General features: G+C 60.7%; 200 protein-coding genes, 4 tRNA genes, 6 pseudogenes and 1 riboswitch (1 of these 211 running past the window's edge). Of the genes and pseudogenes, 98 read left to right on the top strand and 112 right to left on the bottom strand.

The window, feature by feature from the left end:
• Nucleotides 1-141 (top strand): annotated as a pseudogene (locus HJB89_RS10425) (IS5/IS1182 family transposase); the annotation flags it as partial.
• Nucleotides 128-691 (top strand): annotated as a pseudogene (locus tag HJB89_RS10420) (DDE-type integrase/transposase/recombinase); the annotation flags it as partial. The pseudogenes HJB89_RS10425 and HJB89_RS10420, both read left to right, overlap by 14 nt.
• On the opposite strand, the gene HJB89_RS10415 reads toward HJB89_RS10420, so the two are convergent.
• Nucleotides 688-1,581, bottom strand: coding sequence for a LysR family transcriptional regulator (locus HJB89_RS10415; protein WP_207583815.1), 894 nt, complete (start codon nt 1,579-1,581; stop codon nt 688-690). The pseudogene HJB89_RS10420 and the gene HJB89_RS10415 sit on opposite strands and share 4 nt — an antisense overlap.
• A 105-nt stretch (nt 1,582-1,686) precedes the next feature.
• On the opposite strand from HJB89_RS10415, the gene HJB89_RS10410 reads away from it, so the two are divergent.
• Complete coding sequence (locus HJB89_RS10410; RefSeq protein ID WP_221149693.1) at nt 1,687-2,562, top strand: NmrA family NAD(P)-binding protein; 876 nt, start codon at nt 1,687-1,689, stop codon at nt 2,560-2,562.
• Between the two features lie 31 nt (nt 2,563-2,593).
• The gene (locus HJB89_RS10405; protein WP_221115358.1) at nt 2,594-2,854 is read left to right on the top strand and encodes a DUF2798 domain-containing protein; all 261 of its coding nucleotides are present in this window, start codon (nt 2,594-2,596) and stop codon (nt 2,852-2,854) included.
• Between the two features lie 304 nt (nt 2,855-3,158).
• Here HJB89_RS10405 and HJB89_RS10400 read toward each other — a convergent pair whose 3' ends face one another.
• Complete coding sequence (locus HJB89_RS10400) at nt 3,159-3,794, bottom strand: NAD(P)-dependent oxidoreductase (protein WP_259672001.1); 636 nt, start codon at nt 3,792-3,794, stop codon at nt 3,159-3,161.
• The gene (locus tag HJB89_RS10395) at nt 3,791-4,732 is read right to left on the bottom strand and encodes an alpha/beta fold hydrolase (protein ID WP_221149691.1); all 942 of its coding nucleotides are present in this window, start codon (nt 4,730-4,732) and stop codon (nt 3,791-3,793) included. The genes HJB89_RS10400 and HJB89_RS10395 overlap by 4 nt, the downstream gene beginning before the upstream one ends.
• Here HJB89_RS10395 and HJB89_RS10390 point away from each other — a divergent pair.
• The 4 genes from HJB89_RS10390 to rpmG all read left to right on the top strand — a co-directional run bounded on the left by HJB89_RS10390 (nt 4,732) and on the right by rpmG (nt 7,569).
• Complete coding sequence (locus HJB89_RS10390) at nt 4,732-5,169, top strand: helix-turn-helix domain-containing protein (RefSeq protein WP_221149690.1); 438 nt, start codon at nt 4,732-4,734, stop codon at nt 5,167-5,169. The two genes, HJB89_RS10395 and HJB89_RS10390, sit on opposite strands and share 1 nt — an antisense overlap.
• 246 nt (nt 5,170-5,415) lie before the next feature.
• On the top strand, nt 5,416-5,868 hold the full coding sequence (locus HJB89_RS10385) for a DUF983 domain-containing protein (protein WP_221149700.1): 453 nt from the start codon (nt 5,416-5,418) through the stop codon (nt 5,866-5,868).
• A 255-nt stretch (nt 5,869-6,123) separates the two neighbouring features.
• The gene (locus HJB89_RS10380) at nt 6,124-7,308 is read left to right on the top strand and encodes an MFS transporter (protein WP_207583810.1); all 1,185 of its coding nucleotides are present in this window, start codon (nt 6,124-6,126) and stop codon (nt 7,306-7,308) included.
• Between the two features lie 93 nt (nt 7,309-7,401).
• Nucleotides 7,402-7,569, top strand: coding sequence for a 50S ribosomal protein L33 (rpmG, locus tag HJB89_RS10375; protein ID WP_007626161.1), 168 nt, complete (start codon nt 7,402-7,404; stop codon nt 7,567-7,569).
• Between the two features lie 745 nt (nt 7,570-8,314).
• On the opposite strand, the gene HJB89_RS10370 is transcribed toward rpmG, so the two are convergent.
• Together HJB89_RS10370 and HJB89_RS10365 are read right to left on the bottom strand one after the other, a co-directional pair.
• Nucleotides 8,315-9,688: a PleD family two-component system response regulator gene (locus HJB89_RS10370; RefSeq protein WP_221115178.1), complete on the bottom strand. Its 1,374-nt coding sequence runs from the start codon at nt 9,686-9,688 to the stop codon at nt 8,315-8,317.
• Nucleotides 9,689-9,706: 18 nt separating this feature from the next.
• Nucleotides 9,707-10,078 carry a response regulator gene (locus HJB89_RS10365; RefSeq protein WP_003547430.1) on the bottom strand — a complete coding sequence of 124 codons (372 nt, stop codon included), beginning with the start codon at nt 10,076-10,078 and terminating at the stop codon, nt 9,707-9,709.
• Nucleotides 10,079-10,210: 132 nt separating this feature from the next.
• Here HJB89_RS10365 and HJB89_RS10360 point away from each other — a divergent pair, with 132 nt between their 5' ends.
• Together HJB89_RS10360 and HJB89_RS10355 are read left to right on the top strand one after the other, a co-directional pair.
• A complete protein-coding gene (locus HJB89_RS10360) occupies nt 10,211-10,519 on the top strand; it encodes a DUF3572 domain-containing protein (protein ID WP_207583808.1) in 309 nt (102 codons plus the stop codon).
• Between the two features lie 2 nt (nt 10,520-10,521).
• The gene (locus HJB89_RS10355; RefSeq protein WP_221115179.1) at nt 10,522-11,199 is read left to right on the top strand and encodes a hypothetical protein; all 678 of its coding nucleotides are present in this window, start codon (nt 10,522-10,524) and stop codon (nt 11,197-11,199) included.
• Here the strand turns inward: HJB89_RS10355 and HJB89_RS10350 are convergent.
• Nucleotides 11,174-11,761, bottom strand: a pseudogene (locus HJB89_RS10350) (GNAT family N-acetyltransferase). The gene HJB89_RS10355 and the pseudogene HJB89_RS10350 sit on opposite strands and share 26 nt — an antisense overlap.
• Before the next feature lie 75 nt (nt 11,762-11,836).
• Here HJB89_RS10350 and HJB89_RS10345 point away from each other — a divergent pair.
• Both HJB89_RS10345 and HJB89_RS10340 read left to right on the top strand, forming a co-directional pair.
• Nucleotides 11,837-13,129: a DNA polymerase IV gene (locus tag HJB89_RS10345; protein WP_207584290.1), complete on the top strand. Its 1,293-nt coding sequence runs from the start codon at nt 11,837-11,839 to the stop codon at nt 13,127-13,129.
• A gap of 92 nt (nt 13,130-13,221) precedes the next feature.
• Nucleotides 13,222-14,478, top strand: coding sequence for a L,D-transpeptidase family protein (locus HJB89_RS10340; RefSeq protein ID WP_221115181.1), 1,257 nt, complete (start codon nt 13,222-13,224; stop codon nt 14,476-14,478).
• Between the two features lie 39 nt (nt 14,479-14,517).
• On the opposite strand, the gene dnaE is transcribed toward HJB89_RS10340, so the two are convergent.
• Entirely contained in the window at nt 14,518-18,015 is a 3,498-nt protein-coding gene (dnaE, locus tag HJB89_RS10335; protein ID WP_221131546.1) for a DNA polymerase III subunit alpha, read from the bottom strand.
• 501 nt (nt 18,016-18,516) lie between these two features.
• Between dnaE and HJB89_RS10330 the strand changes: the two genes are divergently transcribed.
• The gene (locus HJB89_RS10330; RefSeq protein ID WP_221149689.1) at nt 18,517-18,981 is read left to right on the top strand and encodes a DUF5680 domain-containing protein; all 465 of its coding nucleotides are present in this window, start codon (nt 18,517-18,519) and stop codon (nt 18,979-18,981) included.
• 61 nt (nt 18,982-19,042) lie between these two features.
• On the opposite strand, the gene HJB89_RS10325 is transcribed toward HJB89_RS10330, so the two are convergent.
• The 27 genes and pseudogenes from HJB89_RS10325 to HJB89_RS10195 form a co-directional block, all read right to left on the bottom strand.
• Nucleotides 19,043-19,726: an ABC transporter ATP-binding protein gene (locus tag HJB89_RS10325; RefSeq protein ID WP_207583802.1), complete on the bottom strand. Its 684-nt coding sequence runs from the start codon at nt 19,724-19,726 to the stop codon at nt 19,043-19,045.
• Nucleotides 19,727-19,740: 14 nt separating this feature from the next.
• Nucleotides 19,741-21,045, bottom strand: a complete 1,305-nt coding sequence (locus HJB89_RS10320; RefSeq protein WP_221115183.1) for a lipoprotein-releasing ABC transporter permease subunit — start codon at nt 21,043-21,045, stop codon at nt 19,741-19,743.
• Between the two features lie 15 nt (nt 21,046-21,060).
• On the bottom strand, nt 21,061-22,383 hold the full coding sequence (proS, locus tag HJB89_RS10315; protein ID WP_221149688.1) for a proline--tRNA ligase: 1,323 nt from the start codon (nt 22,381-22,383) through the stop codon (nt 21,061-21,063).
• A gap of 592 nt (nt 22,384-22,975) precedes the next feature.
• Entirely contained in the window at nt 22,976-23,251 is a 276-nt protein-coding gene (locus HJB89_RS10310) for a DUF1467 family protein (RefSeq protein ID WP_207583799.1), read from the bottom strand.
• 244 nt (nt 23,252-23,495) lie between these two features.
• Nucleotides 23,496-23,900 (bottom strand): methylmalonyl-CoA epimerase, encoded by a 405-nt coding sequence (mce, locus tag HJB89_RS10305; RefSeq protein WP_207583798.1) that lies wholly within the window; start codon nt 23,898-23,900, stop codon nt 23,496-23,498.
• 2 nt (nt 23,901-23,902) lie between these two features.
• Entirely contained in the window at nt 23,903-25,573 is a 1,671-nt protein-coding gene (locus HJB89_RS10300) for a ribonuclease J (RefSeq protein WP_207583797.1), read from the bottom strand.
• Between the two features lie 17 nt (nt 25,574-25,590).
• Complete coding sequence (locus tag HJB89_RS10295; RefSeq protein ID WP_207583796.1) at nt 25,591-26,355, bottom strand: biotin--[acetyl-CoA-carboxylase] ligase; 765 nt, start codon at nt 26,353-26,355, stop codon at nt 25,591-25,593.
• Nucleotides 26,355-27,800 (bottom strand): NADH-quinone oxidoreductase subunit NuoN, encoded by a 1,446-nt coding sequence (gene nuoN, locus HJB89_RS10290; protein ID WP_221149687.1) that lies wholly within the window; start codon nt 27,798-27,800, stop codon nt 26,355-26,357. The genes HJB89_RS10295 and nuoN overlap by 1 nt, the downstream gene beginning before the upstream one ends.
• 18 nt (nt 27,801-27,818) lie before the next feature.
• Nucleotides 27,819-29,330 carry an NADH-quinone oxidoreductase subunit M gene (locus tag HJB89_RS10285; protein WP_221131542.1) on the bottom strand — a complete coding sequence of 504 codons (1,512 nt, stop codon included), beginning with the start codon at nt 29,328-29,330 and terminating at the stop codon, nt 27,819-27,821.
• Nucleotides 29,330-31,330 (bottom strand): NADH-quinone oxidoreductase subunit L, encoded by a 2,001-nt coding sequence (gene nuoL / locus HJB89_RS10280; RefSeq protein ID WP_207583793.1) that lies wholly within the window; start codon nt 31,328-31,330, stop codon nt 29,330-29,332. The genes HJB89_RS10285 and nuoL overlap by 1 nt, the downstream gene beginning before the upstream one ends.
• A gap of 7 nt (nt 31,331-31,337) precedes the next feature.
• A complete protein-coding gene (nuoK, locus tag HJB89_RS10275) occupies nt 31,338-31,646 on the bottom strand; it encodes an NADH-quinone oxidoreductase subunit NuoK (protein ID WP_003547388.1) in 309 nt (102 codons plus the stop codon).
• Nucleotides 31,647-31,668: 22 nt separating this feature from the next.
• A complete protein-coding gene (locus HJB89_RS10270) occupies nt 31,669-32,283 on the bottom strand; it encodes an NADH-quinone oxidoreductase subunit J (RefSeq protein ID WP_207583792.1) in 615 nt (204 codons plus the stop codon).
• 143 nt (nt 32,284-32,426) lie between these two features.
• On the bottom strand, nt 32,427-32,918 hold the full coding sequence (gene nuoI / locus HJB89_RS10265; RefSeq protein WP_164008961.1) for an NADH-quinone oxidoreductase subunit NuoI: 492 nt from the start codon (nt 32,916-32,918) through the stop codon (nt 32,427-32,429).
• Between the two features lie 40 nt (nt 32,919-32,958).
• Complete coding sequence (nuoH, locus tag HJB89_RS10260; RefSeq protein WP_207583791.1) at nt 32,959-34,002, bottom strand: NADH-quinone oxidoreductase subunit NuoH; 1,044 nt, start codon at nt 34,000-34,002, stop codon at nt 32,959-32,961.
• A gap of 12 nt (nt 34,003-34,014) precedes the next feature.
• A complete protein-coding gene (gene nuoG, locus HJB89_RS10255) occupies nt 34,015-36,096 on the bottom strand; it encodes an NADH-quinone oxidoreductase subunit NuoG (protein ID WP_221149685.1) in 2,082 nt (693 codons plus the stop codon).
• A gap of 223 nt (nt 36,097-36,319) precedes the next feature.
• Nucleotides 36,320-37,018, bottom strand: a complete 699-nt coding sequence (locus tag HJB89_RS10250; RefSeq protein WP_221115189.1) for a 5' DNA nuclease — start codon at nt 37,016-37,018, stop codon at nt 36,320-36,322.
• Between the two features lie 2 nt (nt 37,019-37,020).
• Nucleotides 37,021-38,325 carry an NADH-quinone oxidoreductase subunit NuoF gene (nuoF, locus tag HJB89_RS10245; protein ID WP_003573907.1) on the bottom strand — a complete coding sequence of 435 codons (1,305 nt, stop codon included), beginning with the start codon at nt 38,323-38,325 and terminating at the stop codon, nt 37,021-37,023.
• 11 nt (nt 38,326-38,336) lie between these two features.
• Complete coding sequence (locus HJB89_RS10240; RefSeq protein WP_207583788.1) at nt 38,337-39,506, bottom strand: NADH-quinone oxidoreductase subunit E; 1,170 nt, start codon at nt 39,504-39,506, stop codon at nt 38,337-38,339.
• Nucleotides 39,507-39,522: 16 nt separating this feature from the next.
• Nucleotides 39,523-39,795: a hypothetical protein gene (locus HJB89_RS10235; RefSeq protein ID WP_007626190.1), complete on the bottom strand. Its 273-nt coding sequence runs from the start codon at nt 39,793-39,795 to the stop codon at nt 39,523-39,525.
• Nucleotides 39,795-40,985, bottom strand: a complete 1,191-nt coding sequence (locus tag HJB89_RS10230) for an NADH-quinone oxidoreductase subunit D (RefSeq protein ID WP_207583787.1) — start codon at nt 40,983-40,985, stop codon at nt 39,795-39,797. Before HJB89_RS10230 ends, HJB89_RS10235 begins: the two co-directional genes overlap by 1 nt.
• A 148-nt stretch (nt 40,986-41,133) precedes the next feature.
• Nucleotides 41,134-41,253 (bottom strand): annotated as a pseudogene (locus tag HJB89_RS33180) (four helix bundle protein); the annotation flags it as partial.
• Between the two features lie 55 nt (nt 41,254-41,308).
• A complete protein-coding gene (locus HJB89_RS10220; RefSeq protein ID WP_207583786.1) occupies nt 41,309-41,911 on the bottom strand; it encodes an NADH-quinone oxidoreductase subunit C in 603 nt (200 codons plus the stop codon).
• Between the two features lie 18 nt (nt 41,912-41,929).
• The gene (locus tag HJB89_RS10215) at nt 41,930-42,514 is read right to left on the bottom strand and encodes an NADH-quinone oxidoreductase subunit B family protein (protein WP_003578567.1); all 585 of its coding nucleotides are present in this window, start codon (nt 42,512-42,514) and stop codon (nt 41,930-41,932) included.
• Complete coding sequence (locus HJB89_RS10210) at nt 42,505-42,870, bottom strand: NADH-quinone oxidoreductase subunit A (RefSeq protein WP_007626195.1); 366 nt, start codon at nt 42,868-42,870, stop codon at nt 42,505-42,507. Before HJB89_RS10210 ends, HJB89_RS10215 begins: the two co-directional genes overlap by 10 nt.
• A 247-nt stretch (nt 42,871-43,117) precedes the next feature.
• A tRNA-Asp gene (locus HJB89_RS10205) sits at nt 43,118-43,194 on the bottom strand.
• An 83-nt stretch (nt 43,195-43,277) separates the two neighbouring features.
• Nucleotides 43,278-43,354: transfer RNA gene (locus tag HJB89_RS10200), tRNA-Asp, on the bottom strand.
• 93 nt (nt 43,355-43,447) lie between these two features.
• The gene (locus HJB89_RS10195; RefSeq protein WP_221149684.1) at nt 43,448-43,609 is read right to left on the bottom strand and encodes a hypothetical protein; all 162 of its coding nucleotides are present in this window, start codon (nt 43,607-43,609) and stop codon (nt 43,448-43,450) included.
• A gap of 146 nt (nt 43,610-43,755) precedes the next feature.
• On the opposite strand from HJB89_RS10195, the gene HJB89_RS10190 reads away from it, so the two are divergent.
• A tRNA-Val gene (locus HJB89_RS10190) sits at nt 43,756-43,831 on the top strand.
• A gap of 294 nt (nt 43,832-44,125) precedes the next feature.
• Nucleotides 44,126-44,338 carry a hypothetical protein gene (locus HJB89_RS33590; protein WP_311043797.1) on the top strand — a complete coding sequence of 71 codons (213 nt, stop codon included), beginning with the start codon at nt 44,126-44,128 and terminating at the stop codon, nt 44,336-44,338.
• 305 nt (nt 44,339-44,643) lie between these two features.
• On the opposite strand, the gene HJB89_RS10185 is transcribed toward HJB89_RS33590, so the two are convergent.
• On the bottom strand, nt 44,644-45,192 hold the full coding sequence (locus tag HJB89_RS10185; RefSeq protein ID WP_209885433.1) for a glutathione peroxidase: 549 nt from the start codon (nt 45,190-45,192) through the stop codon (nt 44,644-44,646).
• A gap of 192 nt (nt 45,193-45,384) precedes the next feature.
• Entirely contained in the window at nt 45,385-45,744 is a 360-nt protein-coding gene (locus HJB89_RS10180; protein WP_221115193.1) for a hypothetical protein, read from the bottom strand.
• Nucleotides 45,745-45,906: 162 nt separating this feature from the next.
• Between HJB89_RS10180 and HJB89_RS10175 the strand changes: the two genes are divergently transcribed.
• Nucleotides 45,907-46,512 carry a class I SAM-dependent methyltransferase gene (locus HJB89_RS10175; protein WP_221115194.1) on the top strand — a complete coding sequence of 202 codons (606 nt, stop codon included), beginning with the start codon at nt 45,907-45,909 and terminating at the stop codon, nt 46,510-46,512.
• Nucleotide 46,513: 1 nt separating this feature from the next.
• Here HJB89_RS10175 and HJB89_RS10170 read toward each other — a convergent pair whose 3' ends face one another.
• Nucleotides 46,514-46,936: a cupin domain-containing protein gene (locus tag HJB89_RS10170; RefSeq protein WP_207584289.1), complete on the bottom strand. Its 423-nt coding sequence runs from the start codon at nt 46,934-46,936 to the stop codon at nt 46,514-46,516.
• Between the two features lie 228 nt (nt 46,937-47,164).
• Here HJB89_RS10170 and HJB89_RS10165 point away from each other — a divergent pair, with 228 nt between their 5' ends.
• Complete coding sequence (locus HJB89_RS10165) at nt 47,165-48,151, top strand: aldo/keto reductase (RefSeq protein WP_221149682.1); 987 nt, start codon at nt 47,165-47,167, stop codon at nt 48,149-48,151.
• A 210-nt stretch (nt 48,152-48,361) separates the two neighbouring features.
• Here the strand turns inward: HJB89_RS10165 and HJB89_RS10160 are convergent, their stop codons facing one another.
• From HJB89_RS10160 to clpP, 5 genes are all read right to left on the bottom strand, one after another.
• A complete protein-coding gene (locus tag HJB89_RS10160; RefSeq protein WP_221131534.1) occupies nt 48,362-49,261 on the bottom strand; it encodes a DMT family transporter in 900 nt (299 codons plus the stop codon).
• Between the two features lie 91 nt (nt 49,262-49,352).
• A riboswitch (FMN riboswitch) is annotated at nt 49,353-49,507 on the bottom strand.
• Nucleotides 49,508-49,644: 137 nt separating this feature from the next.
• Entirely contained in the window at nt 49,645-49,920 is a 276-nt protein-coding gene (gene hupB, locus HJB89_RS10155) for a DNA-binding protein HupB (protein ID WP_003573937.1), read from the bottom strand.
• A gap of 205 nt (nt 49,921-50,125) precedes the next feature.
• Complete coding sequence (gene lon, locus HJB89_RS10150) at nt 50,126-52,543, bottom strand: endopeptidase La (protein ID WP_221115196.1); 2,418 nt, start codon at nt 52,541-52,543, stop codon at nt 50,126-50,128.
• A 404-nt stretch (nt 52,544-52,947) separates the two neighbouring features.
• The gene (gene clpX / locus HJB89_RS10145; RefSeq protein WP_007626206.1) at nt 52,948-54,225 is read right to left on the bottom strand and encodes an ATP-dependent Clp protease ATP-binding subunit ClpX; all 1,278 of its coding nucleotides are present in this window, start codon (nt 54,223-54,225) and stop codon (nt 52,948-52,950) included.
• Between the two features lie 302 nt (nt 54,226-54,527).
• Nucleotides 54,528-55,157 carry an ATP-dependent Clp endopeptidase proteolytic subunit ClpP gene (gene clpP, locus HJB89_RS10140; protein ID WP_007626207.1) on the bottom strand — a complete coding sequence of 210 codons (630 nt, stop codon included), beginning with the start codon at nt 55,155-55,157 and terminating at the stop codon, nt 54,528-54,530.
• A gap of 223 nt (nt 55,158-55,380) precedes the next feature.
• On the opposite strand from clpP, the gene HJB89_RS10135 reads away from it, so the two are divergent.
• From HJB89_RS10135 to HJB89_RS10125, 3 genes are all read left to right on the top strand, one after another.
• Nucleotides 55,381-55,536, top strand: a complete 156-nt coding sequence (locus tag HJB89_RS10135) for a hypothetical protein (protein WP_207583778.1) — start codon at nt 55,381-55,383, stop codon at nt 55,534-55,536.
• Between the two features lie 25 nt (nt 55,537-55,561).
• Nucleotides 55,562-56,815 carry a GGDEF domain-containing protein gene (locus HJB89_RS10130; RefSeq protein WP_207583777.1) on the top strand — a complete coding sequence of 418 codons (1,254 nt, stop codon included), beginning with the start codon at nt 55,562-55,564 and terminating at the stop codon, nt 56,813-56,815.
• A gap of 149 nt (nt 56,816-56,964) precedes the next feature.
• Nucleotides 56,965-58,209: a cytochrome P450 gene (locus HJB89_RS10125; RefSeq protein ID WP_207583776.1), complete on the top strand. Its 1,245-nt coding sequence runs from the start codon at nt 56,965-56,967 to the stop codon at nt 58,207-58,209.
• 16 nt (nt 58,210-58,225) lie between these two features.
• Here HJB89_RS10125 and HJB89_RS10120 read toward each other — a convergent pair.
• The 5 genes and pseudogenes from HJB89_RS10120 to HJB89_RS10100 form a co-directional block, all read right to left on the bottom strand.
• Nucleotides 58,226-58,402: pseudogene (locus HJB89_RS10120) on the bottom strand (phosphate ABC transporter ATP-binding protein); the annotation flags it as partial.
• 25 nt (nt 58,403-58,427) lie between these two features.
• Nucleotides 58,428-60,557, bottom strand: a complete 2,130-nt coding sequence (locus HJB89_RS10115; protein WP_221139887.1) for a bifunctional diguanylate cyclase/phosphodiesterase — start codon at nt 60,555-60,557, stop codon at nt 58,428-58,430.
• Between the two features lie 234 nt (nt 60,558-60,791).
• Nucleotides 60,792-61,136 (bottom strand): cupin domain-containing protein, encoded by a 345-nt coding sequence (locus HJB89_RS10110; protein WP_207584288.1) that lies wholly within the window; start codon nt 61,134-61,136, stop codon nt 60,792-60,794.
• 6 nt (nt 61,137-61,142) lie between these two features.
• A complete protein-coding gene (locus tag HJB89_RS10105; RefSeq protein WP_207583774.1) occupies nt 61,143-62,438 on the bottom strand; it encodes an O-acetylhomoserine aminocarboxypropyltransferase in 1,296 nt (431 codons plus the stop codon).
• Nucleotides 62,439-62,555: 117 nt separating this feature from the next.
• The gene (locus HJB89_RS10100) at nt 62,556-62,984 is read right to left on the bottom strand and encodes a CoA-binding protein (protein WP_207583773.1); all 429 of its coding nucleotides are present in this window, start codon (nt 62,982-62,984) and stop codon (nt 62,556-62,558) included.
• Nucleotides 62,985-63,104: 120 nt separating this feature from the next.
• Between HJB89_RS10100 and HJB89_RS10095 the strand changes: the two genes are divergently transcribed.
• Both HJB89_RS10095 and HJB89_RS10090 read left to right on the top strand, forming a co-directional pair.
• Nucleotides 63,105-63,428 (top strand): hypothetical protein, encoded by a 324-nt coding sequence (locus HJB89_RS10095; protein WP_207583772.1) that lies wholly within the window; start codon nt 63,105-63,107, stop codon nt 63,426-63,428.
• A 476-nt stretch (nt 63,429-63,904) separates the two neighbouring features.
• Complete coding sequence (locus HJB89_RS10090) at nt 63,905-64,741, top strand: EamA family transporter (RefSeq protein ID WP_207583771.1); 837 nt, start codon at nt 63,905-63,907, stop codon at nt 64,739-64,741.
• On the opposite strand, the gene HJB89_RS10085 is transcribed toward HJB89_RS10090, so the two are convergent.
• Together HJB89_RS10085 and HJB89_RS10080 are read right to left on the bottom strand one after the other, a co-directional pair.
• Nucleotides 64,742-65,566, bottom strand: coding sequence for an enoyl-CoA hydratase (locus tag HJB89_RS10085; RefSeq protein ID WP_207583770.1), 825 nt, complete (start codon nt 65,564-65,566; stop codon nt 64,742-64,744). It lies immediately after the preceding gene.
• Nucleotides 65,567-65,760: 194 nt separating this feature from the next.
• Nucleotides 65,761-65,985: a DUF1127 domain-containing protein gene (locus HJB89_RS10080; protein ID WP_207583769.1), complete on the bottom strand. Its 225-nt coding sequence runs from the start codon at nt 65,983-65,985 to the stop codon at nt 65,761-65,763.
• Between the two features lie 94 nt (nt 65,986-66,079).
• On the opposite strand from HJB89_RS10080, the gene HJB89_RS10075 reads away from it, so the two are divergent.
• The 7 genes from HJB89_RS10075 to HJB89_RS10045 all read left to right on the top strand — a co-directional run bounded on the left by HJB89_RS10075 (nt 66,080) and on the right by HJB89_RS10045 (nt 72,669).
• Nucleotides 66,080-66,958, top strand: a complete 879-nt coding sequence (locus tag HJB89_RS10075) for a LysR family transcriptional regulator (RefSeq protein ID WP_207584287.1) — start codon at nt 66,080-66,082, stop codon at nt 66,956-66,958.
• A 312-nt stretch (nt 66,959-67,270) separates the two neighbouring features.
• Nucleotides 67,271-67,735, top strand: coding sequence for a 50S ribosomal protein L13 (gene rplM / locus HJB89_RS10070; RefSeq protein ID WP_164008904.1), 465 nt, complete (start codon nt 67,271-67,273; stop codon nt 67,733-67,735).
• A gap of 2 nt (nt 67,736-67,737) precedes the next feature.
• On the top strand, nt 67,738-68,205 hold the full coding sequence (rpsI, locus tag HJB89_RS10065) for a 30S ribosomal protein S9 (RefSeq protein ID WP_207583768.1): 468 nt from the start codon (nt 67,738-67,740) through the stop codon (nt 68,203-68,205).
• A gap of 309 nt (nt 68,206-68,514) precedes the next feature.
• Entirely contained in the window at nt 68,515-69,699 is a 1,185-nt protein-coding gene (cml, locus tag HJB89_RS10060; protein ID WP_207583767.1) for a CmlA/FloR family chloramphenicol efflux MFS transporter, read from the top strand.
• Between the two features lie 219 nt (nt 69,700-69,918).
• On the top strand, nt 69,919-70,881 hold the full coding sequence (speB, locus tag HJB89_RS10055; RefSeq protein WP_207583766.1) for an agmatinase: 963 nt from the start codon (nt 69,919-69,921) through the stop codon (nt 70,879-70,881).
• 59 nt (nt 70,882-70,940) lie between these two features.
• On the top strand, nt 70,941-71,873 hold the full coding sequence (argC, locus tag HJB89_RS10050) for an N-acetyl-gamma-glutamyl-phosphate reductase (RefSeq protein ID WP_207583765.1): 933 nt from the start codon (nt 70,941-70,943) through the stop codon (nt 71,871-71,873).
• Nucleotides 71,874-71,877: 4 nt separating this feature from the next.
• Nucleotides 71,878-72,669 carry a sulfite exporter TauE/SafE family protein gene (locus tag HJB89_RS10045; RefSeq protein WP_221149680.1) on the top strand — a complete coding sequence of 264 codons (792 nt, stop codon included), beginning with the start codon at nt 71,878-71,880 and terminating at the stop codon, nt 72,667-72,669.
• A gap of 11 nt (nt 72,670-72,680) precedes the next feature.
• Here HJB89_RS10045 and HJB89_RS10040 read toward each other — a convergent pair whose 3' ends face one another.
• Complete coding sequence (locus tag HJB89_RS10040) at nt 72,681-73,784, bottom strand: COX15/CtaA family protein (protein ID WP_221149678.1); 1,104 nt, start codon at nt 73,782-73,784, stop codon at nt 72,681-72,683.
• A 115-nt stretch (nt 73,785-73,899) separates the two neighbouring features.
• Here HJB89_RS10040 and HJB89_RS10035 point away from each other — a divergent pair, with 115 nt between their 5' ends.
• The gene (locus HJB89_RS10035; protein WP_207583762.1) at nt 73,900-74,109 is read left to right on the top strand and encodes a DUF2842 domain-containing protein; all 210 of its coding nucleotides are present in this window, start codon (nt 73,900-73,902) and stop codon (nt 74,107-74,109) included.
• 122 nt (nt 74,110-74,231) lie between these two features.
• Nucleotides 74,232-75,473, top strand: a complete 1,242-nt coding sequence (locus tag HJB89_RS10030) for a GNAT family N-acetyltransferase (RefSeq protein ID WP_221149677.1) — start codon at nt 74,232-74,234, stop codon at nt 75,471-75,473.
• Nucleotides 75,474-75,535: 62 nt separating this feature from the next.
• On the opposite strand, the gene HJB89_RS10025 is transcribed toward HJB89_RS10030, so the two are convergent.
• Nucleotides 75,536-77,701 (bottom strand): GumC family protein, encoded by a 2,166-nt coding sequence (locus HJB89_RS10025; RefSeq protein WP_207583760.1) that lies wholly within the window; start codon nt 77,699-77,701, stop codon nt 75,536-75,538.
• Nucleotides 77,702-78,003: 302 nt separating this feature from the next.
• Between HJB89_RS10025 and HJB89_RS10020 the strand changes: the two genes are divergently transcribed.
• Genes HJB89_RS10020 through HJB89_RS10005 form a run of 4 tightly spaced genes read left to right on the top strand, consistent with a single transcriptional unit; the run spans nt 78,004 to nt 82,603 of the window.
• Nucleotides 78,004-78,579 carry a polysaccharide biosynthesis/export family protein gene (locus tag HJB89_RS10020; protein ID WP_207583759.1) on the top strand — a complete coding sequence of 192 codons (576 nt, stop codon included), beginning with the start codon at nt 78,004-78,006 and terminating at the stop codon, nt 78,577-78,579.
• 3 nt (nt 78,580-78,582) lie between these two features.
• Nucleotides 78,583-79,752 carry a glycosyltransferase family 4 protein gene (locus HJB89_RS10015; protein WP_207584286.1) on the top strand — a complete coding sequence of 390 codons (1,170 nt, stop codon included), beginning with the start codon at nt 78,583-78,585 and terminating at the stop codon, nt 79,750-79,752.
• A 56-nt stretch (nt 79,753-79,808) separates the two neighbouring features.
• Nucleotides 79,809-81,374: an undecaprenyl-phosphate glucose phosphotransferase gene (locus HJB89_RS10010; RefSeq protein ID WP_207583758.1), complete on the top strand. Its 1,566-nt coding sequence runs from the start codon at nt 79,809-79,811 to the stop codon at nt 81,372-81,374.
• Entirely contained in the window at nt 81,371-82,603 is a 1,233-nt protein-coding gene (locus HJB89_RS10005) for an O-antigen ligase (RefSeq protein ID WP_221115237.1), read from the top strand. The genes HJB89_RS10010 and HJB89_RS10005 overlap by 4 nt, the downstream gene beginning before the upstream one ends.
• A gap of 18 nt (nt 82,604-82,621) precedes the next feature.
• Here HJB89_RS10005 and HJB89_RS10000 read toward each other — a convergent pair whose 3' ends face one another.
• The 3 genes from HJB89_RS10000 to HJB89_RS09990 all read right to left on the bottom strand — a co-directional run bounded on the left by HJB89_RS10000 (nt 82,622) and on the right by HJB89_RS09990 (nt 85,853).
• Nucleotides 82,622-83,452, bottom strand: coding sequence for a carbohydrate ABC transporter permease (locus HJB89_RS10000; protein ID WP_207583756.1), 831 nt, complete (start codon nt 83,450-83,452; stop codon nt 82,622-82,624).
• On the bottom strand, nt 83,452-84,345 hold the full coding sequence (locus HJB89_RS09995) for a carbohydrate ABC transporter permease (protein WP_164008873.1): 894 nt from the start codon (nt 84,343-84,345) through the stop codon (nt 83,452-83,454). The genes HJB89_RS10000 and HJB89_RS09995 overlap by 1 nt, the downstream gene beginning before the upstream one ends.
• A 173-nt stretch (nt 84,346-84,518) precedes the next feature.
• Nucleotides 84,519-85,853 (bottom strand): extracellular solute-binding protein, encoded by a 1,335-nt coding sequence (locus HJB89_RS09990; protein ID WP_207583755.1) that lies wholly within the window; start codon nt 85,851-85,853, stop codon nt 84,519-84,521.
• Nucleotides 85,854-86,027: 174 nt separating this feature from the next.
• Here HJB89_RS09990 and HJB89_RS09985 point away from each other — a divergent pair, with 174 nt between their 5' ends.
• On the top strand, nt 86,028-86,642 hold the full coding sequence (locus tag HJB89_RS09985) for a GNAT family N-acetyltransferase (protein ID WP_207583754.1): 615 nt from the start codon (nt 86,028-86,030) through the stop codon (nt 86,640-86,642).
• Nucleotides 86,643-86,788: 146 nt separating this feature from the next.
• On the opposite strand, the gene HJB89_RS09980 is transcribed toward HJB89_RS09985, so the two are convergent.
• Entirely contained in the window at nt 86,789-88,546 is a 1,758-nt protein-coding gene (locus HJB89_RS09980; protein WP_221149675.1) for a glycogen debranching protein, read from the bottom strand.
• Between the two features lie 198 nt (nt 88,547-88,744).
• Between HJB89_RS09980 and HJB89_RS09975 the strand changes: the two genes are divergently transcribed.
• The 3 genes from HJB89_RS09975 to HJB89_RS09965 all read left to right on the top strand — a co-directional run bounded on the left by HJB89_RS09975 (nt 88,745) and on the right by HJB89_RS09965 (nt 90,692).
• Nucleotides 88,745-89,926, top strand: coding sequence for an ROK family transcriptional regulator (locus tag HJB89_RS09975; RefSeq protein WP_207584285.1), 1,182 nt, complete (start codon nt 88,745-88,747; stop codon nt 89,924-89,926).
• Between the two features lie 49 nt (nt 89,927-89,975).
• Entirely contained in the window at nt 89,976-90,269 is a 294-nt protein-coding gene (locus tag HJB89_RS09970; RefSeq protein WP_207583752.1) for a RodZ family helix-turn-helix domain-containing protein, read from the top strand.
• A gap of 273 nt (nt 90,270-90,542) precedes the next feature.
• The gene (locus HJB89_RS09965) at nt 90,543-90,692 is read left to right on the top strand and encodes a hypothetical protein (RefSeq protein ID WP_207583751.1); all 150 of its coding nucleotides are present in this window, start codon (nt 90,543-90,545) and stop codon (nt 90,690-90,692) included.
• A gap of 3 nt (nt 90,693-90,695) precedes the next feature.
• On the opposite strand, the gene HJB89_RS09960 is transcribed toward HJB89_RS09965, so the two are convergent.
• Complete coding sequence (locus tag HJB89_RS09960) at nt 90,696-90,908, bottom strand: hypothetical protein (RefSeq protein WP_207583750.1); 213 nt, start codon at nt 90,906-90,908, stop codon at nt 90,696-90,698.
• A 188-nt stretch (nt 90,909-91,096) separates the two neighbouring features.
• Between HJB89_RS09960 and HJB89_RS09955 the strand changes: the two genes are divergently transcribed.
• The gene (locus HJB89_RS09955; RefSeq protein WP_207584284.1) at nt 91,097-91,330 is read left to right on the top strand and encodes a DUF982 domain-containing protein; all 234 of its coding nucleotides are present in this window, start codon (nt 91,097-91,099) and stop codon (nt 91,328-91,330) included.
• 2 nt (nt 91,331-91,332) lie between these two features.
• On the opposite strand, the gene HJB89_RS09950 is transcribed toward HJB89_RS09955, so the two are convergent.
• Nucleotides 91,333-91,551 carry a hypothetical protein gene (locus HJB89_RS09950; protein ID WP_207583749.1) on the bottom strand — a complete coding sequence of 73 codons (219 nt, stop codon included), beginning with the start codon at nt 91,549-91,551 and terminating at the stop codon, nt 91,333-91,335.
• Between the two features lie 559 nt (nt 91,552-92,110).
• Here HJB89_RS09950 and HJB89_RS09945 point away from each other — a divergent pair.
• Nucleotides 92,111-92,743 (top strand): bifunctional 2-polyprenyl-6-hydroxyphenol methylase/3-demethylubiquinol 3-O-methyltransferase UbiG, encoded by a 633-nt coding sequence (locus HJB89_RS09945; protein ID WP_207584283.1) that lies wholly within the window; start codon nt 92,111-92,113, stop codon nt 92,741-92,743.
• 196 nt (nt 92,744-92,939) lie between these two features.
• On the opposite strand, the gene HJB89_RS09940 is transcribed toward HJB89_RS09945, so the two are convergent.
• The 7 genes from HJB89_RS09940 to bcsN form a co-directional block, all read right to left on the bottom strand.
• A tRNA-Pro gene (locus HJB89_RS09940) sits at nt 92,940-93,016 on the bottom strand.
• A gap of 98 nt (nt 93,017-93,114) precedes the next feature.
• Nucleotides 93,115-93,783 (bottom strand): HAD family hydrolase, encoded by a 669-nt coding sequence (locus HJB89_RS09935; RefSeq protein ID WP_221115238.1) that lies wholly within the window; start codon nt 93,781-93,783, stop codon nt 93,115-93,117.
• A 78-nt stretch (nt 93,784-93,861) separates the two neighbouring features.
• A complete protein-coding gene (locus HJB89_RS09930; protein ID WP_221149674.1) occupies nt 93,862-96,246 on the bottom strand; it encodes a cellulose synthase in 2,385 nt (794 codons plus the stop codon).
• Nucleotides 96,243-97,286 (bottom strand): glycosyl hydrolase family 8, encoded by a 1,044-nt coding sequence (locus HJB89_RS09925; protein WP_221149673.1) that lies wholly within the window; start codon nt 97,284-97,286, stop codon nt 96,243-96,245. Before HJB89_RS09925 ends, HJB89_RS09930 begins: the two co-directional genes overlap by 4 nt.
• Entirely contained in the window at nt 97,283-99,781 is a 2,499-nt protein-coding gene (locus tag HJB89_RS09920; RefSeq protein ID WP_221149671.1) for a cellulose biosynthesis cyclic di-GMP-binding regulatory protein BcsB, read from the bottom strand. The genes HJB89_RS09925 and HJB89_RS09920 overlap by 4 nt, the downstream gene beginning before the upstream one ends.
• Nucleotides 99,778-101,970: a UDP-forming cellulose synthase catalytic subunit gene (bcsA, locus tag HJB89_RS09915; RefSeq protein ID WP_207583744.1), complete on the bottom strand. Its 2,193-nt coding sequence runs from the start codon at nt 101,968-101,970 to the stop codon at nt 99,778-99,780. Before bcsA ends, HJB89_RS09920 begins: the two co-directional genes overlap by 4 nt.
• Nucleotides 101,971-102,027: 57 nt before the next feature.
• Nucleotides 102,028-103,011: a cellulose biosynthesis protein BcsN gene (gene bcsN, locus HJB89_RS09910; RefSeq protein WP_221149670.1), complete on the bottom strand. Its 984-nt coding sequence runs from the start codon at nt 103,009-103,011 to the stop codon at nt 102,028-102,030.
• 325 nt (nt 103,012-103,336) lie between these two features.
• On the opposite strand from bcsN, the gene HJB89_RS09905 reads away from it, so the two are divergent.
• Nucleotides 103,337-103,651 carry a DUF1236 domain-containing protein gene (locus HJB89_RS09905; protein ID WP_207583742.1) on the top strand — a complete coding sequence of 105 codons (315 nt, stop codon included), beginning with the start codon at nt 103,337-103,339 and terminating at the stop codon, nt 103,649-103,651.
• An 87-nt stretch (nt 103,652-103,738) separates the two neighbouring features.
• On the opposite strand, the gene HJB89_RS09900 is transcribed toward HJB89_RS09905, so the two are convergent.
• The gene (locus HJB89_RS09900) at nt 103,739-105,385 is read right to left on the bottom strand and encodes an ATP-binding protein (protein ID WP_221149669.1); all 1,647 of its coding nucleotides are present in this window, start codon (nt 105,383-105,385) and stop codon (nt 103,739-103,741) included.
• Between the two features lie 268 nt (nt 105,386-105,653).
• Between HJB89_RS09900 and HJB89_RS09895 the strand changes: the two genes are divergently transcribed.
• Complete coding sequence (locus HJB89_RS09895; protein WP_207583740.1) at nt 105,654-106,001, top strand: response regulator; 348 nt, start codon at nt 105,654-105,656, stop codon at nt 105,999-106,001.
• Between the two features lie 69 nt (nt 106,002-106,070).
• Here HJB89_RS09895 and HJB89_RS09890 read toward each other — a convergent pair whose 3' ends face one another.
• The 6 genes from HJB89_RS09890 to HJB89_RS09865 form a co-directional block, all read right to left on the bottom strand.
• Nucleotides 106,071-106,610, bottom strand: coding sequence for a MerR family transcriptional regulator (locus HJB89_RS09890; protein ID WP_207583739.1), 540 nt, complete (start codon nt 106,608-106,610; stop codon nt 106,071-106,073).
• Between the two features lie 149 nt (nt 106,611-106,759).
• The gene (locus HJB89_RS09885; RefSeq protein WP_003574027.1) at nt 106,760-107,098 is read right to left on the bottom strand and encodes an integration host factor subunit alpha; all 339 of its coding nucleotides are present in this window, start codon (nt 107,096-107,098) and stop codon (nt 106,760-106,762) included.
• A gap of 105 nt (nt 107,099-107,203) precedes the next feature.
• The gene (locus HJB89_RS09880; RefSeq protein ID WP_207584282.1) at nt 107,204-108,175 is read right to left on the bottom strand and encodes a beta-ketoacyl-ACP synthase III; all 972 of its coding nucleotides are present in this window, start codon (nt 108,173-108,175) and stop codon (nt 107,204-107,206) included.
• A gap of 20 nt (nt 108,176-108,195) precedes the next feature.
• Nucleotides 108,196-109,242, bottom strand: a complete 1,047-nt coding sequence (gene plsX, locus HJB89_RS09875) for a phosphate acyltransferase PlsX (protein WP_164008837.1) — start codon at nt 109,240-109,242, stop codon at nt 108,196-108,198.
• Nucleotides 109,243-109,340: 98 nt separating this feature from the next.
• Nucleotides 109,341-109,895: a DUF177 domain-containing protein gene (locus HJB89_RS09870; RefSeq protein ID WP_221149668.1), complete on the bottom strand. Its 555-nt coding sequence runs from the start codon at nt 109,893-109,895 to the stop codon at nt 109,341-109,343.
• A gap of 11 nt (nt 109,896-109,906) precedes the next feature.
• Nucleotides 109,907-110,578: a ubiquinol-cytochrome C chaperone family protein gene (locus HJB89_RS09865; RefSeq protein WP_221139881.1), complete on the bottom strand. Its 672-nt coding sequence runs from the start codon at nt 110,576-110,578 to the stop codon at nt 109,907-109,909.
• A gap of 137 nt (nt 110,579-110,715) precedes the next feature.
• On the opposite strand from HJB89_RS09865, the gene HJB89_RS09860 reads away from it, so the two are divergent.
• The gene (locus HJB89_RS09860) at nt 110,716-111,249 is read left to right on the top strand and encodes an outer membrane protein assembly factor BamE (protein ID WP_207583736.1); all 534 of its coding nucleotides are present in this window, start codon (nt 110,716-110,718) and stop codon (nt 111,247-111,249) included.
• A 129-nt stretch (nt 111,250-111,378) separates the two neighbouring features.
• On the opposite strand, the gene HJB89_RS09855 is transcribed toward HJB89_RS09860, so the two are convergent.
• From HJB89_RS09855 to HJB89_RS09840, 4 genes are all read right to left on the bottom strand, one after another.
• Nucleotides 111,379-113,517, bottom strand: coding sequence for a sodium-translocating pyrophosphatase (locus HJB89_RS09855; protein WP_207583735.1), 2,139 nt, complete (start codon nt 113,515-113,517; stop codon nt 111,379-111,381).
• Between the two features lie 199 nt (nt 113,518-113,716).
• Nucleotides 113,717-114,199 carry a transcription antitermination factor NusB gene (gene nusB, locus HJB89_RS09850; RefSeq protein WP_207583734.1) on the bottom strand — a complete coding sequence of 161 codons (483 nt, stop codon included), beginning with the start codon at nt 114,197-114,199 and terminating at the stop codon, nt 113,717-113,719.
• A gap of 3 nt (nt 114,200-114,202) precedes the next feature.
• On the bottom strand, nt 114,203-114,658 hold the full coding sequence (gene ribH, locus HJB89_RS09845) for a 6,7-dimethyl-8-ribityllumazine synthase (protein ID WP_003574043.1): 456 nt from the start codon (nt 114,656-114,658) through the stop codon (nt 114,203-114,205).
• 3 nt (nt 114,659-114,661) lie between these two features.
• Nucleotides 114,662-114,871 (bottom strand): hypothetical protein, encoded by a 210-nt coding sequence (locus HJB89_RS09840; RefSeq protein WP_221131518.1) that lies wholly within the window; start codon nt 114,869-114,871, stop codon nt 114,662-114,664.
• A 133-nt stretch (nt 114,872-115,004) separates the two neighbouring features.
• Between HJB89_RS09840 and HJB89_RS09835 the strand changes: the two genes are divergently transcribed.
• The 9 genes and pseudogenes from HJB89_RS09835 (at nt 115,005) to rfbA (ending at nt 123,290) form a co-directional block, all read left to right on the top strand.
• Nucleotides 115,005-115,364, top strand: a complete 360-nt coding sequence (locus tag HJB89_RS09835; RefSeq protein WP_221131517.1) for a hypothetical protein — start codon at nt 115,005-115,007, stop codon at nt 115,362-115,364.
• Nucleotides 115,365-115,533: 169 nt separating this feature from the next.
• Complete coding sequence (locus HJB89_RS09830) at nt 115,534-116,052, top strand: cupin domain-containing protein (RefSeq protein ID WP_221149667.1); 519 nt, start codon at nt 115,534-115,536, stop codon at nt 116,050-116,052.
• A gap of 10 nt (nt 116,053-116,062) precedes the next feature.
• Nucleotides 116,063-116,578 (top strand): GNAT family N-acetyltransferase, encoded by a 516-nt coding sequence (locus HJB89_RS09825; protein ID WP_207583731.1) that lies wholly within the window; start codon nt 116,063-116,065, stop codon nt 116,576-116,578.
• 243 nt (nt 116,579-116,821) lie between these two features.
• On the top strand, nt 116,822-117,628 hold the full coding sequence (locus HJB89_RS09820) for a hypothetical protein (protein WP_221149666.1): 807 nt from the start codon (nt 116,822-116,824) through the stop codon (nt 117,626-117,628).
• A gap of 250 nt (nt 117,629-117,878) precedes the next feature.
• Nucleotides 117,879-119,890, top strand: a pseudogene (locus HJB89_RS09815) (glycosyltransferase family 1 protein).
• Nucleotides 119,880-120,458: a dTDP-4-dehydrorhamnose 3,5-epimerase gene (gene rfbC / locus HJB89_RS09810; RefSeq protein WP_221149664.1), complete on the top strand. Its 579-nt coding sequence runs from the start codon at nt 119,880-119,882 to the stop codon at nt 120,456-120,458. The pseudogene HJB89_RS09815 and the gene rfbC overlap by 11 nt, the downstream one beginning before the upstream one ends.
• A 6-nt stretch (nt 120,459-120,464) precedes the next feature.
• Nucleotides 120,465-121,520 carry a dTDP-glucose 4,6-dehydratase gene (gene rfbB / locus HJB89_RS09805; protein ID WP_221149662.1) on the top strand — a complete coding sequence of 352 codons (1,056 nt, stop codon included), beginning with the start codon at nt 120,465-120,467 and terminating at the stop codon, nt 121,518-121,520.
• Between the two features lie 2 nt (nt 121,521-121,522).
• Entirely contained in the window at nt 121,523-122,410 is an 888-nt protein-coding gene (rfbD, locus tag HJB89_RS09800) for a dTDP-4-dehydrorhamnose reductase (RefSeq protein WP_207583726.1), read from the top strand.
• Nucleotides 122,411-122,420: 10 nt separating this feature from the next.
• A complete protein-coding gene (gene rfbA / locus HJB89_RS09795; protein WP_164577669.1) occupies nt 122,421-123,290 on the top strand; it encodes a glucose-1-phosphate thymidylyltransferase RfbA in 870 nt (289 codons plus the stop codon).
• Between the two features lie 46 nt (nt 123,291-123,336).
• Here rfbA and HJB89_RS09790 read toward each other — a convergent pair whose 3' ends face one another.
• The 7 genes from HJB89_RS09790 to HJB89_RS09760 all read right to left on the bottom strand — a co-directional run bounded on the left by HJB89_RS09790 (nt 123,337) and on the right by HJB89_RS09760 (nt 130,089).
• Nucleotides 123,337-123,948, bottom strand: coding sequence for a riboflavin synthase (locus HJB89_RS09790; protein WP_221115246.1), 612 nt, complete (start codon nt 123,946-123,948; stop codon nt 123,337-123,339).
• Entirely contained in the window at nt 123,948-125,261 is a 1,314-nt protein-coding gene (ribD, locus tag HJB89_RS09785) for a bifunctional diaminohydroxyphosphoribosylaminopyrimidine deaminase/5-amino-6-(5-phosphoribosylamino)uracil reductase RibD (protein WP_221131513.1), read from the bottom strand. Before ribD ends, HJB89_RS09790 begins: the two co-directional genes overlap by 1 nt.
• Before the next feature lie 3 nt (nt 125,262-125,264).
• Complete coding sequence (gene nrdR, locus HJB89_RS09780) at nt 125,265-125,741, bottom strand: transcriptional regulator NrdR (RefSeq protein WP_003547190.1); 477 nt, start codon at nt 125,739-125,741, stop codon at nt 125,265-125,267.
• Nucleotides 125,742-125,750: 9 nt separating this feature from the next.
• Entirely contained in the window at nt 125,751-127,049 is a 1,299-nt protein-coding gene (glyA, locus tag HJB89_RS09775; protein ID WP_221149660.1) for a serine hydroxymethyltransferase, read from the bottom strand.
• A 215-nt stretch (nt 127,050-127,264) separates the two neighbouring features.
• Nucleotides 127,265-128,566, bottom strand: a complete 1,302-nt coding sequence (locus tag HJB89_RS09770; protein ID WP_221149658.1) for a murein L,D-transpeptidase — start codon at nt 128,564-128,566, stop codon at nt 127,265-127,267.
• A gap of 441 nt (nt 128,567-129,007) precedes the next feature.
• On the bottom strand, nt 129,008-129,523 hold the full coding sequence (ldtR, locus tag HJB89_RS09765; protein ID WP_007626316.1) for a transcriptional regulator LdtR: 516 nt from the start codon (nt 129,521-129,523) through the stop codon (nt 129,008-129,010).
• 128 nt (nt 129,524-129,651) lie between these two features.
• Nucleotides 129,652-130,089: a DUF6163 family protein gene (locus HJB89_RS09760; RefSeq protein ID WP_207583720.1), complete on the bottom strand. Its 438-nt coding sequence runs from the start codon at nt 130,087-130,089 to the stop codon at nt 129,652-129,654.
• A 228-nt stretch (nt 130,090-130,317) separates the two neighbouring features.
• On the opposite strand from HJB89_RS09760, the gene hemB reads away from it, so the two are divergent.
• The 6 genes from hemB to HJB89_RS09730 all read left to right on the top strand — a co-directional run bounded on the left by hemB (nt 130,318) and on the right by HJB89_RS09730 (nt 134,402).
• Nucleotides 130,318-131,331 (top strand): porphobilinogen synthase, encoded by a 1,014-nt coding sequence (gene hemB, locus HJB89_RS09755; RefSeq protein WP_207583719.1) that lies wholly within the window; start codon nt 130,318-130,320, stop codon nt 131,329-131,331.
• A 72-nt stretch (nt 131,332-131,403) separates the two neighbouring features.
• Nucleotides 131,404-131,862: an RDD family protein gene (locus tag HJB89_RS09750; RefSeq protein WP_207583718.1), complete on the top strand. Its 459-nt coding sequence runs from the start codon at nt 131,404-131,406 to the stop codon at nt 131,860-131,862.
• Between the two features lie 207 nt (nt 131,863-132,069).
• Nucleotides 132,070-132,846: an arginyltransferase gene (locus tag HJB89_RS09745; protein ID WP_207583717.1), complete on the top strand. Its 777-nt coding sequence runs from the start codon at nt 132,070-132,072 to the stop codon at nt 132,844-132,846.
• Nucleotides 132,847-133,734, top strand: coding sequence for a DMT family transporter (locus HJB89_RS09740; protein ID WP_207583716.1), 888 nt, complete (start codon nt 132,847-132,849; stop codon nt 133,732-133,734). It begins immediately after the preceding gene.
• A 57-nt stretch (nt 133,735-133,791) separates the two neighbouring features.
• Nucleotides 133,792-134,013, top strand: a complete 222-nt coding sequence (locus tag HJB89_RS09735; RefSeq protein ID WP_207583715.1) for an AbrB/MazE/SpoVT family DNA-binding domain-containing protein — start codon at nt 133,792-133,794, stop codon at nt 134,011-134,013.
• Nucleotides 134,013-134,402: a type II toxin-antitoxin system death-on-curing family toxin gene (locus tag HJB89_RS09730; RefSeq protein WP_221149656.1), complete on the top strand. Its 390-nt coding sequence runs from the start codon at nt 134,013-134,015 to the stop codon at nt 134,400-134,402. The genes HJB89_RS09735 and HJB89_RS09730 overlap by 1 nt, the downstream gene beginning before the upstream one ends.
• Here the strand turns inward: HJB89_RS09730 and HJB89_RS09725 are convergent.
• Both HJB89_RS09725 and parC read right to left on the bottom strand, forming a co-directional pair.
• Entirely contained in the window at nt 134,392-134,850 is a 459-nt protein-coding gene (locus HJB89_RS09725; RefSeq protein WP_207583713.1) for an SRPBCC domain-containing protein, read from the bottom strand. The genes HJB89_RS09730 and HJB89_RS09725 overlap by 11 nt on opposite strands.
• Before the next feature lie 223 nt (nt 134,851-135,073).
• The gene (gene parC / locus HJB89_RS09720) at nt 135,074-137,329 is read right to left on the bottom strand and encodes a DNA topoisomerase IV subunit A (protein ID WP_207583712.1); all 2,256 of its coding nucleotides are present in this window, start codon (nt 137,327-137,329) and stop codon (nt 135,074-135,076) included.
• Nucleotides 137,330-137,564: 235 nt separating this feature from the next.
• Here parC and HJB89_RS09715 point away from each other — a divergent pair, with 235 nt between their 5' ends.
• Nucleotides 137,565-138,752 carry a hypothetical protein gene (locus HJB89_RS09715; protein ID WP_209885612.1) on the top strand — a complete coding sequence of 396 codons (1,188 nt, stop codon included), beginning with the start codon at nt 137,565-137,567 and terminating at the stop codon, nt 138,750-138,752.
• A gap of 87 nt (nt 138,753-138,839) precedes the next feature.
• On the opposite strand, the gene HJB89_RS09710 is transcribed toward HJB89_RS09715, so the two are convergent.
• Complete coding sequence (locus tag HJB89_RS09710) at nt 138,840-139,481, bottom strand: TetR/AcrR family transcriptional regulator (protein WP_221149655.1); 642 nt, start codon at nt 139,479-139,481, stop codon at nt 138,840-138,842.
• A gap of 66 nt (nt 139,482-139,547) precedes the next feature.
• Here HJB89_RS09710 and HJB89_RS09705 point away from each other — a divergent pair, with 66 nt between their 5' ends.
• Nucleotides 139,548-140,717, top strand: coding sequence for a serine hydrolase (locus HJB89_RS09705; protein WP_221139874.1), 1,170 nt, complete (start codon nt 139,548-139,550; stop codon nt 140,715-140,717).
• 62 nt (nt 140,718-140,779) lie between these two features.
• Here the strand turns inward: HJB89_RS09705 and aspS are convergent, their stop codons facing one another.
• On the bottom strand, nt 140,780-142,570 hold the full coding sequence (aspS, locus tag HJB89_RS09700; protein ID WP_221139873.1) for an aspartate--tRNA ligase: 1,791 nt from the start codon (nt 142,568-142,570) through the stop codon (nt 140,780-140,782).
• 257 nt (nt 142,571-142,827) lie between these two features.
• On the opposite strand from aspS, the gene HJB89_RS09695 reads away from it, so the two are divergent.
• The 4 genes from HJB89_RS09695 to HJB89_RS09680 all read left to right on the top strand — a co-directional run bounded on the left by HJB89_RS09695 (nt 142,828) and on the right by HJB89_RS09680 (nt 148,179).
• Nucleotides 142,828-144,216 carry a multicopper oxidase family protein gene (locus HJB89_RS09695; protein ID WP_207583707.1) on the top strand — a complete coding sequence of 463 codons (1,389 nt, stop codon included), beginning with the start codon at nt 142,828-142,830 and terminating at the stop codon, nt 144,214-144,216.
• Nucleotides 144,217-144,375: 159 nt separating this feature from the next.
• Entirely contained in the window at nt 144,376-145,521 is a 1,146-nt protein-coding gene (gene rnd / locus HJB89_RS09690) for a ribonuclease D (RefSeq protein WP_221115254.1), read from the top strand.
• A 132-nt stretch (nt 145,522-145,653) separates the two neighbouring features.
• A complete protein-coding gene (locus HJB89_RS09685; RefSeq protein WP_221115255.1) occupies nt 145,654-146,715 on the top strand; it encodes an adenylate/guanylate cyclase domain-containing protein in 1,062 nt (353 codons plus the stop codon).
• A gap of 105 nt (nt 146,716-146,820) precedes the next feature.
• Entirely contained in the window at nt 146,821-148,179 is a 1,359-nt protein-coding gene (locus HJB89_RS09680) for an esterase-like activity of phytase family protein (protein WP_221149654.1), read from the top strand.
• Between the two features lie 286 nt (nt 148,180-148,465).
• Here the strand turns inward: HJB89_RS09680 and ppx are convergent, their stop codons facing one another.
• The 4 genes from ppx to HJB89_RS09660 form a co-directional block, all read right to left on the bottom strand.
• The gene (gene ppx, locus HJB89_RS09675; RefSeq protein WP_221149653.1) at nt 148,466-149,986 is read right to left on the bottom strand and encodes an exopolyphosphatase; all 1,521 of its coding nucleotides are present in this window, start codon (nt 149,984-149,986) and stop codon (nt 148,466-148,468) included.
• 11 nt (nt 149,987-149,997) lie between these two features.
• Nucleotides 149,998-152,202 carry an RNA degradosome polyphosphate kinase gene (locus HJB89_RS09670; RefSeq protein WP_221115258.1) on the bottom strand — a complete coding sequence of 735 codons (2,205 nt, stop codon included), beginning with the start codon at nt 152,200-152,202 and terminating at the stop codon, nt 149,998-150,000.
• A 66-nt stretch (nt 152,203-152,268) separates the two neighbouring features.
• A complete protein-coding gene (gene hdaA, locus HJB89_RS09665) occupies nt 152,269-152,982 on the bottom strand; it encodes a DnaA regulatory inactivator HdaA (protein ID WP_207583701.1) in 714 nt (237 codons plus the stop codon).
• Entirely contained in the window at nt 152,975-154,099 is a 1,125-nt protein-coding gene (locus HJB89_RS09660) for an AI-2E family transporter (RefSeq protein WP_221149652.1), read from the bottom strand. Before HJB89_RS09660 ends, hdaA begins: the two co-directional genes overlap by 8 nt.
• Nucleotides 154,100-154,344: 245 nt before the next feature.
• Between HJB89_RS09660 and purM the strand changes: the two genes are divergently transcribed.
• Together purM and purN are read left to right on the top strand one after the other, a co-directional pair.
• A complete protein-coding gene (purM, locus tag HJB89_RS09655) occupies nt 154,345-155,418 on the top strand; it encodes a phosphoribosylformylglycinamidine cyclo-ligase (RefSeq protein ID WP_221149651.1) in 1,074 nt (357 codons plus the stop codon).
• Nucleotides 155,415-156,086, top strand: coding sequence for a phosphoribosylglycinamide formyltransferase (gene purN, locus HJB89_RS09650; protein WP_221149650.1), 672 nt, complete (start codon nt 155,415-155,417; stop codon nt 156,084-156,086). The genes purM and purN overlap by 4 nt, the downstream gene beginning before the upstream one ends.
• Before the next feature lie 134 nt (nt 156,087-156,220).
• On the opposite strand, the gene HJB89_RS09645 is transcribed toward purN, so the two are convergent.
• Together HJB89_RS09645 and HJB89_RS09640 are read right to left on the bottom strand one after the other, a co-directional pair.
• Complete coding sequence (locus HJB89_RS09645) at nt 156,221-157,315, bottom strand: acyltransferase (RefSeq protein WP_221115262.1); 1,095 nt, start codon at nt 157,313-157,315, stop codon at nt 156,221-156,223.
• 363 nt (nt 157,316-157,678) lie between these two features.
• The gene (locus tag HJB89_RS09640; protein WP_207583697.1) at nt 157,679-158,848 is read right to left on the bottom strand and encodes an alpha-D-ribose 1-methylphosphonate 5-triphosphate diphosphatase; all 1,170 of its coding nucleotides are present in this window, start codon (nt 158,846-158,848) and stop codon (nt 157,679-157,681) included.
• A gap of 221 nt (nt 158,849-159,069) precedes the next feature.
• Between HJB89_RS09640 and HJB89_RS09635 the strand changes: the two genes are divergently transcribed.
• Nucleotides 159,070-159,690, top strand: coding sequence for a PadR family transcriptional regulator (locus tag HJB89_RS09635; RefSeq protein WP_259669589.1), 621 nt, complete (start codon nt 159,070-159,072; stop codon nt 159,688-159,690).
• A 4-nt stretch (nt 159,691-159,694) separates the two neighbouring features.
• Nucleotides 159,695-160,993: an NAD(P)/FAD-dependent oxidoreductase gene (locus tag HJB89_RS09630; RefSeq protein WP_221149649.1), complete on the top strand. Its 1,299-nt coding sequence runs from the start codon at nt 159,695-159,697 to the stop codon at nt 160,991-160,993.
• Between the two features lie 67 nt (nt 160,994-161,060).
• Here HJB89_RS09630 and HJB89_RS09625 read toward each other — a convergent pair whose 3' ends face one another.
• Nucleotides 161,061-161,651: an NUDIX domain-containing protein gene (locus HJB89_RS09625; protein ID WP_207583694.1), complete on the bottom strand. Its 591-nt coding sequence runs from the start codon at nt 161,649-161,651 to the stop codon at nt 161,061-161,063.
• Entirely contained in the window at nt 161,648-163,852 is a 2,205-nt protein-coding gene (locus HJB89_RS09620) for a molybdopterin-dependent oxidoreductase (protein WP_221131508.1), read from the bottom strand. Before HJB89_RS09620 ends, HJB89_RS09625 begins: the two co-directional genes overlap by 4 nt.
• Nucleotides 163,853-163,868: 16 nt before the next feature.
• On the opposite strand from HJB89_RS09620, the gene HJB89_RS09615 reads away from it, so the two are divergent.
• Nucleotides 163,869-164,741, top strand: coding sequence for a 23S rRNA (adenine(2030)-N(6))-methyltransferase RlmJ (locus tag HJB89_RS09615; RefSeq protein ID WP_207583692.1), 873 nt, complete (start codon nt 163,869-163,871; stop codon nt 164,739-164,741).
• Between the two features lie 60 nt (nt 164,742-164,801).
• The gene (locus tag HJB89_RS09610; protein ID WP_207583691.1) at nt 164,802-165,398 is read left to right on the top strand and encodes a glutathione S-transferase; all 597 of its coding nucleotides are present in this window, start codon (nt 164,802-164,804) and stop codon (nt 165,396-165,398) included.
• Nucleotides 165,399-165,501: 103 nt separating this feature from the next.
• Here the strand turns inward: HJB89_RS09610 and HJB89_RS09605 are convergent, their stop codons facing one another.
• The gene (locus tag HJB89_RS09605; RefSeq protein ID WP_207583690.1) at nt 165,502-166,137 is read right to left on the bottom strand and encodes an outer membrane protein; all 636 of its coding nucleotides are present in this window, start codon (nt 166,135-166,137) and stop codon (nt 165,502-165,504) included.
• 365 nt (nt 166,138-166,502) lie between these two features.
• Here HJB89_RS09605 and HJB89_RS09600 point away from each other — a divergent pair, with 365 nt between their 5' ends.
• The 5 genes from HJB89_RS09600 to HJB89_RS09580 all read left to right on the top strand — a co-directional run bounded on the left by HJB89_RS09600 (nt 166,503) and on the right by HJB89_RS09580 (nt 171,085).
• Nucleotides 166,503-167,270 carry an SDR family oxidoreductase gene (locus tag HJB89_RS09600; RefSeq protein WP_221149648.1) on the top strand — a complete coding sequence of 256 codons (768 nt, stop codon included), beginning with the start codon at nt 166,503-166,505 and terminating at the stop codon, nt 167,268-167,270.
• A complete protein-coding gene (gene uvrC / locus HJB89_RS09595) occupies nt 167,267-169,309 on the top strand; it encodes an excinuclease ABC subunit UvrC (protein WP_207583688.1) in 2,043 nt (680 codons plus the stop codon). Before HJB89_RS09600 ends, uvrC begins: the two co-directional genes overlap by 4 nt.
• Nucleotides 169,310-169,520: 211 nt before the next feature.
• Nucleotides 169,521-170,111 (top strand): CDP-diacylglycerol--glycerol-3-phosphate 3-phosphatidyltransferase, encoded by a 591-nt coding sequence (pgsA, locus tag HJB89_RS09590; protein ID WP_164008748.1) that lies wholly within the window; start codon nt 169,521-169,523, stop codon nt 170,109-170,111.
• Nucleotides 170,108-170,362: a molybdopterin converting factor subunit 1 gene (gene moaD, locus HJB89_RS09585; RefSeq protein ID WP_207583687.1), complete on the top strand. Its 255-nt coding sequence runs from the start codon at nt 170,108-170,110 to the stop codon at nt 170,360-170,362. Before pgsA ends, moaD begins: the two co-directional genes overlap by 4 nt.
• Before the next feature lie 261 nt (nt 170,363-170,623).
• Nucleotides 170,624-171,085, top strand: coding sequence for a molybdenum cofactor biosynthesis protein MoaE (locus tag HJB89_RS09580; RefSeq protein WP_221115266.1), 462 nt, complete (start codon nt 170,624-170,626; stop codon nt 171,083-171,085).
• A gap of 1 nt (nt 171,086) precedes the next feature.
• Here the strand turns inward: HJB89_RS09580 and HJB89_RS09575 are convergent, their stop codons facing one another.
• A complete protein-coding gene (locus HJB89_RS09575; RefSeq protein ID WP_207583685.1) occupies nt 171,087-171,983 on the bottom strand; it encodes a branched-chain amino acid ABC transporter permease in 897 nt (298 codons plus the stop codon).
• Nucleotides 171,984-172,048: 65 nt separating this feature from the next.
• On the opposite strand from HJB89_RS09575, the gene HJB89_RS09570 reads away from it, so the two are divergent.
• On the top strand, nt 172,049-172,594 hold the full coding sequence (locus HJB89_RS09570; protein WP_221149647.1) for a CGNR zinc finger domain-containing protein: 546 nt from the start codon (nt 172,049-172,051) through the stop codon (nt 172,592-172,594).
• Nucleotides 172,591-173,094: a hypothetical protein gene (locus HJB89_RS09565; protein WP_221149646.1), complete on the top strand. Its 504-nt coding sequence runs from the start codon at nt 172,591-172,593 to the stop codon at nt 173,092-173,094. The genes HJB89_RS09570 and HJB89_RS09565 overlap by 4 nt, the downstream gene beginning before the upstream one ends.
• A gap of 88 nt (nt 173,095-173,182) precedes the next feature.
• On the opposite strand, the gene ndk is transcribed toward HJB89_RS09565, so the two are convergent.
• Nucleotides 173,183-173,605, bottom strand: coding sequence for a nucleoside-diphosphate kinase (gene ndk / locus HJB89_RS09560; protein WP_179610847.1), 423 nt, complete (start codon nt 173,603-173,605; stop codon nt 173,183-173,185).
• A 79-nt stretch (nt 173,606-173,684) separates the two neighbouring features.
• Entirely contained in the window at nt 173,685-174,374 is a 690-nt protein-coding gene (locus tag HJB89_RS09555; protein WP_221115269.1) for a glutathione S-transferase family protein, read from the bottom strand.
• Nucleotides 174,375-174,513: 139 nt separating this feature from the next.
• Here HJB89_RS09555 and HJB89_RS09550 point away from each other — a divergent pair, with 139 nt between their 5' ends.
• From HJB89_RS09550 to HJB89_RS09525, 6 genes are all read left to right on the top strand, one after another.
• Complete coding sequence (locus HJB89_RS09550) at nt 174,514-175,023, top strand: DinB family protein (RefSeq protein ID WP_221115270.1); 510 nt, start codon at nt 174,514-174,516, stop codon at nt 175,021-175,023.
• Between the two features lie 140 nt (nt 175,024-175,163).
• A complete protein-coding gene (locus tag HJB89_RS09545; RefSeq protein WP_221149645.1) occupies nt 175,164-176,213 on the top strand; it encodes a diguanylate cyclase in 1,050 nt (349 codons plus the stop codon).
• Between the two features lie 108 nt (nt 176,214-176,321).
• A complete protein-coding gene (gene abc-f, locus HJB89_RS09540; RefSeq protein WP_221149644.1) occupies nt 176,322-178,205 on the top strand; it encodes a ribosomal protection-like ABC-F family protein in 1,884 nt (627 codons plus the stop codon).
• A 173-nt stretch (nt 178,206-178,378) separates the two neighbouring features.
• Entirely contained in the window at nt 178,379-179,218 is an 840-nt protein-coding gene (locus tag HJB89_RS09535; RefSeq protein ID WP_221149643.1) for a polysaccharide deacetylase family protein, read from the top strand.
• A gap of 69 nt (nt 179,219-179,287) precedes the next feature.
• On the top strand, nt 179,288-181,330 hold the full coding sequence (locus HJB89_RS09530) for a prolyl oligopeptidase family serine peptidase (RefSeq protein WP_221149642.1): 2,043 nt from the start codon (nt 179,288-179,290) through the stop codon (nt 181,328-181,330).
• A gap of 94 nt (nt 181,331-181,424) precedes the next feature.
• A complete protein-coding gene (locus tag HJB89_RS09525) occupies nt 181,425-182,351 on the top strand; it encodes a Gfo/Idh/MocA family protein (RefSeq protein ID WP_207583677.1) in 927 nt (308 codons plus the stop codon).
• 157 nt (nt 182,352-182,508) lie between these two features.
• On the opposite strand, the gene HJB89_RS09520 is transcribed toward HJB89_RS09525, so the two are convergent.
• Nucleotides 182,509-182,958, bottom strand: coding sequence for a DNA polymerase III subunit chi (locus tag HJB89_RS09520; protein WP_221149641.1), 450 nt, complete (start codon nt 182,956-182,958; stop codon nt 182,509-182,511).
• On the bottom strand, nt 182,958-184,448 hold the full coding sequence (locus HJB89_RS09515; protein ID WP_207583675.1) for a leucyl aminopeptidase: 1,491 nt from the start codon (nt 184,446-184,448) through the stop codon (nt 182,958-182,960). The genes HJB89_RS09520 and HJB89_RS09515 overlap by 1 nt, the downstream gene beginning before the upstream one ends.
• Before the next feature lie 144 nt (nt 184,449-184,592).
• Between HJB89_RS09515 and HJB89_RS09510 the strand changes: the two genes are divergently transcribed.
• From HJB89_RS09510 to rsmA, 7 genes are all read left to right on the top strand, one after another.
• Nucleotides 184,593-185,366 (top strand): phosphatase PAP2 family protein, encoded by a 774-nt coding sequence (locus HJB89_RS09510; protein WP_207583674.1) that lies wholly within the window; start codon nt 184,593-184,595, stop codon nt 185,364-185,366.
• Between the two features lie 100 nt (nt 185,367-185,466).
• Nucleotides 185,467-186,648, top strand: coding sequence for an LPS export ABC transporter permease LptF (gene lptF / locus HJB89_RS09505; protein ID WP_207583673.1), 1,182 nt, complete (start codon nt 185,467-185,469; stop codon nt 186,646-186,648).
• Complete coding sequence (gene lptG / locus HJB89_RS09500) at nt 186,645-187,733, top strand: LPS export ABC transporter permease LptG (RefSeq protein ID WP_207583672.1); 1,089 nt, start codon at nt 186,645-186,647, stop codon at nt 187,731-187,733. The genes lptF and lptG overlap by 4 nt, the downstream gene beginning before the upstream one ends.
• Nucleotides 187,733-190,060 (top strand): LPS-assembly protein LptD, encoded by a 2,328-nt coding sequence (locus HJB89_RS09495; protein WP_207583671.1) that lies wholly within the window; start codon nt 187,733-187,735, stop codon nt 190,058-190,060. The genes lptG and HJB89_RS09495 overlap by 1 nt, the downstream gene beginning before the upstream one ends.
• Before the next feature lie 188 nt (nt 190,061-190,248).
• On the top strand, nt 190,249-191,193 hold the full coding sequence (locus HJB89_RS09490) for a peptidylprolyl isomerase (RefSeq protein ID WP_207583670.1): 945 nt from the start codon (nt 190,249-190,251) through the stop codon (nt 191,191-191,193).
• Between the two features lie 6 nt (nt 191,194-191,199).
• Entirely contained in the window at nt 191,200-192,228 is a 1,029-nt protein-coding gene (pdxA, locus tag HJB89_RS09485) for a 4-hydroxythreonine-4-phosphate dehydrogenase PdxA (RefSeq protein WP_207583669.1), read from the top strand.
• Nucleotides 192,228-193,088, top strand: a complete 861-nt coding sequence (gene rsmA / locus HJB89_RS09480) for a 16S rRNA (adenine(1518)-N(6)/adenine(1519)-N(6))-dimethyltransferase RsmA (RefSeq protein ID WP_221149640.1) — start codon at nt 192,228-192,230, stop codon at nt 193,086-193,088. Before pdxA ends, rsmA begins: the two co-directional genes overlap by 1 nt.
• Before the next feature lie 115 nt (nt 193,089-193,203).
• Here rsmA and hisC read toward each other — a convergent pair whose 3' ends face one another.
• Entirely contained in the window at nt 193,204-194,331 is a 1,128-nt protein-coding gene (gene hisC, locus HJB89_RS09475) for a histidinol-phosphate transaminase (RefSeq protein ID WP_221149639.1), read from the bottom strand.
• Nucleotides 194,332-194,401: 70 nt separating this feature from the next.
• A complete protein-coding gene (locus HJB89_RS09470) occupies nt 194,402-194,947 on the bottom strand; it encodes a flavin reductase family protein (protein WP_207583666.1) in 546 nt (181 codons plus the stop codon).
• Between the two features lie 696 nt (nt 194,948-195,643).
• Here HJB89_RS09470 and speB (HJB89_RS09465) point away from each other — a divergent pair.
• Both speB (HJB89_RS09465) and HJB89_RS09460 read left to right on the top strand, forming a co-directional pair.
• A complete protein-coding gene (speB, locus tag HJB89_RS09465; RefSeq protein ID WP_207583665.1) occupies nt 195,644-196,693 on the top strand; it encodes an agmatinase in 1,050 nt (349 codons plus the stop codon).
• A gap of 129 nt (nt 196,694-196,822) precedes the next feature.
• Complete coding sequence (locus HJB89_RS09460) at nt 196,823-197,986, top strand: aminotransferase (protein ID WP_207583664.1); 1,164 nt, start codon at nt 196,823-196,825, stop codon at nt 197,984-197,986.
• On the opposite strand, the gene HJB89_RS09455 is transcribed toward HJB89_RS09460, so the two are convergent.
• From HJB89_RS09455 to HJB89_RS09445, 3 genes are all read right to left on the bottom strand, one after another.
• A complete protein-coding gene (locus HJB89_RS09455) occupies nt 197,987-199,324 on the bottom strand; it encodes an LLM class flavin-dependent oxidoreductase (RefSeq protein ID WP_207583663.1) in 1,338 nt (445 codons plus the stop codon).
• A gap of 113 nt (nt 199,325-199,437) precedes the next feature.
• Nucleotides 199,438-200,370 (bottom strand): LysR family transcriptional regulator, encoded by a 933-nt coding sequence (locus HJB89_RS09450; protein WP_207583662.1) that lies wholly within the window; start codon nt 200,368-200,370, stop codon nt 199,438-199,440.
• Entirely contained in the window at nt 200,367-201,110 is a 744-nt protein-coding gene (locus tag HJB89_RS09445; RefSeq protein ID WP_207584281.1) for a UTRA domain-containing protein, read from the bottom strand. The genes HJB89_RS09450 and HJB89_RS09445 overlap by 4 nt, the downstream gene beginning before the upstream one ends.
• Before the next feature lie 224 nt (nt 201,111-201,334).
• On the opposite strand from HJB89_RS09445, the gene HJB89_RS09440 reads away from it, so the two are divergent.
• The 4 genes from HJB89_RS09440 to HJB89_RS09425 all read left to right on the top strand — a co-directional run bounded on the left by HJB89_RS09440 (nt 201,335) and on the right by HJB89_RS09425 (nt 204,356).
• A complete protein-coding gene (locus tag HJB89_RS09440) occupies nt 201,335-202,162 on the top strand; it encodes a transporter substrate-binding domain-containing protein (protein WP_207583661.1) in 828 nt (275 codons plus the stop codon).
• Between the two features lie 99 nt (nt 202,163-202,261).
• Nucleotides 202,262-202,903, top strand: a complete 642-nt coding sequence (locus HJB89_RS09435) for an amino acid ABC transporter permease (protein ID WP_164008695.1) — start codon at nt 202,262-202,264, stop codon at nt 202,901-202,903.
• Complete coding sequence (locus HJB89_RS09430) at nt 202,900-203,568, top strand: amino acid ABC transporter permease (protein WP_207583660.1); 669 nt, start codon at nt 202,900-202,902, stop codon at nt 203,566-203,568. Before HJB89_RS09435 ends, HJB89_RS09430 begins: the two co-directional genes overlap by 4 nt.
• On the top strand, nt 203,565-204,356 hold the full coding sequence (locus tag HJB89_RS09425; protein WP_207583659.1) for an amino acid ABC transporter ATP-binding protein: 792 nt from the start codon (nt 203,565-203,567) through the stop codon (nt 204,354-204,356). Before HJB89_RS09430 ends, HJB89_RS09425 begins: the two co-directional genes overlap by 4 nt.
• A gap of 127 nt (nt 204,357-204,483) precedes the next feature.
• On the opposite strand, the gene gmk is transcribed toward HJB89_RS09425, so the two are convergent.
• The 7 genes from gmk to fabD form a co-directional block, all read right to left on the bottom strand.
• The gene (gene gmk / locus HJB89_RS09420) at nt 204,484-205,146 is read right to left on the bottom strand and encodes a guanylate kinase (protein ID WP_207583658.1); all 663 of its coding nucleotides are present in this window, start codon (nt 205,144-205,146) and stop codon (nt 204,484-204,486) included.
• A 3-nt stretch (nt 205,147-205,149) separates the two neighbouring features.
• Nucleotides 205,150-206,037, bottom strand: a complete 888-nt coding sequence (locus HJB89_RS09415; protein ID WP_221131494.1) for a YicC/YloC family endoribonuclease — start codon at nt 206,035-206,037, stop codon at nt 205,150-205,152.
• 18 nt (nt 206,038-206,055) lie between these two features.
• Nucleotides 206,056-207,273, bottom strand: a complete 1,218-nt coding sequence (mltG, locus tag HJB89_RS09410) for an endolytic transglycosylase MltG (RefSeq protein ID WP_207583656.1) — start codon at nt 207,271-207,273, stop codon at nt 206,056-206,058.
• A gap of 175 nt (nt 207,274-207,448) precedes the next feature.
• Nucleotides 207,449-208,711, bottom strand: a complete 1,263-nt coding sequence (gene fabF / locus HJB89_RS09405; RefSeq protein ID WP_207583655.1) for a beta-ketoacyl-ACP synthase II — start codon at nt 208,709-208,711, stop codon at nt 207,449-207,451.
• A 93-nt stretch (nt 208,712-208,804) separates the two neighbouring features.
• On the bottom strand, nt 208,805-209,041 hold the full coding sequence (locus HJB89_RS09400) for an acyl carrier protein (RefSeq protein ID WP_003547058.1): 237 nt from the start codon (nt 209,039-209,041) through the stop codon (nt 208,805-208,807).
• A 285-nt stretch (nt 209,042-209,326) separates the two neighbouring features.
• Entirely contained in the window at nt 209,327-210,064 is a 738-nt protein-coding gene (gene fabG, locus HJB89_RS09395; RefSeq protein WP_207583654.1) for a 3-oxoacyl-[acyl-carrier-protein] reductase, read from the bottom strand.
• A 54-nt stretch (nt 210,065-210,118) separates the two neighbouring features.
• Nucleotides 210,119-211,063 carry an ACP S-malonyltransferase gene (gene fabD, locus HJB89_RS09390; RefSeq protein ID WP_207583653.1) on the bottom strand — a complete coding sequence of 315 codons (945 nt, stop codon included), beginning with the start codon at nt 211,061-211,063 and terminating at the stop codon, nt 210,119-210,121.
• A gap of 214 nt (nt 211,064-211,277) precedes the next feature.
• Here fabD and HJB89_RS09385 point away from each other — a divergent pair, with 214 nt between their 5' ends.
• Nucleotides 211,278-211,797, top strand: the 5' portion of a protein-coding gene (locus HJB89_RS09385; protein ID WP_221149637.1) for an aldo/keto reductase. The gene runs 524 nt beyond the window's last position; 520 of the gene's 1,044 nt are visible here — the first part of the coding sequence; it begins with the start codon at nt 211,278-211,280; the stop codon falls past the right edge of the window.

The raw sequence follows: 211,797 nt of genomic DNA, 5'->3' as shown, positions 1-211,797 counted from the left end.
GCACTGAGCGAGGGCCTTGGCGAAGGGGCGACGCTGGGCGCCGACAAGGGCTACGACGCGGAAGCCTTCGTCGAGGAGTTGAAGGCTCGCAAGATCGTGCCGCATGTGGCGATCAATGGGACGGTGAACGGCCGAGGGCAAGCTCTATCTCTTTGTAGCAATTGACCGAACATCCAAGTTCGCGTTCGCAGAACTCTATACCAAAGCCGGCAAGATGAATGCTGCCCAGTTCTTGCGCAATCTGATCGCGGCAGTGCCTTACACCATTCACATCGTTTTGACCGACAATGGCATTCAGTTCACCAACCGAGCTTGTGATCGAAATGCCTTAGAGCACATCTTCGACTGGGTCTGCGACGATCACAGCATCGAGCATCGCCTGACCAAGGTGAAACACCCCTGGACCAGCGGACAGGTCGAGCGGATGAACCGAACGATCAAGGAAGGTGAAGCGGAACAGGAATCGATCCAGTGGATCGATTTCCCGCTGAACGTCAAGCGCTTCCACTACGACGATCATGCGCAATTGAAAAATCATCTGGCCGATTTTATCGACGCCTACAATTTCGGGCGCAGACTCAAGACGCTTAACGGCCTCACGCCTTACGAGTTCATCTGCAAACAATGGACTTTGGAGCCGGATCGATTCATCATCGATCCGATCCATCAAATGCCGGGACTAAACACCTAGAGACTATCAAGCTGTAGATTCTGGCTCAGTACGTCCAAAAAGCTCCGGATCTTGGCCGGAGGCAATCTGTTCTCCTGCCAAAGAGCATGAATCGGGACCGGTGCAGGCTCGTATTCCTTCAGAAGGACCTCGAGTTTGCCCTCATCAACAAGATGTTTGACCTGCCATAAGGGCGAGTAACCCACACCGAGACCCGCGACTGCGGCTGCATAAAGCGCGGTCATGGAGTTTGATTTGAATGATCCGCCTACCTTTATCGTCCTTCGCTTGCCGTCATCCTGAAAGACCCATTCACCGGGACTCCGATCAACAGTACGCACAAGGCAATCGTGGGCCGCGAGATCTTTCGGCGAAGCTGGCCGGCCCCGTGCCAAGAGATAGCCAGGTGATGCGAATACGACACGTCGCAAAGCACCCAGTCGTTTGGCCTGAAGACTTGAATCTGGCAGATCGCCAATTCGGACAACGAGATCGAGGCGTTCATCACTAAGATCGACGAAACGGTCGGAGAGCTGAAGATCTACATCCACATCCCGAAACCGCCGCATATAGTCCGCAATCATTGGAACAATAAAGTCCGGCCCGAACAGGACGGGCGCACCTATCCGCAACAGTCCCTTCGGCTCAAGCCGGCGGTCGGTTGCTTCGAGCACGCCCTCCCTTATTGCCTCAACGGCTGGCTTGATCCTGCGATAGAACGCATCGCCCGCTTCGCTCGGTACCAAACGCCTCGTGGACCGATGAATTAGCACCACCCCCACCTCCTGCTCCAATGCAGCCAATGAACGGCTGATAGATTGAAGAGGTTTTCCAAGCTCGCGGGCTGCTGCAGTCAGGCTATGGTATTCGACGATCGCGACGTACGCCTCGAGATCATGGAGTTGTTTCATTTATTATCTCATTTATTATGATAGTCTATCTCTGATTCAGACTATTATCACAGTTTTGGTAATTCGCTACCTTCGCACATACGCAAAAACCGGAGGAGTAGTCGAATGCCCGAAAGCAATCCCAAAGTGCTGGTGATAGGAGCCACCGGAAAATTCGCACGGCTGGTAATGCCCGCTCTAGCACGCCGAAACGTCACGGTTCGGGCGCTAGTACGATATCTCGCAAAAGATGTGCAGACCCAGGTGGGCGCCACGGTTGATGTTATTGAGGGTGACTTGCGCAATGCAGAAAGTCTTGACCGGGCATGTGATGGCGTCGATGGCGTTTTTTATATCGGACCAGCATTTGCGCCGGACGAAGCCGCGATGGGTGTCTCAATGATCGAGGCCGCTGAGCGCAGCGGAGTGCGCAAATTTGTTTTCTCATCGGTTATTCAGCCAACAAATACGCGGCTCAAGAACCACGCGAGCAAAATACCTGTGGAAGAAGCGCTCTATTCATCGCGTCTACAGTACACGATCCTTCACCCCGCGAACTTCATGCAGAACATCGCCCTCGCGTGGCCGAACGTGCTGGAGACGAGTACATTTTCCGAGCCATTCCCCAAGACCGCGCGCATTGCGCGTGTTGATTATCGAGACGTTGCCGACGTCGCTGCCGAGGCTCTGACTAGCGATCGACTGGCTTTCGCCACTCTCGAGCTTTGCTCTGAAGGACTTTACCACAGAGGTGATATTGCCGAAATGATGTCGGAAGCGCTTGGACGTCACGTCGAGGCTCTGGAACCTTCCTTTGCCGAGTGGGCATCGAGCGGGAATTTGCCGTACAACGACCATCAGCTGCATCTCCTTTCAAAGGTTCACGAGCATTATGCAAGGTTTGGGCTCGGCGGTAACAGTCTTACGCTAAGGGCGGCTTTGGGCGGCGAGCCGCGTTCCTTGCACCAGTTCATTGGCGACCTCAAGGCGGGACAATATTGATATGGCCAATTGGAACAAACGTGGTATCGCGATGACCGATCGGCGCAATAAAAATCCCAGATGGAAGAAGCTGCCAGCAGGCTACTCCAAACTTCTAATCCCGTTCGTTCTATCCCTAATGATGTCTGCAATAGTCTCGGCTGTGGCAACTGGCATGAGTGCTGGAAGCGCTTTTTTCGCGCACTGGCCCGGCGCATGGGCGGTGTCGTGGCTCGTAGCCTTCCCGAGCCTCCTCATGCTGATGCCGCTTGCACGTTGGATCGTTGGTGTCTTAGTCGAGCCCTTGCGCTGAATCGTCCTCTTTAATAGGTCAAGAGCGGCAGCGCGCTTCTGAGGATCTTCGCTCTTCCGGATACCGCGCCTGGAGCATTGTGGACCCCGCAACGATGGCCAAGGCCCAGTCCTCGAGCGTGGCTACTGCCAACTTCTTCTCGAGTAGGGGATCACGAGCGGCTGGTGTCATGCCGAAAGATTGCACCGCCGGTCGCCGAAGGGTTAACTTTACGGTGCTCATGGCTGTCGCCCCGGCGAAGCTTGCGTGTCAGCAGCGAGCACGGCATAGCGAAGCGCTGTGACAAGCCGTTAAGCTTCTGCCGTTAAGCTTCTGAAGCGAACGGAGCTTTTCGAACCCACCTGGCATAAATGAGCTCTTCAACAATCGCCTCGGCACCGGCCTCGTAGCTGATCGTCTCGGCCGGCACCGGCGGATCGACCCGAAGAGTGGCTGGCCTGGCGGGATCGGATGTCATCCGAGGTAATCGTATGACCGTCCAATTGAGGGTAGATTGCCGCAGCAGCCGCAGATGCCCCTCGCCGTCAAGAACCAGTCCGGGTATGTGCTGCATAGGAGCGGCACGCCGTTCAGCCATGTGGGGATGCTCCCTGCCAACCTCAATGTCGTCGCGCACAGCCGATCCCGTGACGGAAACGATGCGCGTGATCTCGAGCGCAGTCATCTCCGGGATCAGGTTCCTGACGGCGGCAGAGGTGACGTCCGCGATCTGTGCACCGGCACTTCCGAGCGTGGAAATCACCGCGTCGGCACCTGTGAGTAAGGCTCGAATCGCAGAAGGGTCATGGGCATCGCCATATACCGCCGTATAGTCGCTTTCAGCCGCGGCGAGTCCGTGGCTATGGACGAGGGCCCGAACCTGCATCTTCTGCCGGATAAGGTTTGCGACGATGCGGCTGCCCAAGCGGCCGCTGCCACCTAGTATCGCTACACAGGTCATGACGGTGATCGATCCGAAAGAAAGCTCGCAATCGGGCCGATAAGGTGCCGCCCAGCTTCCTCAGCAACGTTGTGACCGACATCGTCGAGCGTAATGAGACGGTGGTCCGTGAACACCTCCGTCCAGCGTGGAAGCAGCGGCGTGCAACCAGGGTCCTTCATTCCCCAGATCAGGAGTATTGGCCGGTCCTTTAAGGTGTGACGCCGCGCCCAGATCTCAGCCAGCCAAGAGCTTTCCCCGACGATGGCGCGCGGGAAAACCCATGTGCCCTTGCGCTCGGCCGCCGTTGGAAACGGCGCCAGATATTGCGCGTGGACCTCTGGACCCAGCCTCGAGGAATCTCCGAACGAGGCTTTAAGAAGCACGCGAGGAAACAAATTGAGGTGCTTGCACAGCATCCGTCCGAACGCACTTCCGATAATATGGCTGAAGCGTCGAACGGCCGGATACTCCCGCACATCGAAGAACCAGCTATTCGATGCGATGATCCGACTCACTCTCGATGGATTGGCGACCGCGTAGCTGAGCGCGATCGGACCGCCCCAATCCTGAAAGACGAGGGTAATGTTCTTGAGATCGAGCCCTTCGATGAATCGACCAAGATTGGCCGAGTGGAATTGAGGGAGATAGGACAGGTGAGGCGGCTTGTCGGAAAGGCCGAACCCGAGATAATCGAGCGCAATGCAGCGATGAGTCGAAGAAAAATGACGGATGAGGTGGCGGTATTCAAACGACCAGCTGGGATTGCCGTGCGCGAATAGGAGAATATCACCCTCGCCCTCATCAATATAGTGCATCCTTCCATCGGGAAGATCGAACCACTTTGAGGTGAATGGATAGGCTTCACGGTCAACCCATGCCGGCATCGAAAGTGCTGGCATCGAAAGGGCGGGACCGCTAAACTCGGCGGGTACTGTTGGTTCTTCGGAGGTCATCATTGGAGGATATTAGCGAGCTGCACCCAGGTGCCTCAACGCACCGCGAGGTTCCCTTATTGGTCTCAGAGCCAGAGTCCTCCGAGCACGACCCCGCATCCTGCCCGCTTGATGTCGCGATCAACACCATCGGCGGACGGTGGAAGCTCCATATTTTGCGCGTACTAGTGCTTTCCGGACCGCGTCGATACAATGCGCTGCTCGTGGCGATCGAAGGCATCAGTGCCAAGGAGTTGACCCGGAATCTGAGAGAGCTCGAAACGGCAGCACTCGTGGCGCAAATCGATGTTGAAAGCCGGAAGGCATATACCTTGACGCCGTTAGGCATTGAGATCGAAGCGCCGTTTCGGGCCCTTGGGATATTCGGAGTAGCACTGGCGAAACAGCGGGATAGCCGCCGTCGCAACAAGTTGAATGAGACTGGCTTTTTCCAGCGTTAGCACCATCTGGTGGACAGACGGTGCGGTCACCTCAAAGTGGCCATGCATATCGGCTTCTGCGAGAGGGCGTTTGAAGATCCTGGTGTAGGCATAAATGGAGGCCAGATATTGGCCCTGCAGCTGCGTGAACTGTGGCACGCTGGGGCGAGGCTCGTTGCCAAACGTTTGATTCATTTGCGTTTAACCTGTATTTCATCGCATCAGAAGGCTCAAATGACATTCTTTAGCTCCGAAGAGGAACATGCGATGCGCACACCGACCGATCCGGCTGTCCGCTACGGGGATATGCCTGAGGTCGAGCGTCCGGTTGGGCGCTCCATCATGCGGGGGCTGATGAACCGCTGCCCGGCTTGCGGCAGCGGCAAGCTCTTTCGCGCCTTTCTGAAGCCGGTCGATCATTGCGCAGCCTGCGGCGAGGCGATGTATCACCAACGCGCGGACGACCTGCCGCCCTATATCGTCATCCTCGTTCTCGGCCACGTCGTGGTCGGTGGCTATATGCTGACCGACATGACCTTCGTGCTGCCGGTATGGGCGCATCTTGCCATCTGGGCGCCGATCACCGTCATCACCGCGCTTGCCTCGATCCAGCCGATCAAGGGCGGCGTCATCGGCCTGCAATGGGCGTTGCGCATGCACGGTTTCGGTGGAGAGAGTGACGGTTCCGACGATTATGACATCCCCGGCCGGTCGGATTAGCGCCTTCACCTTCCAGACATATTTGACGTGTAGTGCCAGCGCTCCACCGATCACCACCCGAACGCGGCGGCCGACGATCCTCAACGATTTGACATGGTAAGCTTTTCTTGTCTGAACAGGCTTTACATTCCGCAGGTGGTCACTCACATCGGACATATTGCGAAACGCTGCCCGTCACCCGGATTTGGCACGTCTGTGTCTATCTGTGTGAGGTGACCGGCCGATTCGCGCGCGTAGCTTTCTAAGGATGGATAAATGTCTCAGCCGAGAAACGGCACACCGGGCGATGTCGAAGAAATCCATTGGCCTTCTCTGGTGGCAGCCATCTCGTCCATTTCTGCCGTTGGCATAGCAATCGGCCTCGGACTTCCGCTTCTCAGCATCATCCTCGAAAAACGCGGCATCTCGTCCACCCTGATCGGGCTCAACACGGCAATGGCCGGGGTCGCGGCGATGGCCGCCGCGCCGATCACCACTAGGCTCGCCCATAAATACGGCGTTGCGCCGACAATGCTCTGGGCCGTGCTGATTTCGGCGCTGAGCGCGCTCGGTTTTTATTATGCCCAGGATTTCTGGATGTGGTTTCCACTGCGTTTCGCTTTCCATGGCGCGACGACGACGCTGTTCATCCTCTCCGAATTCTGGATCAATGCCGCTTCGCCGCCTTCCAAACGCGGCTTCGTGCTCGGCATCTACGCGACCGTGCTTTCCCTCGGCTTCGCGGCCGGGCCGCTGCTGTTCTCGATTCTCGGCAGCGACGGCATCTTCCCCTTCCTGATCGGCGCCTGCGCCATCCTGCTGGCCGCCATTCCGATCTTCATAGCCCGCGACGAAAGCCCGGTGCTCGAGGAAAAACCGGAGTTGCATTTCATGCGCTACGTTTTCCTGGTGCCGACGGCGACGGCGGCGGTCTTCATCTTCGGCGCGGTCGAAGCGGGCGGCCTGTCGCTTTTCCCGATCTTTGCTGTGCGGGCCCATTTTACCGAATCGCAGGCAGCACTTCTGCTCACCATGATGGGCGTCGGCAACGTCATCTTTCAGATCCCGCTCGGCCTGCTCTCCGACCGCATCGCCGATAAGCGGCCGCTTCTGGCCGGCATGGCGCTGATGGGGTTCATCGGCGCGATGGTGTTGCCGGTGCTGCTCGACAACTGGCTGCTGATGGCCGGGCTGCTGCTTTTCTGGGGCGGCTGCGTCTCCGGTCTCTATACGGTCGGGCTTAGCCACCTCGGCTCGCGGCTGACGGGCTCCGACCTTGCGGCGGCCAATGCCGCCTTCATCTTCTGTTACGCTATGGGAACCGTCGCCGGGCCGCAGGCGATCGGCGCAGCGATCGATGTCGCCGGAAATAACGGTTTTGCCTGGGCGATTGCCGCGTTCTTCGGTCTCTACGCCCTACTTTCCGGCATCAGACTGATGTTCATTCGAAAACGGACTTGACTTTTCGGGCGAGATTCGTAGTTTCGCGCCAGAATTTGCCGTGGAGCCCATCCGGTTTCCACGGCTTTCATTTTCCTTAAAGGCAGGACGACCATGGCCAAGGCTACAACAATCAAGATCAAGCTGCTGTCGACAGCCGACACCGGTTTCTTCTATGTCACGACGAAGAACAGCCGTACGATGACGGACAAGATGACGAAGACGAAGTACGACCCGGTTGCACGGAAGCACGTCGAGTTCAAGGAAACCAAGATCAAGTAGTCACTTGATCTCAGGATTTCAAAAAAGCGCGCGCCCTCGGGTTGCGCGTTTTTTGTTGTCCAGGTGATCGCCTTTAAAGATGATAGCGCAAACAGAAAAACGCCGCCCTTCCATCTTCGGGAAGTGGCGGCGTTTTCTTGAAAGGGGGTCGGCCAGCATGCAAAACGGCACGAGGAACCGCTATAACTTGCCTACTAGCCGACCGACCCCACGACCCAGGAGATGCGGCGGACCTGAGCATCATGGGGTATCGACAACTCCTCAACGGGAGCGCTTCTCTTATGAGCCGATAATTTGCGCAAAAATGAAAGAAAATCAACAAATTCTTAATGATGATTTTTGCGGACTTGATTCTATGGTTAAAAGTCCAGTTTTGGTGCATACAAAGATTGGTCGGCTCTGCTTGGGCTCGAAGCGTAGGCATCCACGCTTCGAAGAAATTCTACACTATAACGTAATAACTTACCCATCCCCTCCCCTTAGGTGAGGTGGCTCCATCGCACTGTATTTCGCCCTATCGGCATGGGGAATTTTTTATAGTCGCTATTTCATTTTTAGCTATGGCCGCACACTTTCAAGACTATCGGGCAGCGGCGCATCGGCAGCAAAGCCGGAAATCCATTTTTGGGCTATTTGGCGGCAAAATTTTCACCCCGCGCCATGCGGGCGGGCATTAAAAATCGGTAATAATTCGCTTACCACTGTGGAAAACCCGTAGACGGCACAGAAGGCGACAGATGATTCGTCAGGCGGCTGCGGCGACAACGCGGTTGCGGCCGGTATTCTTGGCCTCGTAAAGAGCCAGATCGGCCTGCTTCATCAGCTGGTCCGGAGTCAGCACCGCTGCAATACGCGAGGCGATGCCGAAGGACGCGGTGACGTTCAGCGCCTCACCGGCGTGTTTCAGCATGAAGGGAGCGCTTTCGATCGCCGTGCGCAGGCGCTCGGCGACAGCGGCGGCTATCTCAGGCGAGGTGTCGGGCATTACAACGACGAATTCCTCCCCGCCGTAGCGGCAGGCAAGGTCGGCACCGCGAATGGTCGAACGGACGCGATTTGCAAATTCCCGCAGCACTTCGTCGCCGCCGTCATGGCCATAGGTATCGTTGACCTGCTTGAAGCGGTCGATATCGGTGATCAGCACCGAAAGCGGCCGGCCGCGCGCCATTGAACGGTTGAAGAGCACGTTCAGATGATTGTCGAGATAGCGCCGGTTATAGAGGCCGGTCAGCGGATCGGTTACCGCAAGCTCGATCGTCTGCTTGACGCTGGCGCGCAGACGGTCGTTGTAGCGCTTGCGGCGGATCTGCGTCAGGCTGCGGGCAACCAGCTCGTTGGGATCGACCGGGCGGATGATGTAGTCGTTGACGCCGAGATCGAGCGCGCGCACGACCATCTCGTCAGCGCCCTGCTCGGTGATGATCAGGATCGGCAGGAAGCGCGTGCGCTCCAGCGAGCGCAGCTGCGAGCAGAGGCGAAGCGGATCGTAATCGTCGAAATTGGCGTTGACGATGACGAGATCGAACGCGCTTTCGGCCGCCTCGAAGAGGGCGGCCTGCGGATCGGAGAGGGCAAGCACGTCGGCAACGGGCTTCAGCGCTCTGATAAGGCGCTCCTGCGAATTGGCGCGGCCGTCGACGAGCAGGACCTGAGCGGTCTCGTCGGCGCGGCCCTCGACTGCCCGCGTGAGGTCGTCGATGCCCATCGTATGGGCGGTGTCGGCGCGAATGCGCAGCTCGTCGCTCAACGTCTTCAACCGCAGCAGGCTCTTCACCCGTGAGATCAGCTGCAGATCGTTGACCGGCTTGGTGAGGAAATCGTCGGCGCCAGCCTTCAGACCGCGGACGCGATCGGCCGGCTGGTCGAGCGCGGTGACCATGACGACGGGAATATGCGCGGTCTTCTGGCTGGCTTTCAGCCGCTCGCAGACCTCGAAACCATCTATGCCGGGCATCATGATATCGAGCAGGATGAGATCGACCTGGTTGCGCTCGCAGATCGCCAACGCCGTGTAGCCGTCGGCCGCGGTCATGACGTCGAAATACTCCGCGAGCAGCCGCGCTTCGAGCAGCTTCACATTGGCCGGAATATCGTCCACCACCAGTATTCGCGCAGTCATAGGTGTCTTTCCGATGCGTCAGGCATCGCCCAGATAGGTCTTGATCGTCTCGATGAATTTCGGAACCGAGATCGGCTTGGAAACATAGGCCTCACAGCCGCCCTGGCGGATCCGCTCCTCGTCGCCCTTCATCGCGAAAGCCGTGACGGCAATGACGGGAATGACGTGCAGCTCGTCGTCTTCCTTCAGCCATTTCGTGACTTCGAGGCCGGAAACCTCGGGAAGCTGAATATCCATCAGGATGAGGTCGGGGCGATGCTTGCGCGCCAGATCGAGCGCCTCCATGCCATTTCTGGTCTGGATCGTGGTGTACCCGGACGCCTCGATGAGGTCGCGAAAGAGCTTCATGTTGAGCTCGTTATCTTCTACAATCATCACCTGTTTGGGCATGACAAGCTGTCCCTACGTCCGTTCAAGCAGCGGTTGGTCCCATGAGAAAGGCACATGCGGACAATAGCTCCGTGAAACCGATAGCGCACGCTAGCGGTATTTGGTTGAAGAAAAGGTAACTTACCCCTCGAAATGCAAAGCAACTTCAAGACTTCGAAACAACAGGCCGCCGACCCGCACGCAACCGCGATCGCCGTGCTCGGTTGGCTCGCCGGCGATCCCGACATGTTCGGCCGATTCCTCGCCCTGACGGGTGTCGCGCCCGGCCAGGTGCGCAACGCCGTCGACGACCCGGGATTCCTTGCCGGCATGATGGATTTCCTGATGAACCACGAACCGACGGCGATGGCTTTCTGCGCTGCGAGCGGCATCAGCCCGGAGACGGTGACCGCCGCCTGGCGGCATTTCTCTTCGCCGGGTCTCGATTCCGGAGAATACTGACCGTGGCCTGCACTCCGGACCTCGATGTCTCGCATATCCGCCTCGGCGAACGCCCGTTGATCGTCTGCGACGTCGACGACGTCGTGCTGCAGTTCATCGGTCCTTTCCAGCTTTTCCTTCAAAGCCAGGGACACGCGTTTCTGCCGCGATCGTTTAAGCTTCACGGCAACATCGTCTCGCAGGAGGATGGCGCGGAGATCGAGGATCCGCAGGTCAGCCGGCTGATCGAGGAATTCTTCGAGGCGCAGGAGCTGTGGCAGACGCCGCTCGACCGCGTCGTCGAAACGCTCGACCGGCTTTCGCAGGAGGCCGACGTGCTTTTCCTGACGGCGATGCAGCCGCGGTTCCAGGATCAGCGCCGCCGCCTGCTCGACAGGCTGGGCCTGCTTTTTCCGCTGCTTGCCACCGAGCAGCCGAAGGGGCCGATCGTTCACGCCTTGCATGCCAGCCGCTCCCTTCCCGTCGTCTTCATCGATGATATGGCGCGCAATCTGCATTCCGTCAGGGATCACGTCGCCGATTGCCTGCTGATTCATCTGATGCCGAACTCGCCCGTCCATCGTTTCGCACCGGCTGCCGCTGACGACATCAGCCGCGCCAGCGACTGGACGCATGCGGCCGAATTGATCGAGGCGCATTTTCTTTCCGGCGCTCTCATGCGCGCAGTTCCAGCCGCATGAGCGGACGGCCATCCTTGCGCCGTGCCACCATCTCGAATCCGGCCGCATCGAAGATCGCCGTCGAGCCGACGCAGAGGGTCACGGATTTCGACTGCTTCACATGATCGATCGGACAGGCTTCGAGCAGCCGCGCTCCCTGGCGCCGCGCATGGTCGATCGCAAGGGAAAGCAGGCGATGGCTCATTCCCTTGCCACGCAGTCCGGGCAGCAGGAAGAAGCAGCTGACGGCCCAGATGGATGGATCATGCGCATCACCCTCCTCCAGCGGCCGCGAGACGGTGCGCGGCGAATTGAACTGCGGCACGTCATGGCGCGGCCCGACCTGCACCCAGGCAACCGGTGCGCCATCCGCATAACAGAGAATGCCCGGCGGCGGCCCCGCCTTGATCCGGTCCTGCATATGCGCCTTGCGCTCCTCGGTCGCCATCTTCGTTCTTATCGCATGCGGCAGGCGCAGCGCGACGCACCAGCAATTATAGAAGGCACCTTACGGCCCGAACAGGATTTCGAAGTCGCCCCAGCGTTCTGGCGTTACCGGCTCGAAACGAAGATCGTTATCCAAAGGCAAAGCTCCCGCCTCTCTTGAGACTCGGAAGCTTAGGGCGTAATGTTGCGGCGTTCAATCTTTGTTCTCATGATGACGCCCACGCCCGACAAGACACCCGGCTTCTGTCGCGACTGCCTTGCCGAGCAGAAGGGCGAGGCGCGCCGTTGTGTGTCCTGCGGCAGCCCCCGCCTGGTGCGCCATCGCGAGCTCTACGCATTGACGCTTGCGCATATTGATTGCGACGCCTTTTACGCGGCCGTCGAGAAACGCGACAATCCGGAACTTGCCGACAAGCCGGTGATCATCGGCGGCGGCAAACGCGGCGTCGTCTCCACCGCCTGTTATATCGCCCGCATCCACGGCGTGCGTTCGGCGATGCCGATGTTCAAAGCGCTGGAAGCATGCCCCGAGGCGATCGTCATCAGGCCCGACATGGAGAAATATGTCCGGGTCGGGCGCCAGGTGCGCGCCATGATGCAGGATCTGACGCCGCTGGTGCAGCCGCTGTCGATCGACGAAGCCTTCCTCGAGCTTGGTGGCACCGAGAGGCTGCATCACGATCCGCCGGCGCGCACCCTCGCCAAATTCGCCCGCCGGGTCGAAAAGGAAATCGGCATCAGCGTTTCGGTCGGGCTTTCCTATTGCAAATTCCTCGCCAAGGTTGCCTCCGACCTGCACAAGCCGCGCGGCTTTTCCGTCATCGGCCGTGAAGAAGCGGTCGAGTTCCTGGCGCCGCGCCCCGTCACCACCATCTGGGGCGTCGGCAAGGCCTTTGCGGCGACGCTGGAGGCAGATGGCATCCGTACCATCGGCCAGTTGCAGCAGATGGAGGAAAACGACCTGATGCGCCGCTACGGCAGCATCGGCCAGCGGCTCGCCCGGCTGTCGCGTGGCATCGACGACCGTGAAGTGCATCTCAACGATGCGGCCAAGAGCGTTTCGTCCGAGACGACCTTCTTCGACGACATCTGGCGTTATGACGATCTGGTGCCGATCCTGCGCAACCTCTCCGAAAAGGTCTCCTGGCGGCTGAAGAAAAGCGGCATTGCCGGCCAGACCGTCGTCCTGAAGATGAAGAGCGCCGATTTCAAATCGCGCACCCGCAACCGCAAGCTCGAAGACCCGACCCAGCTTGCCGACAGGATCTTCCGCACCGGGCTCGAGCTTCTCGAAAAAGAAACTGATGGCACGAAGTTCCGACTGATCGGCATCGGCGTCAGCGATCTCGGCGATGCCGCGCGCGCCGATCCGCCCGATCTCATCGACCGGCACTCCGGCCGGCGAGCGGCCGCCGAAGCGGCGATGGACAAGCTGCGCGACAAGTTCGGCAAGAACACGGTCGAGACCGGCTACACCTTCGGCAGCGGCAAGCGCGATCACTAAGGCGTGAGCCCGGGCTGCCGCGCAGCCTATAAAATCTTCCTTAAACTTCGTCCCATAGTGTGCCTTGCAAGTATTGCGTATGGTTGGGTATCATGTTCTCGCGTCTCGTCTTCGGCCTCGGCTTGCTGTCGGCCACCGCACTCGTGCACCCTGCCCTTGCCGCAGATGCGCGCACGCTGCAGATCATCGTCTCGAAGGACAGGCAGTCGCTTGCGGTCTATGACGGTACCGAGGTCGTCGCGACCTCGAAGGTCTCGACCGGCAAGGACGGGCACACGACGCCGAGCGGCATCTTCTCGGTGCTCGAAAAGCAGAAATACCATGAATCCAATCTCTATTCGGCGGCGCCGATGCCGTTCATGCAAAGGCTGACCTGGTCCGGCATTGCGCTGCACGAATCGAATTCTGTGCCGCGTTATCCGGCCTCACATGGCTGCGTGCGCATGCCGGGCGCCTTTGCAAAGATGCTCTACGGGATGACCGAGCCCGGCATTCCCGTCATCATCAGCGACGGCCAAGTGGCGCCGCAGCCGATCGACCATCCGACCCTTTTCCATCGGCAAGCGCCGGCGCCGATGCTGCTGCTTTCAGATGTCGAACTGCGGCCCTCGATGCCCGACAGTCCGGGCACACCGGTGCAGGTGGCGATGAACGATACGGCGGCCATGCCGATGCCGGCAGCTTCGCCGATCACCGCGCACGAACCCGAGCCGCCGTCCGAGCCGATCAGCATGCTGATCACCCGCCGCACGCTGCGCGAGACGATCATCGACATCCAGGCCTTGCTCAACCAGCTCGGCTTTTCCGCCGGCGATCCGGACGGCTTGCTCGGGCCGTCGACCGTGCAGGCGATCAAGACTTTCAAGACGCTGCGGCCGGCCGAATTTGTCGGTGACAGAAGTCTGGTCTCCGACGCGCTCCTGAGGGAAGTCTATGCCGCGGCGGGCAAGGGTGAACCGCCGAACGGCGTCATCATGGTGCGCCGGGCGTTCAAGCCGATCTTCGAAGCGCCGGTGACCATCGCCGATCCGGGCTTGGCGCTTGGCACACATTTCTTCACGCTGCATGCGGTCGATGAAACGGCCGGCACGGCGGACTGGCTCGGCATCACGCTGGAAAACAATCTCTCCCGCGAGACGATGAAGCGGCTCGGCATCACCAACCAGGAAAGCTCGATCATCACCGGCAGGCCGATTGTCCGGTCGCTCAGCCGCATCACGATCCCGGAGGAGACCCGCCGCAGGATCGACGCGCTGATCGCGCCCGGCTCGACGCTGACGATCTCCGATACCGGCCTTGGCCGTGACACCGGCGACGGCACGGATTTCATCACCATTACGCGTGGCTGATCACGATCACCCAGATTTGATCACCATCAGCCGGGGTGATCAGACAAGCTCGACATCGACGACACCGGGGGCGGCGCGAAGAGCGGCGGCGATCTCCGGGGTGATGCGGTATTTCTCCGCCAGCGCCACTTCCACCTCGCGTTTGCCCTCCTCCTTGATGACGATGAAGGACACGAGGCCGTCGCCCTTGGCGTTGAGATGACCGGCGACCATCTTCAGCGGTCCGGAATCGCGGACATAGACGCGCAGCGCCTTCTGCATCTGCAGCGACTTTTCCTCCAGCGACTGGATCGTCTGGATGCGCAAGCCGATGCCTTCCGGCCGCTCCTCGCCGGTTGCGGTCAGCACGAAGGATTTTCCCGACTCCAGCACGTCGCGATACTGGTTGAGCATTTCCGAAAACAGCACCGCCTCGAACTGGCCGGAGGAGTCGGAAAAGACGATGATGCCCATCTTGTTGCCGGTGCGGGTCTTGCGCTCCTGCTTCGAAATGACGGTGCCGGCGAGGCGCGCATTGAAGGCGCCCTGTTTGATTGCTTGGGAAAATTCGGCAAAGGTCTGCACCCGCATCTTCTGCAGGAGGTTGCTGTAGGAATCGAGCGGGTGGGCTGTGAGATAGAAGCCCAGCACCTGGAATTCCTTGAGCAGCCGCTCGGAGGCAAGCCAGGGCGAGAACGGCGGCAGGGAGATTTTTTCCGGCCCCGAGGTCAGGGTGCTGCCGAAAATGTCCGACTGGCCGCTCAGCTTGTTCTCTTGGGCGCGCTGGGCATAACCGAGGATGCGGTCGAGGCCGGCCGAAAGCTGGGCGCGGTCGGTGCCGAAACAATCGAAGGCGCCGGCAAAAATTAGGCTTTCAAGCACGCGGCGATTGACCTGGCGCGGATCGATGCGCAGGCAGAAATCCTCGATGCCGGCAAAAGGCTTGTCGCCACGCACCTCGACGATATGGTCGACGGCGGATTCGCCGACGCCCTTGAGGGCGGCGAGCGCATAATAGATGCGGTTGGCGCCGGTCTGGAAATGGCGGAAGGAGGTCTGCACCGAGGGTGCGATCACTTCGATACCGAGGCGCTTGGCATCCTGGCGGAAATCGTTGACCTTTTCGGTGTTGGACATGTCGAGCGTCATCGAGGCGGCGAGGAATTCGACCGGATAATGCGCCTTCATATAGGCCGTCTGGTAGGAGACGATGGCGTAGGCAGCGGCATGCGACTTGTTGAAGCCGTAATTGGCGAACTTCGCCAGCAGTTCGAAGATATTGTCGGCCTGCGGCTTCGATACGCCGTTCTTGACGGCGCCGACGACGAAGCGTTCGCGCTGCTGGTCCATCTCGGCCTTGATCTTCTTGCCCATGGCGCGGCGCAGAAGATCGGCTTCTCCGAGCGAGTAACCGGACAGGACCTGGGCGATCTGCATCACCTGTTCCTGGTAGACGATGACGCCTTGGGTTTCCTTGAGCAGGTGGTCGATCATCGGATGGATCGATTCCAGCTCTTCTTCACCGTGCTTGCGGGCATTGTAGGTCGGGATGTTCTCCATCGGACCCGGACGGTAGAGCGCCACCAGGGCGATGATGTCCTCGATGCAGTCCGGCTTCATGCCGATCAGCGCCTTGCGCATGCCGGCACTTTCCACCTGGAACACGCCGACCGTCTCGCCGCGCGACAGCATCTCGTAGGTCTTCTTGTCGTCGAGAGGGATCGCCGCGAGATCGACCTTGACGCCGAGCTTGGCGACAAAATCGACCGCGACCTTCAGCACCGTCAGCGTCTTCAGGCCAAGAAAGTCGAATTTGACCAGGCCGGCCTGCTCTACCCATTTCATGTTGAACTGGGTGACCGGCATGTCGGAGCGCGGATCGCGATACATCGGCACCAGCTTGGAAAGCGGGCGGTCGCCGATGACGATGCCGGCGGCATGCGTCGAGGCATGGCGGTAAAGCCCCTCGATCTTCTGGGCAATGTCGAGCAGGCGCGCGACGACCGGCTCCTTCGCCGCCTCCTCCTGCAGCTTCGGCTCCTCCTCGATCGCTTTGGACAGCGGCGTCGGATTGGCCGGATTGTTCGGCACGAGTTTGCAGATCTTGTCTACCTGGCCGTAAGGCATTTCCAGCACGCGGCCGACATCGCGAAGGGCGGCGCGCGCCTGCAGCGAACCGAAGGTGATGATCTGCGCCACCTGCTCGCGGCCATACTTGGCCTGGACGTAGCGGATCACCTCTTCGCGGCGGTCCTGGCAGAAGTCGATGTCGAAGTCCGGCATCGAGACGCGTTCCGGATTGAGGAAGCGCTCGAAGAGCAGCGAAAACCGCAGCGGATCGACGTCGGTGATCGTCAACGCGTAGGCGACCAGGGAACCTGCGCCCGAACCGCGGCCCGGGCCGACCGGTATATCCTGCTGCTTGGCCCATTTGATGAAGTCGGCAACGATCAGGAAGTACCCGGGAAAACGCATGCGCTCGATGACGCTGAGTTCAAAATCCAGTCGCTCGCGATATTCCTTTTCCTCGTAACCCGGCGACATGCCGAGCGTCGAAAGCCGCATGTCCAGCCCTTCGACTGCCTGGCGGCGCAGTTCGCTCGCCTCGGCGCGTTCGGCCTCCTCGGGATCGTCGGTCGCACCGGTGAAGCGCGGCAGGATCGGCTTTCGCGTCTTCAGCACGAAGGAGCAACGCTTGGCGATCTCGATGGTGTTTTCCAGCGCTTCCGGCAGATCGGCGAAGAGCTTGGCCATCTCGGCCCGGCTCTTCAGATAATGGTCCGGGGTCAGGCGAAAGCGGCTATCGTCGGAGACGATGGCATTGTGGGCGACCGCCATCAGCGCATCATGGGCGTCGTAATCGTCGCGTGTCGGAAAGAAGGCCTCGTTGGTCGCAACCAGCGGCAGGTCGTTGAGATAGGCAAGCCCGACGATCCTCTGCTCATGGCGCTTGTCGTAGGTACCGTGCCGCTGCAGCTCGACATAGAGCCGGTCGCCAAAGAGACGCTTCAGCGCAAGCAGCCGGACTTCCGCCTGGGCTGCATGGCCCTCCTTGATCGCCACGTCGACAGGCCCGGTCAGGGCGCCGGTCAGGGCGATCAACCCTTCTGTGCCGGCCTCTTCCAGCCAGGAGGCCTTGATATGAATGGCCTGGTTGCTTTCGCCGCCGAGATAGGCGCGGCTGACGAGGTCGACGAGCCGTTCGTAACCGGCATCGGTGGCAGCGAGAAGAACGATCGACGGCAGCTTGATCAGGGCCTGCTGGCCGCCGCGCTTTTCCGTTTCCAGCCCGTCTTCCATGTCGATCGAGACCTGGCAGCCGATGATCGGCTGCAGGCCCTCCTCCATCGCTTTCTGGGAGAATTCCAGCGCGACGAACAGATTGTTGGTGTCGGTAATGGCGATCGCCGGCTGGCTGTCGCCGGTCGCCTTGTAAAGGATCTTCTTCAGCGGCAAGGCGCCTTCGAGAAGCGAATAGGCGGAGTGGACCCTCAGGTGGATGAAGCCCGGCGTGCCGCCGGTCACCTCAGCCGTTGAACCCTTTGCCGTATCCGCCATGCCATGCCTTCCCAATCACCCGAATGAATCGGACGCATTGTCGGCATAGAGGGCGAAGATGTCCAGAAGAAGTCCCGCGTCCGGACCGCATGATTGCCATGCGGTCCCCTGAAAAGTTTAGATTGCCATGACGATGAGCGAGAAGCTGGCAACGAACATTGCGATGGAGGTGAATGCTGCGATATCACGGATCATGTCAGTCATTTGGCTCTCCTTTACTTGTTATGTTTTCAATTTGTTCGATGTTTGTTCCGTTGTCAACAGGAATCTTTTCCTTCTTTCTTGCGTTAGAAAATCCCGGGATGCGCATTGCGATTCGGTAAGGTCCGGGACGCGATCTGATGAGGAGCGATGTTGTTTCGCGATCTGCCGTAGATCGTGACATGGTCGCCAGACGGCCGACCTCCTCTCAAGACGACCCGCTTGTCTCGGCTGATGTTCTTTTTTTGTTCTTTACAGATCACTGCATATTTGCCAGCATCCGGCCGAGAGGAGAACGACATGCTCGACATTGCGATGCTGAACGAATTCGTCGTGGAGGCGAAGGCTGCGACCTATGGCGGCAGCGGCGTGCCGCGCGCGCCCTGCCGGCCGGGTGCCCACGATATGGGCTATGAGCGCGGCGACTGGCGCTATCTCGACAGCTATTTCGGCGGCACCGATTTCGCCGGACAGGAGGTGGTGTGGTTTGCCGGCGAGCCCGTGTGGGTGATGAACTATTTCGGTTGGATCGTCGCACCAGATCTCATCGACGGCGCTACCGCCGGGGCGGTGATCAAAGCGGCACTTTCAGCCATGTATCGGCAGGGGCGCTTTCTCGGCGGGATGGAATTCGATCATCCAACGGGCCGCTATCTCGACCGCAGCGAAGGCGGTTGCGAGCGGTTCAGCGGCCACGAATGCATCATGGTAGACGGCCAGAAGGCCTATATGCTCGATTATCGCGGCGGGCTGGTCATCCCGTAATCGCCGCGTTAGATTTTGCAGCGTTATCCCGGAACCGCTGCACACGTCCGGGCGACATGCTCTAGAAATCGACGACCTTGCCATCCGCGATCGTCACGCGCCGATCCATGCGGCGGGCGAGCTCGTGATTGTGGGTGGCGATGAGGGCCGCGAGGCCGGACTGGCGCACCAGCGCTTCCAGCGCATCGAAGACGTAACTTGCCGTTTCCGGGTCGAGGTTGCCGGTCGGCTCGTCGGCAAGAAGCAAGCTCGGCGCATTGGCGACGGCGCGGGCGATCGCGACGCGCTGTTGCTCGCCGCCGGAAAGCTCGCCAGGGCGATGGGCGCCACGATGGCCGATGCGCATATAATCGAGAAGCTGGCCCGCCCGCTCACCGGCCTCCTTCCAGGACAGCCCAGCGATCAGCTGCGGCATCATGATGTTCTCGAGTGCGGAAAATTCCGGCAACAGGTGGTGGAATTGGTAGACGAAGCCGATCTCGCTGCGGCGGATCGCGGTACGTTTCTCATCGCTCAGGCCGTCGCAGGCATGGCCGTTGATGCTGACTTCACCGCCATCGGGATGTTCCAAGAGGCCGGCGACATGCAGCAGGGTCGACTTGCCCGTGCCGGAGGGAGCAACGAGAGCGACGATCTCGCCTTTCGACAGCGAGAAATCCGCGCTCTTCAGTATCGGGAGCAGCGTATCGCCCTGCCCGTAATGGCGCTCGACGCCGGTAAGCTTGAGAACGACGTTGCGTTTCATGAAGGCGGCATTCCTTATTCGTAGCGCAGGGCCTGCACCGGATCGAGCCTGGAGGCGCGCCAGGCCGGGAAGATGGTCGCGATGAAGGAGAGCGTCAGCGCCATGACGACGATCGAGATGGTTTCGCTGAGATCCATCTCGGCCGGCAGCTGGCTGAGGAAATAGACCTGCGGATTGAAGATCACGGTGCCCGAAATCCAGGAGAAAAACTGGCGGATGGATTCGATGTTGACGCAGACGAGGACGCCGAGCAGAACGCCGGCAACGGTGCCGACGATACCGATCGCCGCCCCGGTCATGAAGAAGATGCGCATGATCGCGCCGGCGCTGGCGCCCATGGTGCGCAGAATGGCGATATCGCTGCCCTTGTCCTTCACCAGCATGATGAGGCCGGAGATGATGTTCAACGCCGCGACAAGCACGATCAGCGTCAGAATCATGAACATGACGTTGCGCTCGACCTGCAGCGCCGAAAAGAAGGTCTGATTGCGCTGGCGCCAGTCGGTGAGGTTGATCTGGCGGCCTGCCGCTTCCTCCACCTTGGGCCTCAGAGTGTCGATATCGTCGGGGTGGTCGACGAAAAGCTCGATCGACTGCACCAGTCCCTCGGCATTGAAATAAAGCTGCGCTTCCTCGAGCGGCATGAAGATGATCGAGGAATCATATTCCGACATGCCGATCTCGAAGAGGCCGGAGATCTTGTAGGACTTGACGCGCGGGCTGACGCCCATCGGCGTAATGTCACCATCCGGCGAGGTCAGGGTGATGAGGTCGCCGACGCTCAGGCCGAGTTGGTTGGCCATGCCGGTGCCGATCAGCACGCCTTGGCCGGAGGCATAACCCACCATGTCGCCTGATTTGATGTTGTCGGAGATGGTCTTCAGCTTGGTCAAGTCCTCGGCGCGGGCGCCGCGCACCAAAGCACCGGTGCTGCCGCCAGCTTGGGCCGAGGCAAGCACCTGGCCTTCTACCAAGGGCAGCGCCATTTTGACGCCGGGCACGGCGGCCAGCCTGCTGGAGAGGTCGGGATAATCGGTGAAGGGACCATCGGACGGCTGGACGATCATGTGGCCGTTAATGCCGAGGATGCGCGAGACGAGCTCGGTGCGGAAGCCGTTCATCACGGCCATGACGATGATCAGCGTCGCAACGCCGAGCGTGATGCCGACGAAGGAAAAGCCGGCGATGACCGAGATGAAGGCTTCCTTGCGGCGGGCGCGCAGATAGCGCCACGCCACGAGGCGTTCGAAGGTGGAAAATGGCTTGCCAGCCGGACCCAAGCCGGATTTTGAACTCCGGTCCACTGCTGCCTCTGCCATTTCGCCTCCGTTTCCTTAAGCCACGAACCTGTTGATCGCCGCTTCGATGGTCATCGTTTCGCGGGCGCCGGTCTTGCGGTCCTTCACCTCGACTTCGCCGTTGGCGACCGCGCGCGGGCCGGCGATGATCTGGACGGGCACACCGATCAGGTCGGCGGTCGCGAATTTCGTGCCGGCCCGGTCGTCGGTATCGTCGTAGAGCACATCCTTGCCGGCCTTGGTCAGCGCGGCATAGATCAGCTCGCAGGTATCGTCGCAGGCCTGATCGCCTGCCTTCATGTTGATCACCACGACATCAAAGGGCGCCACCAATGCCGGCCAGATGATTCCGTTGTCGTCATGCGAGGCTTCGATGATGGCGGGAACAAGGCGCGTCGGGCCGATACCGTAGGAACCCATGTGAACGAAATGTTCCTTGCCGTCGGGTCCCTGCACTTTCGCGCCCATCGGCTCGGAATATTTCGTGCCGAAATAGAAGATATGGCCGACCTCGATGCCGCGCGCCGAAAGGCGGTCGCCTTCGGGAACGGCGTTGAAGGCCGCCTCGTCATGCATTTCCGAGGTCGCCGCATAGAGCGATGTCCATTTGTCGAAGATCGCCTGCAGGCCTTCGACGCTGTCGAAATCCGTGCGTTCGTCGGGCGTATCAAAGCCGACGAAATCCTTGTGGCAGAACACCTCGGATTCGCCGGTGTCGGCGAGGATAATGAATTCATGGCTGAGCTTGCCGCCGATCGGGCCGGTATCGGCGCGCATCGGAATGGCGCGCAGGCCGAGCCGGTCGAAGGTTCTGAGGTAGGCGGCGAACATCTTGTTGTAGGAATGCTCCGCCGCTTCACGCGTCAGATCGAAGGAATAGGCATCCTTCATCATGAATTCGCGCGAGCGCATGGTGCCGAAGCGCGGGCGGATCTCGTCGCGGAACTTCAGCTGGATGTGATAGAGATTGAGCGGCAGGTCCTTGTACGACTTGACGGAGGAGCGGAAAATATCCGTCACCATCTCCTCGTTGGTGGGGCCATAGAGCATCGGCCGATCCTGGCGGTCCTTGATGCGCAGCATCTCCTTGCCGTAGGCGTCGTAGCGGCCGCTCTCCTGCCAGAGTTCGGCCGACTGCAGGGTCGGCATCGAAAGCTCGATGGCGCCGGCGCGGTTCTGCTCGTCGCGGATAATGGCGTTGACCTTGTCGAGCACGCGTTTGCCGAGCGGCAGCCAGGAATAGATGCCCTGCGACTGCTGGCGGATCATGCCGGCGCGCAACATCAGCCGGTGGGAGACGATTTCCGCCTCCTTGGGGTTTTCCTTGAGGATGGGCATGAAATAGCGGGACAGACGCATGGCGGATTCCGAAGCAGTTGAGATCCCGCCGTAAGCGGAATCGAAAGACAGTGGTGGATGTCGGGAGCGTTCATAGCCGCTTCGCGGCAGGAAGGAAACCCGCAACGAACGTTGGCAACCTCCCCGGAGCGCATGTTCGCAGCCCCAAAATGGAAGGGCGTCGAAAAGCGCGTGTTTATAAGGACTTGAACGAAAATCTTGTCAACAGAAAAATTTTACTAGAGTGTAGCAAAAATGCAAAAAAAGCTAATGACAAAGCCCAATGTTTGAGCTAGCTTTAGCTCACAAAACAGGCAAGAGAGATAAATTCTTGCCAAATTCGCGGTCAAGTCTTGGGAGGATCAGATCTTAGGCGCGCTCGTCGCTGCCCCGGCAACGGTTACAGATCACGCGATACTTAAAACAAGGCTTTTAGCCTTGTTTTTTTTTGGCTTTTCGACTTCACCCTACCCTAAAAATCCAAACAACTTCCGTAAGGGAATGATCCTCATTCCCTTACGCCAGCTCTTTGCCGCAATCGCATGACGCTGGTGTGACGAAGTTCGCTTTTTAGTGATATACATCTGCCCAAAGTTTGGGCAAAAGCTAGCTCTTAATAGAAGCTCGGCCCGAGTTGTGGAAGAGCATCGAAGCCCCAGCCGAAATAGGTGTCGCAGACATACCAGAGGCCGTAGATCAGAGCGGAAATCACCGTCGTCAGTGAAAAGACGAAGGCGGCACGAAACCGGCTGGGCGCGCTCGGAACGGTGCCGAAAACGACGTCATTGTCCTCAGCCTGGGTGCGCAGGCCGATCGGCAGGACGGCAAACAGCGTCATCCACCAGACGATGAAGTAGACGGCAAATCCCTGAAGAAATGTCTGGAGCATTGTGGTTCCCGGTGGTGTCGCGCTAAAGCGCGTCGCGATCTTTCAGATTCGCTCCTTGCGCTTTAGCTCTTTGTTTTACGCATGTCGTTGCCGCAAAACCGCTGCACACTTTTGCGCGACATGCTTTAGAGGACGGCAACAGACGTTCTGTCACTTTGAGTTAAGCGCCCTTATACGGCGGAATGGCAGCCAACTCAAAGCGGATGACGCGCATAGCCGCCTCGGAGGCATTCTGCCGCAGGGGTCACGCCTGTTCGAGTTCGATCAGCGTGCCGAAGAAATCCTTGGGATGCAGAAACAGCACCGGTTTGCCATGCGCGCCGGTTTTCGGCTGGCCGTCGCCGAGTACCCTTGCCCCGGCCTCGACCAACCGGTCACGGGCGAGAATGATATCATCCACCTCGTAGCAGATATGGTGCATCCCGCCAGACGGGTTCTTTTCGAGGAAGGCTCCGATCGGCGAGGTATCGCCGAGCGGTTGCAGCAATTCGACCTTGGTGTTCGGCAATTCGACGAAGACGACGGTGACGCCGTGTTCCGGCAGAGCCTGCGGCTGCGATACGGCAGCGCCTAGCGTGTCACGATAGGCGGCCGTTGCCGCGGCCAGATCGGCGACGGCAATGGCGACATGGTTCACGCGGCCAAGCATGGTCAGACCTTGGTGACGAAGGCGGTGACGACCGGCTTCTTGCCCCAGACCTGGTTCGCGGCCGAGCGGATGGCCCGGCGCACGGCCTCCTGCAGCATGTCGATATCCTTGCGACGGGCGCGCGGAATGCTTTCGATGGCGCTGATCGCCGCTTCGAAGAGCGTATCTTCCATCTCCTCGCCCTCGACGTCGTAGACCGGCAGGCCGATCGAAACGAGATCGGGATCACCGACGATGTCATAGCGGGCGTCGAGCACGACGCTGACCGCGACATGACCGACATAGGAAAGCTTCTTGCGCTCGCCGATCCCCATCTCGTCGAAATCGCCGATCAGCGTACCGTCCTTGTAGATGCGGCCATGTGGCGCCTGGCCGATCACCTCGGCGGGACCGGGCGCCAGCCGCAGAATATCGCCGTTGCGCACGCGCGGCACCAGGGCGATGCCGGATTGCTCGGCAAGCTCCTTGTGCGCCGTCAGATGCGTCGCCTCGCCATGCACCGGCACGACGATCTTCGGCCGCGTCCACTCGTACATCCGTTGCAACTCGTTGCGGCGGGGATGGCCGGAGACGTGAACCAGCGCCTCGGTATCGGTGATGATGTGCACACCCTGCTCGACGAGGCCGTTCTTGATGTCCTGGATCGCCTTCTCGTTGCCGGGAATGGAGCGCGAGGAAAACACGACGATATCGCCGGCCGCAAATGCCACATTGCGCATCTCGTCGCGGGAAAGCTTGGCAAGCGCTGCCCGCGCCTCGCCCTGGCTGCCGGTCAGAATGACGACGACCTTGTCGCGCGGGATGTAGCCGTATTCGTCCTCGGAGATGAAAGGCTTCACGCCCTCCATCAGGCCGATATCCTGGGCAACGTCGACGACCCGCTTCAGCGAGCTGCCGAGCAGCAGCACTTCGCGACCTGCCGCCTCGGCAGCCTCGGCAACAGTGCGGATGCGCCCGACATTCGACGAGAAGGTGGTGATCGCCACCCGCCCTTCGGCATTCTCGATGATCTTGCGCAGGCTTTCCGACACATCCTTTTCGGAGGGCGAAACGCCGTCGCGTAGCGCGTTGGTGGAATCGCACATCAGCGCCAGAACGCCCTCGTCGCCGAGCTGACGGAACCGCGTCTCATCGGTCAGAGGGCCGAGCGAAGGCTCGTGGTCGATCTTCCAGTCGCCGGTATGGATGACATTGCCGACTGGCGTGCGGATCATCAGCGACATCGGCTCGGGGATCGAATGGTTGACGGCCACACCTTCGATGCTGAAGGGGCCGACATTGATGGTGTCGCCTGCCTTGAACGGCGTCACCGGCACTTCGCCGATCCTGGCCTTTTCGAAATTGCGCTTGGCTTCGAGCAGACCAGCGGTAAAGCCCGAGGCATAGACAGGCACGTTGAGCCCGGGCCAGAGATCGGCGAGCGCGCCATAATGATCTTCATGGGCATGGGTGATGATGATCGCCTTGAGGTTTTTGCGTTCACTGGCGAGGAAACGGATATCGGGCAGGACGAGGTCGACGCCCGGCAGGTCGGGGCCGGGAAAGGTAACGCCGCAATCGACCATGATCCATTGGCGATGCTCGGGCGGGCCGTAGCCATAAAGAGCGAGATTCATGCCGATCTCGCCAACGCCGCCCAGAGGCAGGAATACCAACTCGTCCTGTTTCGCCATAATTTTCGTTTTTTCCGCTATCTAAAAAACACATCACCGGCAGCAATGGGCATCATCCTGCCAGTGCCGGTATCGAGCATCAACAAGCCATTATCATCAATTCCGGCGAATTGTCCGGAAATCGATCGGTCCGGCAAATTCACCGTGATCTTTTCGCCGATGCCGCAGGCGATGGTGCGCCAACGCGCCGTGATCTCGCCGACGCCGCGGCCCTGGTCCCATTGATCAAGCACCTCCGCCATCGCCGCGAAGAGATGGGCGAAAAGCTCCTCCGGCGAGGCCGCACTTGCGTGCTGACGCAGGCAGGTGACGGGGTAGAGCGGATTGTCCGGCATTACCGAGACGTTGATGCCGATGCCGACGATCAGCGCGTAGCGACCATCCGGGAGCCCCTCGCCTTCGACGAGAATGCCGCAAGTCTTCTTTCGGCCGATGAGGATGTCGTTCGGCCATTTGATCTCGAGCGGCTCGGCGCCCGGCGGCAGCACCTGACGGATCGCCTGGTGCACGGCAACGGCAACGGCAAGCGGCAAAGAGCTCAGGCGCTCCATTGGCGCCGGGTCGATCAGCAGAAGAGAGGCGTAGAGATTGCCGCTTTCGGAAACCCAAAGCCTGCCGCGGCGGCCGCGGCCGCCGGTCTGCCGTTCGGCCGTCACCCAGAGATTGCCGCCATCACCCGCCCGAGCCCGGGCGAGGCATTCGCTGTTGGTGGACGATGTTTCCGACAGAGCCTCGTGCCTGAAATCGCCGAGCGATATCCGGCGCCGTCCGTCGGAAGTCATCAAAAGAGCGTCGCGGCGGCAAGCTCGGCCGCACCGCCGATCGGGCCGCCGATCAAGACATAGGCGGTGACGAATAGACCGGAGAGACCGAAGACCAGACGCAACGAACCGGAGACACGGGCGAATTCGCCGGTCGCCTCATCGAACCACATCAGCTTGATGACGCGCAGATAATAATAGGCGCCGACCACCGAGGCGAGAACGCCGATGATCGCGAGCGCATAAAGTTTGGCTTCGATGGCGGCGACGAAGACGAAGTACTTGGCGAAGAAGCCGGCGAGCGGCGGGATGCCGGCGAGCGAGAACATCAGCGCCGTCAGCACCACGGCCATAAACGGGCTGGTGGTGGAAAGGCCGGCGAGATCGTCGACGTTTTCGACGACGGTGCCATCCTTGCGGCGCATCGACATGATGATCGCAAAGGTGCCGAGCGTCATCACCATATAGATGACCATATACAGCATGACGCCGGTCACGCCGGTCTGGTTTCCGGCGGCAAGACCGACCAGCGCATAGCCCATGTGGCCGATCGACGAATAGGCCATCAGCCGCTTGATGTTCTTTTGGCCGATCGCGGCAAACGCGCCTAGCACCATCGAGGCGATCGAGATGAAGACGACGACCTGCTGCCAGTCTGCCAGAACCGGCTGGAAGGCCGTGATCACGATACGGGTCATCATCGCCATGGCGGCAACCTTGGGGGCTGCTGCGAGGAAGGCGGTGACCGGCGTCGGCGCGCCTTCATAAACATCGGGCGTCCACATATGGAAGGGAACGGCGGAGATCTTGAAGGCGATGCCGGCAAGGATGAAGACCAGGCCGAAGATCAGACCGAGCGAACGCGCACCCTCGACGGAAAGCGCTTGGGCGATCTCGGAGAAGTGGGTGTGGCCGGTGAAGCCGTAGACCAGCGACATGCCGTAGAGCAGCATGCCGGAGGAAAGCGCGCCGAGAACGAAATATTTCAGGCCGGCTTCGGTCGACTTCAGGCTGTCACGGTTGATCGCGGCGACGACATAGAGCGCCAGCGACTGCAGTTCCAGCGCGAGATAGAGCGAGATCAGGTCGTTGGCCGAGATCATCAGCAGGATGCCAAGGGTCGCAAGCACCAGCAGAACCGGGAACTCGAACTTGTCGAGCTGGTTTTCGCGTGCGTGGCCGATCGACATGAACATCGCGACCAGCGAACCGATGAGCGCCACCAGCTTCATGAAGCGGGAGAAGCCGTCGGCCATGTAGACGCCGCCATAGGCGAGGCCTTCAGCGGGCACGAAGAGCAGCCACAGGCCGGCGGCCAGCAACAGCACGATGGCGAGGCCGGTGACGACGAGGCCCGACCGCTCGCCTGAAAAGACGCCGACCATCAACAGGACAAGGGCGCCGACCGCGAGGATGAGCTCCGGCGCGGAAAGATGCAGACTGAGGAGAATTGTTTCAGCGGTCATGTCCGATAAGTCCCGTCATCAATTCATAGACAGCGCAATATTCTGCGCTGCGTGCACGGCGGCCGTGTAGTTGTTGACCAGCAGGTCCACCGAGGCGGCGGTCGCATCGAAGACCGGGGCCGGGTAAATGCCGAAGAAGATGGTCAGCGCGACCAGCGGGTAGAGGATCAGCTGCTCGCGTCTGGAAAGATCGAGCAGCGCCTTCAGCTTTTCCTTCTCCAGCGCGCCGAAGATCACCCGGCGATAAAGCCAGAGTGCATAGGCGGCCGAGAGGATGACGCCGGTGGCGGCAAACAGCGCGACCCAAGTGTTGACCCGGAAGACGCCGATCAGCGTCAGAAATTCGCCGACGAAGCCCGAAGTGCCGGGAAGTCCGACATTGGCCATGGTGAAGACCATCATCGCCACGGCATATTTCGGCATGTTGTTGACGAGACCGCCATAGGCGTTGATCTCGCGGGTGTGAGTGCGGTCGTAGACGACGCCGACGCAGAGGAAGAGCGCGCCGGAGACGATGCCGTGCGACAGCATCTGGAAGATCGAACCCTGAACGCCCTGCATGTTGGCGGCAAAGATGCCCATCGTCACGTAGCCCATGTGGGCCACCGAGGAATAGGCGATCAGCTTCTTGATATCGTCCTGCATCATCGCCACCAGCGAGGTATAGATGATCGCAATGACCGACAGGGCGAAGACGAACGGCGCGAAATAGTCGGACGCGACCGGGAACATGCCGAGCGAGAAGCGGATCAAACCGTAGCCGCCGAGCTTCAACAGCACGCCGGCCAGGATCACCGAGCCTGCCGTCGGCGCCTGAACGTGGGCATCCGGAAGCCAGGTATGAACCGGCCACATCGGCATTTTCACCGCGAAGGAGGCAAAGAAGGCAAGCCATAACCAGGTCTGCAGCGCCGGCGGAAATTTATAAGCGAGCAGCGCGGTGATGTCGGTCGTGCCGGCCTGCCAGTACATCGCCATGATGGCGAGCAGCATCAGCACCGAGCCGAGCAGCGTATAGAGGAAGAACTTGTAGCTCGCGTAGACACGGTCCTTGCCACCCCAGACGCCGATGATCAGGAACATCGGAATGAGGCCCGCCTCGAAGAAGACGTAGAAGAGCACGATATCGAGCGAGACGAAAACACCGACCATCATCGTTTCGAGGATGAGGAAGGCGATCATATATTCCTTCAGGCGCTTCTCGATCGAGAGCCAGCTCGCCAGCACGCAGAAGGGCATGAGGAAGGTCGACAGGATGACGAACAGCATCGAGATGCCGTCGACGCCCAGATGGTAGCCGATGCCGGTGCCGAGCCAGTCATGCTTTTCGAGCATCTGGAAACCCGGATTGGCATTGTCGAAACCGGTCCAGATGAGAAGCGAGACGACGAAGGTGAAGACGGTGGTGATCAGCGAGATCCACAGCACGTTCTTCCGGCCGGTTTCGCTTTCGCCGTTCATCAATAGCAGGAGCACCACGCCGACGAGCGGCAGAAAGGTGACCGTTGAAAGAATAGGCCAATCGGTCATCAGAAGGAACTCCCGAGCATCATCCAGGTGACAAGCGCCGCAATGCCGATCAGCATGGCGAAGGCATAGTGGTAGAGGTAACCGGTCTGCAGGCGGACGACGCGGTCGGTGACGGCGACGACGCGGGCGGCAACGCCGTTCGGGCCATAGGTGTCGATGACGCCGACGTCACCCTTCTTCCACAGGAAGCGGCCGAGCGCCTTGGCCGTGCGGACGAAGAGGAAGTCGTAGAGTTCGTCGAAGTACCACTTGTTCAGCAGGAACTGGTAGAGAATGCGGTGCTGCCTGGCGAGGGTGCGCGGCGTCTGCGGCGAGCGGATATACATGTACCAGGCGAGGACGAAGCCGAGCAGCATGGCGATGAACGGGCTCAGGCCCACGAGCGCCGGCACGTGATGGAACTGTTCGACCAGTTCGTTCTCGGCCCCGGTAAACAGCGCGCCCTTCCAGAACGCGGCATATTCCTCGCCGTAGAACCGTCCTTCGAAGATCACGCCGGCAAACACCGCGCCGATCGCCAGAAGATAGAGCGGCACCAGCATGACCTGCGGCGATTCGTGGACATGGTGCATGACCTCGTGCGAAGCGCGCGGCTTGCCGAAGAAGGTCATGAAGATCAGGCGCCAGGAATAGAAGCTGGTGAAGAGAGCCGCGATGACCAGCAGCGAAAAGGCAAAGCCTGCGACCGGCGAATGCGAAGCATAGGTCGCCTCGATGATCACGTCCTTGGAGAAGAAGCCGGCAAAGCCGATCGGCGTGAACGGAATGCCGACGCCGGTGATCGCCAGCGTGCCGATGATCATCAGGATGCCGGTAACTTTGATATGCGGATACAGGCCGCCCATGTAACGCATGTCCTGCTCACCATCGACGGAATGGATGACCGAGCCGGCGCAGAGGAAGAGCAGCGCTTTGAAGAAGGCATGCGTGAACAGATGGAAGATCGCCGCGCCGTAGGCCCCTACCCCGAGCGCCACGAACATGTAGCCGAGCTGCGAACAGGTGGAATAGGCGATGACGCGCTTGATGTCGTTCTGCACCAGGCCGACGGTTGCCGCGAAGAAGGCGGTGATCGCACCGATGACGGTGACGACGACCAGCGCATCCGGCGACAGTTCGAAGAGCGGCGACATGCGGGCGACGAGAAAGACGCCGGCAGTGACCATGGTGGCGGCATGGATGAGGGCCGAGACCGGGGTCGGGCCTTCCATGGCGTCGGGCAGCCAGGTGTGCAGCAGGAACTGCGCCGACTTGCCCATCGCGCCCATGAACAGCAGCAGGCAGATGCCGGTCAGCGCATGCGCCTTGTCGAGTTGCATGCCGAAGAGGTTGAGGATCACTTCGCTCGCCTCGCCGCCGCCTTCATGCGGGGCGAAGTTCGAGGCATTGGCGAAGATCGTGTCGAGATTGATCGAACCGAACAGCACGAAGACGCCGGCAATGCCGAGCACGAAGCCGAAGTCGCCGACGCGGTTGACGATGAAGGCCTTCATCGCCGCAGCCGTTGCCGACGGCTTCTTGAACCAGAAGCCGATCAGCAGGTAGGAGGCGAGACCGACGCCTTCCCAGCCGAAGAACATCTGGGCAAGGTTATCGGCGGTCACCAGCATCAGCATGGCGAAGGTGAAAAGCGAGAGATAGGCGAAGAAGCGCGGGCGATGCGGATCGGTATGCATGTAGCCGATCGAATAGACGTGAACCAGCGTCGAGACCGTGTTGACGACGATCAGCATGACGGAGGTCAGCGTATCCACGCGCAGCGACCAGGAGACGTCGATGCCGCCGGACTGGATCCAGCGCAGCACCTCGACCTTGATCGGGCCGCCTTCAGGATGCCCCATGGCGACGGTGAAGAACACCACCCAGGACAGGATGGCGGCGATGATCATCAGGCCGCTGGTGACATATTCCGAAGCCTTGGCGCCGATGGCGCGGCCGAAAAGGCCGGCGACGATCGCGCCGATCAAGGGAAGAAAGACGATAGCCTTATAGAGGAACATGAGCCACTCAGCCCTTCATCATATTGACGTCTTCGACCGCGATCGAGCCGCGGTTGCGGTAGAAGACAACGAGAATTGCAAGACCGATCGCCGCTTCGGCAGCCGCGACCGTCAGGATGAACAGCGCGAAGACCTGGCCGACGATGTCGTTCAGGAAGGAGGAAAAGGCGACCATGTTGATGTTGACAGCAAGCAGGATCAGCTCGATCGACATCAGGATGACGATGACGTTCTTCCGGTTCAGGAAGATGCCGAAGACGCCGAGCGTGAAGAGGATGGCGCTGACCGTCAGGTAGTGGGAAAGTCCGATGACCATGTTCTTTGTTCCTTGACCTGCCTTAAACGCCCTGCCCGGGCTTGACCGAAACCACCTCGACGGCGGTGGCGGGCGTGCGGGCAACCTGCCTGGGAATATTCTGCCGCTTGATGTTGGTGCGGTGCCTCAGCGTCAGCACGATCGCGCCGATCATGGCGACCAGCAGCACCAGACCGGCGATCTGGAAGAAATAGACGTAGTTGGTGTAGAGCACGTCGCCGAGGGCAGCCGTATTGGTGCGTTCCGTCAGCGCCGGGATCGGCATGGCGACCGTCTTGGCGATCTCGGGCGAGATGACGCTGCCGCCAATGACGACGATCAGCTCGGCCGCGAGGATCACCCCGATCAGCCCGCCGATCGGCGCATATTCGAGAACGCCGGCCCTCAGTTCGGTGAAGTCGATATCGAGCATCATCACCACGAAGAGGAAGAGCACGGCAACGGCGCCGACATAGACGACGAGCAGGATCATCGCCAGGAATTCGGCACCGAGCAGCAGGAAGAGGCCGGCCGCATTGAAGAACACCAGGATCAGGAACAGAACCGAGTGAACCGGGTTCTTCGCCCAGATGACCATGAACGCCGACGCCACCGCGACAAAGGCGAAAAGGTAGAAAAATAGAGCCTGCAGACCCATGTTGGTGCCTTTTTCATCTTCCCCCCGGGCAGCCGGGAGTTTTTCTGCCCGATAGAGTTTTGCGCGGCTGACCGGCAAAGCTCCTGTGCATATTGACCGCGACCGAAGCAGCTAAGCTCCCTTACGGCATTTCAAAAACTCGATCAGCGGTACGGCGAGTCGATCGCGATGTTGCGGGCGATTTCGCGCTCCCACCGGTCTCCGTTATCCAGAAGCCGCGACTTGTCAAAATAAAGCTCTTCGCGGGTTTCCGTCGCGAATTCGAAATTCGGGCCTTCGACGATGGCGTCGACCGGGCAGGCTTCCTGGCAGAAGCCGCAATAGATGCACTTCACCATGTCGATGTCGTAACGCACCGTGCGGCGGGTGCCGTCATTGCGGCGGGGACCGGCTTCGATGGTGATCGCTTGGGCAGGACAGATCGCCTCGCAGAGCTTGCAGGCGATGCAGCGCTCTTCGCCGTTCGGATAACGGCGCAGCGCATGCTCGCCGCGAAAGCGCGGGGAGACCGGGCCCTTTTCGAAGGGATAATTGATCGTCGCCTTCTGGCGGAAGAAGTAACGCATCGACAGAAAGAACGCGCCGACGAATTCCTTGAGAAACAGCGAGCTGATGGAGCCGGACAAGCTTGCCATCTTCAACCTCCAATATTGCCGGAAACGAGAGCTGACATTATCATGCCCAACCCATCAGTTTCAGCACGAATGCAACGATGACGACCATGGCGAGCGACAGCGGCAGGAAGACCTTCCAACCGAGGCGCATGAGCTGGTCATAGCGGTAGCGCGGGACGAAAGCCTTGACCATCGCGAACATGAAGAACACGAAGCAGGCCTTCAGCATGAACCAGATGATGCCCGGAACCCAGTTGAGGATCCAGATGTCGACCGGGGGCAACCAGCCGCCGAGGAAGAGGATCGTCGTCAGCGAGCACATCAGGCAGACGGCCGCGTATTCGCCGAGCATGAACATCATGTATGGCGACGAGCCGTATTCGACCATGAAGCCGGCAACGAGTTCCGATTCGGCTTCCGGAAGGTCGAAGGGCGGACGGTTCGTCTCGGCAAGTGCTGAAATGAAGAAGATGATGAACATCGGGAAAAGCGACAGCCAGTGCCAGTCGAGGAACGACGACGGCAGGCCGAGCATGGTGCCGAGGCCGGTATGCTGCGCATTGACGATGTCGGTCAGGTTCAGCGAGCCGACGCAGAGCAGCACGGTGACGATGACGAAGCCGATCGAGACTTCATAGGACACCATTTGTGCCGCCGAGCGCAGGGCGCCGAGGAACGGATACTTCGAGTTCGAAGCCCAGCCGCCCATGATGATGCCGTAGACCTCGAGCGAGGAGATCGCGAAGATATAGAGGATGCCGACATTGATGTTGGCGATCACCCAGCCATCAGCCAACGGCACCACCGCCCAGGTGGCAAGCGCCAGAAGCACGGTCACCAGCGGGGCGAGCAGGAATACCACCTTGTTGGCGCCAGCCGGAATGACCGGCTCCTTGAAGACGAACTTCAGAAGGTCGGCGAAGGACTGGAAGAGGCCGAAGGGGCCGACGACGTTCGGGCCGCGGCGCAGCTGCACGGCCGCCCAGATCTTGCGGTCGGCGAGCAGCACATAGGCGACGAAGATAAGCAGGCAGACGAGAAGCAGCAGCGACTGACCGATCATGATGATCGCCGGCCAGACATAGGTCGAAAAGAAAGAATCCATAGTCCCCTGCCCTTACTCTGCCGCGACTTTGAAGTTGTTGCGGGCCAATGCCGAGCACTCCGCCATGACAGCCGAGGCACGCGCTATCGGGTTCGTCAAATAGAAGTCTTTCACCGGCGACGCAAACCCGGATTTGTTCATCTTGCCGGCTTTTTTCGCAACTGCGGCAATTTGGGCGCTATCGGTTTCGGCGATCTCGTCAATGGCGGCGAAATGCGGGAAAGCGGCATAGAGCCGGACGCGCAATTCGCTGAGCGAATCGAAGGGAAGCTTCTTGCCGAGCACGTCGGAAAGGGCACGGATGATCGCCCAGTCTTCGCGGGCATCGCCCGGTGCAAAGCCTGCACGATTGCCCATCTGGACGCGGCCTTCGGTGTTGACCCAGGTGCCGGACTTTTCGGTATAGGCTGCGGCCGGCAGGATGACGTCGGCATGATGCGCGCCGTTATCGCCATGCGAGCCGATATAGACGGTGAGCTTGGCCTTCTTGGCGGTGAAGTCGAGTTCGTCGGCGCCGAGCAGGAAGAGCACATCCATCGCCGTCAGCATTTCGGCGGCATTGACGCCCTTGGAACCCGGCACGAAACCGAGGTCGAGGCCGCCGACACGGGAGGCGGCCGTATGGAGGACGGCAAAGCCATTCCAGCCTTCAACGACCGCGCCGACCGAACCGGCAAGCTTGGCGGCACTGGCGAGTACGCCGGCGCCATCGGTGCGTGACAGCGCGCCCTGGCCGATGATGATCATCGGCTTGGCGGCGTTCTTCAGGACCTCGGCAAAGGCGTGACCGCCGTCGACCAGATCCTTCAGCGTGTCCGGACCACCGCCGAGATAGTCATAGGTGTAGCGCAATTCGCTCGGCTCGCCGATCACGCCGATCGGGAACTTGCCGCGGCGCCAGCGCTTGCGGATGCGGGTATTGAGGATTGCCGCCTCGAAGCGCGGATTGGCGCCGATGATCAGCAGCGCGTCGGCCTGGTCGATGCCCGAGATGGTCGGGTTGAAGAGATAGCTTGCGCGGCCGAGCGACGGATCGAGCGCCGCCCCATCCTGGCGACAGTCGAGATTGGTTGAGCCGAGCGACTTCACCAGTTCGGAAAGCGCATACATTTCCTCGACGGAAGCAAGATCGCCGGCGATTGCGCCGATCTTGTCGCCGGAGGTGGCGGCAACGCCAGCCTTGATGGCGCCGAAGGCTTCTGCCCAGCTGGCAGGCTGCAGGCGGCCGTCGCGGCGGACATAGGGCCGGTCGAGGCGCTGGGTCTTCAGGCCGTCCCAGATGAAGCGGCTCTTGTCGGAGATCCACTCTTCATTGATCGCCTCGTTGACTCGCGGCAGGACGCGCATGACTTCGCGGCCACGGGTATCGACGCGGATCGCCGAACCGACGGCATCCATGACGTCGATCGATTCGGTCTTGTTCAATTCCCAGGGGCGCGCGGTGAAGGCGAAGGGCTTGGAGGTGAGTGCACCGACCGGGCAAAGGTCGACGACGTTGCCCTGCAGCTCGGAGGTCATCGCCTGTTCGAGATAGGTGGTGATCTCGGCATCCTCGCCCCGGCCGATCAGGCCGAGTTCGGAAATGCCGGCGACCTCGGTGGTGAAGCGGACGCAGCGCGTGCAATGGATGCAGCGGTTCATCACCGTCTTGACCAGCGGGCCGATATACTTGTCTTCGACGGCGCGCTTGTCTTCCTGGTAACGCGAAGTGTCGATGCCGAAGGCCATCGCCTGGTCCTGCAGATCGCATTCGCCGCCCTGGTCGCAGATCGGGCAATCAAGCGGATGGTTGATCAGCAGGAATTCCATCACACCTTCGCGGGCCTTCTTGACCATCGGGGTGTTGGTGAAGACCTCGGCCAGTTCGCCGTTCGGGCCGCCGCGGATGTCGCGCACGCTCATGGCGCAGGAAGCCTGGGGCTTCGGCGGGCCGCCCTTCACCTCGACAAGGCACATGCGGCAATTGCCGGCAACCGACAGCCGCTCATGGAAGCAGAAGCGCGGAACTTCGGCCCCGGCATCCTCGCACGCCTGCAACAGCGTGTAGTGATCCGGAACCTCGATTTCGTTGCCGTCAATCTTCAGTTTTGCCATCGTCGCTCAGTCCTGTTTCCCGTTTGCCTGATGACGGCAAACAAACCTATTTTTGCAACACTCTCATTGCCAAGCCGGATCTTTCGTCCTGCCGACATTTGATGTCGCCCAAATTCTCTGTCGCGCGTTCCAGGTCCGGAACCCGCACCGGCATCTGCGGCGTGGGGCCCCCGCCCGTCCGCCGATCTGCCCATATTTCCGGCCGATTGCACGGCCGGACAGTTCATTTCCTTCGGCGCGCCCGCCCTGCCAGAACTTTTGCCTGGCCGATCCAGTCGTCACGGTCGATGCGGCCGTTGACGCCAAGCTCGGCGTCGAGCCGGGCGATGTCCTCGGTGCTCCAGGCAGCAATCTCGGCGAAGCTGCGAATGCCCCTGTCGTTCAGCACCTGCTCCAGCTTCGGGCCGATGCCGGCGATCAGCTTCAGATCGTCGACCTTTTTCGCCCGCTGGGCCGGTTTTGCCTTCACAGCCGGCTGGCTGGCAGGGACCGGTTCGCTGACCGGTGTTACAACAGTCAGTTTCGGCCTTGTCTTCTTCTCGACATCAGGCTTGGTCTCCGCCGCCGGCTTGTTCGCGGCCACCGGCTTGACCACAGCCTTGACCTCAGGGCGGATATTCTCCGGCCGGATATCGACGGCGGGCATCGGCTCGTCCGGCGGCGTATCATCGAGCGCTGCCGCGACCTTGCCGGTCGTTTCCAGCGCGCTCTGGAAGGCGCCGAAAAAGGCGCCCGCCATCTGGGTCGAGAGACCGAAGCCGATCGCTGTTGCGGCGGCAAAGGCTGCGGCGGGATGCGCCATCAGCGGATGCATCGGCATTGCCCGCGCATTTTCCAGCATCTCGGCGGCAAGACGGCCGAAGCCGGCCGCGAAATCGGCGGCGTCTTCCTTCTTTCCACTCTTCGATGCGTTGTCCGCCATGATTATTCAGCCGCCTCCAGAACCGCGCCGTGATCAAGGGCGCTTGCCGTATACTGGTCGATGCGCTTTTCGATCTCGGGACGGAAGTTACGGATCAGACCCTGCACCGGCCATGCGGCGGCGTCGCCGAGCGCGCAGATGGTGTGGCCTTCGATCTGCTTGGTCACCTGGAACAGCATGTCGATCTCGCGCTTCTGGGCATTGCCCTTGGCCATGCGCTCCATCACCCGCCACATCCAGCCGGTGCCTTCGCGGCAAGGCGTGCACTGGCCGCAGCTCTCGTGTTTGAAGAAGGCGGAGATACGGGCGATCGCCTTGATCACGTCGGTGGATTTGTCCATGACGATCGCGGCGGCCGTGCCGAAGGAGGAGCCGACGCCGCGCAGGCCGTCGAAATCCATCGGGCAGTCGATGATGTCCTTGGCCGGAACGATCGGGCAGGATGCTCCGCCCGGAATGACGGCGAGCAGATTGTCCCAGCCGCCGCGGATGCCGCCGGCATGGCGGTCGACCAGTTCGCGGAAGGTGATGCCCATTTCCTCTTCGACCGTGCACGGCTTGTTGACGTGGCCGGAGAGCATGAACAGCTTGGTGCCGACATTGTTCGGACGGCCGATGGCCGAGAACCAGCCGGCACCGCGGCGCAGGATCGTCGGCGCAACGGCGATCGATTCGACGTTGTTGACCGTCGTCGGGCAACCGTAAAGGCCCATATTGGCCGGGAAAGGCGGCTTCAGGCGCGGCTGGCCCTTCTTGCCCTCGAGGCTTTCGAGGAGGGCTGTTTCCTCGCCGCAGATATAGGCGCCGGCGCCGTGATGGACGTAGATGTCCATGTCCCAGCCGAGCTTGTTGTTCTTGCCGAGCAGGCCATAATCATAACATTCGTCGATCGCCGCCTGCAGCGCTTCGCGCTCGCGGATATATTCGCCGCGCACATAGATGTAGGCCGCATTTGCGCCCATGGCGAAGCTGGCGATGACGCAGCCTTCGATCAGCGTATGCGGATCGTGACGCATGATGTCGCGGTCTTTGCAGGTACCGGGCTCCGATTCGTCGGCATTGACGACGAGGTAGTGCGGGCGACCGTCGCTTTCCTTCGGCATGAAGGACCATTTGAGACCCGTGGGGAATCCGGCGCCGCCGCGGCCGCGAAGGCCGGACGCCTTCATCTCGTTGATGATCCAATCGCGGCCCTTTTCGAGTATCTGCTTGGTGCCGTCCCAGTGGCCGCGGCTCATCGCGCCCTTCAGGGACTTGTCCTTGAGGCCGTAGATGTTGGTAAAGATGCGGTCTTTATCTTGTAACATGCTTCACCTCTTTACCGCGGCTTCTTGCCGAAGACCTTGATATATTCCGCTTCGCCGCCCTTGGCGAGCGCCTTGGCCTGCTTGACCCAGTCGTCACGCTCGATGCGGCCGCGGAAGTTCAGGTAGCCGTCGACCCATTCGCGCTCGGCCTTCTTCCAGCCCGCGACCTGCGAGAAGGTGAAGATGCCGATCTCGTTCAACGTCGCCTCGATCTTCGGGCCGACGCCCGAGATCATCTTCAGATCATCCGATGCGGCGGGCTTTTCGATGCCGGCCGGACGGTTCTTGTCGGTGAGCGCTGGCTTTGCCGCCGGGGCGGCTTCGGCCTTGACGGCGGGTGCCGGCGCCGGTTCGGCAGCCGCGGTGCCGGAAACCGGCTGCTGCTCGGCTGCCTTGGCATTCCTGGCAGCCGCCTTCGGCGCCGTTGCCGGCGTCTTCAGCGCGGCATTGGTCTCGGCATCGGTGCTCTTCGGGCGGGCGGCCTCGGAGGGCGGGATCGGAGCGGCGTCGACGACCGGAGCCGACACGCTTTCGGCATCGGCCTTCTTGGCGCGCGTCCTTGTCTTCGGCTCTGCCGTCGTCAGCGAGGTCAAGCCGCCTTCCGGCGCCGAAAATACCCGGTCGATCTGGGTGCCCGGCTTAATGCTCGCGCCATTGCCGGCGGCAAAGGTATCGATGATCTCTTCGAGGCGCGCCGGCGTCAGGTCTTCATAGGTGTCCTTGCCGATCATCACCATGGGGGCGTTGACGCAGGCGCCAAGACATTCGACCTCTTCCCAGGACAGTGTTCCCTCGGCATTGCGCTCGAAGGCATGGGCGTGGATCTTGCTCTTGCAGACCGACATCAGCGCTTCCGAGCCGCGTAGCATGCAGGGCGTCGTGCCGCAGACCTGGACGTGGGCGCGGGTGCCGACGGGATGCAGCTGGAACTGCGTATAGAAGGTCGCGACCTCGAGCACGCGGATATAGGCCATGTCGAGCATGTCGGCGATCTTTTCGATCGCCGCGCGCGTGACCCAGCCATCCTGCTCCTGCGCCCGCATCAACAGCGGGATGACCGCCGATTGCTGGCGGCCGGCGGGGTATTTCTGGATCGTCTTGTCCGCCCAGACCGCATTTTCATCGCTGAAAGCGAATGCGGCAGGCTGAAATTGATCTTCGGCTAATCGACGAACGGACATTCTTCCTCACGCCTTGTCAGTTTAGGGTTCCACACCGCGAAGCGGTCAAAGACTGCATTTCGCAGGCATAGGCCGACTGGTCTTTCTGCATAAACACTACGAATTTGCCGCCATTCGGAATGGCAGCCTTGATCTGATAGCCCTTGGACAAAAGATCGCCCATGGACGTTTGCGCCGCCGGCGGCGTCACTTCCTTACGACCCAGCGGCGTGCCGAGCGTATCGGTCTCCTGGGCCGAAACCCCGGATGCCGCAAGAAGAAGGGCGACGGCAAGCGGCAGACGCTGCATCAGCGGTCCACCTCGCCGAAGACGATGTCGAGCGAGCCGAGCACGGCCGCGACGTCGGCAAGCTGGTGGCCGCGGCACATGAAGTCCATCGCCTGCAGATGCGCATAACCCGGAGCGCGGATCTTGCAGCGATACGGCTTGTTGGAGCCGTCGGAGACGAGATAGACGCCGAACTCGCCCTTCGGCGCCTCGACGGCGGCGTAAACCTCGCCGGCCGGCACATGGTAGCCTTCGGTATAGAGCTTGAAGTGGTGGATCAGCGCTTCCATCGAGCGCTTCATCTCACCGCGCTTCGGCGGCACGACCTTGCCGTCGATCGACGAGAAAGGACCGGTCTTGGCATCCGACAGCAGGCGATTGACGCACTGCTTCATGATGCGGACCGATTCGCGCATCTCGATCATGCGGATCAGGTAGCGGTCATAATTATCGCCGTTCTTGCCAATCGGAATGTCGAATTCGAGATCGGAATAACATTCGTAAGGCTGGGCGCGACGCAGGTCCCAGGCAGCGCCCGAACCGCGCACCATGACGCCGGAGAAGCCCCAGGCCCAGCAATCCTCCAGCGAGACGACGCCGATATCGACGTTGCGCTGCTTGAAGATGCGGTTGCCGGTCAACAGATTGTCGATGTCGTCGAGCGCCTTCAGGAACGGGTCGCACCAGTCGCCGATATCCTGGACGAGCTGTTCCGGCAGGTCCTGATGAACGCCGCCCGGACGGATATATGCGGCATGCATGCGCGAGCCACTGGCGCGCTCATAAAACACCATCAGCTTTTCACGCTCTTCGAAGCCCCAGAGCGGCGGCGTCAGCGCGCCGACGTCCATGGCCTGCGTCGTGACGTTCAGCAGATGCGAGAGGATACGGCCGATTTCCGAATAGAGGACGCGAATCAGCTGGCCGCGGATCGGGATGTCGATGCCGAGCAGTTTTTCCACAGCCATCGCATAGGCATGTTCCTGGTTCATCGGCGCGACGTAATCGAGCCGATCGAAATAGGGCAAGGCCTGAAGATAGGTCTTGGTCTCGATCAGCTTCTCGGTGCCGCGGTGCAGCAGGCCGATATGCGGATCAACCCGCTCCACAATTTCGCCGTCAAGCTCCAGGACAAGACGAAGAACGCCATGCGCCGCCGGATGCTGCGGTCCGAAATTGATGTTGAAGTTGCGGACGTTATGTTCGGTCATGGCGATTAACTCGCTTAGAGTGAGTAGTGATTAGTGAGTAGTAGTTAGTTTTCATCCGCTCACTATTCGTCAGCTTTCCTGTGCTGAACGCTTCGGATAAGCGATCCCAGCATCTTTCCAATTTCGTCGCATCGGTCGAGCAATTCGTTCTAATCTGGCTGGTCATTCCATAGATCTCTTCCCGCGGGAAGGTTCTCGTCACCTCATAACAAACAACAGATCGCTCGATAGCAAATTGCCAGACTTTCAAATCACGATAGGAGCTGATTTTCCCGTTCGTCACCCAAATATCTGCCCACTACTCACTACCGACTAATCACCACTCACTGCTTGGCCTTCTCATCCCCAGGCAGCACGTATTCAGTACCTTCCCAGGGCGACATGAAGTCGAAGTTGCGGAATTCCTGCTTCAGTTCGACCGGCTCGTAAACGACGCGCTTTGCCGCATCGTCATAACGAACCTCGACGAAGCCGGTGGTCGGGAAGTCCTTGCGCAGCGGGTGGCCTTCGAAGCCGTAGTCGGTCAGGATGCGGCGCAGGTCCGGATGGCCGGTGAAGAGCACGCCGTACATGTCCCAAGTTTCGCGCTCGAACCAGTCGGCGCCGGGATGGACGCCGCAGGCCGAGGGAACCGGCGTATCTTCGTCGGTTGCCACCTTGACGCGGATGCGCAGGTTCTGCTTCGGCGACAGCAGGTGATAGACGACGTCGAAACGCAGCTCGCGCTGCGGCCAGTCGACACCGCAAATATCGATCAGGTTGACGAAACCGCATTTGGCGTCGTCACGCAGGAAGGTCAAAAGCGGGATCAGGTTTTCACCCGTTGCGGTCAGCGTCAGCTCGCCATACTTCATCTGCGATGCGGCGATCAGGTTACCGCGCGCTTCGCCAAGGTAGGACGCAAGCTCAGTCAGGGCTTCACTCATATGCCTTGTCCTTAACCCTTAGCGTTCGATCGTGCCGGTGCGCCGGATCTTCTTCTGCAGCAGAAGCACGCCGTAAAGCAGCGCCTCTGCCGTGGGGGGACAGCCCGGCACGTAGATGTCGATCGGCACGATGCGGTCGCAGCCGCGCACCACCGAGTAGGAATAGTGATAATAACCGCCGCCATTGGCGCAGGAGCCCATCGAGATGACGTAGCGCGGCTCGGGCATCTGGTCGTAAACTTTGCGCAGCGCCGGCGCCATCTTGTTGGTCAGCGTGCCGGCAACGATCATCACGTCGGACTGGCGTGGCGAAGCGCGCGGCGCAAAACCGAAGCGCTCGACGTCATAACGCGGCATCGACAGCTGCATCATTTCGACGGCGCAGCAGGCAAGGCCGAAGGTCATCCACATCAGCGAGCCGGTACGGGCCCAGTTGATCAGCTCGTCGGTCGAGGTGACGAGGAAACCCTTATCGGCAAGCTCATTGTTGATCTCGCCGAAAAATGCGTCGTTGCTGCCGATCGGCTTGCCGGTCGAGGGATCGATGATCCCTTTCGGCTGCTGGGCAACGAGCGGCTGATTGCTCACAGGGGCTACTCCCATTCCAGGGCTCCCTTCTTCCATTCATAGATAAAGCCGATGGTCAGCACGAAGAGAAAGACCATCATGGACCAGAAGCCGAACCAGCCGATGGCGCCGAAGGAAACGGCCCAGGGGAAGAGGAAAGCGACTTCAAGATCGAAGATGATGAAGAGGATCGACACGAGGTAGAAGCGAATGTCGAATTTCATACGGGCATCGTCGAACGCGTTGAAGCCGCATTCGTAAGCCGAGAGCTTTTCCGAATCAGGCGCTTTGAAAGCCACGGCGAACGGCGCAATAAGCAGCGCCAGGCCGATAACAAGCGCGATAGCGATGAAGATAGCGATCGGAATATAGGAACTGAGCAGTTCAGTCATCATGTTCATCCCTGCTTGCCGGAGGCGCCAGACGGCACATTTGGGCAAATGCCCGGCAAGCGAACGTGCGTTGCAACAAGCCGTGGTTAGCGCAGCCGAAGCCCCGGCGCAAGAGATTTACAGAGGCAATTCGACGCGTGGCGCGCGGACATTATCAAGCAGATGCAACGATGTCGCGACAAATCCGCCCAAGCCGTGTGAAGCTGCATGTCTGACCACTGGAAACTGCATGGCTTGGTGAAGAAAATGGCGCGAGTGACGGGGCTCGAACCCGCGACCTCCGGCGTGACAGGCCGGCACTCTAACCGACTGAGCTACACCCGCGCATTAATCGGCCATTTGCGGCCGCGAGGATGAAGAAAACCGGACAAACGACAAATCGCTTTGCGTTTTTACAAGACTTGAAATGGCGCGAGTGACGGGGCTCGAACCCGCGACCTCCGGCGTGACAGGCCGGCACTCTAACCAACTGAGCTACACCCGCAATTCATTTCAAGCAGTCCGGATGCCTTCGCACCCTTACCAAAACGGCTGCCCGTTTCGATGAGCGGCTAACTACGGGGTTCGCCATTTAGTGTCAAGCAGGTTTGGAGACAAAACCATGACAGCCGTTGAATTGTTTTGGCAAGGCCGCGCGGAATGAAGGAAAAGCCGTCAATTCCGTTTCCCGCTGCAGCACCGAGGCCGGATCGAAGCCGCCGGCACAGTCGAAGCCGACATGCCCATCCCCTTTATCCACAGCCTTGCCGCGCCCACCTGCCCCGCAAGGGACAGGAGCGCTGTCAAAAAAATCAAAAAATCTTCACAAACACTCTTGCGGTTTTGCCGCGATCCGCATAGATCACGGCCACCAACGCGGCAGGCCGATCCGGCTTCGTTTGCGATGGGCGATTAGCTCAGTTGGTAGAGCGCCTCGTTTACACCGAGGATGTCGGGAGTTCGAGTCTCTCATCGCCCACCATTTATTCTTCCCCTAAAGTGTCAAATAGCTGGTGTGATGTTGAGGCTTCGAAGGCAGACGCCCGCATGGCTTTGTCACCTATTTGGAATTCTAATCGGCCACTGATCCAGTGGAAGCGCCCAGCAGGGCCAGATGCGGCGCGCCGTCTAAAGCCAACGCTCCACCAAAACGGACTACTCCCGGCCGCTGCAGCCACCTCCTATTGGGCGAATGGATGGGGGCCGGCAAAAGTGGGAGAATTCGTCGCCCGGAAAATCTCCGCGCTTGAAGGCTTACGACGCCTAGAGGTGTGCCATGAGGACTCTCTGCTCCGCATTGACGTTGTGCATCGCAATCGCCCTTAGCACGCCAAGCGCCAGATACGTCAGCCTGCCCGGATACGCATTCAAGACGAATCCGGCATGCGAGCGCCACGAACCGAAGACGCGATTCGACAGAAGGTGCGACTGGCCGAGAGTGGGCTTCAAGGACTTTACGCCCCCGCTTGTGACCGTGCTTGGGATCTGAAGATCCTGCTCAGCCTCTTTGCGAATCATCGCGGTCCAGACGCGCTTGGTAGCCCGAGGGGATCCATGCTCTTTGACTGCGACAGAGTCTCTGATCGTGGTCGAACGCCTTTGCTCTGAACTCCCCACCAGACTCTATATAGCACTTCGGAATCCCGAAATTGGTTGCGGGATTGAAATCATTGCATGTTTTTTTCTGTCGGCACCTCGCGAAGCGCCGCGGATTTCGGAATCCCGAAGCGGGGAATTTCGGGATTCCGAAGTGGCGTTCTAGAATCGTGACAGTCGAGGCTCATCGCCCACCATTCACCCCTTCGCCAGTTCTTTATCCACCGCCGAAACCAGCCGCGAATCATCCGCCGTCACATCCGGCGCGAAGCGGGCGGCGACTTTGCCGTCGCGGCCGATCAGGAATTTTTCGAAGTTCCAAAGAATGTCATCCTCGTCGCCACCTGACATGCCGTGGGATTTCAGCCGTTCACGCATCGGGCCCTCGCCTGTCGTCTTCACGCCAGACTTCGTCAGTTGCCGGTAGAGCGGATGCTGGGCTTCGCCCTTGACCGAGATCTTCGAGAAGATCGGGAAGGTGACGTCGTAGGTACTGGTGCAGAAATCGAGGATCTCGGCATCGGTGCCGGGCTCCTGACCCTTGAAGTCGTTGGCGGGGAAAGCGGCGATGACGAAGCCGCGTTCGCGCTTTTCGCCATAGAGCTTTTCGAGCCCCTCATATTGAACCGTCAGCCCGCATTTCGAGGCGACATTGACGACCAGGAGCACGCGACCCTTGTATTCGTTGAGCGCGGTTTCACGACCATCCACTGTTTTCACAGGAATATCCAACACGTTCGCCGTCACGGGAACCTCCAATTTTGTGGGAACATATTCGCCAAACTTAGCGATATCGCCGCCGTTGTCATCAGCGTCGGAATCAATTCCGCGTCAGCAGCGGTTCCGGGATAACGACATGCATCAAAACGAAGAGCTAAAGCGCCGCGTGAATCAGTTCCACGCGATGCGCTTTAGCGGCCTGTGCCGGGATGAGACCTCTCAGGCGGGGGATGTTTCCTTCACGTCGTCGAGCAGGAAGTGCACAATGATATAATCCGTCTTGAAATGGCGGCCGCTGTCCGACACGGATTCGACGCTGCCGCCGTCCTTCGGGTGCCAGGTGTGGTAATGCGGGTTGGTGGTGATCAGCGTGATGGCCTTGCCTTCTAGGGCTTCCTCACCAAGCCGGAAGCGCATCTCGGCAAACGGCCAGATCCGTTCGTAGTCCTCCATGCTGATGCGTGCCTTCAGCGCCTTGCGGTGCAGCGGTGCTTCGCCGGCCTCGGCCGGTGATTCTAACATCACCTCCTCGGCCCCGTTAACGATGGCGTTGAACTCTTCAGGCCACATGCGTCTCATGAAATCGCTCCTCCCGAGCTCTCGTCAGTCCACATGTGAAACTTAGCGATTTGTTCGAAAGAAGCAAATTCCCGTCATGTGGTTGTCATCGGCGTCGGCTGCTCCTACGTTCGCCGCAAACCACATCAGGGCCGTCAGACGCCCGTAATCCCGAGATCAGAGATGAAGACACGTGAAGACAGGCAGGCGCTCCGGGCGAGCACGCCGCGCACTCCGCTCAGCGCCCATCATATGGAAAACGCCCGTCTGCTGCCGGATCGTGGCGAGTTGCTCTACCGAATCCCGAACGGCGGCATCGGCGTCGAAGTGGGAGCGGCCTTCGGCGAATATACGGCGGAGATCCTGGAAAAGAATCGCCCGGCGCAGCTCTACCTCGTCGATCCCTGGTCGATGGATCGCTACAGCTCCGGCCTCGACGCAATCCACACGACGTTTTCTGCCGAGATCGAGGCCGGCAGGCTGCATCTGATGCAGGGCACATCGCTCGACAAGCTCGCCGAGTTCGAAGACGATTTCCTCGACTGGGCCTATATCGATACCGACCATTCCTTCGAGCTCACCTGGCAGGAACTGCTGCTTTGCGACAAGAAGGTGAAGCGGACGGGGCGGATTGCCGGGCATGATTTCTGCACCGGCAATACCGTCAAGCCGATCGTCTATGGCGTCGTCGAGGCGGTCACCAAATTCTGCAAGGATTACCGCTGGCAATTCGAGTTCCTGACGGTCGAATCACACGCGCATTTTTCCTATTGCCTGAAGCGGCTGTGATTTAGCTCATGCCGGAATATTGCGCGTCGGTGACCTGCTCCAACCAGTCGACATGCTTGCCGTCCAGCGCCTCGTGAATGGCGATGTGCGTCATCGCCGTGTCCGCGGCGGCACCGTGCCAATGTTTTTCGCCCGGCGAAAACCATACCGTGTCGCCGGCGCGGATCTCGCTTATCTCACCGCCCCAGCTCTGGACGAGGCCCCTGCCAGAGGTCACAATCAGCGTCTGGCCGAGCGGATGCGTATGCCAAGCGGTGCGGGCGCCGGGTTCGAAGGTGACCGAGGTTGCCCGCATCCGGGCCGGTTCGGGCGTCTCCATCAACGGATCCTGGCGAACGGCGCCGGTGAAATAATCGGCCGGCGGCTTCATCGAAGGGCGAGAGCCGACAGGTTTGATCTCCATGATCTTTCCTTTTCCATTCATTGCGGTTGAAGCCTTGTCGCGGAACGATATTTCATCGAGGCAACCAATCAAGGCCGGATTGACAATTGCCGCATAGTTGTCCGCCTGATAGGCCGATATCTTTCATCCCTTGAAGCGCGTCGCATTGAACTTGTTTCATGCGACGCGCCTCAGGTCTTTGTTTTTATGCGTGTCGTTATTCCGGAACCGCTGCGCACTTCCGGGCGACAGGTATCAGGAGGATTTTTCATGAAACACCATGCTTTCGGCCGCACGCCCTTCACCGTCACCAATGTCGGCTTCGGCGCCTGGCAGATCGGCGGCTCCTGGGGCGATATCAGCGAGGTGGATGGACGCGCGGCGCTTAACGCCGCACTCGATGCCGGCATGACCTTCATCGATACGGCTGACGTCTATGGCGACGGCCGCTCGGAAAAAATCATCGCCGACGTGCTGAAGGCGCGCGGCGGCCAGCGCCCGATGGTCGCCACCAAGGCCGGCCGCCGGCTCAACCCGCATTTCGCCGAAGGTTATACCAAAGCGAACCTCGAAGGCTTCATCGACCGCAGCCGTGAGAATCTTGCCGTCGACAGCCTCGACCTCCTGCAGCTGCACTGCCCGCCGCGCGAGGTGTTTTACCAGCCGGAGGTCTTCGAGAACTTGAACGCGCTGCAGACGGCCGGCAAGATCAAGGGTTACGGCGTCAGCGTCGAAAAGGTCGAAGACGGGCTGAAGGCGATCGAATATCCTGGCGTCGTCAGCATCCAGATCATCTACAATATCTTCCGCCAGCGTCCCGACCACCTGTTCTTCCAGGAAGCGCGCCGCAGGAACGTGGCGATCATTGCCCGCGTGCCGCTGGCCAGCGGCCTTCTCTCCGGCAAGATCACCCGGGACACCCACTTTGCCAGCGACGACCATCGCAATTTCAACCGCAACGGCGAAGCCTTCGATGTCGGCGAGACTTTTGCCGGCGTGCCCTTCGAGGTCGGCCTGCAAGCGGTGGAAGAGGTGCGCAAGCTGGTGCCTCAGGGCGCCACCATGGCGGCCTTTGCGCTGCGCTGGATCCTGATGGCTGAAGCCGTCACCGTCGTCATCCCCGGCGCCCGCAATGCCGAACAGGCCAAAACCAATGCGGCCGCAGCCGATCTGGCGCCCCTTACGGCCGGTGTCATGGCGGCAACACGCGAGATCTACACGCGGCTGATCGCGCCGCATGTGCATCAGCGCTGGTAGGGTTGGAGCGTCGCTATTTTGTCAGGGCTGCGGCAAGTCGAGTCAGGCCCTCATCCGGCTGCCGCCACCGGCCGGGGTCGAGCCACGGGTTTCGGCCCGTCCCTCGTAAACGAGACGAAGGGGATGTGCCGCAACCACTCGGTTCCCTGCCCACATCTAGCATGGCACCTCCCCTTTTCCCCGTTTTCCGGGGGAGAAGGTTAGGGTACCTCAGGCGGGTTTCCGCTCTTTGCGCATCTCGTTTCGCATGATGAAGAGTGAGGCGGAAAGGATGAGCACTGCGCCTAGCCAGAGGTAGCCGGCCGGCGCATAACCGAAGAACAGCCAGCCGGCCAGCACATTCAGCGGCAGCTTCAGATCGTCGAAAGGTTGAATGTAGGCGGCATCCGCTGCGGCATAGGCAAGCGTCAGGAAATACTGCGCTGCGGCGGTCAGCAGCCCCGCCAGCAGGAACAAGGCAAGTGTTGCACCCGTCGGCACTGCAAAGCCTGCCGCAAGCGCCAGCCCTCCGTTTATCGGCGTCAGCAGAACGAGCAGCCAGACGGTGATCGTCTCCGGTCGTTCGATGCCCGTCAGGCTCTTGGTGATCAGCGACGAGGCGCCCCAGAGCAGTGCCGAAAGCACCGGCAAGAGTGCTGCCCAGCCAAAGCCGTCCGACCATGGCTGCAGGATGATCATCGCGCCGGTGAAACCGGCTGCGGTCGCCGCCCAGCGGGCCGGACCGACGCGCTCACCCAGGAAGAGCCGGGCGCCGAGAATGATGAAGAACGGCGAGGTCATCACCAGCGCGATCGCCTGCCAGATCGGCACCGCGGCAAGGCCGGCGACCCAGGCCTCGACCCCGAGCGCGGCAAGCACGACGCGCGCCAGGTGACGCCAGGGATAGTGCGTGCGCATCGCCGCCAGGCCGAGCCTGCGCAGGAACGGCAGCGAAAACAGGAAGGCGAAGCCATATTGCCAGAAGGCTGCCGAGGCCGAGGGAAAGGCAAGCTTCATCGTCAGCCATTGGGTGACGACGTTGAGAAGCGAAAAGGCGATGCCGGCAAGGACCATCCAGAGTGCACCGACAATGGCGCGGGACGGCTCGACCGCAAGAGAATTCTGACTCATGTCTTTCATCCAAAACCAGGGACCAACATAAATCAGGACGCATGAGCCACGAACAGGCGACGCAGGACACCCCGCCCTTCGCACGGCCGACACTCATTCTCTTCCATCCGGACTTTAACCGTCGGCTCCGGATTCGCACCGGATCTGCTGACCCTCCCCCAGCATTGGCGCGGAAGGCGGCGCTCGCGGGCTCAGGCCGAAACCCATACCGCCGGCGGGGAGTTTCACCCCGCCCTGAGAACAGAAATGTCGTAGATCAAAGCCCGCATGGCGGCAAGCCACGAAAGCAAGGGCCCAGCAAAGCAAAAGGGGTCCGGCAAAGCCGAACCCCTTTCCAAATCCTGCACAGCCGGTCTCGTTTACGGCTGGCGGATAATCTCAGATCAGCCGTTGACGGCGTCCTTCAGGCCCTTGCCGGGCGTGAACTTCGGCACGTTGCGAGCCGGAATGTCTACCTCAGCGCCCGTCGACGGGTTGCGGCCCTTCGATGCGGCACGATGAGAAACGGTGAAGCTGCCGAACCCTGCAAGGCGGATGTCGCCCTTGTTCTTGAGTTCACCCTGGACAACGTCGAAAACCGCGTCAACAGCGGAAGCCGCGTCAGACTTCGTCAGTCCTGCCTTTTCGGCGACTGCGGACACGAGTTCATTCTTGTTCATGTTTCCACCCCTTTCTAAATGGTACGAAACGACTCAATATAAGCTAGGCGCCGAATAGGTATCATCAGGCCCGCCGGGAACCCAAAAGCCCTGCAAATCAAGGAAAAGCAAGCGTCTACATGACGTTTTCACAAAAAAGGCTGGCGTTTTCGCCAGCCTTTTTCCGAGTTTTCAGCCAATGGGGCATAAATGTGGCCGAGGCCACTCAATGCGCTATGGTTGCGCCCGTCTCGTCGAGGCCTTCGACCGATGCGATGACCGGCGTTTCCACCGTGCCGTCCCATTCGATCGGCTCCGGCCGCCGGATCAGCGCATGCTTGATCACCTCGCCCATGCGGGATACCGGGATGATCTCCATGCTGTTCTTCACGTTATCCGGAATCTCCGCCAGATCCTTGGCGTTCTCCTCCGGAATCAGCACCTTCTTGATGCCGCCGCGAAGGGCTGCGAGCAGCTTTTCCTTGAGACCGCCGATCGGCAGAATACGACCGCGAAGGGTGATCTCACCGGTCATGGCCACGTGCCTGTTCACCGGGATACCGGTCATGATCGAGACGATCGCGGTCGCCATGGCGACGCCGGCCGAGGGGCCATCCTTCGGCGTCGCGCCTTCCGGCACGTGCACGTGGATGTCGCTCTTGTCGAAGCGCGGTGGCTCGATGCCGAAATCGACAGCGCGCGAGCGGACATAGGAGGCCGCCGCCGAGATCGATTCCTTCATGACTTCCTTCAGATTGCCGGTGACCGTCATGCGGCCCTTGCCCGGCATCATCACGCCTTCGATGGTCAGCAACTCGCCGCCGACCTCCGTCCAGGCAAGACCTGTGACAACGCCGACCTGATCCTCGCCCTCGGCTTCGCCGTGGCGGAAGCGCGGGACGCCCAGATAGTCGGAGATGTTGGCAGCCGTCACATGCACGGACTTCGTCTTGCCCTTGATGATCTCGGTGACCGCCTTGCGGGCAAGCTTCATCAGTTCGCGCTCGAAGTTGCGGACGCCGGCTTCACGGGTGTAGTGCTGGCTGATGGACATCAGGGCGTCGTCGTTGACCGAGAATTCTTCCGGCTGCAACGCATGTTCCTTGATGGCCTTCGGCAGCAGATGCCGCTTGGCGATCTCGCGCTTTTCATCTTCGGTGTAGCCGGCGATACGGATGATCTCCATGCGGTCCATCAGCGGCGCCGGGATGTTCAGCGTATTCGCCGTCGTAATGAACATCACATCCGACAGGTCGTATTCGACCTCAAGATAATGGTCCATGAAGGTCGAGTTCTGTGCCGGATCGAGTACCTCGAGCAGGGCCGAAGACGGATCGCCGCGATAGTCCTGGCCGAGCTTGTCGATCTCGTCGAGCAGGAAGAGCGGGTTGGACTTCTTCGCCTTCTTCATCGACTGGATGACCTTGCCGGGCATCGAGCCGATATAGGTGCGGCGGTGACCGCGGATTTCGGCTTCGTCGCGAACGCCGCCAAGCGCCATGCGGACATACTCACGGCCGGTCGCCTTGGCGATCGACTGGGCGAGCGAGGTCTTGCCGACACCCGGAGGGCCAACGAGGCAGAGAATCGGGCCCTTGATCTTGGTGGCGCGAGCCTGCACGGCCAGATATTCGACAATGCGCTCCTTGACCTTGTCGAGACCGAAGTGATCGGCTTCGAGGATCTTCTCGGCATTGTTGAGATCGGCCTTGATCTTCGACTTCTTGCCCCACGGAATGCCGAGCAGCCAGTCCAGATAATTGCGCACGACGGTGGCTTCGGCCGACATCGGGCTCATCTGGCGCAGCTTCTTCAGCTCCGCATCGGCCTTTTCACGGGCCTCCTTGGACAGCTTGGTCTTGGAGATACGCTCTTCCAGCTCGCTCATCTCGTCGCGGCCTTCCTCGCCGTCGCCGAGTTCCTTCTGGATCGCCTTCATCTGTTCGTTCAGGTAGTATTCGCGCTGGGTCTTCTCCATCTGGCGCTTGACACGCGAACGGATGCGCTTTTCGACCTGCAGGACCGAAATCTCGCCTTCCATGAAGCCGAGGGCCTTTTCGAGGCGAGCCTTGACGCTGGTGGTTTCCAGCATCTCCTGCTTCTCGGTGATCTTGATCGACAGATGCGAGGCGACCGTATCGGCGAGCTTGGAATAGTCGTCGATCTGGCTGGCGGCGCCGACCACTTCGGGCGAAATCTTCTTGTTGAGCTTCACATAGCTCTCGAATTCGGAGACGACCGAACGCGACAAGGCTTCCAGTTCGACCGGATCGTCGTGCGGCTCCTCGAGCACATGGCCGAGCGCCTCATAGAAATCCTCGCGGCTGGTATATGTGTCGATCTCCGCGCGGGCGCGGCCTTCGACCAGAACCTTGACGGTGCCGTCGGGCAGCTTCAACAGCTGCAACACGTTCGCCACGGTGCCGACCTTGTGGATCGCGGAGGGATCCGGATCGTCGTCGCTGGCGTTGATCTGCGTCACAAGCATGATCTGCTTATCGGAACCCATGACCTCTTCGAGCGCACGGATCGACTTTTCCCGTCCGACGAACAGCGGCACGATCATATGCGGGAAAACCACGATGTCGCGCAGGGGCAGAACAGGGTAGGCAGTACTGCTCGCTACAGACGTTTTCTTCGTCATTTTAAGTCCTTTCCATCGTCCCGTTACCGGGCTCTCTGCGCGGCCGCTTGGGACCGGCCGGCACTCTCACTTGGCTCTACAAGTGGAGGTTCTGACTACGCTTTTCAAGCCACGCTAACGCCCGCGTTCCCCGGATGTGACAGCTTCATTACAACGGAACGCCAACACTATGAAGCGCGTGGCTGGACCGGCGCTTACCACTTCCGACCCGGCTAAAATACAAACGCCAGCAATAGGCTTACGGAATCACGGCATCATTGCCAAGCACTCTCCCTTGCGCAACATCGGCAAAGGCAATTCCGGTTCCCACCGGCAAAATACTAACAGTGCCTCGGATGGTTTTTCAAATAGAAAGGGGCCCGCCGATGGCAAGCCCCCAAAATAATCGTGCGAAAGCGCAAAGGTTACGCCGAAGCGTTGGCCTTTTCTTCCTGACGATCGGCATAGATGTATAGCGGACGGGCCGAACCGCGAACCACTTCCTCGGAGATGACGACCTCGCGCACGCCTTCGAGCGTCGGCAGTTCGAACATCGTGTCGAGCAGGATCTTCTCCATGATCGAGCGAAGGCCGCGGGCGCCGGTCTTGCGGACGATCGCCTTGCGGGCTGTTTCGCGCAGAGCATCCTCGTGGAAGGTCAGTTCCACGTCTTCCATCTCGAACAGGCGCTGATATTGCTTGATCAGCGCGTTCTTCGGCTCGGACAGGATCTGGATCAGCGCATCTTCATCGAGGTCTTCGAGGGTCGCCAGAACCGGCAAACGCCCGATGAACTCGGGGATGAGGCCGAACTTGACCAAGTCTTCCGGCTCCAGTTCGCGCAGGACTTCGCCGACGCGGCGATCGTCCTGGGCCTTGACGGTAGCGCCGAAGCCAATCGAGGTCTTCTCGCCGCGGGCGGAGATGATCTTATCGAGGCCGGCGAAGGCGCCGCCGCAGATGAACAGGATGTTGGTCGTGTCGACCTGCAGGAATTCCTGCTGCGGGTGCTTGCGGCCGCCCTGCGGCGGAACGGAAGCGACCGTGCCTTCCATGATCTTCAGCAGCGCCTGCTGCACGCCCTCACCCGAGACGTCGCGTGTGATCGACGGGTTGTCGGACTTGCGCGAAATTTTGTCGACTTCGTCGATGTAGACGATGCCCCGCTGCGCACGCTCGACATTGTAGTCGGCCGATTGCAGCAGCTTCAGGATGATGTTTTCGACATCCTCACCGACATAGCCGGCCTCGGTCAGCGTCGTCGCATCGGCCATGGTGAAGGGAACGTCGATGATGCGGGCGAGCGTCTGGGCAAGATAGGTCTTGCCGCAGCCGGTCGGGCCGACGAGCATGATGTTCGATTTCGCCAGCTCGACTTCGCCGTTCTTCGAGGCGTGCGCCAGGCGCTTGTAATGGTTGTGAACGGCGACCGACAGGATTTTCTTCGCCTGCCGCTGGCCGATGACATATTCGTCGAGGACCTTGATGATGTCCTGGGGCGTCGGAACGCCGTCGCGGGACTTGACCATCGAGGACTTGTTCTCCTCGCGGATGATGTCCATGCACAATTCGACGCATTCATCGCAGATGAAGACGGTCGGTCCGGCAATCAGTTTCCGGACTTCGTGCTGGCTCTTTCCGCAGAACGAACAATAGAGTGTGTTCTTGGAGTCGCCGCCGTTGCTGCCGCTGACCTTGCTCATTTCACTTTCCTTCCAGCACGCCGCATTTCAAGGCGAAATCGCGGTCCACTCTATCAGCTCCTGGCGGCACTCCGTTTCCGGAGCCTTTGCCGAGAAGGGCTTCAGGGGCTACGAACCAGGCCCAACAAATCATGTCCGGGTCCCGGCGGCAACGAATCCCCTTCGAATGCCGAATGCTATGTCATAAAAATTCAACATAGCATTAATAGTTACTATTAGCGTCTTCGTCGCCTGTTGAAAGCCCTTGTTCAATCACAAATGGGATAGAACTGTGGCGACGAAAACACCATCCCTATTAATTACTAGGCCTGTTCGCCTTCCATTTCGATGCGCGAGGTCAGAACCTTGTCGATCACGCCCCAAGTCTGGGCCTCGTCGGCATCCATGAAATGGTCACGATCGAGCGTCTTTTCAACTTCCTCGTAGGTGCGGCCGGTGTGCTTGACATAGACCTCGTTCAGGCGGCGCTTCATCTTGAGGATGTCGCGGGCGTGGCGCTCGATGTCCGAAGCCTGTCCCTGGAAGCCGCCCGAGGGCTGATGCACCATGATGCGGGAATTCGGCGTGGCGAAGCGCATATCTTTGTGGCCGGCAGCCAGCAGCAGCGAGCCCATGGATGCGGCCTGGCCGATGCAGAGCGTCGAAACCGCGGGCTTGATGAACTGCATCGTGTCGTAGATCGCCATGCCGGCGGTGACGACGCCGCCGGGCGAATTGATGTAGAGGGCGATTTCCTTCTTCGGGTTTTCGGCCTCGAGGAAGAGAAGCTGGGCGCAGACGAGCGTCGCCATATGGTCTTCGACGGCACCCGTCAGGAAGATGATGCGTTCCTTCAACAGGCGGGAATAGATGTCGTAGGAGCGTTCACCGCGGTTGGTCTGTTCCACGACCATCGGCACGAGGGCCATTGCGGTATCGACTGGGTTTCTCATGTGCGTCCTTTGTCAACGTCTCGCCGGCCGGCGCCGGGAATCAAAGAAAATGTCTATCCCTACATAGAGTGTCACTGCCCTCCTCTTCAAGACACGCATGAGGATAACGTTAAGATGGCGGGGCAAGGCGGCTTTAGCTGGTAGCCTCTTTCCCCCAAACGCCTGTTAACGGCGAGGCCCTGGCATCATCGCCCCCGGCTTTTCTCCACGACAGGATGAAGGAATGCTTACTTCATTCGAGAGCGCTTATAAGCGTTTACCCGACAGAAAGCCTACCGGCAGATATCAGCGCAAAAGCGTGCTGCGGCGCAACAGCATTAAGGAAGTGGCGAGCTTCATCGGCAAGGATAAAGGCCAACAAATAGCGGCCGACAGATAAGGCCGACGGGCAAGGGGTTGCTGCCGTGTTCAATATTGCTACAGGTCTCGCCATCTGGTGTTCGGAGGCGATGACGCTCGCTTTGGTGCTGTTCGTCGCCTGGCGCCACAATGTCAGAAACGAGGCCTACCTCTATTGGGGCATCGGCTTTCTGCTGACCGGCATCGGCTTTGCGATGATCGCGCTGCGCGGCCAAGTGCCCAGCCTGTTGTCCATAGAGATCGGCAATGCCATTGCGCTGCTCGGCCAGAGCGCCTGGGTGGCGGGTTTTCTGGCGCTGGACCGCAAACGGATCGAATGGTGGGCGCTGCTGCCGCCGGCGATCTGGCTCGCCGGGGTCTTTCTGCCCTGGGTCAACAGCGACTATTCAAACCGGGTGGTGCTCTATAATCTCGCTTCGGCGACGGGTGCGACGGCGCTTGCCCTTGCGGTCGCCGCCGGCGACATGCGCCGCGAGCGTACCCGCGTCAAGCTGATGGGTGTGTTCGTCATCCAGGGCTGCCTGTGCTTCGGCTCGGCGGTGACGATGGCGCTAACGCTGCCGAGCGATGTCGAGGCGACCAATCTCGGCGGCGCCTCCGCCATGGCAAGCGCCTTCCTGCTGACCATCGCCTTCGCGTTCACCTGCCGGCTGATCATGGAGCGCTCCGAACGGCACCTGCGCGCCCTCACCCTGACCGATTCGCTGACGGGCGTGCTCAACCGCCGCGGCCTGCTCGGTTATTTCAACGCCATCCAGGAAAAAGCTCATGACGACCAGCGCCAGGTCGCAGTGATACTCTTCGATCTCGACCATTTCAAGCGCGTCAACGACCGTTTCGGCCACCAGTCCGGCGATGCCGTGCTGACCGAATTCGCGCGAATGGCCCGCCAGTATATTCCGAACCACATCTTCGGCCGTATGGGCGGCGAAGAATTCGCAGCCTTCGCCGCGGTCACCGACCAGACCGAGGCCGAAGCGATCGCCGAAGCGATCCGCACCGAATTCTGCCGTCTTCCCGTCAGCACCGGCGAAGCAATCGTTCCCGTCACCGTCAGCATCGGCATCGCGCTTGCTTCCTCGGTCGAAGCCAATATCGACAAGCTGATCTCGGCCGCCGACCGGGCGCTCTACGCGGCAAAGGGCGCAGGCCGCAACTGCACCGTCACCTTCGGAGAAGCCGAGGCAGCAGCGCCGGCGCCGGCCGCGCCGAGCAACACCGCCGGCGAACTCGTGCCGACGGTCGACGACCAGATCGAGGCCCTGCGGCGCATGGGCACGCTGTCGCGGGCCGGCTAGCGGTAACGGTGAAAACCGGAATCAATCCTCGGGGTTAGACTTAGATTTTAAAGTGATTGACGCGCCCGGCCGGGCGCGCATCGCTTCCGGGCGGCTCGCCCTCACCCCGCACCTTTCCGAGGCCGAGCAAATCCGCTAAGCCTTCGGGCATGATGATACCGCCCTTTCTCTCGATCGATCCGGCCCGCCGCCATGTGTCGCTGGACGCCCGCAACCCGGCCTTCTACAGCAATCCGAATGCCGTCTATGCCGCACTTCATGCGCATTGTCCGACGTTCTACTGGAGCGAGCAGAAGCAGTGGTTCTTCACCGGCTACGACCATGTGAACGGTTTGCTGCGCGATCGCCGCTTCGGCCGGCAGATCCTGCATATCGCCAGCCGCGAGGAGCTCGGGCTTGCCGAGCCGATGCCGCATCTTGCCAGTTTCGATCTCTCGGAACGCTATTCCCTGCTCGAACTCGAACCGCCGGAGCACACACGGCTGCGCACGCTGGTCAACCGCGCCTTCGTCTCCCGCCATGTCGAGAAGATGAAACCAGAGCTTACCGAGTTGGCCAACCGGCTGATCGACGGCTTCGCGGAAAAGGGTGAGGTCGAGCTGCTCTCTGCCTTTGCCGACATCATACCGGTGACGATGATCGCCCGGATGATCGGCATTCCCGAGGAAATGGGGCCGCAGCTGCTTGCCTGGTCGCACGCCTACGTCCGCATGTACATGTTCGGCCGCACGCGCGAGCAAGAAGACGAGGCCGAACGGGCGGCGAAGGAATTTTCCGACTATGTCCGGACGGTGATCGCAGAGCGCCGCGCCGAGCCACGCGACGACCTGCTCACCCACATGATCCATACCGAGCACAAGGGTCAGTATCTGACCGAGGAGGAGCTGGTCTCGACGACGATCGTGCTGCTCAATGCCGGGCACGAGGCGACTGTGCACCAGATCGGCAATTCGGTGCGCATCATCCTCGAGAGCGGCTCAGATCCGGCGGAAATCTTCCGCGACGAGGCGACGACCGAGCGCACCGTCGAGGAAACCCTGCGCACCTGCGCGCCGGTCCACATCTTCCAGCGCTGGGCCCTGGAGCCTGCGGAAATCGACGGCGTCTCCTTCCAGCGCGGCGACAAGGTCAGCCTCATCCTCGCCGCCGCCAATCTCGACCCGGCGAAGTTCACCGATCCGCTGGCCTTCCGGCCCGACCGCAACGAGGCGGCGAACCTCTCCTTCGGCGCCGGCATCCATTTCTGCATCGGCGCGCCGCTGGCGCGGCTGGAGCTCAACGTCGTGCTCCCGATCCTGTTCGCAAGGCTTGCCGGTCTCAAGCTGGCGAAGACGCCTGAAGTCAAGGACGTCTACCATTTCCACGGGCTGGACCGGCTGGATTTGTGGTGGTGATCCATAGCCTCGCAGATCAGCCGTAACGGCCGGTGATGTAGTCTTCGGTGCGCTTGACCTTCGGCGACTGGAAAATCTCAGCGGTCGGGCCGTATTCGATCAGCTCGCCAAGATACATGAAGGCGGTATTGTCGGAGATGCGGCTTGCCTGCTGCATGTTGTGGGTGACGATGACGATGGTGAACTCGCCCTCAGGCGGGCGACCCATCGATCGCGCGTCATGCGGCCGAGTCTTCCTGCAGCCTGCCGGATATGTCGTGCGCCGACATAGGTCTTCCCATCAGATAGCCTTGAAGCTGATCGCAGCCAGCCTCTCGCAAGATCGCCGCCTGGCGGCTGTTCTCGATACCTTCGGCGGTCACGGGAATCTTCAGAGCGGTCGCCAGCGAAATGGTCGCCCGAAGGACATCGGCGCCGTTGGCGCCTTCATCGAGAGCGGACACAAGCGAGCGATCGATCTTCATGCGATCGAACCCGAACTGCCGCAATGCGCCGATGCTGGCGTAGCCGCAGCCAAAGTCATCCAGCGCGAACTTTATCCCGACGCGCTTCAGCTGGTCTATCGACCGCCGGGCCTGATCCGGATTTGTCATCAGAACGCCTTCGGTGATCTCCAAGGTCAGGCGCTTCGGATCGAAATCGAGCTCGCGCAGGACCGAGATTACCTCCGCGGCAAATTCGGGATTGCAGAGTTGGATTGGCGAGACGTTCACCGACAGTGCCAGATCGGGCCAGCTCTTGGCATGCTCGATTGATGTCCTCAGCATGTGAACGCCAAGCGCATCGATGAGGCCGCACCTCTCGGCGAGAGGGATGAAAATCTCCGGGCTGATGTTTCCGGTTGACGTTCGCCAGCGCGCCAGCGCTTCAAGACCAGTGACAGCGCCTGTTGTGGCGGAAACGAGAGGCTGGAAAACGGCCTCGATCGCACCAGTGCTGATGGCGTGCTTCAACAGACCTTCCAGTTCGGCGACCCGTTGGCGTTCCTCGTCCAGTTCGGGGTCGTATTCGATCGCCTGGCCTCTGCCACTTGCCTTGGCGCGATAGAGGGCCATGTCCGCTCTGCGGAGAAGCTCCAGAGGCTCGATGCCTCCGTCGCGCGCGGCAGCTCCGATGCTTGCTCCAACTTCGATCGTTCGTCCGCCGATTTTGAAGGGCTCGGCAAACAGCGCGAGAATGGTCTTTTCCATATCTTCGCACGTGGCAGATCCAACATGCACCAGCGCAAATTCGTCGCCCCCCAGCCTAGCCGCGGCGACGACCTCGGGGTGGCAGGCCATCAGCGCGTTCGAAACCAGTCGGATCAAATCATCGCCGACCGCATGCCCCCAGGCATCGTTGACCGCCTTGAAGCCATCGAGATCGACCAGATAGAGCCGGGGTGGCGAAGAGCCCGAATTGTCCAACTCTTCCAGCAGGCTGAGAAGTCCATGTCTGTTCAACAGGCCGCTCAGGCTGTCATGGCCGGCTTCGAAAAGCGCTGCCTCCGCCAGCTGGCGCAGGCGCCGTGCCTCGGACGTCCCGACCATCAGAACGCCGATCAGGAACAGCGCAAGAATGGCGACGGCGGCAGCGACATAGGGCGTTACCCGATGAAACACAGTGCTTCCAGGCGCTTTGCTCGGCCATACGAGGTAGCCGATGACGGCCCCTTTCATGTCGGTGATCGGCGTATTCAGAAATTCCGGCCTGGGCTTCGTTTCAAGGTGCAAGCCTTCGAGTTCATGTTCGTTCGAGAGCGCGTCGAGAACCTCGGGGGTAAATTCCTTGTAAAAGCTCAGCGTGCTGAGCTTCGGAAGCTCTCCGGAGGCTTCGAAGGGCTGGATCGCCTGCGATGCGAGCAGGGCGATACCGCTTTCGGTCTTGATGAAGTTGACCATCGGCGCCCGCTCGGGATCGGCGGCTGCGTTGATCTGCCGATAAAAGCCTTCGCCGAAAAAGGCGCTCGGCTCGAAGGGCTTGCCCTTGGCATATGCGGAGACGATCGACGACCGGTCAGGGCCGATTACGATCGCGCCGTCATAGAGCGCGTAATCCTCGCTGGTCTTTCCCCAATTTTCATAGGCCCAGTCGGCGGCGGCAGGAGAGGAGGCCGCACTATAGGCATCGTCCCATATGGCATTGTCCGTCGTCGTCCCGCTCAGACGAGCCACAAAGGCTCCGATCGCCGCGCGGGCGGCGCGCGTGGCCCGCGCATCGTCGATCTCATTCGCCGACCGGGTCATCTTGACGACGACATGTGCCATCAGGCCGGTCAGGATGAGGGCGACGACAAGGAAACAGACCGTTGTCGCAATGATGGAAGAGGTCTGGGTGCGAACGTGCCTACCTGCAAGATTCGACGACATGCATATTCCGGAAAGATTAATTGCAAGGCCATGTCTGTGGGGACGGCAGGAGACATCATGTCCGCTATGCGCTGCAGATAAGATATAGCATTTTGACGATGTAGACCCGATTAACGGGATTGGTTAAAAGCGTTCTATCCGGCAAAGAAGCGCAGCCATCCGCAGAAAGACGGGCCGTCATCGCCGCAAATCGGGACAGGCCCGCCATCGTCAGCGCCGGTTTGCTGGCGCTGCTTAAACCTTGATCACATAATCCTTGCGAGTCGTTTCAACGACTTCCCACGTTCCCTTGAAGCCGGGTCGCAAGATCATCCGGTCGCCCGTCTTCAGATGAACCGGCTCACCGCCCTCCTCCGTGACGATCGAATAGCCGGACAGCAGGCTGAAATATTCCCATTCCTCATAAACGATCCGCCACTTGCCCGGCGTCGCCTCCCAGATGCCGGAATAGAGCCCGCCTTCGGCCTCCTCCAGGTTCCAGGTGCGGAAATGCGGATCGCCTGAGATGATCCGACCGGGCTCCGGGGCGCCGAACTCGGGTTCGACGCCGTCAATGCCGAGGGTGATGAAATTTGCCATGGCCACTCAGATCTTCGAGAGCGCCTGTTCGAGGTCGGCGATGATGTCCTTGACGTCCTCGATGCCGACGGAAAGGCGTACCACGTCGGCGCCGGCGCCGGCGGCGGTCTTCTGTTCCTCGGTCAACTGCCGATGTGTCGTCGAGGCCGGGTGGATGACGAGCGAGCGGGTGTCGCCGATATTGGCGAGGTGGGAGAAGAGCTCCAGCCCCTCGACCAGCGTCTTGCCCGCCTCATAGCCACCCGTAACGCCGCCTTCGACGCCGAAAGTGAAGACGGAGCCTGCGCCCTTTGGGGAATAGCGCTGCTGCAGGGCATGGTTCGGATCGTCGTCGAGGCCGGCATAATTCACCCAGGCGATCTTGCTGTGCGCCTTCAGCCATTTGGCGACGGCGATCGCATTGTCGCTGTGGCGTTGCATCCGGAGCGGCAGTGTCTCGATGCCGGTCAGGATCAGGAAAGCGTTGAAGGGCGAGATCGCCGGGCCGAGATCGCGCAGGCCGAGCACGCGGGCAGCGATCGCAAAGGCGAAATTGCCGAAGGTTGCGTGCAGGACCATGCCGTTATATTCCGGCCGCGGGCTCGACAGCATCGGGTAATTGCCGGATTTCGACCAGTCGAAGGTGCCTCCATCGACGATGAGGCCGCCCATGGAATTGCCGTGGCCGCCGAGAAACTTCGTCAGCGAATGCACGACGATATCGGCGCCGTGCTCGATCGGGCGGATGAAATAGGGTGTCGCCATCGTATTGTCGACGATCAGCGGCAGGCCGTTGCGATGCGCGACATCGGCAATGGCGGCGATATCGACGAAGGTGCCGCCGGGATTGGCCAGGCTTTCGATGAAGATGCCGCGCGTCTTGTCGTCGATCTGGCTTTCGAAGCTCGCGGGATCGGCGGGATCGGCCCAGCGCACCTGCCAGCCGAAATTCTCGAAGGCATGGCCGAACTGATTGATGGAGCCGCCGTAGAGCCTGTTGGCCGCGATGAAATTCTCGCCTGGGCGCATGATGGTGTGGAAGACGATCATTTGCGCGGCATGGCCGGAGGCGACGGCAAGCGCCGCCGTGCCGCCCTCGAGCGCTGCGACGCGCTCCTCGAGCACGGCCTGCGTCGGGTTCATGATGCGGGTGTAGATGTTGCCAAAGGCCTGCAGGCCGAAGAGAGCCGCGGCATGATCGGAATCATTGAAGACGAAGGCGGTGGTCTGGTAGATCGGCGTGACACGCGCGCCGGTCGCCGGGTCGGGCTGGGCGCCGGCATGGATCGCCAACGTATTGAATCCCGGATCGTTCTTGGCCATGTCGTCCTCCAGTTGTTGCTGACGGGCGGGATCATAGCCTGTCGTCTACGAAAGTTAATCGCGATCCGTTTCAACCCTTGGGCGTTTGGTGGAAAATCCGTCTCATCGCACCTCAACTCAGGCAATGAGACGGGGATACTCGATCGCCGGGCAGCGGTTCATCACCACCTTGATGCCGGCGGCCTCCGCCTTTGCGGCAGCCCCATCGTCACGGACGCCAAGCTGGGCCCAGATGATCTGCGGCAGCGGTCTCAGCGCCAGCGCCTCCTCGACCACCCCATCCAGATATTCGGCGGCGCGAAACACGTCGACCATGTCGATCGGCACGGGCACGTCGGCGAGCCGGGCATAAACGGTGCGGCCCTGGATCTGTTTGCCCGCCTGCCCCGGATTGACGGGAATGACCTCGTAGCCGCGCGACAGCAGATAACCCATGACGCCGTTGCTCGGCCGCGCCGGATTGGGCGAAGCGCCGGTCAGCGCGATGGTCTTTACGGAATGCAGGATTCCGGCGAGATAATCATCCGTATAGTCGTCGTGGTCCATGGTCGTTTCTCCACTCCCGAAAGCCCTCCAGCGCGGCCCGCAGTTTTTTTTGCGTTTCCGCGAAACCGGCTGCGTGTCTTTTCCGTATATATGAATTGGTTACTTCCTGAGGATGATTCGATGAAAAAAATCGCTCTTGCCCTCATGCTCGTGCTCGCCGCATCGCCGGCGCTGGCGATCTCGCGCTACAATCCGCTTGCCATGAGCTGCGCCAGCGTGCGCGCCGCCATCCACAATCAGGGCGCGGTGATCTTCCGCTATCAGTCTCCCCGTGGCTTGCCGCTTTACGATCGTTATGTCCGCAACAGCAATTATTGCGATGCGACCGATTATGCGGAATGGACGCATATCCCCTCGAAAGACAATCCCCGCTGCCCGGTCCTGAATTGCCAGAATATCGACAACCTTGACGGGATGCTTTTCGTTCCACATCATCAATTGTGATGGTTTCGCCCTCCTGACGGCCGCGGGAAGTCTGCAGGACTTTCGCCTTTGCGAAAGGCCGAAGCTCAATCCCGTGGTGCGACTTATCGACGATGGCACAATCAAAAGTTTAAAATTTTCAGTATGTCAAAGTTATAGAATAATATCTATATTTCAGCAGCATAGAATAATCACCTGCCTAATTCCCCCGGATCATTTCTGCTTATGTTCTTGATAATCCCCCGTTCCGTTCCCGTGTCCATTAGAAACATCTCATAGTTGAAAGGATCGCTTGGATTGAACGCATGTCGAGCGCACGTAAAAATTGCTTCAATCCACCGCGATTGTTTCCACACTGAAAGAATGCTATTCGTATATGAACGCGACCGCGACCGCCGCCGTGTATTTTCGTGCAAATCCCAGTTGTCTTTTCAGGAATTTGAAACGCCGAAGGCGAGGCGTTTTCCACTTCCCGCATCTTTTCCGGATTTACTCCCTTGCCACTCGACGTCATCCTGCTGGTTCTATTCGGCGCACTGCTGCATGCGACATGGAACGCCATCGTCAAGGCCGGCAGCGATAAATCTCTCGACGCGGCACTGATCTCTGCAGGCGGCGCGGTTTCGGCGCTGCCGTTCCTGGCATTTCTGCCGTTGCCGCAAAGCGCGGCCTGGCCGTTCATCGGCGTCTCGGCCATCCTGCAGTTCGCCTATTTCCAGTTGGTCGCCGCTGCCTACCGGGCCGGCGATATCGGCCTCGTCTATCCGCTGATGCGCGGCTGCGCACCGCTGCTGATCGCCGCGACAAGCGGCTTCATCCTGAAGGAAAATCTTTCCGGCGGCGCTCTCGCGGGCACGATGACAATCTGTGCGGGCGTCCTGACACTCGCTCTGGAGGCACGGCGCGGCAGCAGCCGCGCCATCCTGCTCTCGCTTGCCAATGCCTGCGTCATTGCCAGCTACACCTATGTCGACGGCATCGGCGCACGCCTTTCCGGCAATGCGGTTTCCTACACATTATGGATGTCGCTGCTGCCGCCGGTGTTGCTGTTTTCCTGGGCGGTTTCGCAACGCGGCACCTTGGCCGTGACGCGTCACGTCCGTCGCAACTGGTGGCGCGGCCTGATCGGCGGCGCCGGCTCGATCGCTTCCTACGGGCTGGCACTTTGGGCGATGACAAAAGCCCCGCTCGCAACCGTCGCGGCCTTGCGCGAAACCGCGATCCTCTTTGCGCTGGTGATCTCGATCACCGTCTTCAAGGAAAAAGCCAGCGTCTGGCGCTACGTCGCCGGTGTTGTCATCGCCATCGGCGGGCTGGTTCTGAAATTGGCGTGATCACTCGCCCTTCCATTCCGGCGTGCGCTTGCCGAGGAAGGCGCCGATGCCCTCCTCAGCATCCTGCGTCAGCATATTGTCGACCATCACTCTAGCGGCATAGTCATAGGCTGCCTCAACCGGCAGTTCGAGCTGGCGGTTGAACGCTTCCTTGCCGATCTTCAGGATCAGCGGCGATTTGCTGGCGATCACTCCGGCATATTTGGAAACCACCTGCGCCAGATACTGCTTCGGCACGATGCGGTTGACGAGGCCGAAATCCTTGCCGGTCGAGGCGTCGATCGTCTCGCCGGTCAAGAGCATCTCCATAGCCTGCTTGCGATGGGCGGCCCGGGAAACGGCCACCATCGGCGTCGAACAGAACAGGCCGATATTGACGCCCGGCGTGCAGAATGTCGACGTATCCGTGCAGATCGCCAGATCGCAGGAGGCGACGAGCTGGCAGCCGGCCGCCGTCGCCAACCCGTCAACCTCGGCGATGACGGGCTTCGGCAGATGCGCGATCTTCAGCATCAGATCGGCGCAGAGCCGGAAGGCCCTCTCGAAGAAACCGGCTCCCCGGTCCTCATCGGCGCGGTGGGCAGTGAGTTCCTTGAGATCATGCCCGGCGGAAAAGACATTGCCGGTCGAGGCGATGACGATGACGCGCACATCCGCATCCGAGCCGGCCTTATCGAGCTCGGCCATCAGCGCTTCGAGAAGCGCGATCGAGAGCGCATTGGCCGGCGGGTTGTTGAGCACGAGGCGCAGCACGCCGTCGCGCAGCGAGCGAACCAGTAACCCATCCGCCCTGTCTGCGTCCGGGAAGGATAGGATTTCGGCCATGATGCTGCTCCCTGCGCTCGATTTTAGAGCAGTTCAGCTTTTACGGAAACGCAGAACCACTCTAACTTTTTGTTTTAACGCCCTTCCGAACGGAAAACCGCTTCGCGCTTTTCCAGGAATTGCTTTGGACAGGTGTTCTGCCACAAGGCTGCGGCAATTTCGAGCAGGATATGCTCTGTCCGCAGCGGCCGCAGTCAAGACCAGAACCAGGATTTCAATATCTCAGCCTTCGCCTCAGCACGGGTCAGGCCGACATCGCAAAGCTCGTCGTCGGTGAGCTCGCAAAGCGTGCGGCGGCTGCGGCGCTTTTCCAGGTGATGCTCGATTGCCGCCAGCAGCCGCCGGCCCCTGCGCGCCGACCGGCAAAATTTCGATCGAACGATATCGCGCTCAAGGATTTCGCTCAATTCCATGGCCATCTCTTCCACCTCTCTTCAACACCAGAAGGATGGGCTGGAAACCCACATGAAGGAAGCTTATGGAAGTTATGATACACATAAGGAAATCTTTGGTATGGCGCTCAACCTCGATCAGCTCGCAACCTTCGTCAACGTCGCCGATCTCGGAAGCTTTACGGCGGCCGCCGACATGGAGGGACTGACGCAGCCGGCCGTCAGCCTGCAGGTCAAGGGGCTCGAGCAGCGGCTCGGTGTCCGGCTGATCGAGCGCGTCGGCCGGCGAGCGCAGCCCACCGCGGCAGGCCTCGACCTGCTGGTGCATGCAAGGCGATTGCTGCAGCAATCGGCCGTCGCTGAGGAAGCGATGATGCCACACAGAGACGGTGCCAGCGGCCGCGTGCGCATCGGCAGCGGCGGCACGGCGTCGATCCACCTGCTTCCTCACGCCATTGCCGCCGCCCGAAAATCCATGCCCGGCCTGGAAATCACCGTGCGCATCGGCGATGCCGACGACGTCTTGCGCGATCTGGAGGCCAACAGCCTCGATATCGCCGTCGTTGCCCTGCCGGCCTCAGGGCGCAACTTCGAGATCGAACCGTTCTACGAGGAAGAATTGCTGGCCGTCGCTCCGGCGGGCAGCCTGATACCCGACGGCGGACCGGACGCCGCCTTCATGCGCGACAGGACGCTGCTGCTTTATGAGGGCGGCAATACGCGACGGGCAATCGACGCGTGGCTGGCCGCACCGGACACTAGGATCCGACCGGCCATGGAGTTCGGCAGCATCGAAGCGATCAAGGAACTGGTAGCCGTCGGGCTCGGCTGGTCGATCCTGCCGGGACTGGCGTTGAAGCGCGACCGCGCCGGCCTCGTGACGACCTCATCGCTGCAGCCGAAGCTCACGCGCCGCCTCGGCATGGTTCTGCGCCGGGACAAGCATCTGACACGCGGCCTTCGGGAAATGATGAAATGCCTGCGCGAGTTCAAAGATTAGCGGCCGCTTCGACCGCGGCATGCTCTTTCAAACCCAGCAGGGATGCGAAAAGCGTCAAGCACGGCAGCTCTTTCGCCGGCAAATCTGTGGTAACACAATACCTCATAACTAACTCATTGTTTTTGCTTACTCTTTTTTCCAGACCTCAGGAACGTCGATATTGACCCAATGTCATATTCCCTCTATACACCGCGCCAGAACGCAGCCTGTCCGGGCTGCTTTCTTTTTGGCATGCCTCGAGCCTGTCAATCCAAGCAACAAGAAACGCCCTTCAAGCCCTCGGGCCAAGGGTCTCAAAAGAGAGTATTCACTATGGCAACCTTCTCCCAGAAGCCTGCAGAGGTGGAGAAGAAGTGGGTGATCATCGACGCCGAAGGGCTGGTCGTTGGCCGTCTCGCTTCCATCATCGCTATGCGCCTGCGCGGCAAGCACAAGGCAACCTTCACGCCCCACGTTGACGACGGCGACAACGTCATCGTCATCAATGCCGACAAGGTGGTTTTCACCGGCAAGAAATATTCCGACAAGGTCTATTACTGGCACACCGGTTTTGCCGGCGGCATCAAGGAACGTACCGCGCGCCAGATCATCGAAGGCCGCTTCCCGGAGCGCGTCCTCGAAAAGGCCGTCGAACGCATGGTTCCGCGTGGCCCGCTCGGCCGTCGCCAGATGAAGAACCTGCGCGTTTACGCCGGCTCCGCCCATCCCCATGAAGCCCAGCAGCCGGTCGCCCTCGACGTTGCCGTGCTCAACAAAAAGAATGTAAGGAGCGCCTGATCATGGCTGACCTCTCCTCCCTGAAGGATCTCGGCACGATTTCCGAAGCTGCTGCTCCGGCCCACGTCCGCAAGGTCGATTCGCTCGGCCGCTCCTACGCGACCGGCAAGCGCAAGAACGCCGTCGCCCGCGTCTGGCTCAAGCCGGGCTCCGGCAAGATCATCGTCAACGGCAAGGAATTCGCGGAATATTTCGCTCGTCCGGTGCTGCAGATGATCCTGCGCCAGCCGATCGTTGCGGCTGCCCGTGACGGCCAGTTCGACATCATCGCAACCGTTGCCGGCGGCGGCCTGTCCGGCCAGGCCGGTGCCGTTCGCCACGGCCTGTCCAAGGCGCTCACCTACTTCGAGCCGGGCCTGCGCCCGGTGCTGAAGAAGGGCGGCTTCCTGACCCGCGACAGCCGCGTCGTCGAACGCAAGAAGTACGGCAAGGCAAAGGCCCGCCGCTCCTTCCAGTTCTCCAAGCGTTAATCGCTTCGGACAGACGGAATTTACGAAGGCCGGGGAAACCCGGCCTTTTTTTGTTTGGCGCTGTTTAAACCAACCGGAAGCGCATCGGCATGTCATTGTCGCATTGCCGTTCTGCTGGTAGAAACTTGGCAAAGGGCTTCGAGAATGAGCGAAGCCGCAATCAGGGTTGCATCATGGGGACAACCAAGTCCGCAGACAAATAGGCCGCAACAACTCTGCCCTGTTGTTGCGGCGTCTGTCCGACCAATCCCGATACTGATGAAGAGACAGATCGCCGCCGAATGAAATCATTTGAGCGGGTTCTTTCCCATGTCTTATTCCAAAATCCAGCGCTGGACCTATTCCGTGCCGGCAGCCTTGCTGCTGATGGCGCCTTTCGACATCCTGACCTCTCTTGCCATGGATATCTATCTGCCGATCGTGCCGGTCATGCCGGAGGCGCTCGGCACCTCGCCTGATGTCATCCAACTGACCCTCAGCCTCTACATGCTCGTCCTCGGCGCCGGGCAGATCATCTTCGGCCCGATTTCCGATATTGTCGGACGACGGCCCGTCCTGCTCGCAGGGGCGGTACTCTTTGCCGCTTCCTCCTTCCTGCTGGCCGGCTCCTCGTCGGCGCCGCTCTTCGTGGCCTTGAGATTGCTGCAGGCAGTCGGTGCGTCGGCGGTCCTCGTCGCAACCTTCGCAACAGTGCGTGACGTTTACGCCGGACGTCCCGAAAGCATCACGATCTATGGCCTTCTCGGCTCCATCCTCTCCTTCGTGCCTGCATTAGGCCCGATCGCCGGAGCCTTGATCGCCGATCGCTTCGGCTGGCGGGCCATCTTCCTCGTCATCGGCCTGCTTTCGGTTGCCGCCCTTTTCAATGCCGGCATGCGGTGGCATGAAACCCGCCCCACCGTTACCGCGAAGATCGCTCTCCGCCCGATCCTCACAAGCTTTCCCTTCTGGGTTTATACCGGCGGCTTCAGCACGGCGATGGGGGCCTTCTTCGTCTTCTTCTCGACGGCACCCCGTGTGCTGATCGATAAAGCCGGTTTCTCCGAAATCGGCTTCAGCTTCGTCTTTGCCACAGTGGCGCTGGTGATGATCGTGACGGCGCGTTTCGCCAAACGCTTCGTCATGCGCTGGGGCATTGCCGGCAGCCTTGCCAGAGGCATGGCAATGCTGCTTCTCGGCGCCGTGCTGCTTGCCTTTGGAGAGTTGTTTCTGCAGCCTTCCCTGGTCAGCTTCGTCATGCCGATGTGGATCATCGCGATCGGCATCGTCCTTACGACGGCAGTCACCGCCAACGGCGCGCTCAACGCCTTTGGCGACACGGCAGGAACGGCGGTCGCGTTCTATTTCTGTGTCGAGAGCATCATCGTCGGCTTTGCCGGAACCGCCTTCGTGCTCCTGCTCGGCGGCGACAGCGCCTGGCCACTCGTGGGCTACGTCAGTGCGGCCGCGCTGACGACTCTGGCCGGATTGTGGTCCCTGCGGCGGCCGGCCTGACAGGAGCGGATGACGGCGGCTCGACGATATACGAGCGGCCGTCATCCGAACGATTGCTTGAAATCTGCCCGCGCCTCGCCTACCCCTTTCTGCGCGCAGGGGATCGGTCAATTCCTTCGTAAGAGACCCGCCCGACGCCCATGCATCGAACGGCGTCATGCAATGCAGCGTCCGCATCGAACGCGACTATGGTTTTGCGACCGAAAAAAGGAGCATCACTTGGCGAACAGATCGATTGATCATGCCTTCACGGCGACCAGCCTCACCTCCGCCGCCAGCGACCCGACCTTTGCTGGCGCGCTGTCCTTCATGCGCCGCCGCTTCACCAAGGAGCTCGCCGGCGTCGACGTTGCCGTCTGGGGTATTCCCTTCGACGCCGCGACCTCGAACAGGCCGGGCACGCGCTTCGGGCCGCAAGCGATCCGGCGCGCCTCGGCGATCTTCGACAATGATCCGCAATATCCCTTCAACCGCGATCTCTTCACCGAGATGGCCGTCATCGATTACGGCGATTGCCTGCTCGACTACGGCAATCATCAGGATACGCCTGATGCCATCGAACGCCAGGCCAACGTCATCCTCGACAGCGGCGCTTTTCTGCTGACGCTCGGCGGCGATCACTACGTTACCTGGCCGCTGCTGAAAGCCCACGCGGCAAAACACGGGCCGCTCGCGCTTGTGCAGTTCGACGCGCACCAGGACACCTGGTTCGACGAAGAACGGCGCATCGACCATGGTTCCTTCGTGGCACGGGCCGCCCGCGAGGGCATCATTGATCCCGACCGCTCGATCCAGGTCGGTATCCGCACCCATGCGCCGGAGGATTTCGGCGTCAATATTCTCTATGGTCATCAGGTCGAGGAGATGAGCGCCGGCGATATCGCCTCGGCGATCATCTCGCATACGCGCGGCGCGCCGGCCTATCTCACCTTCGATATCGATTGCCTCGATCCGGCCTTTGCACCGGGCACCGGCACGCCGGTTGCCGGCGGCCCATCGAGCGCCAAGATCCTCTCGGTGCTGCAGCGCCTGCACCAGCTCGATATTCGCGGTGCCGATGTCGTCGAGGTGTCGCCACCCTACGACCATGCCGATATCACCGCCATTGCGGGGGCAACGGTGGCGATGTATATGCTGGGGCTTCATGCCGAGAGACGCGCCATCGCCGTGTCACAAGGCTGACGTATCATCCCAAAGTGAATCCGGAAACCTTCTGAACCCATTGAAAGCGCAGGTCTAACATGGCACCGAAAATCTTCATCGACGGCGAACACGGCACGACGGGTCTGCAGATCCGCACGCGCATGGCTGGCCGCCGCGATGTCGAGCTTCTGTCCATTCCAGAGGCCGAGCGGCGCAACGCGGCCATGCGCGAGGACATGCTGAACAGCACCGATATCGCCATTCTCTGCCTGCCTGACGACGCTTCCAAGGAAGCGGTGCAGATGGTTTCGGCCAACAATAACGTCCGCGTCATCGACACCTCGACCGCCTTCCGCGTCAATTCCGGCTGGGCCTATGGCTTTGCCGAAATGGACAGCGCGCAGGCCGACAGGATCAAGGCGGCCCGTTTTGTCGCCAATCCCGGCTGCTACCCCACGGGCGCGATCGGCCTCATCCGGCCGCTGCGTGCTGCCGGCATGCTGCCGGACGGCTATCCGGTGACGGTCAACGCGGTGTCCGGCTATACCGGCGGCGGCAAGCAGATGATCGCGCAGATGGAAAACCCGGATCACCCGGATGCGATCACCGCACCACATTTCCTCTACGGCCTGCCGCTGACCCACAAACATGTGCCTGAAATGACCGTGCACGGACTGCTCGACCGCGCGCCGATCTTCTCGCCGTCGGTCGGCAAGTTCGCACAGGGCATGATCGTCCAGGTGCCGCTGCATCTCGGCGACCTCGCCGAAGGCACGACGATGGAGAGCATCCATGCAGCCCTCGTCGCCCATTATGCCGGCCAGGATATCGTCACCGTCGTGCCGCTCGCCGAAAGCAAGGTCCTGCCCCGCATCAACGCCGTCGAGCTCGAAGGCAAGGACACGATGAAGCTCTTCGTCTTCGGCACGCCAGGCACCTCGCAAGTCAATCTGGTGGCGCTGCTCGACAATCTCGGCAAGGGCGCCTCGGGTGCTGCCGTGCAGAATATGGACCTGATGCTCGCCTCCTGACGTCATGACGCTCGATGTGCTCATCGCCGGCGTGCACGCCTGGTTTGCCGCCGCCCTGCCCGACCATGGCATCTATGCGCTGATGGCGTTCGCCGTCGTCGCCGGGCTCGCCCGCGGTTTTTCGGGCTTCGGCGCCGCATTGATCTTCATTCCGCTCGCCGGCGCGATCGTCGGGCCGAAGCTGGTCTCGCCGATCCTGCTCGTCATCGACGGCATTGCGACAGTCGGGATGATCCCGCCCGCATGGCGCGGCGCCAACCGACCCGAGGTCTTCGTCATGGCGGCGGGTGCGGCCCTCGGCGTCCCGGCCGGCACGGCGATGCTGGCGCTGCTCGACCCGCTGCTTTTGCGCTGGAGCATTACCATCATCGCGATCGCCCTACTCGCGCTTCTCGCATCGGGATGGCGATACCACGGCGCGCCTTCGGCAGCACTCAGCAGCGGCATCGGCCTAATCGCCGGGCTTTTCAGCGGCGCCGCGCAGCTCGGCGGGCCGCCTGTTGTCGCCTACTGGCTTGGCGGCAAAAGCGACTTCACGCGCGTCAGGGCGAACGTCGTTCTCTATTTCTCGATCTCGTCCGTCTTCAGTGCCATCAGCTATTATATCGGCGGACTGTTCGTGCCCGCCGTCTTCGCACTGACCGCCATCATCCTGCCGAGTTATGCGGTCGGGCTTTACGGCGGCTCGAAACTGTTCGGGCTCGCCGAGGAGCGAACCTTCCGCATCGCCTGCTATATCCTGATCGCCGCCGCCGCGATCATCGGCATGCCGTTGCTCGACGGGGTGCTGCGTTAGAACAGGATGATTCAATCGCGCTCTGTGATCATCGTCCCATGCGGATATTCGCCGTAAAAGCCGCGCCAGTTGGCGACGGCGAAACCGAAAACCACCAGGGCACCGGCCTGATGCAGCAGGCCCCAGTGAAGCGGCACCTGCATCAGCAGCGTGGCGATGCCGATCGCCGCCTGCAGGGTCACCAGCGCGAAGAGCACGACGGCGCGGCGGGCATGGGTGGTCCATGGTGCGGCGCGCAGCGCGATCACCATGTTGATCAAGGTCAATGCGAAGAGCGTATAAGCGCCGATGCGGTGGATGAATTGCACCGTCTTCGGGTTCTCGAAGGCGTTGATCCAGAAGGGCTGCTGGATCAGCAGATCCGACGGGATGACGGCGCCATCCATCAGCGGCCAGGTATTGTAGGAAAAACCGGCGTCGAGCCCTGCCACCAGCGCACCGAGATAGATCTGGAACAGCGCGAAAATGGCGATCGCGGCGGCAAAACCGCGCGAGTTGCGTGCCGGCGCCGGATCATTTGAATGCCTGGAAAGCCCGCGCATGATCCACATGCAGCCGGCAAAGATCAGGCAGGCCATGACGAGATGCGTCGCCAGCCTGTACTGGCTGACGTCGGTGCGGACAGACAGGCCAGACGACACCATCCACCAGCCGATAAAACCCTGCAGGCCACCAAGCGCCAGAATGCCGACGAGCGGCCAGCGCAGGCGCTTTTCAATCCGCCCCGTCAGCCAGAAAAAGATGAGCGGCAGCGCGAAGATCACGCCGATGCCACGGGCGATCAGCCGGTGCGCCCATTCCCACCAGAAAATGCCCTTGAACTCGTCGACGGTCATCGAGCTGTTCAACTGCTGAAACTCAGGAATGCGCTGGTAGAGGCGAAATTCCTCCTCCCATTCGGCAGCCGACAGCGGCGGGATGACGCCGTGGATCGGCTTCCACTCGGTGATCGACAGGCCGGAATTGGTCAGCCGCGTGGCGCCACCGACGAGCACGAGACAGAAGAGCGCCAAAAGCACGAAACCAAGCCAGAAACGCAAGGCGCGGCGGTCGCGGTCCTGCTTGCGCACTTCGCTCAGGATCGCCTGTTCCGTGGTCGGGTTTGCGACAGCCATGATGTCTCCTTCTATCCGGCAGTTGATTTGCCCCACCGGCTCATGCAAAACAAGCCCCGAACCTTTGCGGCATGCCGTCGCGCCGGCTCGCCCTGTCCATGCCGAGAGATAAACGATGCCCATTCGCCTCCGCAAATTCATCGGCACGATCCTCATCGTCGTGCTCGTGCTGGTCTATGCGCTGGTGGCGAACACGATCGCGGTGGCAGCGCTCGGCAACGCGCCCTGGTGGGGACACCTGCTCTATTTCCTGCTCACCGGCCTGCTCTGGGTATTGCCGGCAATGGTGATCATCAAATGGATGGCCGGACCGCCGCAGCAATAGGCCATTAACGGCCGAATAACCGTGATCGGCGGAAAACCTCGCCCGACGCGTGCAGTTAAACCAAATATACGTCTGGCATACCTACCTTCCCGTTCAGCATTCTTGACCGGAGAAAACCACCCGTGCAGACGCAAAAGCTCGATGTTCATGAACAGCCGTCGGAGGACGTGGCGCTGGCCCAAACGGCCATTTCGCGCCTGCGTCAGCTGAGCATGAAACTCGCCATGGCCGAAGTCGATATCGAAGTCTTCGACGCAATGCAGCCGTTGGAGGACGACTGGCGAGCGCTGGAGCGCGACAATCTCCAGTCACTCCATCAGAGCTATGATTGGTGCGCCGCCTGGGTGAGCGCCTTTCAGCGGCCGCTGGCGATCCTCAAAGGCACCTATGCGGGTCAGACGGCATTCATTCTGCCGGTCGAAATCATCAAGTCTCGGGGGCTTGCGACCGCGAAGTTCATCGCCGCCGATCACAGCAATATCAATACCGGCCTGTTCTCCGAGAGCTTTGCAGAGGCCGGCGGGACCATCGATCCCGGCAAGTTCGCCGGTCAGCTGCAGCAGGCGCTCAAGGGTCGGGCCGATCTGCTGCTGCTGCAGAACATTCCGCTGGAATGGCGCGGACGACCGACCCCGCTTGCGGGGCTGCCGATGGTGCAGAACCAGAATCATGCCTATCAGCTGCCGTTCTTTCCCGCTTTCGAGGACACGCTGAAGCAGCTCAACGCCAAGAACCGACGCAAGAAATTCCGTGTTCAATCGAAACGTCTCGAGGCGGCCGGCGGCGTCGAATACGTTGTCCCCGAGACTTCGGAAGAACAGCACCGTCTGCTCGATATCTTTTTCCGCCTGAAGAGCGCCCGCTTCGCCAGCCTCGGCCTGCCCGACGTCTTCGCCGACAAGGAAACGCGGGCCTTTTTGCACGGCCTCATCGACAAGCGGGATGACGACCGGCGGTATTTCGGGCTGCAGATGCATGTGCTGCGGCTCAAAAGTGAGAATGAGGGCCGGGTCGCCGCAATTTCAGGGATTTCGCGCAAGGGCGACCACATCATCTGCCAGTTCGGCGCAATCGACGAAGAGCTCGTTCCGCATACGAGCCCCGGCGAATTCCTCTATTGGCAGACCATTTCGGGATTGCATGGCAAGGGCGTGGCGCTGTTCGATTTCGGCCTTGGCGACCAGACTTACAAGCGTTCCTGGGCGCCTGTGGAGACCGCGCATTACGACGTGGTGCTGCCGGTCTCGCAGTTCGGCGTTCTCGCCGGCGCCGCGCACCGGATCGTCACCCGCGGCAAGGCCCATATCAAGGCCCGCCCGAAGCTCTATAAGTTCACGCAGAGCATCCGAGCACGGCTCGGCTAAGCGGTCTTTGTCTTACGCATGTCGTTGCCGCAAAACCGCGGCACACTTTTGCGCGGCATGCGTTAGGCGGCCTGGCCGAGCCTCTGCTCCGCCGCTTCACCACCCGACATCAACACGACGCGCTCGTAGCCCGCAGCCTGGAATTCCGTCATCAGGGCAACGAAGATCGTCTCCTCGACTTCCGGCAGGGAGAGAATGATCTCGACGTCGCGGCTGCGCGTCAGCCGCGAGACGCCGGCGACATCGGCCGAACCGCATTCGACCACCACGAGGTCGTAGGCGGCGGCAAGCGCATCGAGCAGCAGCGACAGCCGGTCCACACCGCGCATGGCGCGGCGAACGTCACTCTGGCCCTGGGGAATGAGATGGGCATCGGAAAGGTGGTCGCCGTGGATCGTGTCGCCAAAAGCGGCCTCGCCGCATAGCAGATCGGTGACGCCAAGAGCGGCCTGGTCCTCGGCCATCAATTCTGTGGGATAACCGGAACCGGTCATATCGATCAGGATGACGCGGCGGCCGGCGTCGGCGAGCATGCGGGTCAGCAAAACCGTTGCCGCCGAGCCATTGTCACCGGTCGGAGATATTGCGATTGCCAGCGGCGCCCGGCTGCCTGCGAGATAATCCGCAACCGAGGCGATTGAGAATTCGTTCTCGTCCTCCGGCGCCGCCTCGGCAGCCTTGACGTCCTCGACCGGATCTTCGTCGGCGACCACGGCGAGCATGCTCGGCCGGACGGGCTTTCTGACGACAGCGATAACGGGAGCGGCCTGCGGGGTATCCCTGTCCTCGACGAGCGTTTCGGCCTCGATCGCCTCACGGGACGCATCGACGGCACGCAGCGCCCGGCCGCTGAAAAGTTCGGCCAGCATGGTGACGATGGCGCTCAAGATCAATGTCGCAACGGTCGCGACGACGACGATCGGCACCACCTTCGGGAAATAGGGATCGACCGGCTCGATGGCTTTGGAAACGATACGGGCATCGGCTGGGCTCGAATTGCTGTCGGCGCGCGAGGCAGCCTCGCGGTAGCGCACCAGATAGGTTTCGAGCAGCTGCCGCTGGGCGGTCGCCTCGCGCTCCAGCGCATTAAGACCGACCTCGTCTTCACCGGCGCGAGCGCTATTGGCCTGCACCGTATCCGACTGCCGCTCAAGCTCGCTCGCTCTCAGATCTGCGACCTTGGATTCGTTGTCGATGCTCGCCAGAATCTTCTGGGTCTCCTGGCGGATCTGAGCCCGGATATCGGAGAGCTGGGCACGCAGGCTTTTCAGCCGCGGATGATTGTTGAGAAGGCTGGTCTGCAGGTCTGAAATCTGCGACTGCAGGCCGGATTCCGTCGCTTTCAGCCGCTGGATCGCCTGGGACGACATGATGTCCGGCAGCGTGTCGGAGGCCTCGCCCGAAGACAGCGCATTGCGCACCGCCTGCGCCCTCGCCTCGGCATTGGCCTTGTCGCCGCGCACACGGGTCAGCTCAGCAGAGATATCGTTCAGCTGCTGGGCCGGAAAGGTGGTCGTGCCGTTGGTCTGCAGCAGCCCGTGGGAGGTGCGATATTCAGCGACCTTCTTCTCGGCTTCGCTGACCTTGCCACGCAGGCCTTCGATCTCCGGCTCCAGCCAGCGCGTCGCTTCGGAATTGGAATCGAGCTTGGCGCCGCTCTGCGTCGAAAGATAGACATTGGCCATGGCGTTCGGAATGGCGGCGGCGAGCTTCGGGTCCTTCGAAGTAAAACTGATGCCGATGACGCGTGAACCCGGCACCTGGTAGACCTGCAGGCGTTCGACGAAGGCATCGATCACTCGCTCTTCCGGCGGATTCTCCAGCGGGTTCTTCTTCAGATGCAGCTTCACCAGGATGCTGCTCATCGCCGAGCCGTCGGCTGCATCGTCGAATTCCGGCAGGTTATAGAGCTTCAGGTCGTTGATGACCTTCTTGAGAAGATCGGCCGATTGCAGCAGCTGCACCTGGCTGGCGATATTCAGCTCATCCATCAGCGGACCGGCGCTGGCGTCGTTGGCCTGCTGGGTGCTGGCGAAGGCCGGCGCGCGGGGTTCGATCAGAATGCGCGTTTCGCTGCGAAATTGTGGCGACATGATCTTGGCGCCTGTAAAGGCGACGCCCGCCCCCACGAGGGTAATCGCCAGAATCCGCAGACGGCGCGCCCAGACGGCGCGGACCAACTGGCCGAGGTCGATGTCCACATCCTGATCACGCGCTACGCCGGACATGCTCTTACTCCACAACAAAGGTGCCGCAAGCGTAAACGACCATGGTAACTCAACGGTTAATGGCAATCTTGCGGAGTAATGAGCGGAGCATGATGCCGAAAAGTGTGAGCGGTTTTGGGCGACATCATGCTCTGACTTTTAATTTAGAACAGGATTCAGATCTGAGGCCGATCCGGCCTAAGATCATCCTGTTCTAAGGAGCGATGAAGGAAACCAGGAAATTGCAAGCGGCCTTTACCGGGCATTAACCCTAACGGATCGATAACGGCTCTACCGAGTTCATTTTCTGTGAGCACAAACGGATGTCTGTCGTCCAGCCCAAGATCCTTTTGGCCCTGAGCCTTGCAGCCATGACGGCAGCATTGGGCGGCTGCACGACGTACAAGCCGGCTCCGAAGGCCTTCAACGAGGCGACTATCCAGCCCTATACGCTGGACAGCGGCGATCGGTTGCGCGTTACCGTCTTCGACCAGCAGAGCCTGACCAACACCTATACGGTGGATCAGGCCGGCTATATTGCCTTCCCCCTCATCGGCCAGGTCCCTGCCCGCGGCCGAACTCTGCAGCAGCTCTCGGGGCAAATCGCTCAGAAACTGCAACAGGGCTATCTTCGCGATCCCGACGTCACCATCGATGTCGATCGCTACCGTTCGATCTTTCTCATGGGCGAAGTCGGCCAACCCGGCCAGTATGCCTATGTCCCCGGCATGACGGTGCAGAATGCTATCGCGGTCGCTGGCGGCTTTACCGGCCGCGCCAACCAGAGCATGGTCGACGTCACCCGCAAGATCAACGGACGAGTGCTGACCGGCCGCATCAACATATCGGGGCCGATTATCGCCGGCGACACGATCTATGTTCGCGAACGGCTCTTCTGAATGATGGCAGAACAGCAGCCGCTCCGCATCCTCCATTGCTTCAGGTCGCCGGTCGGCGGGATTTTCCGACATGTCCGCGACCTCGTCGAGGAGCACAGCAAGGCCGGTCATGAAATCGGCATCCTCTGTGACAGCTCGACTGGCGGCGAATACGAGGACAGCCTGTTCGACGATATCCGTCCCTATCTCTCGCTCGGCCTGACACGCGTGCCGATCCGGCGCTCGATCAGTCCGTCAGATATTGCGACGATGTGGGATACATACAAGAAAATCAAAAGTTTGCGGCCGGATGTGCTGCACGGACACGGCGCCAAGGGCGGCGTGCTCGCGCGACTTGCCGGCTCAGCGTTGCGGGTGAACAGGTATCGCGTAGCCCGCCTCTACACCGCGCATGGTGGAAGCCTGCATTATTCGCGTTCCTCGTTCAGTGGACAGTTCGTCCTCAGGATGGAGCGCCTGCAGGAATATTTCACCGATGCGCTGGTCTTCATCTGCGAATACGAGCGCGACACCTATGCGCGCAAAGTGGGTAAGCCGCGGACGAAGACGAGACTGATCTATAACGGTATCGCCGAGCGCGATTTCGAGCCGATCCCGACCCGCTCGGATGCGGTGCATTTCATCTATGTGGGAATGCTCCGGGACCTCAAGGGTCCCGATCTGTTTGTCGATGCCTTCGCCAAGACCGAACGGCTGCTCGGCAGGCCGCTGTCGGCACTGATGATCGGCGACGGGCCGGATCGCGATCGCTACCGCGAGATGATGGTCGAGCGCGGCCTCGGCAAACGCATCGGCATGCTACCGGCGATGCGGGTCCACGAAGCCTTCTCCATGGCGCAGAACCTTGTCGTTCCCTCGCGCGCCGAAGCCATGCCCTATATCGTGCTCGAAGGGCTCGGCGCCGGCAAGACGATCATCGCAAGCCGTGTCGGCGGCATTCCCGAGGTGCTCGGCGCCGACAGCGCAGCCCTTGTGGAGGCCGGGAATTCCGACGATCTCGCGCGCGTCATGGCGGAAACGCTGAGCACACCCGACTGGCACGCCAGGACGATGCCGAAGCCCGAGGCGGTGAAGGCGGTGTTTTCCTCCGCCGTCATGGCACGCGATGTCCTGAAATTGTACCATGAACTCGTCGGTGCCGCCGACCGTCAAGCAATGCCCGCCGCCTCGTAAATATTTCTTAGGGGCTTTCTGGTATTTCGCTTGGTGACAACGAGCGAAAAAGCCCCATGAACAAGCTGGAAAAAGGCGATCAATTCGACGTGGAAGCACTGCGCAAGCAGGTCTCCGACATCGAGGTGCGCGGCGACGCGGGTCAGGAAAAACCTTCCGGCCCGACCGAAATCAACCCCTATGCCCGGCAGATCGCCGAACAGTTCCGCGATGGAACCAATTCGCCTGTCATCATCATCGGGCAATTGCGGCTGCTGGAATTCCTGGCGCTCTTCGCGATCGCCCTGATCGTTCACACTTTCTGGCCCGGCGACGGCCATGATTCCTCCTGGATGCGGGCGGGCATGGCGGCGATCGCTTCGGCCTTGACCGTCATCGGCCTCCAGCTTGCCGACACCTACACCATCCCAGCGCTTCGGGCCAAGCTGCGGCTGATCCCGCGCATTCTGGCTTCGTGGACGATCGCGCTTCTCCTGACCGTCGGCCTGTTCGCTCTGGTTCGCGGCAGCACATGGGCGATGGTCGTCGACGCCTTTATACCCTGGTTTGCAGCCGGCGCGCTCTTCCTTGCCGCCGAGCGTTTCCTCGTCACCTACGGCATCCGCAACTGGGCGCGCAACGGCATCATGGAGCGCCGCGCCGTCATCGTCGGTGGCGGTGAGCCGGCCAAGGACCTGATCCGCATCCTCGAACAGCAGGATGACAACGACATCCGCATCTGCGGCATCTTCGACGATCGCGGCGAAAAGCGCTCGCCGATCATGGTCGCAGGCTATCCGAAGCTCGGCACCGTGGCCGAACTCGTCGAATTCGTGCGGCTGACGCGCATCGACATGCTGATCATCGCTCTGCCGCTTTCGGCCGAGGCGCGTATCTACGACCTTTTGAAGAAGCTCTGGGTTCTGCCGGTCGATATCCGCCTTGCCGCGCATGCCAACCGGCTGCGTTTCCGGCCGCGCGCCTATTCGCATGTCGGCTCGGTGCCGATGCTCGACATTTTCAAGATGCCGATCCGCGACTGGGATTCCGTCGCCAAGCGCGGCTTCGACATCTTCTTCACCGTCGTCGCGCTGGCGCTGCTCTGGCCGCTGATGGTAGCGACGGCGATTGCCATCAAGGCAACCTCCGAAGGCCCGGTTTTCTTCATGCAGAAGCGCCACGGCTTCAACAACGAAATCATCAACGTCTTCAAATTTCGCTCGATGTACACCAACATGGCCGACCCTACGGGAAAGGCCGCGGTCACCAAGGGCGATCCGCGTGTCACCCGCGTCGGCCGCTTCATCCGCAAGACCTCGATCGACGAATTGCCACAGTTTTTCAATGTCTTGAGGGGCGAGCTTTCGCTGGTCGGGCCGCGCCCGCATGCGGTTCTCGCCCAAGCCCGCGACCGCGCCTTCGGCGATGTCGTCGAGGGTTATTTCGCCCGCCACCGCGTCAAGCCCGGCGTCACCGGCTGGGCCCAGATCAATGGCTGGCGCGGTGAGGTGGACAATGACGAGAAGATCAAGTTCCGCACCGCATACGACCTCTATTACATCGAGAACTGGTCGCTCTGGTTCGATCTCAAGATCCTGTTCCTGACGCCGATCCGGCTGCTCAATACGGAAAACGCCTATTGACCGCGATCGAGGCGACATATCCGCGTGTCGCCCAGCCGCAGCGGATGACGCTGCGCCTGATCGGCTCGGCCTTCGTCGCCTTCGGCGTCTTCCTTTCCGGTTTCGTGATCGACGAGCCGGCACCCTACGAACTCTGGATGGCGGGGTTGATCGGCCTCTGGTTCATCCTGGGCCTCAGGATTTCGCGCGGCGTGGCGCCGCTGCTTGCCCTGCTGCTCACCTTCAATATCGGCGGCATGCTGTCGCTGACGCAGATGAAGGATCTGGCGACAGGGCCGATGTATATTGCGGTGTCGACCTTCCTGGCGCTGACGGCGGTCTTCTACGCAGCGATTATCGAGGATAGCCACAAGCGGCTGCCGCTGATCTTCAACGCCTGGACCTTCGCCGCCGTCGCCACCTCAGCGCTCGGCATACTCGGCTATTTCCATGCCTTTCCAGGCGCGGAAATCTTCACACTCTATGACCGCGCCAAGGGCGCCTTCCAGGACCCGAACGTCTTCGGCCCCTTCCTGGTGCCGCCATCACTCTATCTCGTCCACGGCATTCTGGTGGGCGACCTGAAGAAATCACCGCTGAAGGCTGCCGCCTTGCTCGTACTTGCGCTCGGCATCTTCCTGTCCTTTTCCCGCGCCGCCTGGGGTCTGTTCGCGCTCGGCGTGGGGCTGCTGATCTTCATCATGCTGCTCAAGGAGCGCAGCGGCGCCTTTCGCCTCAGGGTGCTGGTGCTGTCGCTGGCAGCGATCATCATGTTGGTCGCTTCGCTGCTGGTGGCGCTGCAGATTCCGAAGGTCGCCGAACTGTTTTCGGCGCGCGCCCAGCTGGTGCAGCAATATGACGGCGAGCATCTCGGCCGTTTCGAGCGCCACCGGATCGGCTTCACCATGATGATGGAGCGCCCGCTCGGCATCGGCCCGCTGGTGTTCGGCACAATGTTTCCCGAGGACGAGCACAATATCTGGCTGAAATCGCTCACCACCTATGGCTGGCTCGGCTTCGTTAGCTATGTCGGCATGCTCATCTGGACGCTTGCGCTCGGCTTCCGATACCTGCTGCTCGACCGCCCGTGGCAACCCTTCCTGATGATCGCCTGGATCTCGGTTCTCGGCCATGCGACGATCGGCAACGTCATCGACATCGACCACTGGCGCCATGTCTATCTGCTGCTCGGCACTGTCTGGGGCTGTGCGGCACTAGAAGTGCGCCACAGGCGTGGCCGGAGGCCATAGCTCCGATAATGTCGCAGTCTATTTCGTCGCGCCCGCCGTCAAGCCGGCGATAAACCGCCGCTGGAAAACCAGATACGTCAGGATGAGCGGGAAAATCACGATCACCGCGCCGGCGGTCAGAACTGGCGTGTTGACAGTGTAACGCCCTTGGAAAAACAGCATGCCGAGGGGCAGCGTCCGATAGGCGTCGTCGTTGACCAGAATGAACGGAATGAGAAACTCGTTCCAGGTCCAGATGAACAGGAACAGCGCCAGTGTCGACATTGCCGGTATCATCAGCGGGATAACGATCTTGCGAAGGATATGAAAGCGTCCGGCGCCGTCGAGGACCGCCGCTTCGAGAACTTCCTCCGGCAATTGCTGCATCGCACTGGCGAGGAAGATCGTTGAGAACGGTATCGACATGGCGATCTGCGGGATAATAAGCGCCGCATAGGTATTGATCAGCCCAAGGTATCGCATTTCATAGTAAAGCGGGATGATGAAGGCCTCGGCCGGCACCATCATGCCGAGCGTCAGGATCGCGAACAGCGTGCGCCGGAGCGGGAATGACAGGTAGGCAAAGGCAAAACCGGTCAGCAGGCCTAGAAAGACGCTTACTGCAACGACGGGTATGACAACGATGATCGAATTCCAGAAGTAGATGTTGAAATGTCCGGCATTCCAGGCATCGACATAATTTTCGAAATGCGGGTAGGCCGGCAATGCGAAAGCACCCCTGAGAACGTCAGCCTTGCTCTTTATCGACGTCAGCAGCAGAAGCAGGAACGGCGTGATCGTTACGAAAGCAAGAAGCCAGAGGAGAAGGCGAAGGAAGAGCGCGGCGGGGATGTTGGACGAACGGCTCATCAAGCCACTCCTTTGCTTCTAGAGCCGACCAGCCGGTGAATTGCATAGTTGATTGCGAATGTCAGCAACGCGCCGACAATGGCGATGGCCGCCGCAGCGCCGAACCGATTGAGCTCGAAGCCGAGCTGATACATGTAGATATTCGGCACGAGCGTCGCGTTTGCCGGTCCGCCGCGGGTCATTGTAAAAATCAAGTCGAAGCTTTTGATCGATGCTATCACCGTCAGAAGCAAAACCACCCTTATCTCAGGCATGAGAAGCGGCAGCGTTATCCAGAAAAATGTCTTTCGCGCCGAAGCGCCATCGACCTTGGCAGCATCGAACAGCGACGGGTCGATGCGCTGAATTCCGGTGAGGAAGATGACCATGCAGAAACCAAAGAAATACCATGTGGCAACGATCCCGACCGCGGGAAGCACAAAATTGAAATCTCCGAGCCACGGTAATGCGAACCTGCCCAGTCCTATCGCTCTGAGAAACTGATTGAACGGGCCGAATGCAGGATTGTAGAGCCATGCCCAGATGATGCCCAACACGGCAGTCGGCATGATATAGGGCAGAAACAGGAACGTTCTGAGCGCGAGTTGTTCGCGCTGCTTCAGATTCCAGACGCAGGCAGCAAGCGTTATGCCGAGCACGAGCGGCAGAACACAGTAGAAGATCATGAGCTCGGCGTTGTTACGCAAGGCGATGTAAAAACGGCTGTCGGAAAAGAGATCGGCATAATTACCGAGGCCAACCCACCTCGGCATGCTCAAGCCGTCCCAACTGGTCAGGCTCAATCCCAAAGCCGCGACAATCGGTCCAAAGACAAACGCCGCGTAAAGCAGCAATCCAGGCAATAAATAGATGAAATTGGTATGTTGCGTTCCATCAAGTGCGGAGCGTTTCATCCAGTACTCCATGAAGCCAAAGCTCTGGTCATCGCGCAGCAAGGCGTGAACTCGCAGCGCTCATTTTAACGTGGCGAACGGGACGCCGGTTGGACCGCCGAGCTGGCGGTCGTGACCACCGAGCCGGTGGTCGTGACCACCGAGCTGGCGATCACGACCAGCGTCCGTGCTCCTTATTTCTTATCCTTCAAGTACGCCTGATAATCCTTGTCCATGGCATCGACAAAGGCTTCGGGCGTGATCTTGCCGGACAAGAGAAGTGGCGTGTTGTCGTCTATCGTCTTCAGCATCGTCGGGCTTGACCAATCGGGGTAATGGCCGAGTGCATCGTTGGCATTGAGTGTTTTCCACATCTCGATGCCAGAGGTCAGGAGCGGCGTGAGCTTGGGCTTTGCATCCGCCGGGAGCGATGTTGCGGGAAGGTAGCCGGCATTGGCCCAGCTTTCAGCGGCCTTTTCCGAAACCATGTAGTCGATATACTCGCCGGCCAAGTCCTGCTTTGTCTTGTCTTTGGCAAGGCTCGTTATCGCCCAGGCAAGATCCACGCCTCCGACACTCATGGGCTTGGAAATGCCCTTCGGAGCGGGAATGGCCATGAAGCCGATATCCGGATTGTTTTGCATGTCGCCGAAATACCAGGTCCCGGAGATCAGGAACGCGCCCTGCCCGGAAATGAAGAGCTGGACGGCGTCGTCACCCGAGATGCCCTCGAAACCAGGATAGAAATAGCCTCCCTGTGCCCAACTCTGCACGAGTTTGGCGGATTCGATATTGCCCTTGGTGTTCCAGGAACCGCCCTTGCCGTAAATCAGGTCATCAAGTTCGCCGCGATTGGCCGCGTCGATATGCGCTTGATCGATGGCACCGATCATGTGCAGGGCGAGATGCTGCTTTGCCGAGCCCATCATGAAGGGCGCGACGCCTTTTTCCTTCAGCTTATCAAGATCAGCCAAAAGCTCCTCGAAGGACTGCGGCAGTTTAACGCCTGCGTCGTCGAGGATCTTCTTGTTGTAGTAGAGGCCAACGATCTCGCCGAGACCCGATATGCCGTAGGTCTTGCCGACCCCGAATTTTGGCCCATCCCAGCGGTCTCGAGCAAGCACGGAATCCGACTGCCGCTTATCCCAGCCATATGTCTTGATGTACTCGTCAACCGGCAGGAGCAAACCTTCCTTGATCATCGCGCCCATGTCGCCGGCGCCCTGGTTGACCTTGGTGATGACAGGGCCATCCCCTGCCGAAACCGCAAGCTTCAGCGTCAGCTTCATGTCATCGAAGGTGCGGGCGGTGCGTTTGATCGTTACACCGGGATGGGCGGCTTCGAACTCCTTATTCAGTTGCTCGATAACCGCGCTCTGGCCTTCGAAGGTTTGGTCATCCCACACAGCCAGATCGTCGGCGCGGGCCGCGGAAAGGCCGAAACTCATAAGCGCCGCGCCTGCAAGCGCGACAGCTGCTTTCAATCGGTATGCCGGCAGTATGCTGATCGATTTCACGGTTCTATTCATCTGCTCCACCTCACTTGGTTTATTCTCCACTCCCCATCCGAGCCTTGCGCCTGGCACCGGCCGAACGTTTCCTTCCAGACCTTTGCCGGGCCTGCGAATCTGAGGTAATCGTCAATGCATGAGTCTCTCTCGCGACCTACAATGACAAAGCGCCACGCAGGAGGTGGCAAAGGTATGGACAGCAACTGCTTCATCCGCCCGGCGATTGAAGCGGATGTCGAAGCTCTTTTCGACATCTGCCTGAAAACCGCCAATGGCGGCGAGGATGCCAGCGCGCTTTATAGCGACCCGCATCTGCCCGGTTACATCTGGTCGGTACCCTATCTCAAGTTTGCCAGAGACCTTGCCTTTGTTCTCGTTCAGGGCGACCGGCCGGTCGGCTATGTCGTCGGAGCGGCCGATACCGGCGGGTTCGACAAAGACTTGGCGACACACTGGTGGCCGTTCGTCCGCCGAGAGATCGCCGGACTGACACCCAGCCATCCGCGCGACGCCGATGTGATCGAGCGAATTCAAAATCCGCGAAGCGGAACGACGTGGCTTCAAAACGATTATCCCGCGCATCTTCACATCAACATTCTTCCCGGACTTCAGGCAGGCGGCTGGGGGCGCAGGATGATCAGCACCGAGCTTCAGGCGCTTCGCAATCACGGGGTAAAGGCTGTGCATCTCGGGGTCGATCCAAACAACGAACGCGCCAGAGGTTTCTACCGTCATCTTGGTTTTTCCGAACTCGAACGGGACGGTTCCGTCGCCTTCGCCATGCGGATCGATGAGGGATCCGACTAGAGCATTTCCGTTTTTCTTCGAATCACGAAAATGCTCTAGCTCGTTATTTTCACGCAATTCCCTGGCCAAACCGCGTCGCGCTTTTCCCCGCAAAACCGCTGCACGCTTTTGCTGGAATTGCTTTAGAACCGAGCGAGCCGTCATGCTCATGAGATTGGCTCCGCATTTGCGGCGTCAAGCCCGTATTTTAAAACAACTGCCGCCGGCATGGCACTCCAGCCCTGAAGCAGGGAGCCGCGCCCGTAAGGCGGGGAGAAATATTCCACCGCACCGATCCAGCCATTCTCGAGGCAGGTTTCCCACCAGCGTGTCAGTGCATAGCGCGCACCGCCAAGTCCGTGGCGAAGGCGTTCTTCGGCATAGGCGCCATCCCAATACGGCCAGTCCGAGCCGTTATGGTAGCGGTAGGGAAAAGCCGTCTTGGATCGCAGATCGCTTGGCCGTTTGAATGGCGGATAGGCGCACATCACACCCCAGCTGCCATAGGGCTGCTCCTGATTGTTGCGCGTTTCGAGTCTCGTTTCAAATGCTCTCAGCAAGCCAACCGCCTTCTGCCCGGAAATCGCAGCAAATCGCGACAAGGTCAGGCTGTCGAGAGCCAGATGATCCTCGACAAAAGCGCCAGGCGTTCCATAGTCGACATATCCTCCCGTTGTCGGCACATAGAGCTTGGCTTCGATTTCTTCGCGGGCAAGATTTACGGTCTTGCGTGCGCGTTCGGCAAGCGTCGGATCGAGACTGTCTCCAAGCCTTGCCACCGCGTCCATGGCGCCTACGAAAAGACCCAGATCGTAAGAGACCAGACCCTCACGATAGACGTTGTCCGCCCAGTCTCGGTCGTTGCGCGGCTTCAGCGGCAGAACGCTGCCAGGACCGGCCATGCTGAGATAGCGCTCCACGATTGCCTTGACGATCGGCCAGTGCCGTTGCACCTCGGCTGTATCTTTCGTTGCGCTGAAATAGTCGTCAATGAAAAGAATAAAGAAGAGCGGGCTGTCGAAGTGGTCGCTCCACCAATCTTGCGGACGGTTGTGGTACTCCGGAACCGCCCTCTTGTGGGTTTTGGGATTGGCCTTGCTGTCGGCGACAAAGCGCTGCCAAGCCTCTGACTGCGCAGGCCCGGTCAAGATTACGCCGCTTGGAGCTTCTCCATCCGGCTGGACCCCCTTGGCGAGCAGCCGGATCTCGTCGCGCACCGCCTCCAGCGCAAGCGTCAGAAGAGGCTGCATCGTCCAATAGCCATCGCGGTAATAGGTCCGCGCCGGAGCACTATAGGCCTGCCCTGCGGCAAGACCAGCGAAGGCGCCGTGTTCATCACGTCTGATGCTGGAAAGGGCGGCATGTATCCCCTGGCTGACCATGCTGCGCATCAGCGCGTCGGCGTCGGGCGTCAGATCACAACGTGCAACATATTCAGCGGCTTCCGTAATGATGGCCTGGCTGGTGAGGCTGAGAGCTTTCTCGGCTTCGCCTCTCGATGCGCCGACGGCAATCCGAAGATCCGAGCCGAGAGCGTCCACGATGAGCACACCCCAGCCCATTTCGAAAATCCGCCGATGATCGGTCCGAGTGAGCCTCGCGCTTGCGCCTTGTTCATCCGGCTCATGCCACCAGGCGCAACGGCGCGCCGGATATACACCCTGGAGACGCACGCCTCTGATCAACATCACCGGCAGCGACTGCGCGACGAATACGCCGCCATGTTCGCAGACCATTCGGTTCGGGGCATAGGTATACGGCCCCCCGACGGCAGAAAATCTCACACGCCCCAGACTGCCGGCGCCCCAGAGAGCAAGATCAGCGTATCCATCCGGATGAACATCCGCCTGAAGGCGTGGCGCCATTACAGGCAATAAAACGCCCTCTTCGGCGAAAAGCTGTCCATCAGTCGAGGGCTTTATCATTGGCAATCCCCGCAATTGATCCCAGCCTACAGGTAGCCTTCCGTTTGTCAAGGACGTAGACAAAGAGAGAGCTGTAGTGTACTGGAAACCGGTAGAGATGATCAGATAGAGCTTCAGATCTCGCCTTTCGCGATATTGGAAAGCCAATATCGTGCTAATTAAGTATGTGCTCCGAACTAATTGCAACGAGCTGGCCGGATAGCAATGACCTCTTCTGTCGTACAGACTCCAATCGCACGAAAAATTTCAACCAATGCCGTGATCCGCACCGTGTTGGCCAGCGGGTCGATCTCCCGCGCCGATATTGCCAAGCTGACCGGCTTGTCAAAACAGACGATTTCCGATGTCGTGCGCGACCTTGAAGATGATGGTTGGCTGAAACCGATCGGACAGACCGACGGTCGACCCGGCCGGAATGCGATCATCTATGAAATCAATGCACGAGCAGGACTGGCTGTCTCCATCGATCTCGGTGGCACCAAGATTGCTGCGGCGATCTGCGATCTGTTGGGCAACGTCGTCGCCGAAACCAAAGTGGCCACCGACCCACGGGGCGGAATGCATCTCGTCAATCAGTTCAGCGATGTGATCGTTGAACTGGCGCTTGCTGTCGGAACGACCGCCGACAAGCTCCGTCTCGTCGTTCTGGGCAGTCCCGGCGTGCTCGATCCCGCCACGGGCCATATCAATGTGGCACCGAACATTCCCGGCATCGACGCCATGAATCTGTGGCAGGTCTTCAGCGATAGGATGGGCGTGCCGGTGATCGTCGAAAACGATGTCAACCTGGCGGCGCAAGGGGAGCGATGGCGGGGACACGGTGTCGAGACCGGCAATTTTGCTTTCATCGCTCTCGGAACCGGCGTCGGCATGGGCATTATCGCCAATGGTGCTCTGCTGCGCGGCGCGCGTGGCGCGGCCGGCGAAATCGCCTATCTCCCGATCGGCGGAGACGCTTTCGATCCTGGCGGGTTTACGCTTGGAACATTTGAGAGCGCGGTCGGCAGTGTCGCGATGCTTCGTCGCTACACGGGTTTCGGCGGGCGCAACGCATCCACCGTGGCCGACCTCTTCGCCGCCTTCAATGCGGGAGAGACAAGCGCCGTGGCGGCAATTGAAGAGACGGCAAGGCTGGTCGCAGTCGCCATTGCGGCCATCGGAGCAACGCTTGATCCTGAACTGGTGATCACCGGCGGCAGCATCGGTGCAAGACCCGAACTTGTAAATGCGATCCGGGGTTTCCTGCCGCGTTGCACGCCTTATCCGCCGCGCATCGAAATCAGCCGCTTTGGGAACCGCGCCGCGCTGATGGGAGGAATGGGGGTCGCGGTCGAGCGCATGCACGACGATCTATTTGGTGTAAAATTGAAGGACGCATGATCGGCTCGCGCCACTTGAGAACTACGGTGAATGCGCTAGATTTTGCGGTATGATAACAGCAACACAGATACGTGGCGCGCGGGCGATGATCGGAATGAGTATCGAAGAGCTCGCCGCCGCAAGTGGCTTGCCGATCGAGACCGTAGCGGCGCTGGAAAATGGCGAATTTGCGGGCGAGCCGCACGCGCTGTTTGATGTTCGCAGCACGCTCGAGGCGCAGGGCATCATCTTCCTGTCCAGCGGCAACCAGGATGAAGGCGGCCCCGGCATTCGATTGCGCGCACGTACGTCCAGCGACGACGGTATCCGGCCGGAGAACCTCAACGCCGCCAATGACGATTAGCGCATGGTGCCGAAAACTGCGCGGTTTTCGGACAGCATCGTGTTCTAACTCTTCAATTTAGAATGGGCCTTCAGAATTAGGCCGACGCGGCTTAAAATCGCTATTCTAAAGCGCGTCGCAGTTAACTTGATTCATACGACGCGCTTTAGCTCCTTGTTTTTATGCATGTCGTTATCCGGGAACCGCTGCACACTTCCCGGCGATCTGCATTAATGGAACCAAATAGGCGTTCGGCCGTTTCCGGTGTCCTAAAGGATATTGAGGGGCAGTCAGTTGAACCGCAGCAATGGTCTCTACGTCATCATCGGCGTTCTCGTCGTCGCCGTTATCGGCCTCGGCGCTTATATCTACCGTGAGGAGAGCAAGCCGCAGGGGATCGAGATGAGCATCGGCAAGAACGGTGTCTCGATCGAGCAGAACTGAGCGTCAGAGATAGGTCTTGGCCAGATCGGCGAGCTTGCCGCCGTCCTTGACGCCCTGCCTGTAGAGCTGAATGATGACCGCACCGATCCGCTCGGCTTCGGGCGTCGTCCTGACAAGACCGCGGTCCTCGCAGACCTTGTCGAGCACTTGCGACAGCAGATCGAGATCTTCCGAAAACAACGGTAAATCATGCGGATGGATTGATGATCGCAACATCACGCCGCATTTCCTCCGAGGGCAAACGCATTCACGCTTGCATTGCCGGCCGCCCTCCGCAACCAGCAAAATGATTATGCGCGACGGCTTGAACTTTAGCAACTACGCAAATTTCCACGGAACAAAATCAGGGAACAAATTTTTGCCCCGCGCGTTCGGACCGCGCCAGGAATCAGTGAGTGCAGATATTGAGTGAAATTCGCTTTCCCTCCCCCATCCGGGTCTTTGCCCCAGATAGCAGCCTGATCGTTTCCACCGTCTGGGAAGCCGTCGAATATCTCAAACAATGGCCGAGTAAGCGTGGGCGCCATTATCGCATTGCGCGCCAGCATTGCCTGGATGCACTCGACGGGCTGCGCAGCCCGCGCACAGCACAGGCTTCCTTCATCACTGCGGCGAAGACGGCGGGATTGTTGTTGTGAGATTAGCCGGTGTGGCGGCCAGCGGCGGCGAACTGGGGGTGAATGGAGCCTTCCATGATCACCTTGGCGGTTACCTCGATCACACGCTCCTCGGCAATTTCCGCAAGCGCAAGTGCGACATCGCCCTCCGACCAGCCGGCTTTCACGGCCTCGTCTGTCAGGGCCTGGAACGCACTGGCGAGGGCTTGCCTGCAAGTTAAATTCTGTTTCATATCCGCCATGCGCTCGCATCAGGCTCGTTGTGACAGGGACGCTGTTAATCTACACGTATTTGCACGAATGCGAAGAGCTTTCGTCTTTTTTAAATTCAAATTGGATAATTCGAATTTAACTTGTGTATAATCTTAGCACAATGCAAACTTCAAGCCCCATCTAACTGAGTTATCCCTAAAGAAACCGAATTATTTATTTAGAAATCACAGCCGTTAAGGGTATTTCCTGCATTGTTTACTTTAAATAGCTACAAGGCCGCCGTCGAATTAGCGATTGTTTTTGACCTGCGATGGGACAAGCTGAATTGCGGCACGTTCTCTGCATCTCTTTGCTACCCTGTCGATCAACCGTCCCTGAGACGAAGGCGACCTTGGTCTAACGGCCGATCAACAGCTGGGGATCTGCGTCATGATCGGCACCGCAAATCGACCGGCGGCACCAGCTGCCAGGAGCGCCTTCGGCGCTAATCACGTTAATACCACAACGACACCACACTGCCGTCAAAGTCCGCCGTACGATTGCGTTGCGTATTATTGTGTTGGCGGGCTCACATCTTCAGGAGTTAAAATGTCTATCGAACTAGACGCGACGACCTATGTACACGCCAAGCCGGCGACCGCCCATTCTTACATTTTGCCAGCCGTTGTCGATGTTCTCGAGAACAGTTTCCAGCAGGCAAACGAAACGTCGGTCTTCGACCTCGGCTGTGGTGCCGGCGGTGCTGCAGCCGTGCTTGCGGGAAAGGGTTATGATGTCATCGGTGTCGATCCATCCGAGGACGGAATTGCCAAAGCGAGAACGGCCCACCCCGATCTTCCGCTGGAAATTGGCTCCGGTTACGAAGATCTTTCCAGCCGGTATGGGACCTTCGATGCGGTGATAAGCCTTGAGGTCGTGGAGCACGTTTATGATCCCAAGACTTTCTCGGCCACCATGTACGATCTGGTGAAGCCGGGCGGCATCGCGGTCATGTCGACGCCGTTTCATGGTTACTGGAAAAATCTGGCCTTGGCCGTGAGCGGCAAGATGGATGACCATTTCATGCCTCTCAAGAATCACGGCCATATCAAATTCTGGTCTCCGGAAACGCTGAGCACCCTCCTGCATGAAACAGGTTTCGAAGACGTCGATTTCGAATATGTCGGGAGGATTCCGCTCCTGGCGAAATCGATGATTGCGATCGCTCAGAAACCGCACTGAAGGCCAATCGCAAGCCCCCGCCCCTGCAGGGGCGGCGCACGGGCGGGCAAATAGCATGAACAGATAAAATTTTCGTTGGGGACTTTTTCGGGATTTCCGGTTCCCGTTTCAGCATACTTGCCAACGCTACGTCCCGTTTCCGCCTCTAGCAAGGCGACGAAAATTGACATTGTGACTGGGATTTCAAGGGGATAAATGGTCGGGGCGACAGGACTTGAACCTGCGACCCCTTGACCCCCAGTCAAGTGCGCTACCGGGCTGCGCTACGCCCCGACCTGCCGAAACGGCTTGTTTCGTTTAGTTTTTCAGCGCGTGCAATGCAAGCGGAAAAACCTTGCCCCCAACAAAAAGGAGGCGGTTTGTCGGAATGGTCAGATCGCGGTGAGCGTCAGCCGGCCTTCGGCGGTTTGGCGGGGCTGCCATGCCTGGTAGTTGGCGATCGAAAAATGTGGTGTTTCGAAGGGCGTGGCGTGGGTTTGCGTGATGACGGTGACATCGGCGCCGGCGGCCTCGCCGGCGAGAATGCCGGCGACGGCATCTTCGAAGACCAGGCATCTCGCGGGATCGACGCCGAGGCGGCTGGCGCCAAGCAGATAACCTTCGGGGCTGGGCTTGCCGGATTTGACCTCCTTGCCGCTGACGATGACCCTCGGCATCGGGATGCCGGCGGCCGCCATTCGCCGCCTGGCGAGCTCGATCGGCGCCGAGGTGACGATTGCCCATTTTCCATTGGCGATGGCGGAGAGGAAGCGGATGGCGCCGGGGATCTCGACGATGCCCGAGACATCTTCCATCTCCTCGGCGAGCAGCAGGTCCGCCTCATGGGCCGGATCGACGCCTGGGAGGCCGAGCCCCCGGATAACGTCGGAGGCGCGGATGCCGTGAATCGTCTTCAGCAAAACCTCCGGTTCGAAGCCGTGGCGTCTTGCCCAGTCGCTCCAGACCCGTTCGACGACGGCGATCGAATTCAGCAGCGTTCCGTCCATATCGAAGAGGAAGGCGTCATATGACCTGTCGAGGATGTCACGGAGAGCGGGCACGGGCGTTTCCTTGGGGCGCGGGAGGCCGGGGGCGGGCCCCAAGCAGGCGAGTAGCGGAGAGCGGTGGCGGCGTCAACGTCAGTCGTTGACTTCGGGATGGGTGACGCTGCGAACGTCGGCCAGACCACGGGTGGCGTCGCGGTTGCCGGTCGCGGCGGCGGCTTCGAAGATACGCGTCGCGTCGCCGTACATTTTCAAATTGAAATAGCTGTAGCCGCGCAAGACCATCAGGTCGATGCGCTCCTGCTGCAGCTGGGCGCGCTGATCGAGATAGATGAGGGTTTCGCGATAACGCCCGGCGTCGAAGGCCGAAAGCGCACGGTCGGCGAGGATCGCCACCTGAAGCTCGGCGGCGCGCTGGCGGTTCTGCGGCGCCTTGGTGGCAGCAACGGCGGCATTGCTGGAGAGGCCGGCACGCAGATAGGCAAGGCTCTGGCCATAGGCTGCGTCTTCACGGTCCTTGCGGATCGGGCTCTGCAGTGCGATCTCGAAGGCGGAGATCGCCTCCATCGGTCGGTCGATATCCATCAGGCACCAGCCGCGCGACAGCGCGTTTGCCGGGCTGAGCTGCCCTGCATCTACAGTCGTCGAGCAGCCGCGTGGCTGGCGCGCACCGCGCTCAACGGTCACCGTCTGCATCGCCGGCCTCGCCGTGCGAACGGCGACCTCCGGCCCGGGCTGCTGTGCCGCCGGCCGCTCGGCCGAAAGCGGCTCGGCTGCAGCCGGGCGCTGCGTCGGCTGAACCGGCTGCTGCGGGGCAAGCTTTGCCTGCCCGGGCTGCGTGCCGCCGTTCGGGGTCAGCGACGAGGTGTCTTCGAGATTGGTGATCCGGGTCGACCGGCCGGCCCAGGCATGCTGGATGTCGAGCACGCCCTTGCGGTCGTTCAGCTGGTCGCGGGTGACGACGAGGCCATAGGCGGATGGCTCGTCATCGGGTTTCCAGGCAAGCGCGGTTTCGAACCAGCGTGCGGCGGTCTGGAACTGGTTGAGCGAGCGGGCATACCAGCCGAACTGCTGCGCCGTCGGCACATATTTCCGGGCAATGACCTCGGCGGCGATGCGATGCAGCACATCTTCGGCGAGATCGGCCGGCGGCTGCAACGCGATCAGGTTGGCGGTGGCGGCCAGATAGGTTGCTGTCGCATCATCGGAATCGGCGCGCCAGCGGAACATCACATCCTCGGCCTCCTGAGGCGCCTTGCGGGCGATCAGCGCCAGCGCCAGCCCTTGCGAAGCGGCGGCCGTATCCTCCTTGGCACGGGCGGCGCGGAACCACTTCTCTGCATCGGCATCATTGTTGCGGCGAAGCTGGTGCCAGCCGAGCAGCAGCGCATCCGACGCAAGCCCCTCGGTTCCGGCGAGCTTTTCGACACGGGCGACGTAATCGGGCGCGATGGCGAGCTTCGGATCGTCATTGCCTTCGGCCATGAAGCGTCGGGCGAGATTGTCGCGGATCGCGTCGAACTCCCTGCTGCCGTCGTTCGCAGGGCTTTCGAGCTCGAGCAGCGCCTGCATTGGCTGGTAGGCAAGCAATGTCGAGGCCTTTTCGACGGTCGCCAGCCGTTCGGCCGGATTGGCGCAGCTCTTCAGGATGTAAGTATAGGCGTCCTGGCCGCGCTGCACCCTCTCCGTCTGGACGAAGGCTTCGGCGACACGCCAGAGGACGTCGACCTCGCTGCAGGTGAGCAGGCTCGGGGTTGCCGCAGCGATATCGACCACCGTCGCATATTGCTTGAGGTCGGAAGCGTTGACGAGGCGGGCGCGGCCCTCGGCCACGTCGAGCCGGTCGAGCAGATCGGCCGGCGGCTGCCATCCGGCATCGGTGGCCTGACGGTCGGCGACCGCCTTGCGCAGCTCGGCATAACGGCCATCGGAATAGAGCTGCCACATGGTCTCGAGCTGTTTGTCGCCGTTCTGCGGCACGGCGAGCGGATCGGCCGGCGGAGCCCAAGTCGGATAGAGCGCCTGAAGGCGGGAGATCTCGGCCTGCAGGCGCACCTTGTCGCCGCGGCTGGCGAAATAACGAAGCGCACTTTCATCGACGGCAGGCGGCGACGGCGCGGCGGCCTGCTGCGCCGCCGGCGGCGCGGACACGATGGCGGGCGCGACTGGCGCGAGCTGAACGGCCGGCTGAGGCGTAGCAGGTTGAGGCGTGGCAGGTTGGGGCGCCGCAGGCTGCGGTGCTGCAGGCTGCTGCGCGACGGCATTCGGATCGAGCATATCCGATGCCGATGGCGGCGAAGACGTGATCGCCTCGATCTTGTCGGCGACGAGCTGCGCGTTGAATTCGGAATTGCCGGCAACCTCGGTCGGCTTGATGCGGCCCATCATCATCAGCTCCGGCGCCGGCCTGCCGGCAGAACCAAGGCCGAACCTTTCCTGCAGAGCGGCACGGTCCTTCAGTCCGGTGACGACGGTCGCCACCATCACTGCCGCTGAGACCGCCACGAGAGAAGACTTCACAGACACTCCGGATGCTTCTCCCCGATATAGGCCAGCCCGAGAAGTTGAAGGGTGGACGGATAATAGAGTGCGGGCGCAAACTGCAGCGCCGAACCCGGCAGCTTGGTCCCATCGACAACACAGGCCACAACATCGTTAACAATTCGATAACCGGGGTCCGGCAACACGGTCTTCGGCCGGCCGGTGGTCAGATCGATAGTGGCGGGAACGCCGTCTTGCGACATCCCCTTTTGCAAGCGGATGAGCAGCGCCTTGTCGGGGATGCCGCCACGCGCGAGATAGAGCGGGATGCGGATGGCATTATAGCCGAATTCGGCGTCGAACCCCGCTGCCGGCCGCGGCTTATCGTGCAGGCTCACCCATTCGGCGGGAAGCTTGCGCGGGCCGAACTGCATCGTCTTCAACAGCTCCACGCCGTCGTCCGACAGTTTTTTCCAGGCATCCGACGGAGCGAGCGCGGCCATCACCGGGATGGCCTCATAAATCCAGTAGGACGGGTTGACGACGGGACCGTCGTCACGGTCGCTGCCGGTAAAACCTTCGGTCCCCGGCATCAGCAAGGTGCGACCCTCCGAGCTGGCGACGGTTTCGGCAAGCAGCGCCTGCGCCATACGGGAGGCGGCGAGGATATAGTCTTCACGCTTCCATGCCGTGCCGGCCAGCGCCAGCGCATAGGCGATCAACATGTCGCCGTCCGTGGCATTGTTGGTGTCGGTCACGTGCGGCTTGACGCTCGGATCCCATTTCCAGACCGCCAGCCCGTCGTCGCGCAGCAGCAGCTCGGTGCGGGTAAAATACCAGATCTGCTCGAAATCGGCGGGGCTTGCCGAGAGGTAAGCGAGCAGCAGGCCGTAGCCCTGGCCTTCGCTGTGGCTGACATTGCCATTGCCGTTATCGACGATGCGGCCGGTCGGATCGAGAAACTTCGCCTTGTAGGCCGACCATGCGCCGGCATTGATCATCGCCTGCTGCGCGACGACGGGCGGGCTCGGTGCGAGCGCGACCGTTGCTGCCAGCAGGAGCGCGCGCCACTCTCTCATTTCGACCGGCCCAGTCTTTTGAGCATTCTCGACGTCGTAAGGCCGATCAACAGCAGGAAGATGACCAGCAGGAAGGCGTAGGAGAGGATATTCGTCGATAGCCAGTTGGCGGCGATCAGGCGGTAGTTGGCGATCGACCAGGGCATCGACGGCACAAAATCGAAACGGGTGACAGGCAGCGTCTCGATCTTGCCCGTCTTGCTCGAATAGGTGGTGATGTGGCCTGATATCTGCGGCCAGTTCAGCTGCGTGGTCAGAACCTCGAGCCCTTCACGCAAATCCTTCGCCGACGGCGCCGCCACCACGGTCCATGAGCCCGTTCCCGCGGGGCTGGAGCCCTGGGCAACCAGCAGCGTCGCGACGTTTGGCGGCGTAAAGATTTCCTCGGCGCCGGGCACAAACTGCAGTGAATTGCGGGAGATGTCGAAATTACGCGACAGCCACTCACGAAAGGCCGTGATACGGTTGTGCAGGAGACCGCCGCTGACCTTGGAATTCCACTCCTCGAAGGCCGTGCCGGTATCGACGACGCCCGTCTGCGCGTCCGTCACGGGACGCCAGGAGGCTTGGCTGGCGGTGGAGATATTGGCCTGCGACAGCGCGGTTGCCGGCATTTGCGAGATGGAGCCGATGAAGATGGCATCGCGATCGCCGATCGTATTCGGCGAGGCGACGCTTTCGACAGCGATCGGATGGCCGGCAGTGATCGCCATCTGGCCAAGCAGGGTTGCGGCGGCCGAAAGCGTGTCGGCATCGATGCGGTCGATGAACAGCGGCGTCGGCTCGGTAGCCCGGCCATAGGGATAGGCGGTGCCGGCCATGGCGGCCAGATTCGGCCGCTGACCGACGCGGGCAAAATCCGGAATGTGCAGCTCGGAGGTATCGAACAGGGCAAAGCGCGGATTGGCAGCGGCGGTGGCGCCCGGTGCGCAAGCCGCATCGTCCTTGGTCATCAGGATCGCCTCGATCGCCACTGAATTGAGACCGGGCTTGAAGTGCCGCATCGTCACGCGGATCGGCAGATGACGCAGAATGCCGCCGGTGGTCGTGGTGATCGGCACGGTGGAGGCGATGTTGTCATTGACGTAGATATCGATGTGGCTGCCGGGCAGCACGTTATCGGTATAGGCGGCGTCGAGCAGCACCTTCGCCTCGCCATAGGCATTGGCATAAAAGTCAGCCGGCACGGCGATATTGAAGCTGGTCCGCAACCGCCGGCCGGAGAATTCGGTGGTCTTCACACCGAGCTGAGACAGAGCGATGCTCGTGTCGGAAAAAACCAGCGGCGCGTTCGGCGCGCTCCAGCGCTCGGTGGTCAGCACGTCGCGGCGAACATCTGCGGACCTGTCCGTCGGCGAAACGATGATATCGATCGCCGAGGAAACCGCCTGCCAGGAGGGGCCGCTGATCAGAAGCACCGGCGAGCCGCTGTGCGGATCGGTGACGAAGGCGGCGAGTGCAGCGCTTTCGGCGCCGGGCGGCAGGCCGGGAAAGAGCGGCCGCAGTTCCGCCGCGGTGCCGACGAGCACGCTGAGCTTACCCGGTCCACCGGCCGGAAGCGAAGCGGTGCTGAAGGCAAAGATCTGGTTCGGCATGCTGCTCAGCACCGAGAGGCCCTGCGCCAGCCGTAGCAGCGGCTTGGTGGTTCCCGGCTGCTCCAGCGCCGGGACGACGATATCGAACTCGGTCTTGCCGGCGCCGTCGACACCGATGGCGCGGATCGCGTCGGCGCTCGCCGACTCTGCGGCATCGCTGCCGGCAAAGCTCAGATAGGTTCCGGCCGGATCGACATTCGACCACAATTCATAGGTGGACTGGATGCTGCAATCGGTGCGGTGGCGCTGAGCGGCTTCGAAGGTGACGAGATTGGCGCCCGGCTGCAGCAGACCGGGCGGAACCTCGAAAGTCACTTTCGACGAACCGTCCGCCGAGCCGATGCGCTGCTGGCCGATCGGGCGGTTATTGAGATAGACGGTCAGCGCCGAGGCCTCAGGGGCAACGACGATCGAATTCTGGTAGGCGAAGGTGAAGCTCGCCTTGGCGGCCGCCTGTTCCGGCGTCAGATAGACGGTCCATGACCGCCGGTCATATTCGCCGCCGAGGCCCAGTTTCGAAAAGGGCACGACATAGCGGCGGACATCGCCGGAGCGCGGAGGCAGAGCGGCATTTGCCGCCGCGGCCGGCTGGGGCGCCGGCACCGTCGGCTGCGGCGGAACGGCGAGCGCCGGGGGGACGGGTGCAGGCACAGGAGCAGGAGCAGCCTGGGTTGCGGGTGCCGGTGGTACGGACACCGGTGGCGTGACGGGAACCGGCGCGGCCGCTGCGGGCACGGCCGTTGCCGGCTGGGTCGCTGCCGGCGGGGTCGGCGATGTCAATCTCGGGGTAACGGCGGCACCGGGCGGCCGCTCGCCGGACATGTCGAAGGGTGCCGTCTGCGCCTGGGCGAAGGCGGAGGCATTCAGCAGCAAAAGCGAGGCGGCGACGATCATTCTCATCCGGCGTTGACCTTTGCCGCCTGCTGCTGGGCTTCCCGCTCCGGCCGCATGCTGCGGAAGAAGTAAACGAGGCCGCGGCTCGTCTGGTAGAACGACAGGCCGAGAAACCAGATAGTGCCGCGGATCAGGCCCGGATTGCGGCGGCGCGAGGCCTGAAACTCGGTCCACTGGCCGGAATTGGCAAACATCAGGTCGGCGATCAGGCGATGATCGAGGGCGCTTTTCGGCACGTACTGGCAGCCGACATTGCTGATGTCACCCGACGGCTCGATATTGCGAACGATGAGCGGCAGAGTCTCCAGATCCGCGCCGCTATAGGGCCGGAAGCGGATTTCGCCGACGGCACCGACGAGCATGTCGTCGAGATTCTTGTTGAAGATATGAAGCCTTGCGCCGTGAACGGAGACGTCCTCGATCGAGGCCGTATACCACTTGCCGTTGGCGCCGAATTCGCAGCGCCGGTTGACGCGGACGCGGCGGGATAGGGCGCGCTCGCCGCGCTCCGACACAACACCGAGCGCGCAGCCGGCCATGATCAGGTTGATGAGATTCCAGCCGCCGACGACCAGCGTGACGTCGGCCTTATAGGGCTCGGCGTAAATCCTGTAGATGGTAATGATGAGCGCGACGATCTGCACCGCAAAGATGACGAAAAACGGACGGCTGATCTCCGACAGGCGGCTGACGGCGATCGATTCGTCCTTGGCAGTAACCTTGAAGGTCGGCTTCCTCGGATTGAGCATGACGGAGATGACTGCCGGCAGCAGATGCACGGTCTGGACATATTCGTAGAGTTCCGAAATCCATGGCCAGCGGAACGACCCGTAAAGGTAGTTCTGCATCATCAGATTCACGAGCATATAGGCCAGCGTATAGGCAAGGAACTCGCCGCCGGAGGCGGTGAAGATTTCCAGATCGAAGAACAGATAGAAGAGCGGCGCAAACAGGAAGATCGTCCGCGGGAACGGGAAGAGCCAAAAAAGCGTGGAGGACATGTAGCAGAGGCGCTGCGGGATCGACAGGCCTCGCTTCAGCAGCGGAAAGCGGAAGCGCAGGATCTGCATCATGCCCTGCGCCCAGCGGCTGCGCTGGCCGATGAAGCTCGCGAAAGTGGCCGGCTGCAGGCCGGCGATCAGCGGCTTGTCGACATAGATGCTGTTCCAGCCAGCGCCGTGGAGCGCCAGTGCCGTCTCGCAATCTTCAGTGATGCTGATGCCGGAAAAGCCGTTCTGGGAGTCGAGCGCCCTGCGGCTCAGGACCGCGGCCGAGCCGCAGAAGAAGGCGGCGTTCCATTTATCGAGGCCGCGCTGGATGATGCCGTAGAACATTTCGTTCTCGCTCGGCATCTTGTCGAAGGTGCGCAGGTTGCGTTCCAGCGGATCGGGATTGATGAAGAAGTGCGGGGTCTGGACAAGGAAGAGCTTCGGGTCGTCCTCGAAATAGCCGACGGTCTCGAGCAGGAAATCGCGGGCGGGCGCGTGGTCGGCATCGAAGACGGCGATGAGTTCGCCGGTCGAGTGTTTCATGCCGTTGTTGAGATTGCCGGCCTTGGCGTGCTCGTTTCGGTCGCGCGTGAGATAGCTGACGTCGAGGTCCTCGCACAGCTTCTTCAGCTCGATATGGCGGGCAGCGGCGGCCTGGGCTTCGAGCAGCTTGCCGGAATTGCGCTTCTGCAGGGTGCCGCCATCGTCGAGCAGCCAGACATGCAGCTTCTCGGCCGGATAATCCATGGCCTTGGCGGCAGCCAGCGTGTTTCCGAGAAGCCCAGCATCCTCGTTGTAGGATGGCACAAAGACATCGACATGCGGCAAACGCCCGGGATTGGCGGCACGCGAGGGGCGTGACGGCAGCGGCGTCGCGACGATGAACAGGCTGAGCGCCAGCATGGCAACGCTGTACATTTCGGCAAGATAGAGCAGCAGGCCGGGAATGAAGTTCTCGGGCTGGTTCAGAGGCGGCAGCGTATTGGTGGTGCGCCAGTAGACATAGCGCAGCACGATCGACGTGCCGAAGGCGAGCGCCACCAGGCGCCAGGTCCCCTCACCCTTCAAAATCTTGATCAGCGCCATGACGGTCACGACGGTGATGCTGGTGATCAACTGGGTCTGCAAGTTGACCGGCAGCGTGATCAGCACGATCATGCAGAGCGAAACCACGGCCCAGATGATGACACTGCGGGCTTTGCGCATCGACGTTCCTTCGAAATTGCTCAACCGGCGCACCGTCGGGCGCCCCGGGCATGCTGATTATCTCCGGCAGGCGGCCGTCATGGCCGCGTCGCCTATACAGTCTGGCGACGGCACGGTGACGCCGATCGCCCTTGCAGTTCGTCCAGCTTGTTCGTCCGGCGCGGCTGCCGCATCCGGCGTTACCCTCGCCTGAGGCGCGTCACCCGGCAGCGGCACGCGCGGGCCGATGGGCGCCGGCATCGGTGCGGCGCCTTGCGCCGGTGGCGAAGCGCTGCGGGCCGGAACTGCCCGCGGCCGGCTGACAATGGCAGGCGCCGGCTCATAGCCGATCGGCATCGGGCTGGCGCGATAGCCGCCCTCGTCAGGATAAATCGGCGCGCCGGTGCGTCCGAGCGCAACATCGGCCGGCGGCGGATTGCCGTAAGGGTTCCAGATCACCCCGTCCAAAGTGCCCGATATGGTATAGCCATAGACGATGCCGAGCAGCTGACGTTCGCTGGCGTTCGCATCGCAGAGACGCAGGCGCAGCTGGATCATGCCGAAATTGCGCGCCTGAGTATTGGCGGCCGCACTCGAGCGGATCTGCTGCCAGGCAAAGATGCAGCTGTCGCCGCCACGGCTGCGGCCGGAGGCATAACCGAAGGGTCCATAGGCGTTCTGCAGGAAGGTCGCCGACGTCGCCATCGGCACACCGGGGGCCGAACGCGCCACCTCGCGGCTAATGCCGCTCTCGTTGATCATGCTGTAGCCGGCATTGCCGGTGCCGGGATTGGCCCCGGACGCGCCAAAAAACTGGACATTCAGGAAGTTCTGGCCTGGCACGGAGGATGAGGTAAACAGCGAGATCGTCTGCTCGACGCCATTGCCACGCTTACGCTCGACGACGCTGACGATCGACGGGCCGCCCGGCGGTGGCAGGACCAGCGCCTTTTCAGGCGCCACGGTCTCCGGTCCGGAGGGCTGGCGCACACCGCCCGTCGACGTGCAGCCGGCCATCATGCCCGCCACAGCCACCAGCGATATCGTCTTCCGCAAACGCATGTCTCGAGCCGCCGCAATCGTCTTTCCAGATATCCATTCGCAAGCCGAAACGCGACGGACCTTCGAATCAACGACCAACCGGCCGTTCACAGGGTATAAATCGCCAACATGGTTAACGAAGAGTAAAGAACCCGCCGCAGGTGCCGCTGAACGAACTCGCATTGAACGTGATTCGAACAGCTCAACCGTATGGTGCATAAATTTATTTAGCAACAACTGAATTGCCGAGATTGCGCCTGCTTCCGCACTCGCGAAGGCAACACGGGAACTATGCCGCATGGGCGGCGTTGCGTTGATGTCTCAGGTTGAACAAGGAGAACATTCCATGCGCAAGATCATGCTGGCTGCGGCCGCCATGCTGACCATCGGCTCCGCCGCCTTCGCGCAGAGCACCGTCATCGTCACCGATCCCGCAGCGACCGGCTCCGTCGTGTTGCCGGGCGAGGTGCGCACCTATGTGATGGAGCAAAACACGCCATCCGTCGTCTATGAAGGCGATATCGCCGTCGGTGCGACGCTGCCCGATACGGTGGAAGTGCACACCGTGCCGGATATGGACGGCTACGGCTATACGGTCGTCAATGAGCGGCGTGTCATCGTCGAGCCGAAGACGCACCGTGTGATCCAGGTGCTGGAATAAAGCGATCGGCAATAGTGGTGCGGTTGCCTAGAACAGGATGATTTTAGGCCCGGTGGGCCTAACTTTCGGCATCATACTCTGGCGGCTTCACGTCCGCTCGCCTTCCGTCCTTGCCGGCGCATTCAGGAGTTCGCGGATCTTGTGGGCGAGTTGCTCCAGGCTGAAGGGCTTGGCGAGCAAGGAGACGCCGTGATCGAGCACCCCGTTATGAACGATGGCATTGCGGGTATAGCCCGTTGTGTAGAGTATCCGGATCGCCGGCCATTTTTTCTGGACGATATCGGCCAGCTGGCGTCCGGTCATTTGCGGCATGACGATATCGGTAAAGACCAGGTCGACTTCCCGATTTTCTTCCAGAACGAGAAGCGCTTCCATCCCGCTTGCCGCCTGCAACACGGTGTAACCGAGTTCATGCAGGCTTTCGGCGGTCATGGTGCGGACGTTCTCATCATCCTCCACCACCAGGATCGTATCGTTGACGCTGCCCTGGGGGATAGGCTGGGCGCCGGCCGCAGTCAACCGAGGTTCGGTCGCCCCGACACGACGCGGAAGATAGATCTTCACCGTCGTGCCCCTGTCGATCTCCGAATAGATCTTGATGTGGCCGCCGCTCTGCTTGATGTAGCCGTAAACTTGGCTGAGGCCGAGACCGGTGCCCTTGCCGGGTCCCTTGGTGGTGTAGAACGGATCGAACGCCCGCTCGATTACATCAGGCGACATGCCAGTGCCGGTGTCGGTCATGCTGATCATCACATATTGGCCGGCCTCGACCTCCGAATGCATCCGGGAATATCGCTCATCGAGTTCGGTATTGGCGGTCTCGATCGTCAGATGTCCGCCGCCAGGCATGGCGTCGCGGGCGTTGACGGCAAGGTTCAGAATAGCGTTCTCAAGCTGACTCAGATCGGCAAAACTCGGCCAGAGGCCGCCGGCAAGCACGGTCTCGATCCGGATCTGCTCGCCGAGTGTACGGCGCAGCAGCTCCGACATGCCGCCGACCAGTTTGTTGAGGTCGATCACCTCAGGGGCGAGCGGCTGCTGGCGCGAGAAAGCGAGAAGACGGGCGGTCAGTACCGCGGCCCTCTGGGCGCCGTCTTTGGCATTCTGGATCGAATGCAGCATGCGGGGGTCCTCGCTTCCGGTGAGGCGCCGCTGGGCAAGATCGAGGTTGCCGATGATGATCGCCAGCATGTTGTTGAAATCGTGGGCGACCCCGCCTGTCAGCTGACCGATCGTCTCCATCTTCTGCAGCTGGCGCACCTGCGCCTGAGCGGCTGCGTTTTCTTCCATCTCGTGCCGGAGCTCGGCGGTGCGCTGGACCACCGTGTGTTCGAGGCGCGTGTTGAAACTGTTGAGCTCACTGCGGAGGCGGCTCTGCCGGCCATGCGCGATAATGATCGTCTCCATTAGGCCGATGATGATCGCGGCATTGACGAGATAGGTTGAGAGACCAACCCATTGGCCGGCGCTGACCGGCCAGAAGATATTGTGCGGCTCGACGAAAAACTGCTGAACGATGAAAGCGGCAAGTATGGCCGCGACAAGGCCCGGCCCTGCGCCGCCTATAAAACTCGCCAGCAATATCGCCGGGAGGAAGCTCAAGAAGGGGAAGCCGGAGAGATAGTCGCTGGCGGCAAGCCTCAGAAGAAAAGTCAGGCCAACGAAGGCAACGGCCAGCGGATATGTATAACCCGGCCTATGACGCAGCCAATCCGTGGCACTCAGCAAATCCATTCCAGATCCCTTCTTACAGCGCCGCGCGTCTTTCAGATGCGCAAAGGAGGCTGTAACTCTTTCATTTTCCGCATGATTTTATCTTTGAACCGATTCGGATTTAAGGAATTATGCAGGAGCCGTTGCGCAAACGGCATCCCAGCTTTTACACATCGAATTTCACCCGGCAATATGTTGATTCTCGCACTGCCGGCCACGACACCTTGACGAGCCGTGCAAGGGGTCCACATATTTCCATGCCCAGCAAGGGGAATGGGTGGATGGGAACATGAAAGACATATTCATCGTCGAAGACGACGCGCTGATTGCAATGTTACTTGAGGACATGCTCGCCGATCTCGGCTACCGGGTTTGCGCCAGTGCGCCCGATCTGGAACGGGCGCTGACAACAGCCAGGGAGACGGAGTTCGACGCTGCAATTCTGGATGTCTCGCTTGCAGGGCAGAGTTCGCTGCCGGTTGCAAAACTGCTCGACGAACGCGGCAAACCCTATATCTACGCGACGGGATATGGCGCCGCCCCTGCTGGCAGCAGCCCAAGCACATTGCCCGTACTGCAAAAACCCTTCCAGCTCAGCGAACTCGAACAGGCGATGAAGCGGCTTACCGAAGCCTAATGCATGTCGCCCGGACGTGGGCTGCGGTTCCGGGTTAACGATGCATAAATGCAAAGAGTTGTTTTCTGGTCAGCGCACCTGATCGAGCAGGCGTTTGCATTCCAGCAGGTCGTAGAGCGCTTCCTGCAGCAATGCCCGGTCTTCCTTGCCGACGCTCGACTTGCCAATCGAGACTTCCTGCTCGTCGTCGCCAGCCACAAAGTTGAAGAAGCGGCGGGTAATCGGCGCCTTGGCACGGCCGACAATCTGGTCTTCATCGGCCATGCCGACGCGCGGTTCACCGGCAATAGCCTCCTGGACGCCCGACGCAAGCGCCTCGACGCTGGCAAGATCGCCGTGGCCGACGGATATGACGAACTTGTTGCCGTTGGTCTTCAAAAGCTTCTGCACGCCCTTGATCGTATAGCCATGATCATAGAGCAAATGCCGGATGCCCTTGAGGAGATCCACATCCTCGGGCCGGTAGTAACGACGGCCACCGCCGCGCTTCATCGGCTTTATCTGGGGAAAACGCGTCTCCCAGAAGCGCAGCACATGCTGCGGCAGATCAAGATCGTCTGCGACTTCGCTGATGGTGCGAAAGGCATCGGGGCTCTTGTCCAACGTCATGCTGCTACGCGACCTCGCGGCTCGATCCTACGGCGACTCATCATATTTCAACGGTTTGGCGCCGACAATTCAAGTCATGTGTCGACGTTGCGCACAACGCAGGACAGTGCGGAGAGAAAAAATGCTGTTTAGAAACGGGAAGCAGATGATCAAGAGGCCGGATTCTGCGGCTTCAGCTTGACCTTGCGAGACACATGCGCCTTGAGGATGCGCGTCTTCAGCACGTTCGACGCCTTGAAGGTCATGACCCGACGCGGGGAAATCGGAACCTCTTCGCCAGTCTTCGGGTTGCGGCCGATCCGCTCGTTCTTGTCGCGCACCTGGAAGGTGGCGAAGGAGGAAAGCTTGACGGTTTCACCACGCACGATGGCGTTGCAAACTTCGTCGATGACGGTTTCCACAAGTTCCGCAGATTCGGTCCGGGAAAGCCCGACCTTTCGGAAAACGGATTCCGCCAGGTCTGCTCGCGTCACTGTTTTTCCGGTCATGGTTTCCCCGCCCACTACAAATATTTTGTGAAATCGCATGAAGAGTATTTGTCTTGCGCCTTACGGTCAAGCTCTTGTTCGCCGCCAGTTTTTTAGGATTCGTGCCTACCAGCGCAGCAGAACGGCGCCCCAGGTGAAGCCGCCGCCCATCGCTTCGAGCATCACCAGGTCGCCCTTCTTGATGCGGCCATCGCCAGCAGCGGTCGCAAGTGCAAGCGGGATCGAGGCCGCCGAGGTATTGCCGTGCAGATCGACTGTGATGACGACCTTCGCCGCATCGATATTCAGCTTCTTGGCCGAACCGTCGATGATGCGCCGATTGGCTTGGTGCGGCACCAGCCAATCGAGGTCATCGGCTGTCGTGCCGGTCGAATCGAAAGCCGCCTGAATGACATCGGTGATCATGCCGACGGCATATTTGAAGACCTCGCGGCCTTCCATGCGCAGCTTGCCGACGGTGCCCGTCGTCGACGGTCCGCCATCGACATAGAGTTTTTCCTTGTGAGAGCCGTCCGAGCGCAGATGCGCGGTCAGCACGCCGCGATCGGCAACAGTCCCCTCGCCCTCGGTCGCTTCGAGCACGATCGCGCCGGCGCCGTCGCCGAAAAGCACGCAGGTGGTGCGGTCGTTCCAGTCGAGAATGCGCGAAAAAGTCTCGGCGCCGATGACGAGAACGCGCTTTGCAAGCCCGCCGCGGATATAGGCGTCCGCCGTCGTCACCGCATAGACGAAACCAGTGCAGACGGCCTGGACGTCGAAGGCGAAGCCGTGACTCATGCCGAGGCGGTTCTGGATATTGACCGAGGTTGCCGGAAAGGTGTTATCCGGCGTCGAGGTGGCACAGATGATGAGATCGATATCATCAGGCGTCAGGCCGCCATTGGCAAGGGCTGCGCGCGCCGCGGCCTCGCCGAGCGACGCCGTCGTCTCGTCATCGCCAGCGAGATAACGCTGGCGGATGCCGGTGCGCTGGACGATCCATTCGTCTGACGTGTCGACGATCGCCTCCATGTCACCATTGGTCATCACGCGCTTCGGAAGTGCGGCTCCGAACCCGCGAACCACTGAACGGATCATAGTCGATTGAACCCCATTGCTCATGCAGCTTCCGGGCCCATGGGGGGCAGCCGCTTGGCATGATATTTCTTAAGATCGTTTTCTATTTTCTGATTGAGGCCGTTCTTGGCCATGTCGTAGCCGACTTCGATGGCCGCGGCGATGCCTTCGGCATTCGCCCCGCCATGGCTCTTGATGACGATGCCGTTCAGGCCGAGAAACACGCCGCCATTGACCTTGCTCGGATCGAGCTTCTCGCGGAGCATGTCGAAGGCGCTTTTGGCGAAGAGGTAGCCAATGCGGGCGAGCAGCGTGCGCGACATGGCGGCACGCAGATATTCACCGATCTGCTTGGCGGTGCCTTCAGCGGTCTTCAGAGCGATATTGCCGGAAAACCCTTCGGTGACGACGACGTCGACCGTGCCCTTGCCAAGGTCGTTGCCCTCGACAAAGCCGGAATATTCAAGCGAATCGATGTTTGCCTCGCGCAACAGCCGACCGGCTTCCTTGACCTCTTCCTGGCCTTTCATTTCCTCGACGCCGACGTTCAGAAGGCCGACCGTAGGACGTTCGACCTCGAACAGCGCCCGCGCCATGGCGCCGCCCATCAGAGCAAAATCCATCAGTTGCTGGGCATCGGCGCCGATCGTCGCACCGACGTCGAGCACGATGCTCTCCCCTTTAAGCGTCGGCCAGATCGCGGCGATCGCAGGGCGCTCGATATTGGCCATCGTGCGCAGACAGAACTTCGCCATCGCCATCAGCGCCCCGGTATTGCCGGCCGAGACCGCAACATCGGCCTCCCCCGTCTTCACCGCCTCGATCGAGCGCCACATGGTGGAGATGTAGCGGCCGCGGCGAAGCGCCTGGCTCGGCTTCTCCTCCATGCTGACGGCAAGCTCGCAATCGTGAAAGAGCGATTTTTCCCTAAGCTTCGGAAACTTGGCGAGAACCGGATCGCACTGTTCCTTGAGACCGTAGAAAACGAAGGAAATATCCGGATGCCGATCCAACGCCTTGGCGGCGCCGGGAATGACAACCTGGGGACCAAAGTCGCCACCCATGAGGTCGAGAGATATTCTGATCACGCGTCCCTGATCCTTCTTTTCGCCGATGGCGAAATTTCGGCCAAAATACCGGTTTTGGCGTCGCTTACAACTGAATTATGTCAAATGCCAGAGACGCTTCAGTCCTTTTTCCAATCCTTGAGGGCAGCGAAAGCCGAGGGCTTTTTGTCGTCTTCGCCGCCATCCTCGATATGGCCGTCGAATTCGATGTCCTTCTTGCGCGGATAGGGATCGATCGCCAGAGCGGCAAATTCGACAACCAACTCGCCGGCATCGATCGTATCGCCGACAAAGGTCTCGGGCAGATCAGGGCCGTCCGGATCGAGCAACATCTCGCCGGCGTCATTACCGGCCTGGCGGGCAAGCTTGGAGCCGTCCGGCACGAAGATCTGCTCGAAGCTCTCGTCGATGGCGGATTCGACCGGTTCCAGCGTAATGACGCAGGACTGGACGAGCTTCGCCTTTACGCGGCCCTTGATGCGCACGCCGTCGCGTTTCCAGCGGGCGATCTGCAGGTCGGCGCTGAGATTGTCGACCGAGACAATGTTCCAGGTCTCGGCAAGCCCCTTCAGTTCCTTGGCGTCTGCCTCGACGTGGACCTCGACGGGGTTGGCCGAGATATGGCCGACCTTGACGTGATAGGAGAAGGGAACATTGTCCCGATTGTTCTTCATCGTTTCCTCCTTCAATCGACCGGTGGCCAAGTGACCGGTGGGGTGGCGACCGGTGGGAGCGCTGCCGAACCGGTGGCGATCTCCTCTTCGGCAATGGCGGATAAATGCGCTTCCGCGGCGATCATCCACCCGGCGAGGCCGGACATATCGGCCGGTGCCGAGCTTTCCGGGTAGATATTGCGCGTGAGTGCCCCAGAGAGCGCTTCGGCATCGCCCGTGTCCATCGCCTTCGAATAGGCTTCGAGGCGGCCATAAAACATGCCGGCGAGCTTCTTCATCCGCTTCGGCACGCTGTTGTCGCCGATGCCGAGTTCACGGATCGAATAGTCGATATCCTGGAAGAAAGCGTCGACGATCTCCTGGGCGATCTCCTGGCCGCTGGTGCCGGAAGCACGCGTGCGGCGAAAAAATAGAATCATGACGATCGACAGCATCTCGAAACGGCCCATGACCGTGTCCGGCACATTGAGCCGCTGATAAATCTCAGGCATGCGCGCGGCCGCCGTCAGCGCCGCATATTGCCTGTCGACGATTGCTTGATTGTTGTTTTTCTTACGGAAGAGCCCGAAGATCATTGTTTTTTCCGGAAATGCCTCATTCTTCACGCCGGCTGGCCTCTGGCCTTGTTGCATGATTTCGAAAGCTGGTTTACCGAAGCAGGCGCGAATTGCAATGCCGATCATGGCCAGTTTCGGGACGACGCCTTCGATGCGTCAGCGAAGCGAATTCGGGACATTTGACCCGGAATGGCCACAATGGTTTTGCAGGAGGTAAAGCGTGCAAGGCCCAAAATGGCTGCTATCGATACTCAAGGGAGTAGATGTCGTTGAAGAAACGGTATTTCAAGTCTGACGTGAAATTCTTCAGCAGTGCGGCCATTGCCTTCATAATCGCCTCCACCACCGCTCTTTCCGGTTGCCAGACCAGCACCGTGCTCAATGGCGGATATGTCGCCGACCAGCAGTCGCTGAACCTCGTTCCGGAGGGCTCGAGCCGCGAGCAGGTGCTGCTTTCGCTCGGCACCCCGTCGACGACGGCGACCTTCGACGGTGAAGTCTTCTATTACATTTCGCAGCGACGCACGCGTGCGGTCGCCTTCCAGAAACTGAAAGTCGTCGATCAGAGCGTTCTGGCGGTCTATTTCGACAAGGACGGCGTCGTCAGTCGCCGCGCCAACTATACCCTGCAGGACGGCAAGGTGTTCGACACGGTCGGGCGCGTCACGCCGACCGGCGGCAAGGAACTCACCTTCCTGCAGCAGATGCTCTCCGGCGGCAGTGCCGCGAGCGCTGCCCGCAGCCTGTTCGGCGGTGGCGCCGGCGGTACGCCGCAGAACCCAAGCAGCCTGCGCTGATCGAATACACCTCATACGAAAACCCGCCGGAGCAGCTCCGGCGGGTTTTTTACTTCATAATTCAAGGCGTTACAGCGTTCTTCTCCGTGTCAGGCGCCGCGGCGAACCGCGGTGCCTGCACACGATGGCTCAACCGGCGAGAACGGCGAGCAGCAGCAGCGCAACGATGTTGGTGATCTTGATCGCCGGGTTGACGGCGGGGCCGGCGGTGTCCTTGTAGGGATCGCCGACGGTATCGCCAGTGACCGAGGCCTTGTGCGCATCCGAGCCCTTCATGTGACGCACGCCGTCCTTGTCGACGAAACCATCCTCGAAGCTCTTCTTGGCATTGTCCCAGGCGCCGCCACCCGATGTCATCGAAATGGCGACGAAGAGGCCGTTGATAATGACGCCAAGCAGCGATGCGCCGAGCGCAGCAAAGGCCGAGGCTTTGGAGCCGGAGATGAGAAGAACGCCGAAATAGACGACGATCGGCGCCAGCACCGGCAACAGCGACGGCACGATCATCTCGCGGATGGCGGCCTTGGTCAGAAGGTCGACGGCCCTGCCGTAATCCGGCTTTTCCGTGCCCTCCATGATGCCCGGTTTTTCCTTGAACTGACGGCGAACTTCCTCGACGATCGCACCGGCCGCACGGCCGACGGCGGTCATTGCGATGCCGCCGAAGAGGTAGGGAATGAGACCGCCGAAGATCAATCCCGCCACGACATAGGGGTTGGAAAGATCGAAGGAAATTTCGCCTATGCCGGCGAAATAAGGGAACTTGTCGCCATTCGCCGCAAAATATTTGAGGTCGTAGGAGTAGGCTGCGAAAAGAACCAGTGCGCCGAGGCCGGCGGAACCGATGGCATAACCCTTGGTGACGGCTTTGGTCGTATTGCCGACAGCATCGAGCGCATCCGTAGATTTACGCACTTCCGGCGGTAGATGCGACATTTCGGCGATACCGCCGGCATTGTCCGTCACCGGTCCGAATGCGTCGAGGGCGACGATCATCCCGGCAATACCCAGCATCGCCGTGACCGCAATGCCGGTGCCGAAAAGGCCGCCGAGCTGGTAGGTGGCGAGAATGCCGCCGACGATGACGATCGCCGGCAGTGCCGTCGATTCCAGCGAGACGGCCAGGCCCTGGATGACATTGGTGCCGTGACCGGTGACCGAGGCCTGGGCGATCGAGACGACCGGACGCTTGCCGGTGCCGGTATAATATTCGGTGATCACCACGATCAGCGCGGTGACGACGAGGCCGACGATGCCGCAGAAGAAGAGGTGCGCGCCTGAAATGTCGACGCCGCCGACCGTGCCGAGCGAGCCCCAGCCGACCGTCAGCGAGGTGGCGGCGCCGAGACCGACGATCGACAGCAGGCCGGTGACGATGAGGCCCTTGTAAAGAGCGCCCATGATCGAGCCGTTCGAGCCGAGCTTGACGAAGAAGGTGCCGATGATCGAGGTGATGATGCAGGCACCGCAGATCGCCAGCGGATAGATCATCGCAGACTGGAGGATCGGCGCTCCGGCAAAGAAGATCGAAGCGAGGACCATGGTGGCGACGACGGAAACCGCATAGGTCTCGAAAAGGTCGGCGGCCATCCCGGCGCAGTCGCCGACGTTGTCGCCGACATTGTCGGCAATCGTTGCCGGGTTGCGCGGATCGTCTTCGGGAATGCCGGCTTCCACCTTGCCGACAAGGTCGCCGCCGACATCGGCGCCTTTGGTGAAGATGCCACCACCGAGACGGGCGAAGATCGAGATCAGCGAAGCACCGAAGCCCAGCGCCACCAGCGCATCGACGACTTCGCGCGAGCCGCTCTCATGGCCGAGGCCGAAGGTCAAAATGGTATAGTAGATGGAGACGCCGAGCAGTGCCAGGCCAGCCACCAGCATGCCGGTGATCGCACCAGACTTGAAGGCGATGTCGAGGCCGGCGGAAAGGCTCGCGGAAGCAGCCTGGGCGGTGCGCACATTGGCGCGGACGGAGACGTGCATGCCGATGAAGCCGGCAGCCCCGGAAAGCACAGCGCCGATCAGGAAGCCGATGGCGGCCGTGGCGGAAAGAAGCAGCCAGGCTGCGATGAAAACGACAACGCCAACAAGGGCAATGGTTCTGTACTGGCGCGTCAAATAGGCTTGAGCGCCCTCGCGGATATAGCCCGCGATCTCCTGCATGCGGCTGTTGCCCTGATCGGCGGCAAGCACCGACCGAGTTGCCCAGGCGGCATAGACCACCGAGAGCAGACCGCATGCAATTACGCATAAAAGAATGGTCATTTCGCTCTTTCCTCCCATAGGCCGGAGATCACTCCTTCTCCGGCAAAAACGCCGCCGAATCGCCTTTCCTCTCCACAGAAATGCCACAGCTAAGCGGTGCGGAGATTGCTTGGTCGATTACGTGGCGTCAAGACCGCAACAGGCGAAAAACCGTTGCAGTTCAAAGAAAGAGGCGGGAGATTGTTTGGCGGCTAAGGAGTTATTTCTTCGCCTCGCCGCGGACCTGCTTCGCGATGCGGTCGAGCACGGCGTTGACGAGCTTCGGCTCGTCGTCATCGAAGAAGGCCTGGGCGATCTCGACATATTCGGTGACGATGACCGCCACCGGGACGTCCTTGCGGTCGGTGATCTCGAAGACGCCGGCGCGCAGGATGGCGCGCACGGTGCTGTCGAGACGCGACAAAGCCCAATCATCCTGCAGGGCCGCAGCAATCAGCGGATCAAGATGGGTCTGATCGCGCACGACGCCGGAGACGATCGAACGGAACCAAGCGGCGTCGGCCTTCAGATAGGTCGCGCCGTCGAGTTCCTGGCCAAGACGGTGCGCCTCGTATTCGGCGACGATCTCCAGGACACCAGTGCCGCCGACATCCATTTGATAAAGCGCCTGAACGGCAGCAAGTCGGGCAGCGCCCCGCTGGTTTGCAGTCTTGACCGGCCGTTCCGTCTTGTCGTCGTTCATTCGTTATGCACCCAATTTCTGCTTCAGCTCGATCATGGTCAGAGCTGCGCGAGCGGCAAATCCGCCCTTGTCTTTATCCGAGCGGCGCGCACGCGCCCATGCCTGTTCGTCGTTTTCGACGGTCAGAATGCCGTTGCCGATGGCAAGGGACTCGCTGACCGCAAGATCCATCAAAGCCCGCGAGGATTCATTCGATACGATATCGAAGTGATAGGTCTCGCCGCGGATGACCATGCCAAGCGCGACATAGCCATCATAATGCGTTCCACCATTGTCGTCTCCATCGAGCGACATGGCAATCGCCGCTGGAATTTCCAGTGCGCCGGGAACCGTGACGACCTCAAAGGTGGCGCCGGCCTGTTCCAATGCGAAGGTGGCGCCTTCGAGCAAGGCGTCGGCCATGTCGTCGTAGAAGCGGGCCTCAACGATCAAAATATGGGGAGCGGTCTCTCTCGGCATGGTTCACCTTCGTTTTGCGGGGCGTTTTCCACTCGGCAGGCCGCGGTCAAAACATGCCTTCGCAGGAATGGCAAGCACTTTCGCCCGATGCCGCAACGCCAAAATTGAAATATCAGCAAAGGGATAGCCGCGCCACGGCTGCGTCAGCGGGCAAGCCTTTGAAATCAGCTTTTCCGGATGCCTGGAAGACGGCAATTCAAAGGCCGTATTCATGAACAATTCTTAATGGATTTTCAGTGACTTAACCCATTGAATCGCGAAAGGGACAACGCCAATTCCATGTCGTGACGCAGACGATCCCCTGCAACGACAGTCGACCGTCAAAGCAGATGAAAAGGATACTATCATGAACCGCGTTGTCACCATCACTATCGCCGCCGCCCTCTCCTCCCTCGGATTTGCCGGCGTCAGCCGGGCCGAAAGCCTTGGGATGAACACTGCCCAGGGTATCGAGCAGACACTCAGGAGCTTCCACGGCAACGATTTCAACGTCGAGCAGGTCCATAACTGGCGCAACCTCGACGACGAAACGACCGGTCCGCGCTCGGCGCCGGAACGTTCCGGCCAGGCCGTTCACGGCATCCAGGCCTCGATCGACGCCAACAGGTCGCTTGCCCATCGGCTTAACAATGAAGGCGTCGATGTCCGTAACATCGTCAATGCCGAACAGGCAGCCGACGGAAGCTTGACCTTCTACGTCCGTTGACGCTTCAGCGCATCGCGTCCCATCGGTGCGCGGCGCTCAAAGCATGGGCGGCGGTCTCCTCTCCGCCCATGCCGGGGATTTCCCAGGCCAGATAGGCCCAAATAGGCCCAAATAAGCATTGAATTATTCGCCGCGATGATGGCTTCTCTCCCTGCAACAGGAGGACATCATGGCGACGGAACCGAACGCGGTGATCAATACCGCCGATCTCAAACTCGACCACTGGAAACAGGGCGAGTTCTATGAAAGCGCCGATACTTCGTTCGGCACGCTTCTCGGCTTGGCCGGTCTCGGTGTCAGCTACAACGAAGTGCCGCAGGGCAAATCGGGCTGCCCCTTCCACAATCACCACGTCGAAGACGAGCTTTTCTATGTAATAGCAGGCGCCGGCGAATACCGCTTCGGCGACGAGCGCCATGCGATCAAGGCGGGAGACGTGCTCGGCGCGCCGGCCGGTGGGCCGGAGACGGCGCACCAGATCATCAATACCGGCACTGCACCGCTCGTTTATCTCGGCATTTCGACGGTGGCGAAGACCGAAATCGTCGAATATCCCGATTCCGGAAAGTTTCTGGCCAAAACCAACAGGGCCAAGACCAACAGCGACGATAGCAACCCCGGGCGCTTCCGCCATATCGGACGGCCGGAGGGCGATCTCGACTATTGGGATGGCGAACCCGGAGCGTGAAGGACCCGATATGACCGACATTCCGACCCTCGAAACGGAACGGCTGACGCTCCGCCCTCACCGCCTCGCCGATTTCGAGATGCATGCAGTGCTATGGGCGGACGAAGACGTCGTCCGCTTCATCAGCGGTGTACCGTCGACGCGAGAGCAGAGCTGGAGCCGCATGCTGCGCCTTGCCGGCATGTGGCACCATATGGGCTTCGGCTTCCTTGCAATCATCGAAAAGGCGAGCGGCCGGTTCATCGGCGAGGCCGGTTTCATGGAATCCCGCCGGGAGATGACGCCGTCGATCGAGGGAACGATGGAGGTCGGCTGGGCTCTGATGCCCTCGGCGCACGGCCGCGGTTATGCCACCGAGGCGCTGACCGCCCTGATCGGCTGGGCGGAGAGTTATTTCCCGGGAAAACCGATGAGCTGCATCGTCAGCCCGGAAAACCAGGCCTCGTTGAGGGTCGCAGCCAAACTCGGTTTTCGCGAGACTACGCGCACGCAGTATAACGGCGAGATCATTCAGTTTTCGCGTTAGGGAATTCCGCCAAACGGGCAGCGCAGCGCGCGCCATTGTGGGCTTGCTGACACTTGCCGATATCGCCAACGGCAACAGCAAGCTCAAGCAAAAGGATGTCGACGACCTCAGCTTGCGGCACCCGACTTCATCCCCGAATGGGTCCTTCGCACCGGCTACGCGCAAGGAACGCGCTTTAGGGTCGCCACAGAGGCAGATACCTTCGCCCCCTTACGCCCCATCCATAAGAGGCTAATTACAAATATGACCATTTACATTGTTTGCCATAAGGATTTGCCGAGCTACCCTCCTCCCGCGGGCTCGAAAATCATATGGCTCAATTCTAAACTTCCTCTGGAAAACAAGGGTATGGACGTCATTGCCGGTTATGATTTTTTCAGTGAGCCGGAGGAGCTTCACGCGAAATTGTCGGGATCGCTTGGAACGATAGTCATTGCAAAAGTCGTTTCGGAAGAATCAGTAAAACCTCGTAACATTACTATCTGGCAGTATCGTAAATTTCTAACGCGACTAAAAATAGGAACACCGAATCCCGAATATCCCGGGATGAATACAACGACGTCAGAAGAGGCAGACATCACAAGACCGGAGAATCCGGCGCTTTTTTCAGAAAGTTTCTTTCTACCTCGGCCGTTAAATCTCCATAACATATCTCAACACTATGCACGCTTTCACAGTATTGTTGACTTTATGAGATATACGGCGCTCTCAATCGAAGCAAACAGTTTAACGCAAGCCGAAGCTTTGAATTTTTTTAATTCCAGCACTTTCGTTCCAGGAGGCATTGAACTCGGCACGTATCCGACGGACTGGTGGCTGGAAACTTTTGTGCGCCTTGTCGCGCCGTCTTTTGAATTTGCGAAACGATATCAACCGTTTCAAGCCGAAGATCCCGTGCAGAAACGTGCGATCTCATTTTGCCAGGAGCGTCTGGGAAGCTATCTTCTCATCAAACGGATAGCCGAACTCTATGGCAATAGCCTACCTGGGTCCTTGTTCGGGGATATCGCTACCGTATCGAATGATGGGGTCTATAAAAGCGGCGTATAAACCGAGCGGCCCAATTCCAAACGTAACATCGCAACTGCGGCACTGGCAGCAGGAGCGGCTGAGCCAATAAATCTGGCTAGAGAAATTGACTGCGGATCGTCGAGTTCCCACACCCCTCCAGGCTGATCAGCGAAAGTTCTGCGAACAGTGTGGCGCAAGCTTCAACTCAAATAGTAGGCACCAAACAGGCTCGAATTGCCGTTCTGCGGATTGCCTATGCAGACGGTAACCATTCGCGAAGGACAAAACCTTGACGATCAATCAGCCCATTTCCGCTCTACCGGCCGGTCTTCCTGATCTGGCGCTTCTCACGGAGAAGGCTGCCGGCACGGGATCCGTGATTATCTATCAGCCTTATCTCGATCCTTCGCAGCGCAGTCAGCTCGATGCCGCTGCCATGCCGCTCGACATCTCGTTCAATACGCACGCTACGACCCGCGAATATGAGCTCTTCCTCACCCTGCATCAGCATCACGAGGCGATCGGCCTCGGCGACGACGTGTTCTGGGGGCTACTCTCCAGCAAATTCGAGATGAAGTCGGTGACGAGCTTCCCGTCCTTTGTCACCGAGGCGGAAAAGGCCAGGGCAGAGGGTGCGGATGCCTATCTTTACAATCCGCTGATCGGCCACGCGGCGATCTACAGCAATGTCTGGGAACATTCGCTGCTTGGCGGTCACCCCGGCATGGAGCCGATCTTTCTGCATATCCAGGAGCTCGGCTATCCGATCGCGCCGCCGCAGGACAAGACTGCCTTCATGTTCTGCAACTATTTCTGCGGCAATCGGAAATTCTGGTCCGGGTATATCGCCTTTTGCGAACGCATTCTCGAGTCGCTGGAAAACCAGGCGTGCGCTGGCACGGCCGCGGGCACCGCCTATGCCGGCACGGCTCACTATTCACGCGATGCCAACGCGACGATGCGCCCCTTCGTGATCGAGCGTCTGCTCGGGCTTTATGTCCAGCAGGCCATCGCCTCCGGATTGAAGATCGCCGCCTTCGTACCGACCGTTGCCGATTTCGAATGGAAGTTCGGTGTCCGCCTCGGCCGGTTGCTGCATGGCCTCTTCGCCGCCAAGGAAGCCTTTCTACGGAGCCGTGACGAGGCTCTCCTGACCACGTGGCAGCAAGGCCGCCAGCCGCTCATCAAGCAGCCGCATCTGATTTGGGGGGCTGATGATCCGCCCGGCTGGATGCCGCGCGGCCAATTCATCGGCGACCGCGAATTGATGCGCGCCCATGCTCCGCAGGCTTCAGGCGCCTCTCCGGTGCAGCAGCTGCAGGTACGGACGGACAGGCCCGCTATGCCAGCCGCGCCGAAAATCGAGCAGCCGCTCCACAACGCATTGCAGCCCTTTGCCGGCGGGTGGCAGGCACACAAGGACCGTCATTGCATCTGGATCGTGACGCCCGAAAACTACAATCACAGCCACGCCTTCGATGAAGTCGCACTCGGCTTGCAAGGCGCCTTCGAAGAACTCGGCGGCTCGGCACCGATCGTCCGCGACATGGACGCATTCGCCGGCCGTGCGCCGATCATCTACGGCGGCAATCTTCTCGCCCCCGAAATCGTCAGCCATCTGCCGAAGGACAGCGTCGTCATCAATCTAGAGCAGGTGTCCGAAGAAAGCATCTGGATCAATTCGCGCTACACCTCGATCCTGAAATCGCTTCCGGTTCTCGACTACAGCCCGCGCAACCGGGAAAATCTCGCCGCCAAGGGCATTGATCACGCCGGTGTCCTCGAAATCGGTTATAGCCGCTGCCTCAGCCAGATACAGCACGCCCCCGTCAAAGATATCGAAGTGCTCTTCTACGGCTCGATAAACGAACGCCGCCACCATATCCTGACGACGCTGAAGGACGGCGGGCTCAAGGTCGCGCATCTCTTCAACATCTATGGTGCGGAACGCGATGCGGCGATTGCCCGCGCCAAGATCGTCATAAACATCCATCATTATGCGAGCGGCGTCTTCGAGATCGTCCGCATTTCCTATCTGCTCGCCAATCGCGTTTGCGTGCTGACGGAAGGCGACATCAACGATCCAGACCTCCAACCCTTCATCGGCGGCTTGGCAATTGAGCCCTATGACGACATGATCAAGCGCTGCTACAAGCTGATCGCAGATGCCGACGAGCGCGATGCCATTGCCGCGACAGGCCTTGCGGCCATGCGGAGCCGCTCGCAGGCGGACATGCTGATGAGCGTCATGAAGGCTGGCGCCTGATGAAGGCCGCAGAAAAGGTACGTCATGCGCATTGAGGCCGCGGCCATCGAGGGCATCGTCGCAATTACGCCGCCACGCTTCGGCGATCACCGCGGCTACTTCTCCGAGGTATTCAAGGATGCCTGGTTCCGGGAAAATGTGGCCGACGTCACGTTCATCCAGGACAATGAATCGCTTTCGGCGCAGGCCGGCACCGTCCGGGGGCTGCATTTCCAGATCCCGCCCTTCGCACAGGGCAAGCTGGTGCGCTGCCTTGCCGGCCGGATCATGGATGTCGTCGTCGATATTCGCGAGGGATCACCGAGCTTCGGCAAATGGCTCGCTCAGGAGCTCTCGCCGGAGACCGGCAAGCAGCTCTGGATACCGGCCGGTTTTGCACACGGATTCGCAACGATCGAGCCGAACAGCGTCATCAGCTACAAGGTAACCGCACCCTACAGCCCGCAGCATGATCGGGGCATCGCGTGGAACGATCCGGTGATCGGCATTCGCTGGCCCTTCGATGAGAGAGACATGGTGTCGTCCGACAAGGACAAGACGCTGCCGCGGCTCGCCGATCTGCCAGGCCATTTTTCCTATTCAGCACAGCAACCCCAGGATTGATCGACGATGCGCATACTGGTCACGGGCGGAGCGGGCTTCATCGGATCGGCATTGGTGCGCCATCTCGTCAGCGAGATCGGCGCCGAGGTAATGAATGTCGACACGCTGACCTATGCCGGCAATCTGGCATCGCTGACATCCGTCGAATCGGCGCCGAACTATCAATTCCTGCGCGCCGACATCTGCGACCGCGCCGGGATGCAGGAAGCATTCGAGTCCTTCCGCCCTGATACCGTCACGCATCTCGCGGCAGAGAGCCATGTCGACCGCTCGATCTCGGGCGCGGCCGATTTCATTCAGACCAACATCGTCGGCACATTCAGCCTGCTGGATGTCGCACGGCACTATTGGGATGGGCTTGACGCCCGCCGCAAGAGTGCCTTCCGCTTTCTGCACGTCTCGACGGACGAGGTCTACGGCTCGCTCGGCGATGAGGGCCTGTTCGAGGAGAGGACGCCTTACGATCCGTCCTCGCCCTATTCCGCCTCCAAGGCCGCGAGCGACCATCTGGCGATCGCCTGGCACCGCACCTACGGCCTGCCCGTCGTCGTCTCCAATTGCTCCAACAACTACGGCCCGTTCCATTTCCCGGAAAAGCTCATTCCGCTGACGATCCTGAACGCGCTGGAGGGCAAGCCTCTTCCGGTTTACGGCAACGGCGCAAATGTCCGCGACTGGCTCTATGTCGAAGACCACGCCCGCGCGCTCTTCACCATTGCATCCAGAGGGCGCCCCGGCGAAAAATACAATGTGGGCGGCCGCAATGAGCGCAGGAACATCGATGTCGTTCATCGCATCTGCGCTATTCTCGACGGCGTCTACAGCGACAAGGCACCGCATGCACGTCTGATCACCAACGTCACGGATCGCCCCGGACACGACGCACGCTATGCGATCGATGCCTCGAAACTCGAAGGCGAACTCGGCTGGAAAGCGCAAGAGACCTTCGAAACCGGCATCGAGAAGACCGTGCACTGGTACCTGGAAAACGAATGGTGGTGGAGGCCGCTGCGCGAAAACGTCTACTCCGGCGAACGCCTCGGCGTTTTCAAGGAAGGATAGCGATGCGCATCGCCGTCACCGGCAAACGGGGCCAGGTCGTTCAGTCGCTGCTCAGACGTGGCGCCGAAACGGGCGTCGAAATCAGCGCGGTCGGGCGCCCGGAAATGGACCTCGCGAATCCCGAAAGCATCGCAGCCGCCTTTCCGGCTCTGCGCCCGGATGTGATCGTCTCGGCCGCCGCCTATACGGCGGTCGACAAGGCCGAGAGCGAAGCCGAGCTTGCTTTTTCCGTCAACGCGGCGGGCGCCGGGGCGGTTGCCGAGGCTGCCGCGCGGATCAGGGTCCCGATCATCCACATTTCGACCGACTATGTCTTCAGCGGCGACAAGGCCTCCGCGTATTCTGAAGAGGATACGACGGCGCCGATCTCCGTCTACGGACGTTCGAAGCTTGCGGGCGAGACGGCCGTCGCGGCGGCGAACCCGAACCACGTCATCTTGCGCACCGCCTGGGTCTATTCGCCCTTTGGCACCAATTTCCTGAAAACGATGCTGCGACTTTCCGAGACGCGCGATCATCTCCGTGTTGTCGCCGATCAGACGGGATGCCCGACCTCGGCACTCGACATCGCCGACGCGATTCTTGCGATAGCAACCCGTATCGTAGCGGACCCTGCGCCATCGCTCCGCGGCACCTTTCACCTGACCGGCAGCGGCGAAGCAAGCTGGGCTGATTTCGCCGAAGAGATATTCACGGAGCTTTCTAAATCCGGCGGCAGAAACATCGGCGTCGAGCGCATCCCAACGGCGGACTATCCGACACCGGCGAAGCGTCCCGCCAATTCACGTCTCAACGGCGACAAGCTCGCCAGGACATATGGAATCCGGCTCCCGGAGTGGAAGCAGTCTATGACGATTGTCATGCAAGACCTTTTGAATAAGGGTCTTTAAGGAGATGGGCATGAAGGGCATTATTCTCGCCGGCGGCACAGGCACGCGTCTGCATCCGATCACGCAGGCGGTCTCGAAACAGTTGATGCCGGTCTACGACAAGCCGATGATCTACTATCCGCTGACGACGCTCATGCTCGCTGGCATCAGGGAGCTGCTGATCATCACCACGCCTCACGACGTCGAAGCCTTCAAGCGCCTTCTCGGCGACGGCTCGCAATGGGGAATTTCGCTGACCTATGCCGTACAGCCGAGCCCGGACGGCCTCGCCCAGGCCTTCATCATCGGCGCCGACTTCTTGCACGGCGACAGCTCGGCACTCGTTCTCGGCGATAACATCTTCTACGGGCACGGACTGCCGGAAATCATGAAGTCCGGCACGAGCCGGCGGGAAGGAGCGACGGTGTTCGCCTATCACGTCACCGATCCGGAACGCTATGGCGTTGTCGGCTTTGACGAAAAGATGAATGCGCTGTCGATCGAGGAAAAACCGAAAGAGCCAAAATCGAACTGGGCGGTGACCGGCCTCTATTTCTACGACCAGCAGGTGGTCGATATCGCTGCCAACCTGAAGCCGTCACCGCGCGGCGAATTGGAAATCACCGATGTCAACCGCACCTATCTTGAGCGCGGCCAGCTTTTCGTGGAGCTGATGGGCCGGGGCTATGCCTGGCTCGACACCGGCACGCCGGACAGCCTGCACGATGCAGCAGGTTTCGTCAGCACGCTGGAGAAACGCCAGGGCTTCAAGATCGCCTGCCCCGAGGAAGTCGCCTGGCGCATGGGTTACATCTCGCAGGACGACCTCGCCAAGCTCGCGGAGAAGCTCGGCAAGAGCGCCTACGGCCAGTATCTGACGAAGCTGTCCCCGGATTGGTGAGCTATTTGACCGGCGCGCGCCCTGGAAACCGGTACAGGTTTTCGATTCAGGCGCTCGGGAATTCAGCCAGCCGGGCGGCGTAACGCGCCATGGTGTCGACTTCGAAATTGACGAAATCGCCGGCCTTACGCTCGCCCCAGGTGGTGACCTCGAGCGTGTGGCGGATGAGCAGCACGTCGAAATCCGTGCCGTCGACCGCATTGACCGTCAGCGAGGTGCCGTCGAGGGCGATCGACCCCTTGGGGGCGACGAATTTGGCCAGATGCTCCGGCGCTCGCAGACGGTAGCGTGTGGCGTCGCCCTCCGATGTCACAGAGAGGATTTCCGCCTTGCCGTCGATATGGCCGGAAACGATGTGGCCGCCGAGTTCATCGCCGATCTTCAGCGACCGTTCGAGATTGATGCGGCTGCCTTCCCGCCAGGTGCCGATCGTCGTCAGCCGCAACGCCTCTTCCCAGGCCTCAACCTCGAACCAGCGGCCGTTGCTGCCTTCGTCAGGAAGTGCGGTGACGGTCAGGCAAATGCCGGCATGCGAGATCGAGGCGCCCATATCGATTGTCGTCGGGTCATAGGCGGTCGCGACCCGCAGCCGGATACCTTCCTTCAGCGGGGAAACGGATTCGACCGTGCCGACATCGGTGACTATTCCGGTAAACATCAAAGCCCTCTTTCGTATTCGTCCAGGCGATCTTCGCCGAACATCAGCGTGCCCGTATGGGCAAAACCCGATGGTATGTCGGTTGCATCAAGCGGCGATTCAATACCGCCTTCGCCGATGACGAAAGGCGCCCGGTAAAGCTGGATGCGATCGACGAGGCCCGCCTCGAGGAAAAGCCGCGCGGTCTTGGCGCCGCCCTCGACCAGGAGCGAGGAAATCCCGCGTGTTGCCAAGGCCGGCAACAGGACTTCCGGGCGATAGGGATTGCAGTAGACGATCTCGACACCGGCGGCTTCGAGTGCGGTGCGTCGGGAGTCCAAGTCCGTAGCGGCGGCGGGTGCGTTACCCCCCTCCGCCCTGCCGGGCATCTCCCCCACAAGGGGGGAGATTGGCTGGGGGCTCGCTCCCAGCTCCACATCCGGCGAAGACGATCCGTTGCTAACAGAAGCCGGGGAATTCGGGTCTCGCTCCTTGCCGATCTCTCCCCTTGTGGGGGAGATGTCCGGCAGGACAGAGGGGGGTAACCCCTCGGCATCCGCCGTCAATGGCGAAACATCCTCACTCGCGACCAAGATCACCGGCACTTGCCGCGCCGTCGTGACCAGCTTGCTCGTCAGCGGCAATGCCAGCGACGGATCGAGCACAATGCGGATGGGTGACTGCGCTTCAAGACCTGGCGTCCGCACCGTCAGCAGCGGATCGTCTGATAGCGCGGTGCCGATGCCGACGAGGATCGCGTCGGTTTCGGCGCGCAGCGCCTGCACCTCAGCGCGGGCTTCCGGGCCGGTGATCGCCACTTGGCCCGCCCCTTGACGGCCGATCATGCCGTCGGCAGAAACGGCAAGCTTGAGAGTCACATAGGGCCGATTCTTCGTCTGGCGGGTGAGATAACCGGCGAGCGAACGCCGGCCTTCCGCCTCCAGCACGCCGGAATCCACCTCGATGCCGGCATTGCCCAGTATGGCGATGCCGCGGCCGGAGACGCGCGGATCGGGATCGGTGACGCTGATCACGACGCGGGCAACGCCATAGGCAATCAGCGCCTCGGCGCAGGGCGGCGTCTTGCCGTGATGCGAACAGGGCTCGAGCGTCACATAGGCGGTGGCGCCGCGGGCAAGCGCGCCGGCCTCGGCGAGCGCCTGCGTCTCGGCATGCGGGCGGCCGCCCACAGCGGTGACCGCACGACCGACGATGACGCCGTCCCTGACGATCAGGCAGCCGACGGAGGGATTGGTGGCGGTGCGGCCGAGATGCCGGCGCGACAGGCGAATCGCCGCCGCCATGAAATTCTCGTCATGCGGCGTGACGCTCATGGCTCACCTATCCAGCGGGTCGCGGGCGATCTTGGCGTTGATTTCGGAAATCACCTTTTCGAAATCCTCGGCGAGCGAGAAATCCCGATAGACCGAGGCGTAGCGCACGAAGCCGACATCATCGAGGCTCTTCATCGCTTCGAGCACCTGCAAGCCGATCTGCTCGGAGGAGATTTCGGTCTCGCCGGAGCTTTCCAGCCGGCGAACGATGCCGGAAACGGCGCGCTCGATGCGGTCACGCTCGACCGGGCGTTTGCGCAGCGCAACTTCGAAGGAGCGCACCAGCTTGTCGCGGTCGAAGGGCACCTTGCGGCCGGTCTTCTTGATGACCATCAGCTCGCGCAGCTGCACACGCTCGAAGGTGGTGAAACGGCCGCCGCAATCCGGACAGATACGCCGCCGGCGGATGGACGTGTTGTCCTCCGCCGGGCGCGAATCCTTGACCTGAGTATCTTCCGAACCGCAATAGGGGCAGCGCATCGCTACTCCTTATCCCATGTAGTCGTACATTGGAAAGCGGTCTGTGAGGTTGACCACCTTACCACGCACGGCGGCTTCGACGGCGGCATTGCCTTCATCGGAATTGGCGACTTTCAGGCCGTCGAGAACCTCGACGATCAGATTGCCGATTTCGCGGAATTCGGCTTCCTTGAAGCCGCGCGTCGTACCGGCCGGCGCGCCGAGACGTACGCCCGAGGTGACGAAGGGCTTTTCCGGATCGAAGGGAATGCCGTTCTTGTTGCACGTGACGTAAGCGCGGCCGAGAGCTGCCTCAGCGCGTTTGCCGGTGGCGTTCTTCTTGCGCAGGTCGACCAGCATCAGATGGTTGTCTGTGCCGCCGGAGACGACGTCGAGGCCGCCCGCCATCAGCGATTCGGCAAGAGCCTTGGCGTTCTTGACGACCTGGGCGGCGTAATCCTTGAACTCAGGCTGCAGCGCCTCGCCGAAGGCGACGGCCTTGGCGGCAATGATGTGCATCAGCGGTCCACCCTGCAGACCGGGGAAAACGGCCGAATTGAATTTCTTCGCCAGATCCTCGTCATTGGTGAGGATGACACCGCCGCGCGGGCCGCGCAGCGACTTGTGGGTCGTCGTCGTCGCAACATGGCAATGCGGGAATGGCGACGGATGCTGGCCGCCAGCAACGAGGCCGGCAATATGGGCCATGTCGACCATCAGGTAAGCGCCGACCGAGTCGGCGATTTCGCGGAACCGCTTCCAGTCCCAGATACGGGAATAGGCAGTGCCACCGGCGATGATCAGCTTCGGCTTGGTTTCCTTGGCCTTGCGCTCGACTTCATCCATGTCGAGCAGGTTGTCGCCTTCACGCACGCCATAGGAGACGACATTAAACCACTTGCCGGACATGTTGACCGGCGAACCATGCGTCAGGTGGCCGCCCGAATTCAGGTCGAGGCCCATAAACGTATCGCCGGGCTGCAGCAGCGCCAGGAACACGGCCTGGTTCATCTGCGAGCCGGAATTCGGCTGGACGTTGGCGAAATTGACGCCGAACAGCTTCTTGGCGCGTTCGATCGCCAGCTCCTCGGCGATATCGACGAACTGGCAGCCGCCGTAATAACGCTTGCCGGGATAACCCTCGGCATATTTGTTGGTCATGATGGAGCCCTGAGCTTCCAGCACGGCGCGGGAGACGATGTTCTCGGAAGCGATCAGTTCGATCTCGTGCCGTTGGCGACCGAGTTCCTTTCCGATCGCACCGAAAATCTCGGGATCGACGTCCGCAAGCGAGCGGTTGAAGAAGGACTCGGTGGAAGCATTGGTCATGGGCGGGCTCCTCAACTGGAATGCGCTGAGGTATTAGCCTTCCGCTGTGGCAAGGGCAATACGAAGAACGACATTTGCTGAGCAAACCGCGCGCTTCCGCTCTTTTGCGGCCGCGCCGCGCCGAAGACGAGCGGTCACGTTACCGAGCGCCCGCCCCGGCATAAAAAACCGCGCCGGGAAGGCGCGGTTTGAAGATGCGATGCAGAGGCCGCCGCCTACTGGACCGGCTGTTCCATGCCGGCCGTCGTATCGAGCGCCAGCTCGGCATTGCCGTCCATCTGGTAGATGTCGTCGCGGAACTGGACGACGCCGTCCGGCATGCCCCAGGCCGAGATGTAGACGAAATAGACAGGAACTTCGGTGCCGAGTTTGATCGGCGTGTTGACGCCGGTTGCGATCACCTGCTCCATCTGCTGACGGTTCCAGCCGGGGGTCTCTCGCAGCAGCCAGTTCGTCAGGTCGCGCACGTTCTGGACGCGGACACAGCCCGACGATTCGAAGCGCATCAGCTTGTTGAACAGGCCCTGCTGCGGCGTGTCATGCATGTACTCGCCGTTCTTGTTATAGAAGTTGATCTTGGTCGACGCCATGGCGTTGATCTTGCCGGGGTCCTGACGGAACATCAGGTTCGGCGCCTCGCCGTTCCAGTCGACGGTCTCGGGGGCGACTTCATTGCCCTTGCCGTCGATCAGGCGGATGGCGTTCTTTTCGAGATAGGTCGGATCCTTGCGCATCAGCGGCATGATGTCCTTCTCGACAATCGAGCGCGGCGCGGTCCAATAAGGATTGAGGACGACCTCGTAGATCTTCGAGTTGACGAGATGAGTCGGGCGGCTCAAGCGGCCGACAACCGCGGTGTGGCGCGTTGCGACACTGCCGTCTTCAACGGCCTCGACATAGGCAGCCGGAATGTTGACCATCACGTGGCGGCGGCCGAGGTCCTCGGGAAACGTCTGCAGGCGGATGATATTGGTGTTCAGCTGCTGCAGGCGAACGTCGGCCGGGATGTTCAGCGCCTTCAGCGTGAATTCGCCGAGGACACCGTCGGACGGCAGGCCGTGGCGTGCCTGAAAGCGCTTGACGGCGCCGTCGACGTAGGAATCGAAGGCGCTCGACATTCCGGCCTCGCGCGGCAAGTCGCCGGTTATCGCCAGACGCTGGCGTAGCGCCTGGACTGCGGGATGGCTGACGCCGAGCTGCAGGCGCTGGTCGCCGGGATTGACTTCAGGCCAGCCGCCGGCAGCCGCGATCTGCTGATACTGCGTGATCGCCTGCTGGGCGCTGGCGACCGATTGGGGCCCAAGGATCGGGGTATTGGAAACGACGGCGCTTGCCGTACGCGAAGCCGCCTTGGCGTCAAACTGGTCGTCCCAGTTGCCGCGGCGCGGTGCATTGATCAGCGTATCGAGCGCCGATTGCGCGAAGGCCGGTGCGGCAATCGCGCTGGCGCCAACCGTTGCCGCGGACGCAAGGAAAGCGCGGCGCGAGAGAGCTTCAATTCCGTTTTTCTTCGACATAGTCCCAACCACTGAATGCGGCGATAAAGAGAAGCCGCGGCTCTTTGAGATATCACTGCGCTTTAACGCAGATCTCCGTGCATTTGTTGTCCCGGCACATCAAAACTTTCCGCTTGCCCCATCACAAGATTGCGATGCGACAGCCTGAGCGTCCTGATCGGTCCATTGAAAGCGCCGGTTGTTAAGCCTTCCGCTGCCACACCAATATGGCCAATTCGTGTTATCGGGCCGAAAGACGGATGACCCGGCTACCGGAAATACGACACAACGAACCATGACGCGCTAAACCGTGCCGGTTAATAACGGCTAAAAGACGGCTTGAATACCGCGATAATGCTTGCCCGCCTTTGCGTTGCAAAGATGCCACTCGACAGCAAACGGCAAAACCGGACGCGCAGGGACACGTCCGGTTTTCTGCAACCCTGAAGGAGGTCAAGGGTCTTAGAGGCGATACATGATGCTGTCGTTCCAGAAGCGGTCCAGACGCTGGAGCAGCTTGTTCATCTGGGTGAATTCGTCGGTGCCGATGCCGCCGACCTTGTCGATCGAGGTGATGTGGCGTTCGTAGAGCTTGCCGACCGTTTCGGCGATGTCCTGGCCGGTTTCGGTCAGGCTGATGCGGACCGAGCGACGGTCGATGCGCGAGCGCTGGTGGTTGATGAAGCCGAGGTCGACCAGCTTCTTGACGTTGTAGGAAACGTTGGAGCCGAGATAGTAGCCACGCGAGCGCAGCTCGCCGGCGGTCAGCTCGGAATTGCCGATGTTGAAAAGGAGCAGCGCCTGGATGGCGTTGACGTCGCTGCGACCCTGACGGTCGAACTCGTCCTTGATGACGTCGAGAAGACGGCGGTGAAGACGTTCAACAAGATGAAGGGATTCCATGTAAAGATCACGGATGCCCTGATCCTGCTGGTCACGGAAGTTCGATACCGCCTGCGGCTTGATTTTCGTGTTCATATTGACTGCCTCACTGTTTGTTTGGCGGTGTATTTTCTTCCCGCCTTGAGTGAGACCCTATCGAATACATATAAAATTCGACTTAAACCGCAGGCTTAACGGAGCCTTACCGGTAGCCCCACGTTGTCTCAGGGTAAATCAACACTTACCTGGCGGCGATGGCGGCGCTTTTCCAACCAGAGCAGCAGGCGGAAAATCCAGTAAACCACGGCGACAATGACATGCAGCAGGATGATCAGCCTGTTGGGGCCGAAAATATCCGGCAACAGGCCATACATCAGGATTTGCCCGCCGGCAGCCAGCACCCAGATGACCGGACCCCAGGAGACGGTGAGCCAGAGGCCGAGGGAGGCGACGGGAAAAAGTACGGCGAGGCTGGTGCTCGCCACCTTCCATGGCAGGCTCAAAAGATCGAAGCGGCCGGCGCCGACCAGCGAATAGCCGACGAGCATTGCCCAATATTGCAGGCCGAACCAGAAGCAGGATATGGCAACCAGTCTCAGAAAGAGAATGAAGAGGATATCCGCCAGTGTGCGTTTCGGTATCGTCGGGGAATCGGTTTCCATAGCGCAGACATCGGTTTGGGGTTGCATCTTCTTAAAGAGCGCCTCGCGTCTGTCGACGCGCAAACGACGCTCTATCATATCGAGTGCGCGCATAATGCCGAAAAATCGACTTTGATTTCGGCATTATGCGCCAGGTTTTTCCGCCGCGGCCAATCGCCCGGTTTGGATTTTCAAGGCGCCATGATAATGAGCGCTCCAATAAATGGAATGGCCCAAGGGGCAGATATCATGCAGGACAGGACGCATCTCGTCGACGACATCACCGGCCATCGCCGCATGCGGCGCAACCGCAAGTCGGACTGGACACGCCGGCTGGTGCAGGAAAACCGGCTGACGGTCGACGACCTGATCTGGCCGATTTTCATCGTGCCAGGTTCCGGCATCGTCGATCCGATCGCGGCCATGCCGGGGGTCAACCGCATGAGCATCGACAAGGCGGTCGAGGCCGCACGCGAAGCGGCCGGCCTCGGCATTCCCGCGATTGCCACCTTTCCGAACATCGAGATGGAACTGCGCGACGAGACCGGCTCGAACAGCCTCGAAGCCAACAATCTGATCAATCAGGCGACGGCGGCGATCAAGAAGGCGGTGCCCAATATCGGCGTCATCACCGACGTCGCGCTCGATCCCTTCACCAGCCACGGCCATGACGGTATTCTGAGAGACGGCGAGATCGTCAACGACGAGACGGTCGATCAGGTAGCACGTGCCGCGGTGATGCAGGCGGATGCGGGCGCCGACATCATTGCGCCATCGGAGATGATGGACGGACGCATCGGTGCGATCCGCATGGCGCTCGATGCGGCCGGCCACCAGAGCGTCGGCATCATGAGCTATGCGACGAAATTCGCCTCCGCCTTCTACGGCCCCTATCGCGAGGCGATCTCGACCGGCGGGCTGCTGAAAGGCGACAAGAAGACCTATTATATCGACCCGGCCAACGGCACCGAGGCGATCCGCGATGCGGCCCTGGACGTCGAGGAAGGCGCCGACATGCTGATGGTCAAGCCCGGCCTGCCCTATCTCGACATCTGCTGGCGGATGAAGGAGGCCTTCGGCCTGCCGACCTTCGCCTACCAGGTCTCCGGCGAGTACAGCCAGATCAAGGCGGCGGCGATGAACGGCTGGATCGATGGCGAACGGGCAATGCTCGAAACGCTGCTGTCGTTCAAGCGGGCGGGATGCGACGGTATCCTCACCTATTTCGCGATCGAGGTGGCGAAAATCCTCAGCAGGCGATGAATCCGGCAGAAATGTTGTATTTGGTTCTGCCGATACCATATCTGCGGCATCGCTTTTCCGCAGGAGATTGAGATGAGCTACAACCCCAATCCGCTTTATGCCGCACCGGAGGACTGGCGCACCTATAGCGGCGTGTTGAGCCGCCGTGTCTTCGCCTTCATCCTCGACTATCTGATCGTGCTGCTGCTGTGCATCCCCGCGGCGATCGTGCTGTTCTTCCTGTCGATCGTCACGCTCGGGCTCGGCTTCCTGCTCTACCCTGCCCTCTTCGTCATCGTCGCCGGCATCTACTTCGGCCTGACTGTCGGCGGGCGGAGCCAGGCCTCGCTCGGCATGCGCGCAATGGGGATCGCCATCGTGCGCGTCGACGGTCGGCCGATGGATTTCCTGACGGCAATCGTGCATCTGGCGCTGTTCTGGATCCTCAACTCGGTGCTGACGCCGCTCATCCTGCTTGCCGGCCTGTTTACCGAACGCAGCCGTCTCATCCACGACCTGCTGGTCGGCACCGCAACGGTCCGCACGGCCTGAGCGTTGGGCCGAGATCACGGCTGAAACCACTAGGCGGAGACGAAATAAAGTCTCCGCTTTCTCTTTGCCCGGGGGCGCGAGCGCTCCATATCTAAAATTAGAAGACCGATATGAACGGCGAGAACCGTCCCGCTGTTGACGTTTTTTATTCTTAGGTCATGCTGTCAGGAAACGGCACGGTCTCGACAAAGGAAATTTCCGCGACAGATGAATACGCAGACAACGCCATCTCCGCAGTTTTATCTGACGGCTCCGGCTACGTGTCCGTATCTGCCGCATGAGATGGAGCGTAAGGTGTTTACCCATCTGGTAGGGCCCCGCGCTGCCGAGATGAACGACATCTTGACGCAGGGCGGTTTCCGCCGCTCCCAGAATATCGCCTACCGCCCGGCCTGCGAATCCTGTCGCGCCTGCGTTTCCGTGCGCATTCTCGCCCAGGAATTCGAGCCAACAAAATCGATGAAGCGGGTGCTTGCCGCCAACTCCGATGTCATCGCCACCGAATTTACAGCCCAGCCCTCCAGCGAGCAATATTCGCTTTTCCGGCGTTATCTGGATTATCGCCACCAGCAGGGCGGCATGTCAGACATGACGGTGCTCGACTACGCGATCATGGTCGAAGACACGCATGTGAATACGAGAATCGTCGAATACCGCCAGCGTGAAGAAGGCTCCGGACTGGAGCAGCGGCCGAAGGGCGAGCTGCTTGGCGCCGCTCTTACCGACACGATGAGCGACGGGCTATCGATGGTCTATTCCTACTTCAATCCCGATCTCGAGCGGCGTTCGCTCGGCACCTTCATGATTCTCGACCATGTCAGGCGCACGAAGGCGCTCGGCCTACCGCATGTCTATCTCGGCTACTGGGTTCAAGGATCGCGAAAAATGGACTACAAGACACGCTTCCAGCCGCAGGAACATCTGACGCCGCGCGGCTGGGAACGTTTCGATCCCGCATCCATGCCCGAAAGCCCCCACGACTGAATGTTCTCCACCGCTCTTTCCGATCACCGGAAGGGCCTCCTGCTGACGGCGATCGGCGGGCTGGCGCTTTCCATGGATATTCCGCTGATGCGGCTTGCGGACGGCGAGCTGTGGTCGATCCTTGCCGCGAGGAGCATCGCGACGCTGGGTGTGACGTTGCTGGTCGTCGCAGTGCTGCGGATCTTGAACGGGCGCTGGCCGCTGCTCGTGCCGGGCTGGCCGGGCCTCGTCACCGGCCTGCTCTACGGACTGACGACGGTGATCTTTCTTCTCGCCGTCTTCAACACGTCGACGGCCAATGTCGTGTTCATCGTCGCCTTCAATCCGATGTTCGCCGCCCTTCTTTCCTGGATTTTCCTGAAAGAACGGCCGGCGCCGGCAACGCTGATCGCCATGGCGACGATGATCTTCGGCGTCGGCCTGATCGTGCGGGACGGGCTTTCGGGCGGCCATCTGTTCGGCGACATCATGGCGCTGCTGACCGCCTTCATCATTGCCGCCGCCATCACCATCAGCCGCGCTTCCCGCCGCGACATGGGCTTTGCCTCGCTGCTTTCGACGGTGCTGCCGGCGGCGGTCGGACTCGCCTTGGTCATGCCGGCCGGCGGTTTTTCGATCGAGCATCCCGGTTGGATCCTCTTTAACGGCGCGGTCGTGATGCCGCTTGCCTTCTGGTGTCTGGCGACGGGGCCGCGTTACCTCTCCGCGCCCGAAGTCGGCATGTTCTACCTGCTCGAAACCGTGCTCGCACCGATCTGGGTCTGGCTGATCTTTGCGGAAACCCCGGCAACCATGACCCTGGTCGGTGGTGGCATCCTGGTGGCGGCGATCGCGGCACATTCGGTCTGGATGGCGCGGCGGAGAAGCATCCCGCAACCGGCGGAGTAGATGTGTCGTCTCTTTGTCTCCATGTTATAACGTCGTTATTACACTGAGGGTAAAACGATGAACGTCACGATCCGTAGGATCGGCAATTCCGAGGGAATTATCATCTCCAAGGAGGTTCTCGACCGGCTTGGATTGAAGACCGGTGATTCGCTGGAAATGCAGGTTGAAAATGGCGGCATCACTTTGAAGCCGACTGACGAGGATTTGTCGCGTCAGCTCGAGGCCGCACGATATTTCATGGACAAGTATAAGGTCGCTTTGAAAAAGCTCGCCGAATAATGGCCTTCAAATTCCTGACGAGGCCCTTGGTCGAGAGCCTGCAGAAAATGCAGATCGATCGCTTCGGCGGACTTGCTGGATTGAGTGACGATGGCGCGCTGGGGTCTGCTCTCGACCGGCCGATGCACAAGGCGCATTGTGGCTGCGACGACGTCATCGAACTCGCCGCCGCCTATCTTTTCGGCCTTGCCCGCAACCACGCCTTCGTAGACGGTAACAAGCGGATTACGATCGTAACTGCAGGTGTTTTCCTTCTCGAAAACGGCTACGAGATCGAAACGACCGACGCCAATCTCTACGCCTTCGTGCTTGCCGCCGCCACCGGCGAGATCGACGAAGAAGGTGCTGCCCGCTTCCTCAGGGATTTCAGCGTACCGCTCAACCCGTAGCCTTCATCTGCTGCTGTTCCAGCTCCCTGCCCAGCCCTTCGACCACATGCGCCCAGCCTCGCCGGGTCTTCTCCTCGTGTTCGGCCCACTCGGCGCACATTTCGTGGGTCAGCGTCAGACGGCTGCCGCCGCCGAGAGGCTCGATGTCGATTTCGACACGGTCGCAATTGTGATCATGCTCTTCGACGGAGAAGCTGAAGACCATGCGTTGCGGGCGCTTCAGTTCCAGGAAGACACCCTGGTGAAAGGCGTCGCCTGTGGGACGGCGGTCGACGACGAAGAAACGACCGCCGACATGCGGATCGATATCGGCGCGGATGACATGACCGTCGTCGGTGGCAAACAGGAAGCGGCGGGCGATTTCGGGGTTGAGCCAGGCGTCGTACACCACAGACGGCGGCACGCTGTAGGTTTGGCTCACATGCAATTTGATGGTGCTGGCGGGCATCGATTTTCCTCCGGTAAGGGCGCGCGCACTTTTTCAAGTGCACGGGTCGCGGCCATTTCGCCCGCCTGCGAAAACCGGCCTTATCCTATTTTTGCTGACAGGAATTAGATAGAGGATTTGCCACGCCCGCCAAGAGCCGGGCACGGAAATATAATTCCTCTAATCGGTACTGATCTAAAGAATTATGCAGAAAATCAAAGCGTTACAGCCAAGACGTCTCGCCTCAGCCGGCAAATTTACCGCTGCGCGGAAAACCCTTCGGCACGGTGCGGCCGGCGGTGGCGCGGTCGGACAGCCATTCGGCAAGCTCGTCCTTGTTCTTCGTGAAGGTGCGGCCGGCGCTGTCTTCCCAAACGAGGCCGGTTGATATCGCGAAGCAGCGGACGTCGGAAATGCCGCCATCCTTGTAGCGTTGCAGACGCACGCCCTTGCCGCGCGACATTTCCGGCACCTGCGCCAGCGGAAAGACCAGCAGCTTGCGGTTTTCGCCGACGACGGCGACATGATCGCCGCCGACGGGCACGAGCAGCTGCGTTTCCTCGGGCAGCGCGACGTTCATGATCTGCTTGCCCTTGCGGGTATTGGCGACCAGCTCGGCCTCCGGAACGACGAAGCCGTTGCCGGCTGTGGAGACGATCAGCCGCTTGCGCGAGGGATCGTGAACGAAAGCGGTCAGCACCGCCTGGTCGTTGTCCATGTCGATGATGATGCGCAGCGGCTCGCCGTGACCGCGACCGCCCGGCAGCTTGTCACCGCCGAGCGTAAAGGCCTTGCCGCCTGTGGTGACGATCAGGATCTTGTCCGTCGTCTGCGCCGGGAAGGCCAGCTTCAAGCCGTCGCCTTCCTTGAAGGTCAGCGTCGCCGTATCGGCGATATGGCCCTTCAGCGCGCGGATCCAGCCCTTTTCGGAAATGACGACGGTGATCGGTTCCTTCTCGATCATCGCCTGCTGGATTGCTTCCTCGTCGGTTTCGGGTGCGTCGGCAAACTGGGTACGGCGGCGACCGACCTCGGTCGCCTTGGCGAATTTCTTCTTCACTTCGCCGATTTCCCAGGCGACCGTCTGCCATTGCTTGTCGTCGGAGGCAAGCAGCGCCTCGATCTCACCCTTTTCCTTGGTGAGTTCGTCGAATTCCTTGCGGATCTCGAACTCCTCGAGCTTGCGCAAGGCGCGCAGCCGCATGTTGAGGATCGCCTCGACCTGAATGTCGCTGAGATCCCAGCGCGCCATCATCACCGGCTTCGGCTCATCCTCCTCGCGGATGATCTTGATCACCTCGTCGATGTTGAGATAGGCGATCAGAAGGCCGCCGAGGATTTCGAGGCGCCTGTCGATCGCCGCCAGGCGGAAGCGCGAGCGGCGCTGCAGGACCTCGCGGCGGTGATCCAACCACTCCTTCAGCACTTCGTTCAGCGCCATGACCCGCGGGATGCGGCCCATGGACAGCACGTTCATGTTGAGCGGGAAGCGGCTTTCCAACTCCGTCAGCTTGAACATCGATTCCATCAGGATCGTCGGATCGACGCTACGGGTCTTCGGCACCAGGACGACACGGATGTCCTCGGCCGATTCGTCGCGGATATCTTCCAGCAGCGGCAGCTTGCGGGCGATCAGCAGTTCGGCGATCTTCTCGATCAGCCGCGATTTCTGCACCTGGAAGGGAATTTCGGTGATGACGATCTGGTAGCCACCTCGGCCGAGATCTTCCGTCTGCCATTTCGCCCGTACGCGGAAACCGCCGCGGCCGGTGCGGTAACTCTCGATGATGCTGTCGCGGCTGTCGATGATGATGCCACCGGTCGGGAAGTCCGGGCCGGGAATGAATTCGACGAGCTTTTCGACGGTCGCATCGGGATGTTTGATCAGATGCAGTGCGGCGTCGCAAAGTTCGTGGGCATTGTGCGACGGGATCGAGGTCGCCATGCCGACGGCGATGCCGGAGGAACCGTTGGCGAGCAGGTTCGGGAAGGCGCCGGGAAGGACGACCGGCTCGGAATTCGACTCATCGTAGGTATCGCGGAAATCGACGGCATCCTGATCGATGCCTTCGAGCAGCAGTTCGGAGACCGCCGTCATCTTCGATTCAGTGTAACGCATGGCGGCTGGACTGTCGCCATCGATATTGCCGAAATTGCCCTGGCCGTTGACCAGCGTGTAGCGCTGCGAGAAATCCTGGGCGAGACGAGCAAGCGCGTCGTAGATCGATTGGTCGCCGTGCGGATGGTAGTTACCCATCACCTCGCCGACGATCTTGGCGCATTTCCTGAAGGCCGAAGTCGGCCGCAAGCCCATCTCGTTCATCGCATAGACGATGCGGCGGTGAACGGGCTTCAGACCGTCGCGCACGTCAGGCAGGGCGCGGTGCATGATGGTCGACAGCGCATAGGCGAGATAGCGCTGCTCGAGCGCCGCCTTGAGGTCGACCGGTTGGATGTGATCGTCGTCTCCGCCGGAAGGCGGCAAAATCTCTTGTCCCATAGGTTCTGACTAGCCCAGAAGAGGCTGCTGGGCAAGGAATCCAGGTCATAGCAGCTGTGGATGAAGTCTTGGCACCGACATCAAAGGATGAGACAAACGTTCCGCCGCAATTCGGATTTCGTTTGCCGTTCCTTTCAACGGAAATTTAGAAGTCCGCAAATATAAAGCAGGCCCAATCCGTAGTAGCGTAACTGCAGATTTCCAACCGCCATCACGCCACCAGAGGAATCACCCCATGAACTTTTACCGGACAACGCGGCTGATGCTGTCGGGCGCCGCCATTTTCTCGCTCGCCGGCTCGGCTTTCGCTCTCGATGGCACCGATCTGCTGAAAAAGATCAATGCCGCCTATGCCGCCCAGGGCGGGACGATTGCCGCTGAGGCCGTCGATATCGACGGCACGACCGTGACGTTGAAGAATGTCACCGTCAAGCCGACCGGTGGCGAAAGCCTGCCGATCGGCGAAATCACCCTTTCCGGCGTCGAAGAAGACGAGGATGGCGGCTATTACATCGAAGAAGCGGCCTTCCCCGACATCAACAAGACGGGAGACGGCGTTACCGTGACGGCGCAGGAGCTGACGCTCGGCGGCATCTCCGTGCCGGCAACGGCGGGCGGCGACACGCTCGACACGATGATGCTCTATGAAACCGCCCACACCGGCCCGGTGAAGGTGGTTAAGGACGGGGCGGAAGTGTTCTCGCTGCTCGAAACCAACATGAACCTGACGCTGCGCGAAGACGAATCCGGCTTCGATTTCGACGGCGCCTTCAAAAGCATGAAGGCCGATCTCACCAAGACCGAGGATGCGCAGAGCAAGGATGCGATCGAGAAGCTCGCCCTGCAACACGTCCAGGGCGACATCACCATGAAGGGCGCCTGGGAACTCGCCCCCGGCACGATCGACGTTTCGGAATTCGCCTTCGACTTCACCAACGTCGGCAAGCTGAACCTCGGCTTCAAGATCTCGGGCTATACGATGGCCTTCATGAAATCGATGCAGGATGCGATGAAGGAATCCGAAGCTGGTGCGAACAAGGACCAGTCGCAGCAGGCGCTGGGCCTCGCCATGCTCGGCCTGATGCAGCAGCTTTCCTTCGAGGCCGCGCAGGTGCGTTTCGAAGATGCCTCGATCACCAAGCGTGCGCTGGATTATGCCGGCTCGCAGCAGAACATGTCGGGCAAGCAGATGGCGGATTCGCTGAAGGCGATGACGCCGATCATGCTGGCGCAGCTCAATATCCCGGAACTGCAGAATGCCGTTTCGGCAGCGGTCAATACCTTCCTCGACGATCCGAAGAGCCTGACTGTCAAGGCCGCTCCTGAAAAGCCGGTGCCGTTCCCGACGATCGTCGGTGCCGCCATGGGCGCTCCGAATACGCTGCCGCAGGTGCTCGGCGTCAAGGTTTCGGCCAACGACTGATCGCATCGATCTGATGACGAAAGGCCCGGCAGTGCGTGACTGACCCAATAGCTGGTGTCAGTCACGCACTGCCGGGCCTTCTCGTTTTCAGGCGCGGTGGCGGGCGAGTTCGGCAATGGCGAGACTTGCGATCTCCAGCAATTCCTCAAGCGATGCGCCGTCCCTCGCCTGCACCGACATGCCCTGGACGATAGCGCCGAGGAACCGCGCAAGTGCGCGAGGCTTCGCCTCGGCGCTGATGTCGCCCTCGCGAATGCCGCGCTCGATCCTTGCCGCATAGGCCTCCAGCGACCGACGACGCAGCGCCGCCACGTGGTCGGCGATCAGATCGTTCTCGCTGGCGCAGTTCAGCACAGCCGTCGAGATCATGCAGCCTTTCGGATGTTCCGGCGCCGAAAACCTTGCGGCCGAGCCCCGCAAGATCCGCTCGAAGGCGGAGACGGTATCGATCGGCTCGCCGAGCGCGGAAGAGGTTTCGGCGCCCAGCGCCCGATATTGCTCCAGCGCCGCGCGATAGAGATCGGCCTTCGAGTTGAAGGCGGCATAGAGGCTTTGCGGCGTGATGCCCATGGCGGCCGTCAGATCGGCAATCGAGGCGCCCTCGTATCCGTGCGCCCAGAAGGTCTCGCGGGCGGCTGAAAGAACCGTCTCACGGTTGAAGGCGGGGGGGCGACCGCGGCGGCGGGCGGTAGGATTTTTCACGTCTGCACTATTTTTCACAACGATCACTCTAGAAATCCCGCTCCACTTGTCTAATTCAGGAATGGTCATTGTGATTATAGAAGGTTTGATCTGATGAGTCTTCCCCTCGAAACGGCGAATGCCGACAGGAATTCCTTGCTTTCGGCTGCCGTCGATACGGCAATAGCAGACGCGCTCGACGAAAAGCGGCTGGTCGGGACGGTCGTGTTCGTCGCCCGCGACGGAGAGATCATCCATCGCCGCGCAGCCGGCCTCGCCGACCGCGAAAACGATCTGGCGATGGGCGAGGACACGATTTTCAGGCTAGCCTCCATCACCAAACCAATCGTCACCATCGCTGCGATGCGGCTCGTCGAGCAGGCGAGAATCGGGCTCGACGACCCGGTGACCCGATGGCTGCCGGAGTTCCGCCCGAGGCTGCCCGACGGCAGCGAAGCAACCATTCGCATCCGCCACCTGCTGACCCACACATCAGGCCTCGGCTACGGCTTCTCCGAAGAGGACGGCGGCCCCTATATCAGCGCCGGCATTTCCGACGGCCTCGATCAACCGGGACTGCCGCTCGCCGAAAATCTGCGGCGGATCGCCAGCGTGCCGCTGCGTTTCGCGCCGGGCAGCGACTGGCAGTATTCCCTTGCCATGGATGTTGTCGGCGGCATCATCGAGGCGGAAACCGGCATGCCCTTGGGTGGGGCCGTTGCCGAACTGGTGACGAGACCGCTTGGGCTTGCCGGCACCGCATTTTCGGTTCGTGACCGCAACCGGCTTGCGGCGGCCTATATGGACGCTTCGCCGGAACCGGCGCTGATGGGCGAGAATGCGCTGGTGATGTCGCAGATGGGTCCCATCCGTTTCGCGCCGAACCGCATCTTCGACCCCGCTTCCTATCATTCCGGGGGCGCCGGCATGGCGGGAACGGCGGCTGACGTGCTTTCCGTACTCGAAACCATCCGTAGCGGTGGCGCGCCGCTGCTATCGACGGAAACCGTACGGATAATGATGACAGACCAGGCCGGCGGGCACCGCCAGCAGCACGAACCCGGCTCCGGCTTTGGCTTCGGCTGGTCTGTCATCACCGATCCGGCCGAGGCGGGCGTCCCCTTCCCCAAGGGCACGCTGAAATGGGGCGGCGTCTATGGCCACAGCTGGTTCATCGACCCGGTCAACGGGCTGACCGTCGTTGCGCTGACGAACACGACGCTGGAGGGCATGTGGGGCAAGTTCACGGTCGATCTACGCGAGGCGATCTACGCGGCATTGTGAACGACAGCAAAAAGCCCGACGACATCGGTCGCCGGGCATTTGCATTGGGGATCAGACGATCCTCAGTCCTTCTTGACCAGCGGGATCGGCCGGATCGAGAGTTCACGCAGCTGTGTCGGCGCTGCCGGGCTCGGCGCGCCCATCAACAGATCCTGGGCCTGCTGGTTCATCGGGAACAGCGAGATCTCGCGCAGGTTCTTCGCGCCGACGAGCAGCATGACAACGCGGTCGATACCGAAGGCAGCACCACCATGCGGCGGTGCGCCGTACTGGAAGGCGCGGTAGAGGCCGCCGAAACGGTCTTCGACATCCTGCTGGCTGAGGCCCACCTTCTCGAAGGCGGCGACCATGGTTTCCGGCGACTGGTTACGGATCGAGCCCGAGGCGATTTCGAAGCCGTTGCAGACGGCGTCATACTGGAAAGCCTTGATCGTCAACGGATCCTGGTTCTGCAGTGCGTCCAGGCCGCCCTGCGGCATCGAGAACGGATTGTGGGCGAAATCGACCTTCTTGTCTTCCTCGCTCCATTCGAAGAAGGGGAAATCGACGATCCAGCACAGTTCGAAGCGGTCGCGGTCGACGAGGTTCAGTTCCTCACCAGCCTTGGTGCGAGCCTCGCCGGCAAACTTGTAGAATTTTTCCGGCTCGCCGGCGACGAAGAAGCAGGCATCGCCATCGCCGAGACCGAGCTGGGTGCGGATGGCGTCCGTGCGCTCCTCGCCGATGTTCTTGGCAAGCGGGCCGGCACCTTCGAGTTTGTCGTTCTCGCTGCGCCAGAAGATGTAGCCGAGGCCGGGCTGGCCCTGGCTCTGCGCCCAGGCGTTCATGCGGTCGCAGAAGGCGCGCGAGCCGCCGGTCTTGGCCGGGATCGCCCAGATCTGAACCTTCGGGTTCGAGGCGATCATGCCGGCGAAGACCTTGAAGCCGGAGCCGGCGAAATGCTCGGTCACGGCTTCCATGACGATCGGGTTGCGCAGGTCCGGCTTGTCCGAACCATATTTGCGGATCGCCTCGTCATAGGGGATGCGCGGCCATTCCTTGGTGACCGGCTTGCCTTCGGCAAACTCCTCGAACACGCTTGTCATCAGCGGGCCCATCGTGTCCCAGACGTCCTCCTGGGTGACGAAGCTCATTTCGAGGTCGAGCTGGTAGAATTCGCCCGGCAGGCGGTCGGCGCGCGGGTCTTCATCGCGGAAGCACGGCGCGATCTGGAAGTAACGGTCGAAACCCGCCACCATCAGCAGCTGCTTATACTGCTGCGGCGCTTGCGGCAGAGCGTAGAAGGTACCGGGATGGATGCGCGAGGGTACGAGGAAGTCGCGTGCGCCTTCCGGCGAAGAGGCCGTCAGGATCGGCGTCGTATATTCGGTGAAGCCGACATTGCCCATTTCTCGGCGCATCGCCGAGATGACCTGGGTGCGCTTGACGATGTTCTTATGCAGCGTTTCGCGGCGAAGATCGAGAAAGCGGTACTTGAGGCGAACGTCTTCCGGATAGTCCGGCTCGCCGAAGACCGGCAGCGGCAATTCCTTGGCGGCGGAGAGCACTTCGATCTCCTGAGCGTAGAGCTCGATTTCGCCGGTTGCCATGGTCCTGTTGACGGTGTCGTCGGTGCGGGCCTTGACGAGGCCGTCGATGCGGATCACCCACTCGCCGCGCACAGTCTCCGCCATCTTGAAGGCCGGGCTGTCGGGATCGGCGACGACCTGGGTAATGCCGTAATGGTCGCGAAGGTCGATGAAGAGAACGCCGCCATGGTCGCGGACCCGGTGGACCCAGCCAGAGATGCGGACGGTCGAGCCGACATCCGTCTTGCGGAGGGCGGCGCATGTGTGGCTGCGATAGCGATGCATGATCTCAAATCCTGGCATGTGGCTTAAGACGGCAGCAAGGGCTCCAAGAACCCTCAAGCGCCGACAAGAAAATCGGGCGGAAAAGCGCATGGACGCTCCGATTTGTCAAGGCTTGGCGCGTGCCACCCGCGCGTTTGGCACCCGTTTGTGGCGGGGGCGCGCCCCATATGCCGCGGCAGATTGGCCGCACTTCCCGTATTGATGAAGGAGCGGGTCAACTTTAAAAGGATTTGGCATTATCACTGTGGAGCCTCCGCATGCCTCTCCTGACCCGCCGCAACCTTCTCAAGGCATCCGCTGTCGCGGGCGCCTATGGCGTCGGTATCGGCATTGCCGGTAAATTCGGGCTTGCCGAGGCAGCCCCCGAGCCGCAGCTGCTGACGGCGGTAAAGACCGAGGCCATGCTGACCGAGGCGGGACCGACCCGGGACATTATGAGCTGGGGCCAGGACGGCATGCCGCCGGTTCTCCGGATGAAAAAGGGGCGACCCTATGCGGCGCGGCTGAAAAACGAACTCGACGAGCCGACGACGATCCACTGGCATGGGCTTCGCATCGACAACCGCATGGACGGCGTGCCGTTCATGACGCAGCCCTACATCTATACCGGCGACAGCTTCGACTATGCCTTCTCGCCGCCCGATGCCGGCACGTTTTGGTACCATCCGCATTGCAACACGCTGACGCAGATGGGCCATGGCATGACCGGCGTCATCGTCGTCGAAGATCCGGCCGATCCAGCATTCGATGCGGAAATAGTGCTGAACCTGCGTGACTGGCGGCTCGGCGGCGACGGGCAGTTCATCGCCGCTTTCAAGCCGCGCGACGCTGCCAAATCGGGGACCTACGGCACCGTGCGCACCGCCAACTGGCAGCAGGAGCCGCAATATGACGCGCCCGCGGGCGGGCTGGTGCGGCTGCGCATCGCCGTCACCGACGTGACGCGGATCTTTTCACTGAAGATGGAAGGGGCGGTTGCGAGCGTAATTGCGATCGACGGCAATCCGGTACCGAAGCGTTTTCCGCTCGATCTCCTGCAGATCGGCCCAGGTCAGCGGCTCGATCTTGCCGTGCGCATACCGGACAGCGAAGGCGCTGTCGCGACGCTCGAAGATATACGCGGCACCACGCCGAAGACGATCGCCAGCCTGCGCGCAGTCGGATCATCGTTGAAGCGCGATATCGGCGATCTCGGGCCGCTTGCCGAAAATCCGGTGGCGAAGGCGGATCTTTCCGCCGCCGAGCAGATCCCGCTGGTGCTGAGCGCCACGGCCGAGAACACCGCCGTCGAGAGCATCTGCGGCACGCTCGGCTACAGTTTCTGGGCAATCAACAAGGTGCCGTGGCCGGGCGACACGCCCGATCCGACAGCACCGCTGGCGGAACTGAAGCTCGGCAAGAGCTATGTCTTCAACCTAGAGAATACCACGCCGCACGCACATCCGATCCATCTGCACGGGATGAGCTTCACGGTGATCTCCTCGACCAGGCAGGTGATGCCGCTCGTCTCCGATACCTATCTCATCCAGCCTGACGAGAAGGTGCAGCTCGCCTTCGTCGCCGACAATCCGGGCGACTGGCTGCTGCATTGCCATATCATCGAGCATCAGAAAACCGGGATGACCAGCTATCTCAGGGTGAGTTGAGGCAGCGTGCGCTCGTTGCGACGGCGGCGGTCTTGGCCTTGCCTCAGTTTCGACGTGATTCTTGCCCAGCAATGCTCGAAGCGTATGCTGTTGTATTGACATATCGAAGCGAAAGGAGAAGGAAGGTTCAACCGACCTTTTCCTTGCGAATGAAATGATATGATCGAAACCACCGCCGATTTGGCGGCCGCCTGCAAAGAGCTGGCCAAGTCCGACTTCATCACCATCGACACCGAATTCCTGCGCGAGACGACCTTCTGGCCGGAGCTTTGCCTGATCCAGATGGCAAGCCCGACAACCGAAGTTCTCGTCGATCCGCTGGCCAAGGGTATCGACCTCACCCCCTTCTTCGAGCTGATGGCCGATCCGAAGGTGCTGAAGGTCTTTCACGCGGCGCGTCAGGATATCGAAATCATCTTCAATCGCGGCAATCTCATTCCGCATCCGATCTTCGACACGCAGGTCGCCGCCATGGTCTGCGGTTTCGGCGACAGCGTTTCCTATGACCAGCTGGTCAGCCGGATCAAGAACGTCCACATCGACAAGTCGTCGCGCTTCACCGACTGGAGCCGCCGGCCGCTTTCCGACAAACAGCTGGAATATGCGCTGGCCGACGTCACCCATCTGCGCGATGTCTACCTGTCGCTGAAGGCGGAACTCGATCGCGAAGGCCGCACCTCCTGGCTCTCCGAGGAGATGGACATTCTCGAGGCGCGCGAAACCTACGACATGCATCCCGACGATGCCTGGCAGCGGCTGAAGATGCGATTGCGCAAGCCGCAGGAACTGGCGATCCTGAAATATGTTGCCGCTTGGCGCGAACGCGAGGCGCGGGCGCGCAATGTGCCGCGTTCGCGGGTGCTGAAGGATGATGCGATCTACGAGATCGCCCAGCAGCAGCCCAAGGATACCGAGGCGCTTGGCCGGTTGCGTACCATTCCGAAAGGCTGGGAGCGCTCGACCTCCGGCGCCGCCGTCATCGAGGCCGTCAACACAGCACTCGCTCTTCCGAAGGCCGATATGCCACATGTGCCGCGCCAGGCGCAGGCGCCCGAAGGGGCCGCTGCTGCCGTCGAACTGCTGAAAGTGCTGTTGAAACTGATTTCGGAAAAGCACGGGGTGGCGCCGAAGGTGATCGCCAACAGCGAGGATCTCGACAGGATCGCCGCCGAAGGCGAGAAGGCCGAAGTCTCTGCCCTGCACGGCTGGCGGCGCAATCTTTTCGGCGAGCCGGCGCTGCAACTAATCCAGGGTGAGATCGCTCTGCGCTTCGTCGACCGGAAGGTCGAGACCATCAGCCTCTAGCGTGATTTCAAAGTGTTACAGCTCCGCACGTCTGTCTGACGCGCGGCGCTGTAAGACCGCATCGAATTCGCTTGACGCTTTTTTCCCAGCTGAAACAATGGCTGGAAGAACCATTATTTGGCGAAGGACGGCATGCGGGAAATATCTCCGACGCAGAACTGGATCCTGATCACGATCGTTCTGGCCGCCAGCGGCGTCGTCTATGATCTGATGTTCTACTCCAATCAGACGCCCGTTGTCGGCGCAATCTTCGCGCTGTTCATCGGCATGCCGATCGTCGCCTTCGAGCGCAAGGCGCTGTTCCGCGGGATGTACAGACGTATCCAGAGGCTGCCGACCTTCGCCTTCATCATCAGCGAACTGGTGATCTACGAAATCCTGATGAGCCTCGGCTTTGCCTGCGCCGCACTGCTGCTCTCGGCAGTCGGCATCGTGAAGCCGACGTCGTTCCTCGATCTCGTCATCATGCCCTACGAGGTCTTCCTCTATGCGCTTGCCGTCTGCTCGGCGCTGATCTTCATCCTGCGCGTGCGGGAACTGCTCGGCCGCGAGGTATTCCTCAGCATGCTGGTCAGCCGCTATCGCAATCCGGTCAGGGAAGAGCGTGTATTCCTCTTCATCGATCTGGTCGATTCGACTGCTTTTGCCGAAAAGCATGGCGACCTCCGCGCGCAGCAGCTGCTGAGCTCGCTGTTTGCGACCTTCGCCGAGCCGGTCAGGCGCCACAAGGGCATGATCAACGACTATGTCGGCGATGCGGCGATCATCACCTGGCCGCTTGCCCGCGGCGTCAAGAATGCGCGTTGCGTGCGCTGTATGTTCGACATCCTCGCCGATATCGAAGCCAATGCCGCCGGCTGGCGGAAAAGCTACGGACATGTACCGAAGCTGCGGGCCGCTCTTCACGGCGGCGAGATCATCACCGCCGAAATCGGCGTCGACCATCACAAGATCAGCTATTTCGGCGATACGGTGAACACCACCGCCCGGCTGGAGACGCTCTGCCGCACTCTGAACCGGCCGGTGCTGATCTCCACTGAGCTTGCCCGACGCATGAACTTTCCCGACGACATCGCTTGCGAGGATCTCGGCACCCATGCCGTCAAGGGACGCGGCCAGGCGCTCGGCGTCATGGCGCTTTCTTCGCGTGCGGTCACCGTGCTGAATAAGCCGGCGGTCATTCTGCACGGCTGAGCGACCGTTCTGCTGCGCGTCACCAAAGCTTCACCCAACCGTCAATTCGCTGACACGGAAGCCCTGCTAAGCGGAAGCCATTCGCATCCGTTCCATGGGGATATTATGAAGACCATTCTTTTTGCTTCCGTATCGCTTTTCATTCTGGTCGCGGGCTCCGCTTACGCCGACCAACAGCAGTTCCCGGCCAAGCTCGCCGGCCAGGCGATCCTTCCTGCCAACACCATGGTTCCAGCTCCGGCCGATGCTCCTGAGTTCCTCAAGCATTCCGGCAAGTTCACGACGGCGGACCGCAAGCGCACCGAGGCGCTCGGCACGGTGCCCGGCAGGGATGGCGCACGCGTCACCGACCTGAAGCTTCCCTTCGACGGTCAAGCGATCCAAGGCTTCTCGGGCATCAAGACGATGGCCGACGGCACCTTCTGGACGCTCACGGACAACGGCTTCGGCTCGAAGGCCAATTCCTCCGACTCCATGCTCTTCCTGCACCAGATGAAATTCGACTGGGCGACCAACAAGGCTGACGTCGTCAAGAACCTCTTCCTCTCCGATCCCAACAAGATCGCCCCCTTCCCGATCGTGCTCGAAGGCACCGACACGCGTTATCTCACCGGCGCCGACTTCGACATCGAATCGATCCAGCCGGTTGCCGACGGTTTCTGGCTCGGCGACGAATTCGGTCCTTATATCCTGAAGTTCGACACGGCAGGCCGCCTCACCGACGTCATCGCGACGACGCTCGACGGCAAGCCGGTGCTTTCGCCCGACAATCCGCTGATCCAGCTTCCGGGCAACCCGACCGCGAAGATGCCGGTCTTCAACCTGAAGCGCTCCGGCGGTTTCGAGGGCCTCTCCATGTCTAGGGATGGCTCCAAGCTCTACGGCCTGCTCGAAGGCGCCATCTACAAGGATGACGGCCAGATGGAAACGGCCGATGGCCACACCGCCGTCCGCGTGATCGAGTTCGACGTCGCCGCCAAGAAGTGGACCGGCCGCAGCTGGCTCTATCCGTTCGAAGACAAGGGCGTGTCGATCGGCGACTTCAACATGCTCGACGACAGCACCGCTCTCGTCATCGAGCGCGACAGCGGCGCCGGCACCAAGGACAAGGCCTGCGCCGACCCGAAGCAGCCAAAGCCGGATTGCTTCGAAGCCCCGGCCGAGCTGAAGCGTGTCTACAAGATCGAGTTCAACGACGCCAATGTTGGCAAGGCCGTCCGCAAGATCGGCTATATCGACCTCCTGAATATTCAGGACCCCGACAACAAGAAGAAGGCCGGCAGCAAGGATGGCGTCTACGACATGCCGTTCGTGACGATCGAAAACGTCGACCGCGTCGACGCCACCCACATCATCATCGGCAACGACAACAACCTGCCCTTTTCAGCCGGCCGCGCCGTCGACAAGGCCGATAATAATGAGTTCAGCCTGCTTGAGGTTGGTGAGTTTTTGAACGCGAAGTAATTTGGGTTTGATGGGAGATGGAGGGGCGGTGCGTGAGCGCCGTCTTTTTCGTCTGGTTGGGCGGGTACATCGTACGGCATGCCGTGCCAGCCCCCCCTCTGCGCTACCGGGCATCTCCCCCACAGGAGATCACAAGCGGCTTGGCCTTCCCACCTCTCTACCGTTTCGTCGCGCTGCAACGGCAATTGTTTTGGGAAACCGTTGCGCCCAGCCGATCTCCCCACCTGTGGGGAGATGGCCGACAGGCCAGAGGGGGCCGGCACGGCACAGCGACCGTTGTACCGCCCTACTCGAACAGAAACGCCAGCCGTTTGTTCGTCAGCTTCGACAGCTGCTGCAGGCGGCCGTCCAGGCGTTCGCCGGCGAAATCGCGGTATTCGGGGGGCACGACGAATTCGAGGTCGATGTCCGGGTTCGACGACTTGCGGAAGGTCAGGTTCTTGACGATTCCGGGCATCGAGGCCGAGAAGAGGTAGACGACGCGCAGCATGCCGCCGAGCAGCTTGGCGCGCTCGATGAACTGGGGTGTGGCGATCTGCGCCAACGGGCCTGTTGCGCCGTCGTCGTGTAGCCCTTCGAAACGGTAATAGTTGCTGAGCGCGATGAAGGCGCGGCCGGGATGGCTGATGCCGACGAAGGAAGAGTGAGCGATGACGTTCAACGCCTGCAGGCCGCGATAGTCGGGATGGGCACGCCAGCTGATATCGGCAAGCAGACAGGCGGCCTGACGGTAGCGGCTTTCCTCTTGCGTTTCCTGGACGCCAAAGAGAGGCATCATGCGGCCGGTCCATTCCGCCAGTTCGCGGGCATGCTCGGGCGAACGCGCACGCAGGATCGCCAGTTCGCCGGCGGCGGCAAGCAGCGGATCAAGGCGACGTTCGCCCTCCGACAGCAGCGAATAGAGATATCCCTCACGCACACCCTGCGCCGAGAAGGAAATCACCGACGGCTTCATCGCGCTCAGCACTTCCTTCATGGCGACGGCGCCGAAGGGCAGCAGCGAACGGCGGTGCTTCGACACCGCCTGCAGCGCCGGCTCCTTGGAATCGCGCGCGCTGACCACCTGTTCGAGGAACAGCATCATCGCTTCGAGCGAGACCTCATAGCCCTGCATCATGTGCAGCGGATAGTTGGTGAGCTCCATGTGCAGCTTGGCGATATTTCGCCAGGTGCCGCCGACGGCGTAGAAGGTGCGCCCCTCGCCTTTCGACAGCAGCTTTGCCGTCTTCACCTGCTTGCGGGCAAAGGTCCGGGCTTTGGACAGCGAGCCGCCGGCATATTCCGACAGGCGCAGGCCGCCGAGCGGCAGCGTGATGCCCTTGCCGACTTCCTTGCCCCTGATATCGATCAGCTCCAGCGAGCCGCCGCCGAGATCGCCGGCGATGCCATCGGGATTGTAAAAGCCGCTGATGATCCCGAGCGAGGCGAATTTCGCCTCCTCCTCGCCCGAGAGCACGCGGACCTTGCGGCCAAGGATGGTTTCGGCCTGATGGATGAAATCAGGACCGTTGCTCGCCTCGCGCGCGGCGGCCGTCGCCAATACATACATGGTGGCGGCGCGCGCCTGATCGGACAGCGCCTTGAAACGGTGCAGCGCCACCAAAGCCCGACTGACGCTGTCTTCATCCATCTTGCCGCTAAGGGCAATACCCCTGCCGAGGCCGCAGAGAACCTTTTCGTTGAAGAGGACGGTTGGCGAACGGGACATGCCTTCGTAGACGACTAGACGAATGGAATTCGATCCAATATCGACGACGGAGACCGGGGCGATCCCCGGAAGGCGCCCCTGGGCTTCAGATTCAACCATTTGGTCCAGTTTTACTTGTTGTTGCGGCCTTCGAGCAGGCCGGCGATCAGCTTCGGCGCACTGGACTTCAGAGCTTCACCACGGCCCGACAGGCTCGGATTGGTCATGAAATACTGCTGCGCATTGAACGGTTCCTCGCCCCTGCGCACTTCCATGCGCCGCGACGTACCGTCGGGCAATATCTCGTAGCTTTGTTGATTGTCAATCACGTTGCCGAGCATAATCTGTGACAAGACCTGCTCGTGAACGGTCGGATTCGTCAGCGGAACCATGGTTTCAACGCGGCGATCGAGGTTTCTCGGCATCATGTCGGCCGAACCGATGTAAACCAGCGCCTTGTCGGACGGCAGGCCGTGGCCGTTGCCGAAACAGAAGATGCGGCTGTGCTCGAGGAAGCGGCCGATGATCGACTTGACGCGGATCTTTTCCGAAAGGCCGGGCACCTGCGGACGCAGGCAGCAGATGCCGCGCACGACGAGATCGATCTCGACGCCGGCATGGCTGGCGCGATAGAGCGCATCGATAATGTCGGGATCGACAAGCGAATTCATCTTCATCCAGATCGCCGCCGGGGCGCCGTTCGTGGCGTGCTGAATCTCTTCGTCGATGTGGCGCAGGATACGCGGGCGCATCGTATAGGGTGAGATGGCGAGCTGCATGCTCTGTTCCGGCTCGCCATAGCCGGTGATGAAATTAAAGATGTTCGCCATGTCGTGGGCGATGACCGGATTGCAGGTGAAATAGGACAGGTCAGTGTAGATCTTCGCGGTGATCGGGTGGTAGTTGCCGGTTCCGAGGTGGCAATAGGTCCTGAGCTTGCCTTCCTCGCGGCGGACAACCATCGACATCTTGGCGTGGGTCTTGAGTTCGATGAAGCCGAAGACGACCTGCACGCCGGCGCGCTCGAGATCGCGCGCCCAGCGGATGTTCGCCTCTTCGTCGAACCGAGCCTTGAGCTCGACCAGCGCCGTCACCGACTTGCCGGCTTCGGCGGCGTCGACCAGCGCGCGGACGATCGGGCTGTCGTTGGAGGTGCGGTACAGCGTCTGCTTTATCGCCAGGACGTCAGGATCGCGCGCAGCCTGGAGAAGAAACTGGACCACCACGTCGAAAGATTCGTAGGGGTGATGGACGACCATGTCCTTTTCGCGGATGGCGGCGAAGCAATCGCCGGCATGTTCGCGGACGCGCTCGGGAAATCGCGCATTGTAGGAAGGAAACCTGAGATCCTCGCGCGGCGCCTTAGTGATCTCGGACAGAGTGTTCAGCGCCAGAAGGCCCGGCAGAACGGCGACGCGATTGTCGGGGATATTAAGCGCCTGAACGACGAACTGGCGCAGCGAGGCCGGCATTTCCGAGTCGGTCTCGATACGGATGACCTTGCCGCGGCGGCGCCGCTTCAGCGCCGTTTCGAAGAAGCGGACAAGATCCTCGGCCTCTTCCTCGACTTCGATATCGCTGTCGCGGATGACGCGGAACGTACCGGAGCCCTGCACCTCGTAACCCGGGTAGAGCCGGTGGATGAAGATGTTGGCGACATCTTCCAGAGTGATGTAGCGGATCGTGTTTCCATCATCCGGCAAACGGACGAAGCGGTCGAGCGCCGGCGGCAGGCGCAGCAACGCCGTCATCGGATCGCGGCCATTCTTGCTGACGAGTTGCAGGCCGATCGAGAAGCCGAGATTTGGAATGAACGGGAACGGATGGGCCGGATCGATCGACAGCGGCGTCAAGACAGGAAAGATCGCCTGTTCGAATTCGGCGGCCAGCCACTGGCGATCGGCATCGCTCAAAGCGCCGGGGCGGACGATCAGGATGTCTTCCTTGGCGAGATACTGCTGCAGCACGGCCAGCGAGGCCTGCTGCTCCATCTGCAGATGGTCGATTTCCTGCAGGATCGAATCGAGCTGCTCGGCCGGCGTCTTGCCGTCGGGGCTGCGGATGACGATGTTCTGGCGCACCTGGCCCTCGAGGCCGGCGACACGCACCATGAAGAATTCATCGAGGTTGGCGGCCGAGATCGACAGGAAGCGAACGCGCTCGAGCAGCGGATGCTCGGTATTCAACGTTTCTTCCAGGACGCGGCGGTTGAACTGCAGCCAGGAGAATTCTCGGTTGATGAAGCGCTCGGGGCTCTTAAGCAGCTCTTCCAGCGGGGGAGTGTTGTCGTTGGATTGCGGAGTAAGTTCCTGATGTTCTGCGACTGCGCTATCCATAGACCGTTTACCCCGCTCTCAATCGCCGAAGGCAATTATATCAGTTTCACGACGGAACTGTGACAGTCAATCGGCCGGCTCCGAATTTCCCAATTCATTCAATACTTCGGCGGCCAGAGACCGGGTGATTTTCGTGCCCCGCGACAGGGCCAGCCGGTCAAGCCTTTCGACGATCGTCTGGGCGGCATTCAGCGACCGCTCCATCCGGTTAACGATATAGAGCACGAGTTTGTCATCTATATAAAGCTGCCGGTCGGCAAAGAGCTTGACGATCACCTGCGACAACAACGCCTCGTCGGGTTCGCCGATTTCGACGACGGTTGCAGCTTTCAGGCGCGAGCGCAGATCGGGCAGCAAAACCGGCCAGGACATCGGCCAGAGACGGCTGGTCATCAACAGCCCGGTGCCATTTTCGCGCACGCTGTTGATGACGTGAAACAGCGCATTGTCATCGAAGCCAAGGCGGTCGGCGTCCTCGAACAGTACGGGACCGGCGGCGGCAGCAACCGCGGCGTCTGAGCCAAGTTCGGGATGGATGTCGACTGCGCCGCTCAGTTCCCGCCAGATGCGGGCGAGATGCGATTTTCCCGAACCGACCGGGCCGGCGAGCACGACGACCGGCGATGGCCATGCCGGCCAGGCATCGACGATCGAAACGGCGGCGGCGAGACGCTCCGAGACCAGGAGGTCGTCGCGCCCGCTTGCAGCATCGTGCAAAAAGACCAGCGGTAGCTGCTCTCCGGCCTTGCGCTTCGGATCAGCGTTGTTCACGTCATTCATTGGGAACTGATTTCGTCTTTCGGGTGCGGCCAGTGGGCGACACGCCAAAATAAAGATCGCTCTGAAGGTAACGCGAAAGCGCGAAACGAACAAGCACGCCGACGGCGGCGGCGGCCGGCACGGCGACCAGAAGACCGACGAAACCAAAGAGCGCGCCGAAGGCAAACAGCGCAAACATCAGCCAGACCGGGTGCAGGCCGACGCTGGAGCCGACGAGCTTCGGCTGCAGGATATTGCCTTCGAGGAACTGGCCGCTGAAGAAGACGGCGAGCACCAGGCCGATCCAGGGATAATCCGGCCAGAACTGCACGATCGCCACGCCGATGGCGAGAACGAGGCCGACCATCGAGCCGACATAGGGAATGAAACTGATCATGCCGGCAAAGAGCCCGATCAGCAGGCCGAAGTTCAGGCCGACGAGAGACAGGCCCGCAGCATAATAAATGCCGAGGATGAGGCAGAGCGAGCCCTGGCCGCGGATGAAGCCGGCGATCGCCTGGTCGATCTCCTTGGCGATCTGGCGGACATCGCTGATATAGTCGCGCGGGATCCACTGATCGACCTTGTCGACCATGCGGTCCCAATCGAGCAGGATATAGAAGGCGACGACGGGGGTGACGACAAGCAGCGATATGACGTCGACGATCGCCTTGCCGGAATTCCAGATCTGCGCGAAGAGCCCGGTCAAGAAGCCCATGCCTTCGGAGAGAATGCCGGAGAAATTGTCCTTGATCGTGCCGGCCTGGCTCTTGACCCAATCCGGCAGCAGCGAATTCTGCGATTGGCTGATGAACTGCTGCAGCTGGCTGATATAAGTCGGCAGACGCTCGGCGAAATCGTTGAACTGGCTGACGAGCACGGGAATGAGGATCATCAGCGCCAGCGCAAAGACGATAACGAAGGCGATGAGGATGCCGACCGTCGCCATCATGCGGCTCAGGCCGAGACGCTCCAGCCGATCGGCCACCGGATCGAGGAAATAGGCGATCGCCATGCCGGCGATGAAGGGCAGCAGGATCGAGCTGAAGACATAGAGAAAGACGATGAAGAAGGCGAGCACTGCCAGCCAGAAGAAGATCTGACGCTTGAGACTGTTGCCGCTGACTTGCTGTGGCATTGCTTCCCCGTTGATCGCTTTCCGCCGCCAAACGCCGCATCCGAACCGAAGCGGCCATTCAGCACATAGGATGCAGGCGCAAAGATGGTCAACCCTGCCGCGCCAAATCCCGGAAAGGCTCGGGGAAGACGCGGGAAATTGGGGGCTTTTGCCATGCGGCGCTTGCATAAAGGCCCCTGTCATGCAATTGCGACCGGCAGATGACGCGGCGCGTCTGCCGCCAGAAATAGCCATCGGAGACCAGCATGAGCCAGTCTGGGAAAAACGGCCTGACATACAGCGATGCGGGCGTCGACATCGATGCCGGCAACCTCCTCGTCGAGAAGATCAAGCCGGCGGTGCGCTCGACGCGCCGCCCCGGCGCCGACGGCGAGATCGGCGGCTTCGGCGGGCTGTTCGACCTCAAGGCCGCAGGTTTTACCGATCCGGTTCTGGTCGCCGCCAATGACGGCGTCGGCACAAAGCTGAAGATCGCCATCGATGCCGATTACCACGACACCGTCGGCATCGACCTCGTCGCCATGTGCGTCAACGATCTCGTCGTGCAGGGCGCCGAGCCGCTGTTCTTCCTCGATTATTTCGCCACCGGCAAGCTCGACCCAGACCAGGGCGCGGCCATCGTCGGCGGCATTGCCGCCGGCTGCCGGCAGGCCGGCTGCGCGCTGATCGGCGGCGAGACGGCCGAAATGCCCGGCATGTATTCCTCCGGCGATTACGATCTCGCCGGTTTTGCCGTCGGTGCTGCCGAACGCGGCAAGCTGCTTCCCTCCGGCGATATCGCCGAGGGCGACGTGATCCTCGGGCTTGCCTCCTCCGGCGTCCATTCGAATGGCTTCTCGCTGGTGCGCAAGATCGTCGAACTGTCCGGTCTCGACTGGGATGCGCCGGCGCCGTTCGCCGACGGCAACAAGCTCGGCGAGGCCCTGCTCGAACCGACCCGCATCTATGTGAAGCCGCTTCTGAAGGTGATCCGCGAGACCGGCGCCATCAAGGCGCTGGCGCACATCACCGGCGGCGGCTTCCCGGAAAATATTCCGCGTGTGCTGCCGAAGCATCTGGCGGCCGAGATCGATCTTGCCGCCGTCAAGGTTCCCAAGGTGTTTTCTTGGCTCGCCAAGACGGGCGGCGTCGAAGCGAATGAAATGCTGCGCACCTTCAACTGCGGCGTCGGCATGATCGCCGTCGTCGCCGACGAGAATGTCGCGGCCGTTTCCGCCGCACTCGAAGCCGAGGGCGAGACGGTGGTCACGCTCGGCCGCATGATCGCCCGCGACGAGGGCGCCGCCGGCACGGTCTACAAGGGCACGCTTGCCATATGAGCGTGCCGCGCAAACGCGCCGTCGTCTTCATATCCGGCGCCGGCTCGAACATGATGGCGCTGGTTGCGGCGGCGAAGGCGGCCGACTACCCCGCAGAAATCGTCGGCGTGATCTCCGACAAGGCCGATGCCGGCGGGCTCGCCAAGGCGGCAGCCGAGGGTATCGCCACCTTCGCCTTTCCCCGCAAGGATTATGCCAGCAAGGAAGCGCACGAGGCGGCGATCTTTGCCGCGCTCGACACGCTGTCCCCCGACATTCTCTGCTTGGCAGGCTACATGCGGCTGCTGACGCCTACCTTCATCCAGCGTTATGAAGGCCGGATGCTCAACATCCACCCTTCCCTGCTGCCGCTGTTTCCAGGCCTGCACACCCATCAGCGCGCCATCGACGCCGGCATGCGGATCGCCGGCTGCACGGTGCATTTCGTCACCGAAGGCATGGACGAAGGGCCGGTGATCGGCCAGGCCGCCGTCCCGATTCTCACAGGCGACACGGCCGAAAGCCTTGCCGCGCGCGTGCTCACCATCGAACACCAGATCTATCCGCAAGGGCTGCGGCTCTTTGCCGAAGGCCGCGTGACGATGGAAGGCGGCAAGGCCGTCGGCGGCGAGGCTTCGGCCGCTGCGCCCCAGGCCCAACTGATTTCGCTGATCGGCGACCGCGCTTAGGGCAACAACGACCGTTCCAGAGGCAATGACGGCGCCGAAGGATGTGTCGCGGCGGCGAGACCTGCCGCTACACTGCCAAGCAGGACGACGATGCTGAGGGCGACCGCCGTCAACTTCCTATTCAAAGGCGTCACTTATATCTCTGTCGAAAATTTCCGACCGATGTAGGCGCGAATCGGTTCATCGAAACGGGTGGATAGAAAATGTGCCGCCCCAACGGCAGCTAAGAGGGTGCCGCTTACCGCAATCGGCAATGGCACACTTCCGTCGCCAAGGTTTTGGAACTCAGCGCCGAGTCGAATGATGGGCTGATGAACAATATAGAGCGGATAGGACAACCGTCCCAGATATGCCGCTAACGGCCGCTCCTTGTTCAGCGGAACTGCAACCGCTAGCACGACCACGATCGGAATTATGATAGCGATACAGAAGAAATCGTACATGTTTTTGGAGACAGCAAAGGGGAAAAATAAAACCCCTATCAGGATGAAAAGCGGGATCTGAGGTGGAACCGTTCCGACAAGACGACTGATTTTCCAGCGAAAAATCAGAACACCACCAAGGAACGAAAAGCCGACCCTGACAAATCCTTCAAGGAACGCTTGCCAGCTGGCAAAGCCGACCGGACCAATAGAACCTTCGATGGTGACGACCAGGAAAAGCGCTGCTGCTAATAATATGAGCGCCGCTGCCTCATGCTGGAAACGAATTCTCCGGCGAGCGGCTGATCCGTACACCCCGCTGGCGAACATCTCAAAACAGAGCGACCAAAGTGGGTTGTTGATCGCGAACGCCTCTTGCCCCGCCAGAAGCCCTAATGGCAATAGGAGTAGTGCACCTAGAGCCAGAATCGGGACGTCGGCGAGTGGGATACTCGGTGTTGAAGTAAATAGCGACGCGACAACGCCCAAGCCGACACCAGCCACGATCAAGGGGTAAAGGCGCAATAGACGCTTCAGGAAGAATGCACTGCTCCGCAGAACGCCCGACTTTAATTTTTGATCGTACCTATGAGCGAGAACGAAGCCGCTAAGGCAAAAAAAGAAATCCACGGCCAGAGAGGCGTGGGAATTAAGGCCGAATCCGAAAGCCTGGCTGGCATGCAAGAGAACCACGGATAGCGCAGCTACCCCCCGAAGTTCATCCAGAAAGAAAAAGTAGTTCTTCAATTTGCGAGCCTTGCTAGCGAGACTCGCATCACCAAACCGTATGGTACGCTGAGCCACCATCGTGCAGTCCGACCGGGACTTGGCAATGGCTCACCCAAACCTTGGCTCATCATATCGAGATCCCCATCAGCTGGCGCTGGGATAGTGATGCCGTGTGACAAGTCAGAATCGTCGACGGCGTCGACTCTCTCGATCGAGGCATTCGGACTCAACGTTTGCCGGTCCCAAAGCTATTCATATTTCCCCAGCCCAGTGGCCCGCCGGACGGAATCCAACGCCCTGAAGTTGCAATTGCGGCAACCGTTGTCGACGAGCGTAGATTACAAATTGAATTTTCAATTGCAAGTGAAATTTATGCGCTCACTGGACGAGTGATGCACCGTGACTTCGCAGACGTTCCAGGCACCTCAGCAGGGAGTTGAGCTATGCCGCCAGCGCATGTATAGGATGCAGCGTGCCGTCGCTGTAGACGAAGCGGCCGGCGCGGAACGTCGCACGGATGCGATGGACCTCGCCTGGCTCAACCACGACCAGATCGGCGCGCTGGCCGATGGCGATTTCGCCGCGATCCAGGAGGCCGGCGGAGCGGGCGGCATTGCCGGTGGCCATGGCGACGGCGGCCGGCAGTCCACCCTCCACCATGTCGGCGAGCTTGAAGATGCCCGGCACGAAGGCGGCCGGGTGATAGTCGGCGGCGATGACGCTGAGGAGACCGGCCCTTGCGGCATCGAGGGCGCTGAGATTGCCCGACATCGACTGGCCGCGCAGCGCGTTCGGCGCTCCCATCAGCGTCCAGAGGCCGCGCCGGCGCGCCTCCTCTGCGGCGGGCGCCGTCACCGGAAACTCGCTGATGGTGACGCCGAGGTCGTGCATCTCGGCGACTTTTTCGACGCTGTCATCATCATGCGAGGCCAGCGACAGCTTGTGCTTCAGCGACAGCGCAACGATCTCCTTCAGCTTGGCCTCGATGTCAGGATTGTTGCGCATGGCGATGCGCTTGGCGACGATCTCGGCTGCCATTTCCTCGGAGACGGCGCGGCGCTCGGAAATGCTGAGGATGTAGCTTTGCAGGTTGTTGTACTGGCCCTGGCCCGGCGTGTGGTCGGTCAGCGAAACCATGTCGATCTGGTCGGCATTCAGCAGGCGTTCGAGCGCCGGAGCGGCGCCGACATTGGTGATTTCGTAGCGGGCGTGAACGCGGTGATCGATCAGCAGATTGTCGCGCAAGCGGTTGATGCCTTCGATGACCGCCGAGGTCGTCTCCAACGAGCGGACGTGACCATAGACGCTTTCGGTGGCGAAGGAGACGGCGGCAAAGGCCGTGGTGACACCGGCGGCGGCAAGCTTCTTGTCGAGTTCATGAATGCCGAAATCGATCGGCATCGTCGCGTTCGGGCGCGGCGCGATCTCGCGCTCGATCATGTCGCCGTGCAGATCGACGAAGCCCGGCATCAGCAGCCGGCCGCCGCCGTCGATCGCCGCCCCGGCAACCGGCTCCGGCCTGATCTCGGCAATCACGCCGTCCTCAACACGCACGGAACCTTCACTCACCACCTCGTTTGGGAGAACGAGGGTGAAATTGCTGAGCCACATGGGCTTTCTCCTGACCGCATCGGATGATTGACAGACCGCAGCGGATAGAACCGCTTCGTGACAGTCGTATGAAATTTCGAGCACACTCACCTTAAAGCGGAAACTTGCGCTTTGGAAATGGTCCGATGCGCCGCTCCACGAATTCACGGTCACCGATCCAACCGAGTACCCTGTCCAACAGCCAGTTGACTAGTTATAACTTAACTAGTAATACTATGACTATGACCTTAATCAAACGCTCACCAGTCGCGCTCGCTGTCCTTGCAATGCTCATGGAAGAGCCGCTGCATCCTTACCGAATGCAGCGGCTCATCAAGGAGCGCGGCAAGGATGAAGTGATCAACGTCACGCAGAGGGCGAGCCTTTATCAAACCATCCATCGGCTCGAGCGCGAGGCATTGATTGCCCAGCAGAAAACAGTCCGGGATGACAAGCGTCCCGAGCGGACCGTATACGAGATCACCGAAAAGGGCCGCGACGTTGCGCTGGCATGGATCCGCGAGATGTTGTCGACCTTGACGCGGGAATATCCGGAATTCCCCGCAGCCGTATCATTTCTTGCTCTGCTGACGCCGAACGATGTGTTGGGTCTGCTTGAGCACCGGGCAAAAGCCATCGAGTCGGAACTTCGGCGGATCGACGGGCTCCTGCGGGAGGCGCAGGCCGTACCAAGGCTCTTCCTACTTGAGATGGAATATCTCCGAGCGCTTCACGCGACCGAGTTGTCTTGGGTCAATGGCGTCATCGGGGACCTGCGCGCCGGGCGCATCACCTGGACAGACGAGTGGCTCAGGCAGATTGCCGTCGAGTTCTCCACCCACTCCAAGCTCGACAAGGACTAGCACCATGAAGGTTTTGATTATCGGCGCCGGGACTGGCGGTTTGGCACTCGCTCATCTGCTTAAACAGGCTGGCGTTTGCATTGCGGTGTATGAGCGCGACATCGCACCGAACGCCGACACCGGCGGCTATCGCGTCGGTATCAGCCCGGCTGGGAGCCGAGCGCTAAAGGCCTGTATACCCAACGAACTCTACGACCTCTATCTTACCACATGCGCCAGGTCGCCATGCTATTTCAACATGTTGACGGAACAGCTTGGTGAGGTGCTGAGCTTCGACATCGGTGATGCGGCTGCGAATACTCTTGACGGTGAAAAGAACGTCGTTCGAAAGACGCTGAGGCGGGTTCTGCTCAGGGGGCTTGAAGACAACGTCTCCTTCGGCAAAGCGCTTCAGGGGTACGGACGTAACGCCGACGGGTCCGTCACCGCTTGCTTTCAGGATGGAAGTCTGGCGACGGGAGATGTTTTGGTCGGCGCTGACGGCACGAACTCTGCTGTGCGCAGGCAATACTTGCCGGAAGCGCGTCTGGAAGACACGGGGATCGTGTCGCTCGGGGGCAAAATTCCTATGACGGTCGAGGCGAAATCTCTGCTGTCGGACAAGATGCTGAAAGGCATGTCGATGATTATGGCGCCGATGGGGTTCGGCGCGATTATTCACTCGCTCGAGTTCGCCGACAGCCGCAGCAACCCTGATTTTGCCGCTCGCTGGCCGGATTTCGTCGAAGCGCTCGACGAGGACAGTATCGGCTGGGGCATCTGGGGCGCTCGGCAGAATTGCCCGCGGGATACGGCCGGCCTGAGCGGAGAGCAATTGAGAGAATTGGGCCTGGAGCTTGCTCGGGACTGGCATCCGCACTTGCGCGCGCTCATCCGTATGACGGAGCCCGCGACCATCCACGATGTCAAGGTCAGGACTTCCGTGCCGCTGAAACCTTGGACGAGTTCGAACGTCACACTGCTCGGTGACGCCGTCCATACGATGACACCTGGACGCGGCGCCGGCGCCAATACGGCGCTTCGCGATGCCGCTCTGCTTGGGCATATGCTGGTCGAGGCGGACCGAGGTCAAAAGCCGCTCGTCGAAGCCATACACGCCTATGAAGCCGAAATGCTTCGCTACAGTACCGAAGCAGTACTCGAATCGAAAAGGCATATGGATGCCAGCGATCCGGCTCATCGGCCGATTGTCGGCACAGTCCAGCTCGCTGCCATGCGCGGCGTCATGCGCATCATCAACGCAACACCTGTATTAAAGCGACGTGCCTTTCGGCAGATGATGCGAGTTCGCGGCGAAAACTAAGACGATCGCGGGTAATGGGATCGCCCCGCAGGCAATTTGGCGAACGAGGCCTCGATCGCCGCATCCGCTATCGAAGATCATTCCTGTTCAACATGGCCCATTGCAGCAGCATGATCGTCTTGGCGTCGAAGATCTCGCCGTCTTCGATCATTCCGGCGGCTTCGTCGAGCGGGACTTCGAGAACCTCGATATCCTCGTGCTCCTCGTCCAGGCCGCCGCCTTCCGCGACCCGGTCGGCGATGTCGATCAGGGAGACGAAGAAGTGGACGACTTCGGTGACCGCGCCCGGCGACGGGTAGCATTTGAAGAGGAAACGCGCATCGCGCAGGTGGTAACCGGTTTCTTCCATCGCCTCGCGGCGGATCGCCTGTTCGGGATGGTCGTCATCGAGAAGGCCGGCCGGCACCTCGATCATCCAGGCCGGATCGCCGTTCAGATGCACGGCAAGCCGGAACTGGCGGACGAGAACGACGAGATCCCGCTTCGGATCATAAAGCAGGATGCAGGCGGCGGGCGTGCGGTGATAAACCTCCCGCTTCAAGCGCTGGGTCGCGCCTTTGCGGTCGATATAATCGAGCAGATAACTGCTCAGCTTTGTCCAACCATTCGACAGCGTTTCCTCGCTGACGATCTTCACCCGCGATTTCGGCTGCATCATGCTGCGTCCCTGCGAAGCCAGACCTTGTTATCATGCACGGCCGCCCCGCCATAGGGCGCGACCGGGTCGGCGCCGGTCAAGACGTTGATACCCTCGCCATCGACATGCGCCTTGTTCGGCCAGAGGCCCTCGGCGATCAAAACGCCAGGTTTCACCTCGGTGGTGATGCGGGCGTGGATGCGCAGATCGCCGCGACTGTTGCCGATGCGGACGAGATCGCCGTGGGCGATGCCATTGGCTTCAGCGTCGGCGGGATTGATCATCACCTCAGGACGGCCTTCCTTCTGACGAGACGTCTTGGTCTCGGAGAAGCTCGAATTCAGAAAATTGCGGGCGGGCGACGTGGCGAGACGGAAGGGATGTTCGCGATCGGCAACTTCGATGACATCGACCTGATCGGGGAAAGCCGGAAGCTCGGCATGCGGCCCGAGCACGCCGATCGCCGCCGGCGGCTTGTTCGGCGCCGGCTGATTGATCCAGTCCGGGCGGAAATGGAACTTGCCATCCGGATGGGCAAAGCCGTTCAGATAATGCGCCTCCTCGAAAGCGGGCTGACGATCGAACCATTTGTGTTCGAGGAAATGGTCGTAATCCGGCAGGCCGCTCGATTCGAGGACGCGGTCGACCATTTCGCGGGCAGAAAAACCGAAGCCGGGTCGATCGGCGACGCCGAGGCGTTTGGCCAGTTCCTCGATGACGAAGAGATTGGTGCGCACGCTAGGTGGCGGCTCGACCAGCTTCGGCCCGAGCAGGATATGGTTCTGGCCACCGGCCCGGTAGATGTCGTCATGCTCGACGAACATCGTCGCCGGGATGACGATGTCGGCGATATCAGCCGTCTCGGTCATGAACTGCTCGTGCACGGCGACGAAGAGGTCGTCCCGGGCAAAGCCGCGTCTGACGAGGCGCTGTTCGGGAGCGATGTTTGCCGGGTTGGTGTTCTGGATCAGCATTGCTCTCACCGGGCCGCGATGGCGTAGCGCCACAGCATCGCCGGTGAGCACGCGGCCGATCTGCGACTGATCGAGCATGCGGATATCGGCATCCTTCATCGGCCGGCCGGTCAGCTCCGCATTGTTCATGCGGAAGATATCGCTGTTCGAATGGAAGGCGCCGCCGCCCTCATATTGCCAGGAACCGAGAACGGTGGCGATCGAGGCGGCCGCATGCATGGCTACGGCGCCGTTGCGCTGGCGGGTGAAGCCATAGCCCAGGCGGAAGAAGGTCTTTTTCGTCGTGCCGACGAGGCGGCCGAAGGCTTCGATCTCCTCGACCGAAAGGCCGGTGATATCTGCTGCCCATTGCGGCGTCCTGGTTTTCAGATGCGCTTCGAGCCCCGCGGGATCGTCGGCATATTTCGCCATGTAGTCACGGTCGGCATGGCCGTCGCGGAAGGCGATGTGCATGACGGCACAGGCAAGTGCCGCATCGGTGCCCGGCTTGACGATCAAGGCCATGTCGGCCTGCTTCATCGTCGGATTGTCGTAAATGTCGATGACGACGATCTTCGCGCCGCGCTCCTTGCGCGACCTGATGGCGTGGGTCATCACGTTGACCTGCGTCGAGACCGCGTTGGTACCCCAGATGACGACGCAATCGGTGCGGCCCATCTCGCGCGGATCGGGACCGCGCAGCGTGCCGGTCGCCATGGTGAAGCCGGTCCAGGCGGGGTTGGTGCAGATCGAAGAGAAGAAGCCCGAATAGCGCTTGGCATGGCGCAGGCGATCAATCGAATCGCGCTGCACCCAGCCCATGGTGCCGGCATAGAAATAGGGCCAAATCGCCTCGCTGCCGTCCCTTGCCTCGGCCTTCACGAAGGCTTCGGCGATCTCATCCAGCGCATCGTCCCAGGAAATCTGCTGCCACTGCCCTGCCCCCTTGGCGCCGGCGCGGCGCAAGGGATGCATCAGCCGCTCGGGATGGTAGAGCCGCTCGGCATAACGGGCGACCTTGGCGCAGATGACGCCGGAGGTATAGGAATGGTCGCCGGCGCCGCGCACGCGGCCGATGCGGCCATCCTCTGCTATATCGACCTCCAGCGCGCAGGTGGAGGGACAGTCGTGCGGACAGGCCGTGTGGCCTACCCTGGTGTCCGACTTCGGGGATTTGGCGTGGATGGGGGTCGCAATGTTCATGGCATTTGTATATTCCAAGGCTTGCACGGCCAAAAGCCACAAAACTTCCCCATGACGCGAATTCATACGGACATCAGCGAAAATGAACTACCGCCACATCTATCACGCGGGCAATTTTGCCGATGTGCTGAAACATGCCGTGCTGGCGCGGCTGATCCGCTACATGCAAAAGAAGGATGGGGCATTCCGCGTGCTCGACACGCATGCCGGCATCGGGCTCTACGACCTCTCGTCCGAAGAAGCGCAGAAAACCGGCGAATGGCTCGAAGGCATCGGCAAGCTGATGGAGGCCGATCTCGGCCCTCAGGTTTCCGAACTGCTGGAGCCGTATCTCTCCGCCATCCGCGAACTCAACCCTGAGGGCGGCGTCCGTTTCTATCCCGGATCGCCGAAACTTGCGCGGCTGCTGTTCCGGCCACAGGATCGCTTGTCGGCAATGGAACTCCATCCCGAAGATTTCGTCAGGCTGCACCGGCTGTTCGAGGGCGATCACCACGCCCGCATCACCGAGCTCGACGGCTGGCTGGCGCTCGGCGCGCACCTGCCGCCGAAGGAGAAGCGCGGCATCGTGCTCGTCGATCCGCCCTTCGAGGAAGAGGACGAATATCAGCGCCTCGCCGAGGGACTGGAAAAGGCCTATCGCCGTTTTCCCGGCGGCACCTATTGCCTGTGGTATCCGCTGAAGAAGGGTGCGCCGATCAAGGAATTCCACGAGGCGCTGCAGGCGCTCGACATCCCGAAAATGCTCTGCGCCGAACTCGCGGTCCGCAGCGACCGCGGCATCACCGGATTGACGGGCTCAGGCCTCGTCATCGTCAACCCGCCCTTCACGCTGAAGGACGAGTTGCATCAATTGCTGCCGGCATTGAAGGACCATCTGGCGCAAGACCGTTTTGCCTCGCACCGGGCCTTCTGGCTGCGCGGCGAGAACAAGGCGGCGATCAAGGACGATTGACCCGGCAACCGGGTTCGGGAATAGTCCGCGCCACAGGTCCACAATCTGATCAGGTATCCCATGAAGCTGCTCTGTTCGCCCGCCTCGCCCTATTCCAACAAGGTGCGGATGGCCGCGCATTTTCTCGGCCTAGGGGTGAACGCCATTCGGGTCGACACCAATACCGGACCGGCGATCCTGGTGGACAACAATCCGCTCGGCAAGATCCCGACGCTGCTGACCGATGACGGAGTGTCGATATACGACAGCGTGGCGATCATGCATTATTTCGACCGGCTGACGAAGGGCAAGCTCTATCCTGCGAAGAAGGGCAAGCGCACGGATGCGGAAATCCTCGAGGCGCTTTGCGACGGCATCTGTGACTGCCTGCTCGCCATCATCTACGAGCGACGCTTCCGCGACGAGGAAAAGGTCCATCAGCCCTGGATCGACCGGCAATGGAAAAAGGCGACGAGCGGGCTTGCTCACCTCAGCGCCGATCCGCCGAAGCTCGGCAAGAAGCTCAGCGGCGGGCATTTCGCGCTGGCCGCGACGCTCGATTATCTCGAGCTGCGCTTCAAGGACCAGTGGGAAGCCGATCATGCGCCGCTGGTCGACTGGCTGCGGCAGTTCGACAAGAAATTCCCCGCCCATGGCGAACTGAAAGCCCAGGGCTGAGCGCACTCGGCTTCCAGTGCTGGAGCGCCTGGCAGCAACGAGCGGACAGCAAAAAGCCGGGCAACGTGCCCGGCTTTTCCATGCTTGGACGGTTCTGTTCGGCTTAGAACTTGACGCCGATACCGAGCTTGACGCTGTTCTCGTCGTAACCGCGCGAGAAGCTGCCGGAGTCGAGGTCGTAGTCCTTGCTCTGGTAGTCGGTGTAGCGATATTCGAGGCGCGTCGTGATGTTGTTGGTCACGAAGGCTTCGACGCCAGCGCCGACCGTATAGCCGTAGTTCGTCTTGCTTTCATCCGAGGTGCCGTCGGAAACCTTGACGTTGCCGAGGGCAAGACCGGCGGTGCCGTAGAGCAGGAAGGGGTTCATGTCGTAGCCGACGCGGCCACGGACGGAGCCGTTCCAGCCATACTTGTTCTTGACGCCGTCTGAGGAGACGTCGTCGCCGCTGTAGCCGAGATCGGATTCAACGCCATAAACGATCTGGCCCTGCTGCCAGTTGTAACCGGTGAAGACCTGGCCGCCGAAACCATAGGTGTGACGGTCGGAACCGAAGTCACCCATGTTGTAGGTGCCGGCGCCGCCGAGGTAAAAGCCTTCCCAGCTACCGGCCGGCTTGACCGGAGCGTCCTGGGCGACCGGTGCTTCCGGAACCTGGTCGACGGCATCGGCCGCCTGAGCTGCCGAGACGCCCGCAATTGCAAAAACGGAGGCCATGAGGCCAGCAATGAGTACACGCATACTTAGTCTCCTTTCAGTCCCGCTTTGCTTGCCATCTGTCTATCAGTGAAGCATTGGCGGGATATTGCCAGATGTCCCTTCCGGATCGAGACTGAAATTGGAACTCAAATGCGGATTTGAAAGAGCCAAATTGTGATATCATTGTGGCTGCCGCGTGGCCGAAATTCGATGTTGCTTGAGTGCAACATACACTTCATTAACCATACCGAAGAGTTAATCTTAAAATACTTATTTTAAGAAATCGCATTCTTAAATAATACATAGAATATCCTGCTCACGGACGCAACCGCGACGGCCTATTTATATAATCTCCGCCCGCGCCTATATAGTCAGCAGACAGACTCGCGGGATCAGAAGGCAGGATTTTGAACCACAAAAGACTTCGCTCGGCCCTTGTAACTGGGGCCGCTAAAAGAATAGGCAGGGCAATCGCCGAAGACCTTGCTGCAAATGGCTTTTCCGTTGCGATCCACGCGAACGGCTCCATCGATGAAGCCGAAGAGCTGGCGGCGGAATTGCGGCAGAAGGGATATCGGGCGATCGCGCTTATGGCCGATCTTACCGATATCGGCGAAACAGGCGCGCTCATGAAAAGAGCGTCAGAAGCTCTCGGGCCGATCGACCTGCTCGTCAACAACGCCTCGATCTTCCGCCAGGATTCGGCCCGCAGTTTCGATGCGCAGGCATGGGCGCAGCATTTCGACATCCATGTGCGGGCGCCCTCGATTCTCGCTGCGGGTTTTGCCGAACAACTGCCCGACGATGCGAACGGACTGATCGTCAACATCATCGACCAGCGGGTCTGGGCGCTCAACCCCGGCTTCTATTCCTACACGCTTTCGAAGGGCGCACTCTGGACGGCGACGCAGACGATGGCACAGACCTTTGCGCCGAAGCTGCGCGTCAACGCCATCGGCCCCGGTCCGACGGTGCGTAGCGCGCGGCAGTCGGAAGAGGACTTCCAGGCACAGATCGACGGGCTTATCATGAAGGCGGGGCCGGGATTCGGCGAGTTCGGACAGACGATTCGCTTTCTCTTCGACACGCCCTCGATCACCGGCCAGATGATTGCCCTCGATGGCGGCCAGCACCTCGCCTGGCAGACGCCCGATGTGGCGGAGATTACGGAATGAACGGACGAAAGCTGCCGGATGGCGGCGTTCTCTACGATGATACGGATGAGAGCGAAGACGATATCGAGGTGGAAGGCGATGTTTCCGCCGCCGCCCCGCTTGCGACTGCGGTCGACTGGAACGCGGGCAGCCTCAACGAGACCGGGCTCATCGGCGCGGAACTGATCGGCGAATTCGTCAAGCGGCTGCCGAACAGCCCCGGCGTCTACCGCATGTTCAATGCCGACGGCGACGTGCTTTATGTCGGCAAGGCGCGCAGCCTGAAGAAGCGCGTCGGCAATTACGCCGTCGGCCGCGTGCATTCCAACCGTATCGCCCAGATGGTGCGGCAGACGGCGAACATGGAATTCGTGACGACGCGCACGGAAACCGAAGCGCTCCTCCTGGAAGCGAATCTGATCAAGCGCTTGCGGCCGCGCTTTAACGTGCTGCTGCGCGACGACAAGTCCTTTCCCTATATCCTCATCACCGGCGACCATCGGGCGCCGGCCATTTTCAAGCATCGCGGTGCGAGAGCGCGAAAGGGCGACTATTTCGGACCTTTCGCTTCGGCCGGCGCGGTCGGGCGGACGATCAATTCGCTGCAGCGCGCCTTCCTGATCCGCACCTGCACCGACAGCGTCTTCGAAACGCGCACCCGCCCCTGCCTGCTCTACCAGATCAAGCGCTGTTCCGGGCCGTGCACCCACGAGGTCAGCGATGGTGGTTACGGCGAACTGGTGCAGGAGGCGAAGGACTTTCTGTCCGGCAAGAGCCAGAAGGTGAAGTCGCATATGGCCGAAGCGATGAACCAGGCGGCCGAGGACCTCGACTTCGAGCGGGCGGCGATCTATCGCGACCGCCTGGCAGCACTTTCGCATGTGCAGAGCCATCAGGGCATCAATCCAGCCGGCGTCGAGGAGGCGGATGTTTTCGCCATCCACCATGAGGGCGGCATTTCCTGCATCCAGGTGTTCTTCTTCCGCACCGGCCAGAACTGGGGCAACCGCGCCTATTTCCCGAAGGCCGATCCGCAGCTTTCCGGCGCCGAAGTGCTGAATGCCTTTCTCGCTCAGTTCTACGACGACAAGCCGGTGCCGAAGCAGATCATGCTGTCGGAAACGATCGAGGAGATGGAACTGCTCGCGGCCGCACTCAGCCAAAAGGCCGCTCACAAGGTTTCGATCCTGGTGCCGCAGCGCGGTGAGAAGCGCGATCTGGTCGACCATGTCGTCGGCAATGCGCGCGAGGCGCATGGGCGAAAGCTCGCCGAGACGGCGTCGCAATCGCGGCTGCTCGAAGGTTTCAAGGACACGTTCGGGCTTGCCTATGCACCGCAGCGCATCGAGATCTACGACAACTCGCATATCATGGGCACCAATGCCGTCGGCGGCATGGTGGTCGCGGGGCCGGAAGGTTTCGTCAAAAACCAGTACCGCAAGTTCAACATCAAATCGACCGACATCACCCCCGGCGACGACTTCGGCATGATGAAGGAGGTGATGACGCGGCGCTTTTCGCGGCTGATCAAGGACGAAGGCATTCCCGACCGGACGGCGCAGACCGCCGCGCCCGACGCCGCCGACATGCCCTTCCCGGCCTGGCCCGATGTGATCCTGATCGACGGCGGCCAGGGGCAGATGACCGCGGTACGCGCCATCCTCACCGAGCTCGGCATCACCGACAGCGTGACGGCGATCGGCATCGCCAAGGGCGTCGACCGCGATGCCGGGCGCGAGCGCTTCTTCCCGCCGGGACGCGAGAGTTTTACCCTGCCGCCGCGCGATCCGGTGCTCTATTTCGTCCAGCGCATGCGCGACGAGGCGCATCGTTTCGCAATCGGCTCGCACCGGGCACGGCGCAAGAAGGAAATGATCAAGAACCCGCTCGACGAGATCGGCGGCATCGGGCCATCGCGCAAACGCGCGCTGCTCCAGCATTTCGGCACGGCGAAGGCGGTTTCTCGCGCGGCGCTCTCCGACCTGATGACGGTCGAAGGCATATCGGAAGCCGTCGCCAAGCAGGTCTATAACCATTTCCACGACGACGCCGCGAAATAACCGGTGTCCGTCGCAAATTCCACGCAAAGGCAGTGAAAAGACAGAAAGAATGTTGACGGTCCGCAGCCAAAGCCGTCATCTACCGCATCGGCCCGAAAATCGGAATCGATTGGAAAGCACGATGCGCAGGTTCAAAGTGTTACAGCGTCCTTTGCGCGTCTGAAAAGCCGCGCGGCGCTGTAGCGGCGCATCAATTCAGAGAAACGATCCCATGGCATCGCGTGCGTACAGCATTCCCAATCTTCTGACCTACGGCCGTATTCTCGCCGTACCGCTGATCGTTCTCTGCTTCTTCATCGAGGGTAAGCTGTCGATCAGCAACACGGCGCGCTGGGTGGCGCTGTGGATCTTCGTCATCGCCTCGATCACCGATTTTCTCGACGGCTATCTCGCGCGCATCTGGAACCAGACGTCGAATATCGGCCGCATGCTCGATCCGATCGCCGACAAGCTGCTGGTCGCCTCGATCCTTCTCCTGGTCGCCGCCGACCAGACGATTGCCGGCTGGTCGATCTGGGCTGCGATCACCATTCTCTGCCGTGAGATCCTGGTATCGGGCTTGCGCGAATATCTGGCAGCGCTGAAGGTCAGCGTGCCGGTGACGCGCATCGCCAAGTGGAAGACGACGCTGCAACTCGTCGCCATCGCCTTCCTGCTCGCCGGCCCGGCCGGCGACGAGATTTTCCCCTACACGACGCAGACCGGCATCGCGCTCTTATGGATCGCCGCGCTGCTGACCATCTATACCGGCTATGATTATTTCCGCGCCGGGGTGAAACATATCGTGGATAACGAGGAATGACCCGGCTGGTCTATTTCGCATGGGTGCGTGAGCGCATCGGCAAGAGCGAGGAGGATATCGACCTCCCCTCCTCCGTCGTTACCGTTACCGATCTCTTGAATCATTTGAAGACGCTGGGCGAAGAATATGAGACCGCGCTTCAATATCCCGAGGTGATCCGCGTGGCGCTCGACATGGAGCATGTCGAGCATGACGAGCCGATATCAGGCGCGCGCGAGATCGGGATATTTCCTCCGATGACGGGGGGGTGAGACAGTGATGGTGGTGCCGTGTCGCTACCCCCCTCTGTCCTGCCGGACATCTCCCCCACAAGGAGGGAGATTGGCTGGAAGCACGAACTTCCCCAACCAATCAACCTCGCAGCCCGGAAAAACAGAAGATGGGCACGATGGTCAAGCCGCCCGTAATTTCCCTCCTTGTGGGGGAGATGCCCGGCAAGGCAGAGGAGGGTTGGCAGGGCACGCCCTCTCCATAGTTTCCGCTACTGCATCAAAACAGTTGGGGATGTTATCATGATCATCACCCCCACCATCCGCGTCCAGCATGAGGACTTCGACCTTCAAACCGAGGTCGACCGCCTCTCCAAGGACAGGCCCGGCATCGGCGCCGTCGTCACCTTTTCCGGCCTCTGCCGCGATGAAGGCGGGGCGCTCTCGGCGCTCGAACTCGAACATTATCCCGGCATGGCCGAAGCGGAGATGGCCCGCATCGGCGATCTCGCCATTGCCCGTTTCGGGCTTCTCGGCCTCACCGCCATCCACCGTTACGGCAAGATCGCCGTGGGCGAGAATATCGTGCTCGTCATTGCAGCGGCGCCGCACCGGCAGGCGGCGTTCGACGGCGCCAATTTCGTCATGGATTTCCTGAAGACCGCAGCCCCCTTCTGGAAGAAGGAGCATGGTCGGGATGGCGCCACCGGCGAGTGGGTCACGGCGAGAGACGCCGACGACGCGGCGCGCGACAAGTGGAAATGAATTAGAGCGTGACTCGCTCCCTGCGGCTCATGACCAAGACCAGGACGAGCAGCGAGAAGATCACCAGATCCCGCCAGACAAAGGGGCCATAGGCCCCCCACATGGTCTCGACGACGGCGAGGCCGGCGGCGCCGCCTGCCGAGCGTAGCGGATCGGAATAGCCGCCGACAGCCGCAATCAGCAGCACCTTCAGCCCGAACATCAGGCCGGCGCCGAAATCCATCGAACCGTAATAGAAGGTGGCGAGGATTCCGCAAATCGTGGCGACGAGGCTAGCTGCCGCATAAGCGACGAGAAAGACGCGGTTGGCGCTGGTGCCGCAGAGCTCGGCGGCCAGCGGGTCGTCGGTGACGGCGCGCCAGATGCGGCCCCAGGCTGTGCGCCTGAGGATCAGCGTTCCAACAGCGACGATGGCTGACATCAGCGCGGTGTCGATCAGTTGGATATAGGTGAGCGTTACCTTGAACGGGCCGTCACTCCAGAAGATCACCGTATCGTTCAGAAACGGCGGCAGCCAGATGGTGCGGGTATTGGCGGCAAGCCTGGCGGTCTCCATCAGCACGATCATGATGCCGAGGGCGGCGACGATGACCGTATTCGGCGATTTGTTGACCAGCGGCAGCATGATCGACCGGCCGATCCACAAGCCCGCCCCCAGCGAATAGGCGATGGAAGCGCAGGCGCCGACGGCAAGGGCGGCCGGCAGCACCAGCCAGAGGCGGTTGAAGGCGAGTTCGGTGAAGAGCAGCAGGATCTGGCCTGCGAAGGCGAAAATCGCCCCATAGGTGATATCGGCCCGCTTCGTCACGCCGAAGGCTACGGCATAACCGAAGGCGAGCGCGGCATAGAGAGCAGCGAGCGGAACCGCATTCGCCAACTGCTGCAGAAGATAGGCCATTCCAGACACTCCACGTCACCAAAATTATAACTGGCAAAAGTTATTTCACCAGTTATAATTTCACCATGAGCTTTTCCTGGACCCCTCACCGCTTTGCCGGCGGCGCCCTGGCGCTCGATGTCGCCAACAGCGTCGTGCTGCGCCATGATGCAGCGCGGCGGATCGACCGCTTCGCGGTTCGGGACCAGATGCGGGACTTTCCGCATGCCGCCGCCGAATTCTGCGCCGAACGCGCCCTCTTCGGCGATATCGCCCCGGTGGCGGCGGAAAACGAGACGGATTTCATCGCGCTGCGGGAAGCGATCGACCTCTATTTCCGCAAGCGTATACTGGATGGCGGCGATGACCAATTGCTGGCCTTGCTGCTGGAAGCGCTGGCGAAGGTGTTGCGCGAAGCAAGCTCCGGCAGCCTGGCGGCGGCCACCGCGCATTCGGTGCTGCGGCTGATCACCATGCCCGATCCGGAACGCATGAAGATCTGCGGCAATTGCGGCTGGCTGTTCATCGACCGCAGCAAGAACAGGAGCCGCGCCTGGTGCGACATGGCGGTCTGCGGCAACCGCGCCAAGGCGAACCGGCATTATCGCCGCAAGAAGGAGAAGACGCCATGAGGAAATATCTGATCCTGACGGCAGCAACAATTGGCCTTCTGCTGTCTGCCTGCCAACGCCAGGCTGAAGACCTGGTCGAAGTCACCGGCCATCTCTTCGTCTTCAACTATCGGGTGGCAAGCGCCACCTATCTGCTGACGCTGAAGAAGACGGGTACTATTCCCGACGGTTCTCTCATCATCGCCGAATTTGAAAATCCTCAGGGCGGCGATCCGCTGGTACTGAACCAGAAAATCTACCCGATCGACGACAAAATTGCGCTGCAGAGCGAAAAACTGCACTGCGTGCGCAAGGACCGTCCCTATTCCGTCAGTGTCCGGCTGGTCGACAAGGACGGCAAGGTGCTGCAGGAGTTGAAGACGCAGTTCCGCTCCGATCTCGACCAGACCGTGCTGCCGAGCAAGCCGCTGGTCCTCGGTGCGCTTTATGACAAGAACCCGGAGGTCTTCAAGCCTGACGGCAGCGTCGATTTTTCGAATACCGACAAGTGCCCCGCATAGAGGCTATTCGGCATGGAAAAAGCCGGAGCGAGGCCCCGGCTTTTAAGAGTCAATTCAAGGCATTGCCGGGCAATGCCGAAGCGTGGCCTCAGCCGACGACTTCGGTATCGGAGAACCAGTACTTGATTTCCTGGGCAGCCGTCTCCGGAGCATCCGAGCCGTGAACGGAATTTTCGCCGATCGACAGGGCATGAACCTTACGGATCGTGCCTTCGTCAGCGTTTGCCGGGTTGGTCGCGCCCATGATCTCGCGGTTCTTGAGGATGGCGCCTTCGCCTTCCAGAACCTGAACGACGGTCGGGCCGGAGGTCATGCCTTCGACGAGTTCGCCGAAGAAAGGACGCTCCTTGTGAACGGCGTAGAAGCCTTCAGCTTCGCGACGGCTCATCCAGACGCGCTTGGAGGCGACGACGCGCAGGCCGGCATCTTCGAGCATCTTGGTGATGGCGCCCGTCAGATTGCGCTTGGTTGCATCCGGCTTGATCATCGAGAAGGTGCGTTCAATCGCCATAGTCAAATCCTCTGTTTTCGGGAAAAGTGGGCGGTCTTTACCCGCCCCAACGCCCGAAAACAAGGGGTCGACGGCAATTTCAGGCCGCTGTCACAGTCCTGCCGCGGCTTTCATGGAGATCGAGGCAGCGCTCGAACCAGAGCATGACGGGATCGTCGGCGGCCAGCATGGCGAGGCCGGCGGAGACGCGCAGCCATTGCAGCGCGCCGAAGACGATATAGTCGGCAAAGAGCGGCGTCTGCCCGCCGATGAAGGGCTGGAATTTCAGCATGTGCCTGAGCGGCTCAAGCTTGGCGCCGAAGGCGGCCTTCTCCGCTTCGCTGTCGGCGGCAACCACCTCCAGCGATTTGCCGAGCCTGACCTCGCGGCTCTCACGGAAATACGCCTTGTCTCCCTCGTCGAGGTTCGCATGAATGTCGAGAAGAGCAATGCGCATGATCGCCGGATGGATGATCATCTGCGAATAGCCTTCCACCATGCGCGACAGCGCTTTGCCGCCCTCGCCGGCAAATAGCGACGGCCGCTCGGGATAGGCCTCCTCCAGATAGAGGGCGATGTCGAAACTGTCGGAGACCAGCCGGCCGTTATCGTCGAGAACGGGCACCGTCTGCGAGACGCCGCCGCCGATTGCGCGGATGCGGGCATAGGTCGTCGGGATCTCTTCGAAATCCAGCCCCTTATGCGCCAGCGCCATCACCGCCTTCCAGCAATGGGGCGAGAAGAAGCGCCGTTCGTCGGCGCCGCACAGGGAATAGAGGGCTCGGGTCATAACGGTCCTTTCGTGGTCACAACTCCGAGCATTCCACGACAGAAAACGCCTGCGATCAAATCAGGAAATTTCATGGCGCCATCACTGCGATTTCTGGTGAAACGGGATAAATTGCCGCTGCCACGACAGGAGGGACTGCATGCTCAGACATTACAGGATGTTTGCCGCCTATAATTGCTGGGCCAACGCCCAGATCTATGCCGTCGCGGCCGAACTCAGCGACGCGGAATTCCGCAGCGACCGCGGCGCCTTCTTCGGGTCGCTGCATCGCACGCTCAATCATCTGCTCGTCGCCGACCGGATCTGGATGAAGCGCTTCACCGGCACCGGCGACGCGCCGGCGACACTCGATGCCGTGCTCTTCGAGGAATTCGATGCGCTTGCAACCGCACGCAAGGCTGAGGATGAGCGTATCATTGCCTGGACGGGCATGCTGGATGAGAAAGCCCTTGCCGCCGACTTCACGTATTCGCCGGTGACGCAGCCGATCGAGATCACCCAGCCATTGTCGCCGGCGCTGGCGCATCTCTTCAACCACCAGAGCCATCATCGCGGCCAGTGCCACATGACGCTAACGGCACTCGGCAAGCCGAGCCTCAGTCTCGATCTCATCTACTTCCTGCGCAGCGAAGGCCGCGAGTGGATGTGAGGCAGCCTTCAAGACTGCATTAACCGCCTTTGCCGGTTCCACTGCCAAGCCGGCGCTTTCCGTCCAAAGATTCAGCCTCTCTTAAAAGCCTTGCGCGCATAGCGGAATGAAGGGAAGAAGCCCGGCCGCGAGGGATTATCATGCAGAATGCAAGCGCAAACGCATTGGTGCCGCGCGAGGCGGCGCGCCCAGCGCCCACCGCCGACATTCAGAAGATCGCCCAGCATCTGGCGCGCCTGAACGTCGTCGCCTTGCCGCGCAACTACGAACTCTTCCACGAGGCGATTATCGGGCTGAATGCCGGTCTTGCGCAGGATATCGCGGCGCTCGGGTCCCAGCCGCAACAGGCGATGCTCGACGAACTCGGATTGAAATATCGCCTCGTCGGCCATTGCGGGCTGGCGGGTGAGACGTCGAGGAACGAGGCGAGCCGCATGCTGCGTGAGGTAGCGGACAGGCTTGCCGAAGGACTGAGGCACAAGGACGCCTTTGCACGCGCCTGCGGCACGATCCTGAAATCGGTTTCCGATTGTAACGACCAGAGCCTTGCCGCCTTCCTCGGCGAGGTCGACTACCTCTCCGCCTCGCTTGCGACGGTGCTATCGGCGGAGACGGAGATCGCGGCTAAGCTGCAGGATGACATCAAGAGGCTGGAAACTCTGGAACGCGGGATTTCGGCGATGCAATCGGCCGCCGTCGCCGACAGGATCACCGGGCTCCCGAACCGCATCGCGCTGAACCGAGAGATAGCCGATCTCTATGAGCGCGAAGAAGGTTTTGCCGGCAGTGCGCTGATCATGGTCGATATCGACAATTTTTCCGATCTCAATGAAAGATACGGCGCCCAGGCAGGCAACAAGCTGCTGAAGAAGCTCGCCGGGCTTTTCCGCAAGTCGGTCAAGAAGAACGACTTCGTCGCCCGCACCGAGGCTGACGAGTTCGCGCTGCTGTTTTCCAATGTCGGCATGCAGGATTCCATGACGATCGCCGAGCGGCTGCGCGCCTCCGTCGAGGACAATCTCGTCTTCGCAACCTCGGACAACGCCGATCACGGCAGGCTGACCATCTCGATCGGCGTGGCGCTCAGCACGGATGCAGCAACGCCCGGCCAGTTGCAGGCCAATGCCCGGGTGGCGCTTCTCGCCGCGCAGTCCAATCCGCGACGGCCGGTGCAGGCTTTCGGACACTGAAGTCGCGGACGACACGCTGCCGCGCGGCACGCATTCTTGCTGCCGAACGGGACTACCGCTGAACAAGCGCTCTTGCCTTGGCGGACGCTTTCGGCCAAAACGCCGGCCATGATCACGCTCACCGATATTTCCGCCCGCATCGCAGGGCGCCTGCTTCTCGATAATGCCAGCATTTCGCTGCCCTCGGGCACGAAGGCGGGGCTCGTCGGGCGCAACGGCGCCGGCAAGTCGACGCTGTTTCGCGTCATCACCGGCGATCTCGGCTCGGAGACCGGGTCGGTGTCGATCCCGAAAGCCGCGCGCATCGGCCAGGTGGCGCAGGAAGCGCCGGCGACCGAGGACGCGCTGATCGAGATCGTGCTTTCAGCCGACAAGGAGCGCGCGGCCCTCGTTGCCGAAGCGGAGACGGCGACCGATCCGCACCGCATCGCCGAAATCCAGATGCGCCTCGTCGATATCGACGCGCATTCCGCCGAAGCGCGCGCAGCGAGCATTCTTGCCGGCCTCGGCTTCGACCAGGAGGCGCAAGCCCGCCCCGCCTCCTCCTTTTCCGGCGGCTGGCGCATGCGCGTCGCCCTTGCCGCCGTGCTGTTTTCCGAGCCGGATCTGCTGCTGCTCGACGAGCCGACCAACTATCTCGACCTCGAAGGTACACTATGGCTGGAAGACTATGTCCGGCGCTATCCGCACACTGTCATCATCATCAGCCATGACCGCGACCTCTTGAACAATGCAGTCAATGCAATCGTCCATCTCGACCAGAAGAAGCTGACCTTCTATCGCGGTGGTTACGACCAGTTCGAGCGACAGAAGGCGGAAGCCGACGAACTGCAGACCAAGGCCAAGGCCAAGAACGACGCGGCCCGCAAACACCTGCAGGGCTTCATCGACCGCTTCAAGGCCAAGGCTTCCAAGGCCCGGCAGGCGCAATCGCGCGTCAAGGCGCTCGAGCGCATGGGAACGATCGCCGCGGTGATCGAGGATCACGTGCAGCCGATCACCTTTCCCGAGCCGGAAAAGCAGCCGGCCTCGCCGATCGTCGCGATCCAGAGCGGCGCCGTCGGCTACGAGCCCGGCAATCCGATCCTGAAAAACCTCAACCTGCGCATCGACAATGACGACCGCATCGCCCTGCTCGGCTCGAACGGCAACGGCAAATCGACCTTCGCCAAATTCATCTCCGGCCGGCTTGCGCCGGAAAGCGGCGAAGTGAAGCTGGCGCCGAGCCTGAAGATCGGCTTCTTCGCGCAGCACCAACTCGACGATCTCATCCCCGAGCAATCGCCGGTGGAGCATGTGCGCCGGCTGATGCCCGGCGCGCCGGAGCCCAAGGTGCGCGCCCGCGTCGCCCAGATGGGGCTTGCCACCGAGAAGATGGCGACCGCCGCCAAGGATCTTTCCGGCGGCGAAAAAGCCCGCCTGCTGATGGGGCTTGCCGCCTTCAATGCGCCCAATCTGCTGATCCTCGACGAACCCACAAACCATCTCGACATCGACAGCCGCCGTGCGCTGATCGAGGCCCTGAACGATTACGAAGGCGCCGTCATCCTGATCTCGCACGATCGTCATCTGATCGAGGCGACGGTCGATCGGCTGTGGCTGGTCAACGGCGGTACGGTGACGACCTTCGAAGGCGATATGGACGAGTATCGCGACCTCATCGTCAGTTCAGGTAAAAAAAAAGAAGAAAAGCCGCAGCTAACTGAAGACGCGACATCGAAGGCCGACCAGCGCAAGCTCAATGCCGAACGTCGCGCCTCGCTGACGCCTCTCAGGAAAAAGATCAACGAAATCGAATCCTTGACGGCGAAGCTGGAGAAACAGATTCAGGCGCTTGACGCGGAACTTGCAAATCCCGCGCTTTACGAGAAAACGCCCGCCAAGGCCGCCGAGAAGGTCAAGCAGCGCGGCGAGGCTGCGGCAAAACTGGCTGCCGCCGAGGAAGACTGGCTGATGCTTTCGGCCGAATACGAAGAAGCGATGGCGGGATAGGCCTTAGAACAAGATGCCGCCCGAAAACCGCTCACACTTTTCCGGCATCATGCTCTAACGAAAGCGTGGCGAAGTGCCGCGGACCGGCACAATTCCGGTCACCATCAACCAATCGTTAACCATAATCCGAAAGGTTGTCTCAACATTCGTTACCGATTTGTTGAGCCCTTTCGATGTATCGTTTTTTCATTCTGTCCTGCATGGCCCTTACGGCCACCCTATCTGCCTGCACCACCACCAAAGCCCCGGATACATCGATCAAGACCTCCTCGGTGATCGCGCCCGAGGAGCGGAAACTTGCCTATGTCGGCGACAATGCGCCGCCGCGCATGACCGGCTGGCACCATCTGGCCGGACGGATGCTGGAAGTCTCGTCGCTCGCCGATCTCAAGCTGCAGGACAGGGAGGTGATCCTGAGCTTCGACGACGGCCCGATCCCCGGCCGGACCGACAAGGTGCTGGCGATCCTCGACCAGTTCGGCGTCAAGGGCGCCTTCATGATGGTCGGCGAAATGGCCGAAATGCATCCGGCGCTGGCCCGCAAGGTCGCTGAGGACGGCAACACGATCGGCAGTCACACCTATGACCACGCCAACCTGAGTGCGCTTGATTTCGACGCGGCGATGGCCGAGGTGATCAAGGGCGAATTGGCGGTGACCAAGGCGACGGGGACCGACGTTTCCTTTTTCCGTTTCCCCTATCTTTCCGAGAACCACAGACTGCGCGCCGCGATCGCCATGCGCGATTTGGTAGTCATGGATGTCGATATCGACAGCAAGGACTATTTCACCACAACACCGGCCTCCGTGACTCAGCGGACGATGGACCTGCTGCGCAAGCGCGGCCGTGGCATCATTCTGATGCATGACATCCACAAGCGCACCGCAACGATGCTGCCGACCCTGCTTTCGGACCTTGAAGCCGAAGGCTACAAGGTGGTGACGCTGAAGTTCAAGAAGACGCAGGCGCCGAACAATCTCGTTGCCTCGGCCGATTTCGTGACGACCCGTTAAAGCCGGGTTGCCAAGCCTGGACCGGCTGCCTAGATCTGAGCGACGTCAACGGAAACCGGCAGGTCGAACATGAACCTTCATCTCGAAACGGACGACGATCCGCGCACCCGCCAGTTCATCGACGAGCATAACCGGGTGTCCGACGCTGCACTCAGAACAGCTGAATTCGTCAGGGATCGGGACGCGATCAAGGCGCTGATCGAACGGCAGGACAGGCTGATCGTGCCGATGCGCCGCGGCGACTGGCTGTTCGATTTCCGGCAGAGCAAGGACAATCCTCTCGGCGTCTGGCTCCGTCTGCCTGCCGACCAGGAACCGCTGCCGGACGCCGATTGGGAGCCGGTCTTCGATCTCGATGCCTTCTGTGCCAGTGAAGGCAAGCGCTGGAGCTGGCGCGGCGCGGTTACCTGCCCGTGGGAGCCGACGCGGGTGCTGCTCACGCTTTCCGACGGCGGCTCCGACCTTAACCGGCTGCTCGAGTTCGACGCCGAGAGCAAGCAGATCGTCGAGGGCGGTTTCGATACGCCGACCGCACGATCGCATGCCAATTGGCTGAGCCGCGACGAGATCTGCTATTTCGGCTCCATCGACCGATTTTCGTCGACCCGCTCCGGATGGCCACGGGTCGGGCGGCGATTGAAGCGCGGGCAGCGGCCAGAAGATGCCACCGTCATGTTCGAAGCCGCAAACGAGGACGTCTACGGCTTTAATCTCGTCATCGACCCGGCCCTGTCGGGCGCTTCGGCGGATGCCGGATTGATCGACATTTTCGTCGCCGCCCATGAGATCGGCGTGGCCAGCGCGTTCCTGATCGGCGACGACGGCACGCGGCGGCGCATCGATCTGCCCAAGGAGGCGGACTTCCAGTTCAATCATGATCATTGCCTCTGGCGGGCAAAGACCGATGAGCGCGTTGCCACCGGCAGTCTCGTGCTGCAGCGCTTCGATCCGAGTTCGGAGACGGTTCCGCTCGGGCCGGCGCGGATCCTGTTTCAGCCTGGCGAGGGCCAGTCGATCTCGCAGATGATGCTGATGCGCGAGTGGTGCGTCTTCATCATCTCCGATCGGCTGCGTCCGCGTCTCCTGGTGCTGGACCTGACAAAGCCCGATGCCGAACAGCGCGAGATCGCGCTGCCGGCGGACATGCAGACGGCTCATTTCAGGCCGCTCTATGCGGATCTGCATCTTGGCGACGATACGCTCTGCATCGTTGGCCAGGGTTTCCTGCAGGCTCCGGCCTGTTACCGCCTCGCGCTGTCGGACCGCAGCAAGGAGGCCGGGCCGATTTTCGTCGCCGCGGCGCCCAGCTGTTTCGATGCGACCGGTATGTCATCCGAACTGCTGGAGGCCGTTTCCGAGGACGGAACCAAGGTTGCCTACCGGCTGGTCCTGCCGAAGCAGTGGACCAAGGGGGCGCTGCCGGTGCTGCTTTACGGCTATGGTGGCTTCGACGTCTCGCTGTCGCCGAACTATTCCGGGGTGACGGGACGCTGGCTGGAACAAGGCGGCGCCTATGTGCAGGCCTATATCCGCGGCGGCGGCGAATTCGGGCCCGACTGGTATCGCAGTGCCAAGCGGCAGGGGCGAGACCGGGCGTTTGCCGATTTCGTCGCCATCGCCCGCGACCTCGTCGACCGCGGCTATACCGTGCCGTCGCGGATCGCCTGCCAGGGCGGCAGCAATGGCGGCCTGCTGACGGGCGTGATGCTGACGCGTTACTCTGAAGATTTCGGCGCCGTCTGGTGCCAGGTACCGGTGCTCGACATGACACGCTTTCACCTTTTCAGCGCAGGGCAAGCCTGGATGGACGAATACGGCGATCCGGAGACGCCGGCGGACCGGGATTTCATGCTCGGTTATTCGCCGCTTCACAATGTCAGGCCGGCGACCGAGATCACCTACCCGCCGATTTATATCGAAAGCTCCGCCAATGATGACCGCGTGCATCCCTCGCATGCGCGCCGCTTCGCCGCGCGGCTGGAGGAAGAAGGACACCGGCCGCTCTTCCATGAATTCGGCTCAGGCGGGCATGGCGGCGACGGCAATTCCGAAGAACGCGCCGCCCGCGCGGCAATGGGTTACAGCTTCCTTCGCCAGACCATCATGGGCTAGTATCCAACAGAATGGAGGAGGAGAGCTTGTCGGCACGCCTCTTTCTGCTACAAAGCGCAATAAATCATACTTTTCATACAGGCTGGAAAATACCATGTCCCCAATCAACCTCGCCATCGTCGGCGTCGGCAAGATCGTCCGCGACCAGCACCTCCCCTCCATCGCCAAGAACGCGGATTTCGAGCTTGTCGCCACGGCGAGCCGCCACGGCACGGTCGAAGGCATCAGGAGCTATACGACGATCGAGGCGATGCTCGACGCCGAGCCGTCGGTCGATGCCGTCTCGCTCTGCATGCCGCCGCAATATCGTTATGAGGCAGCCTATAAGGCCCTCGTCGCCGGCAAACACGTCTTCCTGGAAAAACCGCCCGGCGCAACGCTGAGCGAAGTGGCCGATCTCGAGGCGCTTGCGAGCAAGCAGGGTGCGTCGCTGTTTGCCAGTTGGCATTCGCGCTATGCGCCGGCCGTCGAGGCGGCCAAGGCGTTTCTGGCTTCGACGACGATCAAAAGCGTGCACGTGATCTGGAAGGAGGATGTCCGCCACTGGCATCCGAACCAGGATTGGATCTGGCAGGCCGGCGGCCTCGGCGTTTTCGATCCCGGCATCAACGCGCTGTCGATCGTCACCCACATCCTGCCGCGGCCGATCTTCATCACCGAGGCCGTGCTCGAATTTCCCGACAACCGCGATGCGCCGATCGCTTCCGACATTCGCTTCCGCGATGCCGACGGCCTGCCGGTTCATGCCGAATTCGACTGGCGCCAGACCGGCAAGCAGAGCTGGGACATCGTGGCGGACACGGCAGCAGGCCAGATGGTTCTCGCCGAGGGCGGCGCCAAGCTTTCTATCGATGGAGCGCTGACATTCGCCGAGCCGGAGCAGGAATATCCCTCGCTCTACCGTCGCTTCGCCGAAATCATCAAAGCCGGCAATTCGGATGTCGATCTCGCGCCGCTGCGCCACGTCGCCGACGCCTTCATGCTCGGCAAGCGGAAGTTCGTGGACGCGTTCCACGACTGAGCCATTTGGCAATTTTTGCCGAGGAGTTGCCCGTCAACAGCGACGGGCAACGGCCTGGCTCACCCAGCCGGGGGGGATCGTGCCGCTCAATATCCTCACGAATCTCGACGACGACAAAGGCTCGAGGCGGTAACGCGCCACCACCGCGGTGAACCGCTCAAGCCTTCTTCTCCCACCGTCCCTCCGAAGTCTGCTGCCAATAGGTGAGGTTATGCCCCTCGCCTTTCAGCTTCTTCCATTGTGCACGCGCGGCCTCCAGTTGCTCCTGGTCGTGACCGTCGAACATGAAGACCACGCGCTCATAGCCATCGACCGGCGGCGGCTCGGCGCCGTCGATGATAAAACGCACGGTCGCAGCATTGGCATTATCAGGTGTCACCGTCAAAAGTACCGGCTGGCTTTCGGCGAAATCGCCCTCGTCGGTGCCGTGCGGCAGGAAGCTCTCCTCGCGGAACGTCCAAAGATGCGCGTCGAGAACATCGCGCCGCGCCGGCTCGCGCGTCTGGATGGCGACACGCCAGCCGCGCTCGACGCTCTTGTCGATCAGCGGCGGAAGCGCGTCCTCCAGCGTGGTTTCGGTCAGATGATAAAAGAGAACGTCGGTCATCAGGCTTCATAATGAGCGCGAACGAGCTCGTCGAGCAGGCGCACCCCGAAACCGGAACCCCAGGATTGGTTGATCTCATCCTGCGGCGAGCCCATCGCCGTGCCGGCGATATCGAGATGCGCCCAGGGTGTGTCCTGGACGAAGCGCTTGATGAAATGCGCCGCGGTGATCGAGCCGGCCTGTCGGCCGCCGGTGTTCTTCATGTCGGCGAACTTGCTATCGATCAGCTTGTCGTAGTCCTTGCCAAGCGGCATGCGCCAGAGCTTCTCGTTGGTCGAAAGGCCGGCTGCCGTCAGTTGGGCGGAAAGCTGGTCGTCATTGGAGAACAGGCCGGCATGCACATTGCCGAGCGCCACGATGATGGCGCCGGTCAGCGTGGCGAGATTGATCATGAACTGCGGCTTGAAACGATCGTTGCAATACCAGAGGGCATCGCAGAGCACGAGGCGGCCTTCGGCATCGGTATTGATCACCTCGATCGTCTGGCCGGACATCGAGGTGACGATATCACCAGGACGCTGGGCGTTGCCGTCAGGCATGTTCTCGACCAGGCCGATAATGCCGATGGCATTGACGGCGGCCTTGCGGGAGGCGAGAACATGCATGAGGCCGGTGACGGCTGCGGCACCGCCCATATCGCCCTTCATGTCCTCCATGCCCGCGGCCGGCTTGATCGAAATGCCGCCGGTATCGAAGACGACACCCTTGCCGATGAAGGCGATGGGACGATCCTTGCCCTTGCCGCCCTTCCACTGCATGACCGCCAGGCGCGGCGGACGCACGGAGCCCTGGGCGACGCCGAGAAGGGCGCCCATGCCGAGACGGCGCATCTCCTTCTCCGTCAGGATTTCCACGTCGACGCCCAGCTTTTCCAGCTCCTTCGCTTTAGCGGCGAACTCGACGGGGCCGAGCACGTTCGGTGGCTCGTTGACGAGATCACGGGCAAGATTGACGCCGCCGGCAATCGCTTCGGAATCGGAAAACGCCTTCTTGGGACCATTCGGATCGGCGGTGACGATCGTCACCTTGACGGATTTCGCCGCCTTTTCCTCGTCGTCACTCTTCTTCGTTTTGTAGGTATCGAAACTGTAAGCGCGCAGCAGCATGCCGAGCGCGAAATCGGCAGCTGCCCGCGCGCTCGTCTCAAGGCCAGGCACGTCGATGAAGACGGCGGCCTTGTCGGTATTCTTGATTCTCGCTGCCGCAATACCGCCGGCCTTCAGCCAGTCATGGGCGGTGAGGTCGGCGGCCTTGCCAAGCCCGATGACGACGATGCGCTCGACGGATGCGCCTTCCGGGGCGACGATATCGAGCGCGCTCATGGATTTCGCGGAGAATCGGGCGATCCTAGCAGCCTTGGCGATCACGCCTGCAGGGTCGACCGTTTCGGTGCCTGCGGCGCTGTCGGCCTCCGCAGTCTTCAACAGGATCGCCAGGCCGCCATTGAGCTTTGCCGATTTTGAGAATGCAATTTCGAACTTTGCTGACATGTCTTCTCCGCTGGGATTCTTTGAAATCCGTCCATGGCGGATAATTTCGCGTTTGGCGGGTCTGTCAATGGCTTGCGACAATTGTTATGGTCGCCCGCGGCCATCAGGGCCTTCGTGTTTTCGTCAGTTTCATAGATATTCGCGTTGACAATTTTTTCGAAAAATCGATGGCGGGGCCCAGCAATCCGCCTGCCGAAAACGACTTTCGGTGCATTCGTGCTGCTGTTCTGGACGTGGTGGGCGCTGCTTATCGTCTTCCGCGCCTTCCCCGGGATAGACATCTATTTTTCCCAGCTTTTTTTCGTGCGTGCAGATTGCGACGCGGCTGCCGCCGCCGGCAGCATCTGCGGCGGCTTTCCCTATCGCGACTCGGGGAACTTCGACCTTCTGCGCACCGTCTTCTTCCGTCTGCCCTATGTCGTGGCGATCGTGATGGTGTGGAAACTCATCGAATGCCACCAGCAGCATGGCGCAACCTTCAACGCCGAACGGGCGCGCAAACTGAACGTCGCGCTCGGAACGCTGCTGATTGGGCCGGTGCTGCTCGTCAATGTTGTCCTCAAGGAACACTGGGGTCGGCCGAGGCCGATACAGACGGACATTTTTGGCGGTGCCCTGCATTTCGTCGAAGCCGGTTCGCTTGCCGGAAAATGCGTTTCGAACTGCTCGTTCATCTCAGGTGAGGCTGCGAGCGCCGGATGGCTTTTCTGCCTTCTGCTCTTCGTTCCAAAATCCCTGCGTTATGCACTGGCTGCACCTGTGGCGGCAATCGCGATTCTCACTCCGGCGATGCGGCTATCCTTCGGCGCGCACTACCTCTCCGACGTCGTTCTCGGATGGCTTTCGTCGCTTGTCGTCTTCGCCGCGTTGCTGGCGTTAACTGAGTCGCAACAGCATCGAAAAAATTCTGAAATTTGAATGAATTTTTGACACCAGCTTGTCGCAAAAGCGCGACAAAGAGCGTAGAGGGATTCTCCTGCAAAGCCGTTTGGGCTTGCAGGTGCTTTCAAGGGCAGGCATGAAACTACTCGAGACATACATATTGCGGCGCGTCGGCCAGATGTTTCTCGTGGCGCTCCTGCCCGTTCTGGCGATCATTTGGACGACTCAGGTTTTGCAGCGCATCAATCTGGTCACCGACAGCGGCCAGTCGATTGGCACGTTCGCCAAGCTCGCGACGATGATCCTGCCGTCGATCATTCCCGTCGTGCTGCCCTTCGCCCTCGTTATCGCGATCACTCAGACGCTGACGACGATGAACAATGATTCCGAGCTCACCGTCATCGACGCGGCCGGGGCGCGGCGCAGCGTGCTGATCCGCCCGATCCTGCTGCTTGCCGCCGTCGTCAGCGTCTTTTCCTTCTTTGTCGACAACGTCGTCGAGCCGCGCGCAAAAACCGTCGTGCGCCAGATGATCGCCGAGACCTATGCCGACCTGCTGTCTTCGGTGATCGAAGAAAAGACCTTCCGCAAGCTTGATGAAGGCCTTTATGTGCAGATCTCGAAGCGGATGGCCGGCCGCATGCTGAAGGGACTTTTCGTCGCCGACGAGCGCGACCCCGCCTACGAGCTGGTGTATTATGCGAAGGAAGGCGCCGTCGACGATACGGGCACGACGCTGATCATGCATGAGGGTGAAGTGCACCGCAAAACGCCCGACGGCAATGTCTCGGTGATCAATTTCGATTCCTATTCCTTCGACCTCTCGGACATGACGGAAAGCCGCGGCCAGGCGACGCTGCGCGCCAGCGACCGTGACCTGTGGTTCCTGATCAATCCGGATCCGGCCGACAAGGATTATACGATCCGGCCGCTGAGCTACACCGCCGAACTGCATCGCCGGCTGACGGACTGGATCCTGCCTGTCGTCTTTGCCCTGTTTTCGCTGGCGATCGCCGGCGATGCGCGCTCGCACCGCGAAGCGCGGCTGCATCCGATGGTGAGCGCGCTCGCCTATGCCTTCGCGCTGCGATGGGCGGCATTTTATGCGGCCAATCAGATCGACACCGACCCTGAATATATCGTCGTTCTCTATGCCATACCGATCGTCAGCGGCATCGTCTCGATCGTCTTCCTCGGCCTGCACAAACGACTGGCCATTCCATCGTTCATCCGGGACCGGATTTCGTCTTTCTGGAGACGGGGACAGGAAAGGCTGCTTGCCGCGACCGGCAGGACCGACGGGGATACGGCCCAATGATATTCGGGACATTGTCGCGTTATTTCTTTCGCCGCTACTTGGTGACGATGGGCTGGTTCCTGATCGGCGTCTCGGCGATTTCTTTCCTCCTCGATTTCAGCGAGACGGCAGGCCGCATGTCCGGCCTGCCCGGCTACACGATCGGCGGCGGCATTCTGATGACCGCCGTGCGCCTGCCGCTTATCCTGCAGCAGACGGTACCCTTCATCGCGCTGTTCGTCGGCATGACGGTGCTGATCGGGCTCAACCGCAAATATGAGCTTGTCGTCACGCGCGCAGCCGGTATTTCGGTCTGGCAGTTCATGTTCCCCTTCATCGCCGGGTCGCTGCTGCTTGGTTTGCTGACGATGACGGCGCTCAATCCGCTTGCCGCCTGGGGACAACGCCAGGCGCTGCTGGTCGAATCGGACTGGCGCGGTGAGAACGCGGTTCTGCGCAAGGCGCCGCAGATTCCGTGGCTGCGCCAGATCAGTGGTCGGGACGACGTCATCATCGGCGCCCAGACGGTTCAGGAGAACGGAACCAAGCTGATCGACGCGGTGCTGATCCATTTCGATTCAAGCGGCCAGGTCATTCTGAGACAGGACGCCGCGACGGCAAAATTGGAAGATGGTTACTGGCAACTTAACAACGTTGTCGAGCGTAAGGCTGGCGAAATCCCCGTGCGTAAAGCTTCGGTTCAACTTCGCACCAATCTGAAACAGGACTTCGTCCAGGAGCGGCTGACGGCGCCGGAAACAATTGGTTTCTTTGACCTTTCCAACCGCATTGCCGCGGCCAAATCCTTCGGTATCTCGACCAAGGCGCTGGAGACGCAATTCAACTCTCTGTTGTCCCAGCCATTGCTGCTGGTGGCGATGACTTTCATTGCCGCAACAGTGTCCCTGAAATTTAGCCGGTTCAACCAATCTCGCTCCGTGATTCTGGGTGGCATCCTTTCGGGCTTCATGCTTTATGTCATCACCGTGCTTGTAAAGGCATTCGGAAGCAGTGGAGTTGTGCCCCCCTTCGTGGCGACGTGGATACCGGTGATCGTCGCGCTGGCTTTAGGTGCGACAATTCTGCTTCATCAGGAGGACGGCTAGTGGCGGCAGGCGACCGCAAGTATTTTAGTAAACAGTTGGTTGCCCTGCTCGTCGGCGCGACTCTATATTCCTATTTCGGCAGCGCCCCGGTCTCCTACGGCCAGGTCAGCGCGCCCGACCAAACGATTGGAAAGAAAATTCCTGCAGAGGCCAAGCTTCTGCTTTCGGCCAATGAACTCGTCTATAACCGTGACGCCGATCTGGTGTCGGCGGTCGGCGGCGTGCAGATCAATTATGCCGGCTACAAAATGGTCGCGCAGAAGGTCGAATACAATCAGAAGACCGGCCGGATGATGGCGGTCGGCAATGTCGAGCTGGTCAGCCCCGACGGCAACCGCATCTATGCCGACAACCTAGACGTGACCGACAATTTTGCCGACGGGTTCCTGAACTCGCTGCGCATTGAAACCGCCGACAATACCCGCATAGTCGCTGAAAGCGGCCAGCGCGTCGGCGGCACGATGATGATTCTCAACAAGGGCGTTTACACCGCCTGCCTTCCCTGCGCCGAAGATCCGAAGCGCGCGCCGTTCTGGCAGGTCAAGGCCAAGCGCGTGATCCAGAACGGCGTGACGCACACGATCCGTCTGGAGAGGGCACGCTTCGAGCTGCTCGGCCATCCGATCGCCTTCTTGCCGTTCATCGAAGTTCCCGACAATACGGTGAAGCGCAAGTCGGGCTTTCTCTTCCCGACGATGAGCCTGTCGCAGAATCTCGGCTTCGGTCTTTCCGTTCCTTATTATTACGTGATCTCGCCGAGCATGGACGCGACGGTGACCGGCACCGGCTACACCGCCCAGGGCTTCCTCATCGAAGGTGAATTCCGCCAGCGCTTCGAAAACGGCACGCATATCCTGCGCGTCGCCGGCATAGATCAGGCAAAGCCGGACAATTTCAGCTCCGGCACCAGCGATGCCGAAGCCAGTCAGCGTGGCATGGTGGCCTCGAAGGCCGAATTCCGTATCAATCCGCGCTGGACGTTCGGTTGGGACGTCATGATGCAGAGCGACAACAATTTCTCGAAAACCTACAAGCTGCGGGACTTCACCGGCACGGATCGCACCAACCAGATCTACCTGACCGGACTTGGCAAACGCAATTATTTCGACATGCGGGCGTTCTATTTCGACGTCCAGGATGCCGATCGAACGAACACGGCCGAAAAACAGCAGGCGATCGTCTATCCCTCGCTCGACTATCACTATGTAGCGCCGCAGCCGCTTGCAGGCGGCGAACTGTCGGCTGATGTCAACCTGACGAATATTTCGCGCACCCATGACGACTTTTATACCGTCGACGGATTCGATCGCTTCCGCGGCCTGAAGGGCCAGACGTCGCGACTGACCACCGAGTTGCAGTGGAAGCGCACCTACGTCACGCCGACCGGCCTGGTCATCACGCCGCTGCTTGCGGCGCGCGGCGACGCCTTCGCGCTGAATATGGACGACCCCACAGGCTACGCCGGCAACTACAGCGACGGAAATTCCGCCACCCGCTCGATGTTCACCGCCGGGCTGGAGATGCGTTATCCGATCCTGATGACGACGGATAACAGCACCCATATCCTCGAGCCGATCGCGCAGATCTATGCCCGCCCCGACGAGCAGCTCGCAGGCCGCCTGCCGAACGAAGATGCGCAGAGCTTCGTCTTCGACGCCACCTCACTGTTCGACCGCGACAAATTCTCGGGCTACGACCGCGTCGAAGGTGGCACCCGCGCCAATCTCGGCGTCCAGTACACCGGTACGTTTGACAGCGGTTACAAGCTGCACGGCATCTTCGGCCAGTCTTATCAGATCGCCGGCCAGAACTCGTTTGCCACCGACGATCTTGTCAATGTCGGCGCGGATTCGGGCCTTGAAACCACTCGCTCCGACTATGTCGGCCTCGGCGGTATCGAGACACCGTTCGGCGTTTCCGTAACGGGCTCGTACAGGCTCGACGAGAAGAATTTCGAGTTCCGCCGCGGCGACCTGACGACGGCCTACCAGAACGACACCTTCTCCACGCAGATGACATTCACCCATCTCAGCGCCCAGCCGGAATATGGCTTTGCCTCGGACAATGACGAGCTCCAGACCAGCAGCAAAATCAAGTTCAAGGATTACTGGTCGATTTTCGGCGGCATCGCCTGGGATCTGAATAATGATGTGATCAGCCGCCGGACGCTTGGCCTGTCCTATGACGACGAATGCACGATCTTCACGATTGCGTATACCGACAGCAGGGATTCCGGCGACGAGACGGCAAGCGACTGGACGATCGGCGCACGGCTGACCTTCCGCACGCTCGGCGACATCAAGATCGGCTCAGACACCCTCGAGTGATGGGCGGACAGCGCAAACATGGCCTGAAGCCATTCTTTCGCCGTAAGCCTGTGCAGGACATTGCCGCCAGTCGATATCTGAGGCATAGGGGATTCGCGCCGTGATGGAAGCGAATGTCCGCGTGTCTCGCACTATGGTAAGAACGCCGCGAACAACGTCTCGCGGCGCTATTGGGAGGTCAACAACAGATGATTGACGCAAAAAAAGCTATAGCTACGTTCCTCGCCGGGGCAGCGATTGCCTTGCTGACGGGTGTTGCCGCTCCAGCGCTTGCAGCAAGTGAGGTCAAGGCCGTGGTGAACGGTACCGCCATCACCAGCGGCGATGTCGCCAAGCGCCAGGCCTTTATGCGCCTGCAGCATACGAAACCCGATGCCAAGGCTGCCGAGGAGCAATTGATCGACGAGGCGCTCAAGCGCCAGGAAGTTTCCCGAGTCCATATGTCGGTTTCGCAACAGGACGTCGACGCGTCTTTCGCCCGCTTTTCGAGCGGCAACAAGCTTTCCGTCGAGCAGATGTCGCAGATCCTCGATCGCGCGGGCGTTGGCGTCGACCATTTCAAGGGTTTCATCGCCGTGCAGATGAGCTGGCCGCGGGTCGTCAACGCGCGATACGGTTCGACCTCGCGGCTGTCGAACTACGATCTCGTCTCGCGCATGATGCAGAACAACAAGCAGAAGCCGGTGACCACCGAATATATGCTGCAGCAGATCATCTTCGTCGTTCCGCAAGCCAAGCGCAATGCCATCACCGGCAAGCGCAAGGGTGAGGCCGAGGCGTCGCGCTCGAAATTTCCGGGCTGCGATCAGGCGAAGGTCTTTGCCGCAACGATGCGCGACGTTTCCGTGCGCGATCTCGGCCGCATGCTCGCCCCTGAGATCCCGCCGGATTGGAAGCCGCTGGTCGAGCAGGCCAAAGGCAATACGACGGGGACCCGCGTCACCGACAAGGGCGTCGAATATCTGGCAATCTGCAGCCAGCGCCAGGTTTCCGACGACCAGGCGGCCGAAATGGTGTTCCGTCAGGAAGATCTCGGCAAGTCCAAGGCCGACAAGGACGCCAGCCCGGAAAACGATAACAGCAAGAAGTATCTGGATGAACTGCGCAAAAAGGCGCAGATCGCCTATCGCTGACCGACGATGACGATACCGTTTTCGCGACCGCTTGCGCTGAGCCAGGGCGACCCCGCCGGCATCGGGCCGGATATTACGCTGATGGCCTGGCTGCGGCGGCGTGAACTCGGGCTGCCGCCTTTCTTCCTGATCGGCGATCCCGAGGTATTGGCGTTGCGAGCCCGCCAGCTCAACCTTTCGGTTTCGATCGGCGAGGCGGATAAGGCCAGCGAGGCCGCCGGGATGTTTGCCGAGGCGCTGCCCGTCATGACAGTACCTGTCGGTATCGAAGTGGTGGCCGGCGAGCCGCATGCGGCAACGGCTAAGAGCACGATCGCGGCAATCGAAAAAGCCGTCTCGCTTGTCATCGACGGCGAGGCGCTCGCGGTCGTTACCAACCCGATTTCCAAAGCCGTGCTCTACGAGGCAGGTTTCCGGTTTCCCGGCCATACCGAATTTCTCGCCGATCTCGCCGCCAGGGCAACCGGCAGGCCGGTGACGCCCGTGATGATGCTGTCAGGACCGAAGCTCAGGGCCATTCCCGTCACCATCCACATCCCGGTTCGGGACGTGCCGCAGGCACTGACCGGCGAACTGATCGTGGAAACCTGCCGGATCGCTCATGAAGACCTGAGGCAACGCTTCGGCATCGAGGCGCCGCGGCTCGCGGTTGCCGGCCTCAACCCGCATGCGGGCGAAGGCGGGACGATCGGCAAGGAGGACGAGGATGTCATTCGCCCGGCGATCGAGCGCCTGCGCGACGAGGGCATCGATGCGATCGGCCCCCTTCCCGCCGATACGATGTTCCATGACGAGGCGCGGGCGCGATATGACGTCGCCGTCTGCATGTATCACGATCAGGCGCTGATTCCGGCCAAGGCGCTGGGTTTCGACGACAGCGTCAACGTGACGCTCGGGCTTCCCTTCGTGCGCACCTCGCCGGATCACGGCACCGCTTTCGGCATTGCCGGCAAGGGACTGGCGCGCGAGCAGAGCCTTGTTGCGGCGCTGAAGCTTGCCGCCCAGCTCGGCCGCAGCGCGGAAAGCCGCCGCTGATGGCAGCACTCGATGGCCTGCCGCCGCTTCGCGATGTCATCCAGCGTCACGGCCTCGACGCGCGCAAGGCGCTCGGGCAGAACTTTCTGCTCGACCTCAACCTCACGCAGAAGATCGCCCGGACGGCGGGCGCTCTCGAAGAGGCGACCGTGTTCGAGGTCGGCCCCGGTCCCGGCGGGCTGACGCGCGCGATCCTGGCGCTCGGCGCCAGGAAGGTTATCGCCATCGAGCGGGATACACGCTGCCTGCCGGCACTCGCCGAGATCGCCGATCATTATCCGGGCCGGCTGGAGGTGATCGAAGGCGATGCGCTGAAGACCGATTTCGAGGCCTTGGCGCCGGAAGGCCCGATCAAGATCATTGCCAACCTGCCCTACAATGTCGGCACGCAGCTTTTGGTCAACTGGCTGCTGCCGAAAGCCTGGCCGCCATTCTGGCAGTCGCTGACGCTGATGTTTCAGAAGGAAGTCGGCGAGCGGATCGTCGCCTGCGAAGACGACGACCATTATGGCCGCCTCGGCGTGCTTTGCGGCTGGCGGACGGAGGCACGCATGGCCTTCGACGTGCCGCCGCAGGCCTTCACGCCGCCACCGAAGGTAACGTCGACGGTCGTCCATCTGACACCCCGCGAAAACCCCATCCCCTGCGCTGTCAGCAATCTGGAAAAGGTGACGCAGGCGGCCTTCGGCCAGCGTCGCAAGATGCTGCGTCAAAGCCTGAAACCGCTCGGCGGTGAGAGCCTGCTCGTCAAGGCGGGCATCGATCCGGCCCGGCGGGCGGAGACCCTGTCCGTCGAGGAATTCTGCCTTCTCGCAAACAGCTTAGTGATGACGAAGGCAAGCCGCGAAGTCGCCACCTAGGCCTCGGACGGCTCTTGGAAGCCACGGCAAAAAAATGCCAAATAACCGGCTGTGGCCGACGGCTGCCGCAATTTCGGCAAGGAAATTCGAGGCGAATTCAGTTTCGGATACTGATTCACGATGCACCATTGAGAATATGGTTTAGCGAAGCGAGAACGCGATCATTCTGCTTGGGCGTCCCGATGGTGACGCGCACCCAATTTTCGTAGCCCGCCTCGCGCCACGGCTTTACGATGATCCCGTCTGCGAGCAGCGCCTTGGCGGCATGCTCGCTCGGAAGGGTGGTCCGGAAGAAAAGAAAATTAGTCTGGGAAGACGCGGTGAAGATGCCGAGCTCGTCCAGACCTCGCGCCAACCGTGCTCGCTCGGTTTTTGTGCGCTCGACGGATTGCTTCATCCATTGTTGATCGGCAAGCGCGGCGACTGCCGCGACCTGGGCTGCAGCGTTCACGTTGAACGGCGGCTTTGCAGCGGCAACGATACGGGCGATCTCGGGGTTGGAACAGGTCGCATAGCCCACTCTGAGGCCTGCAAGTCCATAGGCCTTAGAGAAAGTTCGCAGCACGATCGAAGGGAAATTGCCGCTGCGAACCAGCGCCATCCCGTCCGCCTGCCCTTCTTCCATATATTCGAAATAGGCTTCGTCCAGCACGAAGAGCGTTTGCGGCCGCGTGGCGGCCACCAGTCTGTCAAGCTCGCTGCGGGTCAGCGCCGCACCGACCGGGTTCGACGGAGAGGGAAGGAAGAAAAGCGCCGGGCCGGTTGCAAGCGCCGCTTCCAGAGCCGGGATGTCGAAGCCCATATCCGATGTCATCGGCACCTTGGTGACCCGTGCTCCCGCCGCAAGCGGCTCGATCTCGTGCAAGCCGAAGCTCGGCGTCACGGTCAATGCCGATGAGCCCTGGACGAGGAAGGCACGGGAGATGGCGGCGACCATCTCCTCCGAGCCATTGCCGACGACGATTTGGCCGGGCGGCAGGTCAAGCAGGCGTGACAGGGCGTTTCTCAGTTCTGTGCAGGCTGGATCCGAATAGCGCGACGGGTTGAAGGCCGACGATGCCATTGCTTCCATCACCTTCGGCGAGCAGCCGTTCGGATTTTCATTGCTGGCGAGTGCCGCGATGTCGTCATGGCCGCTCAACTGACGCGCAAGCCTGATATTCATGCCCGCATTGTAAATCGGCAAGGCCGATATATGCGGATTAGGGACGATCCCTGGCCTTGCGGATTCATTGACTGACATCGATCGAGCGCTTTCGAATTTCCATGGAACGGGTTACCAGGGGAGCGGGATTGCTGCGGGCAGTCTTGGTTCAGGAGGCCGGGGCAACGCCCGCGAGATGGCGAAAGGCGCCGTTCCAGTAAAGAAGCGGCTCAGCCCCTCTCCGCAGCGTGATCGCCCTCACCCTTCCAATCAATATGGCGTGGGAATGCATGGGGATGGCTTCGTCCAATTCGCAATCGAGAGCCGTCAGCGCGCCGTCGAGCATCGGCGCGCCGGTGCTGATCGCCGACCACGCGGCACCCTCGTAGCGGCGAACGCCGCTTCTTCCCCCGTAACCGGAAAATGATTGCGCCACGCTCTGCTGATCATGCGCAAGCACGTTGACGCAGAAGTGTCTGTGGCGCTGCAGCGCCGGCCACGAGGACGATCCGCGATTGACGCTGACGATGACGGAGGGGACGTCGGCCGACAACGATGACACCGATGTCGCCGTAAAACCGGTCCGGTCATCACCAATACCCACGGTGATGACGCTAACGGCGCCGGCGAGATGGCGCATCGATGCCTTGAAAAGGTCCTTGTCGACCAACTGCAACTCGGCAGGGATCTCGGGAAGCGTTATTGAAACTGTCATCGGGGATCCTCGATAGGCTTTCGGGAAGCCCCGACCGGAGCCTCCGAGACATCGCGTCCTGGCTCAGACGGATTTGCGTGCGGCGGCGTAGCGGTTGACCGGCATAGAGAGACCCAGGTTCTCCTGCAGCGTCTTTCCTTTATACTCCTCTCTGAACAAGCCCCGAGATTAGCCTCAAGGAATTCAGACAGCATCCGGCGGCCGACATCCGCGACATTCAGCAAGTAATTGAAATCATTTGCACCGTTGACATTGCTTTGCGGATGCAGCCATGAAGCCGGATGATAAACGAAGGTGCCAAGTTTCGGTTTGTCCTGCCGAGGCATGCAATCACCTTTCAGAGACTTTGGGTTGCTGATCGTCTTCGGCAGCTCCCATGACATTCAATAGGCTGCGCCTGCCAAGGCAACAAGGCGGCAACAAATGCGTTCATTTTTAGATTTTCTAAACGTCGGGAGACGCGTGAGCATCCATGACACGCCCTTGGTTGCGACCCATGACCTGTGCGAGCACAGCGAACAACAGGCGTCGGTTTTGCCTTTGAGCTGGTTGGTGACGAGCTAATCACCCTCTGTAACGGCGGAGCGTCAAGTGAGATCCACGTACAAGGGTTCCGAGCTGTAGGCCGGATTGAACTTTGATCAAATGCCAATGCCCAGATACCAAGAGACAGCGATCAATTGACCGAGGTAATCGATGACATTCAATGAGGAAAAATTAATCGCTCTGCGCAAGAAGTATGGCGAAAGCCACGGCGGAGAATTTTTCGATGCCAATTTCCGTAACGTGGCGGATAAGATCTTCTCGAAGAGCGGCACCCGGCTTGCGCCATATGCCGGCATCCCGACCTTCCTGTCGGCACCCCATATGCCGGCCTATGCGGAAAATCCGGAGTTTGGCAATCTGCAGGTCGCGATCCTGGGCGTGCCGATGGATCTCGGCGTGACCAATCGGCCCGGTTCCCGCTTTGGACCGCGCGCGCTGCGCGCTATCGAGCGCATCGGTCCCTATAATCACGTTCTCGGCTGCGCGCCCGTTTTCGATCTCAACGTCGCCGATATCGGCGATGTTCCGTTCCAGAGCCGCTATCGTCTCGAACTCAGCCAAGACGATATAGAAAAGCGCATCAACCAGATCGTCGATGCCGGCGTGCTGCCGCTGTCCGTCGGCGGCGATCACTCGATCACGCATCCGATCCTGAAGGCCGTCGGCAAGAAGGCGCCGGTCGGTCTTATTCATATCGACGCCCATTGCGATACCGGCGGCTCCTTCGACCAGACGAAGTTCCATCATGGCGGTCCGTTCCGAAATGCCGTCCTCGACGGCGTGCTCGACCCGACGCGGACGATCCAGATCGGGATTAGGGGATCGGCGGAATATCTTTGGGAATTCTCCTATGAATCCGGCATGACGGTCATTCATGCAGAACAGGTGACCGGCCTCGGCATCCCGGCCATCGTCGAGAAGGCCAGACAGATCGTCGGCGACGGCCCGACCTATCTTTCCTTCGATATTGACAGCCTCGATCCGAGTTTTGCGCCTGGCACCGGAACGCCGGAGGTCGGCGGTCTGACCACCCGGGAGGTGCTGGAGCTCATCCGCGGCCTGAAAGGCATCAATCTGGTCGGCGGCGATGTGGTCGAGGTGGCGCCGCAATATGATGCGACGACCAACACGGCCCACGCGGGCGCGCAGACGCTGTTCGAAATCCTGAGCCTGATGGTTTTCAGCCCCTCGGTGAAATAGCGCGGGGCAACATCGGGTGGAAATGGAATGAGCGGCGGGCTTGTGAGCGCCTGTCTTATGGTCTTCGACAAAGCGGTTGAGAAGGCGATCGATATCGGTGTAGCAATCGATTTCAAAAGGATAATCGATATGCCTATCGCTGCCGCCAATTCGCTCGTTGCTCGTCTTTCACCCCCACCAATTCCCTCTGTCATCGCCTGGAGCCGCGAATATACCGGTGGAAAGGGCGCGCTCATCGATCTCTCGCAAGCAGTGCCGGGCTATCCGGCGCATCCGGAGATGCTGCGACTGCTCGGCGAGGCCGCCGCATCGCAGGCCATGACCGGCTACGGACCGATCGAGGGAGAGGCGGTCTTGCGGACGGCCTATGCGCGACATGTGAGCGGGCTTTACGGTGCGCCCGTCGGTGCTGAGAATGTCCATATCACCTCCGGCTGCAATCAAGCCTTCATGTGCGCGGCCATCGCACTTGCAGGCGCCGGCGAAACCGTAGCACTGACCAATCCCTTCTATTTCAATCACGATACGACACTGGCAATGCTCGGGATCAAGCGTGCGTTGGTCGCATGTGATGCGGCCAATGGATTTCTTCCCGATCTCGCATCCGCCGAACAAGCGCTGGCTGCCGGAGCGCGCGCCCTGGCGATCGTCACGCCCAACAATCCGAGCGGCGCAGTCTATCCGCCGGCATTGTTGCATGATCTGTTCCTGTTGTGCCGGAAACACGGCGCCTGGCTGATCCTGGACGAGACCTATCGCGATTTCCTGGCGGCGGGTTACGGGCCTCCGCACGCGCTGCTCTCCGAGCCCGGATGGAAGGAAACGCTCGTTCTCCTTTACAGCTTCTCGAAGTCCTTCTGCATTCCCGGCCACAGGCTCGGCGCAATTACGGCGGGACCGAAGCTGCTCGCCGAGATCACCAAGGTCATGGACAATATGCAGATCTGCGCGCCGCGCTCAGCGCAGCATGCCGTCGCCGAGGCCTTGCCGGTGCTGGCCACCTGGCGGGCCGACAACCGGCTGGAAATCGCCAGGCGGGCGGATGCGTTGAAGGCGGTGATCGCTGAGTTGCCCGGCTGGGATATCGCCGCGATCGGCGCCTATTTTGCTTTCATCCGCCATCCGTTCGCCGATCAGCCATCCACGGTGGTCGCCGAGCGGCTTGCAAAACAGGCAGGTATCATTTCGATCCCCGGCGCCTATTTCGGCGAAGGGCAGGAGCGATATCTGCGCCTGGCCTTTGCCAACGCCGATACGGCTTCGATCGGCCTGCTCGGTGAACGCCTGCGCTGATCAGGCGGGGGTCGCGAACCGATTTGCGGGCATGGAGAGCCCGAGATTCTCGCGAAGTGTCGAACCTTCATATTCCTCGCGGAACAATCCGCGGCGACGCAGTTCCGGCAAGACAAGCGTCACGAAATCGTCGAGGCTTGCCGGCAAGGTCGGGAACATCAGGATGAAGCCGTCGGCGGCGCGCGTCTCGAACCATTCCTCCATGAAGTCAGCGATTTCGGCCGGCGTGCCGGTCATGCCGTTGCCCGTATGCTTTTCCGCATAATGGCGGATGAGTTCTCCTACGGTGCGGCCGTTCTTGACGAAGTCGACCAGTTCGTCGAAGAGCGCCCGCGAGCCCTTCGGCGCGTCCGGCAGCCGGTCCATCGGAAAAGGCTTGTTGAGAGGCACGCCGCGCAGATCCGCCTCCAGGAATTCCGAAAGCATCAGGCGACCAACATCGGGATGCATCTTGTCGATCAGATAATCGACCTTCGCCTGCGCTTCGGCTCTGGTCTCACCGACATTGATGACGACGCCCGGCATGATCTTGAGATCATTCGGGTCGCGTCCGTAGGCCGGCATACGTTTTTTCACATTTTCATAGAAGGCCCGGTTGCGGTCGATGTTGGACGCGAGGCTGAAGACGATCTCCGCCGTGCGCGCCGCCATTTCCATGCCGGGTTCGGAGCCACCGGCCTGCGCGATAACCGGGCGGCCCTGGGGTGTCCGGGCGATATTGAGGGGACCGCGCACTTGGAAATGCTTACCCTTGTGGTTCAGCGTATGATGCTTAGTCTTGTCGTAATAGACCCCGTTCTTGCGGTCGAGAAGTAGGGCGCCGTCCTCAAAACTATCCCACAGGCCGAAGACGACATCGACGAATTCGTTGCCTCGCTCATAGCGCAAGGCATGCGGATCCAGGCCCTCGCGATTGAAATTGTAGCCGGTCTCGTCATGGTCGGAGGTGACGACATTCCAACAGGCGCGGCCGCCGCTCAGATGATCTATCGAGGCGAAGAGGCGCGCGACGTTATAAGGCTCGTAGTAGCTCGTCGACACGGTTGCGACCAGACCAAGGTTCCGTGTGGTGACCGAAAGCGCCGATAGCAGTGAAAGCGGCTCGAAGCGGTTCATCTTAGTGGGAATACGGGCGAGAGCATCAGGATCGCCGACGGCTGCGGCGGGTGAATCCGCCATGAACATGAAGTCGAACTTTGCCGCCTCCGACCGTTTGGCAACCTCAAGAAGATGGGCAAAGTCGTTGGCGCCGTTGATATCGCTGGCAGGATGAAGCCACGATGCCGGATGGAAGCCGAACGTGTAGACAAAGGTGCCGAGCTTCATCTTACGCGCCATAAAATTCCAGCCTCCAAGATTGATGATTGTGCAAATTATCGCCGCGCCGATTTTTCGAGCAATAGTGCTGAACTATCTTTCATTTTAGTTTTTCTAAAAGATTGGCAAGATTTTCATTGCGGGGCGGAAATCCGCGCCTGCTGCCGCGAAATCGTCATCAGCCAATCGCGGAAGGCGGCACCGTGGGATTTCTGCAGCGCTGACCTATCCCAGGCCAGGAAATAGCTTTCGCGAAGCGGGATCCGGATATCGAGGGGGATGACCAGCGCCTGAGCTTCCAGCTCATCGGCGATCATCGACATTTGCGCGAGGACGATGCCACGTTTTTTGACGGCAGCGTCGATCGCGCTACTTGATAAGGTGAAGGACAGTCCAGGCGTCGTTTCCCTGAGAGTCGCGCCCACTTTCGCGGCGAAGTCGACCCAACTGGGGTACGGGGTGAAGTGCCTTTCCCATTCGACATGCAATAGCGGATAGTCGAAAAGTTCAAATGCCGACGGCTTACGCTCTTGAATGAGCGCCGGCGAGCAGGCGGGCACGACCCAGTCGCGGAATAGTTCACTGTAATGCTCGTGCTGCAGCACGTTCGATCCGTAGCTGATGCGAAAGTCGATTTCGTCGAAGCCCATACGTGGCTCACTGTCGCGACCGATGATCCGGACATGGGCATCCGGATGAAGCGCCTGCCAGCCGAAGATAAGCCGGCCGATCCACTTATTGACGACGGAAGACAAGGCACTCAGGACGAGGGCATTTTCATTGCGTGCCCGCTCCAGCATGCGTTCGGCAATCGCGAATTGCTCGAAGCCTTTGGATATCTCCTGATGATAAAGCCTGCCCCAGAGGGTCAGCTCCGTGGTGCGGCCGTTGCGCTCCAGAAGCGTCACGCCCAGAAAGCTTTCGATCTTGCGCACCTGCTGGCTGATCGCGCCGGGCGAAACGTTCAATTCCAGGGCAGCGGCCGTCACGCTGCCGCAGCGGCCGACGGCTTCGAAGGCCTGCAAGCCTTTAAGCGGAATGGCTTTGAAGCGGCGCGGCGCACTCACGTTGCGTTTCTCCGGGACGAATAGTCGGACATTTCCTGCTCGGTCGGCTGAAAGTCACCGGCGAATTGAAAGCGGTCGCCGGGATGGGTGATTTCGACATAGGTGACGGTCCGGCCATTTTGCCATGTCTGGCGAATGAGCGTCAGGCAGGCGTCACCACGCTCGGTCTCGAGCAGCCTGGCGGTGGCCGGATCTGCGGAAACGGCGCGAATGATGTGCCTTGCCTTCGACCACGGCACCTGCTCCAGCAACCATTTGGCCGGCGGAACGGATGCGAAGTTTTCATTCCTGGCAAGCGGTACGGCATCAAGCATGATGATGCGTCGCTCGATTGCGTTCGGCTTGCCGTCGACGAGGTGCAGACATTGCAGCTTGAGAACCTCCGCACCCGGACTTTCACCCAATAAGACGGCCCCTGACGTATCCAGTTTCTCTATCTGCCGCTTCAGTATGCGGTGGTCGTGCTCGTGTCCGGCAAGCTCCGCCTCGGTACTGATATCCTGAATATCCATGACCGTGCGATCGATCTGCCGCGAGGCGACAAAGGAGCCTGTCTTGCGCCGCCGGACGATCATGCCGCGCTCGGCGAGCGCCGACAGCGCCTTGTTCACGGTCATCCGCGAGCATTGGTATTGGTCGGCGAGTTCATGCTCGATCGGGATACGCTGGCCAGGTTTCCAGTCGCCATTCATGATCTTCGCCTCGATGTCTCCGAAGATTCTATGATGAATTGAGACCAACACTCACCTCGATCCCGCGACGGCGTTCAGATCCTGGCCTCAATGCGAGGCGGCTTCGGCCAAAGGTCCGGCACGTTTTTTGCTTTTCAAGACTTTTACATTGACACTGTATGCCGAGCTATATCTATTTGTATAGACAAAAGCGGGCCAGAGAAGCTCGTTCGGCGGGAAACGCTGGGGAACCTGGACTCTTCCGCTGGAAGGGCAAAACTGGAGAGAAGATCATGAAGAAGAATTCATTGCTCAAAGGGTTGATGAGCGCCGCGTTCCTGCTCGGGGCGACACTTTCCGCGCACGCTGCAGATACGCTGGCGACGGTCAAGGCCGCCGGCACCCTGAAGGTCGGCACCGAGACGGCCTTCGCACCCTTTGACTTCATCGACGCTGGTGAGCATGTCGGATTGAACGTCGATCTTTTCGACGAGATCGGCAAGGAGCTCGGTGTGAAGATCGAGTGGGTGACGTTGCCCTGGGACGGCGTTTTCCCTGCTTTGGAAGCCGGAAAATTCGACGTGGTGGCCGGCCCGGCGACGATTACCAAGAAACGCATGGAGCGCTATCGCTTTACGCCGCCGCTGGCCGAAGCGACCATAGCCATTCTCAAAAAGGCGGGCGATCAAACCATCAGCAAGCCGGAAGACATCGCTGGCAAGAAGATCGGCGTCGGCAAGGCAACCTCGCAGCTCGATCAGCTCAAGGAATTCTCCGAGACATTGCCGACGAAAGCGGACATTCGTGAATATCCGGCCTTTACCGAATCCTATGCCGATCTTGCCGCCGGTCGCATCGCCGGCGTGGCAAACTCTCTGCCGAACATCGCATTCGTCGCCAAGCAGCGTGAGGGTGTCTTCGAAGTCGTGCTGCCGCCCTTCGGCAAAAAATCCTATTTCGGCTTTATCGGCCTGAAGGATACCGATCACACGCCGCTAATGGATGCGATCGATGCCGCGATGCTGAAGATAAAGGCGGACGGCAGAATGGCCGCGCTGCAGAAGAAGTGGTTCGGCGCGACCTTCGACACCCCGGATTCGGTCAAGGACCCAGCATTCTGATCGATTGATCGTCATCACCAATCATGCCCCGGATGTGCCGGGGCATGATTGGAAGCATATCCGGTTTCATGACCGCCAAGGGGACGACATCCAACCCTCATGTCCTTCAAACTCTTCGAATTGCTGCTGCAGGCTTCGATCTATACGGTCACGATCAGCGTCGTATCAATCCTGATCGGTTTCGCCATCGCGATCCTGCTGTCGGGCATGCTGCTTTCGCTGCGGCGCCATCTGGTGCTGCCTGCCCGGATTTTTATCAGCTTTTTTCGCGGTGTGCCGCTGCTCGTGCAATTGCTGCTGATTTACAATCTTCTGCCAGTTATTGGCATCAATGTGCCAAGCGTTGTGGCGGCGGTCATTGGCCTGTCGCTCTGTACCGCCGCTTATCAAGCGGAAAACCTGCGGGGCGGCTTTGCCAGTGTTCCCGTCGGGCTGGTCGAATCCGCTGAAATGGTCGGCTTGACGCCCGGTCAGATCTTTCGCCGCATCAAGGTTCCGACCGCCCTTCGCCTGACATTGCCTGCCCTCGTCAACGAAGCGATCCTCATTCTCAAGGCGTCGTCTCTCGTCTCCGTTGTCGGCATTGTCGAATTGACGCGCATGGCGCAGGATCTCGCCGGCAGCACCTTTCTGCCCCTGCAGCTCTTCGCGTCAGCCGGCTTGATCTATCTGGTGATCAACTGGATCGTCGCATTGGCCGGCGGCCTGATCGAACGCTCTCTTCCTGGAGCACCCCGATGAGCTTCGACATCAACGTCCTCATCGAGCAATGGCCTGCGATCGTCAGCGGCGCGGGCGTCACGATCATGATTTGGGTTTTCGGCACGATTGCCGCCGCCGCCCTTGGCTTTCTGCTGGCTGTCGCCAGGCAATATGGCGGTCTGGTGGTCGATAAGGCGCTTGGTCTTATTGTCGCGGTCCTGCGCGGTACACCCTTCCTGATCCAGATATTCCTAGTCTATTATGGCGGTCCTTTCGTCGGTCTGTCGCTCGATCCCCTACCCGCCGGGCTGATCGGCATCTCGATCTATGGTGCGGCCTATTTTAGCGAAATTTTCCGCTCCGGCTTTCGGGCAGTCCCAAGGGGGCACATCGAAGCCGGTGAATGCGTCGGCCTCACGCAAGGGCAGATCGTCAGGCGCATCCTGCTGCCGGAAATGACCATGCTGGTGCTGCCGCCGTCGGTGAACATGGCGGTGATCCTCATGAAGGAGACGGCAGTACTGTCGATCATTACCGTGCCGGAACTGACGGCGACATTGAGCGCCATAGGCTCGCAGCAATACGCCTTCGTGGAAGCGCTTTCCGCGCTGGCGCTCTTTTATTGGGTGCTGGTCGAATTCACCGGCCGGCTTGGCAATCTCGCCGAAACGAAACTTTCCAGATTCAGGTTTTTCAACGCATGAGCGTTCCCGCAATCGCAGTCAACAATCTTGTCAAGAAGTTCGGGGATTCCACTGTCCTGCAAGGCATCGACCTCGAGATAGCGCAGGGACAAGTCTCCTGCCTGATCGGCCCTTCCGGCTCCGGCAAGAGCACGCTTTTACGCTGCATGGCCTTTCTCGAAGAGGCAACCCGCGGCACGATTGCCATCAATGGCGAGGTACTTGGCTTCAGCGAGAACGCCGAGGGTGTGCGGGAGCGCGTTCCTGCGGCTACGAACCGAACAATCCGCGCCCAGATCGGCATGGTCTTCCAGCAGTTTAATCTTTGGCCGCACATGACGGCGCTCGGCAATGTCAGCGAGGCACTAAAGATGGTTCACAGGCTGAGCCGCAAACAGGCCGAGGATCTGGCGTTGGCTCAGCTTGTGAAAGTCGGGCTGGAAGCGCGCGCCGGGCACTATCCCTCGCAGCTTTCCGGCGGCCAGCAACAGCGTGTCGCCATTGCCCGCGCATTGGCGCTCAAGCCTAAGATCATGCTGTTTGACGAACCAACCTCTTCGCTCGATCCGGAGCTAACGGGCGAGGTGCTGAATGTCATGCGCGATCTGGCGGCCGAGGGCATGACCATGGTCGTGGTCTCACACGAGATCGGCTTCGCCGCGACGGTCGGTCAGCAGATCATCTTCCTCGACCATGGCAAGGTACTGTTTACAGGGGCGCCGCAAGACGTGTTCAAGAAACCGCGAAATCCGCGTCTGGAGCAGTTCCTAGACACCTATCTCGATCGCGGCGCGTCCATGCTTCTCTAAGCGCAGCTGCAGCTATAGCAACAGGCTCAGTGAAACCGTCGCCGTAACGTTAGCGGTGGCCGTCGCTGGCATCTGACGTTTCTTACCCAGAGCGGCTAGGACCGCTCAAGCTTCTCAGGATCTACCCCTAAAGCGACGGCGTCTCTTCCAGCAGCTCGCGGACGAAGTCGAACATGCCATGGCGGCGGTCGCGGCGCAGGCGTTCGGCTTTGACGATCGACTGGACGGCGTCGAACGCGGCATTAAGATCGTCGTTTATGATGACGTAGTCGTATTCGCGCCAGTGGGCGATCTCGGCGCGGCTGTTGGCGAGGCGCGTCTGAATGACCTCCTCGGAATCCTCGGCGCGGCGGTGCAGGCGCGACTGGAGCTCGGTCATGGTCGGCGGCAGCACGAAGATCGAGACGACGTCGGCCGACATCTTCTCCTGCAGTTGCTGGGCGCCCTGCCAGTCGATATCGAAGAGCATGTCACGGCCTTCTGCCATCGCCTGCTCGACCGGCTCACGCGGCGTGCCGTAGAAATTGCCGTGCACCTCGGCCCATTCGAGCAGCGCGTCGCTATCGCGCAGCCGCTCGAACTCGCGCACACTCTTGAAGTGGTAATGCACATCCTCGACTTCGCTCGGGCGGCGCTGGCGCGTGGTGACGCTGACGGAGAGGCCTATTTGCCTGTCCTGCTCCAGCAGCGTACGCGCGATGGTGGACTTGCCGGCGCCCGACGGCGACGAGATGACAAGCATCAGACCGCGGCGGGCGATCTGGACGGGCGAGGGTTTCGCCGGTTTCATGTCCTACTCCAAATTCTGGACCTGCTCGCGGAACTGGTCGATCACAACTTTCAGCTCGATGCCGGCGGCGGTAACCGCCGAGGCATTCGACTTCGAGCAGATGGTATTCGATTCGCGGTTAAATTCCTGTGCAAGGAAATCGAGCCGGCGCCCGGCAGGGCCATCTTTCACCAGGAGATCGCGCGCTGCGGCGACGTGCGCCTTCAGACGATCGATTTCCTCGCGCAGATCCGCCTTGGTCGCCAGCAATGCGGCTTCGGCATGCAGCCTGTCGCGGTCGAGCGCGGCCATGCCGTCCATCAACAAGGCGACTTGCGCGGCAAGCCGTGCGGCGATCTCCTGCAGCGAGCGTGAGGGATCGGCCGCGATCGTGCGCGTCAGACCGTCGATTGTCGTGACATGGTCGAGGAGAATGCGGGTCAGCGCCGCCCCTTCCTGCTCTCGCATGGCTCTCAGATCTGAAAGCGCGGCCAACAGGCCGGCTGCGATATCGGCATCACGGGCGGCAAGCGCTTCCTCGCCATCCTCGCTTTCCCGGAATTCAACGATGCCGCGCACCAGAAGCAGCGTATCGAGCTTCAGCGGCGCCGGATCAATTATCCCGTCCAATTGTTCGCGCATGGCAAGCACGGCGGCAAGCGCTTGCTTGTTCAGCACTGCATCGAAGCGGTTCTCGTCGGCGGTGACGGACAGCGATGCCTGCAGGTTGCCGCGGCTGAAGCTTTCGCCGGCGAGGCGGCGGACGTCTGCCTCCATACGTTCGAGGCCGGGTGGCAGGCGCAGCCGCAGATCGAGGCCCTTGCCGTTGACCGAGCGCAGTTCCCATGCCCAGCGCCAGCGGCCGCTCGTTCCCTCGCGCCGCGCAAAACCGGTCATGGACTGCAAAGCCATCCGAGCCTCCAGAAACTATCAGTTAATCTTCTTTTTCTTCGGCGGCACGACGGTCGCGCCGTCATCCGCCGGCTGTTCTTCCGGCTGGCCGTCGACGGCGATGCTCGGATCCGAGCCCTTGTCGGCTTCGAGCTTGCGCCAGTGCTTGACGTTGGCGTTGTGCTCCTCGAGCGTAGCAGCGAAAACATGGCCGCCGGTGCCGTCGGCGACAAAGTAGAGATCCTGGGTCTTCCAGGGATTGGCGACGGCTTCCAGCGCATCCTTACCGGGATTGGCGATCGGCGTCGGCGGCAGACCCTTGATGACATAGGTGTTGAATGGCGTGTCCCGCTTCAGGTCCGACTGGTAGATCGGCCGGTCGGCCGGTTTGCCGTCGCCGCCGAAGAGACCGTAGATGATCGTAGGGTCGGACTGCAGGCGCATGCCCTTGCCGAGGCGGTTCAGGAAAACCGAGGCGACATGGGCACGTTCGTCGGCAACGCCGGTTTCCTTTTCGACGATCGAGGCGAGCGTCACGAGTTCTTCCTTGGACCGCAGCGGCAGCGAAGAGTCGCGCTTGTCCCAGATCTGATCGACGATTTTCTGCTGTGCCGCCTCCATCTGCTCGATGATTTCCGAGCGCTTGGTGCCGCGCGAGAACTTGTAGGTATCCGGGCGAAGGCTGCCCTCGGCCGGAAGGGCGGCCGGCAGGTCGCCTTCCAGCACCCGATCCTCCAGCATGCGGTTGAACATCTGGCGGACCGTCAGGCCTTCGGGGAAGGAAACAGAATAGAGAATGGATTTGCCCGATTTCAGAAGCTCCATGATATCGCTCATGGAGGCTCTGGCCTTGATCTCATATTCACCGGCCTTCAGGCTCTCGCCGGCAGAAAGATGCGTTGCCGTGAGATAACGGAAGATGCGGGCATCGCCGATGATCGCGTTGCGTTCGAGGTTCGTCGCAATTTCGGCCAGACCGGCGCCATTGCGGATAATGAAATTGGTATTGGTCTGCAGCGGACCGGGGTTCCGATAGGTCGATGTGGCGTAGTAGAAGGCGATGATGGCGACAACGCAGACCACAACTGCCATCGTCATGATGAAGTTCAGGAAAAGAACCACCTGGCCGCGGGCTTTCTTGGACCGTTTCGGCGGCTCCGGAACGCGCTCCGGACGCAGGGCTTCGCTGGGCGACTTCGGGATGATCGGCCCCTTCTGCGCCTGGGTATCGTTGCTCTGGTTCGTCGTATCGCTCACCGGCAATCCTCTAAAACTTGACCCTCACTTCGCTATTTCGCGAAGCAATGCGGCAAAAGCAGGTTCTGCCGCCGTTCAACGGCGCTTCCGCTCGTTATGCTCGCGCCCCCCGCTACGCAACGCAGAGGACGGTTGCGGCGCAAGAGACACCCATTACACCGCGCGGACAGGACCGTTATTGCGCGTAACGGCGCAGGACGAGCGACGCGTTCGTGCCGCCAAATCCGAACGAGTTGGATAGCGCCACATTGATTTCTCGCTCACGTGCCTTGTGCGGAACAAGATCGATCGCCGTCTCGCGTTCGGGATTGTCGAGATTGAGCGTCGGCGGCGCGGTATTATCGCGGATGGCAAGCGTGGTGAAAATCGCCTCGATCGCGCCGGCAGCACCGAGAAGATGCCCGGTTGCCGATTTTGTCGAAGACATGGAGATCTTCGACGCCGCATTGCCGACCAGCCGCTCGACGGCGCCGAGTTCGATCGTGTCGGCCATGGTCGAGGTGCCGTGGGCGTTGATGTAGTCGATATCGGCCGCCGTCAGCCCGGCGCGCTTCAGCGCCATCGCCATGCAGCGGCCGGCGCCCTCGCCGTCTTCGGACGGAGCGGTGATGTGATAGGCGTCGCCCGACAGGCCGTAGCCGACGATTTCGGCATAGATCTTGGCGCCGCGCGCCTTGGCGTGTTCAAGCTCTTCGAGCACGACGATGCCGGCGCCCTCGCCCATGACGAAGCCGTCGCGGTCGCGGTCATAGGGGCGCGAGGCCTTCTGCGGATCGTCGTTGTGCTGAGTCGACAGCGCCTTGCAGGCGGCAAAGCCGGCGAGCGAAATGCGGCTGACCGGGGATTCTGTGCCGCCGGCGACCATGACGTCGGCATCGCCGAGTGCAATCAGCCGCGCGGCATCGCCGATCGCATGCGCGCCTGTCGAGCAGGCGGTGACGACCGAATGATTGGGTCCGCGCAGCTTGTGGCGGATCGAAACCTGGCCGGAGACGAGGTTGATCAGGCGGCCGGGAATGAAGAAGGGGGAGATGCGGCGGGGGCCCTTGTCGCGCAGTGTGTACCCTGCCTCGACGATGCCTTCGATGCCGCCGATGCCGGAGCCGATCAGCACGCCGGTGGCGATCTGGTCCTCATCGGTCTCGGGATGCCAGCCGGCGTCGGCAAGCGCCATGTCGGCGGCAGCCATGCCGTAGATGATGAAGGGATCGACCTTGCGCTGCTCTTTGGGCTCCATCCACTGATCGACATTGAAGGTGCCGTCGGTGCCGTCGCCGACGGGAATGCGGCAGGCGATCTTGGCGGGAAGGTCGTCGACCTCGAATTCGGTGACCAGGCGGGCGCCGTTCTGACCGGCAAGCAGCCGGGACCACGTCACCTCGGTTCCGCATCCTAAGGGTGATACCATGCCGGTACCCGTTATGACGACACGTCTCATCGCGTGCTTTCCCCCGTCTCTTATGTTCTATGGAGAAATATGCCGAAAAGAAAAGGGCGGACTCCAGGCCCGCCCTTTCTTAAAATTACAGGATCAGGCCTGGGCCTTCTCGATAAACTTCACGGCATCGCCGACCGTCAGGATCGAGTCGGCGGCGTCGTCAGGAATTTCAACGCCGAATTCTTCTTCGAAAGCCATGACAAGTTCGACCGTGTCGAGCGAGTCGGCGCCCAGATCGTCGATAAAGCTGGCGCTCTCGACGACCTTGTCGGCATCGACGCCAAGATGATCAATAACAATTTTCTTTACGCGTTCTGCGATATCGCTCATGTCGGTTTCCTCGACCTTATGTCCTGATCGGAATGCCGTTGCGGCACCCTACCCTGTTTCAGCCTGCGATGTTTTCAGACATCCTCGGCAAACTCGTTTACCCGGCTTCAGAGATGTCCCAGGCTTGCAAAAAGCCGGCCGGTCCGTCTGCTTTCTCGGGACGACTGTTGACAGTCATGGCCCGCTTAACATGCTTTATGTCTGCCGCAAAGCGAGAAAATCAACGGTTCGTGATTGCTCAACATGCTATTGGCGGAAATATCCCCATGCCAGCGGTTTGTCGTTTCAGATCATCGCCATGCCGCCGTTTACGTGCAGCGTCTGGCCCGTCATATAGGCAGCCTCGGAGGACGCAAGATAAGCGACCGCCGAAGCAACCTCACCGCCCGTGCCCATGCGCTTCATCGGGATCGCTCCCATGATCGCTTCCTTCTGCTTGTCGTTCAGCTTGCCGGTCATGGCGCTTTCGATGAAGCCTGGCGCCACGCAGTTGACCGTCACGTTGCGGGTGGCGATCTCCTGGGCCAGCGACTTGGTGAAGCCGATCATGCCGGCCTTGGAGGCGCAGTAATTGGTCTGGCCCGCATTGCCGGTGACGCCGACGATGGAGGTGATGTTGATGATGCGGCCATAGCGGCGACGCATCATCGGATGCGTCAATTCGCGCGTCAGCCGGAAGGTCGACGTCAGGTTCACTTCAAGAACGGCATCCCAATCCTCGTCGCTCATGCGAACGAACAGGCCGTCCTTGGTGATGCCGGCATTGTTGACGAGGATATCGACGCCTTCGAGTTCGGCCTCGGCCTTCTGGCCAAGCGCCTTGACCTCATCGCGGTCGGAAAGGTTTGCCGGGAAGATCTTGACGCGCTCGCCGAGTTCGGCGGCCAGCGCTTCCAGCTTCTCGACGCGGGTGCCGTGCAGACCGACGATAGCGCCCTGCTTATGAAGAAGGCGGGCGATTTCCTCGCCGATACCGCCCGATGCGCCGGTGACGAGAGCCTTGCGGCCGGAAAGATCGAGCATGGAAACGTTCCTTATCTTTGGATATCTGGATCTTTGGATATCTGGAAATACCAATCAGGCCATGAGGGCGGCGACGGCCGCGTCGATATCCGCCGGACCGTTGACGGAGATGCCGTTGATCGTCTTGTCGATGCGGCGGGCAAGGCCGGTCAGCACCTTGCCGGAGCCGAGTTCATAAAGCGTCGTCACGCCATTGCCGGCGAACCATTCCACCGTCTCGCGCCAGCGCACCTGACCGGTCACCTGATCGACTAGGAGGCCGGCGATCTCATCGGCGCTGGTCACGGGCGCGGCACGGACATTGGCAATGAGGGGCACGACGGGATCGGCCTTGGCGACCGTTGCCAGCGCTTCGCGCATGGCCTCGGCGGCGGGCGCCATCAGTGTCGAATGGAACGGAGCGGAGACCGGCAGCAGAATGGCGCGCTTGGCGCCCTTGTCGGTCGCCAGGCCGGCGGCCTTTTCGACAGCTGTCTTCTCACCCGAGATGACGATCTGGCCGCCGCCATTGTCGTTGGCGATCTGGCAGGCGCCGAGGACGGCCGCTGCCTCGCAGACGGCGACGACGTCGGCATGTTCGAGGCCGATGATCGCGGCCATAGCACCGGCACCGACAGGGACGGCCGCCTGCATGGCATTGCCGCGGATGCGCAACAGCCGCGCGGTGTCGGCGAGCGAAAAGGTTCCGGCGGCGCAAAGTGCCGAATATTCGCCGAGCGAGTGACCGGCGACGTAGGCGACCTTGGACTTCAGATCCAGCCCTTTGGCCTCCAGGACGCGGACGACGGCGATCGAGACAGCCATCAGCGCCGGCTGGGCGTTCGCCGTCAGGGTTAACGTATCCTCGGGACCGCTGAACATGACGTCCGAAAGCTTTTCACCGAGCGCCGCATCGACCTCTTCGAAAACGACGCGGGCTTCGGCGAAATTCTCGGCGAGATCCTTGCCCATGCCGACGGCCTGACTGCCCTGACCGGGAAAAGTGAAAGCAATGGTCATTCTCGTGTCCCTGGCTGATGCCCCTGATTGCGCCCCATGAGGCTGTTTTGCCTCCAATTGACATTCTTTCGGGCAGAGTCAAGTGGCGGCTCATTCTCCGCAAAGCCTTTCTCCCCGGCGCAAAAGCCAGGTTTTTGCTCTTGCGCTCCGCCAAATCGAGCCTAGATTTGCGCGGACCCTCCCTAAGGCTTCACCTCTCTCCCAAGGTTTTCCCATGCAGTACAATTCACTAGGCCGCACCGGCATTTCCGTTTCAGAGATTTGCCTTGGCACCATGACCTGGGGTTCGCAGAACAGCGAAACCGACGCTCACGCGCAGATGGATTACGCCGTCGAAAAGGGCGTCAATTTCTTCGATACCGCCGAACTCTACCCAACCACGCCCGTTTCGCCGGAAACACAGGGCCGGACCGAAGACTATATCGGCAGCTGGTTCGGCAAATCAGGCAAGCGAGGAGATATCGTGCTCGCCACCAAGGTCGCCGGCCGCGGCCGCGATTATCTGCGCGGCGGCGAAGGTGCGGATGCCAGGAATATACGGCTGGCGCTCGAGGCCAGCCTGACGCGGCTGAAGACGGATTACGTCGACCTCTACCAGATCCACTGGCCGAACCGCGGTCATTTCCATTTCCGCCAGAACTGGAGCTACAATCCCTTCAACCAGGATCGCGACCAGACCGTCGCCAATATGCTCGACATCCTGGAAACCCTCGGCGCACTGGTGAAGGAAGGCA

Source organism: Rhizobium sp. NZLR8, from assembly GCF_019685025.1.
GTDB lineage: Bacteria > Pseudomonadota > Alphaproteobacteria > Rhizobiales > Rhizobiaceae > Rhizobium.
Note: the sequence above shows the minus strand (reverse complement) of the source record. Positions and strands in the feature narration are given on the sequence as shown.

What these genes read in the sequence shown, in the direction of transcription:
- HJB89_RS10415 (WP_207583815.1), bottom strand. Translation starts at nt 1,581, where the DNA reads ATGAAACAACTCCATGATCTCGAGGCGTACGTCGCGATCGTCGAATAC.
- HJB89_RS10410 (WP_221149693.1), top strand. Translation starts at nt 1,687, where the DNA reads ATGCCCGAAAGCAATCCCAAAGTGCTGGTGATAGGAGCCACCGGAAAA.
- HJB89_RS10405 (WP_221115358.1), top strand. Translation starts at nt 2,594, where the DNA reads ATGACCGATCGGCGCAATAAAAATCCCAGATGGAAGAAGCTGCCAGCA.
- HJB89_RS10400 (WP_259672001.1), bottom strand. Translation starts at nt 3,794, where the DNA reads ATGACCTGTGTAGCGATACTAGGTGGCAGCGGCCGCTTGGGCAGCCGC.
- HJB89_RS10395 (WP_221149691.1), bottom strand. Translation starts at nt 4,732, where the DNA reads ATGATGACCTCCGAAGAACCAACAGTACCCGCCGAGTTTAGCGGTCCC.
- HJB89_RS10385 (WP_221149700.1), top strand. Translation starts at nt 5,416, where the DNA reads ATGCGCACACCGACCGATCCGGCTGTCCGCTACGGGGATATGCCTGAG.
- HJB89_RS10380 (WP_207583810.1), top strand. Translation starts at nt 6,124, where the DNA reads ATGTCTCAGCCGAGAAACGGCACACCGGGCGATGTCGAAGAAATCCAT.
- rpmG (WP_007626161.1), top strand. Translation starts at nt 7,402, where the DNA reads ATGGCCAAGGCTACAACAATCAAGATCAAGCTGCTGTCGACAGCCGAC.
- HJB89_RS10370 (WP_221115178.1), bottom strand. Translation starts at nt 9,688, where the DNA reads ATGACTGCGCGAATACTGGTGGTGGACGATATTCCGGCCAATGTGAAG.
- HJB89_RS10365 (WP_003547430.1), bottom strand. Translation starts at nt 10,078, where the DNA reads ATGCCCAAACAGGTGATGATTGTAGAAGATAACGAGCTCAACATGAAG.
- HJB89_RS10360 (WP_207583808.1), top strand. Translation starts at nt 10,211, where the DNA reads ATGCAAAGCAACTTCAAGACTTCGAAACAACAGGCCGCCGACCCGCAC.
- HJB89_RS10345 (WP_207584290.1), top strand. Translation starts at nt 11,837, where the DNA reads ATGACGCCCACGCCCGACAAGACACCCGGCTTCTGTCGCGACTGCCTT.
- HJB89_RS10340 (WP_221115181.1), top strand. Translation starts at nt 13,222, where the DNA reads ATGTTCTCGCGTCTCGTCTTCGGCCTCGGCTTGCTGTCGGCCACCGCA.
- dnaE (WP_221131546.1), bottom strand. Translation starts at nt 18,015, where the DNA reads ATGGCGGATACGGCAAAGGGTTCAACGGCTGAGGTGACCGGCGGCACG.
- HJB89_RS10330 (WP_221149689.1), top strand. Translation starts at nt 18,517, where the DNA reads ATGCTCGACATTGCGATGCTGAACGAATTCGTCGTGGAGGCGAAGGCT.
- HJB89_RS10325 (WP_207583802.1), bottom strand. Translation starts at nt 19,726, where the DNA reads ATGAAACGCAACGTCGTTCTCAAGCTTACCGGCGTCGAGCGCCATTAC.
- HJB89_RS10320 (WP_221115183.1), bottom strand. Translation starts at nt 21,045, where the DNA reads ATGGCAGAGGCAGCAGTGGACCGGAGTTCAAAATCCGGCTTGGGTCCG.
- proS (WP_221149688.1), bottom strand. Translation starts at nt 22,383, where the DNA reads ATGCGTCTGTCCCGCTATTTCATGCCCATCCTCAAGGAAAACCCCAAG.
- HJB89_RS10310 (WP_207583799.1), bottom strand. Translation starts at nt 23,251, where the DNA reads ATGCTCCAGACATTTCTTCAGGGATTTGCCGTCTACTTCATCGTCTGG.
- mce (WP_207583798.1), bottom strand. Translation starts at nt 23,900, where the DNA reads ATGCTTGGCCGCGTGAACCATGTCGCCATTGCCGTCGCCGATCTGGCC.
- HJB89_RS10300 (WP_207583797.1), bottom strand. Translation starts at nt 25,573, where the DNA reads ATGGCGAAACAGGACGAGTTGGTATTCCTGCCTCTGGGCGGCGTTGGC.
- HJB89_RS10295 (WP_207583796.1), bottom strand. Translation starts at nt 26,355, where the DNA reads ATGACTTCCGACGGACGGCGCCGGATATCGCTCGGCGATTTCAGGCAC.
- nuoN (WP_221149687.1), bottom strand. Translation starts at nt 27,800, where the DNA reads ATGACCGCTGAAACAATTCTCCTCAGTCTGCATCTTTCCGCGCCGGAG.
- HJB89_RS10285 (WP_221131542.1), bottom strand. Translation starts at nt 29,330, where the DNA reads ATGACCGATTGGCCTATTCTTTCAACGGTCACCTTTCTGCCGCTCGTC.
- nuoL (WP_207583793.1), bottom strand. Translation starts at nt 31,330, where the DNA reads ATGTTCCTCTATAAGGCTATCGTCTTTCTTCCCTTGATCGGCGCGATC.
- nuoK (WP_003547388.1), bottom strand. Translation starts at nt 31,646, where the DNA reads ATGGTCATCGGACTTTCCCACTACCTGACGGTCAGCGCCATCCTCTTC.
- HJB89_RS10270 (WP_207583792.1), bottom strand. Translation starts at nt 32,283, where the DNA reads ATGGGTCTGCAGGCTCTATTTTTCTACCTTTTCGCCTTTGTCGCGGTG.
- nuoI (WP_164008961.1), bottom strand. Translation starts at nt 32,918, where the DNA reads ATGGCAAGCTTGTCCGGCTCCATCAGCTCGCTGTTTCTCAAGGAATTC.
- nuoH (WP_207583791.1), bottom strand. Translation starts at nt 34,002, where the DNA reads ATGGATTCTTTCTTTTCGACCTATGTCTGGCCGGCGATCATCATGATC.
- nuoG (WP_221149685.1), bottom strand. Translation starts at nt 36,096, where the DNA reads ATGGCAAAACTGAAGATTGACGGCAACGAAATCGAGGTTCCGGATCAC.
- HJB89_RS10250 (WP_221115189.1), bottom strand. Translation starts at nt 37,018, where the DNA reads ATGGCGGACAACGCATCGAAGAGTGGAAAGAAGGAAGACGCCGCCGAT.
- nuoF (WP_003573907.1), bottom strand. Translation starts at nt 38,325, where the DNA reads ATGTTACAAGATAAAGACCGCATCTTTACCAACATCTACGGCCTCAAG.
- HJB89_RS10240 (WP_207583788.1), bottom strand. Translation starts at nt 39,506, where the DNA reads ATGTCCGTTCGTCGATTAGCCGAAGATCAATTTCAGCCTGCCGCATTC.
- HJB89_RS10235 (WP_007626190.1), bottom strand. Translation starts at nt 39,795, where the DNA reads ATGCAGCGTCTGCCGCTTGCCGTCGCCCTTCTTCTTGCGGCATCCGGG.
- HJB89_RS10230 (WP_207583787.1), bottom strand. Translation starts at nt 40,985, where the DNA reads ATGACCGAACATAACGTCCGCAACTTCAACATCAATTTCGGACCGCAG.
- HJB89_RS10220 (WP_207583786.1), bottom strand. Translation starts at nt 41,911, where the DNA reads ATGAGTGAAGCCCTGACTGAGCTTGCGTCCTACCTTGGCGAAGCGCGC.
- HJB89_RS10215 (WP_003578567.1), bottom strand. Translation starts at nt 42,514, where the DNA reads ATGGGAGTAGCCCCTGTGAGCAATCAGCCGCTCGTTGCCCAGCAGCCG.
- HJB89_RS10210 (WP_007626195.1), bottom strand. Translation starts at nt 42,870, where the DNA reads ATGACTGAACTGCTCAGTTCCTATATTCCGATCGCTATCTTCATCGCT.
- HJB89_RS33590 (WP_311043797.1), top strand. Translation starts at nt 44,126, where the DNA reads ATGAGGACTCTCTGCTCCGCATTGACGTTGTGCATCGCAATCGCCCTT.
- HJB89_RS10180 (WP_221115193.1), bottom strand. Translation starts at nt 45,744, where the DNA reads ATGAGACGCATGTGGCCTGAAGAGTTCAACGCCATCGTTAACGGGGCC.
- HJB89_RS10175 (WP_221115194.1), top strand. Translation starts at nt 45,907, where the DNA reads ATGAAGACACGTGAAGACAGGCAGGCGCTCCGGGCGAGCACGCCGCGC.
- HJB89_RS10170 (WP_207584289.1), bottom strand. Translation starts at nt 46,936, where the DNA reads ATGAATGGAAAAGGAAAGATCATGGAGATCAAACCTGTCGGCTCTCGC.
- HJB89_RS10165 (WP_221149682.1), top strand. Translation starts at nt 47,165, where the DNA reads ATGAAACACCATGCTTTCGGCCGCACGCCCTTCACCGTCACCAATGTC.
- HJB89_RS10160 (WP_221131534.1), bottom strand. Translation starts at nt 49,261, where the DNA reads ATGAGTCAGAATTCTCTTGCGGTCGAGCCGTCCCGCGCCATTGTCGGT.
- hupB (WP_003573937.1), bottom strand. Translation starts at nt 49,920, where the DNA reads ATGAACAAGAATGAACTCGTGTCCGCAGTCGCCGAAAAGGCAGGACTG.
- lon (WP_221115196.1), bottom strand. Translation starts at nt 52,543, where the DNA reads ATGACGAAGAAAACGTCTGTAGCGAGCAGTACTGCCTACCCTGTTCTG.
- clpX (WP_007626206.1), bottom strand. Translation starts at nt 54,225, where the DNA reads ATGAGCAAGGTCAGCGGCAGCAACGGCGGCGACTCCAAGAACACACTC.
- clpP (WP_007626207.1), bottom strand. Translation starts at nt 55,157, where the DNA reads ATGAGAAACCCAGTCGATACCGCAATGGCCCTCGTGCCGATGGTCGTG.
- HJB89_RS10135 (WP_207583778.1), top strand. Translation starts at nt 55,381, where the DNA reads ATGCTTACTTCATTCGAGAGCGCTTATAAGCGTTTACCCGACAGAAAG.
- HJB89_RS10125 (WP_207583776.1), top strand. Translation starts at nt 56,965, where the DNA reads ATGATGATACCGCCCTTTCTCTCGATCGATCCGGCCCGCCGCCATGTG.
- HJB89_RS10115 (WP_221139887.1), bottom strand. Translation starts at nt 60,557, where the DNA reads ATGTCGTCGAATCTTGCAGGTAGGCACGTTCGCACCCAGACCTCTTCC.
- HJB89_RS10110 (WP_207584288.1), bottom strand. Translation starts at nt 61,136, where the DNA reads ATGGCAAATTTCATCACCCTCGGCATTGACGGCGTCGAACCCGAGTTC.
- HJB89_RS10105 (WP_207583774.1), bottom strand. Translation starts at nt 62,438, where the DNA reads ATGGCCAAGAACGATCCGGGATTCAATACGTTGGCGATCCATGCCGGC.
- HJB89_RS10100 (WP_207583773.1), bottom strand. Translation starts at nt 62,984, where the DNA reads ATGGACCACGACGACTATACGGATGATTATCTCGCCGGAATCCTGCAT.
- HJB89_RS10095 (WP_207583772.1), top strand. Translation starts at nt 63,105, where the DNA reads ATGAAAAAAATCGCTCTTGCCCTCATGCTCGTGCTCGCCGCATCGCCG.
- HJB89_RS10085 (WP_207583770.1), bottom strand. Translation starts at nt 65,566, where the DNA reads ATGGCCGAAATCCTATCCTTCCCGGACGCAGACAGGGCGGATGGGTTA.
- HJB89_RS10080 (WP_207583769.1), bottom strand. Translation starts at nt 65,985, where the DNA reads ATGGCCATGGAATTGAGCGAAATCCTTGAGCGCGATATCGTTCGATCG.
- HJB89_RS10075 (WP_207584287.1), top strand. Translation starts at nt 66,080, where the DNA reads ATGGCGCTCAACCTCGATCAGCTCGCAACCTTCGTCAACGTCGCCGAT.
- rplM (WP_164008904.1), top strand. Translation starts at nt 67,271, where the DNA reads ATGGCAACCTTCTCCCAGAAGCCTGCAGAGGTGGAGAAGAAGTGGGTG.
- rpsI (WP_207583768.1), top strand. Translation starts at nt 67,738, where the DNA reads ATGGCTGACCTCTCCTCCCTGAAGGATCTCGGCACGATTTCCGAAGCT.
- cml (WP_207583767.1), top strand. Translation starts at nt 68,515, where the DNA reads ATGTCTTATTCCAAAATCCAGCGCTGGACCTATTCCGTGCCGGCAGCC.
- argC (WP_207583765.1), top strand. Translation starts at nt 70,941, where the DNA reads ATGGCACCGAAAATCTTCATCGACGGCGAACACGGCACGACGGGTCTG.
- HJB89_RS10045 (WP_221149680.1), top strand. Translation starts at nt 71,878, where the DNA reads ATGACGCTCGATGTGCTCATCGCCGGCGTGCACGCCTGGTTTGCCGCC.
- HJB89_RS10040 (WP_221149678.1), bottom strand. Translation starts at nt 73,784, where the DNA reads ATGGCTGTCGCAAACCCGACCACGGAACAGGCGATCCTGAGCGAAGTG.
- HJB89_RS10035 (WP_207583762.1), top strand. Translation starts at nt 73,900, where the DNA reads ATGCCCATTCGCCTCCGCAAATTCATCGGCACGATCCTCATCGTCGTG.
- HJB89_RS10025 (WP_207583760.1), bottom strand. Translation starts at nt 77,701, where the DNA reads ATGTCCGGCGTAGCGCGTGATCAGGATGTGGACATCGACCTCGGCCAG.
- HJB89_RS10020 (WP_207583759.1), top strand. Translation starts at nt 78,004, where the DNA reads ATGTCTGTCGTCCAGCCCAAGATCCTTTTGGCCCTGAGCCTTGCAGCC.
- HJB89_RS10015 (WP_207584286.1), top strand. Translation starts at nt 78,583, where the DNA reads ATGGCAGAACAGCAGCCGCTCCGCATCCTCCATTGCTTCAGGTCGCCG.
- HJB89_RS10010 (WP_207583758.1), top strand. Translation starts at nt 79,809, where the DNA reads ATGAACAAGCTGGAAAAAGGCGATCAATTCGACGTGGAAGCACTGCGC.
- HJB89_RS10000 (WP_207583756.1), bottom strand. Translation starts at nt 83,452, where the DNA reads ATGAGCCGTTCGTCCAACATCCCCGCCGCGCTCTTCCTTCGCCTTCTC.
- HJB89_RS09995 (WP_164008873.1), bottom strand. Translation starts at nt 84,345, where the DNA reads ATGAAACGCTCCGCACTTGATGGAACGCAACATACCAATTTCATCTAT.
- HJB89_RS09990 (WP_207583755.1), bottom strand. Translation starts at nt 85,853, where the DNA reads ATGAATAGAACCGTGAAATCGATCAGCATACTGCCGGCATACCGATTG.
- HJB89_RS09985 (WP_207583754.1), top strand. Translation starts at nt 86,028, where the DNA reads ATGGACAGCAACTGCTTCATCCGCCCGGCGATTGAAGCGGATGTCGAA.
- HJB89_RS09980 (WP_221149675.1), bottom strand. Translation starts at nt 88,546, where the DNA reads ATGATAAAGCCCTCGACTGATGGACAGCTTTTCGCCGAAGAGGGCGTT.
- HJB89_RS09970 (WP_207583752.1), top strand. Translation starts at nt 89,976, where the DNA reads ATGATAACAGCAACACAGATACGTGGCGCGCGGGCGATGATCGGAATG.
- HJB89_RS09960 (WP_207583750.1), bottom strand. Translation starts at nt 90,908, where the DNA reads ATGTTGCGATCATCAATCCATCCGCATGATTTACCGTTGTTTTCGGAA.
- HJB89_RS09950 (WP_207583749.1), bottom strand. Translation starts at nt 91,551, where the DNA reads ATGGCGGATATGAAACAGAATTTAACTTGCAGGCAAGCCCTCGCCAGT.
- HJB89_RS09945 (WP_207584283.1), top strand. Translation starts at nt 92,111, where the DNA reads ATGTCTATCGAACTAGACGCGACGACCTATGTACACGCCAAGCCGGCG.
- HJB89_RS09925 (WP_221149673.1), bottom strand. Translation starts at nt 97,286, where the DNA reads ATGAGAGAGTGGCGCGCGCTCCTGCTGGCAGCAACGGTCGCGCTCGCA.
- HJB89_RS09920 (WP_221149671.1), bottom strand. Translation starts at nt 99,781, where the DNA reads ATGAGAATGATCGTCGCCGCCTCGCTTTTGCTGCTGAATGCCTCCGCC.
- bcsA (WP_207583744.1), bottom strand. Translation starts at nt 101,970, where the DNA reads ATGCGCAAAGCCCGCAGTGTCATCATCTGGGCCGTGGTTTCGCTCTGC.
- bcsN (WP_221149670.1), bottom strand. Translation starts at nt 103,011, where the DNA reads ATGCGTTTGCGGAAGACGATATCGCTGGTGGCTGTGGCGGGCATGATG.
- HJB89_RS09905 (WP_207583742.1), top strand. Translation starts at nt 103,337, where the DNA reads ATGCGCAAGATCATGCTGGCTGCGGCCGCCATGCTGACCATCGGCTCC.
- HJB89_RS09900 (WP_221149669.1), bottom strand. Translation starts at nt 105,385, where the DNA reads ATGGATTTGCTGAGTGCCACGGATTGGCTGCGTCATAGGCCGGGTTAT.
- HJB89_RS09895 (WP_207583740.1), top strand. Translation starts at nt 105,654, where the DNA reads ATGAAAGACATATTCATCGTCGAAGACGACGCGCTGATTGCAATGTTA.
- HJB89_RS09890 (WP_207583739.1), bottom strand. Translation starts at nt 106,610, where the DNA reads ATGACGTTGGACAAGAGCCCCGATGCCTTTCGCACCATCAGCGAAGTC.
- HJB89_RS09885 (WP_003574027.1), bottom strand. Translation starts at nt 107,098, where the DNA reads ATGACCGGAAAAACAGTGACGCGAGCAGACCTGGCGGAATCCGTTTTC.
- HJB89_RS09880 (WP_207584282.1), bottom strand. Translation starts at nt 108,175, where the DNA reads ATGATCCGTTCAGTGGTTCGCGGGTTCGGAGCCGCACTTCCGAAGCGC.
- HJB89_RS09870 (WP_221149668.1), bottom strand. Translation starts at nt 109,895, where the DNA reads ATGAAGAACAATCGGGACAATGTTCCCTTCTCCTATCACGTCAAGGTC.
- HJB89_RS09865 (WP_221139881.1), bottom strand. Translation starts at nt 110,578, where the DNA reads ATGATCGGCATTGCAATTCGCGCCTGCTTCGGTAAACCAGCTTTCGAA.
- HJB89_RS09860 (WP_207583736.1), top strand. Translation starts at nt 110,716, where the DNA reads ATGTCGTTGAAGAAACGGTATTTCAAGTCTGACGTGAAATTCTTCAGC.
- HJB89_RS09855 (WP_207583735.1), bottom strand. Translation starts at nt 113,517, where the DNA reads ATGACCATTCTTTTATGCGTAATTGCATGCGGTCTGCTCTCGGTGGTC.
- nusB (WP_207583734.1), bottom strand. Translation starts at nt 114,199, where the DNA reads ATGAACGACGACAAGACGGAACGGCCGGTCAAGACTGCAAACCAGCGG.
- ribH (WP_003574043.1), bottom strand. Translation starts at nt 114,658, where the DNA reads ATGCCGAGAGAGACCGCTCCCCATATTTTGATCGTTGAGGCCCGCTTC.
- HJB89_RS09840 (WP_221131518.1), bottom strand. Translation starts at nt 114,871, where the DNA reads ATGAATACGGCCTTTGAATTGCCGTCTTCCAGGCATCCGGAAAAGCTG.
- HJB89_RS09835 (WP_221131517.1), top strand. Translation starts at nt 115,005, where the DNA reads ATGAACCGCGTTGTCACCATCACTATCGCCGCCGCCCTCTCCTCCCTC.
- HJB89_RS09830 (WP_221149667.1), top strand. Translation starts at nt 115,534, where the DNA reads ATGGCGACGGAACCGAACGCGGTGATCAATACCGCCGATCTCAAACTC.
- HJB89_RS09825 (WP_207583731.1), top strand. Translation starts at nt 116,063, where the DNA reads ATGACCGACATTCCGACCCTCGAAACGGAACGGCTGACGCTCCGCCCT.
- HJB89_RS09820 (WP_221149666.1), top strand. Translation starts at nt 116,822, where the DNA reads ATGACCATTTACATTGTTTGCCATAAGGATTTGCCGAGCTACCCTCCT.
- rfbC (WP_221149664.1), top strand. Translation starts at nt 119,880, where the DNA reads ATGCGCATTGAGGCCGCGGCCATCGAGGGCATCGTCGCAATTACGCCG.
- rfbB (WP_221149662.1), top strand. Translation starts at nt 120,465, where the DNA reads ATGCGCATACTGGTCACGGGCGGAGCGGGCTTCATCGGATCGGCATTG.
- rfbD (WP_207583726.1), top strand. Translation starts at nt 121,523, where the DNA reads ATGCGCATCGCCGTCACCGGCAAACGGGGCCAGGTCGTTCAGTCGCTG.
- rfbA (WP_164577669.1), top strand. Translation starts at nt 122,421, where the DNA reads ATGAAGGGCATTATTCTCGCCGGCGGCACAGGCACGCGTCTGCATCCG.
- HJB89_RS09790 (WP_221115246.1), bottom strand. Translation starts at nt 123,948, where the DNA reads ATGTTTACCGGAATAGTCACCGATGTCGGCACGGTCGAATCCGTTTCC.
- ribD (WP_221131513.1), bottom strand. Translation starts at nt 125,261, where the DNA reads ATGAGCGTCACGCCGCATGACGAGAATTTCATGGCGGCGGCGATTCGC.
- nrdR (WP_003547190.1), bottom strand. Translation starts at nt 125,741, where the DNA reads ATGCGCTGCCCCTATTGCGGTTCGGAAGATACTCAGGTCAAGGATTCG.
- glyA (WP_221149660.1), bottom strand. Translation starts at nt 127,049, where the DNA reads ATGACCAATGCTTCCACCGAGTCCTTCTTCAACCGCTCGCTTGCGGAC.
- HJB89_RS09770 (WP_221149658.1), bottom strand. Translation starts at nt 128,566, where the DNA reads ATGTCGAAGAAAAACGGAATTGAAGCTCTCTCGCGCCGCGCTTTCCTT.
- ldtR (WP_007626316.1), bottom strand. Translation starts at nt 129,523, where the DNA reads ATGAACACGAAAATCAAGCCGCAGGCGGTATCGAACTTCCGTGACCAG.
- HJB89_RS09760 (WP_207583720.1), bottom strand. Translation starts at nt 130,089, where the DNA reads ATGGAAACCGATTCCCCGACGATACCGAAACGCACACTGGCGGATATC.
- hemB (WP_207583719.1), top strand. Translation starts at nt 130,318, where the DNA reads ATGCAGGACAGGACGCATCTCGTCGACGACATCACCGGCCATCGCCGC.
- HJB89_RS09750 (WP_207583718.1), top strand. Translation starts at nt 131,404, where the DNA reads ATGAGCTACAACCCCAATCCGCTTTATGCCGCACCGGAGGACTGGCGC.
- HJB89_RS09745 (WP_207583717.1), top strand. Translation starts at nt 132,070, where the DNA reads ATGAATACGCAGACAACGCCATCTCCGCAGTTTTATCTGACGGCTCCG.
- HJB89_RS09740 (WP_207583716.1), top strand. Translation starts at nt 132,847, where the DNA reads ATGTTCTCCACCGCTCTTTCCGATCACCGGAAGGGCCTCCTGCTGACG.
- HJB89_RS09735 (WP_207583715.1), top strand. Translation starts at nt 133,792, where the DNA reads ATGAACGTCACGATCCGTAGGATCGGCAATTCCGAGGGAATTATCATC.
- HJB89_RS09730 (WP_221149656.1), top strand. Translation starts at nt 134,013, where the DNA reads ATGGCCTTCAAATTCCTGACGAGGCCCTTGGTCGAGAGCCTGCAGAAA.
- HJB89_RS09725 (WP_207583713.1), bottom strand. Translation starts at nt 134,850, where the DNA reads ATGCCCGCCAGCACCATCAAATTGCATGTGAGCCAAACCTACAGCGTG.
- parC (WP_207583712.1), bottom strand. Translation starts at nt 137,329, where the DNA reads ATGGGACAAGAGATTTTGCCGCCTTCCGGCGGAGACGACGATCACATC.
- HJB89_RS09715 (WP_209885612.1), top strand. Translation starts at nt 137,565, where the DNA reads ATGAACTTTTACCGGACAACGCGGCTGATGCTGTCGGGCGCCGCCATT.
- HJB89_RS09705 (WP_221139874.1), top strand. Translation starts at nt 139,548, where the DNA reads ATGAGTCTTCCCCTCGAAACGGCGAATGCCGACAGGAATTCCTTGCTT.
- aspS (WP_221139873.1), bottom strand. Translation starts at nt 142,570, where the DNA reads ATGCATCGCTATCGCAGCCACACATGCGCCGCCCTCCGCAAGACGGAT.
- HJB89_RS09695 (WP_207583707.1), top strand. Translation starts at nt 142,828, where the DNA reads ATGCCTCTCCTGACCCGCCGCAACCTTCTCAAGGCATCCGCTGTCGCG.
- rnd (WP_221115254.1), top strand. Translation starts at nt 144,376, where the DNA reads ATGATCGAAACCACCGCCGATTTGGCGGCCGCCTGCAAAGAGCTGGCC.
- HJB89_RS09685 (WP_221115255.1), top strand. Translation starts at nt 145,654, where the DNA reads ATGCGGGAAATATCTCCGACGCAGAACTGGATCCTGATCACGATCGTT.
- HJB89_RS09680 (WP_221149654.1), top strand. Translation starts at nt 146,821, where the DNA reads ATGAAGACCATTCTTTTTGCTTCCGTATCGCTTTTCATTCTGGTCGCG.
- ppx (WP_221149653.1), bottom strand. Translation starts at nt 149,986, where the DNA reads ATGGTTGAATCTGAAGCCCAGGGGCGCCTTCCGGGGATCGCCCCGGTC.
- HJB89_RS09670 (WP_221115258.1), bottom strand. Translation starts at nt 152,202, where the DNA reads ATGGATAGCGCAGTCGCAGAACATCAGGAACTTACTCCGCAATCCAAC.
- hdaA (WP_207583701.1), bottom strand. Translation starts at nt 152,982, where the DNA reads ATGAATGACGTGAACAACGCTGATCCGAAGCGCAAGGCCGGAGAGCAG.
- HJB89_RS09660 (WP_221149652.1), bottom strand. Translation starts at nt 154,099, where the DNA reads ATGCCACAGCAAGTCAGCGGCAACAGTCTCAAGCGTCAGATCTTCTTC.
- purM (WP_221149651.1), top strand. Translation starts at nt 154,345, where the DNA reads ATGAGCCAGTCTGGGAAAAACGGCCTGACATACAGCGATGCGGGCGTC.
- purN (WP_221149650.1), top strand. Translation starts at nt 155,415, where the DNA reads ATGAGCGTGCCGCGCAAACGCGCCGTCGTCTTCATATCCGGCGCCGGC.
- HJB89_RS09645 (WP_221115262.1), bottom strand. Translation starts at nt 157,315, where the DNA reads ATGGTGGCTCAGCGTACCATACGGTTTGGTGATGCGAGTCTCGCTAGC.
- HJB89_RS09640 (WP_207583697.1), bottom strand. Translation starts at nt 158,848, where the DNA reads ATGTGGCTCAGCAATTTCACCCTCGTTCTCCCAAACGAGGTGGTGAGT.
- HJB89_RS09635 (WP_259669589.1), top strand. Translation starts at nt 159,070, where the DNA reads ATGACCTTAATCAAACGCTCACCAGTCGCGCTCGCTGTCCTTGCAATG.
- HJB89_RS09630 (WP_221149649.1), top strand. Translation starts at nt 159,695, where the DNA reads ATGAAGGTTTTGATTATCGGCGCCGGGACTGGCGGTTTGGCACTCGCT.
- HJB89_RS09625 (WP_207583694.1), bottom strand. Translation starts at nt 161,651, where the DNA reads ATGATGCAGCCGAAATCGCGGGTGAAGATCGTCAGCGAGGAAACGCTG.
- HJB89_RS09620 (WP_221131508.1), bottom strand. Translation starts at nt 163,852, where the DNA reads ATGAATTCGCGTCATGGGGAAGTTTTGTGGCTTTTGGCCGTGCAAGCC.
- HJB89_RS09615 (WP_207583692.1), top strand. Translation starts at nt 163,869, where the DNA reads ATGAACTACCGCCACATCTATCACGCGGGCAATTTTGCCGATGTGCTG.
- HJB89_RS09610 (WP_207583691.1), top strand. Translation starts at nt 164,802, where the DNA reads ATGAAGCTGCTCTGTTCGCCCGCCTCGCCCTATTCCAACAAGGTGCGG.
- HJB89_RS09605 (WP_207583690.1), bottom strand. Translation starts at nt 166,137, where the DNA reads ATGCGTGTACTCATTGCTGGCCTCATGGCCTCCGTTTTTGCAATTGCG.
- uvrC (WP_207583688.1), top strand. Translation starts at nt 167,267, where the DNA reads ATGAACGGACGAAAGCTGCCGGATGGCGGCGTTCTCTACGATGATACG.
- pgsA (WP_164008748.1), top strand. Translation starts at nt 169,521, where the DNA reads ATGGCATCGCGTGCGTACAGCATTCCCAATCTTCTGACCTACGGCCGT.
- moaD (WP_207583687.1), top strand. Translation starts at nt 170,108, where the DNA reads ATGACCCGGCTGGTCTATTTCGCATGGGTGCGTGAGCGCATCGGCAAG.
- HJB89_RS09580 (WP_221115266.1), top strand. Translation starts at nt 170,624, where the DNA reads ATGATCATCACCCCCACCATCCGCGTCCAGCATGAGGACTTCGACCTT.
- HJB89_RS09575 (WP_207583685.1), bottom strand. Translation starts at nt 171,983, where the DNA reads ATGGCCTATCTTCTGCAGCAGTTGGCGAATGCGGTTCCGCTCGCTGCT.
- HJB89_RS09570 (WP_221149647.1), top strand. Translation starts at nt 172,049, where the DNA reads ATGAGCTTTTCCTGGACCCCTCACCGCTTTGCCGGCGGCGCCCTGGCG.
- HJB89_RS09565 (WP_221149646.1), top strand. Translation starts at nt 172,591, where the DNA reads ATGAGGAAATATCTGATCCTGACGGCAGCAACAATTGGCCTTCTGCTG.
- ndk (WP_179610847.1), bottom strand. Translation starts at nt 173,605, where the DNA reads ATGGCGATTGAACGCACCTTCTCGATGATCAAGCCGGATGCAACCAAG.
- HJB89_RS09555 (WP_221115269.1), bottom strand. Translation starts at nt 174,374, where the DNA reads ATGACCCGAGCCCTCTATTCCCTGTGCGGCGCCGACGAACGGCGCTTC.
- HJB89_RS09550 (WP_221115270.1), top strand. Translation starts at nt 174,514, where the DNA reads ATGCTCAGACATTACAGGATGTTTGCCGCCTATAATTGCTGGGCCAAC.
- HJB89_RS09545 (WP_221149645.1), top strand. Translation starts at nt 175,164, where the DNA reads ATGCAGAATGCAAGCGCAAACGCATTGGTGCCGCGCGAGGCGGCGCGC.
- abc-f (WP_221149644.1), top strand. Translation starts at nt 176,322, where the DNA reads ATGATCACGCTCACCGATATTTCCGCCCGCATCGCAGGGCGCCTGCTT.
- HJB89_RS09535 (WP_221149643.1), top strand. Translation starts at nt 178,379, where the DNA reads ATGTATCGTTTTTTCATTCTGTCCTGCATGGCCCTTACGGCCACCCTA.
- HJB89_RS09530 (WP_221149642.1), top strand. Translation starts at nt 179,288, where the DNA reads ATGAACCTTCATCTCGAAACGGACGACGATCCGCGCACCCGCCAGTTC.
- HJB89_RS09525 (WP_207583677.1), top strand. Translation starts at nt 181,425, where the DNA reads ATGTCCCCAATCAACCTCGCCATCGTCGGCGTCGGCAAGATCGTCCGC.
- HJB89_RS09520 (WP_221149641.1), bottom strand. Translation starts at nt 182,958, where the DNA reads ATGACCGACGTTCTCTTTTATCATCTGACCGAAACCACGCTGGAGGAC.
- HJB89_RS09515 (WP_207583675.1), bottom strand. Translation starts at nt 184,448, where the DNA reads ATGTCAGCAAAGTTCGAAATTGCATTCTCAAAATCGGCAAAGCTCAAT.
- lptF (WP_207583673.1), top strand. Translation starts at nt 185,467, where the DNA reads ATGAAACTACTCGAGACATACATATTGCGGCGCGTCGGCCAGATGTTT.
- lptG (WP_207583672.1), top strand. Translation starts at nt 186,645, where the DNA reads ATGATATTCGGGACATTGTCGCGTTATTTCTTTCGCCGCTACTTGGTG.
- HJB89_RS09490 (WP_207583670.1), top strand. Translation starts at nt 190,249, where the DNA reads ATGATTGACGCAAAAAAAGCTATAGCTACGTTCCTCGCCGGGGCAGCG.
- pdxA (WP_207583669.1), top strand. Translation starts at nt 191,200, where the DNA reads ATGACGATACCGTTTTCGCGACCGCTTGCGCTGAGCCAGGGCGACCCC.
- rsmA (WP_221149640.1), top strand. Translation starts at nt 192,228, where the DNA reads ATGGCAGCACTCGATGGCCTGCCGCCGCTTCGCGATGTCATCCAGCGT.
- hisC (WP_221149639.1), bottom strand. Translation starts at nt 194,331, where the DNA reads ATGTCAGTCAATGAATCCGCAAGGCCAGGGATCGTCCCTAATCCGCAT.
- HJB89_RS09470 (WP_207583666.1), bottom strand. Translation starts at nt 194,947, where the DNA reads ATGACAGTTTCAATAACGCTTCCCGAGATCCCTGCCGAGTTGCAGTTG.
- speB (WP_207583665.1), top strand. Translation starts at nt 195,644, where the DNA reads ATGACATTCAATGAGGAAAAATTAATCGCTCTGCGCAAGAAGTATGGC.
- HJB89_RS09460 (WP_207583664.1), top strand. Translation starts at nt 196,823, where the DNA reads ATGCCTATCGCTGCCGCCAATTCGCTCGTTGCTCGTCTTTCACCCCCA.
- HJB89_RS09455 (WP_207583663.1), bottom strand. Translation starts at nt 199,324, where the DNA reads ATGGCGCGTAAGATGAAGCTCGGCACCTTTGTCTACACGTTCGGCTTC.
- HJB89_RS09440 (WP_207583661.1), top strand. Translation starts at nt 201,335, where the DNA reads ATGAAGAAGAATTCATTGCTCAAAGGGTTGATGAGCGCCGCGTTCCTG.
- HJB89_RS09435 (WP_164008695.1), top strand. Translation starts at nt 202,262, where the DNA reads ATGTCCTTCAAACTCTTCGAATTGCTGCTGCAGGCTTCGATCTATACG.
- HJB89_RS09430 (WP_207583660.1), top strand. Translation starts at nt 202,900, where the DNA reads ATGAGCTTCGACATCAACGTCCTCATCGAGCAATGGCCTGCGATCGTC.
- HJB89_RS09425 (WP_207583659.1), top strand. Translation starts at nt 203,565, where the DNA reads ATGAGCGTTCCCGCAATCGCAGTCAACAATCTTGTCAAGAAGTTCGGG.
- gmk (WP_207583658.1), bottom strand. Translation starts at nt 205,146, where the DNA reads ATGAAACCGGCGAAACCCTCGCCCGTCCAGATCGCCCGCCGCGGTCTG.
- HJB89_RS09415 (WP_221131494.1), bottom strand. Translation starts at nt 206,037, where the DNA reads ATGGCTTTGCAGTCCATGACCGGTTTTGCGCGGCGCGAGGGAACGAGC.
- fabF (WP_207583655.1), bottom strand. Translation starts at nt 208,711, where the DNA reads ATGAGACGTGTCGTCATAACGGGTACCGGCATGGTATCACCCTTAGGA.
- HJB89_RS09400 (WP_003547058.1), bottom strand. Translation starts at nt 209,041, where the DNA reads ATGAGCGATATCGCAGAACGCGTAAAGAAAATTGTTATTGATCATCTT.
- fabG (WP_207583654.1), bottom strand. Translation starts at nt 210,064, where the DNA reads ATGCTCGATCTTTCCGGCCGCAAGGCTCTCGTCACCGGCGCATCGGGC.
- fabD (WP_207583653.1), bottom strand. Translation starts at nt 211,063, where the DNA reads ATGACCATTGCTTTCACTTTTCCCGGTCAGGGCAGTCAGGCCGTCGGC.